At 45.0% G+C, this 230,686-nt stretch carries 195 protein-coding genes, 1 pseudogene, 3 riboswitches and 1 other annotated feature (1 of these 200 cut by a window edge); of the genes and pseudogenes, 161 read left to right on the top strand and 35 right to left on the bottom strand.

The features are described 5' to 3' along the window. The 9 genes from NQ489_RS15990 to NQ489_RS15950 form a co-directional block, all read left to right on the top strand. Positions 1-431: the 3' end of a hypothetical protein gene (locus NQ489_RS15990; RefSeq protein ID WP_044962217.1), read on the top strand. Its footprint begins 439 nt before the window's first position; the window shows 431 of its 870 coding nt (coding positions 440-870); its start codon lies off the left edge, out of view; it ends in the stop codon at positions 429-431. 70 nt (positions 432-501) lie between these two features. Further along, positions 502-2,301, top strand: coding sequence for a fibronectin type III domain-containing protein (locus NQ489_RS15985; protein ID WP_021652692.1), 1,800 nt, complete (start codon positions 502-504; stop codon positions 2,299-2,301). A 232-nt stretch (positions 2,302-2,533) separates the two neighbouring features. Next, positions 2,534-5,113 (top strand): preprotein translocase subunit SecA, encoded by a 2,580-nt coding sequence (gene secA, locus NQ489_RS15980; RefSeq protein WP_021652694.1) that lies wholly within the window; start codon positions 2,534-2,536, stop codon positions 5,111-5,113. Positions 5,114-5,368: 255 nt separating this feature from the next. Then, entirely contained in the window at positions 5,369-6,202 is an 834-nt protein-coding gene (locus NQ489_RS15975) for a carbon-nitrogen hydrolase family protein (protein ID WP_021652695.1), read from the top strand. A gap of 73 nt (positions 6,203-6,275) precedes the next feature. After that, a protein-coding gene (gene prfB / locus NQ489_RS15970; RefSeq protein ID WP_110104007.1) for a peptide chain release factor 2 occupies positions 6,276-7,395 on the top strand; the annotation gives its coding sequence in 2 pieces (ribosomal slippage) (positions 6,276-6,350 and positions 6,352-7,395; 1,119 coding nt in all). Between the two features lie 171 nt (positions 7,396-7,566). Continuing rightward, on the top strand, positions 7,567-8,019 hold the full coding sequence (locus NQ489_RS15965) for an ACT domain-containing protein (RefSeq protein ID WP_021652696.1): 453 nt from the start codon (positions 7,567-7,569) through the stop codon (positions 8,017-8,019). Between the two features lie 4 nt (positions 8,020-8,023). Continuing rightward, a complete protein-coding gene (locus tag NQ489_RS15960; RefSeq protein WP_021652697.1) occupies positions 8,024-9,235 on the top strand; it encodes a homoserine dehydrogenase in 1,212 nt (403 codons plus the stop codon). A gap of 21 nt (positions 9,236-9,256) precedes the next feature. After that, positions 9,257-10,465 carry an aspartate kinase gene (locus NQ489_RS15955; RefSeq protein ID WP_021652698.1) on the top strand — a complete coding sequence of 403 codons (1,209 nt, stop codon included), beginning with the start codon at positions 9,257-9,259 and terminating at the stop codon, positions 10,463-10,465. Positions 10,466-10,565: 100 nt separating this feature from the next. Beyond that, positions 10,566-11,354 carry a DUF975 family protein gene (locus NQ489_RS15950; protein WP_021652699.1) on the top strand — a complete coding sequence of 263 codons (789 nt, stop codon included), beginning with the start codon at positions 10,566-10,568 and terminating at the stop codon, positions 11,352-11,354. 1,171 nt (positions 11,355-12,525) lie between these two features. On the opposite strand, the gene NQ489_RS15945 is transcribed toward NQ489_RS15950, so the two are convergent. Both NQ489_RS15945 and NQ489_RS15940 read right to left on the bottom strand, forming a co-directional pair. Continuing rightward, positions 12,526-13,014, bottom strand: a complete 489-nt coding sequence (locus tag NQ489_RS15945; protein ID WP_021652702.1) for a Gx transporter family protein — start codon at positions 13,012-13,014, stop codon at positions 12,526-12,528. A gap of 115 nt (positions 13,015-13,129) precedes the next feature. Further along, positions 13,130-13,504: a NusG domain II-containing protein gene (locus tag NQ489_RS15940; protein ID WP_021652703.1), complete on the bottom strand. Its 375-nt coding sequence runs from the start codon at positions 13,502-13,504 to the stop codon at positions 13,130-13,132. Positions 13,505-13,951: 447 nt separating this feature from the next. Here NQ489_RS15940 and NQ489_RS15935 point away from each other — a divergent pair, with 447 nt between their 5' ends. The 8 genes from NQ489_RS15935 (at position 13,952) to NQ489_RS15900 (ending at position 25,244) form a co-directional block, all read left to right on the top strand. Then, positions 13,952-14,554, top strand: a complete 603-nt coding sequence (locus NQ489_RS15935; protein ID WP_044962219.1) for an FMN-binding protein — start codon at positions 13,952-13,954, stop codon at positions 14,552-14,554. Further along, positions 14,551-15,324 (top strand): 4Fe-4S binding protein, encoded by a 774-nt coding sequence (locus tag NQ489_RS15930; RefSeq protein WP_021652705.1) that lies wholly within the window; start codon positions 14,551-14,553, stop codon positions 15,322-15,324. The genes NQ489_RS15935 and NQ489_RS15930 overlap by 4 nt, the downstream gene beginning before the upstream one ends. 3 nt (positions 15,325-15,327) lie before the next feature. Then, positions 15,328-16,392, top strand: a complete 1,065-nt coding sequence (locus NQ489_RS15925; protein WP_021652706.1) for an FAD:protein FMN transferase — start codon at positions 15,328-15,330, stop codon at positions 16,390-16,392. A 126-nt stretch (positions 16,393-16,518) separates the two neighbouring features. Beyond that, entirely contained in the window at positions 16,519-18,795 is a 2,277-nt protein-coding gene (locus NQ489_RS15920; protein ID WP_021652707.1) for a penicillin-binding Tp47 domain C-containing protein, read from the top strand. Between the two features lie 164 nt (positions 18,796-18,959). Next, the gene (locus NQ489_RS15915) at positions 18,960-20,573 is read left to right on the top strand and encodes an FMN-binding protein (RefSeq protein WP_044962221.1); all 1,614 of its coding nucleotides are present in this window, start codon (positions 18,960-18,962) and stop codon (positions 20,571-20,573) included. 346 nt (positions 20,574-20,919) lie between these two features. Further along, positions 20,920-21,867, top strand: a complete 948-nt coding sequence (locus NQ489_RS15910) for an L-lactate dehydrogenase (protein ID WP_044962223.1) — start codon at positions 20,920-20,922, stop codon at positions 21,865-21,867. 72 nt (positions 21,868-21,939) lie between these two features. Further along, positions 21,940-24,096, top strand: coding sequence for a Tex family protein (locus NQ489_RS15905; protein ID WP_015526225.1), 2,157 nt, complete (start codon positions 21,940-21,942; stop codon positions 24,094-24,096). Positions 24,097-24,380: 284 nt separating this feature from the next. Next, positions 24,381-25,244 carry a mechanosensitive ion channel family protein gene (locus NQ489_RS15900; protein WP_306557223.1) on the top strand — a complete coding sequence of 288 codons (864 nt, stop codon included), beginning with the start codon at positions 24,381-24,383 and terminating at the stop codon, positions 25,242-25,244. Between the two features lie 122 nt (positions 25,245-25,366). Here NQ489_RS15900 and NQ489_RS15895 read toward each other — a convergent pair whose 3' ends face one another. After that, complete coding sequence (locus NQ489_RS15895) at positions 25,367-25,555, bottom strand: hypothetical protein (RefSeq protein ID WP_021652712.1); 189 nt, start codon at positions 25,553-25,555, stop codon at positions 25,367-25,369. Positions 25,556-25,978: 423 nt separating this feature from the next. On the opposite strand from NQ489_RS15895, the gene NQ489_RS15890 reads away from it, so the two are divergent. The 17 genes from NQ489_RS15890 to NQ489_RS15810 all read left to right on the top strand — a co-directional run bounded on the left by NQ489_RS15890 (position 25,979) and on the right by NQ489_RS15810 (position 47,110). Then, positions 25,979-26,692, top strand: coding sequence for a hypothetical protein (locus NQ489_RS15890; RefSeq protein ID WP_021652713.1), 714 nt, complete (start codon positions 25,979-25,981; stop codon positions 26,690-26,692). Positions 26,693-26,999: 307 nt separating this feature from the next. After that, positions 27,000-31,655, top strand: a complete 4,656-nt coding sequence (gene essC / locus NQ489_RS15885; protein WP_161209385.1) for a type VII secretion protein EssC — start codon at positions 27,000-27,002, stop codon at positions 31,653-31,655. Between the two features lie 9 nt (positions 31,656-31,664). Next, the gene (locus NQ489_RS15880; protein ID WP_021652716.1) at positions 31,665-31,919 is read left to right on the top strand and encodes an EsaB/YukD family protein; all 255 of its coding nucleotides are present in this window, start codon (positions 31,665-31,667) and stop codon (positions 31,917-31,919) included. Between the two features lie 31 nt (positions 31,920-31,950). Then, positions 31,951-32,127, top strand: a complete 177-nt coding sequence (locus NQ489_RS15875) for a hypothetical protein (RefSeq protein ID WP_156906940.1) — start codon at positions 31,951-31,953, stop codon at positions 32,125-32,127. Positions 32,128-32,145: 18 nt separating this feature from the next. Beyond that, positions 32,146-32,475 carry a hypothetical protein gene (locus tag NQ489_RS15870; RefSeq protein WP_044962229.1) on the top strand — a complete coding sequence of 110 codons (330 nt, stop codon included), beginning with the start codon at positions 32,146-32,148 and terminating at the stop codon, positions 32,473-32,475. Positions 32,476-32,522: 47 nt separating this feature from the next. Further along, a complete protein-coding gene (locus tag NQ489_RS15865; RefSeq protein WP_021652719.1) occupies positions 32,523-32,855 on the top strand; it encodes a hypothetical protein in 333 nt (110 codons plus the stop codon). A gap of 12 nt (positions 32,856-32,867) precedes the next feature. Beyond that, positions 32,868-33,164, top strand: coding sequence for a hypothetical protein (locus NQ489_RS15860; protein ID WP_021652720.1), 297 nt, complete (start codon positions 32,868-32,870; stop codon positions 33,162-33,164). 166 nt (positions 33,165-33,330) lie between these two features. Then, positions 33,331-33,978: an FHA domain-containing protein gene (locus NQ489_RS15855; RefSeq protein ID WP_021652722.1), complete on the top strand. Its 648-nt coding sequence runs from the start codon at positions 33,331-33,333 to the stop codon at positions 33,976-33,978. An 18-nt stretch (positions 33,979-33,996) separates the two neighbouring features. Continuing rightward, the gene (locus NQ489_RS15850; RefSeq protein ID WP_021652723.1) at positions 33,997-35,928 is read left to right on the top strand and encodes a tetratricopeptide repeat protein; all 1,932 of its coding nucleotides are present in this window, start codon (positions 33,997-33,999) and stop codon (positions 35,926-35,928) included. A 15-nt stretch (positions 35,929-35,943) separates the two neighbouring features. Continuing rightward, complete coding sequence (locus NQ489_RS15845; RefSeq protein ID WP_021652724.1) at positions 35,944-37,974, top strand: serine/threonine-protein kinase; 2,031 nt, start codon at positions 35,944-35,946, stop codon at positions 37,972-37,974. Positions 37,975-37,996: 22 nt separating this feature from the next. Continuing rightward, on the top strand, positions 37,997-38,149 hold the full coding sequence (locus NQ489_RS15840; protein ID WP_021652725.1) for a hypothetical protein: 153 nt from the start codon (positions 37,997-37,999) through the stop codon (positions 38,147-38,149). A gap of 343 nt (positions 38,150-38,492) precedes the next feature. Then, on the top strand, positions 38,493-38,885 hold the full coding sequence (panD, locus tag NQ489_RS15835) for an aspartate 1-decarboxylase (protein ID WP_021652727.1): 393 nt from the start codon (positions 38,493-38,495) through the stop codon (positions 38,883-38,885). A gap of 134 nt (positions 38,886-39,019) precedes the next feature. Then, positions 39,020-39,859, top strand: a complete 840-nt coding sequence (gene panC, locus NQ489_RS15830; RefSeq protein ID WP_044962231.1) for a pantoate--beta-alanine ligase — start codon at positions 39,020-39,022, stop codon at positions 39,857-39,859. 3 nt (positions 39,860-39,862) lie between these two features. Continuing rightward, complete coding sequence (locus tag NQ489_RS15825) at positions 39,863-40,864, top strand: bile acid:sodium symporter family protein (RefSeq protein ID WP_021652729.1); 1,002 nt, start codon at positions 39,863-39,865, stop codon at positions 40,862-40,864. A gap of 475 nt (positions 40,865-41,339) precedes the next feature. Next, on the top strand, positions 41,340-42,644 hold the full coding sequence (gene thiC, locus NQ489_RS15820; protein WP_022426187.1) for a phosphomethylpyrimidine synthase ThiC: 1,305 nt from the start codon (positions 41,340-41,342) through the stop codon (positions 42,642-42,644). Between the two features lie 295 nt (positions 42,645-42,939). Next, positions 42,940-46,116 (top strand): fibronectin type III domain-containing protein, encoded by a 3,177-nt coding sequence (locus NQ489_RS15815; RefSeq protein WP_021652731.1) that lies wholly within the window; start codon positions 42,940-42,942, stop codon positions 46,114-46,116. A gap of 110 nt (positions 46,117-46,226) precedes the next feature. After that, a riboswitch (FMN riboswitch) is annotated at positions 46,227-46,344 on the top strand. 130 nt (positions 46,345-46,474) lie between these two features. Beyond that, a complete protein-coding gene (locus NQ489_RS15810) occupies positions 46,475-47,110 on the top strand; it encodes an ECF transporter S component (RefSeq protein ID WP_022426189.1) in 636 nt (211 codons plus the stop codon). A 265-nt stretch (positions 47,111-47,375) separates the two neighbouring features. On the opposite strand, the gene NQ489_RS15805 is transcribed toward NQ489_RS15810, so the two are convergent. Then, positions 47,376-48,764 (bottom strand): MATE family efflux transporter, encoded by a 1,389-nt coding sequence (locus NQ489_RS15805; protein WP_021652733.1) that lies wholly within the window; start codon positions 48,762-48,764, stop codon positions 47,376-47,378. A 183-nt stretch (positions 48,765-48,947) separates the two neighbouring features. Here NQ489_RS15805 and NQ489_RS15800 point away from each other — a divergent pair, with 183 nt between their 5' ends. Continuing rightward, complete coding sequence (locus NQ489_RS15800) at positions 48,948-49,559, top strand: NUDIX hydrolase (RefSeq protein WP_021652734.1); 612 nt, start codon at positions 48,948-48,950, stop codon at positions 49,557-49,559. Between the two features lie 447 nt (positions 49,560-50,006). Here NQ489_RS15800 and NQ489_RS15795 read toward each other — a convergent pair whose 3' ends face one another. Beyond that, on the bottom strand, positions 50,007-50,528 hold the full coding sequence (locus NQ489_RS15795; protein WP_021652735.1) for a hypothetical protein: 522 nt from the start codon (positions 50,526-50,528) through the stop codon (positions 50,007-50,009). Positions 50,529-50,877: 349 nt separating this feature from the next. On the opposite strand from NQ489_RS15795, the gene NQ489_RS15790 reads away from it, so the two are divergent. After that, positions 50,878-52,062, top strand: a complete 1,185-nt coding sequence (locus tag NQ489_RS15790; RefSeq protein ID WP_021652736.1) for an SAM-dependent methyltransferase — start codon at positions 50,878-50,880, stop codon at positions 52,060-52,062. A gap of 381 nt (positions 52,063-52,443) precedes the next feature. Next, positions 52,444-53,472, top strand: a complete 1,029-nt coding sequence (locus NQ489_RS15785; protein WP_015526214.1) for a zinc-dependent alcohol dehydrogenase — start codon at positions 52,444-52,446, stop codon at positions 53,470-53,472. Between the two features lie 165 nt (positions 53,473-53,637). Here NQ489_RS15785 and NQ489_RS15780 read toward each other — a convergent pair whose 3' ends face one another. Both NQ489_RS15780 and NQ489_RS15775 read right to left on the bottom strand, forming a co-directional pair. Then, the gene (locus tag NQ489_RS15780) at positions 53,638-55,623 is read right to left on the bottom strand and encodes a GGDEF domain-containing phosphodiesterase (protein WP_021652739.1); all 1,986 of its coding nucleotides are present in this window, start codon (positions 55,621-55,623) and stop codon (positions 53,638-53,640) included. A gap of 48 nt (positions 55,624-55,671) precedes the next feature. After that, positions 55,672-55,887 carry a FeoA family protein gene (locus NQ489_RS15775; protein ID WP_021652740.1) on the bottom strand — a complete coding sequence of 72 codons (216 nt, stop codon included), beginning with the start codon at positions 55,885-55,887 and terminating at the stop codon, positions 55,672-55,674. Positions 55,888-56,204: 317 nt separating this feature from the next. Here NQ489_RS15775 and NQ489_RS15770 point away from each other — a divergent pair, with 317 nt between their 5' ends. From NQ489_RS15770 to udk, 14 genes are all read left to right on the top strand, one after another. Continuing rightward, positions 56,205-56,702: a nitroreductase family protein gene (locus tag NQ489_RS15770; RefSeq protein ID WP_021652741.1), complete on the top strand. Its 498-nt coding sequence runs from the start codon at positions 56,205-56,207 to the stop codon at positions 56,700-56,702. A 177-nt stretch (positions 56,703-56,879) separates the two neighbouring features. Continuing rightward, on the top strand, positions 56,880-57,101 hold the full coding sequence (locus tag NQ489_RS15765; RefSeq protein WP_015526212.1) for a hypothetical protein: 222 nt from the start codon (positions 56,880-56,882) through the stop codon (positions 57,099-57,101). Between the two features lie 509 nt (positions 57,102-57,610). After that, positions 57,611-59,308 carry a carbon starvation CstA family protein gene (locus NQ489_RS15760; RefSeq protein ID WP_021652743.1) on the top strand — a complete coding sequence of 566 codons (1,698 nt, stop codon included), beginning with the start codon at positions 57,611-57,613 and terminating at the stop codon, positions 59,306-59,308. A gap of 50 nt (positions 59,309-59,358) precedes the next feature. Next, positions 59,359-59,649, top strand: coding sequence for a hypothetical protein (locus tag NQ489_RS15755; protein WP_022426196.1), 291 nt, complete (start codon positions 59,359-59,361; stop codon positions 59,647-59,649). After that, complete coding sequence (locus NQ489_RS15750; protein ID WP_021652745.1) at positions 59,631-61,367, top strand: S8 family peptidase; 1,737 nt, start codon at positions 59,631-59,633, stop codon at positions 61,365-61,367. Before NQ489_RS15755 ends, NQ489_RS15750 begins: the two co-directional genes overlap by 19 nt. A gap of 162 nt (positions 61,368-61,529) precedes the next feature. After that, positions 61,530-62,483 (top strand): DUF4428 domain-containing protein, encoded by a 954-nt coding sequence (locus NQ489_RS15745; RefSeq protein ID WP_021652746.1) that lies wholly within the window; start codon positions 61,530-61,532, stop codon positions 62,481-62,483. Positions 62,484-62,629: 146 nt separating this feature from the next. Continuing rightward, positions 62,630-64,297, top strand: a complete 1,668-nt coding sequence (locus NQ489_RS15740; RefSeq protein ID WP_021652747.1) for a histidine kinase N-terminal 7TM domain-containing protein — start codon at positions 62,630-62,632, stop codon at positions 64,295-64,297. Next, on the top strand, positions 64,294-65,637 hold the full coding sequence (locus NQ489_RS15735) for an ATP-binding protein (protein WP_021652748.1): 1,344 nt from the start codon (positions 64,294-64,296) through the stop codon (positions 65,635-65,637). The genes NQ489_RS15740 and NQ489_RS15735 overlap by 4 nt, the downstream gene beginning before the upstream one ends. Further along, positions 65,585-66,211 (top strand): response regulator transcription factor, encoded by a 627-nt coding sequence (locus NQ489_RS15730; protein WP_022426201.1) that lies wholly within the window; start codon positions 65,585-65,587, stop codon positions 66,209-66,211. Before NQ489_RS15735 ends, NQ489_RS15730 begins: the two co-directional genes overlap by 53 nt. A 111-nt stretch (positions 66,212-66,322) precedes the next feature. Next, entirely contained in the window at positions 66,323-66,847 is a 525-nt protein-coding gene (locus NQ489_RS15725; protein ID WP_022426202.1) for a hypothetical protein, read from the top strand. A 419-nt stretch (positions 66,848-67,266) separates the two neighbouring features. Next, positions 67,267-69,231 carry an electron transport complex subunit RsxC gene (gene rsxC, locus NQ489_RS15720; protein WP_021652751.1) on the top strand — a complete coding sequence of 655 codons (1,965 nt, stop codon included), beginning with the start codon at positions 67,267-67,269 and terminating at the stop codon, positions 69,229-69,231. Between the two features lies 1 nt (position 69,232). Continuing rightward, positions 69,233-69,853 carry a methylenetetrahydrofolate reductase C-terminal domain-containing protein gene (locus NQ489_RS15715; protein ID WP_015526189.1) on the top strand — a complete coding sequence of 207 codons (621 nt, stop codon included), beginning with the start codon at positions 69,233-69,235 and terminating at the stop codon, positions 69,851-69,853. Between the two features lie 124 nt (positions 69,854-69,977). After that, positions 69,978-70,856, top strand: a complete 879-nt coding sequence (locus NQ489_RS15710; protein ID WP_015526188.1) for a methylenetetrahydrofolate reductase — start codon at positions 69,978-69,980, stop codon at positions 70,854-70,856. A gap of 175 nt (positions 70,857-71,031) precedes the next feature. Continuing rightward, entirely contained in the window at positions 71,032-71,652 is a 621-nt protein-coding gene (gene udk / locus NQ489_RS15705) for a uridine kinase (protein WP_021652753.1), read from the top strand. Between the two features lie 109 nt (positions 71,653-71,761). Here the strand turns inward: udk and NQ489_RS15700 are convergent, their stop codons facing one another. The 3 genes from NQ489_RS15700 to NQ489_RS15690 form a co-directional block, all read right to left on the bottom strand. Beyond that, positions 71,762-72,895, bottom strand: a complete 1,134-nt coding sequence (locus NQ489_RS15700; RefSeq protein WP_044962240.1) for an ROK family transcriptional regulator — start codon at positions 72,893-72,895, stop codon at positions 71,762-71,764. Between the two features lie 193 nt (positions 72,896-73,088). Beyond that, a complete protein-coding gene (locus tag NQ489_RS15695) occupies positions 73,089-74,186 on the bottom strand; it encodes an RNA-guided endonuclease TnpB family protein (protein ID WP_173740993.1) in 1,098 nt (365 codons plus the stop codon). Continuing rightward, positions 74,149-74,286 carry a hypothetical protein gene (locus NQ489_RS15690; RefSeq protein ID WP_199579967.1) on the bottom strand — a complete coding sequence of 46 codons (138 nt, stop codon included), beginning with the start codon at positions 74,284-74,286 and terminating at the stop codon, positions 74,149-74,151. Before NQ489_RS15690 ends, NQ489_RS15695 begins: the two co-directional genes overlap by 38 nt. Before the next feature lie 404 nt (positions 74,287-74,690). On the opposite strand from NQ489_RS15690, the gene NQ489_RS15685 reads away from it, so the two are divergent. The 11 genes from NQ489_RS15685 (at position 74,691) to NQ489_RS15635 (ending at position 91,099) form a co-directional block, all read left to right on the top strand. Continuing rightward, positions 74,691-76,307: a mannitol dehydrogenase family protein gene (locus NQ489_RS15685; RefSeq protein ID WP_021652081.1), complete on the top strand. Its 1,617-nt coding sequence runs from the start codon at positions 74,691-74,693 to the stop codon at positions 76,305-76,307. Between the two features lie 63 nt (positions 76,308-76,370). Beyond that, positions 76,371-77,729, top strand: coding sequence for a GntP family permease (locus NQ489_RS15680; protein WP_021652082.1), 1,359 nt, complete (start codon positions 76,371-76,373; stop codon positions 77,727-77,729). Positions 77,730-78,007: 278 nt separating this feature from the next. After that, on the top strand, positions 78,008-78,964 hold the full coding sequence (locus NQ489_RS15675; RefSeq protein WP_044961859.1) for a carbohydrate kinase family protein: 957 nt from the start codon (positions 78,008-78,010) through the stop codon (positions 78,962-78,964). A 93-nt stretch (positions 78,965-79,057) separates the two neighbouring features. Continuing rightward, positions 79,058-79,450, top strand: coding sequence for a VOC family protein (locus NQ489_RS15670; RefSeq protein ID WP_015526181.1), 393 nt, complete (start codon positions 79,058-79,060; stop codon positions 79,448-79,450). A 142-nt stretch (positions 79,451-79,592) separates the two neighbouring features. Further along, on the top strand, positions 79,593-80,237 hold the full coding sequence (locus NQ489_RS15665) for a GntR family transcriptional regulator (protein WP_021652085.1): 645 nt from the start codon (positions 79,593-79,595) through the stop codon (positions 80,235-80,237). 176 nt (positions 80,238-80,413) lie between these two features. After that, positions 80,414-81,793, top strand: coding sequence for an APC family permease (locus NQ489_RS15660; RefSeq protein ID WP_021652086.1), 1,380 nt, complete (start codon positions 80,414-80,416; stop codon positions 81,791-81,793). Beyond that, entirely contained in the window at positions 81,786-83,195 is a 1,410-nt protein-coding gene (locus NQ489_RS15655; protein WP_021652087.1) for a serine hydrolase domain-containing protein, read from the top strand. The genes NQ489_RS15660 and NQ489_RS15655 overlap by 8 nt, the downstream gene beginning before the upstream one ends. Positions 83,196-83,383: 188 nt before the next feature. Further along, positions 83,384-84,394 (top strand): leucine-rich repeat protein, encoded by a 1,011-nt coding sequence (locus NQ489_RS15650; RefSeq protein ID WP_021652088.1) that lies wholly within the window; start codon positions 83,384-83,386, stop codon positions 84,392-84,394. After that, positions 84,391-85,743, top strand: coding sequence for a vWA domain-containing protein (locus NQ489_RS15645; RefSeq protein WP_021652089.1), 1,353 nt, complete (start codon positions 84,391-84,393; stop codon positions 85,741-85,743). The genes NQ489_RS15650 and NQ489_RS15645 overlap by 4 nt, the downstream gene beginning before the upstream one ends. Positions 85,744-85,888: 145 nt before the next feature. After that, on the top strand, positions 85,889-88,303 hold the full coding sequence (locus NQ489_RS15640; RefSeq protein ID WP_015526176.1) for a GH36-type glycosyl hydrolase domain-containing protein: 2,415 nt from the start codon (positions 85,889-85,891) through the stop codon (positions 88,301-88,303). A gap of 96 nt (positions 88,304-88,399) precedes the next feature. Further along, positions 88,400-91,099, top strand: coding sequence for a GH36-type glycosyl hydrolase domain-containing protein (locus NQ489_RS15635; protein WP_044961853.1), 2,700 nt, complete (start codon positions 88,400-88,402; stop codon positions 91,097-91,099). 137 nt (positions 91,100-91,236) lie between these two features. Here NQ489_RS15635 and NQ489_RS15630 read toward each other — a convergent pair whose 3' ends face one another. Continuing rightward, entirely contained in the window at positions 91,237-91,977 is a 741-nt protein-coding gene (locus NQ489_RS15630) for an AraC family transcriptional regulator (RefSeq protein WP_021652091.1), read from the bottom strand. 173 nt (positions 91,978-92,150) lie between these two features. Between NQ489_RS15630 and NQ489_RS15625 the strand changes: the two genes are divergently transcribed. The 10 genes from NQ489_RS15625 to NQ489_RS15580 all read left to right on the top strand — a co-directional run bounded on the left by NQ489_RS15625 (position 92,151) and on the right by NQ489_RS15580 (position 105,087). Then, positions 92,151-93,518 carry an ABC transporter substrate-binding protein gene (locus NQ489_RS15625; protein ID WP_015526173.1) on the top strand — a complete coding sequence of 456 codons (1,368 nt, stop codon included), beginning with the start codon at positions 92,151-92,153 and terminating at the stop codon, positions 93,516-93,518. Positions 93,519-93,590: 72 nt separating this feature from the next. After that, positions 93,591-94,544 carry a carbohydrate ABC transporter permease gene (locus NQ489_RS15620; protein ID WP_021652092.1) on the top strand — a complete coding sequence of 318 codons (954 nt, stop codon included), beginning with the start codon at positions 93,591-93,593 and terminating at the stop codon, positions 94,542-94,544. Further along, positions 94,544-95,389, top strand: coding sequence for a carbohydrate ABC transporter permease (locus NQ489_RS15615; protein WP_044961860.1), 846 nt, complete (start codon positions 94,544-94,546; stop codon positions 95,387-95,389). The genes NQ489_RS15620 and NQ489_RS15615 overlap by 1 nt, the downstream gene beginning before the upstream one ends. Before the next feature lie 20 nt (positions 95,390-95,409). Then, positions 95,410-97,869, top strand: a complete 2,460-nt coding sequence (locus tag NQ489_RS15610; RefSeq protein ID WP_021652094.1) for a glycoside hydrolase family 3 protein — start codon at positions 95,410-95,412, stop codon at positions 97,867-97,869. 154 nt (positions 97,870-98,023) lie between these two features. Next, positions 98,024-99,625, top strand: coding sequence for an ATP-binding protein (locus NQ489_RS15605; protein WP_021652095.1), 1,602 nt, complete (start codon positions 98,024-98,026; stop codon positions 99,623-99,625). A gap of 252 nt (positions 99,626-99,877) precedes the next feature. After that, the gene (locus NQ489_RS15600) at positions 99,878-100,612 is read left to right on the top strand and encodes a FadR/GntR family transcriptional regulator (protein ID WP_021652097.1); all 735 of its coding nucleotides are present in this window, start codon (positions 99,878-99,880) and stop codon (positions 100,610-100,612) included. 358 nt (positions 100,613-100,970) lie between these two features. Then, entirely contained in the window at positions 100,971-102,101 is a 1,131-nt protein-coding gene (locus tag NQ489_RS15595) for an Ldh family oxidoreductase (RefSeq protein ID WP_021652098.1), read from the top strand. Between the two features lie 56 nt (positions 102,102-102,157). Continuing rightward, positions 102,158-103,333 carry an NAD(P)-dependent malic enzyme gene (locus tag NQ489_RS15590; RefSeq protein ID WP_015526165.1) on the top strand — a complete coding sequence of 392 codons (1,176 nt, stop codon included), beginning with the start codon at positions 102,158-102,160 and terminating at the stop codon, positions 103,331-103,333. A 178-nt stretch (positions 103,334-103,511) separates the two neighbouring features. After that, positions 103,512-104,570, top strand: coding sequence for a histidinol-phosphate transaminase (gene hisC, locus NQ489_RS15585; protein WP_021652099.1), 1,059 nt, complete (start codon positions 103,512-103,514; stop codon positions 104,568-104,570). Positions 104,571-104,586: 16 nt separating this feature from the next. Beyond that, positions 104,587-105,087 carry a COG2426 family protein gene (locus tag NQ489_RS15580; protein ID WP_021652100.1) on the top strand — a complete coding sequence of 167 codons (501 nt, stop codon included), beginning with the start codon at positions 104,587-104,589 and terminating at the stop codon, positions 105,085-105,087. 171 nt (positions 105,088-105,258) lie between these two features. On the opposite strand, the gene NQ489_RS15575 is transcribed toward NQ489_RS15580, so the two are convergent. The 7 genes from NQ489_RS15575 to NQ489_RS15545 are packed head-to-tail and all read right to left on the bottom strand — an operon-like array spanning position 105,259 to position 110,098. Continuing rightward, the gene (locus tag NQ489_RS15575) at positions 105,259-106,320 is read right to left on the bottom strand and encodes a type IV pilus twitching motility protein PilT (protein WP_044961855.1); all 1,062 of its coding nucleotides are present in this window, start codon (positions 106,318-106,320) and stop codon (positions 105,259-105,261) included. 4 nt (positions 106,321-106,324) lie between these two features. After that, a complete protein-coding gene (locus tag NQ489_RS15570; RefSeq protein WP_044961856.1) occupies positions 106,325-106,810 on the bottom strand; it encodes a hypothetical protein in 486 nt (161 codons plus the stop codon). After that, positions 106,807-107,259 carry a hypothetical protein gene (locus NQ489_RS15565; protein ID WP_015526159.1) on the bottom strand — a complete coding sequence of 151 codons (453 nt, stop codon included), beginning with the start codon at positions 107,257-107,259 and terminating at the stop codon, positions 106,807-106,809. Before NQ489_RS15565 ends, NQ489_RS15570 begins: the two co-directional genes overlap by 4 nt. Next, positions 107,256-107,750, bottom strand: a complete 495-nt coding sequence (locus NQ489_RS15560) for a DUF4860 domain-containing protein (RefSeq protein WP_021652103.1) — start codon at positions 107,748-107,750, stop codon at positions 107,256-107,258. Before NQ489_RS15560 ends, NQ489_RS15565 begins: the two co-directional genes overlap by 4 nt. Beyond that, positions 107,747-108,103 carry a hypothetical protein gene (locus NQ489_RS15555; protein WP_021652104.1) on the bottom strand — a complete coding sequence of 119 codons (357 nt, stop codon included), beginning with the start codon at positions 108,101-108,103 and terminating at the stop codon, positions 107,747-107,749. The genes NQ489_RS15560 and NQ489_RS15555 overlap by 4 nt, the downstream gene beginning before the upstream one ends. A gap of 12 nt (positions 108,104-108,115) precedes the next feature. Next, positions 108,116-109,159, bottom strand: a complete 1,044-nt coding sequence (locus NQ489_RS15550; RefSeq protein WP_021652105.1) for a type II secretion system F family protein — start codon at positions 109,157-109,159, stop codon at positions 108,116-108,118. A 21-nt stretch (positions 109,160-109,180) separates the two neighbouring features. Next, positions 109,181-110,098 (bottom strand): transglutaminase-like domain-containing protein, encoded by a 918-nt coding sequence (locus NQ489_RS15545; protein WP_021652106.1) that lies wholly within the window; start codon positions 110,096-110,098, stop codon positions 109,181-109,183. A 129-nt stretch (positions 110,099-110,227) separates the two neighbouring features. Further along, positions 110,228-110,315: riboswitch (cyclic di-GMP riboswitch) on the top strand. A gap of 160 nt (positions 110,316-110,475) precedes the next feature. Here NQ489_RS15545 and NQ489_RS15540 point away from each other — a divergent pair. From NQ489_RS15540 to NQ489_RS15475, 14 genes are all read left to right on the top strand, one after another. After that, complete coding sequence (locus NQ489_RS15540) at positions 110,476-111,471, top strand: anthrax toxin lethal factor-related metalloendopeptidase (protein WP_021652107.1); 996 nt, start codon at positions 110,476-110,478, stop codon at positions 111,469-111,471. Positions 111,472-111,721: 250 nt separating this feature from the next. Continuing rightward, positions 111,722-113,242 (top strand): transcription termination factor Rho, encoded by a 1,521-nt coding sequence (gene rho, locus NQ489_RS15535; RefSeq protein WP_021652109.1) that lies wholly within the window; start codon positions 111,722-111,724, stop codon positions 113,240-113,242. Positions 113,243-113,347: 105 nt separating this feature from the next. Next, complete coding sequence (rpmE, locus tag NQ489_RS15530; RefSeq protein WP_015526151.1) at positions 113,348-113,551, top strand: 50S ribosomal protein L31; 204 nt, start codon at positions 113,348-113,350, stop codon at positions 113,549-113,551. A 92-nt stretch (positions 113,552-113,643) separates the two neighbouring features. Beyond that, the gene (locus tag NQ489_RS15525) at positions 113,644-114,642 is read left to right on the top strand and encodes a DUF1385 domain-containing protein (protein WP_021652110.1); all 999 of its coding nucleotides are present in this window, start codon (positions 113,644-113,646) and stop codon (positions 114,640-114,642) included. Continuing rightward, a complete protein-coding gene (prmC, locus tag NQ489_RS15520; RefSeq protein ID WP_021652111.1) occupies positions 114,629-115,516 on the top strand; it encodes a peptide chain release factor N(5)-glutamine methyltransferase in 888 nt (295 codons plus the stop codon). Before NQ489_RS15525 ends, prmC begins: the two co-directional genes overlap by 14 nt. Beyond that, positions 115,509-116,585 (top strand): peptide chain release factor 1, encoded by a 1,077-nt coding sequence (prfA, locus tag NQ489_RS15515; protein ID WP_015526148.1) that lies wholly within the window; start codon positions 115,509-115,511, stop codon positions 116,583-116,585. Before prmC ends, prfA begins: the two co-directional genes overlap by 8 nt. Positions 116,586-116,642: 57 nt before the next feature. Beyond that, on the top strand, positions 116,643-117,560 hold the full coding sequence (locus NQ489_RS15510; RefSeq protein WP_021652112.1) for a nucleotidyltransferase family protein: 918 nt from the start codon (positions 116,643-116,645) through the stop codon (positions 117,558-117,560). 14 nt (positions 117,561-117,574) lie between these two features. Further along, positions 117,575-118,921, top strand: a complete 1,347-nt coding sequence (glmM, locus tag NQ489_RS15505) for a phosphoglucosamine mutase (RefSeq protein ID WP_021652113.1) — start codon at positions 117,575-117,577, stop codon at positions 118,919-118,921. Between the two features lie 8 nt (positions 118,922-118,929). Next, positions 118,930-119,988 (top strand): tetratricopeptide repeat protein, encoded by a 1,059-nt coding sequence (locus tag NQ489_RS15500; protein ID WP_021652114.1) that lies wholly within the window; start codon positions 118,930-118,932, stop codon positions 119,986-119,988. A gap of 1 nt (position 119,989) precedes the next feature. Continuing rightward, entirely contained in the window at positions 119,990-121,225 is a 1,236-nt protein-coding gene (gene hflX / locus NQ489_RS15495) for a GTPase HflX (RefSeq protein WP_021652115.1), read from the top strand. A 214-nt stretch (positions 121,226-121,439) separates the two neighbouring features. Beyond that, entirely contained in the window at positions 121,440-123,812 is a 2,373-nt protein-coding gene (locus NQ489_RS15490; RefSeq protein WP_021652116.1) for a ribonucleoside triphosphate reductase, read from the top strand. A 1,201-nt stretch (positions 123,813-125,013) separates the two neighbouring features. Beyond that, the gene (locus NQ489_RS15485; protein WP_021651595.1) at positions 125,014-125,454 is read left to right on the top strand and encodes a hypothetical protein; all 441 of its coding nucleotides are present in this window, start codon (positions 125,014-125,016) and stop codon (positions 125,452-125,454) included. A gap of 230 nt (positions 125,455-125,684) precedes the next feature. Next, the gene (locus NQ489_RS15480; protein WP_044961558.1) at positions 125,685-126,404 is read left to right on the top strand and encodes an AzlC family ABC transporter permease; all 720 of its coding nucleotides are present in this window, start codon (positions 125,685-125,687) and stop codon (positions 126,402-126,404) included. After that, positions 126,394-126,708 (top strand): AzlD domain-containing protein, encoded by a 315-nt coding sequence (locus tag NQ489_RS15475; protein ID WP_021651597.1) that lies wholly within the window; start codon positions 126,394-126,396, stop codon positions 126,706-126,708. The genes NQ489_RS15480 and NQ489_RS15475 overlap by 11 nt, the downstream gene beginning before the upstream one ends. A 63-nt stretch (positions 126,709-126,771) precedes the next feature. Here NQ489_RS15475 and dapF read toward each other — a convergent pair whose 3' ends face one another. Further along, entirely contained in the window at positions 126,772-127,626 is an 855-nt protein-coding gene (gene dapF, locus NQ489_RS15470) for a diaminopimelate epimerase (protein ID WP_044961559.1), read from the bottom strand. A 496-nt stretch (positions 127,627-128,122) separates the two neighbouring features. On the opposite strand from dapF, the gene NQ489_RS15465 reads away from it, so the two are divergent. From NQ489_RS15465 to NQ489_RS15455, 3 genes are all read left to right on the top strand, one after another. Beyond that, complete coding sequence (locus NQ489_RS15465; RefSeq protein ID WP_021651601.1) at positions 128,123-128,899, top strand: transporter substrate-binding domain-containing protein; 777 nt, start codon at positions 128,123-128,125, stop codon at positions 128,897-128,899. 138 nt (positions 128,900-129,037) lie between these two features. Further along, positions 129,038-129,736 (top strand): amino acid ABC transporter permease, encoded by a 699-nt coding sequence (locus NQ489_RS15460; RefSeq protein WP_326929037.1) that lies wholly within the window; start codon positions 129,038-129,040, stop codon positions 129,734-129,736. Further along, positions 129,723-130,466: an amino acid ABC transporter ATP-binding protein gene (locus NQ489_RS15455; RefSeq protein WP_021651603.1), complete on the top strand. Its 744-nt coding sequence runs from the start codon at positions 129,723-129,725 to the stop codon at positions 130,464-130,466. Before NQ489_RS15460 ends, NQ489_RS15455 begins: the two co-directional genes overlap by 14 nt. Positions 130,467-130,589: 123 nt before the next feature. Here the strand turns inward: NQ489_RS15455 and NQ489_RS15450 are convergent, their stop codons facing one another. Next, positions 130,590-131,024: a CBS domain-containing protein gene (locus NQ489_RS15450; protein WP_021651604.1), complete on the bottom strand. Its 435-nt coding sequence runs from the start codon at positions 131,022-131,024 to the stop codon at positions 130,590-130,592. Between the two features lie 48 nt (positions 131,025-131,072). Beyond that, positions 131,073-132,083: an aspartate--ammonia ligase gene (gene asnA, locus NQ489_RS15445; protein WP_015526128.1), complete on the bottom strand. Its 1,011-nt coding sequence runs from the start codon at positions 132,081-132,083 to the stop codon at positions 131,073-131,075. 216 nt (positions 132,084-132,299) lie between these two features. Between asnA and NQ489_RS15440 the strand changes: the two genes are divergently transcribed. After that, on the top strand, positions 132,300-132,833 hold the full coding sequence (locus NQ489_RS15440) for a hypothetical protein (RefSeq protein WP_156906921.1): 534 nt from the start codon (positions 132,300-132,302) through the stop codon (positions 132,831-132,833). Positions 132,834-133,033: 200 nt separating this feature from the next. Beyond that, entirely contained in the window at positions 133,034-135,169 is a 2,136-nt protein-coding gene (gene nrdD / locus NQ489_RS15435) for an anaerobic ribonucleoside-triphosphate reductase (RefSeq protein WP_015526126.1), read from the top strand. Positions 135,170-135,327: 158 nt separating this feature from the next. Here the strand turns inward: nrdD and arcC are convergent, their stop codons facing one another. Continuing rightward, a complete protein-coding gene (arcC, locus tag NQ489_RS15430) occupies positions 135,328-136,260 on the bottom strand; it encodes a carbamate kinase (protein WP_044961561.1) in 933 nt (310 codons plus the stop codon). A gap of 565 nt (positions 136,261-136,825) precedes the next feature. Between arcC and NQ489_RS15425 the strand changes: the two genes are divergently transcribed. The 25 genes from NQ489_RS15425 (at position 136,826) to lgt (ending at position 166,592) form a co-directional block, all read left to right on the top strand. Continuing rightward, positions 136,826-138,808 (top strand): DUF11 domain-containing protein, encoded by a 1,983-nt coding sequence (locus NQ489_RS15425; RefSeq protein ID WP_021651611.1) that lies wholly within the window; start codon positions 136,826-136,828, stop codon positions 138,806-138,808. A 187-nt stretch (positions 138,809-138,995) separates the two neighbouring features. Beyond that, on the top strand, positions 138,996-140,462 hold the full coding sequence (locus NQ489_RS15420; protein ID WP_044961562.1) for a UDP-N-acetylmuramoyl-L-alanyl-D-glutamate--2,6-diaminopimelate ligase: 1,467 nt from the start codon (positions 138,996-138,998) through the stop codon (positions 140,460-140,462). A 4-nt stretch (positions 140,463-140,466) separates the two neighbouring features. Then, on the top strand, positions 140,467-142,686 hold the full coding sequence (gene priA / locus NQ489_RS15415) for a replication restart helicase PriA (RefSeq protein WP_021651613.1): 2,220 nt from the start codon (positions 140,467-140,469) through the stop codon (positions 142,684-142,686). Positions 142,687-142,698: 12 nt separating this feature from the next. After that, the gene (gene def / locus NQ489_RS15410) at positions 142,699-143,172 is read left to right on the top strand and encodes a peptide deformylase (protein WP_021651614.1); all 474 of its coding nucleotides are present in this window, start codon (positions 142,699-142,701) and stop codon (positions 143,170-143,172) included. Between the two features lie 12 nt (positions 143,173-143,184). Next, positions 143,185-144,129, top strand: coding sequence for a methionyl-tRNA formyltransferase (fmt, locus tag NQ489_RS15405; RefSeq protein WP_021651615.1), 945 nt, complete (start codon positions 143,185-143,187; stop codon positions 144,127-144,129). Positions 144,130-144,135: 6 nt separating this feature from the next. Beyond that, complete coding sequence (locus NQ489_RS15400; protein ID WP_015526118.1) at positions 144,136-144,843, top strand: zinc metallopeptidase; 708 nt, start codon at positions 144,136-144,138, stop codon at positions 144,841-144,843. Further along, positions 144,839-146,191, top strand: coding sequence for a 16S rRNA (cytosine(967)-C(5))-methyltransferase RsmB (gene rsmB, locus NQ489_RS15395; RefSeq protein WP_044961572.1), 1,353 nt, complete (start codon positions 144,839-144,841; stop codon positions 146,189-146,191). The genes NQ489_RS15400 and rsmB overlap by 5 nt, the downstream gene beginning before the upstream one ends. Before the next feature lie 6 nt (positions 146,192-146,197). Beyond that, positions 146,198-147,238 (top strand): 23S rRNA (adenine(2503)-C(2))-methyltransferase RlmN, encoded by a 1,041-nt coding sequence (gene rlmN / locus NQ489_RS15390; protein ID WP_015526117.1) that lies wholly within the window; start codon positions 146,198-146,200, stop codon positions 147,236-147,238. Between the two features lies 1 nt (position 147,239). Further along, entirely contained in the window at positions 147,240-147,986 is a 747-nt protein-coding gene (locus tag NQ489_RS15385) for a Stp1/IreP family PP2C-type Ser/Thr phosphatase (protein WP_021651617.1), read from the top strand. Further along, positions 147,980-150,205 carry a Stk1 family PASTA domain-containing Ser/Thr kinase gene (gene pknB / locus NQ489_RS15380; protein WP_021651618.1) on the top strand — a complete coding sequence of 742 codons (2,226 nt, stop codon included), beginning with the start codon at positions 147,980-147,982 and terminating at the stop codon, positions 150,203-150,205. The genes NQ489_RS15385 and pknB overlap by 7 nt, the downstream gene beginning before the upstream one ends. 2 nt (positions 150,206-150,207) lie before the next feature. After that, positions 150,208-151,086, top strand: coding sequence for a ribosome small subunit-dependent GTPase A (gene rsgA / locus NQ489_RS15375; RefSeq protein WP_021651619.1), 879 nt, complete (start codon positions 150,208-150,210; stop codon positions 151,084-151,086). Between the two features lie 3 nt (positions 151,087-151,089). Then, on the top strand, positions 151,090-151,764 hold the full coding sequence (rpe, locus tag NQ489_RS15370; RefSeq protein WP_015526113.1) for a ribulose-phosphate 3-epimerase: 675 nt from the start codon (positions 151,090-151,092) through the stop codon (positions 151,762-151,764). Between the two features lie 2 nt (positions 151,765-151,766). Next, positions 151,767-152,441, top strand: a complete 675-nt coding sequence (locus NQ489_RS15365; protein WP_021651620.1) for a thiamine diphosphokinase — start codon at positions 151,767-151,769, stop codon at positions 152,439-152,441. A 758-nt stretch (positions 152,442-153,199) separates the two neighbouring features. Further along, positions 153,200-155,863, top strand: coding sequence for a magnesium-translocating P-type ATPase (gene mgtA, locus NQ489_RS15360; RefSeq protein ID WP_021651621.1), 2,664 nt, complete (start codon positions 153,200-153,202; stop codon positions 155,861-155,863). A 16-nt stretch (positions 155,864-155,879) separates the two neighbouring features. Further along, positions 155,880-156,383, top strand: coding sequence for a winged helix-turn-helix domain-containing protein (locus tag NQ489_RS15355; RefSeq protein WP_021651622.1), 504 nt, complete (start codon positions 155,880-155,882; stop codon positions 156,381-156,383). A 228-nt stretch (positions 156,384-156,611) separates the two neighbouring features. Continuing rightward, the gene (locus NQ489_RS15350; protein WP_021651623.1) at positions 156,612-157,289 is read left to right on the top strand and encodes an MgtC/SapB family protein; all 678 of its coding nucleotides are present in this window, start codon (positions 156,612-156,614) and stop codon (positions 157,287-157,289) included. Positions 157,290-157,531: 242 nt separating this feature from the next. Beyond that, positions 157,532-157,843: a DUF3784 domain-containing protein gene (locus NQ489_RS15345; RefSeq protein WP_021651625.1), complete on the top strand. Its 312-nt coding sequence runs from the start codon at positions 157,532-157,534 to the stop codon at positions 157,841-157,843. A gap of 25 nt (positions 157,844-157,868) precedes the next feature. Further along, the gene (gene mgtA / locus NQ489_RS15340) at positions 157,869-160,634 is read left to right on the top strand and encodes a magnesium-translocating P-type ATPase (RefSeq protein ID WP_021651626.1); all 2,766 of its coding nucleotides are present in this window, start codon (positions 157,869-157,871) and stop codon (positions 160,632-160,634) included. 12 nt (positions 160,635-160,646) lie between these two features. Next, positions 160,647-160,799, top strand: coding sequence for a hypothetical protein (locus NQ489_RS15335; RefSeq protein WP_021651627.1), 153 nt, complete (start codon positions 160,647-160,649; stop codon positions 160,797-160,799). Between the two features lie 618 nt (positions 160,800-161,417). Then, positions 161,418-161,945, top strand: coding sequence for a replication initiator protein A (locus NQ489_RS15330; RefSeq protein WP_021651629.1), 528 nt, complete (start codon positions 161,418-161,420; stop codon positions 161,943-161,945). After that, positions 161,945-162,760 (top strand): ATP-binding protein, encoded by an 816-nt coding sequence (locus NQ489_RS15325; RefSeq protein ID WP_021651630.1) that lies wholly within the window; start codon positions 161,945-161,947, stop codon positions 162,758-162,760. Before NQ489_RS15330 ends, NQ489_RS15325 begins: the two co-directional genes overlap by 1 nt. A 41-nt stretch (positions 162,761-162,801) precedes the next feature. Continuing rightward, the gene (locus NQ489_RS15320) at positions 162,802-163,002 is read left to right on the top strand and encodes an excisionase (protein WP_004844455.1); all 201 of its coding nucleotides are present in this window, start codon (positions 162,802-162,804) and stop codon (positions 163,000-163,002) included. A gap of 103 nt (positions 163,003-163,105) precedes the next feature. Then, positions 163,106-164,236: a tyrosine-type recombinase/integrase gene (locus NQ489_RS15315; protein WP_021651631.1), complete on the top strand. Its 1,131-nt coding sequence runs from the start codon at positions 163,106-163,108 to the stop codon at positions 164,234-164,236. 83 nt (positions 164,237-164,319) lie between these two features. Then, positions 164,320-165,417, top strand: coding sequence for a redox-regulated ATPase YchF (ychF, locus tag NQ489_RS15310; RefSeq protein ID WP_044961563.1), 1,098 nt, complete (start codon positions 164,320-164,322; stop codon positions 165,415-165,417). 56 nt (positions 165,418-165,473) lie between these two features. Then, positions 165,474-166,592, top strand: coding sequence for a prolipoprotein diacylglyceryl transferase (gene lgt / locus NQ489_RS15305; RefSeq protein WP_021651633.1), 1,119 nt, complete (start codon positions 165,474-165,476; stop codon positions 166,590-166,592). 195 nt (positions 166,593-166,787) lie between these two features. On the opposite strand, the gene NQ489_RS15300 is transcribed toward lgt, so the two are convergent. Next, complete coding sequence (locus NQ489_RS15300; protein WP_015526109.1) at positions 166,788-167,594, bottom strand: helix-turn-helix domain-containing protein; 807 nt, start codon at positions 167,592-167,594, stop codon at positions 166,788-166,790. A gap of 140 nt (positions 167,595-167,734) precedes the next feature. On the opposite strand from NQ489_RS15300, the gene NQ489_RS15295 reads away from it, so the two are divergent. The 12 genes from NQ489_RS15295 (at position 167,735) to ftsZ (ending at position 184,547) form a co-directional block, all read left to right on the top strand. Next, positions 167,735-170,779: a glycoside hydrolase family 2 TIM barrel-domain containing protein gene (locus NQ489_RS15295; protein WP_021651635.1), complete on the top strand. Its 3,045-nt coding sequence runs from the start codon at positions 167,735-167,737 to the stop codon at positions 170,777-170,779. 302 nt (positions 170,780-171,081) lie between these two features. Next, a complete protein-coding gene (mraZ, locus tag NQ489_RS15290) occupies positions 171,082-171,513 on the top strand; it encodes a division/cell wall cluster transcriptional repressor MraZ (RefSeq protein ID WP_021651636.1) in 432 nt (143 codons plus the stop codon). Between the two features lie 35 nt (positions 171,514-171,548). Continuing rightward, positions 171,549-172,484, top strand: a complete 936-nt coding sequence (gene rsmH / locus NQ489_RS15285) for a 16S rRNA (cytosine(1402)-N(4))-methyltransferase RsmH (RefSeq protein ID WP_044961564.1) — start codon at positions 171,549-171,551, stop codon at positions 172,482-172,484. A gap of 22 nt (positions 172,485-172,506) precedes the next feature. Then, positions 172,507-173,076 carry a hypothetical protein gene (locus NQ489_RS15280; protein WP_015526105.1) on the top strand — a complete coding sequence of 190 codons (570 nt, stop codon included), beginning with the start codon at positions 172,507-172,509 and terminating at the stop codon, positions 173,074-173,076. Between the two features lie 30 nt (positions 173,077-173,106). Next, the gene (locus NQ489_RS15275) at positions 173,107-175,176 is read left to right on the top strand and encodes a peptidoglycan D,D-transpeptidase FtsI family protein (RefSeq protein WP_044961565.1); all 2,070 of its coding nucleotides are present in this window, start codon (positions 173,107-173,109) and stop codon (positions 175,174-175,176) included. A 67-nt stretch (positions 175,177-175,243) separates the two neighbouring features. Continuing rightward, entirely contained in the window at positions 175,244-177,010 is a 1,767-nt protein-coding gene (locus NQ489_RS15270; RefSeq protein WP_021651640.1) for a peptidoglycan D,D-transpeptidase FtsI family protein, read from the top strand. A gap of 63 nt (positions 177,011-177,073) precedes the next feature. Continuing rightward, the gene (mraY, locus tag NQ489_RS15265; RefSeq protein WP_015526100.1) at positions 177,074-178,030 is read left to right on the top strand and encodes a phospho-N-acetylmuramoyl-pentapeptide-transferase; all 957 of its coding nucleotides are present in this window, start codon (positions 177,074-177,076) and stop codon (positions 178,028-178,030) included. 15 nt (positions 178,031-178,045) lie between these two features. Next, positions 178,046-179,401 carry a UDP-N-acetylmuramoyl-L-alanine--D-glutamate ligase gene (murD, locus tag NQ489_RS15260; RefSeq protein ID WP_021651641.1) on the top strand — a complete coding sequence of 452 codons (1,356 nt, stop codon included), beginning with the start codon at positions 178,046-178,048 and terminating at the stop codon, positions 179,399-179,401. A gap of 54 nt (positions 179,402-179,455) precedes the next feature. Further along, the gene (locus tag NQ489_RS15255; protein ID WP_021651642.1) at positions 179,456-180,556 is read left to right on the top strand and encodes an FtsW/RodA/SpoVE family cell cycle protein; all 1,101 of its coding nucleotides are present in this window, start codon (positions 179,456-179,458) and stop codon (positions 180,554-180,556) included. 27 nt (positions 180,557-180,583) lie between these two features. Then, on the top strand, positions 180,584-181,864 hold the full coding sequence (murA, locus tag NQ489_RS15250; protein ID WP_021651643.1) for a UDP-N-acetylglucosamine 1-carboxyvinyltransferase: 1,281 nt from the start codon (positions 180,584-180,586) through the stop codon (positions 181,862-181,864). Beyond that, positions 181,861-183,144 carry a cell division protein FtsQ/DivIB gene (locus NQ489_RS15245; RefSeq protein WP_021651644.1) on the top strand — a complete coding sequence of 428 codons (1,284 nt, stop codon included), beginning with the start codon at positions 181,861-181,863 and terminating at the stop codon, positions 183,142-183,144. The genes murA and NQ489_RS15245 overlap by 4 nt, the downstream gene beginning before the upstream one ends. Before the next feature lie 251 nt (positions 183,145-183,395). Next, positions 183,396-184,547, top strand: a complete 1,152-nt coding sequence (gene ftsZ, locus NQ489_RS15240; protein WP_015526094.1) for a cell division protein FtsZ — start codon at positions 183,396-183,398, stop codon at positions 184,545-184,547. A gap of 123 nt (positions 184,548-184,670) precedes the next feature. Here the strand turns inward: ftsZ and NQ489_RS15235 are convergent, their stop codons facing one another. Next, complete coding sequence (locus NQ489_RS15235; RefSeq protein ID WP_021651645.1) at positions 184,671-184,994, bottom strand: DUF1540 domain-containing protein; 324 nt, start codon at positions 184,992-184,994, stop codon at positions 184,671-184,673. A gap of 440 nt (positions 184,995-185,434) precedes the next feature. On the opposite strand from NQ489_RS15235, the gene infC reads away from it, so the two are divergent. From infC to NQ489_RS15180, 11 genes are all read left to right on the top strand, one after another. Continuing rightward, complete coding sequence (gene infC, locus NQ489_RS15230; RefSeq protein ID WP_015526092.1) at positions 185,435-185,929, top strand: translation initiation factor IF-3; 495 nt, start codon at positions 185,435-185,437, stop codon at positions 185,927-185,929. Positions 185,930-186,012: 83 nt separating this feature from the next. After that, positions 186,013-186,210, top strand: coding sequence for a 50S ribosomal protein L35 (gene rpmI / locus NQ489_RS15225; RefSeq protein WP_021651646.1), 198 nt, complete (start codon positions 186,013-186,015; stop codon positions 186,208-186,210). Positions 186,211-186,243: 33 nt separating this feature from the next. Beyond that, the gene (rplT, locus tag NQ489_RS15220) at positions 186,244-186,600 is read left to right on the top strand and encodes a 50S ribosomal protein L20 (RefSeq protein ID WP_015526090.1); all 357 of its coding nucleotides are present in this window, start codon (positions 186,244-186,246) and stop codon (positions 186,598-186,600) included. A gap of 236 nt (positions 186,601-186,836) precedes the next feature. Next, on the top strand, positions 186,837-187,997 hold the full coding sequence (locus tag NQ489_RS15215; RefSeq protein WP_021651647.1) for an ABC transporter substrate-binding protein: 1,161 nt from the start codon (positions 186,837-186,839) through the stop codon (positions 187,995-187,997). A 96-nt stretch (positions 187,998-188,093) separates the two neighbouring features. Further along, positions 188,094-188,978 carry a branched-chain amino acid ABC transporter permease gene (locus tag NQ489_RS15210; RefSeq protein ID WP_021651648.1) on the top strand — a complete coding sequence of 295 codons (885 nt, stop codon included), beginning with the start codon at positions 188,094-188,096 and terminating at the stop codon, positions 188,976-188,978. Positions 188,979-188,988: 10 nt separating this feature from the next. Beyond that, entirely contained in the window at positions 188,989-190,062 is a 1,074-nt protein-coding gene (locus NQ489_RS15205) for a branched-chain amino acid ABC transporter permease (protein ID WP_021651649.1), read from the top strand. 2 nt (positions 190,063-190,064) lie between these two features. Continuing rightward, positions 190,065-190,823 carry an ABC transporter ATP-binding protein gene (locus tag NQ489_RS15200; protein ID WP_021651650.1) on the top strand — a complete coding sequence of 253 codons (759 nt, stop codon included), beginning with the start codon at positions 190,065-190,067 and terminating at the stop codon, positions 190,821-190,823. Positions 190,824-190,837: 14 nt separating this feature from the next. Then, positions 190,838-191,548 (top strand): ABC transporter ATP-binding protein, encoded by a 711-nt coding sequence (locus tag NQ489_RS15195; RefSeq protein ID WP_015526086.1) that lies wholly within the window; start codon positions 190,838-190,840, stop codon positions 191,546-191,548. Between the two features lie 10 nt (positions 191,549-191,558). Next, positions 191,559-192,179, top strand: coding sequence for a cytidylate kinase-like family protein (locus tag NQ489_RS15190; protein ID WP_044961567.1), 621 nt, complete (start codon positions 191,559-191,561; stop codon positions 192,177-192,179). Between the two features lie 102 nt (positions 192,180-192,281). Next, entirely contained in the window at positions 192,282-193,046 is a 765-nt protein-coding gene (locus NQ489_RS15185; RefSeq protein ID WP_021651652.1) for a polysaccharide deacetylase family protein, read from the top strand. Positions 193,047-193,228: 182 nt separating this feature from the next. Next, positions 193,229-194,551 carry a replication-associated recombination protein A gene (locus NQ489_RS15180; RefSeq protein ID WP_021651654.1) on the top strand — a complete coding sequence of 441 codons (1,323 nt, stop codon included), beginning with the start codon at positions 193,229-193,231 and terminating at the stop codon, positions 194,549-194,551. A gap of 28 nt (positions 194,552-194,579) precedes the next feature. Here the strand turns inward: NQ489_RS15180 and NQ489_RS15175 are convergent, their stop codons facing one another. Genes NQ489_RS15175 through NQ489_RS15165 form a run of 3 tightly spaced genes read right to left on the bottom strand, consistent with a single transcriptional unit; the run spans position 194,580 to position 196,737 of the window. Then, the gene (locus NQ489_RS15175) at positions 194,580-195,092 is read right to left on the bottom strand and encodes a DUF4364 family protein (RefSeq protein WP_021651655.1); all 513 of its coding nucleotides are present in this window, start codon (positions 195,090-195,092) and stop codon (positions 194,580-194,582) included. Between the two features lie 14 nt (positions 195,093-195,106). Further along, entirely contained in the window at positions 195,107-196,048 is a 942-nt protein-coding gene (locus tag NQ489_RS15170) for a TIGR01212 family radical SAM protein (RefSeq protein WP_021651656.1), read from the bottom strand. Continuing rightward, the gene (locus NQ489_RS15165; protein ID WP_021651657.1) at positions 196,048-196,737 is read right to left on the bottom strand and encodes a YesL family protein; all 690 of its coding nucleotides are present in this window, start codon (positions 196,735-196,737) and stop codon (positions 196,048-196,050) included. Before NQ489_RS15165 ends, NQ489_RS15170 begins: the two co-directional genes overlap by 1 nt. Before the next feature lie 239 nt (positions 196,738-196,976). On the opposite strand from NQ489_RS15165, the gene NQ489_RS15160 reads away from it, so the two are divergent. Then, the gene (locus tag NQ489_RS15160) at positions 196,977-197,294 is read left to right on the top strand and encodes a YerC/YecD family TrpR-related protein (protein WP_015526079.1); all 318 of its coding nucleotides are present in this window, start codon (positions 196,977-196,979) and stop codon (positions 197,292-197,294) included. Positions 197,295-197,424: 130 nt separating this feature from the next. Here NQ489_RS15160 and NQ489_RS15155 read toward each other — a convergent pair whose 3' ends face one another. Continuing rightward, the gene (locus tag NQ489_RS15155) at positions 197,425-198,045 is read right to left on the bottom strand and encodes a DUF1836 domain-containing protein (RefSeq protein WP_021651658.1); all 621 of its coding nucleotides are present in this window, start codon (positions 198,043-198,045) and stop codon (positions 197,425-197,427) included. 145 nt (positions 198,046-198,190) lie between these two features. Here NQ489_RS15155 and pcrA point away from each other — a divergent pair, with 145 nt between their 5' ends. From pcrA to NQ489_RS15080, 15 genes and pseudogenes are all read left to right on the top strand, one after another. Then, positions 198,191-200,434, top strand: a complete 2,244-nt coding sequence (pcrA, locus tag NQ489_RS15150) for a DNA helicase PcrA (RefSeq protein ID WP_044961576.1) — start codon at positions 198,191-198,193, stop codon at positions 200,432-200,434. Between the two features lie 101 nt (positions 200,435-200,535). Next, a riboswitch (cobalamin riboswitch) is annotated at positions 200,536-200,825 on the top strand. 106 nt (positions 200,826-200,931) lie between these two features. Continuing rightward, positions 200,932-202,026: an ABC transporter substrate-binding protein gene (locus NQ489_RS15145; protein ID WP_021651660.1), complete on the top strand. Its 1,095-nt coding sequence runs from the start codon at positions 200,932-200,934 to the stop codon at positions 202,024-202,026. Positions 202,027-202,040: 14 nt separating this feature from the next. After that, positions 202,041-203,126 (top strand): FecCD family ABC transporter permease, encoded by a 1,086-nt coding sequence (locus tag NQ489_RS15140; RefSeq protein WP_021651661.1) that lies wholly within the window; start codon positions 202,041-202,043, stop codon positions 203,124-203,126. Beyond that, on the top strand, positions 203,126-203,881 hold the full coding sequence (locus NQ489_RS15135; RefSeq protein WP_021651662.1) for an ABC transporter ATP-binding protein: 756 nt from the start codon (positions 203,126-203,128) through the stop codon (positions 203,879-203,881). The genes NQ489_RS15140 and NQ489_RS15135 overlap by 1 nt, the downstream gene beginning before the upstream one ends. A gap of 36 nt (positions 203,882-203,917) precedes the next feature. Beyond that, positions 203,918-204,271, top strand: a complete 354-nt coding sequence (locus NQ489_RS15130) for a CGGC domain-containing protein (protein WP_044961569.1) — start codon at positions 203,918-203,920, stop codon at positions 204,269-204,271. A 219-nt stretch (positions 204,272-204,490) separates the two neighbouring features. Continuing rightward, entirely contained in the window at positions 204,491-204,721 is a 231-nt protein-coding gene (locus NQ489_RS15125; RefSeq protein WP_015526073.1) for a hypothetical protein, read from the top strand. Between the two features lie 210 nt (positions 204,722-204,931). Continuing rightward, positions 204,932-206,425: a 23S rRNA (uracil(1939)-C(5))-methyltransferase RlmD gene (gene rlmD / locus NQ489_RS15120; protein WP_186582415.1), complete on the top strand. Its 1,494-nt coding sequence runs from the start codon at positions 204,932-204,934 to the stop codon at positions 206,423-206,425. A gap of 87 nt (positions 206,426-206,512) precedes the next feature. Beyond that, positions 206,513-206,974 (top strand): annotated as a pseudogene (locus NQ489_RS15115) (virulence RhuM family protein); the annotation flags it as partial. A gap of 128 nt (positions 206,975-207,102) precedes the next feature. Beyond that, the gene (gene tnpA / locus NQ489_RS15110) at positions 207,103-207,525 is read left to right on the top strand and encodes an IS200/IS605 family transposase (RefSeq protein WP_227945547.1); all 423 of its coding nucleotides are present in this window, start codon (positions 207,103-207,105) and stop codon (positions 207,523-207,525) included. Then, positions 207,525-208,622 carry an IS200/IS605 family element RNA-guided endonuclease TnpB gene (tnpB, locus tag NQ489_RS15105; RefSeq protein WP_147603607.1) on the top strand — a complete coding sequence of 366 codons (1,098 nt, stop codon included), beginning with the start codon at positions 207,525-207,527 and terminating at the stop codon, positions 208,620-208,622. Before tnpA ends, tnpB begins: the two co-directional genes overlap by 1 nt. 153 nt (positions 208,623-208,775) lie before the next feature. Next, positions 208,776-209,948, top strand: a complete 1,173-nt coding sequence (locus NQ489_RS15100) for an ROK family protein (RefSeq protein ID WP_021652511.1) — start codon at positions 208,776-208,778, stop codon at positions 209,946-209,948. A 425-nt stretch (positions 209,949-210,373) separates the two neighbouring features. Beyond that, positions 210,374-211,402, top strand: a complete 1,029-nt coding sequence (locus NQ489_RS15095; RefSeq protein ID WP_044962122.1) for a zinc-dependent alcohol dehydrogenase — start codon at positions 210,374-210,376, stop codon at positions 211,400-211,402. Positions 211,403-211,411: 9 nt separating this feature from the next. Further along, on the top strand, positions 211,412-211,804 hold the full coding sequence (locus NQ489_RS15090; protein WP_021652508.1) for a VOC family protein: 393 nt from the start codon (positions 211,412-211,414) through the stop codon (positions 211,802-211,804). An 18-nt stretch (positions 211,805-211,822) separates the two neighbouring features. Beyond that, a complete protein-coding gene (locus tag NQ489_RS15085) occupies positions 211,823-213,187 on the top strand; it encodes an MFS transporter (protein ID WP_021652507.1) in 1,365 nt (454 codons plus the stop codon). 84 nt (positions 213,188-213,271) lie between these two features. Continuing rightward, positions 213,272-213,688, top strand: a complete 417-nt coding sequence (locus NQ489_RS15080) for a carbohydrate kinase family protein (protein ID WP_242827005.1) — start codon at positions 213,272-213,274, stop codon at positions 213,686-213,688. A gap of 97 nt (positions 213,689-213,785) precedes the next feature. On the opposite strand, the gene ilvN is transcribed toward NQ489_RS15080, so the two are convergent. From ilvN to NQ489_RS15065, 3 genes are all read right to left on the bottom strand, one after another. Further along, entirely contained in the window at positions 213,786-214,295 is a 510-nt protein-coding gene (gene ilvN / locus NQ489_RS15075; RefSeq protein WP_015526065.1) for an acetolactate synthase small subunit, read from the bottom strand. A gap of 12 nt (positions 214,296-214,307) precedes the next feature. Then, positions 214,308-216,026, bottom strand: coding sequence for a biosynthetic-type acetolactate synthase large subunit (gene ilvB / locus NQ489_RS15070; protein WP_044962117.1), 1,719 nt, complete (start codon positions 216,024-216,026; stop codon positions 214,308-214,310). A gap of 100 nt (positions 216,027-216,126) precedes the next feature. After that, positions 216,127-216,368: a binding site (T-box leader), on the bottom strand. Positions 216,369-216,551: 183 nt separating this feature from the next. After that, positions 216,552-217,838 (bottom strand): HlyC/CorC family transporter, encoded by a 1,287-nt coding sequence (locus tag NQ489_RS15065; protein ID WP_021652503.1) that lies wholly within the window; start codon positions 217,836-217,838, stop codon positions 216,552-216,554. Positions 217,839-218,070: 232 nt separating this feature from the next. Between NQ489_RS15065 and NQ489_RS15060 the strand changes: the two genes are divergently transcribed. The 5 genes from NQ489_RS15060 (at position 218,071) to NQ489_RS15040 (ending at position 223,926) form a co-directional block, all read left to right on the top strand. Further along, complete coding sequence (locus NQ489_RS15060; protein ID WP_021652502.1) at positions 218,071-218,769, top strand: ABC transporter ATP-binding protein; 699 nt, start codon at positions 218,071-218,073, stop codon at positions 218,767-218,769. A gap of 9 nt (positions 218,770-218,778) precedes the next feature. Next, entirely contained in the window at positions 218,779-221,094 is a 2,316-nt protein-coding gene (locus NQ489_RS15055; protein ID WP_021652501.1) for an ABC transporter permease, read from the top strand. A gap of 265 nt (positions 221,095-221,359) precedes the next feature. After that, positions 221,360-221,737: a diacylglycerol kinase family protein gene (locus tag NQ489_RS15050; RefSeq protein ID WP_021652500.1), complete on the top strand. Its 378-nt coding sequence runs from the start codon at positions 221,360-221,362 to the stop codon at positions 221,735-221,737. A 95-nt stretch (positions 221,738-221,832) separates the two neighbouring features. Continuing rightward, positions 221,833-222,258 carry a hypothetical protein gene (locus tag NQ489_RS15045; protein WP_180214118.1) on the top strand — a complete coding sequence of 142 codons (426 nt, stop codon included), beginning with the start codon at positions 221,833-221,835 and terminating at the stop codon, positions 222,256-222,258. Positions 222,259-222,327: 69 nt separating this feature from the next. Then, the gene (locus NQ489_RS15040) at positions 222,328-223,926 is read left to right on the top strand and encodes an ABC1 kinase family protein (RefSeq protein WP_044962114.1); all 1,599 of its coding nucleotides are present in this window, start codon (positions 222,328-222,330) and stop codon (positions 223,924-223,926) included. Between the two features lie 143 nt (positions 223,927-224,069). Here NQ489_RS15040 and NQ489_RS15035 read toward each other — a convergent pair whose 3' ends face one another. Then, the gene (locus NQ489_RS15035; RefSeq protein WP_227945546.1) at positions 224,070-224,897 is read right to left on the bottom strand and encodes an AraC family transcriptional regulator; all 828 of its coding nucleotides are present in this window, start codon (positions 224,895-224,897) and stop codon (positions 224,070-224,072) included. 930 nt (positions 224,898-225,827) lie between these two features. Here NQ489_RS15035 and NQ489_RS15030 point away from each other — a divergent pair. Then, positions 225,828-227,354, top strand: a complete 1,527-nt coding sequence (locus NQ489_RS15030) for a glycoside hydrolase family 31 protein (protein ID WP_015526056.1) — start codon at positions 225,828-225,830, stop codon at positions 227,352-227,354. A 169-nt stretch (positions 227,355-227,523) separates the two neighbouring features. Here the strand turns inward: NQ489_RS15030 and NQ489_RS15025 are convergent, their stop codons facing one another. From NQ489_RS15025 to NQ489_RS15015, 3 genes are all read right to left on the bottom strand, one after another. Then, complete coding sequence (locus NQ489_RS15025) at positions 227,524-228,168, bottom strand: YesL family protein (protein ID WP_015526055.1); 645 nt, start codon at positions 228,166-228,168, stop codon at positions 227,524-227,526. Between the two features lie 177 nt (positions 228,169-228,345). After that, positions 228,346-229,509, bottom strand: a complete 1,164-nt coding sequence (locus NQ489_RS15020) for an RNA-guided endonuclease InsQ/TnpB family protein (RefSeq protein WP_173768967.1) — start codon at positions 229,507-229,509, stop codon at positions 228,346-228,348. Continuing rightward, positions 229,457-229,888 (bottom strand): MerR family transcriptional regulator, encoded by a 432-nt coding sequence (locus tag NQ489_RS15015; RefSeq protein ID WP_110103295.1) that lies wholly within the window; start codon positions 229,886-229,888, stop codon positions 229,457-229,459. Before NQ489_RS15015 ends, NQ489_RS15020 begins: the two co-directional genes overlap by 53 nt. Between the last annotated feature and the right edge of the window lie 798 nt (positions 229,889-230,686).

Raw genomic sequence — 230,686 nt, 5'->3', positions numbered from 1 at the left:
GTGATCTGAAGCGGATGGAGCTGGATCAGGACAGCCGCCCGGCGAAAAAAACAGATTCTGAGAAAAAACATAAAGCATCCAAACCAAAGGCAGAGGACAGTACGGTAGAGGGGCTGGATTCTCCTCTGGAATTCTACCCGGATACATTTTATGATTTTAAGGTTATCGGTGCAGGTACCGATAATGAGGATCCGGAAAACGGAGACATTAAGTGGGTGCCTGTTTACTGGAGCACATCTGCGAATCCGAATTCCAACCGGATCCGAAGCACCTGGAAGATCGGTTCCAAGGAAGGAATCGACCAGGAGGGAACTTTTAATCTGTATGTTTTCTTCCGCAAATATACCTGCAAGGATTCCAAATGGCAGTCTACGGATAAGATACAGTCTGTACAGTACAAGTTTCAGTCAGCCCCACTTTCTGAAAAATAATACTGTGTGGAGTGCGAATATCTCCTTGACATAACAAATATGTAACTCACGGAGAAAAGGAGGAAGGTAAATGAAGAAAAAAGTTCTGGCACTTTTTTTAAGTGCTGCACTTTGTGTGACGGTGCTTCCGGCAACCGGTATGGCTGCAGAGTTTGGCAGCGGTGATGCAGAAATCACAGAAAATGCTGCGGACAGCCAGGAAGTGTTTTCCGCAGAGGAAACTACAGAGTCTATGGGAGAGACTGAGCAGCCTGCAGAAGACAGTGAGGATATTTCTGAGGAAATGGTGGATAACTCTTCCGATGCAACCATGGAAGATGTGGAAAACGCAGAAAATGCGGAGAACAGCGAGGATGCTTTCGGCGGAGCTGAGGAAGGAGTTTCAGAAGAGATCTCCAGTGAGGATGATCCGGAAGTATTATTGACAGAACTGATACCTGAAGAAGCAGGAGACAGTATGGAAGAAGAAAACGCAGAAGCTATGTCATCGTCAGATCCGGAGCTGACAGTGACACCGACAGCGGGTCCGGAACCGACAGTGACACCGATAACGGATCCGGAACCGACAGTGACACCGACAGCGGATCCTGAACTGACAGTGACACCAACACCGGTGCCAAAAATAAACGTAAAATGGACCGGAGAAAAATGGGTAAGCCGCAGTTCTGTAAATGTGACACTTAAAGTTGATGCAAACGGAGCCTGCTACTACAAAGCTGTAGCGAGAAAAAAGGACGGAACATCTGATGTTCCGAGGGTCGATACGGGAAACTCTCGTGTGGCGGTTACTGCAAACAGAAGCTTTGTGATATATCTTAAGAATCTGGATACAGAGAAAGAATTTGATCTGTATCTTAAGGTATTGGGTTCAGACGGAAGAACCAGCAACCTGAAAAAATTAAAGTTGAATTACAGGGGAACCCGCCCGAAATATGATGTGACGCCGACACCGACCTATATACCTTCTATACCAGATGTCAAAGATAGTTTTGTAAGAGGGTTGGATTCTCCGCTGAAATTTACTCCGAATAAATATTATAATTTTACCGTGACCGGTGCGGGAACTACAAATTCAAATCCCGGGCCTGGAGATGTGAAGTGGGTGCCGGTTTACTGGAGTACTTCACCAAATCCAACCGATAACAGGAAGAATACTACATGGCGGATCGGATCTGCCAAAGGAATAAACAAAGCCGCAACTTATAACATGTATATCTTTTTCCAGAAGTATGTTTATCAGAAATCTGAATGGAAAAAGACTGATGAAGTACAGTCAGCCGTATACCAGTTCCGTTCCGCGGCCCTTACAACGGTAAAGCTTACCACGCCCGGGTTATCCGGCACTTCCAACAGCCCTGCCGGCATCGTCTTCAAATGGAAAAAAGCTGCAAATGCTTCCGGCTACAAGATCTATCGAAGGACCGGAAACAGCAGCAAGTGGGTCAATATCGCTACCGTAAGCGGAAGCAATACGCTGGTCTATACAGACGGATCAGTAAAATCAGGAACCATGTATATCTATACAGTCCGCGCATACAAGGGCTCTGCTTTAAGTGCTTATAACAAAAACGGCAGCCGGATCGTCCGTCTGACAGCTCCGGTGCAGTACAAACCGTCCAGCAAGGCTTCCGGGAAGCTGACTGTCCGCTGGAAAAAAGCAGCTGGCGCTTCCGGCTATCAGATCCAGTATGCGGCCTCAAGGTCCATGAGAGGGGCCAGAACAGTGTCCACCAGTGCACTGACCCGAACACTTTCCGGTTTGAAAAAGGGAAGCACTTATTATGTTCGTATCCGTGCATACAAAAAAGTGAGCGGAAAGACATATTACGGTGCCTGGAGCAGTGTGAAAAATGTAAAAGTAAGAAAATAAGATCTGTAATATCCCGCGGGATCCTCGAAAACAGGATCCTATGCGGGATATTTTCTGTTATTCCTGACATGATTTGTTAAATAATTGTTCATTGTTTTTATAACAGGAAAGTGGTAGAATATATACCATATGTGATCCAGTATAACGGATATCAACAGAGAACTGGAATGATCCAAAATTGGACAGATCAGAGACAGCAGTCTTATTCGAATAAAATGATTGGAGCAGAAACATGAATGTTTTTTCAAAAGTATTTGGAACCCGCAGCCAGCGTGAGGTAAAACGTATTATGCCGCTGGTTGAAAAAACCGAGAGCTATCAGTCTCAGATGCAGCAGCTTACGGATGAGCAGTTACGAGACAAGACAAGAGAATATAAGAAACGTCTTGCAGAAGGTGCAACACTGGATGATCTTCTTCCAGAGGCATTTGCCACCGTACGTGAGGCAGCCAAGCGTGTACTTGGAATGGAGCATTACCGTGTACAGATCATCGGTGGTATCATCCTTCACCAGGGCCGTATCGCCGAGATGAAAACAGGTGAAGGTAAAACTCTTGTTTCCACACTTCCTGCATATCTGAATGCCCTTGAGGGTAAAGGTGTCCACATCGTAACCGTCAACGACTACCTGGCAAAACGAGATGCTGAGTGGATGGGTAAGGTTCACGAGTTCCTTGGCCTGACTGTAGGCGTGGTACTTAACGACATGAAGCCGGAAGAGCGTCGTGCGGCATACGGATGTGACATCACATACGTAACAAACAACGAACTTGGATTTGATTATCTTCGTGACAACATGGTCATCTATAAAGAACAGCTTGTTCAGAGAGATCTTCACTACTGTATCATCGATGAGATCGACTCTGTCCTGATCGATGAGGCACGTACACCTCTGATCATTTCCGGACAGAGCGGCAAGTCCACCAAGCTTTATGAGGTGTGCGATATCCTTGCACAGCAGCTGGAGCGTGGTGAGGCCAGCCATGAGATGACCAAGATGGCAGCCATCATGGGTGAGGAGGTTATCGAGACCGGTGACTTCGTTGTAAATGAGAAAGATAAGATCGTCAACCTTACCGAGCAGGGTATCAAGAAGGTTGAGAAATTCTTTAATATCGAGAACCTGGCAGATCCGGAAAACCTGGAGATCCAGCACAACATCATCCTTGCACTTCGTGCACATAATCTGATGCACAAGGATCAGGATTATGTTGTAAAAGATGACGAGATCCTGATCGTTGATGAGTTTACCGGACGTATCATGCCGGGCCGTCGTTACTCCGATGGTCTTCATCAGGCGATCGAGGCGAAAGAGCATGTGAAGGTTAAGAGAGAGAGCAAGACTCTCGCAACCATTACCTTCCAGAACTTTTTCAACAAATATGACAAAAAAGGCGGTATGACAGGTACAGCCCTTACCGAAGAAAAAGAGTTCCGTGATATTTACGGCATGGACGTTGTAGAGATCCCGACCAACCGTGTAGTACAGCGTAAAGACCTTGATGATGCTGTTTACATGACAAAGAAAGAGAAATTCAACGCCGTTGTAGAGGCAGTTAAGGAAGCGCACGCAAAACATCAGCCGGTACTGGTTGGTACGATCACCATCGAGACTTCCGAGCTTCTCAGCAGAATGCTGAAGAGAGAGGGAATCCCCCACAATGTATTGAATGCCAAGTTCCATGAGCTTGAGGCTGAGATCGTAGCTCAGGCAGGACAGGCAGATGCCGTTACCATTGCGACCAACATGGCAGGCCGTGGTACCGATATCAAGCTTGACGATGTGGCAAGAGAGGCCGGCGGTCTGAAGATCATCGGTACCGAGCGTCATGAGTCAAGACGTATCGATAACCAGCTCCGTGGACGTTCCGGACGACAGGGAGATCCGGGTGAATCCCGTTTCTACATTTCCCTTGAGGATGACCTGATGCGTCTGTTCGGTTCCGAGAGACTGATGAAGGTGTTCACATCCCTTGGTGTTGAGGAGAATGAGCAGATCGAGCACAAGATGCTTTCCAATGCTATCGAGAAAGCCCAGGAGAAGATCGAGTTCAACAACTTCGGTATCCGTAAAAACCTTCTCGACTATGACCAGGTTAACAATGAGCAGAGAGAGATCATCTATGAGGAGCGCCGCCAGGTACTTGACGGTGAGAATATGCGTGATGCCATCTATAAGATGATCACAGATATCGTAGACAGCATGACAGACATGTGCTTTTCCGATGACATGGATTCTTCTGAGTGGGATCTTAATGAGTTCAACACTGCGATCACTCCGATCATCCCGATCCACCCGCTGACCGCAGAGAAGGTAAAAGGCCATAAGAAAGATGAGATCAAGCACATTGTGAAGGAAGAGGCTGTGAAGCTTTATGAAGCGAAGGAGGCTGAGTTCCCGGAACCGGAGCAGCTTCGTGAGCTTGAGCGAGTTGTCCTTCTGAAATGCATCGACAGCAAATGGATGGATCACATCGATGATATGGAAATGCTCCGTCAGGGTATCGGTCTGATGGCATATGGCCAGAGAGATCCGGTTGTTGAGTACAAGATGAACGCATTCGAGATGTTTAACAGCATGATCAGCTCCATTCAGGAAGACACTGTACGTATGCTGTATCATGTTCATGTGGAGCAGAAGATCGAGCGTGAGCAGGTTGCTAAGGTAACCGGCACAAACAAAGATGACAGCGCAGGCCCGAAGAAACCGGTTCAGCGAAAAGAAGATAAAGTATACCCGAATGATCCATGCCCATGCGGAAGCGGCAAGAAATACAAACAGTGCTGCGGACGTAAGGCTGCCAAGATCTGAGAATAAAGATAAAAATAGTCTCACCCTGATGATGCGGTGGGGCTATTTTTTCTGGAATTTCTGTTACACAGGAATAGAGTGCAGCGAATATTAAGTAACCGTCATATAGACTTGTCTGATTTTTCATATGCTGCGTTGTCGTCAATCGCCGTAGCCACCGATACGCTTCATTCCCTCGCCCTGCATATGAGAAAGTCATCTTGCGTCAATATAATAGATACTTAATTTTCGCTGTAAGAGAAGGGGTATGATAATATGGCAATTATAAAAACTGCAATTCTTCAGACACATGTATATACTGATAAATTTCGCAATATCACCCAGGCAGCAGAACTTCTTGCCAGCCCGGAGCTTCAGGGGATCGATCTGGCAGTCCTGCCCGAAATGTTCTGCTGCCCCTACGAGAACAAATACTTCCCGGAATATGCCGAAATTGAGGGCGGAGATACCTGGGAAAAATGCTCCAGGCTGGCAGCGGAATACGGAATTTATCTCGTAGCAGGAAGTATGCCGGAGAGAGATGAAGCCGGCAATATTTATAACACTTCCTATGTCTTTGACAGAAATGGTCATCAGATCGGTAAGCACCGGAAGATGCATCTTTTTGACATTGATGTAAAAGGCGGTCAGTATTTTAAAGAATCCGATACCCTGACACCGGGAGACCAGGTGACGGTTTTTGATACAGAATTTGGTAAAATGGGCCTTTGCATCTGCTACGACTTCCGTTTTCCGGAGCTTGCCAGGCTGATGGTGGACGAAGGCGCCCAGGTGATCATCGCGCCGGCTGCTTTTAACATGACAACAGGGCCCCTCCACTGGGAGCTGATGTTCCGCCAGAGAGCCGTGGATAACCAGGTATACACCATCGGAGCTGCCCCCGCCAGAGACCTGAACGCCGGGTATCATTCCTGGGGCCACTCCATTGCCGCAGACCCCTGGGGAAAAGTCCTCATGGAGATGGAAGAGAAGCCGGCTGTGAAGGTTGTGGAACTGGAACTGGACGAGGTAAAAAAAGTCCGTGAGCAGCTGCCGCTTTTGAAGCACAGGAGAGGGGATATTTACGCCCTGACCACGTTTTCGTTGTAATTTCCATGCCCATATGGTATTGTATAAGACAGGCAGGAAATCCTGTATCAATATATAGAAAGAAGGTGAAGCTGTGGTTGAGTTAGATCAGTTCAAGAGTATTCTTGCAACATACACAGAGCCATTAGTGGAAGTGAGGGATTCACTTTGACCTCGCTAACAAAGAGCAGAAGGTCGAAGAATTAGAGCGCGAGATGGAAGCGCCTGATTTCTGGGATAATGCGGAAGCATCCCAGATGAAGATGAAACAGTTAAAGAGTCTCAAGGACGATATTGAGACATACCATAATCTGGAAACGCAGATGGAAGATATGGAAACCATGATCGAGATGGGATATGAAGAGAATGATCCTGAGATCGTCCCTGAGATCCAGGAAATGCTGGACGAGTTCCAAGCAAGCTTTGACAGCATCCGTGTGAAGACACTTCTTTCCGGAGAGTACGACGGAGAGAACGCCATCATCAAGCTGAACGCAGGAGCCGGCGGAACAGAGGCCTGCGACTGGTGCGGAATGCTTTATCGTATGTACAGCAGATGGGCGGAGAAGAAAGGCTTTGCGCTGGAGGTCCTGGATTACCTTGACGGTGATGAGGCCGGTGTGAAATCCGTAACCTTCCAGGTGAACGGAGAGAACGCCTACGGTTATCTGAAATCCGAGAAGGGTGTTCATCGTCTTGTACGTATTTCTCCGTTTAATGCAGCAGGAAAGAGACAGACTTCATTTGTATCCTGCGATGTTATGCCGGATATCAAGAAGGATCTGGACGTAGAGATCAATGACGATGATATCCGTATCGATACCTACCGAAGCAGTGGTGCCGGTGGACAGCATATCAACAAGACATCCTCTGCGATCCGTATCACCCATTTTCCGACAGGAATCGTGGTACAGTGCCAGAATGAACGTTCTCAGCACATGAATAAGGACAAGGCTATGCAGATGCTGAAGGCCAAGCTGTATCTGCTGAAACAGCAGGAAGCCGAGGAGAAGCTTTCCGGCATTCGAGGCGAAGTGACAGATATCGGCTGGGGAAACCAGATCCGTTCCTATGTCCTGCAGCCATACACCATGGTAAAAGACCATAGAACCAATGAAGAAACCGGTAATGTTGACGCAGTTCTGGACGGTGGTATTGACATTTTTATCAATGCATACCTGAAATGGATCGCGCTGGCGAAAAAGAAAGAATAACATTACTGTCACGGAACCCCATAAAGACAGAGAAAAGGACTCCGCAGGCAAAAAAGCGCTTGTGGAGTTTCTTTTATTATGATAATATATCTCTTGTACAAAAACAGTTGTCTTTATGAAACGGACAGGAGGCTGCTGGCCACAATGTGAACAGCAGTCAGAGAGGTTGCTATGCAGAAACAGGTTGAAAAGAAAAAATACTATGTAGTAAGAGAACGGGCAGTGCCGGAGGTACTTCTCAAGGTGGTTGAGGCCAAGAGACTGCTGGAATCCAAACGGGTGGCTACTGTTCAGGAAGCTGCTGAAAGGACCGGGATCAGCCGCAGTTCTTTTTACAAATATAAGGACGATATTTTTCCTTTCCACGAGGAGACCAAGGGAAAGACCATCACCTTTATCATTCAGATGGACGATGAGCCGGGGCTTTTATCAATGGTGCTGCAGACGATTGCCCGTTTTCACGGTAATATCCTGACCATACATCAGAGTATTCCCATTAACGGAGTCGCAACGCTGACGCTGAGCGTTGACATCCTTCCGGGAGAAGGCGACGCAGAGGCTATGGTGGAGAATATTGAGCAGAGAGACGGTATACACTATTTGAAAATTTTAGGCAGGGAGTAAGCATATGATAAACATAGCAGTATTAGGCTACGGTACAGTAGGAAGCGGAGTTGTTGAAGTCATCAACACCAATCATGAGAGCATTAACAAGAGAGCTGGAGATGAGATTAACATCAAGTACGTTCTTGATTTAAGAGATTTTCCGGGAGATCCGGTTGAGAAAGTTCTGGTTCATGATTATGAAGTGATCGTAAACGATCCGGAGGTAGATATTGTTGTTGAGGTTATGGGCGGGATCGAGCCGGCTTATACCTTTGTAAAAAGAGCGCTTCAGGCAGGAAAGAGCGTAAGCACATCCAATAAGGCTCTGGTAGCCAAGCATGGTTCCGAGCTCATGGAGATCGCAAAAGAAAAAAATATCAATTTCCTTTTTGAGGCAAGCTGCGGCGGCGGTATCCCGATCATTCGTGCACTGAATTCTTCACTGACAGCAGATGAGATCGATGAGATCACAGGAATCCTTAACGGAACCACCAACTACATGCTTTACAAGATGAGCACAGAGAACTGTGATTTTGATACGGTTCTGAAGGAAGCTCAGGCAAAGGGCTATGCAGAGGCAGATCCGACTGCAGACGTAGGAGGTGCTGACGCATGCCGTAAGATCGCCATCCTTTCTTCACTTGCATACGGAAAATTCCTGAATTACGAGGATATTTATACAGAAGGAATCACAAAGATCACACCGGCAGATATGGAATATGCAAAAGAGCTTGGCATGACTATCAAGCTTCTTGCCACAAGCCGCAGGATCGGAGATTCTTTCTATGCAATGGTAGCGCCGTTCCTGGTAGGCCAGAGCAGCCCGCTTTACAGTGTAAATGATGTGTTTAATGCAGTATTTGTGCACGGAAATGTTCTTGGAGATGCCATGTTCTACGGAAGCGGAGCAGGTAAGCTTCCGACTGCAAGTGCAGTAGTTGCAGATGTTGTGGATGAAGCAAAGCATCTCCACAGAAATATCATGACAAACTGGAGCAGCTATGCCCTGAAGCTTATGGATATGGATGAAGTTGAGGGACGTTTCTTCGTACGTGTGTCTGATACTACTATGGATGAAGTGGAAAAAGCTTTTGGTGATGTACAGACCATCGAGCCGGATGACCTTCCGGACGAATTCGGATTTATCACACCGGTGATGAAGCAGGCTGAATATTATGAGAAGATCAGCAAGCTCACCGGAAAAGTACTGGCAATGATCCGTGTAAAGGATTGATGCCGAAGGGAAGAAAAGAACATGTTGATTGTAAAAAAATTCGGCGGTACTTCTGTGGCAAACAAAGAGCGTATCTTTAATGTTGCTAGAAGATGTATCGAAGATTACAAAAAAGGAAACGACGTGGTGGTCGTGCTTTCTGCAATGGGTAAGTATACCGATGAGCTGATCACCATGGCAAAGGATATCAATGACAAACCTCCGAAACGTGAGATGGATATGCTTTTTACCATCGGAGAGCAGATGTCAGTGGCACTGATGTCCATGGCTATGGACAGTCTGGGAGTACCGGCTGTTTCTCTGAATGCCTTTCAGGTAGCTATGCACACAACAAGTGCACATAGCAGCGCACGCCTGAAAAAGATCGATGCGGCACGTATCCGCAGAGAGCTGGATAACCGCAGGATCGTTGTGGTCACAGGCTTCCAGGGCATTGATAAATATAATGACTATACCACACTTGGACGTGGCGGTTCTGATACCACAGCCGTAGCTCTTGCGGCAGCGCTTCATGCAGATGCCTGTGAGATCTATACCGATGTGGACGGTGTTTATACCGCTGACCCGCGTAAGGTTCCGAATGCCCGCAAGCTTAAGGAGATCACTTACGATGAAATGCTGGATCTGGCAACTCTGGGTGCGGGAGTGCTTCATAACCGTTCTGTGGAGATGGCAAAGAAATACGGCGTGCCGCTGGTGGTACGTTCCAGTCTCAACAACAGCGAAGGAACTGTGGTAAAGGAGGAAGTAACAGTGGAGAGAATGCTGATCAGCGGTGTTGCTCTGGATACAGATGCAGTACGTATTGCTGTGATCGGACTTAAAGATTCACCAGGAGTGGCATTTAAGCTTTTTGATACCCTGGCTAAGAAAAATATCAATGTGGATATGATCCTTCAGTCTATCGGCCGTGCCGGAACCAAGGACATTTCCTTTACTGTTGATAAAAATGATCTGGACGATGCAATGGGTGTTCTGGAAGCTAACCAGGCACGCATCGCCTATTCTGAGCTTCATGCGGAGAAAAACATTGCCAAGCTTTCTATTGTAGGAGCAGGTATGATGAGCAATCCGGGTGTTGCTGCAAAAATGTTCGAAAGCCTTTACAATGAGGGTGTGAACATCAATATGATCGCAACATCTGAGATCCGTGTGACGGTTCTCATTAACGAGAAAGATGGCGTACGTGCCATGAATGCGGTACATGATGCGTTTAATCTTGCAGACTAAACAGATGTGAAATATGAGAATATGATATATCTGAAGTAAAAAATGACGGGGCGGAGGCTTGGATGAGTCTCCGCCTTCTATAACGAAGGGATACAGAATTATGAGAAAAAATCTGAAGGGCTGTAAGAAGCTGGCAGGGGAAACTCTGGCCGGTAATTTTACGGTCCCTGTGATCGGGAGTATTGCGGTTGCGGCGATGAGCGCAGTTTCAAGCTATATTTCCACAGCACTTTTTCCGGGAGATTCCCTGTATGCGATCATTGGAGGAGAGGTATTCAGCTTTGTCCTTTCTCTGGTGATCTGTATTTTTTCCGCAGGACTTTACCGGATCTATTTGAATATTTCCAGAAGGGAAACCTACTCTTTCGGAGACCTTCTGTACTTTTTCAGCCATCAGCCGGATCATGTGATCGTGGCATCCTTTGTGCTGGCATTGATCAATCTGGTGACATCACTTCCACTGGCGTGGTTTTCTTTTACAAGCAATATGGGAAATACAACGGAGGAGCAGATGAACTGGGCAGTAACTTACATGCTGCTCACACTTCTCGGGTTCGCGCTGAACCTGCTGGCAGCTATGCCGTTCACCATGAGCTATTACATCCTGTCCGATAATTCGGACATAAAAGGAGTGCAGGCACTGAAAGCCAGTGCAAAGCTTATGAAGGGACATTACTGGGAATATATGAAAATGCTCTTAAGTTTTGTTCCGTGGATCATTTTTTCCATATTTACATTGTATCTGGCACTGATCTGGCTGGTGCCTTATATAGAAACCTGTATGGCAGTTTTCTATCGGAATATTTCCGGAGAGTTTGATGAACCTCCAGAGGATCCTTATCCTCCGGTAACTCCGATCCCGCAGTTCCATGATGAAACCGAAGCCTGATCGCCTTCCGGAGGATGTTTTCCCTTTCCGGGAGGATGCATGAAACGCAGGTGATGCCCTTTCCGGGGGGATGCTTGAAACGCAGGTACTTTCCCTTTCAGGGGGACCATTTTGGCATGGGCAGGTACGAGGGGGAAAGCACTCAAAGTTGCGAAGCCCGCTTTTCCCCCTCGAGCTCCCCCTTTCCGGGCACGCAGCTATTGTAGGTTGTAGAAATATGTGAAGATATTGGAGGGGCGATGGATTCTACTACGTTGGCTGTGGAAGGTTGAGCCGATTTATGCTGACGTAAATATATTGGCGAAGCCTGTTCCTGAATAACAGCGATACACCACAATCCAGAGAACAAGCCCGCTACGCAGTCCACTTTCCCATTCAGCCAGAAGCGATAAACAGTGAAGAAGCAATAATCAGCGCCGAAGCAACAATCGGCTCAGCCTGCTACTGTCGGTACAGCAGAATACAGTGCCGAAGCAATAATCGGCTCAGCCTGCTACTGCCAGTGCAGCAGAATACATGGCCGAAGCAATAATCGGCTCAGCCTGCTACTGCCAGTGCAGCAGAATACAAGACAGAATCAATAATCGGCTTAGCCTGCTACTGCCAGTGCAGCAGAATGCAAGGCCGAATCAATAATCGGCTCAGCCTGTCACTGCCGATACAGCAGAATACAGGACTGAGCCGATACACTTACACATTCCACAACGCATCACAGTGGCGTGGCCAGGAGGAGAAGAGCGCGAGAAGGGGAGACGGCCTTCGCAACTATGAGTGCTTCCCCTTCTCGCAAATTACCCACTTTCAAAAAGTGAAAACTATAATCCAAAAAAATCAAACCATCCAATTTCCTCTCACTTTCAAAAAGTGAAAACTATAATTCAAAAAAATCAAACCATCCAATTTCCTCACACTTCAAAAGGTGAAAACTACAATCCCCAAAAATCAAACTATCCAATTTATCTCACTTCAAAAAGTGAAAACTATAATCCAAAAAAATCAAACCATCCAATTTCCTCTCACTTTCAAAAAGTGAAAACTATAATCCCAAAAAATCAAACTACCCAATTTATCTCACTTCAAAAAGTGAAAACTATAATCTAAAAAATCAAACCACACAATTTCCCCTCACTTCAAAAAGTGAAAACCATAATCCAAAAAGCAAACCACATAATTATAGATTCAAAGGAAGTCGTCCCACAACCTCCTTTGTCAACCCACCTATGAGAATCCCCGCCAGGACTCCTGCTACCAGCAGTGCCGGTGCATAAATCATCAAACTCGTATTGCTCACCACGATCATGGCAACGATCAGCTGCCCGATATTATGTGTGACACCACCGGCCACACTGATACCGATCAGACTGAAGCCGGAATGTTTTTTCAAAAGCTCCATCACAGTCAGGCTAAGCGCAGCGCCAGCCAGACTATACAAAATACTGAACAGATTTCCAAACATAAATCCGATCACCAGGATTCTGACAACGGACACGAGAGCCGCTTCTTTAAAGGAATATCGGTCCAGTATAAAAAGCACCGCCAGGTTTGCAAGCCCGAGCTTGATACCCGGAATCCCTGTAAATACAGGGACCAGAGACTCCACATATCCAAAAATGATCGCTACTGCGGCAAATAATCCGAGATAAGCTGTTTTTCGTTTCATAAATAAATCCTTTCATTTGTTGCAGGAATATCGTTGCAGAAATAGCACAGACAGAATACCGTCTGTCAGAGAAAACTCTACGGAGAACACACATTACGCATATTCTCCGGAAATTTTATGTCACCGCATCAATTTTAGGCGAACTCTCCGAATCCGAATCCTCTGCAGTATTTTCCCCTTCTATCACAACCTTATTAGGAAGGCAGATGATGGAACCGCCGTGCTCGTCCACAGCCTTCTGTTTCATACAGTAATGATCCGGGCAGGTTGCTTCGATCATTGTAACTTTTCCATCTTTGATCTCGCAGACATTGGTGTCTCCGATGTGGATGATCTGGTCCTGGGAAAGCGAATAGGTTCCGAATTCTTTTCCGTCAACGGTAATACGGATCGTATTATGGGAACGTTTCCCCGCAATCTGAAAACCAAGCCAGAGAACCCCCGCCAGAATCAGGATCCCGGCAATAAAAATCAATTCTTTTTTCTTCAAAACAAATCTCCATTTCTGTTACAGATTCAGAAAAAATCATATCATAATCGAAATTAAAAGGCAAACATAAGTTAATGATATCTAACCATAATTCATACAGCTGTTCCCAACGGAAAGGGAGGAGTGGCGATGATTTTTCTTTTATAAAAGACATAAAACAGAAAAATTCATATTGGAAAAAGTTATAAACTACTAACAAAAGTGTAGACAAGAAAAAAAACAGGTGATATAATACCTAACTGTAAGTTAGCATCGTCTAATTTTATAAAAAAGATTAATCAAAACTAATTTATGTATATGGATAAAAACTATATAATTTATCCAAAAGACAGTTATACGCAGATTGAAGGAATAGATCGAGAGCATCTGACGCAGCAATATATGTTCGCACAGTTGAGCCTGATGCAGCAATTTACAGAATTGTTAAAAATACAAGGGAGAAAAGAGATGAAAAATCAGAATTTTTATATGAGAGTGATCTCATTGCTGTTAGTGGTTCTTGCTGTGCTTTTTTATAACAGCAGCATGAAAGCCCAGGCAAATGAAAAAGAGATCGCGGCTCTGACAGATAAGGTAGATACACTTCAGGAGCAGCAGAATGAACTTCTCAGTGCGCTGGAGACGAGTTATGTAAATCGTATGCAGAATCAGGCAGTATCTGCAGGATCAGGCAGCAGTGATACAGATACAGCAGGCGATGACAAAACAACAGACACTTCAGACGGCAATGTATCCGATGCAGACGCAGAGGACACAGCAACCGCAGATTCCGATAATGTATATAAAGATGGAACCTATACAGGAGAAGCCGAGGGATACGGCGGGACCATTCAGGTGGAGGTGACACTTACCGGTGATGAGATCACATCCATCAACGTAGTCAGCGCCCCAGGTGAGGACAGTGCATATCTTTCACAGGCAGAGAGTGTGATCGATTCCATCCTGAGTGCTCAGAGTACAGATGTGGATACCGTATCCGGAGCAACGTTCAGCTCCACAGGAATCCTGAACGCAGTGGATGCGGCACTTGGAAAGGCGGAAAACTCATGAAAAAAAGACAGCGGGAGGTAAGGCTGATGCGTGCGGGAATACAGCTGGCATTTTTTATTGCCGCCCCGTCTCTGTTTTCTACAGCCTTTGCAGGTATCAAATCGATCTTTCTTGCCATTGCGTCCGGTCAGCCGGTGGAGTGGAATTCCTTTCTGACTGTAACGGCAGTGCTTCTGATCTTTACCTGCTTTTTCGGAAGACATTTCTGCGGATATGCGTGTGCATTCGGATCTTTCGGAGATGCCGTATATGAAGGCTTTTCCTGGATCCGGATGAAATGCTTTCACAAAAAAAAGAAACCGGCTCTTTCCGAAAAAATGGTTCACGGGCTTCAGAAAGTCAAATATATCGTACTGGCACTGATCCTGCTTTCCTGCCTTACAGGTGTATACGGAAAGCTTACGGGAACCAGCCCGTGGGATGTTTTTTCCATGCTCACGGCAGGACGGCTCCCGAACAGCAAATATCTGGTGGGAATTGTGTTCCTGGTGCTGATCATTGTGGGAATGTGTACACAGGAAAGGTTTTTCTGCCAGTTTCTCTGTCCCATGGGAGCGGTTTTTGCATTAATGCCAATCCTTCCGGGTGCACTGTTTCGGAGAACCCGTGAGAAATGTCCGCCGAAATGTGGTCTCTGTAAAAAAAGATGTCCGGCTCATCTGGATATCGACGGCGACACAGGCAGATCCGGCGAATGTCTTTGCTGTCACGCATGTGCCGCAGCCTGCCCGAGAAAAAATATTCATATTGGAACAATTGAGGAAAAATGATCTATGAGATATCAGGCTCGGAAAAAGAAAACTTTTCTGGCAGCAGTTACATTTACAGGAATTGCGGTGTTGTTTCCTGTGCTGTGCATGGCTGCTTCGGAAAATGATGTACAGACATATACCGATACAGATTTTGCAATGGATACTGTGGTATCAGAAACACTCTATACCACAGGTGACGATATAAACAGTAAGCTGACAGCTGTACTGACAGATGTGGAGACGAACCTTCTTTCCTGGACCAATGAGAAGTCCCAGATCTATAAGGTGAATGCAGACAGCGGAAAAGATACGGAGATTTCCGGCGAGCTTTCCGGATACCTGAAACGTCTTCTGAAGATCGCAGAGGATTCTGACGGAGCCTTTGACCCAACCATCGGGAAGCTGATCCGCCTGTGGGATATTGGAGGGGAAAACCAGAAAATTCCGGAAGAAGCAGAAATTAAGAATGTTCTGAAGGATTCCGGATATCAGAAGATTTTTCTTGACGTAAATACGGTCCACATGGAGGAGGGGTGTTCTCTGGATCTTGGAGCAGCGGGAAAGGGTATTGGCTGTGACCTGATCCTTAAAGAACTGGAAACAAAGAAGGATGTAACAGCAGCACTTATGAATCTGGGAGGAAGCAGTGTCATGACCTACGGAAGCAAGCCGGATGGTTCTTCCTGGAATGTGGCAGTGACAGATCCCAGAGCTGAAAATGAGGATGACTATCTTGGTGTGGTTGCCTTAAATGGTACAGAATTTCTTTCCACATCCGGAGATTATGAGAAATATTTTATCGAAAATGGTGTAAGGTATCACCACATTATGGACCCGTCTACCGGCTATCCGGCAGAAAGCGGAGTGACCGGGGTAACGGTAGTCTGTGACTCAGGTCTGGAGGCAGATGCGCTTTCCACAGCATGTTTTGTGCTGGGGGTGGAAAAAGGGACACAGCTGTTGAAAGCTTACGGTGCAGACGGACTTTTTGTGGATGAAGACCATCATGTGTATCTCACTGAGGGGATGAAGGAGCGGTTCAGCCTGCTTGCGGATTCCTATAGTGTGGAGGATATTGCAGAGTGAAGCTGATCTCCCGGCGATCCGGTTTATGACTGTTTGGCAGAGGGGAATGCTCATATCCGCAGTACTTGCGATAGTAAACCTGGAAAGGGTTCTATAAATATATCATATTTTTAGGAGGAATAAGCAATGCAGAAGTGGAATCTATTGAAAAAAACAGCTCCATGCATTTTAAGTCTTGCAGTGGCAGCAACAACCTTTCCGACCGCTGTAATGGCATCTGATTTTGATGCAGCCGTGGTTTCCGAGGCAGAGGCAGGAGATACGGAGGATTTTAGCACAGAGGAAACGGCAGAGGATACTGAAGCTGTAGCAGAAGAAGCTATAGAGGATGCTGCAGACATAACAGAAGAAGCAGCAGAGGATGCAGCAGTGCCAGAAACTGCTGCAGACGAGACAGAGGATATCCAGCAGGAAGATACAAAAGCTGTCGAGACTCTGGATGAGACAGCAGAGGAAGCAGATCCGTTCTCTACAGGGGAAGAGGATTTCACAGAAGGCGATGAAGTGGCGGAAGCATTTTCCGATTCTGACCAGCTGACAGGCGAGTATCAGTACGTATATGCAGGACTTACCTGGGGTGAGTACTGGGCAGCAGAAGGCGTATATGCAGCTGGAGATACAAGCTCTTCAGAAGAGAAGGATTCACATAGTGAGTTTGATACAGGAGCTTTTGATACAGTAACAAGAGCGACTGCAAATCATGGACTTCACAGAGGAAGCTATCAGACAGAAGCTACGATCATTGCTGAAGACGGAACCAGATTCGACGTATCCTACTGGGAGGATAAAGGAAGCACACTTTATCTTACAGACGGTTCCAAGGTAAAATGGAACAGAGGCAGTATAACAACAGAAGATGGAAAAACCTATACGATGGATCATTATGAGATATATGGTCTGAAATATGTCCCGGTAGCAGTTAAGACCGCAGATTTTGCAGATTTCTGCAAAAAGTATAATGTTGTACAGGATGGAGCTGTGCTCTCCGGAGGATACAGTGAAAACAATCTCCAGTATTACAAAGGCCTTGTGGCAGACGTAAATGCACAGACAAATGGTCTGAAATATGCGGAGAAAAATGGTGACGGCTTTACATTTACAGCAAGAAAATCAGACGGAACAGCTTCCGGTATCAAGGATCAGGCGTTAAAAACAGCAACAGAGATCAAGCCGAGTGTAAAAGCAGCAAGCGGAAGCTACGGCGAATTCCTCCGTGTGGATCTCAATGGAAATTATGGTGATCTTGGTGCAAATATGCAGGCTGTACGCTGGGATTATTATGGAGATGATTCCACATATACAAAATGCCTCGCTTCTTATGGAACCAAGTTTGCCGCAGATAACTGGATGCATAAAGCAATGGGAATCCAGCTTGGACTTACAAAATCTGCACGCTGCAAGCTTCCGGGAGGAACAGACGGAACAGGATACTGGAAACTGACAGTGTATGCTCTTGGATATAATGACTATACCTACAGCTTCCAGGCAACTGCAGAGAATATCGTAAATCCTACAATGGAGCCAACTGATTTTACAAGTCTTAAAACAGAAGTGGAAGCTGCAAAGGCTCTGGCAGAGGCAGATTACACAATTGCAACCTGGAAGTCCTTTGCCGGTGAGCTTCAGGAAGCAGAAGACATTCTTGCAAAAACAGATGCAAGTCAGGCTGAGGTAAATGAAGCACTTGAACATCTTCAGGGAGCAGAGAAAGAGCTTCAGAAGGTAACAGTTACACTTGATAAGACAGCAGCAGCTGTATATACAGGAAAAACAACGACTCTTAAGGCAACAACAAATGACAGCGATGCAGCAGTAACATTTAAGTCCGGCAACACAAAGGTTGCAACAGTAAGCAGCAAGGGTGTTGTTAAAGGCGTAAAAGCCGGAACAGCAGTTATCACAGCAAAAGTCGGAAATGCCACAGCAACCTGCAAAGTAACAGTAAAAGCTTCCACAATTAAATTCGCAAAGGCTTCCGTAACGATCTACAAAGGAAAAACAGCAACTGTAAAAGCAACTGCAACACCATCTGCAACTGTAAACTACACAAGCAGCAACACAAAGGTTGCAACCGTAAACAGCAAAACAGGTGTTATAAAAGGAATCAAAGCAGGAACCGTTACGATTACAGCAAAGGCAGGAACTCTGAAGACAACCTGCAAGGTAGTTATCAAGAATCCTGCATTCAGCCTTGTAAAATCCTCTGCAACGATCAAGAAAGGTAAAACAACAACCATCAGATCCAAAGCAGCACCTGCAGGCAAGATTACATATACAAGCAGCAATAAAAAAGTTGCAGCTGTAAACAGCAAGGGTGTTGTAAAGGGAATCAAAAAAGGTAAAGCAACAATCACAGTGAAATGCAACGGAATTACAAAGAAATTTGTGGTAACTGTTAAATAATGCAACTGTTTAGCAAAGAGTAAGAACAACCTCTGCCGCAGACCCTTTTATGTCTGCGGCAGAGGTCTGCTCATTTCTACAGCAATCCGGAAAATCACCTGGAATGCGATACAGAGCATATGCCTGACGGGAAGCCGCATAGAAAGAGGGGAGAACAAGTATCCATGGAAAAAGAGTTAAAAGATAAAAAACCAGCCGAAAATGGCACACCCAAGGTGCCCTGGACGAAAATGATCCCTGCAGCAGCTGTGATTGCGGCGCTTGCGTTTTCGGGCATAAAGGCGAAGGGATCCGAGGAATCAACGGAAGCAGTACAGAAAGCAGAGACAACCGTGATGTCTGCTTCGGAGTTGGAAAAATATCTCGGATATGAAGAAGGAAATACTGTTTCTGACAGCACATCTGCCTCAGATAAGAAAAACAGTACATCAAAGAAAAGCTCATCAAAGAAAAGTGCGAAAAAAACAGCAGCAAAAAAAAGTTCTGGTACGAGAACGGTTTCAGAATCAGCAAAAAGCAATGTCGGTGCGGCAGGACAGGGTTCTACCCAGACCCCGGTAGCGGCAGTTCCGGCCAATGGCTATAAAGATGGAGTATATGAAGGATCTGGAACCGGATTCGGTGGTACGATCCGTGTACAGGTAACAGTCAGCGGAGGAAAGATCGCAGCCATTGATATTCTGGAGGCATCTGGAGAAACTGCGTCGTATTTTGCGTCAGCTCAGGGTGTGATCAGCAGGATGATTGCCGGAAATACACCGAATGTAGATGCAGTAAGTGGAGCAACCTATTCCTCCAACGGAATCATCCAGGCAGTTCAGAATGCCCTCTCCCAGGCAGCGGCAGATGGAAACAGCCAGCAGGTCACCCCTACACCTGCGGCAACTGCTTTACCAACTCCGACATCAGCTCCGTCACCTACAAAAAAACCATCCAAAAAACCATCTCCTACAAAGAAACCGGAAGATCCGGACAGTCCCAAAAAATATCTGGACGGTAAATATACAGCTTCGGCAAAGGGCTTCAATGGAGATGTGAAAGTAACTGTGACCATCAAGGATGGAGTGATCGAAGCTCTGAAACAGGAAAATACGGACACGGAGCAGTTTTTTGAAAAAGCATGGAGCATGCTGGAAGAACAGATCATTGGCACGGATTCTGTGGATGATATTGATGCAGTAAGCGGAGCCACCTATTCCTCCAACGGAATTCTGAACGCTGTAAAAAAAGCTCTCAAAGAAGCGGTCAATCCGGAGTATGGAAAGAAACCTACACCAACTCCAACAAAGAAACCGACACCAAAGCCAACAGCCACACCGAAACCCACGGCAACGCCGAAACTGACAGCCACACCGAAGCCAACAGAGACACCGGCAGCAACCCCGACGCCGGAGCCGGAAGATCCGGATGTGACGCCGGTTCCGGAGGAGCCTAATGTAACTCCAACACCAGGAACAAATGAGCCGGATGCGACACCGGAGCCAACGGAAGCACCGGAACCGGTGGGAATGTACAGAGATGGAACGTATACGGGATCAGCTTTTGGATATGGAGGAAAAACATATCTGACAATTACGATCTCAGGAGGCCAGATCGCATCCATTGAGCAGACCAATCAGGATACACCGGAATTTTTTGATCCTGCATGGAGCACGATCTATTCTCAGATCATGGCAAACCAGTCGGCAGATGGCATCGATACCGTCAGCGGAGCAACATATTCATCCGAGGGTATCATAGACGCTGCACAAAAGGCCCTTGCCCAGGCGAAGAATTAACCGGGTGAACAGTGGGCAGCTATAAACATTTGATTTTAAGCCAATAAATAAGATGTGAAAGAAACCTCTGGACTTCTTGATTTTCTTGAAGTTCAGAGGTTTTTTACTATGGTTCTGAAATTGTTTTCATAAATCGATAAAAAAATAACAGGTATGTATACAGAATAATAGGAGAAATATCAGAAAATATAAGTGGTTTAAATGATTTAAAAAGTAAATTAGAGGGATTTAACCTGAGAAATACAATAAAATTTTTGTTGCACAGGGCAATATTTTATGTTATGTTTGAATGTGTGTAATTAAAGTTGTTATTAAAATGACAAACAACGCTGAAAGGAGAACAAACATGAGCAGTAAAATTACGATCATCGGAGCAGGAAGTGTAGGAGCAACTATCGCTTATACCTTATCACAGAGGAGTATTGCATCAGAGATCGTTCTGATCGATATCAACAAAGAGAAGGCTGAAGGCGAGGTTATGGATATTGAGCAGGGAACCAGTTTCCGTGAACCAATCTCCATCGTGGCAGGAGATTATCCGGATGCTGCCGATTCTGACATTGTGATCATCACTTCCGGTATTGCCAGAAAACCGGGACAGACTCGCATCGAGCTGACCCAGACCAACGTCAACATTATGAAGAGTATTACTCCGGAGATTGTAAAGGTGGCTCCCAAAGCGCTTTATATTATCGTAAGTAATCCATGTGATATCATGACTTATGCATTTGCAAAGCTTTCCGGACTGCCGGAAAATCAGATCCTTGGTTCCGGAACCGCCCTGGATACGGCCCGTCTCCGCTGCAGACTTTCTCAGCACTATGGCGTATCTGAGAAAAACATCCACGCTTATGTATTCGGAGAGCATGGAGATACTTCCTTTGTACCGTGGTCCAGAGCCTTTGTTGCAGGTGCGACCCTTGATGAATTTGACAAGATCGTTCATGAGGATCAGAAAGATCTGCAGCCACTTGACAGAGAAGAGGTTCTGGAGTATGTTCATACTTCAGGATCAACTGTGATCGCCAAGAAGGGTGCTACATTTTATGCGGTAGCCGTATCTGTTTGCAGACTTTGCTCGCTTCTTCTTGCAGCATCTGATACAATAGTCAGTGTATCAACCATGCTTCACGGAGAGTACGGTGTTGAAGACGTATGTCTTAGTACCATGGCTTCTATCGGACCGGAAGGTGTAAAACGTATCGTTCGTGTTCCGCTGACCGAGGAGGAGACAGAGAAGCTTCATGCAAGCGCCAATGCTCTGAAGGACGTGATCGCACAGATTGATCTTTGATAAATGTCAGAAGCTGTGTAAAGAGGAAAAAGCAGCCTCAGGCAAATTTGAAACAACGGGAGAAAGATAAAAATGGATATTATTCAGGTAATTACCAGAGAATTGAACGTTGAGAAATGGCAGGTCGAGGCAGCAGTTAAGCTGATCGATGAAGGCTGCACCATTCCTTTTATTTCCAGATACCGTAAGGAAGCAACCGGTACACTGAACGACGAACAGCTTCGTAATCTTAATGAGAGACTTACTTATTTAAGAAATCTTGAGGATAAAAAGGCTCAGGTTCTGGGCAGCATCGAGGAGCAGGGCAAGCTGACTCCGGAGCTGAAGAAACAGATCGAGGCAGCGCAGACACTCGTTGTGGTAGAGGATCTTTACCGTCCGTACCGCCCGAAGCGCCGTACACGTGCCATCATCGCCAGGGAAAAAGGTCTGGGACCTCTGGCCGACATCATCCTTCTCCAGATGACGAAGAAACCTCTTGAAGAAGAGGCAAAAGCATTTCTTTCTGAGGAAAAAGAAGTCAAAACTGTGGAAGAGGCCATCAGCGGTGCCAGAGATATCATTGCGGAGCACATTTCCGATGAAGCAGATTATCGCATCAGCATCCGTAAGAGAACAATGGATAAGGGAACTATATGTTCCACCGCAAGAGATGAGAAGGAGCAGTCTGTATACGAGATGTATTATGACTTTGAAGAGCCGGTGAAAAAGCTTGCAGGTCATCGTGTCCTTGCTCTGAACCGTGGTGAGAAAGAGAAATTCCTTACTGTGAAGATCCTTGCACCTGAGGAAGAGATCATCCGTTATCTTGAAAAACAGGTGATCGTCCGCGATAATCCATATACTACACCTGTTCTGAAAGAAGCCATTGAGGACAGCTATAAACGTCTCATCGGACCGGCTATTGAGCGTGAGATCCGAAGCGCCCTTACAGAGGCAGCAGAGGACGGTGCCATCCATGTCTTTGGCAAAAATCTGGAGCAGCTTCTCATGCAGCCTCCAATTGCAGGACAGGTAGTTCTTGGCTGGGACCCTGCCTTCCGTACCGGATGCAAGCTGGCAGTGGTAGATCCTACCGGAAAGGTTCTGGATACCACAGTTATTTATCCCACAGCACCAACCAATGAGACCAAGATTCGTGCCGCAAAGGAAACCCTGAAAAAGCTTATCAGCAAATATCATGTGACACTGATCTCTGTAGGAAACGGAACGGCATCCAGAGAATCCGAGCAGATCATCGTGGAGCTTCTTAAGGAAATCCCGGAAAAGGTCCAGTACGTCATCACCAACGAGGCGGGTGCTTCTGTATATTCCGCAAGCAAGCTTGCCACGGAAGAATTCCCGAATTTCGATGTTGGACAGAGAAGCGCCGCATCCATCGCAAGACGTGTACAGGATCCGCTTGCAGAGCTTGTAAAGATCGATCCGAAATCCATCGGTGTCGGTCAGTATCAGCATGATATGAACCAGAAAAAGCTGGGAGAAGCCCTTAACGGCGTTGTGGAAGATTGTGTAAACAAGGTCGGAGTGGATCTGAATACGGCATCTGCATCCCTTCTGGAGTATATTTCCGGAATCAGCAAGGCCATCGCAAAGAATATTGTAGCCTACCGTGAGGAAAACGGCCGTTTCCAGACAAGAAGAGAGCTTCTTAAGGTTGCCAAGCTTGGTCCGAAAGCCTTTGAGCAGTGTGCAGGTTTCACACGGATCACAGGAGGCAAAAATCCTCTGGACGCGACCAGTGTCCATCCGGAAAGCTATGACGCAGCAAAAAAACTCCTGGAAAAGCTGGGCTACACACCGGAAGATGTGGCAGAGCGTAAGCTTACCGGTATTTCCGGGCAGATCCGCGATTACGGAAAACTGGCAAAGGAGCTGGAGATCGGAGAGCCGACTCTTCGTGATATCGTAAAAGAGCTGGAAAAACCGGCCAGAGATCCGCGAGATGAGATGCCGAAACCGATCCTCCGTACCGATGTCCTGGATATGAAGGATCTGAAGGAAGGCATGGTCCTCAAGGGAACTGTCCGCAATGTTATTGACTTCGGTGCTTTTGTGGATATCGGTGTGCATCAGGACGGACTGGTCCACATCTCCGAGATGAGTGAGAAGTTCATCAAACATCCGCTGGAAGCAGTCAGTGTGGGAGATATCGTGGATGTCCGTGTTCTTGGTGTTGATATGAAGAAAAAACGTATCAGCCTTTCCATGAAGGGGATCAGTAAATAAAGAGAAAAACTGAGTAAAGAGAAGCAGACAGGAATATTCTGCAGCATTCTGCGGGAGATTACCGGACAGAGATGCAATAGAGCTATAACAGAAATACAGCAGTGGTTTATACCCGATACTTTATAAAACCGGAGAAATCAGGTTTACAGGGAAAAACCGCTGCTGTATTATTATATTACCAGATGCGGATTATAGGAAATGCTTATATCAGAAATAAGGGCTTAAGCTCATAGATCGATCCGCACATGTATATCGAATAATCGATCAGACAGGAGGGACTATATTTGGATAGTACTGTACAGACCGTGCAGGAGGTCGGAAATCAGGTAAGCCAGTACAGGCAGATGTTTGAAAATTATCTGCCGGACATCACGAAATTCGGGATCAAGGTTGTTCTGGCTATCATTGCTTTCTGGGTAGGGAGCACGGTGATCAAATGGATCGTAAAGTTTGTGAGGAAATCACTGACAAAATCCAGGCTGGATACAGGAGTGGCGCAGTTCATGTCATCTCTGGTCAAGATCATACTTTACATACTCCTGATCTTTAACATATCCACAAGCTTTGGAGTAAAGGAATCATCCCTGGCAGCACTTCTCGGAACTGCCGGTGTTACTATGGGTCTTGCTCTCCAGGGCGGACTTGCCAACCTGGCAGGAGGTATGATGCTTCTTCTGTTCAAGCCTTTCCAGGTAGGGGATTACATCATCGTTAACGGACAGGACGGAAGCGAGGGAACGGTAGCCAAGGTCGAGATCTGTTATACAACGCTGTTGTCCATCGATAACAAGCACATCGTGATCCCCAACGGTACTCTTTCCAATGCGACCATCACCAACGTAACAGCAAGGGATCAGCGAAGGCTGGAGATCAAAGTAGGGATCTCCTACAATGCAGATATCCAGAAAGCCAAGGATATCCTGGAAGATATCCTCACCGAAGATCCGGATACAAGAGAAGACGAAGAGATGGTGGTATTTGTAGACGAGCTGGCAGAAAGCTCCGTGATCATGGGCTTTCGTGTCTGGGTAGATACCGACCGCTACTGGGCAACCAGATGGAGACTGAACCAGCGGATCAAGGAAGATTTTGATTATTATGGAATTGAGATTCCTTATAATCAGCTGGATGTGCATCTGCATAAATAAATACAGAAAAACACTGATCTGAGATAAGATTGTAAATATGGCCAGATAAAATTATAAAGACCTGGAAGAAATAGGGTAACTAATTTTCTTTCAGGTCTTTTTGTTTGGTATAAAATGAGTGTTTATAAATTGTATTCTTTAAGCAACCTATTTAACAGATTTCTGTCAGTGGCAAGTTTGGGGATTTCATCGGAGCGGCCATCAAGGGCAAGGCGTTGAATAAGATTAAGGATGCGAGTCTCACCAGCCTCATATTCCGCCTTTCGTATTTTCCGTTCTTCCTCTTCTTTGTTGTATTCAAATATACTCATAGCAATAACCTCCGAACGATTTTTGCGAAGAAATTCTTCCAGGATTCCTTCTTTTACACAGTCATTTACAGCATGAGTTACGGTTTTTGTTTTTTGCCATTAGCACTACCTCCTTAGAATGCAGGAGCGTAAGAACAAATAGTGCTGAAAAAACTTCTTCCCAGAACTCCTGCTTATTAATAGAAATGGATTTAAAAGCATGGATTTCTGAAATGAAATAAGAAAAATAAGATGGCAAAATGCCTTGAAATTAAGAGAAATATGCTTTGGATTTATAATAGCATCTGTTGTGGGATTTTTCAATATTTATCAGATATTTTCATCAAAATAAGGAAACATAATTGACATGATAAAACATAAAAGCCTATAATAAAAAATATCGTATATGTGTGAAACATCATACAACAGGAAGGAGAAATAAAGATGAAAAAACTTATGAAAAAACGCTGGATGTCTCTGCTTTTAACTCTGATGATCTGCATGGGAACATTGTGGAGCAGTGTAGTTCCGGTGTATGCGTCTATGGCAGATGAGGCTATGCCTTATACGATGGGAGAGACGTACAGAGGGCAGCACTTTTATAGTAAATACTACAGTTTTACGTTGAAAGAAAAAACGCATGTTTCTTTGCGAGCAACAACATATGATGGTACAGTTGAGTTTTACATTTATAATAGCAATGGTAAGAAGTTCTTGGATAGTGACAATGTAAAATATACGAAAAATGTTACTACAGATGTGTATAAGGGAACTGCTTCCCGCACATTGTCTAAGGGAACATATTATCTGCAAATTTACGATAGCAATAGAGAATATTACTTCACCCTCAACGCCGACAAAACCATTACCCTTGCAAAAGGCAATATCACATCACTGAAAAGTAACAAATCCGGTCAGCTGATTGTATCCTGCAAGAGCGTGCCATATGCCATCGGATACCGTATCCAGTACTCTACAGATTATCGTTTCCGCAAAGGTGTAAAAACTATTTATTCACCGGTAAGGATTAAAACACTTACGAAACTGTCAAAGGGAAAACGATATTATGTAAGAGTAACACCATATACGGTATATACCGATGGGGAGCATGCATGGGGTGCGACTTCTTATGTAAAAAGTGCGGCAGTGAAGAAATAAATAAACCGGCAGCGTATGGAGAAAAAATCCGTACGCTGCCATTTTTTATACTAAAAATAAGGCATTATATGTTATATATGAGGCACAAATAGAATAATAAAAACAAATATGTTCACACAATAAGATGAATTGCAATTTTTGACAGAAATGCATATTGATAGATAATAATAAGGGAACTTATAAAATTGACAATAAGACATTTGAAAGACTATAATGTACATATTAACCATACTTCTGATAAAACTCTGTTCATTTGCAGATGTCAGGACAGAACAGCTGAATGGCAGATCAGAGGAAGGATGTGAAAATGAAAGACAGATTAAAAACACTTAAGATATATGGAATACAGATCTATCTGCTCTTTGAAAAAGGTTATATGAAAACGATGAATCTGTCTGATCCGCCGGAGGGAAAATATTTCCTGGAAGAACAGGAAACAGGTATCTTCATAGAAGCAAAGGAAAAACACTGGTATATCTGCAGCAGTTCTGAAAAAAGGATATTCGAAGCTTCCGGCAGAAGTATCATGCAGGGAGAAATCCGTGATGGAAGCAGATACCGGATCCTGATGAAAAATGGGTCATGTTTTCTCCATGGGGCAGCGATACAGACGGAACAGATGATCTATCATAATTATCAGTTTGATAAAGGACAGAAACTTTGCATTGGAAGAAATTCAGACAATGATTTTGTATGCACAGAAGAATGGGTATCCAGGCATCACGCAGTGCTGACGAGATCCGATGATGGGATTCGGATAAAAGATCTGGATAGTTCATTTGGAACCTATGTAAATGAAAAAAGAATTCGGGAATGTACATTGAATATAGGCGATATGATCTTTATTATGGGACTTAAGATTATTATCGGGCCGGGATTCCTTTCCATTAATCATGAAAATATGGACTTTCAGATCAGAGACGGAGCATTGAGACTTTTAAATATAAAAGTTGCCAGTCGTGTTCCGGAACGGATGGAAGAAGACGGAGAAGAGAATCTGTTCAGCCGTTTTCCAAGAAAAAAGAAAAAATTTCAGGCAGAAGAAATAAAGATTGAGGCACCGCCTTTTTCACTCAGTGATAATCAGGCGCCAATGCTTTTGAGCATGGGAAGTTCCATGGTAATAGGCGGATCAGCAGCTCTGGGCGGAAATATTTCTTCCGTACTCAGTATGCTGATGTTTCCCATTATGAACCGCATGTACAGCGATAAGGAAAAGAAAGAATACGAAAAACTTCGTATTGATAAATATACAGAATATCTTACTCAGAAAAGCAAAGAGATCCAACAGGAAAAACTCAGGGAAGAAACAATCCTTAATGAGAACTATCCGTCGCTGAATGTTGTAGTATCCTATCCGTCTGACAAAAAAAAACTGTGGAATCGAAGTTACCGGGAAGAAGATTTTCTGAAACTCAGGATCGGATATGGACAGCTTCCTATGACTGCAGAGATCCGATATCCGGAGAAGAAGTTTCGTCTGACAAAAGATCAGCTGGAAGAAGATATGTATCAGCTGGCAGAGAAAAAAGTATTTCTGGATCATGTTCCTATAATGCTTTCACTGACAGAGAATTTTGTATGTGGCGTAGTGGGAAGCCAGAAAGAAAAAGAAGAATTTCTGAAACAGCTGCTCATGCAGATCGTATTTCAGCACAGCTATGATGAAGTGAAGATCGTTTTTCTTGCAGATAAAGAAATCTTGGATAATATAGAAATTGTCCGTTATCTTCCACATCTCTGGAATGATGAGCGCACCTTTCGGTTTCTTGCGGCAGATACGTCTTCCGCTTATCTGATTGGAGAATATCTGAACCGTCAGATAGAACCGGAACTTGAGAAACCAAGAGAACTGGAAGAACTTCTGAAAGAGAAACCTTATTATATTGTGCTGGCATGGTCAAAACAGTTGTTAGATAACATGGAAATCCTGAAAACGATCATGAAAGAAGAGAAAAATCACGGTTTTTCTGTTGTGACATTTTTTGAGGATATTCCTCAGTATGTCAGGGAGATCATCCATCTTTATCCCGACCGTCCAAATGAAATCAGTTATCTGGGGGATTCCGCTGATTATGGAGAAAAATTCCTCCTGGATGATGTATATCATAACCTGGCGGACAAAATGCTGCGGAAGCTGCCCGGTATCCGGCTGAAAGCTATTGAGAATGCATATGTGATGCCTAAAATGATTACTTTTCTGGAAATGATGGGAGCAGGAAAGGTGGAACATCTGAATCCGCTGAAACGATGGAAAGAGAGTGATCCTGTAAAATCTCTGGCTGTTCCTGTAGGAGTTGCCGCTGATGGATCTCCGTTTCTTCTGGACCTTCACGAGAAATATCAGGGCCCTCACGGTTTGATCGCAGGTATGACAGGTTCCGGAAAGAGTGAATTTATCATCACCTATATTCTGTCACTGGCAGTGAATTTTCATCCGGATGAAGTTGCCTTTGTGCTTATTGATTACAAAGGAGGAGGTTTGGCAGGAGCTTTTGATGATGCTGCACGTGGAATCCACCTTCCCCATCTTGTAGGAACGATCACAAATCTGGATGGTCCTGCGATCAGGCGTTCTCTGATGGCGATAGAGAGTGAACTGAAAAGACGTCAGAGAATTTTTAATGAAGCCAAGAGCATTGCTGACGAAGGAACTATGGACATTTATACTTATCAGAAACTGTACAGAGCTGGCAAGGTAAGCATACCGCTTTCTCATCTCTTTATTATTTCCGATGAGTTTGCGGAACTGAAAAGTCAGGAACAGGAATTTATGGATCAGCTGATCAGCGCAGCCAGGATCGGACGAAGCCTTGGTGTGCATCTGATCCTGGCGACTCAGAAACCGGCAGGTGTAGTGGATTCTCAGATTAGCAGCAATGCCAAGTTCCGTGTATGCCTGAAAGTACAGACACGTGCAGACAGTGATGAAATGCTGAGAAGGCCGGAGGCAGCAGAGCTGAAGGAAACCGGACGGTTTTATCTGCAGGTGGGATATAATGAATTTTTTGCCCTGGGACAGTCAGCCTGGAGTGGAGCGCCATATTCTCCACAGGATAAAGTGGAAGTCCACAGAGATGATACCATCCAGTTTCTTGATGATACCGGACAGAATCTGATTCAGCTGAGAAAAGAATCCCCTAAAAAGAAAACAGAAGTATCTCAGCTGGTATCTATTGTGAAATATCTTATACAGGTCGCAAAACAGGAGAATATTTTGCCACATAGGCTCTGGACAGATCCTCTGCCAAAAGAAATTTCCCTGAAAAAGCTTCTGGATGAAGCACCGATATCTGAGAAAGAAACGATCACAATACCGGCCGGGATCATTGATGATCCGGAGAATCAGACGCAGTATCTTTTCCAGGTGGATCTTACAAACTGCAGAAATTATCTGATTACGGGCAGCAGTCAGACAGGAAAAACAACATTTTTGCAGACACTTCTTTATGGAACTCTTTATAGATATTCACCGGAGGAAGTGTGCTTTTATATTCTTGATTATTCCGGTGGACTTTTGAAAATTTTTGACCATGTAAAACATTGTGGTGGAGCCTGGAACGAAGGTGAGGAAGAAGGCACAGAGAAATTTTTTGAAATGCTGTCTGATATTATAAAACAGAGAAAAGAAAGCTTTCAGAAAGAAGATGTGAGCAGCTTTGAGGCTTATCGTCAGATACGGAAGATACCACTGATCCTGGTGGTAATTGACAATATCAGCGGGCTTTCCACATGGAAAGGCGGACAGAATATTTACTATGAGCTGAATACACTGATCAGTGACGGGAATTCCGTAGGGGTACGTTTTCTTGTAACAGCAGCTAGCTATGAAGATGTAATGTATAAAGTGCGCAGGGAACTTGGAACAAGATTTGTTCTGGATGCAAAGAACCGATATGAATATGGAGATATTCTGGGAGTAAGATGTCGTTTTGAGCCGGATGAAGTGCCGGGCCGGGGAATGCTCCGGGACGGAGAACGTCCATTGGAGTGTCAGATCGCCAGATATACGTTCGAAGGAACAGAACAGCAGCGTATCCAGGAACTGAAAGAAAAGATCAGCCGGATCGACGAAAAATACAGAGAATATGAACCGGCAAGGCGGATCCCGGAGATTTCAGAGACGGAGACATATGAGGGATTCTGCAGGAATATTTCCCTTAACAGGATTCCGCTGGGTTACTCTATGACAGACATTCAAAAAATTTCCATACCTCTGAAACAGCTTTACTGTATGGCTGTATACATGGGAAATTCCCAGGATATCCCGGTTTTGATGAAGAATTACCTGTCTGCGGCAGTCCGGGAATCGATGCAGCTGTTCATTGTGAAAAGAAAGGAAAACAGTATATTTGATAAAGATCTGCTGAAAAAGTGGACCGATGAACAACAGGAATCTATTACTTTTTTTGAAAGTACTGCCGAGGGAGCAGAACAGCTGATATGGAAGATTTATGAACTGATCGGTGAGAGAAAACTGGTCCGCAATGAATTCTGTGAGAAAAATAATCTGTCAGCACAGAGCAGCGATATAATGAAAAAATGTTTTCATTATATGACAGAAAGAACCTGCCCGGTTATGACTGTATTCGAAAGTTTTCGGGATTTCTGCACAGTGATCGCGCAGGATGCCAAAGATGTTCTGGAGAATATTTTTATAAATGGAAGAGGATATAACTATTATTTCATGGGCTGCTATTATCCGGATGATGGTGCTGCGTTGAGGTCAGATAAACTGCATACAGCTTTTACCAGAGACGGATTTACCCTTTTATATGGCGGACAATTCCACAGACAGGGGCTTGTGAGTCTTTCTATGGAATACCGAAATATAACAAAGACATCTTCCAGACCAGGTTCCTGTATTATGCAGTATCACGGGGAGGTTTATCCTTTGTTTACACCTTGCGGAACCACAGATAAAAAATGTGAAGATCCGGATGATGAGGAGATTATAAGCTAAGGTGGTGAGATGATGGGAAAAATATTGATTACGTTAAAGGTGCCATCTGTAGAACAGAAATTTGATGTTCTGGTTCCGGATTTTTTGCCGGTAAAGGATGTGATTCCTCTTATGGCAGAAGCGGTATCAGAGCTTACCAGGATGATGTATGTATCATCCGGTGCCGAGGTTCTGTGCCGGGATGATCCGTCAGAAATATTCAACGGAGAATATACGCTGAGGGATTACGGGGTGGCGGACGGTGAATATTTATTTTTAATATAAATATAACAGAATGAAACGGAGAGGAGGAGCGGTGAAAGAGAAGGATATCAGACTTTGCATGGAATTATGTGAAAGGCTGAGGATGGAAATGGAAAGAACTTCCGAAATTCCAGTGCAGTGTCTGTCTGGAAAGATCAGGACTGCATTGCTGGAGGTCAGGGAGTTTCAGAGACAGGAACTGGATGAAATCCGGAAAAGAATCATGTAAATGAAAGGATGGAGTAATATGGCAATGGATTTAGTTGGTGCTTCACTGACCACCAGTGAAGTAAGGAGTATCAGTAATAATATTCAGGAAATCGGAGATGGAATCGATGAAACAATGAAGTCTGTAGACAGCATTATGACAACACTTACAGGTCAGTCGGAAGGCGGTGTGATTCAAAAGACGGAAACTGCAGTAAAAGAACTGAGCAGTCTGGCAACAACCCTGGTAACAAGCATTATCGGAATTGGCATCGGAATTGGAGATTATCTGAAAGAAATGATCAATCAGGATAATCAGGCAGCTGAGACACTTCAGAGGTCGAGAGAATCGAATGTATATGGTAAATAACAGGTGGAACTGAAAAGAATCTTAAAAAGAAATGGAGAAATAAAGATATGGCAGATGAACCTCTGAGAATTAAAGTTGACAAAAATGTTTATCAGCAGACACTGGATAGTCTGGAAACCCAGCTGGAAGCGCTTCAGTCTCATAAAGAAAACCTGCAGAGACAGTTGGATCGTTTAAACAGTGGAAATACTTTTGCAGGATCCGATGTCAGAAGTGCCATCGAAAAAACAGAAGAGGTGCTGAAGACAGTAGGAGATAGTATTTCAAGAGTAATGGGCTATAAAATGACGATACAGCAGCAGCTGGATGGGATCCAGAGCGCAGGAACACAGCTGTCCGGAAAGATGGCAAGTATCGATATCCCTAATATGTTTAATTAAGCAGGCAGAAGATTGAGTATAGATCTGATCAGATATGACAGGATATGGCTTCAGGAATACATTGAGCACATATCCCACGAGGAGAGACTGGCCCGAGAATTATATGATGCACTTCAGACAGCACTGTATGGGACATCGGAAGATAAAATATTATCTTATAAGACAGCATTGGGACATACCCGTGAGCTGATTGATTCTCTCGCAGTGACCAGGCATGCATTAGAACAGTATTTGGAGCAGGTACAGGAGGCAGCGATGCATCTCCGAAAAAAATGCCTGGAGTTAGAAATACCAGATTTTTTTGAGTGAACAAGACAGGATATTTTCCGGAACGTATCAAAAATATGTTCCGGAAAAACTGCCAAAGGTGTCATGGATTTATTCTGAAAACAGATCCAATCAGAATAAAAAAATTCTGTTTTCAGAATAAGTTCTTGACAGAAAGAAAAGAGTATTTCCGTGGAAGGAGAAGGATATGAAATTTACATATGATCACAGCGATGAAAAAGAATGGGAAGAATATGAAGAATATATACCAGAGCTTCCTCCGGTACCGCCGGTACCAACTATGGATCTGCCAGAGGCAGAAGGGGAAATTCCGGAAGTAGAGTTACTGCAAAGGATGGATACAGCAAAAGAGGAAGAAACTCCATACCGTGAAAGTCCATATGAAGATGACTCTGCTTCCCGCGGGTTTGGTTTCGGTTTTGGGCTTGGAAAGTCAGAGATAGAAGAAACAGAAGATGAGGAAGAGAAAACGGTTTTTCTGGCTCCGGCTGAAGAGGAGGAAGAAGAAAAGACTGTTCTCCTGGTACCGCCGACCCAGATTACGGGGAAACTGATCCGTTGTGCAACTGGAGAAGAGTTTGTATTGAATGGAAGTATGAACATTGTTGGAAAAAGTAAAATACGTGCAGATATCCGTATCCAAAATAATCCGGCCATTGGAAATGTACATTGTAAGATCACCCGTGAAGAGAATGCATTCTATCTGGAAGATAACAAGTCACTGAATGGAACTTATCTGGAAAATGTAAAACTGAAACCGGAGGTGAAAACACTTCTTGAGACAGAGAACAGGATTCGCCTTGCAGATGAGGAATTTATTTTCCGGGCGGAATAAGGGGAGGAGAGAAAGGTTATGAAAAACAGAAAGAAATTTTATATTATCGTACCTGCAGTTGCAGTCCTTCTGTGTGTGGCGGTGATCGCAGCAGCGATGATCCTGGGAGTACCTGATAAGGTAAGTGCAGCTCAGGCAGGAAAGCAGATCGATCTGGGTAATAAATATCTGGCAGCCGCAGATTATGACAAAGCAGAGGTGACTTTTGCAAAAGCATTAAAGATCAGTCCGAAATCGGTTAAGGCAGCTACCGGTATGGCAAAAGTTTACAACAAAAAGAAGCAGCCGGAAAAAGCAGTAGAATATCTGAAAAAAGCTTCCGAGAATCTGACAGATGGAGAAGAGGCAAAAGAAGATACGAAAGAAGATGCGAAAGAGCTTCAGAAAGCTGTTACAGAGATAAAGGAACAGATTGTGGCACAGGAAGAAACTGGAAGCCGGGAACAGAACGCAGAAAATAATACAAAAAGCAGCAGAGGGGATAGTAGCAACCATGCAATGACGGTGGATCTGACGAAAATTGAGGAGATTGTAAACGGAACACTGGGCAGATTGAAATCGGTTGCCATTGCAAAAAATGATACGCCAAATGAGGAGAATACAGAAGAAGCGGATACAGACATATCCGGAAAAAATTCAGAAGGTCTGGACAGTGGTTCTGTGTCAAAGGGGACTGCTTCAAAGAATAAAAGCAAAAAAGCAACTGCAACTCCAGAACCAACAGAATCTCCGGTTATTATCATAGAGCCGGAAGAGGATTCTAATACTCCGGATATAACTGTGACAGGGGAACCAGATAAAGATCCGGAAATAACAGTGACACCCGAAATAACAGCTACACCGGAAGTTACAGTTACGCCGGAGATACCGGAAGATCCCGATGGGGCAGGAAACAAGGTAGTAGATGGAATCCCTATTGCGAAAGAAGATGAGGAATCGGCGCCGGATCATGAAGAAGAGGGTGTTGTGTCTTATCCTGAAATTTCTCCAATTGGAGGTGACGAAGAGAGTGAGTGGGAATTAATAGAAGAAGGAGATCAGTCAGCAGAAGAGGCTGATAGTTCTTATGCCACATATGATGGTACAGAAACAGTTGAAACAGAAGATCCGTCAAGCGATTCATCAGATATATACACAGAAGATCCTGGGACAGAAACTGAAGATATGCCAGATACAGAAGAGATATCAAATACAGATACAGAGGATACAACTGCATCAGATCCGGAGAGTATTCTGGAAAATTATGTAGAAGATACACTTTCCAAAGAGACGCCTTCTGTGAGCTGGAAGGATACACAGATTCCATTTACATATGGAGAAAGTTCTGCATCTGCACTGACTGGCCGTCTGGCTGTGATCCTGGAAGACCTGGACGGGGATGGAACAAAAGAACTTCTGGAAGTGGAAGCAAAGGATGGAGATCTGGCCTTCAATATTTATAAGGCAGAGGATGGTACTGCAGAACTGAAAGCTTCTCAGACCGTGACAACAGGTATGCAAACACCCCTTTCTGACATATCATACGGAAATACGCAGGAATGTTTTCTTGTAAACAATAGTGGCAAATGGGAAATCGGTTTTGTAACTTACTGTTATGGATTTGATTCCGGTGAAGGAACTCCGGCAGCACGGACAGAGGTTGAGGTTTTTGATGTGGAATCGGATACCACTGTGAAATTGTGTGCAAGTGGTTCAGTTGAAAACGGGCAGGGGCAGGAAAATCTGGCTTCAAATCTGGAAACAACAGGGCTTACCGGTTCCTGGAACAGCATTAATGCGGAAAGTCTGCAGTCTATAGGATATGCGGAAAATCCTGCTCAGGATCTTTCAGGGGTACCAGATCCGGTGGGAGAGGGAATTTCCACAAAAGAGAAAGAATGTAAAGATCTGGCAGTTATGACTGTGAGGATGGCAGCAGGAAGCGGAATTCTTACGGTAAAAAGTAAATAAGGACGGTTAGTGAAAATGCGGAAATGTATTGCCAATACATATGAGATCGTAGCAAGGATCGGTTCAGGAAACAGCGGGATTGTGTATAAGGCATATCACAAAAATCTGAACAAGTACGTGGTGCTGAAAAAGGTAAAAGAAGATATTAAAGATCTGGTAAATGCCAGAGCAGAAGTGGATGTATTAAAAAACCTGAAACATCCGTATCTTCCGTTGGTTGAAAATTTTGTGGAAGATGACGGGGATATTTATACGGTCATGGAATTTATCCCCGGAAATTCTTTTCGGCAATATCTGGATGCAGGGACGTCTTTTCCGGAGAGCTCTGTTATCATCTGGATCAGGCAGATCGCATCTACACTGGTTTACCTTCATAAGCAGCAGCCTCCGATCATACACAGTGATCTGAAGCCGGGAAATATCATGCTGAAGCCTGATGGAAATATCTGTCTCATAGATTTTAATATTTCATTCAGTGTGGACGGGAATAATGCGTATGTTACCGGCTACACCAAAGGTTATGCATCACCGGAACAGATTGAGGCCATGAAGTACAACCAGAACCAGACCGATCGTTCCCTCTGGAAGAAAATAGATAAGAGATCAGATATCTACAGTTTGGGAGCAACCGTCTATCATATTATGACAGGACAGAAACCGGAGCCGGATGAATCTGGATGTGTTCCGGATATTCAGGCCCTGAAGCCGGAAATAAATGAGGTTTTTGCTTCGATCATCATGAAATGTCTGGAGCCAGAACCCCAAAAGAGGTATCAGCAGGCAGAAGATATTCTGGAAGATCTTAAGAATATGCCGCTGAAAAGCCAGGCGTACCGTTCTCTTTTGAAAAAACAGCGCAGGACAGCGGTAGTTTTATCGGCGGGCATGGTTCTGTGTGCAGCACTTGCAGCAGGTGGTTATCTTCAGATCGAAAAAGAAAAACAGTCTGATTACCAAAATGCCATTGCAAAAGAAGAAGAGTGTATCAGTGAGGGAAATTATGAGGAACTGGATCAGTGGTATCAGAAAGCAGTAAAGATATTTCCGGGAAAAGCAGAAGCTTATGTGAAAAAAGCAGAAGCACTGAACCGTGAAAAAGATTATAAAAAATGCATTACATTTATCAATGATAATATTCTGACCAACGAAAAAGTAATGGAAGACGGAATCCTGGATGGTGTTTATTATCTTCTGGGGGACTCTTATGCTCAGTTGGAAGAATATGAAAAAGCAGCAGATTCCTATGAATATGCGATAAAACTCAATCCGGAAAACGGAAGCTATTATCGTGATTATGCGATCACGGAAGCTTACTGTGGAGATACACAGAAAGCGCAGAAACTTCTTGATGAGGCTGAGGAGAAAGGAAGCAGTACAGCAGATATTGAATATGTAAAAGGCGAGATCCAGTACAGTGCTGGCGCATACAGTGAGGCACAGAAGATCTTTATGGATTGTATCCAGACAAGTCAGGATTCCTACATTCAGATGCGGGCTTACATTATGGCGGCGAAATGTATAGACAAACAGGATAACAGCACAGATAGTCAGAAACAGAAAATGCAGCTGCTGGAAAAGGCAGTAAAAGAGCTTCCGCAGGAAAATAATATAGGGGTTCTTGAAGAACTGGCGCAGACTTACAGTGACCTTGGCGGGGATACAGAGGACAATGGATATTACCAAAAAGCACTTGCTGTATTTAAACAGATCGAATCTCAGGGAATGGGAGATTATAATACAGGCTGTAATATGGCAGTTATCTATCAGAATATGGGAGACTATGAAAACGCTAAAAAGAAGCTTCAGCAGGTGTTGAAAACTTACGGAGAGGATTACCGGGTGTATAAAGATCTTGCGTTCCTGGAAGTGTCTGTGCAGGGCGAAACTGCTGAGGATGACCGGGATTACAGTAAGTTCAAAGAATATTATGATAAGGCAAAAGAACTTTATCAGAAACAGCTTTCTGCAAATGCTAATGATGTGGAAATGGACAGGCTGGATGAATTATATCAGCAGGCAGTAAACAGTGGCTGGATTTCCGGATAAAAGAAAAACAGGAGGTTGTAAAATGGTCACACAGGGAACCGTGATGCTTGTAGCAGGAATTTTAGGCGTTGTGATATGCGGAGTAAACTTAAGTTTTCTTCCGAGGATTTTCCGCAGACAGAGGGAACAGCTTTTGGAAAAGTTGGAAATGCAGGACAGGAAACTTGACAAATAACTACCTCAATGCCATAATACCCCACAGAGATAGTATTTGGACTCAAAACTATACTCTGGCTGAAATCACTGGAATCTTATATAAAAATAGCCAGCCGGAACCCGGGATCGGGAACGGACGGATATATGAAAATTATAAAAGATTATGAAAGATACGAGCCTGTATTAATGACAGAAATCATGCGAATGCTTTTTATGTACAAAAAACAGGACTCAATATACAGGGAATCAATCAGAAGCGTTTCAGGGTCGAAGTGTACCCCGAGACGCTTTTTTATTAAATACGAAAGCGGATGCTTTTATCCACTTGAAAGCTATTCCCTGCAGGAAAGGACTTATATAAGATGACAATAGAGATGTTAAAAGGAAAGATCCACAGAGCAACCGTTGTCCAGGCGGAACTGGATTATGTAGGAAGTATCACTGTGGATGAGGAACTGCTGGAAGCTGCCGGGATACTGGAATATGAAAAAGTCCAGATCGTAGATGTGAACAATGGCAGCCGTTTCGAGACATACACCATTTGCGGAGAACGCGGAAGCGGTATGATCTGCCTGAACGGAGCAGCAGCAAGATGTGTAAGCACCGGTGACAAGATCATCATCATGGCTTACGCACAGTACGAGCAGGAAGAAGCCCGTACACATAAGCCTGCAGTAGTATTTGTAGATGAAGAAAATAAGATCAGTAGAGTGACCAATTATGAGAAACACGGACTGCTGAAAGACATGGCCTGAAAAAATCCGTAATAGAGGAAACTCAGATTACAGACATATACAGAAATAAGAGGAAAGTGAATTCAGAAAAGAGGCTATCTCGAAATCGACAAACCCGGCCATAGTATATAGTGGCTGAGAAAGAGGAGAGCACAATGCAGGTAACAAAAACAGTAGAAGAAACAAGAAAACAGATCAAAGCGTGGAAAAAAGAAGGCAAAACAGTAGGACTTGTCCCGACTATGGGATTTCTCCATGAAGGACACGCAAGCCTGATAAAAAAATGCAGAGAGCAGAACGACATCGTAGTAGTATCTGATTTCGTCAATCCGACACAGTTCGGACCGACCGAAGATCTGGAAGCATACCCGAGAGATTTTGAGCGTGACAGCAAACTCTGCGAAAGCCTGGGAGCAGACCTGATCTTCTGCCCGGAGCCTTCTGAGATGTATCATGATCCCCACACATTTGTAAGTATAGATACTCTGTCAGAGACACTTTGCGGAAAAACACGTCCGATCCATTTCAAAGGTGTGTGCACCGTTGTGACCAAGCTGTTCCACATTGTGGCACCGGACAGAGCATATTTCGGACAGAAAGACGCACAGCAGCTGGCCATCATCCGCAAGATGGTGCGTGATCTGAACTTCGATATTGAGATCGTAGGCTGTCCTATCATCCGTGAGGAGGACGGACTTGCAAAATCCTCCAGAAATACATACTTAAGCCCTGAAGAGAGAAAAGCAGCTCTTTGCCTGTCAAAGGCAGTAAAAGCCGGACAGGAAGCCATTCACGCAGGAATCCCGGCAGAAGAGCTTCTCGGAAAAATGCGAGCAGTGATCGAAGCAGAGCCTCTGGCAAAGATTGATTATGTATCCATGGTAGATGCACTTACCATGCAGCCGGTGGAAAAAGCTGACCGCAGCGTTCTTGTAGCAATGGCTGTTTACATCGGAAAAACAAGACTGATCGACAACTTCAGCTACGAGGTATAATGTATGGGGAAAGTTTTAAAGAAAATCGGAATTATCAGCAGCCTTGCATCCAGATATATCGGGATCATTATCATTGCTTTTTCATGCCTGGCTTTTTTCTGGCGTGACGGATTTTCCTGGATGACGAACTATACGTCTGTATTTCTGGGAGTGATCATGTTTGGTATGGGTCTGACCATAAAACTGGATGACTTCCGGGCAATTTTTTCCAGACCCAAAGAAGTGGTGATCGGTGCAGTGGCTCAGTATACCATTATGCCGGTGATCGCCTGGCTTCTGTGTAAAGTGATGAACCTTCCGGCAGATCTGGCACTGGGAGTGATCCTGGTGGGATGCTGTCCGGGCGGAACAGCCAGCAATGTGATCACCTATATCGCAGGAGGTGATGTGGCGCTTTCTGTGGGAATGACTATAGTTTCCACACTGGCAGCACCGTTGATGACACCGTTTCTTGTATATGTTCTGGCAGGAACCTGGGTGGAAGTATCCTTCTGGGCTATGGTGATCTCTGTGGTAAAGGTAATTCTGATCCCGGTTCTCCTGGGAGTTTTTCTTCGGAGTCTTGCGGGAGAGCATGTGGATAAGGTATCCGATGTTATGCCGCTGGTGTCGGTTGTAGCTATTGTTATGATCATCGGAGGAATTGTAGCTGTAAATGCAGAGAAGATCGTAAGCTGTGGAGTTCTGGTGCTTGGAGTAGTGGCGATCCACAATTTCTGTGGTATGATGCTGGGATTTCTGGCTGCAAAAATCTTCCATATGGAGTATTCCAGAACAACTGCTATAGCTATAGAGGTAGGCATGCAGAACAGTGGCCTTGCTGTCTCACTGGCAGCAGCTAATTTTGCAGCCAATCCGCTTGCAACACTTCCGGGCGCGATCTTCAGTGTATGGCACAATATTGCGGGCTCCATTTTTGCGGGGATCCGCCGTGCAGGTGCAGAAAACCTTGCAGAGCTTGACCGGATCAGGGAAATCGACTGCTGTAATTGCGAAAAGCAATAAGCAGTAAATGCGGATTGCGGATATCCTCCTGACGGGGAACAGCAAAGCTGTGGAAGAATGTCTGTAAAGAAAGATCCCGGGGAGTTTGAGAGATAAAATGGCAGATTATGTCGAAAGAAAAAGTCATAAAATGCAGAATTGTGGTTTACAAATTTTAGCCGGTATACTATAATAACCACATGGACGAACAAACGTCCCCAACATATGAAAACAGGGGGGCCCGCTGAAGCGAGCTGAGAGTAGACTGTAAATGTCTTGACCCATAACCTGATTTGGATAATGCCAACGTAGGGACATATGCACGAAGGATTCTTAAAGACACAGAAGATCAGAGAGTACAGAAGAGATCAGAAGTACAGAAGATTTTCATTAAGTACGTAAGAGTAAGAGCCGGTTGCCGTGATGCGTATGCGTTGCAGCAGCCGGTTTTTTGTTGTATAAACACAAAGAATTTATGGAAGGAGATTTTTTTTACATGAGAAATTACAGTACACAGATGGAGGCAGCCCGTAAAGGCATCATCACACCTGAGCTTGAGATCGTAGCTAAGAAGGAACGCATGACAACAGAGGAACTGCTTCCGCTGGTAGCCTCCGGTAAGGTGGCAATCTGTGCAAATAAAAATCACAAATGTATCGATCCGGAGGGCGTAGGTTCCATGCTCCGCACCAAGATCAATGTAAACCTTGGTGTATCCAGAGACTGCAAGGACTACGATGTAGAGATGCAGAAAGTAATGGAAGCTGTAAACATGGGCGCCCATGCTATCATGGATCTTTCTTCCCACGGAAATACCATTCCGTTCCGCCGCAAGCTGACATCCGAGTGTCCGGCAATGATCGGAACCGTTCCGGTTTATGATTCCGTTATCCACTATCAGAGAGATCTTGATACACTGACAGCCAAGGATTTTATCGATGTAGTAAGACTCCATGCACAGGATGGTGTTGACTTTGTAACTCTTCACTGTGGAATCACAAGAAAGACCATCGATCAGATCCGTAATCACAAGAGAAAAATGAATATCGTTTCCAGAGGAGGATCTCTTGTATTTGCATGGATGTGCATGACCGGTGAGGAGAATCCGTTCTATGAATATTACGACGAGATCCTGGATATCTGCCGCGAGTATGATGTGACCATCTCCCTTGGAGATGCCTGCCGTCCTGGATGTCTGGCTGATGCAACAGATGTATGCCAGATCGAGGAGCTTGTACGTCTTGGCGAGCTGACCAAACGTGCATGGGAAAAAGACGTCCAGGTAATGGTCGAGGGACCGGGACATGTGCCGCTTGATCAGGTTGAGGCAAATATGAAAGTACAGCAGTCCATCTGTCAGGGTGCACCGTTCTATGTATTAGGACCTATCGTAACTGACGTTGCACCGGGATATGACCACATCACATCCGCGATCGGCGGAGCAGTAGCTGCTATGTCCGGAGCAGCATTCCTCTGCTATGTAACACCGGCAGAGCACCTTGCGCTTCCGAATCTTGAGGACGTAAAACAGGGAATCATGGCATCTAAGATCGCAGCTCATGCAGCAGACATTGCCAAAGGTGTCCGCGGTGCCCGTGAGATCGATGACAAGATGGCAGATGCCAGAAGAAAGCTTGACTGGGAGGCACAGTGGGAATGCGCCATGGATCCGGAAACAGCAAAACGTATCTGGAACGAGCGCAAACCGGAGCATGATGATACCTGCTCCATGTGCGGTAAATTCTGCGCAGTACGAAGCATGAACAAGGCACTTGCAGGAGAGCATATCGATATTCTGTAAGAATACAGAATGCATATGAGCATGCAGCATCACAGTAGAACGTGGTGTTGGCAGTATCCAGCCAGAAAACTGGTTGATTGAATGCGGATATGGAAAGAACAGTAATGCTGAAATTGTGGAAAGTCTGATGTTCCGATAATAAAACATAAACCGCTGTGATCTAAAATGAAGATCACAGCGGTTTTTTTGCAGAGTAGGGGACATTATTGCAGCTTGCGAAAAGACAGGGCCGCGTTATAATAAAAACAGGACTTACATATAAACGGTTTACATAAAAAGGAAGGAAAGGTACGAAATGAAATTTCCGAAAAAATTGATAGCATTTGGTCTGTCATTATGTATGTCTGTTGTTCCATGCGGACCGGTGGCGGCCGAAGATTTTACAGACGCACAGACGGATATGACAGACGCCATTGATACTTTTACAGATGATGGGAATTCTGAGGAATCAGAAAATACCGTAAACACAGATCAGATCACGGAAGAAAATACTGCCGTGAGCACAGATCAGATTACAGAAGAAGAGTTTCCGGGATCAGATATCGGAACGGAAACGGATGAAGCTGAAAGCTCAGAGAGTGAGGAAATACAACAGGATTCTGATGAAGGATTAATTCTGGAAGAACCTTCGGCGGTCATCAGAAAAGCAGAAGGAACAGAGGATACAGAGGAGGCTGCGGCACCGGAAGAAATTTTTGGTGACGGAGAAAACCAGGAGCAGCAGGAAGATATATTCACAGATGATATTCCGGCAGCAGGCACTTCCGAAAAAGAAACAGATGTAGAGAGCACAGAAATATATCTGTATGCGATGAATGATACCTACAGCAGTGTGATCTCCATGCCGGATACCATGCAGACATCTTATCAGATCCAGACATCCGGCAAAAATCCGGTATATACGGTTGTTTCCGGTTATACTGCGAAAGTCAGCGAAACCGGTCTTGTTACTCCTAAAATGCAGTATGTAACCTATGTAGACAAAAACGGAAATGACGTAAAGAGCCAGTGGGAATACATGTTTGGAGAGACCCTGATCTCTGTACAGGATGGAAATAGTACCGTTTATTATAAATTCATACTCAAAGATTATGCGGAGTATTACGCAGAACAAAAAATGGATACATTCCTCAAAGAAAATATTACTGCGGAAATGTCCGATTATAAAAAGGTTGAGACAATCGCCAGATGGCTTGCCAACAACTTTAATTACAGTCAGTATCATTCCGGCTATACAGGCCTGATGCTGGATGGCGGCGGAGACTGCTGGGCCAATACCAGCGCAGTGAACTATATGTGCGAAAAACTGGGACTGACCGTGTATGCAAGGTATGCGGCAAATGATCCGGGGGCGGGAAGCGGTCACAGGAACTCCGTAGTCATCATTGACGGCGAAAGATATCTGGTTGACTGTGGATATACGGGAAATGCCCCCAGACATTATGAATTGTCCAAAATGGACTATGACTATTCTTATGAGATCCTGAATGATGGAACACTCAGGCTGTATCAGTATGAAGGGACAGATACAAATATCGTAGTTCCGGATACTATTGACGGAAGAAAAGTAACGGTTCTTGGAAACAGTACCTTCCAGTATTGCACCCAGGCTTCTGATATAGAGTCTGTTACTTTGCCGGATTCGCTTACAACCATCGAAAAGAATGCTTTTTACAACTGTGAGAAATTGAAATCTGTTACGATTCCCCCAAATGTGTCATCTATAGGGCTGGCTGCTTTTGTGGAGGGCTTGTCTGAGTCCAGTCTGACAGAAATTAAAGTAGATCCGGAAAATCCGTATTTTTCTGAAAAAGACGGAGTGGTATTCAGCAAGGATGGCACAAAACTGATCGTGTTTCCGTCCGGACGTTCCGGAGATTACCAGATCCCGGATGGAACTGTAAGCGTGGGAGACTATGCTTTTTATTACTGTGTAAATGTTTCTTCCATAACAGTTCCGGGAAGTGTCAGAAGCCTTGGAGAAGGTGCATTCGGAAACTGTTCGTCGCTTACGAAAGCTGTCCTAAACGAAGGCTTGGAAGAAATCGGTGAATATGCATTCCAGAGCAGTTCAGGGATCCGCGATATTATAATTCCCGCATCTGTAAAATCAGTTGGGAAAAATGGACTTCGTCTGTCTTCCGAGTGCAGGATAAGAGTACTGAGCACAGATACTATCTGGGCGGATGATGCGTTCAGGGATTCAGCACTGATCGCGGGAAAAAAGGATTCTACACTTCAGAAATACGCAGAGGACCGTGGCTACATGTTTGTGGAGCTGTCAGCAGACAACCGGATACCGCTTCAGAATGAATGGTTTGAACAGATCACTCCAGAATATGAATATAATGGAAAAAGCCATGAACCTGAAATAGAATCCAGTGAATCCGCACCGGAACTTGAGCAGGGCTCCGATTATGAAGTAACTTATGAAAATAACATCAATGCAGGAACTGCGACTGTAAAGATCACGGGAAAAGATATTTTCTGCGGTACAGTAGAGCGGAGTTTCAAGATTACGCCAGATGAAAATGGAATGTATGTGTGCTATTTTGCGGAAAATAATGAAACATACCTGGAAACCACCTTTAAAGGAAAAAAAGTGGAACCGGAAGTGGTAATTGACGGACTGGTACAGGGAAAAGATTATACGGTAACCTATGTTAATAATGAAAAGCCTGGTGAAGCTCGTGCAGAGCTCACGGGAATCGGCAATTATAAAGGATCGGAAACATTATATTTTACTATTTACGGAAAACTACCGGCTGCGGATCCAATAGCTGATCAGACATATACAGGAAAAGAACTCACACCTGCCATCGTAATCCCCGGATTGAAAGCCGGCGAAGATTATTATATGTACTACGAGGATAATCAGTATCCGGGTGTTGCAACGGTAACCATTTATGGTACCGGTTATTATAAAGGTACCGCAACCATTCATTTCAAGATCATAAAAAAGACAGAAAAGTTTGTCAGCAATGTTAAGCTAAACAGAACCTCTTACACTTATACGGGAAAAACCATCCGGCCATCAGTAACCGTAACTGTAAATGGAAAGAAGATCGGTTCGAGTGCTTATAAGCTGTATTACAAAAATAATAAAAATTCCGGAATTGGAACTGTGCAGGTCAGAGGGACCGGAAAATACAGTCGTATCAACAAAACGCTTACCTTTAAGATCCTGCCTCCAAAAACTCTGCTGACAGGACTGAAAAAAGCAAACAGATCCTTTACTGCAAGCTGGAAAAAAAATATACAGGCAACCGGCTATCAGATCCAGTATGCAGCAGACAGCAGATTTATAAAAGAAAGAAAAACGGTCACAGTTGGAAAACAGTCTGCGATCAGATATAAGATATCAGGACTGAAAAACAAAAAGACCTATTATGTCCGCATCCGGTCATATAAAAGAGTCGGAAAAAAGGTTCTTTACAGTAGCTGGAGTACGGTAAAGAAAATCCGGGTTTGATCATAAAGGAGTGGATCTTAGATTTATATAAATGGAGCAGAATGCTTCTGTGACAGAATTAAGGCTTGTAATTATAAAAAGAGCGCGTTATAATGAACTCATAAAAAAGAAAATTTCTTCGGGGCAGGGTGTGATTCCCTACCGGCGGTATAGTCCGCGACCCGCTTTGGCGGCTGATCTGGTGAAATTCCGGAACCGACAGTAAAGTCTGGATGAGAGAAGAACGCGCAGTATTTAAAGAACGTGCTCAGTGCCCCGGGAAGAAGCTCCCGGGGCTTTTTATGTGAAGAAATTTTTTTCGCATAAAGATTTCTTGTGGAAATTTTCTTTGAATATTTCTGAAGAAGGAGAGAGAGTTATGAGTGAACAGATATTACAGAGAGGAAATGCTGTGGAAAGAAGCAGAACAAGAACCATCGCGCAGGTAGCCATGCTTGGTGCTGTGGCAGGAGTATTGATGAATCTTGAGTTTCCGATCCCGTTTCTTGCACCGTCTTTTTATCAGCTTGATTTTTCCGAGGTACCGGTTATGGTAGGAACCTTCGCTATGGGACCTGTAGCAGGTATCCTGATCGAGCTTGTGAAGATTCTCGTACATCTTGTGACTAAGGGAACCATGACTGCCGGTGTTGGTGATGTTGCCAACTTCCTGTTTGGATGTGCCTATGTGGTACCGGCCGGCCTGATCTATCGTTTCCGTCACAAAAAGAGCAGAGTACATGCAGTTGCAGGTATGGCAGCAGGAACAGTTCTGACGGCGATCCTTGCATGCTTTGTCAATGCCTTTGTACTGCTTCCGGCTTACGGTAAGGCTTTTGGAATGCCAATCGAGACCTTTATCCAGATGGGAAGCGCAGTACACAGCTCCGTAAACGGACTGCTTACCTTTGCATTGCTGATCATTGCTCCGTTTAATATCTTTAAATATGCACTGACATCTCTGATCGTATTTGTAATTTATAAGAAGATCCGTGTTGTACTGAAGGGTGACTGATCATAAGCAGCTGCCGGAGGATGATGGAAAGATCAGAAAATGGTGGTTTCAGATAAATATCTGAGAATGTGAGAAATGCCATGTAATATATTGCCGATGGGCAGTAAATTACATGGCATTTTTTATGTTATAGGAAATTACTCCGTAATGTTCCTATAACATAAAAAAGCCCTCCGGGCAGGATCGCACTGCGACGGAGAGGAATAATGTCGCTGAAGCGACCCGTCGCAGGCGGAGAATCCTGCAAGCAGGATTCTTTCTTGTGTCAGGCGTTTTGTTCTGCAGTTTTCATGACTCCAAGCTCACGTCTGGCAAAAACAACGGCCAGCACAAATGCAGAGGTATCTGCAATTGGTCCTGCGTACATGACGCCATCGATTCCGAAGAAGACCGGGAAGATGACGATCAGCGGCAGCAGGAAGAGCACCTGCCTTGTGAGGGACATGATCACACCAAGCCTGGCTTTTCCAATGGAGGTAAAAAAGCCGGCGGACATAGGCTGGATCCCGTTGGCAAAGGTCATCAGCATGAAGATGCGGAGATATTTTTCTGCAAAATGAAAGTACAGGTCGCTGCCGTTTCCGAAGATGCCTACGATCTGATGCGGGAAGAACTGGAAGCAGATAAAAAATATGGTTGCGATCACAGTACATAAGGTTACGGAATAGCGGTATGTCTGGCGTACACGGCTGTATTTTTCGGCGCCGTAGTTAAATCCCCAGATGGGCTGGGAGCCCTGGGAGATTCCGATGCAGATGGCCATAAATACCTGATTGACTTTGGAAATGATCCCTGCACAGGCAATCGGAATATCACTTCCGTAAGCGGAGAGTGCTCCGTAATGGCGAAGTGTATTGTTCATGACGATCTGCACTGCAGCAATGGCAACCTGATTGATACAGGATGCCATTCCCAGAGAAAAAATGGCAGACAGATTGCGTGCCTTAGGAATCAGCATGGAGTGGTCCAGGTACATTTTCCGGAGTCTGGAAAAATAAAAGATGATCAGAAGTCCGGATACGATCTGGCCGATCACGGTTGCCCAGGCTGCACCTTTGATGCCCCAGCCGAATCCAAAGATGAAAAGCGGGTCTAGGATGGTGTTGATGGCGGCACCGGCCAGGATGCAGGTCATGGAATAGGTAGGACTCCTGTCTGCTCGGATCAGGTGGTTGCCGCCTGTGCTTAAAACATAAAAGGGAAGTCCAATGGCGGTGATCCCCATGTAATCAATGGCATAGGGCATGACGTCCGGTGTTCCGCCGAAAAAATGAAGCAGTGGCTTCAGGAACAGAAGGACGATGACAGAGAGTATCGTACCGGAGATTATCAGCGCGGAGAGTCCGGTTCCTGCAATAGAGCTGGCTTTTTTTTCGTTTCCTGCGCCCATTTCCAGGTTGTAATTGGAGGCACTGCCGATTCCCAGGAGCAGTGCAGCAGCAGTAGAGATAATGGTTACGGGAAATGCGATATTTGTGGCGGCGTTTCCAAGCATTCCTACGCCCTGTCCGATAAAGATCTGGTCAACGATATTGTACAGAGCGCTGACCAGCATGCTGATGATGGCGGGAATGGCGAATTTGGCGATCAGGCTGCCTACAGGGGCGGTTCCCAGAGGGTTTTCGGCCTGGGTAGCATTGGTCTGGTTTTTCAATGTTTTTTCCTTCTTTCTTGTCTGCAGTAGCTGTTTGGTAATGTGATAAGTAAATTTTTAATTTTATAGCAGGATATTTATTATAGCACTATTGTGAGGTGAGTGTAAGTATAAAAAATTGACCTTTGGTTTTGGATGGGATAAAATGTTTTTAGAAAAAATTTTCGGGAAGGAGTTTTTAAGATGGGTAAGATCAACAGTGTGAAAAAACTTACAGATAATAAGTTCGTGAATCTTTATGGGGTGGATGCGACCAGTATACATGATACGCCGGTTTCTTATTTTGTGGCCTCCAGGGCGAAGAGTGTGGAGGATATGAAGCTTTCTACAGGGGAGAATCATCCGGATGGGGTGATCATTTACAGTGTTTATGGAGAGAAGCGGGATAAGGTTGTGCTGATCCGTCAGTATCGGTATACGATCGGCGGGTATATTTATGAGTTTCCGGCGGGGCTTGTGGAGCCTGGGGAGGATTTCCATGAGGGTGCTGTGCGGGAGATGTTTGAGGAGACCGGGTTGAAGCTGGAGCCGATCAAGGTTGCGGAGGCTTTTGAGAAGCCTTATTTTACGACGATTGGGATGACGGATGAATCCTGTGCTACGGTTTATGGGTATGCCAGTGGTGAGGTTAGTAAGGCTGCTCAGGAGGATAGTGAGGAGATCGAGGTTGTGATCGCGGACCGGGATGAGGTCAGGAGGATCCTGAAGGAGGAGAGGGTTGCGATCATGTGTGCTTATATGCTGATGCATTTTCTTGAGGATGAGGAGGTGTTTGGATTTCTTGGGGAGATTTAAACGGAGGTAGTTATATGGCGGAAGGGGACGCCAGTGAGGGGCTTCTTTCCAGGCTGGGGCTTCGTCGGGAGCTGGCTTCTAAGGTGCCGGAATTCTGCTAAAAGCGCTTCAAAAATCTCGAACTCGCGTCTGAAGCCGCTCAAACAGCGAGATTTTTTGAAGCAACGCAGATTTCCGCCACCTAAGAATCAGCTCCCCTCCTGCAGAGTCAGTCTGGAAAGAAGCCCCTCACTGGCTGTGCATTGGCCGTGAGACGTGTTAAATCTCGTGGGGAGTGTTGCTAGTGGGGTGGTATGACGGGAGTTGGATGAGCCGTCAGCGCTACGCTGGACGGCTGGGAGGAAAGGCTGAGATTCCCTGTGGCTTGAAGAGGGGAATGGGTCATCGGCGCTGCGCTGGATGGATGAGAAAAACGGGGAATCTGCGGTTGCGGATTCCCCGTTTTGGTCAGAGCTCTGTGAGTTTTCCTAGGTCTTTGTTGTATTTGCAGTATTTGCCGTTTTCGGAGATAAATGGCTGGTAGGTGTCGGTACGGTTGTCTTTGACGTAGACGATTCCGGTGGCGATCATTTCTACCAGGGAGAAGCGTTTGCTTAAGCTGGAGATCCAGCGGTAGGTTTTTTCGTTGCCGGAGTCTGCCATGAGGAGGTTGTAGCCGCCTGGGCAGGCTTCCAGGGTGAAGTAGATTTTCTGGGACCGGATGGAGGTGTTGAAGACCTGGCCGGTGATGTAGGTGGAGAAGTTGGTTTCTACAAATTGGCGGAAGGTGTAGAGATCGTAGATCACGCCGGTGGTCTCATCTTTGATCTTGTCGCCGCGTTCGATGCGGGCTTTCAGGAGCTTGAGGACTTCGATGGTCCAGTTGATGAAGGAGATGCTGCTGTAGGTCATGCTTTCCTGAAGTTGATCGACCAGCTGTTTTGACAGGATGTTGGATTTTGATGCTTCATTAAAAAGTTCTTCGTTCATAAGGTTCCCTCCAGTGTTGGATTTTTATATGGTTTTCGCTCTTTTTTTTGTATCTTTTATTATAAGTCTGAATTGTATATAAAGCAATAAAAAATGCGTAAAATACAAAGATGATTACCGGGAAATGATATATAATTAACGATTATGTTTTGAAAATGTCAGTGCTTTTGAGGGCTGGGTTAAATGTGGACTTTAAATATCAAGTTAATTTGGATAACTATAAATAATTATAAGGAAGAGTTTTAACAAATATTCTCATTTTATTGATAAAATTTTGTTGTATATCTCCCTTGACATAAAGCCTTCCTCCGGGTGTATCATAGTGCTGTGTTAAAGGAGGTAGACTATTATGTTTGAGACATTACAGGAGAAGACGGAAGAGAAAGCAATGGTACAGTTCCTTGAACGCTTTACAGATTATCCATTTCTGGTAAAGTTCAAGAATTCCGAGTATCACATCGGAGAGGGTGAACCTACATTTACGGTGAATTTTAAGAAAGCGATTCCTCTGGCGGATCTGATAAAGAGCACATCCCTTGCACTGGGTGAGGCGTATATGCGTGGGGATCTGGATATCGAGGGAAATCTTTATGAAGCGCTGGATCATTTTCTGGGTCAGATGGGAAAATTTTCTACCAATGAATCTGCTCTGAAAAAGATCATGTTCAGTTCAACATCAAAGAAGAATCAGGAAAAGGAAGTAACCAGCCATTATGATATTGGAAATGATTTTTATAAACTTTGGCTGGATGAGACTATGAGTTATTCCTGTGGGTATTTTATCCATGAGGATGATACGTTGTATCAGGCACAGGTAAATAAAGTTGATTATATCCTTAAGAAATTACATCTGGAAGAGGGTATGAGTCTTCTGGATATCGGCTGTGGCTGGGGCTTTCTGCTGATCGAGGCAGCTAAGAAATATAAGGTTCATGGTACCGGTATTACTTTAAGTCATGAACAGTATGCAGAATTTCAGAGACGGATCAAGGACCAGGGTCTGGAAGATTATCTTACGGTAGAGCTGATGGATTACCGTGATCTGCCGAAGAAGGAGTATCAGTTTGACCGTGTTGTCAGTGTCGGTATGCTGGAGCATGTTGGACGTGATAATTATCAGCTGTTTCTTGATTGTGTGGAAAAGGTTCTGAAGCCGGGCGGACTGTTTCTGCTTCACTTTATCAGTGCTCTGAAGGAGCATCCGGGTGACCCGTGGGTCAAGAAATATATTTTCCCGGGCGGAACTGTTCCGAGCTTACGTGAGATCCTGAACCATATGGCAGAGGACAATTTCCATACCCTGGATATCGAAAATCTCCGTCTGCATTACAATAAGACATTGCTTCACTGGGAAAAGAATTTCCGGGACAATATTGAAAAAGAAAAGACTATGTTTGACGAAGAGTTCCTGCGTATGTGGGATCTGTACCTGTCAGCATGTGCGGCAACCTTCCACAACGGAATTATCGATCTTCACCAGATTCTTATGACCAAGGGTGTGAATAATGATCTGCCGATGACACGCTGGTATTGATAAAAGCCTTTACAAACCTGCCGGAAAGGAATATCATACTTCTATAAAACTATTTATTAAAGCGTATAAGGAGCCTGTGGATTCAGCATATGATTACAGAAATGCTGAATCCGCAGGCTTTGTTTTTTAACCGATAAACCGCGAAGGAGTTATTCGGTCATGAGCAAGTAGCGAAGCGTATTGCGAATATTCGCTTGACTATTCCGTTTACCGATAATTATGGAATGTGCATAAAAACAAAGCTGCAAACTTGTTCAATAAGCAGAATCATAGAAAACTATCTTGACAGATCAGGAGAAAAGAATAATAATGTAATTACTTTAATAAAATAATTAATAAAAGATGATATACAATAGAAAGAAATTAAAGGAGGAGAATAAGATGCTTCAGCAGGTAATGACAAATCCAGGAGAGATTATTTTCAGAGAGGTTCCAGTTCCGGAAGTGGGAGATGACCAGGTTCTGGTTAAGATCATGAACATTGGTATCTGCGGATCAGATATCCACGTATATCACGGCAAGCATCCTTTTACAAAATATCCGGTAACGCAGGGACACGAAGTATCCGGTGAGATCACGGGACTTGGAAAGAATGTGACAGGCTTTAAGGTTGGCCAGAAAGTAACCATTGAGCCTCAGGTATACTGCGGACATTGCTATCCGTGCCGCCATGGAAAATATAATCTCTGCGAGGAACTGAAGGTTATGGGCTTCCAGACAACAGGAACAGCTTCTGAATTCTTTGCAGTAGATGCATCTAAGGTAACACCGATCCCGGAGGAGATGTCTTACGAGGAAGGTGCAATGATCGAGCCGCTGGCAGTTGCAGTCCATGCCGTGAAGCAGATGGGCGATGTAAAAGGGATGAACATCACAGTGATCGGTGCAGGTCCCATCGGAAATCTTGTCGCGCAGACAGCCAAAGGAATGGGGGCAGCCAGGGTTATGATCACGGATGTCAGTGACCTTCGTCTTGCAAAAGCAAAAGAGTGCGGCATTGATATCTGTGTAAACACAAAGGAGAAAAATTTCGGAGAGGCACTGGTAGAGGCGTTTGGTCCGGATAAGGCAGATGTGATCTATGACTGTGCCGGAAATAACATCACCATGGGACAGGCCATCCAGTATGCGAGAAAAGGCAGCGTGATCGTACTGGTAGCGGTATTTGCGGATATGGCAACCGTTGACCTTGCTGTTGCCAATGACCACGAGCTGGATATCAAGAGTACTATGATGTACCGTCATGATGATTATGTAGATGCCATTGATCTTGTAAATGCGGGGAAGGTTCATTTAAAGCCGCTGATCTCAAAGACATTTAAGTTCGCAGATTATCTGAAGGCTTATCAGTATATTGATGAGAACCGTGAGACAACCATGAAGGTTATCATCAATGTGCAGGAGAAATAGATAAGATTTGTATCTCCTGGAAACAAGCTCGGTACGGCAATTGGAACAGCATTTCCGACATCGTTGCCGGGAAAAGACGGCTGATAATATAAGCAATATAAGAAAAACTCCCGGATGTTGGCTGTCCGGGAGTTTTTTTACGAGAGTTTGTGTGGGAGCGTAAGATCATGCTGTCGGCGTATGGAACAGTTTTTCAAAATCTTCCTCACACATAGGACGGTAATACAAAAATCCCTGGATCTCATCGCAGCCTTCTTCTTTCAGAAATTCGGCAATATCTTCTGTTTCCACACCTTCACATACAATGGATTTTCCCATGCGTTTCAGCATGTGAAATACCTCCTGAAGAACAATTTTTGCATTTTCCGTAAGGGAATCGCCAAGGAATTTCCGGTCGATCTTTACTTCATTGAACAGCAGATCCTTTAAGGCATTCAGGGAAGAATATCCGGAGCCGAAATCATCCATGGAAATCTGTATGTTGTGCTGCTTAAGACCGCGGATCACACAGTTGACAGCTTCGGTATTGTTTACATAGGTGGATTCCGTGATCTCAAAGGTGAGACGAAAAGTGTCTACATGATAGGTGCGGATCAGTTCGCGGATCTTTTTGACAAAAATTTCAGGTTCTTCAAAATGCAGTGGAGAAACATTTAGGGAAATGCGGAAATCTGTCGGAAGCTGATCGGAAAATTTCTGAAGCCATTGGAAGGCTTTTTCGTAAACATAATAATCCAGGCTGATGACAAAACCATTCTGCTCAAACAATGGAATGTACACAGCAGGGGACCAGAGCATTTTTCCATTGCGGAGCCAGCGGACCAGGATCTCCGCACTGGAGATCTTTCCGGTGGCAGGAGATATTTTGGGCTGGAAATAGATCTGAAATTCTTCATTTTTCAGAGCCAGATGAAAGGAATGGAGGATTTCTGCCTGCATCTTTTCCTGTTGATCGATTTCTTTTGAATAGATACAGCAGGGCGGGATCATTTTTTTGGAAAGCCGTCTTGCCACATTTGCACAGGAAAGTACGGTTTCCGGAGAAATTTTTGCGTCCGGGATAAAACAGATCCCGGAATTTGTACGAAAGAAATTAACGTGGTAGGTATTACGTATGCGCTGACTGATCTGTTGATCAAGTTTTGCGATCCGGGACAGAAGCGCTTCGTTGGTAAGGTCTGTGATATCCACAATGCTGACAAATACATCGGAGAAAAAGCGGGTGGTAAAGACAGTAAAGGAAGCTCCTGCCAGCTCTTCGTAGATAATATTCAGGATCTCATTTCCAAGGGAATATCCGTACTTGTCATTAATATAATGAAAATTTTCCACATCTGTGGAAATCAGGGCGATAGCACGGGAGCTTCCTGTATTCTTCTGGATCTGCCGGATTTTTTTAGAAAGAGTCTCGGAAGAGATAGCCGGAATCACGGTATTGCCGGAGTTGGAAGAAGGAGTAAGTTTTTTGATAGCTGCGATCTTTTTTAGAGATTTGTCCTGATACATTTTTTTATCTGCAGCGTTGATCAGATCCTCCATCATGAAGTAGTGATTCTGGAAACTGACTTCATATCCGACAGCATAGCTTAAGGGCAGTGTGGTCCGTGTATTGTATTCCTGAACAAGGGAATACAGCTTATCAGCCATCTCATGAAGCTCTGAGAGACTGGTATCCTGTTGGATCAGGATAAATTCATCGCCGCCGTAGCGAGCCAGAAAGCTGTCGGAATCCAGGATACGGGTGAGACAATAGGTGAAGGTCTGGATAAATTCATCGCCTTTTTCATGTCCGTAAGTGTCGTTGACATATTTCAGATTGTTCAGGTCAAACATCATTACGCCAACACCGAATGTGCTTGGGCGGTTGCTCAGCTCCTGAATAAACTTTTCCAGAGATGTTTTGTTGTGAACGCCGGTGATATCCCGGAATGCATTTATGATAAGACGTGAGAGAAGCTCTCTCTGGATCAGGGTAAGTGCCAGGGCTGCAACAAGAAGTGCCAGAGTTGCCTCCATAAGCCGCAGCATCGGATGGTATGAAGTTTCCGGACTCTGAAGAAACTTCAGAAGATAGAAATCCATAATTAACAGGCTTACAAGCGCAAGCAGGGTGATTTCGCAGAGATGAAGAACACTTTTTTCTTTTTTCATAGATAAAATAAATCTCCTGTTTCATATAAATAAAGGGGGTACATTTTTTTAAGTCTGCACGATGATCATTTTGGCAAAAGCCTGATTGATACCGATCTTGCTTTCTTTGATGCGGACGATATACGAACCGAAAAGAACAGATACGATGCGGATGGTTGCTCCTTCGATAAATCCCAGAGTTTCCAGATGGTGGCGGTCATCTTCATTTCCACATATTTTCTGGATCGTATAATCAGTGTTGATATCAGCTAAATTTAGTGGCATAGTTCCTCCGTAAAATGTTGTGTGTGAACAGTAAAAACGAAAAGATATTCGTTACCATAAATTAGTTACAACTAACATTATAACGCAATAAAAATCTGTGTCAATGAAAACAGACAGGAGCAGTTATTGTAGAGTTTGTGAAAATACGTTTTCAGAAATGCAGGCTGTCCGTCTGTAAAAAACTGTGCTAAAATGAGCAGAGAGGAATTTGTCAGAGAAAGATGCGGACAATGAGACAGAATACGGAAGTCCGACTGACAAGATAAAACGATGTATTAGAAACGTAATACAGATCATAAAGACGAGGAGAGAATATCATGGAGAATATTTTTCACAGAGTAAGTATCCGTAAATATGAAGATAAACCCGTAGAGAAGGAAAAACTCCTTCAGATCCTGAAAGCAGGTATGCAGGCGCCAAGCGCGTGTAATCAGCAGCCGTGGGAATTTTATGTTGTGACAGATAAGGAGAAGATACTGGAACTTTCCAAAGCCACTCCCTATTCAGGATGTGCAGCAGGTGCACCGGTTGTGATCGTTCCGGTATATCGGAAAGAGGGATTGCCTGTTCAGGATATGGCACAGATCGATATGTCTATCGCACAGGAGAATATCTGGCTGGAAACGGATGCACTGGGACTTGGCGGCGTGTGGATCGGAATTGCACCGCTTAAGGATCGTATGGCGTTGGTCCATGATATTCTGAAGCTTCCGGAGAATGTGGAGGTATTTTCTCTTTTTGCCCTGGGATACCCGGCAGAGAGCAGAATGCAGCAGGATCGTTTTGATAAAAGCAGGATCCACTTTGTAGAATAAAAAAAGCCTTCTTTGAGGAAGATAACATCCGGAAACAGAAGAAGTCTGAATGTAGTGAAAAATACCAATAAATCCTCTGAAAATTTGTGCAGAACGCATTTTGCATGATCGGGATTTTTACGATAAAATGTAAGTATAAGAACTGAAAAACTGCATTAAATGAAAGAGGTGAAGGGTATGAAGGAATATGAGATCATTATTGAAACCATTAATCCTTGCGGTGGCGATCGTCATTCTCAGCAGGAGATCGTTGAAGCAAAGATCGAGAGTCCGGAAGCTTTCGTAAAAGAAAAAGGAAGATTTCCGATCATTGATAAGATCGAGAATCCCGATGGCGGAGTCGTGATTGTAACCGGTGACGGAAAAGGATACATGGTAAGATATACATTTTCTGAATAATGGATAATGCGGCGTATGTGGCGGAAAACGGATCGTAAAGCAGAGCTGGGATCAGATCTGGCTTCGTTACATACGCCGTGTTTTGGCTTTTACCTAAAAAATGCATAAAAAAACATATGCAAATTTGTAAAATATATATAAATTATTTGTTGAATTTTTATAAAAAAAGGAGTAAAACATTAGATAAATAAAAAAGAGAAATGCATGGAACAGGACAGACCACAAAAAGCAGGCCGGATCACAGAGAGCCGCAGGCTGATGAGAAGCGGCAGAAGGTATTTTGTGATATCACCTGGGAGCATCCCGCTGAATAGAAATCTTTAAGTAAGCCGGGACGTAGTCTTCACGTTACAGAAGAGGCTGTTTGAAGAGACAGCATTAAGTGGTTGTATTTAGTGATAAATATGAGAATACAGAGTGGTACCACGGAACATTCCGCCTTTGTTATCCGAAAGGATAGCAGGGGCTTTTTTAATATATAAAAATACAAAGGAAAGAGAGTTGATATTATGAACGGAATAACAATGATGATCATAGCCATTGTAGTTCTCGGAGGCGCATATCTTCTGTATGGCCGTTATCTCCAGAACAAATGGGGCATTGATCCGAAAGCAAAAACTCCGGCATACGAAATGGAGGACGGAGTTGATTATGTACCGGCTGATACAAATGTAGTATTTGGACATCAGTTTGCATCCATAGCAGGTGCAGGTCCCATCAACGGACCGATCCAGGCCGCAATTTTCGGTTGGCTGCCGGTTCTGTTATGGATCCTCATCGGTGGTGTATTTTTCGGAGCTGTGCAGGATTTTGCATCCATGTATGCATCCGTAAAGAATAAAGGACGTACTATAGGATATATCATCGAAGCGTATATCGGAAAGCTTGGAAAAAAATTATTTCTTTTATTCTGCTGGCTGTTCTGTATTCTGGTCGTTGCCGCATTTGCAGATGTTGTAGCAGGAACCTTTAACGGATTTGTCGCAAATGATGCAGGAACAGTTACAAAGGTAGCGGCAAACGGAGCTGTTGCAACCACTTCCATGTTATTTATATTTGAGGCTGTTGCACTTGGATTTTTCCTTAAATATACAAAATTCAACAAATGGGTCAACACTGCAGTCGCAATTTTACTGCTGGTAGCAGCAATTGTGCTGGGACTTAATTTCCCCATGTATGTAAGTCTTGGAACCTGGCATATCATCATTTTTGTATACATCCTGATCGCCAGTGTCGCTCCTGTATGGGCACTGCTTCAGCCACGTGATTATCTGAACAGCTATCTGCTCATTTTTATGATCGTCGGTGCGGTTATCGGTGTATTTGTTGCCAATCCTTCCTGTAACCTGAAGGCATTTACAAGCTTTAACGTAGACGGACAGTATATGTTCCCGATCCTGTTTGTAACCATTGCCTGCGGTGCTGTTTCCGGCTTCCATTCACTGGTATCTTCCGGTACTGCATCCAAGCAGATCAAAAATGAGAAAAACATGCTTCCTGTTTCCTTTGGAGCAATGCTGATGGAAAGTATGCTTGCCATCATCGCACTGATCGCAGTTGCATCCTTTGCAGACGGTGAAGCAGCAGCACAGGGACTTACAACACAGCCGCAGATTTTTGCAGGTGCTATCGCAAACTTCCTTTCTGTAGTTGGCCTTCCGCATTCCCTGGTATTTACCCTGATCAACCTTGCTGTATCCGCATTTGCACTGACCTCTCTTGATTCTGTGGCCAGAGTCGGACGTCTGTCATTCCAGGAATTTTTCCTTGATTCTGATACAGATGAGGAAAACATGAGCCCGTTCCTGAAGGTAGTAACAAATAAATATTTCGCAACAGTCATTACACTGGTACTTGCCTACATGCTTACAAAGGTCGGCTATGCAGAAATCTGGCCGCTGTTCGGCTCCGCAAACCAGCTGTTATCTGTACTCGCTCTTGTAGCCTGTGCAGTATTCTTAAAGAAAACAAAACGTCAGGGCTGCATGCTCTGGATCCCGATGGTATTCATGATGGCAGTTACCTTCACAGCACTTGGCATGACCATCACAAAGCTTTCAAAGGCACTGGTAACAACAGGGCTGGATCTTGGAAACACCTTACAGCTTGTATTTGCAGTATTACTGCTGATCCTTGGTGTACTGGTAGCAATCCAGGGCGTGAAGAAACTGCTTGAGAAGACAGATGATAAAAAAGCAACAGCATAATATTATCGGATGAGATCACGGATTTCTGTTTGGCTGAAGAGGCATAAAAGGTGCTGATCGTACTGATGGATTTGTTAGTGTATTGCAGCAATTCTTTACCTTCCTCCAGCTTGCTGCGCAAAATAAATGCGCTGACAGAAAAACCAAGGGTCTTTTTAAATAATCAGGAAATGATGGCTGCGATGATGGAAGGAATGCCGCTTCGTCAGTTGTTAAGCTTCGTTCCCGGAATTAAAAGAGAAATGCTGGAACAGATGGTTGGTGCTTTAAACGAAGGCTTTGCATATAATAAAAAAAATGTATCAATGGAAATGAAAGCCTTATGCCAGATCAGAAAATAGAGAATCTTCTTAATCTTGCCATGAATGCCCTGCCGCAGGAACGGGCAAAATCGGAAAATCTGAATGTGGGATATGATCCCACCACCAGGTTGTGGGATGTGATCGTGAAATACAGTGGCCCGGAAAGCGGACTTGGTGGTGAGCGGATCCAGGTGGTCCCGCTGCTTGGTGGTTATGCAGTAGTGACACTGCCGGAAGCGGAAATTTCTGCATACTCAGTCAGAGAGCAGATCGAGTTTATAGAAAAGCCCAAGAGACTCTACTTTGAGACCTTTGAAGAGCGGGAGGCAAGCTGCATTTTACCAGTGCAGAATGGAGCCGATGGCTTAACCGGCGAAGGTATTTTGGTGGGCATTGTGGATTCCGGAGTGGACTATTTCCATCCGGATTTCAGAAACGAGGATGGCAGTACCCGGATCCTGCGACTGTGGGATCAGAGTGTAGCTGGAAATCCACCGAAAGGCTATGTATCAGGAACTGAATATACGAAGGAAGAAATTGATGAGGCGCTTGCACTCGGGGAAACCGAAGGCAGGCGCCTTGTTCCGTCTGGAGATTTCAGCGGACATGGAACAGCAGTTCTTGGAATAGCAGCAGGAAATGGGAGAGCATCGGATGGAGTGAATCGAGGCGTTGCGTATAGAAGTGATCTTCTAGTGGTAAAAATGGGAAATCCACGGGAAAATTCATTTCCGCGGACAACGGAGCTGATGGAGGGTATTGATTACCTGATACGGCAGGCAGTGAAGATGAGAAAACCGATCGTTATAAACGTCAGCTTTGGGAATAATTATGGTTCTCACAGAGGGGATTCTCTTCTGGAAAACTATATTGATACAGTTGCGGCCATGGGGCGGACTGTGATCGTTACAGGAACCGGAAATAACGGCAGCCAGCCCTGGCATGCAGGAGGAATCCTGCAGCAGGGGAAAACAGAAGAAATCCAGTTGGCGGTGGGAGCTTTTGAGCCCACATTAAATGTACAGTTATGGAAGGATTATGAAGATGAGATGGAAATTTATCTGGAAAGTCCGTCCGGAGAACGGATCGGTCCATTATATGAAAGGCTGGGTCCACAGCGGCATCTGCTGGAAAATACAGAGCTTTTGATCTATTATGGAAAACCCGGTCCCTATCAGCTGTCCCAGGAAATCTACATAGATTTCATTCCTGAGGGTAATTATGTGGATAGCGGTGTCTGGAAAGTTCTTTTAAGTGGAAAACGTGTGCGCTCCGGACAGTATTTCCTCTGGCTGCCGGGTGGAAATGTACTGAATCGCGGAACCGGGTTTTATTCTCCGCGGGCTGTGGGAACTTTGACGATTCCTTCCACTGCCGGAAAAGTTATTTCTGTTGGAGCTTATGATTCCAGACAGAATGCCTACGCAGATTTTTCCGGAAGGGGAAGTCAGTTCTTGCCGATCCGGAAGCCTGACCTCGCAGCTCCCGGTGTATCCATCTCCGCCCCGGTTCCCGGCGGAGGCTACGCCACTGTCACCGGAACCTCCTTTGCGGCACCCTTTGTCAGCGGAAGCGCAGCTCTGCTTATGGAATGGGGGATCGTGAAAGGAAATGATCCGTTTCTTTATGGGGAAAAGGTGAAGGCGTATCTGAGGAAAGGCGCACAGAGTGTGGGCGGATATGAGGAATATCCGAATGTGGAGGTGGGATGGGGACGGTTGTGTCTGGCAGAGAGTATCCCATACGGCATATCCTGAACATATAGAAACGGACAGGATTTTCAGATACGAGCCTTATGATCCTGACATTGATATGAAGATGAATTCAGTTACTGTCAGAGATGCTAGTGCAAATGGCGAAGCATTCACGCATAATGTAGATAAACAAAAACACAAATATAAAAAGAAGGAGGATTGGGTATGGGATTATTTGATAAGAAGATCTGTGATATCTGCGGAGAGAAAATAGGTTTATTAGGCAACAGAAAACTGGATGACGGAAATCTGTGTAAGGATTGTGCAAAAAAATTGTCACCATGGTTTGAAGACCGGCGGCACAGTACGGTAGAGGATATAAAACGTCAACTGGAATATCGTGAAAAAAACAAAAAAGCCGTAATGGATTTTTGTATAACACGTCAGATCAATACCAGAAATTACAATGTTTTTATTGATGACAATAAGGGGAATTTTACTGTTGCACGGAAGCTGGATGTCAATGAAAATCCGGATATAGTTCCTTTATCCGCTGTTGTGCAGTGCAGAGTTGATGTAGAGCGACAGCAGAACGAGGAAACATATACAACAAAGGATGGAGAAACCGTAAGCTATCAGCCACCGGTATATAAGTATGAATTTGATTATACTATGCGTATTAAAGTAAAAACTCCATGGTTTGATGATATGGATTTTCGTTTGAATACTTTTTCCATAAGCAGCGATAACAGAGGTGAATTGATGGAAGTGGAGCAGACAGGTCATCAGATCATAGCCGCCCTGACACCAAATGCGGCTGGAATGCAGCAGCCCGGAATGAACATGAACAGCGGAATGCAGCAGTCCGGGATGTACATGAACAATGGAATGCAGCAGTCCGGAATGAACATGAACAATGGAATGCAGCAGCCCGGGATGAACATGAACAGCGGAATGCAGCAGTCCGGGATGTACATGAACAATGGAATGCAGCAGTCCGGAATGAACATGAACAGTGGAATGCAGCAGCCTGGGATGAATATGAACAACGGAATGCAGCAATCTGGAATGCAGATGAACAACGGAATGCAGCAGCCCGGCGGTTTGTGGAAATGTCAGTGCGGTGCAGAGAATACCGGAAGATTCTGCGAATACTGTGGCCAGCCAAGACCATTTTGAGTGATGATAGACAGAGTGGACAGAATTGTTCACTCTGTTTGTGATAACAGGGGTTGAGAATGGATGGTTTCTCTGAAAACTATATAATAAAATAGAACTTTATAGTATACTTATCACAGAGGTGTATTGATGAGAGAGGAATTTTCATGACATACAATAAAAAAAGGGCACTGTCGTATGGAGGAATCCTGATAAGTGTATTTCTGGCGTATTTCTGCAGGCTGGGAAGACCGGAAAATGTTTTTATGAGAAATCTCGCAGATCAGTGTCGTAACTGTATTTATCTGGGAATGTATTGTGCCTGGGTGATTTATCTGGAAAAGCATGTAGTGCATAGAAAAACGCGCAGATGTCTGACTGCAATTGGCTGTCTGATGGTCTTCTGGTTTTTTGTACGGACAGTAAAATTTCATATTTTTCATGATCCGCTTGGAGAACATATCTGCTGGTATCTGTATTATATCCCGATGATCCTGATACCGGTCCTTGGACTGGCAGCAGCGATGTTTCTTGGTGAAAAGGACGGCGAGAAAACGGGCAGAAAAATTATTGTTTTGCTGGTTTTTGCGGTGATTATGATCGTCTGTGTTTTTACAAATGACCTGCATCAGCTGGTGTTTCGGTTTTCCGGGCGGCCTCCGTTTTCGGACAGAGATTACAGCTATGGTATTCTTTTTATAGTGATCCAGGGATGGATCATATTTTGCCTGATATGGATGGAAATTATGCTGATCAGAAAAAGCAGGATTCCGGGAAGAAAGCAATTTTGGCTGCCGGTTATTCCGGGAATATTGCTTCTGGGATGGAATATCGGGAATTTACTCCGTCTGCCTCTGATCAAAACAATTGCCGGAGATATGACAGCGGTATGCTGCCTTTTGATGGCGGCAATTTACCAGGGATGTATATTATGCGGCCTGATACAGACGAACAATCGATATTTTGAATTATTCCAGACCTCCGGAGGACTGGATGCAGAGATTACGGATGATTCCTTTCAGCGTTATTATCATTCCGGTGATTTTCCTGAGCTGTCACCGGAACTGCGTAAAATTGTAATAAACAGATCAGCTGTACAGGAACAGGGAATCCGGATCAACCATATTCCTATAAGAGGAGGACATTTGTTCTGGTCAGAAGATATTTCGGTGCTTCTGGATCAGTATCAGGATATCCGGGAACAGCAGGAGGAGCTGACTGCCAGAAATCGTCTGCTGCAGAAAACCTATCAGAAAGAAGCTGAGCGGAGAAAAACAGAAGAACAGAACCGACTGCTGAACATGATACAGAATCAGACAGCCGGGCAGCTGGAATTGCTGTCACAGCTGATGGATGAGCTGGAAAGAACGGAGCCAAGGGAACACTATGACCGGATCCTGGGAAAAATCGTGGTTGTTGGTACATATTTAAAAAGAAGAAAAAATCTGGTATTGACACAATATGCATCAGACGGAAATCTGCTTACAATGGAGGATCTCAGACAGAGTCTTGCGGAATCCTGTGACAGCTTAAAATTATGTAAGATCCGGGCAGCTTATTATGTCGAAAATGGTGAAGTGCAGCTGAATGCAGATGATATACTAAAATGCTATGATACCTTTGAATGGCTTGTGGAACGATTGTTTGATACAATGCAGTCTGTTTTTTACCGTGTGTCGCAGATCGATGATGCTTTGCGGATCTCGGTTCATATTGTAGCAGAAGCAGATCTTCGGGGATTAATGTCAGAAAGACCGGAATTAAATGTGCAGCAGGAAGATGAAAACGAATGGTTTATCGGATGTATCGTATTCAGAAAGAGAGGCGGAAGATGACTGATTTTGCGGAATGCAGTATGGCAATGCAGGATTTTTTGATGATCCTTCTTGAAATCTGCCTGATTCTGGAATTGATCCTTCTGTTGATCAGGATAACCTGTTTTTACGGGAAAAAGAAAATTATAACAGCAGTGACTGTTTTTGCAGTTTCTTTTATGCTTATGGGGTTCCTGATGAATGATCACAGATATTGCCAGGGGGAAAGCGCATATCAGCTAATGCTCCGAATGTGTCCGGTCAGTGTTTTGATGGCAGCGATGGTGGTATTGTTGCTTTATCTTTGCTGGGCAATCTGGAGAGAGAGACGCAGATATCATCATTCTCTGTCTTACTGGTCTGTGAATGAAGCTGTTGATGATGTTCCATGTGGGGTGTGTTTTTCGGATCCTCTTGGAAGGATCGTTTTATGCAACACTAAGATGCATGAACTGAGCAGGATAATGACAGGCTCCTATCTGCAGGATTATGAGGCATTGCGGAAAGTAATAAATGGAGGATCCGAAGCAGAGGGACTTCGCAGATTAAACAGTGACAGTAATGTATTTTATTTTCCGGATGATTCCGTCTGGATGTTTCAGGAATATCGTCTGCAGGAGCCGGATTGTGCAGGATATCTGCAGACAGTGGCAGTTAATGTATCAGAAATTTATTACAATGGTGAAAAGATCAGAGCAAATAATGAAAAGCTGGAAATCCTGAATCATAAGCTGGAGGAAATGTATGAAAAAATCGGAGATAAAATAAGAGAGCAGGAGACACTTGCCATGAAAATGCAGGTTCATGACAATTTTGGCCGAAGCCTTCTGTCAATACGCAGGATATTGGAAAGAAAAGAAAATCAGGATAAAATGGATGAACAGCTATCTGCACTAAAGCATCTGGTCTATATTCTTACAGATTCTTCTGTTGAGAATATGGAAGAATTATGCGCGGATACGATCAGGCATGCAGAAGAACTTGGAATTTATGTTCAGATCAGCGGGAATTTTCCTCAACATCCCTCCTACAGGCTGCTGACAGACAGAGCGATCCGTGAATGTGTGACAAATTGTGCCAGACATGCCCATGGAAGTACAGTTCTGGTGAAGATAGAAAAAGGTGCAAATGAATACAGCATCCGGATAACGAATGATGGAGATGCACCTGAAAAAAATGCAGAAGAAGGTGGTGGTCTGTCTGCACTGAGAAAAGCTGCGGAGTCAGAGAAATGTATTATGCAGGTTTCTTTTTCGCCGGAGTTTTGTCTGGTGTTGAAAATGCCACTGACAGAAAGGATGGGAGTCTATGGTACGGATACTGATAGTAGAAGATCAGAGGATCATGCAGAAGTATTTTGAAAGTATTATTATGCGGGAACCGGAATTCCGACATGTCCAGACAGTTTCGGATGCCTGTGAAGCTGTAAAGATCTGCTCTTACTCGGCAATTGATCTTGTGCTTATGGATGTGCAGACATTTCATAATCATGATGGGCTGAGTGCCGGAAAGATCATCAGGGAAAAATATCCATATACAAAGGTATTGGTTGTTACTTCGCTGATCGATCCCAAGGTGCTGGAAAGAGCAAAGAGCGGATGTGCAGACAGTCTATGGTATAAGGATCACGGTGAAGAGGAAATACGGAGTGTGATCTACAGAACGTTAAATGGGGAGCATGTATTTCCGGATGTGGCACCGGAGGTGGAACTTAACTGGATCACAAGCGGTGATATCAGTCCCAGACAGCTGGAGATGCTGCGCCTGTATATTCACGGGATGTCATATTCCGAGATCGCAAGGAAAATGGACTGTTCTGCTTCTGGGGTGAGATGGAATTTTCAGGAAATGATTGCCAAGGCGGGATACAGCTGCAAAGAGGATCTGATAGCAGCTGCACTGGAAAGTAAACTGATCGTAACCACACTGAAATAGAAGATCCACAGAATGCAGAAACATATTCGGACAGAGGGAGTTTGGCGTGAGCTGACGGAGCATTCACAAATATAGCATAAGATTTTGAATAATAGGAAAGAGGAAATAGACATGAGCGATTTTTTGACAGAAAAAAATAAAAAAACAGGAATACTTGGGAAACTGAAATGGGTTCTTTGTGGCTTTTTTATACTTTTTTCCCTGGGAGCTATTGGCGCATCGGAGAAGTATATTGGTGAAGGGCGCTGGGGAATGGCAGCAACAGAGATCATACTTGGATTGCTGTTTCTGTATCCAACCTTCCGGGAAATTCAAAAAGCATTAAAGAAGAAAAAAGCTGGAGAAATTGCCTGCTGGTTTGAATCCTATGCCCAGAATACTGTCTCATTTGAAAAGTTTGAGCAGGAACTGGGAAAAGGTGCAGTGAAAAAGCTGGAAAAATTTATTGCGGGGGGATATATCCGGAATATCCAGATAGACAGAGAAGGAAATTATATTATGATCACTGCACCGAACAGACGCGTAAATGAGAAGATCTATATTACAGTTACCTGCCCCAGCTGCGGTGCAAAGAATCAGGTAATAAAAGGTCGTCTGAGCACCTGTGAATATTGCGGACAGCGTCTTACCCCATGACAAAAGACACCTGTCGGATCTGCCCTGTTAAAGATAAAATCCTTGTGCAATATGCTCAATGCATAAAAAGGATATTTTATAAACAAAATTATATAAGTTGCATATAACTAACGCATGCAGCATAACAGAAGTTGTACAAATATCCGTACATCCATAGACGATTGGGATGAAATCATAGAATAAATTTATAAAAATAGCTAATAAAACTGGATAATATGTTCAAATTATGGTACATTTATTGTAGCGGTCAGAGGAAATACTGCGGCCTTTTTTGGGACCGGGATTTTCGAAGGGCTGAACAAATAACAAAGAACTTATTTATTTGGTTTTATTGTTTCTTTCCTGGGAGTGCAGAGAAGGAGGGAACGGATAAGAGCAGATAATCATAAGGATATAATCTTTATAAGGAAGGTGAGCAATTGGAAAACTATACTAAGTACAAGCTGAAAAGCAGTGATGAGCTTGCATCAGTGCTGAACGGCAGGGACAATCTGTTTGTAATCGCCTGTAACAAGTGTTTCAAGGAATTTGAGACCGTTGACGAACCGGATTGCGAGGAATTCCTGAAATTTGCTGCGGAGCAGGGAAAAACCGTCACAGGCAGTGCGAAATTCGATTTTCTGTGCAACAAGATGCACACAGAAAGAAAATTACAGGATCTGCTGCCGGAAGGTACAGAGAATGTAGTTGTGATCTCCTGTGGTCTTGGTATCCAGACTGTTGCAGATCTGACCGGTAAGCCGGTGATCGCAGCAAGTAATACCCTTAACTACAGAGGCCATCACGGCATGGCACTTACCAAAAAGAGCTGTGATGCATGTGCACAGTGCTATCTGAACATTACCGGAGGCGTCTGTCCTATCGTCGACTGTTCCAAGAGTCTTGTGAATGGACAGTGCGGCGGAGCAAAGAACGGGAAATGTGAAGTGGATCCTAACAAGGACTGCGCATGGGAGAAGATCTACCAGAGACTGGCAAAACAGGGTCGTCTGGAAGAGTTCCTGAACCAGCCGGTACAGGTACGTGATTACTCCAAGGTTAACTTTAAGGTGATCAATGATTACGTGAAGTCTATTAGAGAGGACAGACTGAACGGATACTATGGTGGCGTTCATCCGTCAGAGCACAAGGAATTCAGCGAGCATATCGATTTGAAGAAATTCCCGGATCCGAAGACGGTTGTGATCTCCATGTCCCAGCATCTTGGTGCACCTGCTAACCCGATCGTGGAAGTAGGCGACACAGTAAAGGTTGGACAGAAGATCGGAGAAGCTGCCGGATTTATCAGCGCACCGGTACATTCCAGTGTAAGCGGAACCGTAGTTGCTGTTGAGCCACGTATGCATGGTACAAGAGGCAGTGAGGTGATGGCAGTTGTCATCGAATCCGACGGAAAAAATACTCTGCACGAATCCGTACAGCCACATAAAGCCCTGGACGAACTTACACCGGATGAGATCATTGAGATCGTAAAGGATGCCGGAATCGTTGGTATGGGTGGTGCAGGTTTCCCGACCTGTGTTAAACTGAAACCTGCGAAGCCGGTTGATACCATCCTTCTCAACGGATGTGAGTGTGAGCCATATTTAACAGCAGACCATAAGGTTCTCCTTGAGTTTGCTGATGATATTATTTTCGGTCTGAAAGCGATCCTTAAGACAACAGGTGCTGAGAAGGGCATCATTGTCATCGAGGATAACAAGCAGGATGCGATCGAATTAATGCAGGAAAAAGTTGCCGATATCGGAAATATGGAAGTTTTTGTTGCAAGAACCAAATACCCGCAGGGTGCTGAGAAAACTCTCATCAAGCGCGTCATGGGCAGAAAGGTTCCAAGCGGCGGCCTTCCGGCAGATGTTGGCGTTATCGTAGATAATATCAGTACTGTAAAAGCGATCTCCGATGCGATCCAGAAGGGTATGCCGCTGATCGAGCGTGTTGCAACCGTAACAGGCGAGAAGATCAAGAATCCTGGCAACTTTATCATCAAGATCGGTACCAGCGTAAAAGAGCTGATCGATTACTGCGGTGGATTTACAGATGACGATGTTCTGGTCAAGATGGGCGGACCTATGATGGGATTCCCTCTGAACACTCTGGAGGTACCTATGATGAAGGGCTCCAACGGTATCATCGCCATTGATACAGACGAGACCAAAGAGCAGCCATGTATCAAGTGCGGACGCTGTGTGGACGTATGTCCGATGGAACTTTCTCCTCTGTATTTCGTAAAATATGCGAAAGAAGAGAACTGGCAGGGCATGAAGGACATGAATGTCATGGACTGTGTTGAGTGCAGATGCTGTCAGTATATCTGTTCTTCCAAGATTCCGATCATTAACAGTATCAAAGCCGGAAAAAATGCAGTAAGGGGGATGAAGTGATATGTTGATTACCCAGTTAAAAGCAAAAGAAACTATCGTATCACTGGCAGCCGGAAAGAAAGTTTTTATCATCAACTGCCATGGATGCAAGGAAGTTCGTTTTCCGGAAAAAGAAGCTGTTGAACTTCAGAAGGAGCTTTTCGCTGAAGGAAATGTGACAGGGATCATGACAACGGATTATATCTGTAATCCGGAAAATATGCAGTTACGTCTTCAGAAACACATGGATAAGATCAGGGAAGCGGATCTGGTCCTGGTATTCTCCTGTGGTGTTGGTGTACAGACCATCGCAGAATATCTGGAAGACAAGATGGTATGCGCAGCCTGCGATACATACCCGGTACCTGGTTTCCAGGGTGTAACACCGTTAGAATATAAATGTGACCAGTGTGGTGAGTGTTATCTGAACCTTACCGGCGGGATCTGCCCGATCACAGCATGCTCCAAGAGTCTTGTCAACGGCCAGTGCGGCGGTTCCAAGAATGGTAAATGCGAGGTGGACAGTGATATGGAGTGTGGATGGGAGCGCATCTACAGACGTCTGAAAGAGATCGGACGCCTTGACGCACTGAAATGCCCGACACAGATCCATAATTTCGCTACAGATGATGAAGTGAAATAATAAGCAAAGATTTATTAAGAAGCCAAATTAAATTATGATACGGTTCATCGGAAATATTCCGCAATGTATGTTGCAGAGCAGGTGGACCGTACCCCAAATTTTAAATGATTGGAGCAAATATAATATGAAAATGAAAGAATTATTCGACCGTGGTGAATTTGTAGTTTCTGCAGAAGTAGGACCGCCAAAAGGGATCCATGTAGATGAACTGGTAGAAGAAGCCAAAACTTATCTCAAGGGCGTTCATGCAGTCAATGTAACAGATAACCAGTCTTCGGTTATGCGTCTTGGATCTCTTGCAATGTGTAAAGTTCTCAAAGACGCCGGAATGGATCCGATCTTCCAGCTTGCATGCCGTGACAGAAACCGTATCGCACTGGAGTCTGATCTTTTAAGTGCTGCTATGCTTGGTATTGAGAACATCCTCTGTCTGACAGGTGACCATACGAAGATGGGTGATCATCCGCAGGCAAAACCGGTATTCGATCTTGATTCTGTATCTCTTCTTCATACAGTACAGCTTCTCGAGTCCGGTGTAGATCTTGGAGGAAACCAGCTGGTTGGTGAGCCTCCGAAATTCTCCAAGGGTGCCGTTGTATCTCCATGCAGCGATTCCGTTGACGCTCAGCTTGCAAAGATGGAAAGAAAGGTTGCTGCAGGTGCAGACTACTTCCAGACACAGGCTGTATTTGAGCCGGAGAAATTCATCAAATTTATGGAAAAAGCAAAACAGTTCGGAAAACCGGTACAGGTTGGTATCATCATTCCGAAGTCTGCTGGAATGGCTAAGTTCATGAACAACAACGTTGCCGGCATCCATGTTCCGGATGAGATGATCGAGGAGCTGAAAGCTGACAAAGAGAAGACAAAAGCTGGTATCACAGGTGTTGAGATCGCTGCACGTATCATCAAAGAGTGTAAGCCATACTGCCAGGGTGTACATATCATGGCACTTGGATGGGAATCCAAGATCCCGGCACTTCTGGAGCAGGCTGAGATCTGATCAGAACGATTGCTTTATAAAAAATAACCAGAAAAGCTGTCCGGAACCGGATGCAGGAGATGCACACCGACCGGGCAGCTTTTGTGTAAGAAAAAGCTTCTTTATACGGAAAAACTCTTCGGGAAGCCTGCGGGATCCACAGCGGAAGAATTCTAGCTTAAGAGGTAAAGAGACGATGGAAAGTATTATTATCGGGATCGCCGGAGGGTCAGGCTCCGGCAAATCTACATTTACAAACAGACTGAAGAAGCATTTCGGAGACGATGTGGTGGTGATCTATCATGACAATTACTACCGCAGACAGGACGGAATTCCTTTTGAAGAACGTGTGAAGGTGAATTACGATCACCCGGATTCACTGGAAACCGATCTTCTGGTCGAGCATCTCAAAGAACTCAGGGAGGGCAAAACCATCCAATGTCCGGTATACGATTACAGTCAGCACAACCGCTCCGACAAAGTGCTGAAGATCGAACCAAGACCGGTCATTCTGGTAGAGGGAATCCTGCTTCTTGCAGATCCCCGTATCCGAGATCTTCTGGATATCAAGGTTTATGTGGAAGCAGATGCAGATGAGAGGATCTTAAGACGTATCTCCAGAGATGTGGAGGAACGTGGACGGGATTTAAACGGAATCATCGATCAGTATCTTACCACAGTAAAACCGATGCATTATCTGTACGTGGAGCCCACACGGGCGAAAGCAGATATTGTGATCAACAGCGGTAAGAATAATGTGGCCTTTGATCTGTTTGTGTCAAAAATCGGGCAGCTGCTGAAAGAACTGAAAAAATAATAAGTAAAATAAAAAGCATGTCATACTCTAGGACAGAGCGGATCAGATTGTATCCGTCTGGCTGTGTATGACATGCTTTTTTGACCGGTTCAGGTGAATATGTCTGTATTCACACGCTCTGTGTAAATTTCTCTACATAATATAAAGCTGCACCAATGGCAGGTGTATACTGCCCGTGGGTGCCGACCAGAATCTGGCTTCTGTCCAGGGTGAATGGTGCGTCTGTGTTGATGTGTTCTAACAGATAATTAATATCTTCTTCTGTAAAATAAGGTGCCAGATATCCGCTGATGATGATCGGTGCATCGATGATCAGGTTCAGATTTTTCATGGCAAAGGCCAGATGGTTCAGATAATCTTCCCAGTGCTCAGCAAGCCGGGGGGATTTTTTTTCGCGGAGCAGAGGGAAAAATTCCTTCACAGGCATCCCGGCAGACTGTTCCAGAGCGTTGGCAGAGCAGTAGGTTTCCAGACAGCCATGGTTTCCGCAGTAACATAAAGGGCCGTCAGGATTGACGCACATATGCTCAAGGGTTCCGCTGTGCATGGAACTTCCCTGATGAATTTGATGATTGGTGATAATGGCACCGCCCAGGTTTCGGTTCAGAAGGAACACGACAGCACTGTCAAGCTCCGGGTGATTCCACAGCTCCAGAAAAGCAGCGGATTTGGAATCATGTTCCAGATGGCAGGGGTAAGGAAGATGCCGGGAAAAATCCTCCAGTTTCATTCCGGTATTGTTCATGATGTTTCCGTAGATCACAGTGGAATTATCCGGAGAAGTGATCCCCTGTGTGGCAATGGAAATACCCAGGATCTTTTCATTCGGATAGTGATTTTCTGCGATGAATTTTCGTACTTTATCGGTCAGCTGTCTGTAATATTCTTCTGTGTTGGAATAGGGAAGAGCAATGGTTTCTGTATAAAAGGCATTTCCATATAAGTCGATTGCTGTGATATGGAACATGTTTTTCAGGATCCCGATTCCAATGGAAATCCGGAAATCCGAGACGATCTGGATGGCCTGGGCCTTTCGACCACCTGTGGAATCAAAATATCCGTTTCTGTCAATAAGCCCTTCTTTTTCCAGCAGGTTCAGGTTCTGGCTTACGGTGGAAAGCCCCATCTGAAGATCCTGGACGATCTGCATTTTGGAAGTCTGGTGTGTTTTGTATATATATTGGTAAACCTTGGAGCGGTTTATTTTTTTTAAATTGATGGTGGTTAATCCTTTTTCACTCATGAGATTCTCCTGATAAAAGTAATTATAGATATGTTTAAGTCGTGACATGCTCCCACCACTTAAATCTTACGATTTTGAAGTGGGGGCTTCCTGCTCGATTACCCTTTAGGGCAAAGCTAAAACAGGCTATCCCCGCGTGTCCCGCGGTTTTGTTTTTTATGTTTATCCGGTTACGGATTTTTTTCTTGTGCCGTCAGGCACATTCTTTATAGATTCTTTTTCCTTCTTCACGGATGTTGACTGCTGCATTCACATCCCGGTCCATCCTGTTTCCACATTCACAAACATACATTCTATCCGACAATGCCAGTTCCTTTTTCTTATGTCCGCATAGACTGCAGATCTTGCTGGATGCAAAATAACGGTCTACTTTTATAAGATGTTTTCCACATTCTTCCAGCTTGTATCCCAGCATGAACAGAAACTGCCCGTACCCGTTATCCTGCACACCTTTCCCAAGGTGCAGCCCTCCGGACATTCCCTTCAGATTCAGATCTTCCACACATACTGCATCATATCTTTCCGCAAGCTCCCTACTGAGCTTATGCTGGAAATCTTTTCTCTGATTCTTTATCTTTTCATGACATAAAGCTACCCTTTTTTTCTGTTTCTGATAGTTCCGGCTTTCTTTTTCACAGTGAGAGAGCTTTCTCTGTTCTCTTGCAAGTTTTTTCTCTGCTTTTCTGTAAAACATAGGGTACCCGGCTCTTTCTCCTGTAGAAAATACACACATTCCCTGCATGGCAAAATCGATCCCAAGAAATCTCTCTGCCGGTCTTTTTTCCACTGTTTGGTTCTCACAGCAGAACAAAAGGCTGGCAAAATATTTCCCGGATGGCTCACGGCTCACAGTTACAGACTTCAGTTTCCAGTCTGATGGAATCTGACGGTGAAGTTTTATCCTTATGACGGACATCTTTGGAAGCTTCAGATGGGTATCCTGCAAAAGGATATTTCCGTTTAGTGCATTGGTCGTATATGAATTTCTTGCATGCTTCTTTGATTTATAACGTGGAAATCCGCAGGCTGGTTCCCGAAAAAACTTCCGGAACGCACTTTCCAGATGCAGCTGCGCATTCGCCAGGGCAAGGGAATCCACCTCCTTCAGCCATGGATATTCCTTTTTATATCCGGCCGGTGTGTTCCGGAGCATCTTTTTTTCTTTCTGGTAATAGCTGATCTTATCTGCAAGCATCTGGTTATAGATAAAGCGGCTGCAGCCGATTGTTTGCTCTATCTGAACTCTCTGCTCTTTATTTGGATAAATCCTTATTTTTACGGCGCGGTTCATTCTTCTCACCCTGGCTTTCTATATACTGCCGTATCGTTTCAATCGTTGCTCCGCCTGCACTGAGCAGACCGAAGATCTGACCCCAGAATGCATCTTTCATGGTCTAACTCCATTATATTTATCATCCTTTTTCTTATATCAACGGATATGTATTTATGAACTAATTGTTCTTTTCAGCATACTACATCAGGGAAGGGAGAACAAGTGTTTCTTTTATACTATAGAGATTTTTTTGAGCAGACATGCTCCGATGTGCAATTCATCTCACCACCTGAAGAGGTGAGAGAATTCTTGCTACATTTGTTAAATGTATTTTAGTATAAATTTGCGGGAAATGCAATGTAGGGGAGAACGGGTAAAAGTAAACAAAAAAATAAGAGTAAAATTAGACGCTTTGCCAATAGATTTTTAAAAAGGAAAGTTTTATACTCTACTTACAGTTAAGACATAAACATAAGTAAAAGACATAAATAACGAAATGAACGAAAAAAAGGAGGTTCTATCATGAAATTAACAAGAGAAGGAATCAAAGAGCGTGAAGCATGGGAGAAAGCAGGCATCAATCTTCCAGGATACGATGTAGAGGCAGTTACTGAGAAAGCGAAGAAGGAACCAGGCTGGGTACATTTCGGAATCGGAAATATCTTCCGTGTATTTATCGGCGGTATTGCAGATGGTCTTCTGGAAGAGGGAGTTCTTGACAGAGGTATCACATGTGTAGAGACCTTTGATTATGACGTAGTAGATAAGATTTACGCGCCATATGACAACCTTGGCTTAAATGTCATCCTTCACGGTGATGGAACCCGTGAGTACAAAGTTCTTGGGGCACTTGCAGAAGCAGTGAAAGCACAGTCATCTGATGCTGGACAATGGAACCGCCTGAAAGAAATTTTTGCGGCTAAATCTCTGCAGCTGGTTTCTTTCACGATCACAGAGAAGGGCTATGCACTCCAGAAAGCAGACGGAACATGGTTCCCGTTTGTGGAAGCAGATATTAAAAACGGACCGGATAAGGCAACGGGAGCAATGGCAGTTCTTGTGGCTATGCTGAATGAGAGATATAAAGCAGGGAAATATCCGATCGCTCTGGTATCTATGGATAACTGCTCACAGAACGGCGCCAAGCTTCGTGAGTCCGTGCTGACTATGACAGAGGAATGGCATAAAGCAGGCTTTGTAGATGATGGCTTTGTAGATTATGTAACGGATGAGAAGGTGGTTGCATTCCCGTGGACCATGATCGACAAGATCACACCTCGACCAAGCGAGCAGATCGCAGCAGACCTTGAGAAGCTTGGCGTTGAAGACATGCAGCCGGTGATCACAGGAAAGAAAACATATATTGCACCATTTGTTAATGCTGAGAAGCCACAGTATCTTGTTATCGAGGACAGCTTCCCCAACGGACGCCCTGCTTTGGAAAAAGGCTTCGGCGTATACATGGCAGACAGAGATACCGTCAATCTCTCCGAGAGAATGAAAGTAACCGTATGCCTGAATCCGGTACATTCCGCAACCGGCCCTCTTGGTGTGGTACTTGGATATGATCTCTTTGCACATATGCTGAACACCAACGAAGATATGATGAAAATGGCCCGTATGGTTGCTTATGACGAGGGACTTCCGGTAGTTGCAGATCCTGGAATCCTTTCCCCACAGGCATTTGTGGATGAGCTTTTTAATGACCGTTTCCCGAATGAGTATCTTGGAGATACCAACCTTCGTCTGGCTGTAGATGTGTCCCAGATGGTAGGTATCCGTTTCGGTGAGACTGTAAAAGCATATGTGAAGAAATTTGGAGATGCTTCCAGACTGACAGCAATCCCGCTGGGAATCGCAGGCTGGCTGAGATACATGCTGGCTGTAGATGACGAAGGAAACAAATTTGAGCTTGCACCGGACCCGATGAATGAGGAGATCACAGAGCAGCTTGGCGATATCGTGATCGGAAAACCGGAAACCTTCAAGGATCAGCTGAAGCCGATCCTTTCCAATGAGAGACTGTTCTTCACAGACCTTTATAAAGATGGTGTCGGAGAGAAGATCGAGGATATGTTCCGTGAGATGATCGCAGGACCCGGAGCTGTAAAGGCGACTATTCATAAATATGTAAAATAAAACCAGGGTTACGAGAACAGTTTATGTAAGTATTGAATAAAGAGAAATGAGGTAAATGGAAAGATGACAGAACCGGTATTTGCGGCAGATCCGGCAAGACTGTTGATCGCGGCAGCGGCAGGAATTTTATTATTATTGTTACTTATCATAAAATTTAAGATCCACCCGGTTTTATCTCTGCTGATCGCTGCACTGGTTATCGGGCTTGGTGCCGGAATGCCGGTTCCAACACTAGTAAGCACTGTGGAAAACGGCGCAGGAGAAACTTTACAGGGAATCATACTCCTGATCGGACTGGGCTCTCTGTTCGGTGGGATATTGGAAGTGTCTGGTGGCGCACAGTGCGTTGCCCAGACACTGATAAACAAATTCGGTGAGAAAAAAGCGGGGATCGCTCTTGGAATTACAGGACTTGTGGTAGGAACTACGGTATTCTTTGAGGCAGGCGTTGTGATCCTGATTCCTCTGGCATTCGGACTTGCGAAGAAAACAAAGAAATCTACTTTATATTATGTAATCCCGCTTCTTGCGGGCCTTGCTACCGGTTTTGCATTCATTCCGCCGTCAGCAGGATCTGTTCTGGTGGCAAATATGCTGAATGTGGATCTTGGAGTGCTGATCGCAGTAGGTGTGCCGGTAGGTATTTTATCTCTGATCTTTGCGGGAATCTTATGGTCCAAATTTATCGGCAAAAAGATCAACACAGGGCTGCCCTCCAATATCCAGGAGGTACGTGAGGAAGAAGAAGCCAATCTTCCGAAGTTTTCTACAGTATTATGTATCATTCTTGTTCCGCTGGTACTGATCCTGTGCAATACAGTTTCTGAATATATTCCGGGACTTGATGTGGTCCGTCCGGTTCTGCAGTTTCTGGGAACGCCTTTTGTGGCACTGATCATAGCAGTATTGCTTGCCATGTATTTTCTCGGAAAGAAACAAGGCTACAATGGAGAGCAGTTAAAGAAGATTCTGGATCGTTCTCTGAAGCCTACCGGACAGATTCTTCTGGTCATCACAGGCGGAGGTATCATCCGCTGGGTGCTGCAGGACTGCGGTATGGGAAATATTATAGGACCAGCCCTGGAAAAAAGCGGACTTCCGCTTGTACTGGTTGCATTCCTTATTGCAGCTCTGATCCGTGCATCGGTTGGTGCGGCAGTTGTGGCTATGACAATGGCAGCAGGAATTATGGCTGCTATGCCCGGAGTTGCAGACCTGTCACCGGTTTATCTGGCAGCAATGGTCTGTGCCATCAACGGAGGCGCAACGGCATTCAGCCATGTAAATGACTCCGGATTCTGGCTGGTAGGTTCCCTTCTTGAGATTGATGAGAAAACAACCCTGAAATCCTGGACAATGATGGAAACCATCGTAGGAGTAACAGGTCTGGTCTGTGCTGTTGTGATCAGCCTGTTTGCATAGGAGAGTAGACAAAAATGATAGTAAAAGTAATTTTAGGCACAATGCAGAATGCAAGAAAGCTGGTAAGTGTTGCAGAATCCATCCCCTATGATGTAGAATTATGTTATGGCCGTTATGTTGTAAATGCGAAGTCTATGCTTGGTGTCTTAAGTATGCCTGAGTTTGACGAGGGAGAGCTTCATATACATACAGATAATGAGAAAGAATGCGAGAAGATCCTTTTTCAGCTGCTTGATCAGAACCTTATTGTGGACACAGGAGATGCTGTGAAAAGATCCATCTATGATATCACAACCTTTGGTGAGATCCTGATCGATTTTACATCTCAGGATATCAATGAGGATGGACAGATGCTGTATGCCAGAAATCCGGGCGGTGCACCTGCCAATGTTGCAGTTGCAGCCAGCAGACTGGGAGCTCATACTGCATTTATCGGTAAAGCAGGAAAAGATATGCACGGAAAGTTCCTGAAATCTGTTCTTGAGAAAGAAAACGTGGATACCAAGGGTATGCTCCTGGACGAAAATTATTTTACTACACTGGCTTTTGTGGAAGTCAGCGAGACTGGAGAGAGGACTTTCTCTTTTGCAAGAAAACCGGGAGCGGATACGAAGATCCAGAAGGAAGAAGTGGATGTGGATGTGCTGGATCATACCCATATTTTTCATGTTGGATCCCTGTCCCTGACGGATCAGCCTGCAAGAGATACCACGTTTTATGCGGTAAAAAGAGCAAAAAACAAGGGCAGCGTGATTTCTTACGATCCCAATTACCGTGCATCTCTGTGGCCGGATGAAAAGACAGCGAAGAAGCATATGAGAAGCCTGGTTCCCTATGTGGATCTTATGAAGATTTCGGATGAAGAGACAGAACTTCTGACAGATCATAAGGATGTCCGGGAAGCAGCAGAAGCACTGTACAGCCAGGGCGTGAAAGTTGTGGCAGTTACACTTGGCGGCGAAGGAGCATATCTTTACGGCAAGGATGGCGGCTGTATGGTACCGGGATTTGCAGTGAAACAGATCGCAGACACGAACGGAGCCGGAGATTCTTTCTGGGGCGGTTTCCTGTACAAAGTCAGCACAGCAGAGAAACATCTGGACGAGCTGACCCAGGAGGATCTGAAGGAATTTGCCCGTTTCGGCAATGCAGTGGCCAGTCTCTGCGTGGAGAAAAAAGGTGCGATCCCGGCAATGCCGGAGCTTGCACAGGTGGAACGCAGAATTGCAAAGTGATCGTATTCATAAAACTGTAGCAGAGTTGAATCTAAATTGCGAAGCGATTGTGTTTATGAGTATGTCAGATTTATGAAAGGATGGGGTTTTGAAATGAATTTAAAAGATCAGATGAACGGAGTTCAGCACGTAGGTGTGCCAACCAATGATATTGAGACAACCATTAAATTTTATGAGGCACTGGGATTTAAGATCGCTTTCCAGACGGTGAACGAGGCTGCCAATGAGAAGGTTGCTTTCCTGAAGCTTGGAAATCTTGTGATCGAGACTTACGAGAACAAAGCAGCAAAAATGGAATCCGGCGCCATTGACCATGTTGCCATTGATGTGAAGGATGTGGAGAAAGTCCACGAGCTGGTGACAGCAGCCGGACTGAATACTACCAATGATGAAGTCCATTTCCTGCCGTTCTGGGAGAATGGTGTGAAGTTCTTTACTATTGAGGGACCGAATAAGGAGAAGGTGGAGTTCAGCCAGTATTTATAAAATGTGTAAGTCAGTTAAGTCTCCTGCAAGAATGTGGGTACCTGTCTTAATGGGAATTTACAATACAGTAAAAATACGCTAGAATAGAATACTGTTAATATTCATCTAAATAAAAAAGATCTATAAGAACAGGAGTATATACATGCTGGGACTTAAACCAATAAAGACTTTACCCATAAGAGAAAAGATTGCGGCGAATCTCAGAGAGGCAATTCTTTCAAAAAAAATTCCGGCGGGGGAAATTCTGACACTGGAAAGTACTGCGCAGGAACTTGGAGTGTCCATTACACCTACAAGAGAAGCCTTTCAGATTCTGGCAAGAGATGGACTTCTGGAACTGGAGCGAAATAAACGTGCAGTAGTTCTTGGAGTGAATGAAAAAACGATCCGCGAACATTTTCAGGTGCGGGCGGCACTGGAAAGTGAAGCCTGTGTTTTGTGTTGTGAAAATAAGATCGATCTTCAGAGGATTGATCAGATCCTCAAGGTTTCCAGAGAAGAGATAGAAAAAGGTGATTTTGAAAGTTATTCAAGTCTCAATCAGACTTTGCACATGGAATTATGGACAGCAGCAGGAAATGATAAACTTAAAAATATGCTGTCAGAACTGTGGAACGGACTGTCTAGAGGCGTACTGGTAAATGAAGAAGAGTACGTAAGAAAATCTCTGAAAGAGCATGAGGAAATTGTAGAAAGTATTCGAAAAGGTGATGCTATGGAATGTTATCTGCGTATGCAGAAACATATAAAAAGCAGTTGTAAGAACTTTGTGCAACGGTATAATTAGGCTGTAGAAATCACCATTTTTCTGTAAAAAGTATACAAAAACAGAACAGATAATTTTTACAAAACGCCGAAATTGTTAATTGTTATTGACAGTTACGGCGTTTTTCACTATTCTTTATGTATACAATATAAAAAATAAAAAATAAAAAGTAAAAAAGTAAAGAAAGGCGCAATGAAATGAACGACAAGAACATAATTGTGAACAAGCCGGAACCGAAACCGGGTATACTTGAGCGTAGTGATCTTTTTGCGATCGCAGTAGGAATGGTAATCGGCTCCGGAATGGTAACTCTGATCGGACCGGCAATGGCTTATACCGGTTATTCTGTATGGCTTGCTTATCTGACAGCGATTGTCATGGGATTCTTTATGGTTTTTCCGTATATTATTCTTGGTGGGACCATGCGCGTGGCAGGAGGCCCGTATTCCATCGTAACGAACCTTTCCGGAGTCAGCACCGGAGGTCTGGTAGCTTATACGAAACTGGTAACGCCGATCCTCAACAGTTCTTTTGCGTTGGCACTGGGATTGTATTTGAATAATCTCCTCCCGGGAATTACAGTGAAAGCACTGGCAATCGCAGGTGTTGTTATCCTGTTTGTTCTGAATCTTCTGGGAATGGATATTTTTGCAAAGGTAAGCAAGATATTATCAACGGTTCTTCTGATCACAATGGTTCTGTATGTTGTTTTCGGACTTACACAGATCAGACAGCCGATCTTTAATTTTTCAGGAGATAAGATGTTTACCGGCGGCTTTAAAGGCTTTATGCTGGCGGCACTTCTTCTTATCAATTCCGCAAATGGTTACTACAATGTTCTGTGGTATGGTAAAGACGCGAAAAGAGCAACGAAAGATGTTCCGTTTGCGGCAATGTCCTGCGTGCCATGTCTGCTTTTTATTTATGTGGGCCTTGCGATGGTTACAGGTGGGGTGCTTCCTCACGATGAGGTTGCAGGTGTGGAAACAATCCTTCCGGCAGCACAGGAGATCCTTCCTGGTATTGTGTATAAACTTTTTATGATCGGCGGACCGATCATGGCAATCATCACTACTTTGAATGGTGTATTTAATGATGTACGATATCCGATCGCTCAGGCTGCCAAGGATGGATGGCTGCCGAAAGGAATTCTGAAGGAAAACCGTTTCGGAGCACCGTACCTGATCTATACCTACACACTGATCGTAGTGTTGCTTCCGATCATTTTTGATATGAGTATCGTGACGATCACAAATATTTTCCAGGTGATCACATTTTTTATGAATGTTACAGTTGTGTATGCAATTTCACGTCTTCCGAAGAAATATCCGGATACCTGGAAGAAGAACAAATTTCACCTTTCCAGTGCAGGACTTTACGTATTCTGTACCATCAGTATCATCATTTACACGATTATTTTTATAAAAGGAATTTTCAGTATTAAACTTGTATATGCAGTATCTGCTGTTATAGTTATGGTTGCATTGATCCTGATTGGTGTATATCTCACCAGAAAAGGTGGAATCCGTATCGAGACATCCATATGGCAGCCTGCAGAGGAGGAAAAAAATGAATGAATTAAATCCGTTCAAGCTGGCAAAAATGCTTGAGGAACTTGAGAACACCGTAGAATTACACAGTATTTCTGTACGGTATAAAGGAGAAAAGGTTGTTGAAGGAGCTTGGGCACCTTTCTCAATGGAAGAGCCGCAGATGCTGCATTCTTTATCAAAGATCGGAACAAGTATCTGTGTTGGATTTGCGGTGGATGAGGGAAAACTTCATCTGGAGGATAAATTTCTGGATTATGTGAGAGAAGATCTTCCGGATGAATATGATGAAGCCCTGGAAAATATTACCGTATATGATCTTCTTACCATGCAGGCCGGTTCCCCGGAATGCTGTAATAATGTATGGTTTTCCAGACTGGAAAAAGACTGGGAGAAGAACTGGCTTGGACAGCCTAAGCTGAAAGAAGATATCGGAAAAGTTTTTCATTATGATTCCGGATGCAGCTATACACTTTCCAGGATCGTGACCAAAGTTATGGGTGAAAACTGTCTGTCCATTATGCAGAAACGTGTTTTTGACAAACTTGGTTTTGGAAAGATCAACTGGCTTACAAGTCCTGAGGGACATAATACTGGCGGCTGGGGCATGTATCTGACCGCAGATCAGATTTCCACACTGGCACAGCTCCTTCTCCAGAAAGGAAACTGGAAGGGTGAGCAGCTGGTGCCACAGTGGTGGATCGAAGAGATGGGACAGTCAAGAGTCGTAATTCCCGGAGATGAGAAAAAAGCACTGACTCATTATGCATATCACATCAAAGCAGGAAAAGAGATCTTTGCGGCAGAAGGAGCATTTGGACAGTATTTGGTGTGCTTCCGGGAACTTCCGGTTGCCATTGGTATTACCGCAGGTGCGAGAGAATATCTTGCGGCAGATATCTGCCTTAAATATATGAAGGAAGCAGTTTCCATACCTTGCCCGGAAGAAAAACGGGAAGAAGGAGAGAAATATCTGAAAGCAAAAATAAAAAGCCTTTCTCTGCCACAGCCGGAAGGCAGACTGAAAACTGCGGAAAAAGAACTCAGTGGATTATTTAACCGGGAGATTATTTTTACAGAAAATCCGAGAAACATTGAAAGTGCAAAGATCATTCCGGAAGGATGTAAACTGCGTCTGGAAATGATAGTCCAGGGTGAGAAAAAGATTGCTTATGCAGGATTTAAGAGCTGGAAACAGAACGATCTTTATCCGGATGATTTTACAAAGAGATATCACAGCATTGCTTATGGAATGGATCAGGAAACGTTATATCTGTCTGTGGGACTGCTCAACACTTCCTACAGGGAAGAGTATTCCTTCTGGGTCAATTCTAAAGATACCGTGATCGCGACCTGGAGACCTAACGTTACCTATCTTCCGGAACAGCCGGATATGGTATGGAAGTTTACAGGAAACTTTAAATCCTGAAGAGAAAAAACTCAAAGTATAGACCGATAAAAATATAGCAATTCCTCCAACCTTATGATAAAAGAAACGAACAACCCGCAGGATACTGACTTGCCATCAGTGGTCCGATGGGTTGTTTTTTGTTTGGAATAAGTCTACAATAGGAAACAGAAATTTTTATTATTGTGACATAGGGAAGAAAGTGTACGATGAAAATACATTACAGAATTAAAAATAATGCAATAGAGATCGTTCGGTGTTATGGTACCGATGACCGGATCGTGCTGCCGGAAGAGATCAATGGTCTTCCGGTAGTCAGTGCGGCGCCGTATGCGTTTTCTGCACATAAGGATGGAGAAGAAGATGCAGAAACCTGGGAGAGCGAAGATGTAATTTCGTTCGGAGAAGAGAGACTTCTTGCCGGGGAGGAAGTGCAGGAGATCGTTTTTCCCGATACACTGAAGGAAATCGGAAGATATATTTTTTATGGATGCAAAAAACTGGAACGGCTGGAATTTTCGGATACGCTGATGCAGGTGGGAACCGGGGCGTTTACGGGCTGCAGCGGGCTGAAGGAGCTTGTGATCCATCAGAAAAAAGGGCTCAAGTCCTGTGCAAAGGAGATCCTCGGTGAGCTGTGGCAGAAGATCGATGTGGATTTTTTGTATGAAAATGGTGAGGCAGGTGGAAAACGTGCGCATATGGTTTTTCCGGAGCATTATGATGAGGCGGTGGAGAATACGCCTGCGAGAATTCTGTTTACGGAGTATCATGGCTCAGGGACCAATTACCGGCAATGCTTCTACAGCAAAGAACTGGATTTCGCAGAGTATGACAGCCTGTTTGATATGGCAGTGGTAATGGATAAGTTGGAGGTTCTGGTTGATATGAGCTTTGGGCGGCTTCGTTATCCGTGGCAGCTCAGTGAAAAGGCGAAGAAGCAGTATGAGGATTATATCCGGGGAAATCTTAAGGATATCGGGGAATTTCTGGTGGAAAGCGGAAGCTTAAATGGTCTGGAGCTGCTTTCTCGGGAAAAACTCTGGAACAGAGAGGGCCTGGAACATAGTATTGATGTGGCGTCCGGGAAGAAGGATATGGAGATTTCCGCATTTCTGATGAATGAACGCAGCCGGATGCAGAAGGAAGAGCAGAAGGTTGCCGGGGAGACAGAAAATGATGGGCGGCCTGTTAAAAGGAGAAAGAAGTTTCAGTTATGAGTGATATAGAAACAACTGAAAACAATAAAAATAACTTCCTGCCCGGTCAGGGATCCAATTCCCAGGAGGCAGCCCAGCGTCTCCAGGACATCGGCAGCAACATCCTCCGGGCGGCAAGAGACGAGCTGTATCTTGGCATGCGTTTTCTGGATGTGGCGCTGAGCAGCTTTATTTATCAGATGGATGGTTCGGTCAGTCCGTTTGGAACAGACGGGGCTGTGATGTACTTCCATCCGGCACAGCTTGGCGGGCTTTATAAAGAAAACAGGATTCTTGTGAATCGAGGATATCTCCATATGGTATTTCACTGCATTTTCCGGCACTTTGGGAAGCCGGGAATAGAGAAGCGTTTGTGGAATTTAAGCTGCGATATTGCAGTGGAGCATATGATCGACGGGATCTACCACCGCTCAGTCCGATATTCCAGAAGTCTTCTCCGGAGGGAAACCTACCGTCTTCTGGAAAAGGAAAAGAAGACGCTGAATGCAGAGAGAATCTACAAGATTCTGAAAGAAGAATTTCTGAAGGAAAAAGAACTGGCACAGCTTGAAAAAGAGTTCTACGTGGACGACCATAAATACTGGGCAAACCAGCAGCCCGACCGGAAACCCAATCCCCTGATGAGCAAAAAATGGGGAGATATCAGCGAAGGAATTGAGACAGATCTGGAGACCTTTTCCAGGGAGGCAGGAGCGCAGGACGGAGATTTTCTGGATCAGCTGAAAATAGAGAACCGGGAACGATATGATTATCGGGAATTTCTGCGGAAGTTTGCAGTATTTCGGGAAGAACTGACTGTAGATCCGGACAGCTTTGATTATAATTTTTATACCTACGGGCTTTCCCTTTACGGGAATATGCCGCTGATCGAACCCCTGGAAACCAGAGAAGTGAAAAAAGTTTCGGAATTTGTCATGGTGATCGATACCTCCATGTCCTGTTCAGGAGAACTGGTACAGAGATTTCTGGAGGAAACCTATGGGATCTTAAGCGACAGCGGGAATTTTTTCCAGAAGGTAAATATACACATTATCCAGTGTGATGAGAAGGTGCATTCGGATGTGAAGATCACCAGCAGAGAAGAACTGCAGGATTACATGGACAGCCTGGAACTTTACGGTGATGGAGGTACAGATTTCCGTCCGGCTTTTGCTTATGTGGAAGAGCTGATGGAAAAACGTGAGTTTGAAAATCTGAAGGGACTGGTGTATTTTACAGACGGTTACGGTATTTTTCCGGCAAAGATGCCGCCATACCGGACAGCATTTGTATTTATGGAGCAGGAGCCTGAGGATGTGGATATCCCGGCCTGGGCCATGAAGCTGGTGATCACGGAGGAAGAATTGTAAAGAATTATATCCATATCTTATGTCATGAATCTGATATTTTAATCTTTTATTTTGTATATTGCTATCTGCATATCAGTTATAGTGTAGAAAATAGGTAACAGCAGACAATGTTACGGAAAATATACAGAACAGGAGATTGTATGGCATGAGATATGGGTATTTTGATGAAGAAAAAAAGGAATATGTGATTACCAGGCCGGACACACCTGCTCCGTGGGTGAATTATTTGGGATCGCCGGAATACGGAGCAATCGTTTCCAATAATGCAGGGGGATACAGCTTTGCAAAATCCGGGGCGAACGGCAGAATCCTGAGATATATTTTTAATCAGTTTGATCAGCCGGGAAGATATATTTATCTCAGGGATAATGACACAAAAGATTATTGGTCAGCATCCTGGCAGCCGGTTGGCAAAGATCTCAGTGAGTATAAAAGTGAATGTCATCATGGCACAGCCTATACTAAAATGATGGCAGATTACAGCGAGATACATTCAGAGGTGAGATACTATGTACCGCTTGGGCAGTCCTACGAGGTATGGAATCTGAAAGTTACCAACTGCTCAGACAGAAAACGTGAGATCAGTGTGACTGGATATGCAGAGTTTACAAATAACAGCAATTATGAACAGGATCAGGTGAATCTGCAGTATTCCCAGTATATTACAAGAACAGTATTCTGTGGAGATCGTGTACGTCAGATGATCCATGCGAATCTGGACGGCCTTAAGGATGGGGAAGAGGTTGATAACAAGAACGTGTTCAACCGATTTTTCGGCCTGGCTGGAGAGAAGGTTTCTTCCTGGTGTGGTGACAGGGAAAAATTCCTTGGAAGATATCACGGATACAACAATCCAGCAGGGGTTGAAGCTGGTGTATTATGTAATGAGGGAAATTATAATGAAAACAGCTGTGGAGCTCTTTCAGCTGTAATTACTCTGGAACCGGGAGAAAGTCGGGAAATGGCTTTTCTGGCAGGAATGAAGGAGGATAATGAAGCAGCGGAGATTATAGCACATTATGCAGACTGTGAAAAAACATGCGCGGTGGAGCTTGAAGAACTGATCAGTTACTGGCACGGACAGCTTGCACATTTTCAGATCAGAACACCAAGTCCGGAATTCGATACCATGATCAATACATGGAACGCATATAACTGTTTTATGACATTTATCTGGTCACGTGCAGCATCTTTTACTTATTGCGGACTTCGTAACGGATATGGATACCGTGATACTGTACAGGATATCCAGGGTGTGATCCATCTTGCACCCCAAATGGCACTGGATAAGATCCGTTTCATGTTGTCAGCACAGGTAGATAACGGCGGCGGTCTTCCACTTGTGAAATTCACACATAATCCGGGACATGAGGATACACCGGATGATGCATCCTATGTACAGGAAACCGGTCATCCGGCATACCGCGCAGATGATGCACTCTGGCTGTTCCCTACTGTATACAAATATATTTCAGAGACAGGAAATTTTGCATTCATCGATGAAGTGATCCCGTTTGCAAACAAGGATGAAGGAACTGTATACGAGCATCTGAAAAGAGCTATTGACTTCTCCATGAACCATCTTGGCAGACATGGAATGCCGGCCGGACTTTATGCAGACTGGAATGATTGTCTGAGACTTGGAAAGGATGGGGAATCTACTTTCGTTGCATTACAGTTCTATTATGCAATGACTATCCTGAAAGAGTTTGCAAAATACAAAAAAGATGAAAAATATATAAAATACCTGGAAGAAAAACAAGAGCAGCTTGGAAAATTGATCCAGGAACTCTGTTGGAATGAAGATCGTTTTATCCGTGGGTTTACGGAGCGGGGAGAGGTTATCGGAAAGAGAACTGACCCGGAGGCAAACATGTGGCTGAATCCACAGAGCTGGGCTGTGATCAGCGGCCTTGCAACAGAGCGGCAGGCAGATCTGGCTCTTCAAATGGTTTATGAAAGATTGAATACAGAATACGGTGCAATCCTTATGGATCCTCCATATCATGCAAATGCTTTCGACGGAGCACTTGCGGTTATCTACAATGCAGGAACAAAGGAAAATGCGGGAATCTTTTCACAGTCACAGGGATGGCTCATTCTGGCAGAAGCACTTTGCGGACATGGTGAGCGTGCATTTAATTATTTCCTGGAGAATGCTCCGGCAGCGCAGAATGACAGGGCTGAGATCAGACAGCTGGAGCCATACTGCTATGGACAGTTTACAGAAGGAAAAGCAAGCCCGAATTTCGGACGATCTCATGTGCACTGGCTGACAGGAACAGCATCTACTGTGATGGTAGGATGTGTAGAAGGAATTCTTGGCATGCGTCCGGATTTCTATGGCTTACGTATAGCACCATCGATTCCAAAAGAATGGGAGAAGTTTGAGATAAGCAAGGATTTCCGTGGATGTCATCTCCATATCACTGTGAAGAATCCGGGACATGTGGAAGCCGGATGTAAAAAACTCTATGTAAATGGAGAAGAACTTCCGGGTAATTATATTCCGCAGGAGAAACTTACCGGTGAGACAGAAATTGAATTCTATATGTCATGACATAATGGATATAAATTGCGAGGAGATCACATTTATGAATACAAAGTAAAATGGAATATAAATACCGTTTTATTTTGGCAGGAAGGAGATCACAGAATGAAATATATAAAATTTCAGGATAAAAATGGAAGCTTTTCCATAGAAAATCCGGAGAATTACAGCGGTTTATATATACCTCTGGCCGGAGAAAACGGATTGAAATCCGCGATCACCCCTTCTCTGGGAGGAGACAGCAAACTGGATCAGAATCATTTTCTGCTGGAACCGGTAAGCATTGAGAATCTTCATAATAATCGAAACACCAGAAATTTCTGGTGCAAGATAAAAGGAAAAGGTTACTGGTCAGCATGCGGAGTTTCGGCAGAACAGGAATTTCAGAAATATACTGATAAACAGGATAAAAGCAGCCTGGAAGCCGGATTTATGTGGCAGAAGCTGCACAGAACTTCTGAGAAATACGGACTTCAGTCAGAGATTTTGTCTTTTGTGACAGTGAAAGGTGATGCGGAGGTCCATCTTGTAAAGATTACCAATATTGAAGAGGAAGAACAGGAGATCACACCGGTTGCTGTAATACCTGTATATGGAAGAAGTGCAGACAATCTCAGAGATCACAGGCATGTGACTTCCCTTTTGCACAGGATAAGAACAACGGAGTACGGTGTTGAAGTAAAACCGGTGCTTTCTTTTGATGAAAGAGGTCATCAGAAGAATAATACTGCATATTTTGTATATGGATCTGAAGGCGAGGGAACGGAACCGGAAAGCTTTTATCCTGATGTGGAAATGTTTATCGGAGAAGGCGGTTCTTTCCTGATTCCGGAGGTGGTCAGAGAAGAGAAAAAAGGTGTTCCGGCAGGGACAGAAATTGAAGGAAAGGAAGCTGTCGGTGGTATTCGTTTTGCATCCAGGGTTCTGAGACCACATGAAACAGCTGTATATGTTGTGACAGCGGGAATATCTGAAAAAAATCAGCTGCCGGAGGAGACTGCACGGTTTTACAGAACTGAAAAACAGGTTGCAAGAGAATTTGAACATGTAAAAAAACACTGGACAGAAAAAGTGAATGTTTCTTTTGAGACAGGTGATGAGGACAGAGATAATTATCTGAAATGGATCTGTTTCCAGCCGATATTAAGAAGAATTTACGGTTGTTCATTCCTCCCGTATCATGATTATGGAAAAGGTGGAAGAGGCTGGCGTGATCTCTGGCAGGACTGTCTGGCACTTCTGATCATGGAGCCTTCTGTTGTACGTCAGATGATCGTCGATAATTACGGTGGAGTACGCATCGATGGAACCAATGCCACGATCATCGGAAACAGACAGGGGGAATTTATCGCAGACCGCAACAACATTGCCCGCGTGTGGATGGATCATGCTTTCTGGCCATTTGTGACAACGAAGCTTTATATGGATCAGACCGGGGATATGAATGTCCTTTTTGAGAAGATTCCATATTTCAAGGATCTTCAGACAAAAAGAGGAACTGCGCATGATGAAAAATGGAGCAGTGCCTATGGAGAAAATCAGAAAACAGAATCCGGTGAGGTTTATTACGGAACGGTTCTGGAACACATTTTGCTGGAAAATCTCTGTGCTTTTTATGATGTAGGAGAGCACAACGAGATGAAACTTCACGGGGCAGACTGGAACGATGCCATGGATATGGCATGGGAAAATGGTGAGAGTGTGGCATTTACCTGTGCATATGCTGGAAATATGAAGAACATCGCAGAATATCTGAGAAAACTTCAGGAAAAGGAAATGTTTGACAGGATTGAAGTTGCGGAAGAAATGGAAATCCTGTTTACCGGAGACCGTGAGCTTTATGAAAGCCCGGAGAAAAAGCAGCAGATTCTGAGACAGTACACAGAAAAATGTGCACATGATATCAGCGGAAATACTATTGTGATCCGTCTGGACCAGCTTAGCCGGAATCTGGATGAAAAGGCAGATTGGATGATGGAAAACATCCGCAGAAGAGAATGGGTAAAAGACGGAGAAAACGGCTGGTTCAACGGATATTATGATGATCATAAACGTCCTGTGGAAAGGGCAGAAAGCAGCCAGGTACGTATGATGCTTACCAGTCAGGTATTTGCGATCATGAGTAAAACCGCACAGAAAGATCAGATTGAGTCTATCTGTAAAAGTGTGGATAAATATCTTTTTGACCGTCAGGCAGGAGGATATCGTCTGAATACCAATTTCCATGAAGAAAAATTTGATCTGGGAAGAATGTTCGGGTTTGCTTATGGAGAAAAGGAAAACGGAGCGGTATTTTCCCATATGGCTGTTATGTATGGCAATGCACTGTATAAAAACGGCTATGCAAAAGAAGGACATAAGGTTCTGGAAACGCTTCTGGACGCTGCCATGGATTTTGAGAACAGCAGGATGTATCCTGGAATTCCGGAATATTTTGATAATCAGGGAAGAGGATTGTATGCATATCTTACCGGTGCTGCAAGCTGGTATATGCTGACTATGATCACAGAGGTATTTGGCGTCAGAGGAGATCTTGGAGATCTGGTGATCGCGCCGGCACTGATGCCGGAGCAGTATAATGAGAATGGACAGGCATCTCTTACTATGGAATTTGCCGGAAGAAAGCTGGAGATCTGTATCTGCAATCCGGAGAAAAAACTTCCTTCAGAATATAAAATAAAAACAGTATGGTGTGATGAAAAGGAAATGAAAAACAAACAGAGTACCTGTGTACGTATAGATCGGGAACTGCTCGAAAAGCTTTCTGTAAAAGAAACACACAGGATCAAAGTGGAACTGATGTAACAGAAATCGGTTATACATAATTGTTAAATTACAGAAACAGAAGTATCAATAGGAAAACGGCATCCCACAGTTGTAAAAAGCTGCGGGATGTCGTTTTTGATGCTGATAAAAAATATCAGCCATAATAATAAGGATGTTTACCACATGGATTTGTAATATTTGTCACGGTACTTCTTTGGGGTAAGGCCGGTGAAGTTTTCAAAGATCTGGATAAAATGACTCTGTGAAGAGAAATTCAGATAATTGGCGATATCAACTACTGCTTTATCAGAGTATCGGAGCAGGTGAGTGGCTTTTTCGATTTTTTTCTCGCGGATGTAATCACTTATGGATACTCCAAGATTCTGTTTGAATACTCTGGACAGATAACTGGGAGAGAGTCCGGTATGTTCTGACAGATCCTGAATGGTGATACGCTCTTTAATGTGACCGTAAATATAGTCCACACATTGCATGACCGGTCTGGAAAGAATAGAGCTTTTTTTCTGGAGGATCATTTTTCCGGTAAAATCTCTGGCCATAATATGATGCAGATCTGCAATCTGGCGTACAGTGGTGCAGGAATCCATTTTCAGAATGTAAAAATCGCTGAGACGATATGCCTGTTCAGGCTCCAGTCCACCGTCAATACAGTAACGGGTGAGCATGGCAGTAGTGACAACGAAATGATACTTCAGGTTGGTCAGAGGATTTTTGGAGAGGATACCGGTTCCCTTCAGATGAAGAAAAGAGTCTTCCTCGCAGTTTTTGTTTACAGCTTCCATATCACCGGCTCTTACGGCATTGTAAAAAGAATATTCCACAGAGGGAGAGCGATGAAGAGCTTCCGGTTCTGTATCTTTCAGCTCATTAGTAATCCAGTCTTGGGAAATGGACATATTGATATCCTCCTTATATGTTGATGTTTAAGGAATGTGTTGTTTTTTTATATTATGACATGAATCTGACATTTTGTTAAGATTAATAATATAATCGCAGATAAAAAAATGGTATATTTTCATCATCAAAGGTAAAGCATCGGGGATGCTACAGAAAAAGGAGGATTTATACTATGAAAAAAAGAGCGGTATCTATGATCCTTGCAGCAGCAATGGTTTGTGGAATGATGGCAGCAAATGTAAGCTGTGTATCTGCAAAAGGATCGGATGAGGGAAAAGTGATCAATATTTATTCCTGGAATGATGAGTTCCGTCAGAGACTGGAAGCTATTTATCCGGAAGTAGAGTCCACTTCCAAAGATGGTACAGTTACAAAACTGAAAGATGGTACAGAGATCCACTGGATCGTAAATCCGAACCAGGATGGCGTATATCAGCAGAAACTGGATGAGGCACTTCTCAACCAGGCTGATGCAAGTGCAGATGATAAGGTAGACATGTTCCTTTCTGAGACAGATTATGTGTTCAAATATACAGACAAAGATGCAGATGTTGCAATGCCTCTTACTGATCTTGGCATTGATCCGGACAAGGATCTTGCAGATCAGTATGATTTCACGAAAACAACAGCTTCTGATGCGGATGGAGTACAGAGAGGCGCCACATGGCAGTGCTGCCCGGGTGTCCTTGTATATCGTCGTGACATTGCGAAAGATGTTTTCGGTACTGATGACCCGAAAGAAGTTGGCGAGAAGATGAAAGACTGGGATACAGCTAAAGAAACAGCAGCTCAGCTGAAAGAAAAAGGATATTATACATTTGCTTCTTATGCAGACACTTTTCGTTTATATGGAAACAGCATTGAGAATCCGTGGGTAGAGTCCGGTGATTCTGTGATCAAAGTAGATTCAAAGATCATGGACTGGGTAAAAGATTCCAAAGAGTGGCTGGATGCAGGTTATCTTAACAAAACTGTAAAAGGTCAGTGGAACGATGACTGGAACAAGGCAATGAGTTCTGAGTCCAAGGTATTCGCATTCCTCTTCCCGGCATGGGGTATCGACTTTACTCTGAAACCAAACTGGGATGGAGCAGAAGGTGACTGGGCTGTTACAAATCCTCCGCAGGAATACAACTGGGGTGGCTCTTACATTCAGGCTGCAACAGGAACAGATAATCCGGAACATGTCAAAGATATTATCCTGGCAATGACGGGAAATCAGGATAATCTTCTTAAGATTTCCAAAGAATACTCTGATTTTACAAATACAAAATCCGGTATGAAAGATGCAGCTACAAATGCAGATTTCGCATCTGATTTCCTTGGTGGACAGAACCCGTTTGAGTATTTTGCACCGGTTGCAGAGAATATCAAGATCGCACCGCTTTCCGCATATGACCAGGGTTGTGTAGAGCTGATCCAGAACGCTTTCAGTGATTACTTCCAGGGTAAAGTAGACTTTGACAAAGCAAAAGCCAACTTTGAGACAGCTATTCAGGAGCGTTATCCGGAGATCACAGAGATCCAGTGGCCGGAATAAATACCACATGAGGATAATTGTTGATGCTGCAGGATCTTTGGATCCTGCAGTTTGCTGGAAAGGAAGAGCATTATGAAGAAAAAGAGCGTTAATTACGGAAAATGGGGATACATATTTATTCTTCCGTTTTTTGTGATCTATTTTATCTTTTCGCTGATTCCGCTGTTTGATACAGTGAGATACAGCTTTTTTGAATATTTCCGTTCTGGAATCAAGCAGATTGGTCCTAATTTTATAGGACTTGCCAATTATGTCAGTCTTCTGCATTCTGACATGCTGAAATACGGACTGAATACACTGATCCTTTGGGTGATCGGATTTGTTCCGCAGATCGTTGTTGCACTGGTGCTTGCATGCTGGTTTACTGATGCCAGGCTGAAGCTTCATGGCAAGCAGTTTTTTAAGGTTGTAATTTATCTGCCGAACCTGATCATGGCATCAGCATTTGCACTTCTGTTTTTTACCATGTTTTCCACAAACGGACCTGTAAACTCCATTTTGTGTTCACTGGGCTGGATAAAGGAACCGATTGATTTTCTGGGCTCTGTTCTGGGAACAAGATCATTGGTAGGTTTCATGAATTTCCTGATGTGGTTCGGAAACACGACCATCATGCTGATGGCAGCAGTAATGGGAATCAGTATGGATGTTTTTGAAGCATCGGATCTGGACGGATGCAACAGCATTCAGCGTTTCTTCTATATTACGCTTCCACTGATTCGTCCGATTCTTTCCTATACTCTGATCACTTCCATCATCGGTGGCCTTCAGATGTTTGATGTACCGCAGATCCTCACAAACGGACAGGGTAATCCGGACAGAACATCCATGACACTGATTATGTTCCTGAACAGCCATCTGAAGAGCAAGAATTATGGTATGGCCGGAGCATTGTCTGTATACCTGTTTATTATCAGTGCAATCCTCTGCTTCTTTGTATATCGTATGACTAACGACAATGATCCGGACGGATCTAAGAAAGCAGCGAAAAAGAGAGCAAGAGCAGAAAGGAGAAAAACAAAATGATGAAAGATAAGACAGCCAGCAGGATCAGAAGTATCGTGGCACATGTGGTACTTATTATTCTTTCCTTTATGTGTCTCTTTTTCTTTTATGTACTGATCGTGAATGCGTCTCATTCTCATGCAGAGCTTCAGAAGGGATTTTCTGCTCTTCCTGGAAAATATTTCTGGAAAAACCTGATGAATGTTGCAAATGACGGAAGCTTTCCGATGTTCAGGGGAATTCTTAACAGTATTATCGTGTCCGGATGCAGTGCAGTATTATGTACATATTTTTCCTCACTGACAGCATATGGTCTTTATGCCTATGATTTCAAGGCAAGGAATGTAGCGTTTACATTTATCATGGCGATCCTCGTCATGCCGACACAGGTAACTGCAATGGGCTTCCTTCGTCTGATCACAAAGATGGGATTATATGATTCCCTGCTTCCGTTGATCATTCCGTCTGTTGCGTCACCGGCCGTATTCTATTTTATGTACAGCTATCTGCAGTCCTCACTGCCGATGTCGCTGGTAGAAGCAGCCAGAATTGACGGCTCCGGAGAATTCCGTACTTTCAACAGTATTGTCCTGCCAATCATGAAGCCGGCAATCGCTGTACAGGCGATTTTTACATTTGTAGGCTCCTGGAACAATTATTTCGTTCCTGCTCTGGTTATCCAGTCTAAAAGCAAGATGACTGTTCCAATCCTGATTGCAACACTTCGTGGAGCAGATTATATGAATTTTGATATGGGTAAGATTTACATGATGATCACAGTTGCCATTGTGCCGATCATTATCGTATATCTCCTTCTTTCCAAGTTTATCATCGCAGGAGTGACACTTGGAGGCGTAAAAGAATAACAAAAGGTAGCAGGTAAGATATGACAGTTAAGAAATGGAAACACAGCGGAACAAAGAAACACAGCATGTCAGACCGTGAAATACGAAACGGTCTTCTTTCGGAAAAAGTAGCAGAGGAGGGTATTGTACTGCTGAAAAATGATAAAAAAACACTCCCTCTGAATATTTCCACGAAAATAGGTTTATACGGCGCCGGTGCGGGAAAGACAGTGAAAGGCGGAACAGGTTCCGGTGATGTGAATAACAGAAGTAACATTTCTATTTATCAGGGATTGAAAGAAAACGGTATTCAGATCGTAAGCGAGAAATGGCTGGCCAATTATGAGTCAATATACGCAGAAGCACGCAGGGCATGGAAAGAAAAAATACTGGAAGAAGCAAAGTTTGTGGAAAATCCTTTTGATGCCTATGCGGAAAATCCCTTTGCAATGCCGGAAGGCCGTGCAGTCACAGCAGAAGATACTGTCGATGCCCAGACAGCAATCTATGTGGTAAGCAGGATTTCCGGTGAGGGAAAGGATAGGCGCAGGGTCGAGGGAGATTATTATCTGAGCAGACGGGAGCAGGAGGATATCCGGTTCCTTGATGCACAGAAGATTCCTATAGTACTTATCCTGAATTCCGGCGGTCCGGTAGAACTGACAGATATTCTGGAAGAAACAGAAAATATCTGTGCTGTCCTGAATATTTCCCAGCTTGGACAAAGAGGCGGACTTGCCCTCGCCAATGTCCTTCTGGGAAAGGTAACTCCAGGCGGCAAGCTGACTGCAACATGGGCCAGAAGGTATGAGGATTATCCGTGTGCAGAGGAATACAGCTATCTTAATGGCAAGCTTGAAAGAGAAGAGTACAAGGAAGGAATTTATACAGGATATCGTTATTTTGATACTTTTGGTGTAAAACCGCTGTTTCCGTTTGGATATGGACTTTCTTACACAGAAATGCAGATACGCTTCCATGGGATGAAAACATCAGGGGATGGCGTTGAAGTTGAAGCAGAGGTAACGAATACAGGAGAAACTTTTTCGGGAAAAGAGGTCGTGCAGGTCTATGTGTCTCTTCCACAGGATGAATCAGGGAAGGAATACCGTCGGCTGGCTGGCTTTGCAAAAACAAAACTTCTGAAGCCGGGGGAAAAAGAACTGCTGAAAATCGGGATCGACAGAAAGACACTGGCATATTTTTCCGAAGAGCAGCATGCCTGGATTGCTGAAAAAGGTTATTATGCTGTCTGGGTCGGAAACAGCATTGCATCGCTTACGCTGGCTGCAATGCTTGAAGTGCCGGAGAGTGTGATCCTGGATAAAACGAATATCCTTGAGAATCAGACTGATATTACTGAAGAAGTTTATGACCGCCAGAATCTTTCTGCCAGAACTCTGAAATGGAAAGAGAAGGCAGAGAATGAGAAGATTGGAAGATATATCTATTATCCTGAACCAGAGAAGAGAACAGAATGCACCTGCCAACCGGAAAATAAGATTCCTGCAAAGGATCTGCTCCCGCTGTTTTATGGGAATATTGCTGGAATCTCCAGTAATCTGGGGGCGGCAGGAATCCGTGTTCCTGGTTCTGCCGGTGAGACTACGGCTGCTCTTTATGAGCAATATGGCGTTTTCCCACTGATCATGGCCGATGGGCCGGCAGGACTGAGACTTCAGCAGAATTATGAAGTAGACAGAGAAACAGACACAGTATATGGAATCGGTGTCCTTGGATCTCTGGAAAACGGATACCTGAGAACAGATGAGATTCACGAAAACGCAGACAGATATTATCAGTTCTGTACGGCATTTCCGGTTGGAACTGCACTGGCTCAGACCTGGGATACTGCCCTTGTGGAAAAAGTTGGAATAGCGGTGGCAGAAGAAATGGAAGAATTCCACATAGATCTCTGGCTAGCACCTGGTCTTAATATTCAGAGAAACCCTCTGTGCGGCAGAAATTTTGAGTATTATTCCGAAGATCCGCTGCTTTCCGGAACCATGGCAGCAGCCATGACAAAAGGAGTGCAGAGCAGACCTGGCTGCGGTGTTACCGTTAAGCATTTTGCCTGCAACAATCAGGAAGATAATCGTATGGGCGTAGATGCACAGGTATCAGAACGTGCCCTGAGGGAAATTTACCTGCGTGGTTTTGAGATTGCAGTTAAAGAAAGCAGACCAGTGGCAATCATGTCTTCCTATAATTTACTGAATGGTGTCCATGCTGCAAACAGTGTTGATCTCTGTACAGCCATTGCCCGAAAAGAATGGGGATTTGACGGTGTGATCATGTCAGACTGGAATACAACGGTTCCGGAAGATGGAAGTATTCCGTGGAAATGCGTGACAGCAGGAAATGATATTATCATGCCTGGTAATGCAGCCGATGCAGAAAATATCCGAAAAGCTTTTGAAGACGGAAAGCTTTCGGAAGAAGTTGTCAGAATGTCTGCGGGACGTATTCTGAACCTGATACACACACTGACAGCAGAATAAAAAAAATTATATAGTAGTGAAAAACTTGCCTGAATTCAATTTTCGATTTATCATTGGATTCAGGCATATTTTTTGTAGATGTCGCGCAAGGCAACCCGTTTTAGGCGGAGAATCCTGCAGGCAGTTTTTTATATGCCGTGAAAAGGAGAATACCATGAACATAAAACGAGCAAAGCAGGAGATCAGAGATTCCATAGAAGCATATCTTTCAAAGGACGAATTCGGTGAGTACCGGATCCCGGCGATCCGACAGAGACCGATCCTTCTTATGGGCCCTCCGGGAATCGGAAAGACACAGATTATGGAACAGATAGCAAGGGAATGCGGGATTGCTCTTGTTTCCTATACCATTACCCACCACACCAGGCAGAGTGCTGTGGGACTTCCTTTTATTGTAAAAAAGAATTACGGTGAGGAAGAATTTTCTGTCACAGAATATACCATGAGTGAGATCATTTCGTCCGTTTACGATAAGATGGAAAAAACAGGCCTGAGAGAGGGAATCCTGTTTATTGATGAGATCAACTGTGTATCCGAGACACTGGCACCGATGATGCTGCAGTTCCTTCAGGGAAAAACCTTCGGAAACCAGAAGGTGCCGGAAGGCTGGGTGATCGTCACAGCAGGCAACCCGCCAGAATATAACAAATCCGTCCGGGAATTCGATGTGGTCACTCTGGACCGTATCAAGAAGATCGATGTGGAGGCAGACTTTGATGTATGGAAGGAATACGCCTATCAGCAGGGAATTCATCCGGCAGTGATTTCTTATCTGGAGCTTTGCAGAAAAAATTTCTACAGGGTGGAGAATACCGTAGACGGAAAGATCTTTGCCACAGCCAGAGGCTGGGAGGATCTTTCCCGTCTGATCCAGGTTTATGAGATCCTTGGAAAAACCGTAGACCGTGAGGTGGTCAGTCAGTACATTCAGCACAGGATGATCGCGAAGGATTTTGCAGGCTATCTGGCTCTTTATTATAAGTACAGAACGGACTATAAAGTGGAGGACATCCTGAAAGGAAAGTGGGATCCCATTACTCTGGGTAAGATCCGCACAGCCTCTCTGGACGAGCATTTGAGCATTGTAAGCCTTCTCAACGGAAAGCTCAGCGAGCTTTTTACAGAATGCTATCTTACCGATGCCTACCTCACGAAACTGTATGATTATATGGTGTACTTCAGAGAAGATCAGGACAGCCTCACAGCAAAAAATCTCATGGAAAAAGCAGAGGCGGATCTTGAAAAGGACAAAAAGAGTGAGCTTCTTACAAAACAGCAGGAGCGTATACAGAAACGTGTTGTGTCATTTTTTGAAAATGCGTCCGGATCGAAATCAACCTCGGGATCAATTGGATCGAAATCAACCGGATCAGATAAAACCAGATCAGGCTCATATCCGGCAGGAGGCAGAAGTGCTGCAGCAGAATCGAAAGATCCATCGTCAAACAGGAACTATGAGTTTGTGAAAGTCCTCTTTGAATCCGAAACCGAAGCCTACGAAAACCGAACCGACGAAATATCTCTTACTCTTCAGAACGTCTTCGACTTCATGGAAGCTGCTTTTGGGGACAGCCAGGAAATGGTGGCATTTATCACAGAACTGAATGCCAACTATTATAGTCTCTGGTTCATTCGGGAGAACGGTTCTGACCAGTATTACAGGCATAATAAAGGTCTTCTTTTTGACGACCGCCAGAAAATGCTTCTGGGCCAGATGGAGGAAGTGGAAAACATTCTCAATAATGGAATAAAATAATATGTCTTACCAATTTATTATTTACTATTGATTAAATTGGGGAATTATCGTATAATATTTACTATAAAAGTCCGGAAAATAGAGAGGGCAAATAGTCAAAATGCACAGACTGGCTGAATGGCTGCAGAGCGATCATCTGGTGCAGAACTGCATGATGACTGAGAATGGTAAATATCCACTTGTCTATATTCCGGGATTTTTATGTAAAGGAAGGCAACACAATAATAAAGGAAGGCGGCCGAAACGGACGACATGTTTACAAAGATTACAGAAGAACGAGCATTTGACGGAATATTAGCGCAGATCATAGAAAATATCCGGCGGGGAGAACTGAAGCCGGGGGACACTTTACCTGCGGAACGTGTTATGGCAGAATCACTGGGAGTTTCCAGACCTGCTGTCCGTGAAGTCCTGCGGGCACTGGAGCTGATGGGAATTGTCACAACGGTCCGCGGCGGAGCCAACTATATTACCGAGAATATGGATCAGTGGCTTTCTGCACCACTGGCCCTTCTTTTTCAGCTGAATAACAGCCATGTACAGCAGGTACAGGAACTTCGTTCTGCGCTGGAGCAGGAGGCTGCGCTTCTTGCAGCCGGGAATTGTACGGAGAAGGATGCATTAGATCTGCGTTCCATCCTGGCACAGCTGGAGAGCTCAGAGGACGAGAAAGCCCGTGCAGGTCTTGATAAGAAGCTTCATACGAAGATTGGCAGGATCGCAGGGAATCCTATGATCTATAATGTTCTGGATGCGGCAGCGCAGCTGACAGAGGAGATTATTTCCGGTACCCGAGCTTATATTATGCAGAAACATAATTCCGCTCTTGAGGTGGATGACCAGCACAGAAGACTGGTGGAAGCCATTATTTCCGGAGACCGGAACCAGGCGGAGAAGCTGATGCGCGAACATATGGAAACCATTGAGAAATATATACTGGAGATTGCGCAGCAGCAGGGGGAGAACAGCCTTGTATTTCATCGCTGATCCACCTGAAAAAATTAAATAAAATTTCAGTAAAAATCCCGTTAATCTGGTAAGACCACTATTGATTTTGGTAAGACCGCGTGCTATAATAGGGACTGTATTGGTAATACCAAAAAAGTTTGATATTATGGCAGCATCCTGAAGGCTTCATGACGAGACAGCATAAGATGAGACAGCGTAAGTTGGGACAGCATGAGACTAGACAGCGTAAGGTAAGATAGCATGAGGCAGGACAGCATAAGACGAGACAGCACAGGATGAAGGTTACTGTACCCCCTGCAGTATCATATAAAATATGTAGCAGGCCACAGCGTGGGCGGTAACCTGCCGGAAATATCAGGAGAAAGGACTTGCGATTATGGGATATGTAAAATGGAGTTATGACACACTGAACCATTTCTGCGGAGACGTTTTTAAAGCGTTTGGCTTTTCTGAGGAAGAAGGAAGCATCATTAAAGATGTTCTTCTGACTGCTGATCTGTATGGGATCGAGAGCCACGGAATGCAGAGAATGGTTCGTTACCATAAAGGAATCGAGAAGGGGACTATTCATCCCCAGGCGAAACCGGAAGTTGTTTTTGAGACACCGATTTCTGCTGTGATAGACGGACATAATGGAATGGGCCAGCTGATCAGCCATTTTGCCATGGAAAAGGCAATTGAGAAGGCAAAGACAACTGGTGTGGGAATCGTAAGTGTACGAAATTCCAACCATTTCGGTATTGCAGGATATTATGCGAACATGGCCTGCCATGAAGGCCTTCTTGGAATGGCATGTACCAACTCCGAGGCGATCATGGTACCGACTTTTGGAAGAAAGGCTATGTTGGGCTCCAACCCGATCGCAGTCGCTATGCCTGCAGACCCGTATCCGTTTTTCTTTGACTGTTCCACAACAGTTGTAACCAGAGGTAAACTGGAAATGTATAATAAGATGGGCAAGCCTCTTCCGGATGGCTGGGCACTTGACAAAAACGGTCATGCCAGCAATAATGCACCGGATGTACTTGCAAACATCGTAGCCAAGAAGGGCGGCGGAATCATGCCTCTTGGTGGAAACGAGGAAGTCAGCGGAAGCCATAAGGGATATGGCTATGGAATGCTCTGTGAGCTGTTCAGCTCTATTCTTTCCATGGGCGTTACCTCCGATAAATGCTGTACATTCCCGGATAAGACCGGTATCTGCCATGGATTTATGGCGATCAACCCGGCGGCATTCGGAGATCCGGATGCGATCCGCAAGCATTTTTCAGAATATCTTGAGGCACTTCGGGAGAGTCCGAAGGCAGACGGTCAGGACAGGATCTATACACACGGCGAGAAAGAGGTAGCTGCTGAAAAAGACAGAAAAGAGAATGGCATTCCGGTCAACGACAATACCATGGTAGAGCTTGCTGATCTCTGCAGTTATCTGAAGCTTGATTTTGGCTCTTATTTTGAAGGCTATGAGCTTCCGAAGGACAGTAAATTCTTCAATGGTAATTATTAATTCAGGTAATCCTTTTGAAATGAAATATATCATAATTATCCAAGGAGGAAAAGAAAATGGATTATGCAAAAGAGTCATTAAGACTGCACGGAGATTGGAAAGGTAAGATCGAGGTTGTTACAAGAGTGCCGGTTGAGAATAAAGACGACCTTTCTCTTGCATATACACCAGGTGTAGCTCAGCCTTGCCTTGAGATCCAGAAAGATATCAATAAATCCTACGAGCTTACAAGAAGATGGAATATGTGTCTTGTTGTAACAGACGGTTCCGCAGTTCTTGGTCTTGGTGACATCGGACCGGAAGCCGGTATGCCTGTAATGGAAGGTAAATGTGTACTGTTCAAGGCATTCGGCGATGTAGATGCATTCCCGCTTTGCATTAAGAGCCATGATGTAGACGAGATCGTAAATACTATTTACATGATCTCCGGATCCTTCGGTGGTGTTAACCTTGAGGATATCTCCGCTCCGAGATGCTTTGAGATCGAGAAAAAACTGAAAGAGAAATGTGATATTCCGATCTTCCACGATGATCAGCACGGAACTGCAGTTATCACACTTGCAGGTCTGACAAACGCTCTGAAGGTTGTCGGAAAGAAGAAAGAGGATGTTCGTATCGTTATGAACGGTGCAGGTGCAGCTGCTATCTCTATCTGCAGACTTCTTCTGAAAGCAGGCTTCAAGGATGTTACACTCTGCGATAGAAAGGGTGCCATCTATGAGGGACGTACAGAAGGAATGAACCCGGTTAAGGAAGAGATGAGCAAGCTCACAAACCTTCAGAAGAAACAGGGATCTCTTGCAGAGATGCTGGTTGGCGCGGATGTATTTATCGGTGTTTCCGCTCCTGGAGCAGTTACAACAGAGATGGTTAAGACCATGAACAAAGATGCCATCATCTTCGCATGCGCAAACCCGACACCGGAGATCTTCCCGGATGACGCAAAAGCAGGCGGAGCAAAGGTTATCTCTACAGGAAGAAGTGACTTCCCGAACCAGATCAACAACGTTCTTGCATTCCCTGGAATCTTCCGTGGTGCATTTGATGTAAGAGCAAGTGATATCAACGATGAGATGAAGATCGCAGCTTCCAAGGCTCTTGCAGATCTGATCACAGATGAGGAGCTTTCTCCGGAGTATATCATTCCGAAGGCATTCGACAAGAGAGTCGGACCGGCTGTCGCAAAAGCAGTAGCAGAGGCAGCAAAAGCAACAGGCGTAGCACGTATCTGATCTTAAGCGCCTGATACGAACCAAAACAGCCCTTCATTAAGAAGAATATATCAGACACCCGTACTCTGTAACCCGGTACGGGTGTCTTTTGTTTTCCAGGCAGGTGGTATTACCCTTTGACAAATGTCCTCGCAGTGAGTACAATAGCAAAAGAATATGATAGGAGGTTAAGCACAGCATGAAACCATGGGAAGCTAATATACGAAAAGTAGTGCCGTATACTCCTGGCGAACAGCCAAATGAGAGAGGCATGATCAAACTGAATACAAACGAGAATCCATATTCACCGGCTCCGGGTGTGGAGAAGGCGCTGAAGGCCCTTGATGCCGATACCCTGAGACTTTATCCGGATCCGACAGCAGGAGACCTGGTACACAGTATTGCCGCGTTCTACGGCCTGAAGGACGAGCAGGTATTTACAGGCGTTGGTTCCGATGACGTACTGGCTATGTGTTTTCTCACATTTTTTAATTCAGAGAAACCGATCCTGTTCCCGGACATTACTTATTCTTTCTATGATGTATGGGCAGATCTTTTAAGGATCCCATATGAGCGTCCGGCATTAGATGAGGAGTTCCATATCCGTAAGGAAGATTATTTCCGTGAAAACGGCGGAATCGTATTCCCTAACCCCAATGCACCGACCGGCGTGGAAATGCCTCTTTCCGAGATCGAGGAGATCGTGGCAAAGAATCCGGAGAGTATCGTGATCGTAGATGAGGCGTACGTGGATTTCGGAGCAGCATCCGCACTGCCGCTGATCGAAAAATATGATAATCTGCTTGTTGTGCAGACCTTCTCCAAGTCCAGATCCCTGGCAGGAATGCGTATCGGATATGCCTTCGGAAATCCGGAGCTGATCAAATATCTCAATGATGTGAAATATTCCTTTAACTCCTATACCATGGATCGTACTACCATCGCGGCTGGTGTGGCATCTATGGAGGATAAGGCATATTTTGAGGAATGCTGCCATAAGATCATTACAACAAGAGAGTGGACAAAGGCAGAGCTCAGGAAGCTTGGATTTTCCTTCCAGGATTCCAGAGCCAACTTTATCTTTGCCACACATGAGAGCTGTCCGGCCAAAGAGCTTTTCGCAGCACTGAGAGAGAAACATATCTATGTAAGATATTTCCCGAAGGACAGGATCGACAATCATCTCCGTATCACCATCGGTACCGATGAGGAGATGAAAAAGTTGGTAGAATTCCTGACGGAATATCTGCAGAAATAACAATTAAGGAGGTACTATGGAAGTACTGGTACAATGGTTTTCACACCACCTTGCACAGTTTATCTCTCCCGAGGGAGCTGTGTTCATCATTTCTATGATCCCGATACTGGAGCTTCGAGGCGGCCTTCTGGCAGCTTCTTTGCTGAAGATATCGGCTGCGAAGGCACTGCCGATCTGTATCGTGGGAAATATTATTCCGATTCCGTTTATCCTGCTTTTTATCCGGCAGATCTTTAAATGGATGAAAAAAACAAAGACGTTCAGAGGTCTGATCACAAAGCTGGAAAACAGAGCTATGGGAAAGAGTGACCAGATCAAGAGATATGAATTTCTGGGACTTTTGCTGTTTGTGGGAATCCCTCTTCCGGGCACAGGAGCCTGGACAGGTGCACTGATCGCCTCTCTTCTTGAGGTGGATATCAAAAAATCCTCCATTGCGATCCTGTGCGGACTTTTTATGGCAAGTGTCATTATGTATATTGTTTCTTATGGAATTGTAGGAAATGTAGTGCATTGATCGATCGCAGAGAAGGAATGTCTTTTTGATCGAAATCGGATTGAAAATAAAGAAATCCTTTACCGGATCTGTAAAATGATATGTGTTCTGTATTCCGGAAACATATCAGAGATCGGTAAGGGATTTTTTATGTGTTTTTACATATCAGGCAGAGGTATACCGAGAAGATCCTTACATAAGTCTGCGCTTCAGCATGTCCGCGTTTAAAGCGTATTTCAGAGCTGTATCCCTGGTGATACGGCCTTTTTTATATAATTCCAGAAGGCTCTGGTCCATAGAACGCATCTGCTCCTGACCGGATGTGGAGATCACGCCTTCGATCTGGTGTACTTTATTGTCGCGGATCATATTGCGGATGGCAGGAGTCAGGCGCATGATCTCGAAAACAGGAATGTTGCGTCCGTCCACATCCGGGATCAGCTGCTGGGAGATCACGGCCTGGAGGACCATGGAAAGCTGAATGGCGATCTGACGCTGCTGGGAAGGTTCAAATACATCCATGATACGTTCAATGGTATTGGCTGCGCCCAGGGTATGCAGGCTGGAAAGAACCAGATGTCCGGTTTCCGCTGCGGTCATGGCAGTCTGGATGGTTTCATGATCACGCATCTCTCCAAGAAGAATCACATCCGGGCTCTGGCGTAGTGTGGCACGAAGAGAAGTTAGATAGCTTTCGGTGTCGGTACAGATCTCGCGCTGGCTGACGATACAGCGATCATGGCGGTGGAGATATTCCAGAGGATCCTCCAGAGTGATGATGTGGCCTTCCCGGGTATGGTTGATCCTGTCGATCAGACAGGCCATGGTGGTGGATTTACCGCTTCCAGCAGAACCGGTAACAAGGACCATGCCACGGGTATATTCGGAGATGTTCATCACATCCTCGGGAATGGAAAGCTCTGCAGGATCCGGCAGCCGGAAGGCGATCACGCGGATCACGGCAGCCAGGGAACCACGCTGCTTGTAGGCATTGACACGAAATCTAGAAACACCGGGAATGGAAAAAGAAAAGTCATCATCACCGGTTTCCATAAGACGGGATATATCGCGGTTTTCCGCAAGGCCGTAAATGGTGCGGAGTAAATTTTCTGTCTGATCAGGCATCAGCCTGTCACCACGGTCCAAAAGATGACCGTCGATCTTTTCTGCCAGGGGGCGGCCTGCGATGATAAAGATATCAGAGACACGCCGGTTGGCAGCTTCTGCTAAAAATTCAGGAATAGGGGTATCCATAGGTTTATTCTCCTTTAAATACATTCTGGTGGTTGTCAGGTTGCCAGGATCCGGTAAGCTCTGTGTTCCATTGCAGGATCTGATAAGCGGAAGAGCTTTTTTTCTGCGGGTAAAAAATCTCAAGCACTACAGAAAGCTGTTGTGTCTCGGAAATTCCAACGGAAAAGGAAAGGGTGTGGCTGTGGGAATCCCAGCTGAGATCGTCTCTTGTGTCCGCAAGCTTTTGTATCATGGAAAAATATCTGGTCTCATCGGAAGCTTTTTCCCTGTATTGCTCCAGATCATCACGGATTTCTGAAACGGTTTCCGTGGCGCTTGCGCAGCAGGTGTAATAATTTTCGGTCTGTTCCATAGAATGTCTGGCTGTGTTAAGACTGGATCTGGAGCTTCCAAGAGTAAGCAGAGCAAGTACACAGAGACACAGCACAGAGAAGATAAGAAACAGGGAAGGAATGCCGACAGTTACAAAAAACGTATGCTTCTGTTTCAATGTACAGCCTCCCTTCTGTAGTCATCAACAGGAAAACGCAGGGTGATCCGGTAAAGCTCACTGCAGTTGGAAAGCTGCCGGAAAGAAAGCTCGCCGGATTTTTCTGAAGAAGAAATATCTGTTTCCAGGATCATTTCACAGGCGGCTTCTCCAGAAGAGCAGCTCTGCCAGTTACGGTCATAATACCAGATCAGGTTGGTGTTCTTTTTGATGCCCCCCGGAAGCAGGGAGAGGAACTGTTCATCGGTTCCGTCAGTGCCTTCCAGTATCTCGCCCACGGAGGTTGTGAGAGCCTGGATCTGGTTCCACTGTTCTGCCTGGAGCCGGTTTTTCCGTGCTGCCGCGAAGATCTGGATGCAGGCAGCTGAGGAAAGTGACAGAAACAAAAGGGCAAGGATCATTTCCATCAGAAAAAGGCTGGTACCGGAATTATGTCTTGATTCTTTCATGATGCCTCCTTTTTGCCAGTGCGATGAAGCAGGAATTCCGAGCGGACTCTCGTGGTACTTTCCAGGGAAAAGTGGTAAAAACCATTTTCCATTTCCGAAAACCGGAAATCGGAAAGCTGTGAGATGACGGTTCCAGCATCGGAACTGGCCTGAGAGCCTTTTGCAGTGAAAAGCTCCATCAGACTGTCATTCTTCAGGTAAATATACGTGATATATTCTTTTCCTTTGATATCGTCCCGGAAACAAAGGGCAGGAATATCATCTAGGGAACTGGAAAAGATCTCATCGCCGCGGTCGTGCTGCCGGAATTTGGTAGTCAGATAAGTTGCTGCGGTCCCAAGCTCGGAATCGGAGTCAGTCTGTTTCACAGTCTGCTGGTAAATCCGGGCGGAAAACAGCAGCATCAGTATAAGGAACAGAACAAAAACACCGAAAAGAAGAAGCGAAAAAAGAGAAGAAACGGAATGTCCGGTGTTCTTCCGGTGATTCATGAGGCATTCCCTCCTTTCGCACTGCCGGACAGAGCGATCACGCTGATAGACGGCAGGAGATTGGAACCGTTAGGAACATACTCTACTACGAATTTGGTTTTGTCATAAGTGATATGATAATCCGAGAGAAGCTGGGACAGGCTTTCGGGATATGTGCCTGTGAGGGCATAGGTGCGGATGGCACCGTTTTTCAGTGTCTGTTCCAGAGCATCCTGTTCTTTGTGTACGGCCTGGTCGGAGGTGCTGCTGACACCTGCCACAAACAAGGTGCAGGATAAAACCAGAAGCAGCGCCGGAAAGAGAAGAAAAAATGCTCTGAGAAATTTTGTTCTGCGGCTTTCAAAAAGTTCCATGCGGTCACCACCTTACATTGCAAAATCTGAGAGGATCCCCAGAAGCGGCATCATGACGGATAAAAGGACCAGCCCCACAAGAAGAGACAGCAGGATCACGATGGTAGGCTCCACAATGGAGACTGCCTGTGAGATCAGATCTATGGATCTTTCGGTGTACTGCCGGGAAAGCCTGCGGAAGGTTTCGTCACTGGAACCGGAATAGAAGGATATCGTGATGAGACGGCCTTCCATGCCGCCGAACAGACCGGATTCTGTAAGAGCCCTGGAAAAAGTTTCTCCGCTATCCAGGATGGAGGAAGCCTTCCGGAGTCTTTCGAGTATCACCGGCTGTGAGATCAGATCCTTTGTAAGCTCCAGGCTGGTTTCCGGGGAAAGTCCGCTCCGAAGCCCCAGGGAAAGGCCCTGGGCCAGACGACTGTAATCCATGGCAACTGGGATCTCACGGAAAAACGGGAGATGGATGGCCATTTTTCGCAGCTGGCTGTGACCTTTTTCCGTAAGACTGAAAAACAGGATGCAGCCAATGAGAGCTACGGCGAAGATCAGAAAAATAGAGGAATACCGGCTGATCACGTTGCCTGCATTCAGAAGTCCCCGGGAAACCCCGTTCATTTCCATTCCCATCTGGTTAAATACCTGTTGAAATACCGGCAGGACTTTTATCAGAAGGACCAGGATCACAACAGCCATCATGCCAAGCATGAGCAGCGGGTAAGTGACTGCAGACCGTATCTGTCCTGAGATTTCTTCCTCCTGTTCATAGTGGGAACTGAGACTTTCCATGATCTCATCCAGGCAGCCGGTTTCCTCACCGGTCCGGACATAGGCGGTCATGGATGTGGGAAAGATCCCGGATTCGTCAAGAGCCCGGGAAAGAGAACCGTTTTCTTCCACGGAACGGATCAGGGGTGTGAGGATCTGCCGGTCTGCATCGGTCTTGCTTTCGTCACAGAGGATGTGAAGTCCTTCCGCTGTGGATATGCCGGAATGCAGAAGCATTCCCATCTGCCCGCAGAAACTGGATAATTCCCGGGCTGTCAGTTTGTTTTTCATAATAAGGTCTCCTTTAGTGGGTCAGCGCGTGAACTGTACCGTATAATTGCTTTCATCACCGATATATTCCTGGATCGCTTCATCACCATCACTGTTGGCGTCAAAGGTGGGATCCATCAGCTTCCAGGTGTCTCCGTCAAAAGATACTGCCTTTGTCACCCAGCCTCTGCCACGGATATAAACATCGATCCATGCATGCTTTACATCACCGGAATAGCCGATCTGAAGCTTGCAGGGAATGTCCTGGCTGCGGAGCATTGCAGTAGTCAGTGCAGCGTAATCAAAACAGATCCCCGTGCCGGTGCTTAAAGTATCATCTACATCAGGAAGATAACCGGCTTCGACAGAATCAGCTTTGTCATAATCGTAGGAAATATGACTGGTAACATATGTATAGAAGGTTTTCAGGATGTCGATATCGGTCATGTCTTCTTTGACAAGAGAGGCTGCCAGTTTGCAGGTTTTACTTTTGGAAGAAAAGTCCACGTACTGGTTTGGATACAGAAACGGAAGAAATTCATTCTGAAGCTTTATTGTGAGCGTTTCCGTGTAAAGGGCGGCATACTGGTTTCCATCAACCTGCTGATAGCAGGTGATGAGATACTCACCGGAGCCTTCGGAAAAAGGAAGTACCGTCTGTTCATCAGGTTCCAGAAAATAGGAATAGACCACACCGGAGGGAGCAGTAAGCTGAATGTTCATGCGGGAATCATCGGAATCGGATTCTGCAGTCAGATATCCCTGATCCTGATTGGAAATATCCAGGATCAGAGGGGAACTGCCCAGTGTTTTTTTGCCGGGGGCCTCCGGGGTGAGGACTCTGGCCGGAGAATATACCGGAGGTTCTTCATCGGAGGAAGGAGAATTTCCACAGCCTGCCAGCAGGATTCCGAAAAGCAGCCATACAAAAAAGAGACGGACTGGTAAAAATTTTGACATTGTTTCCGTTCTCCTGTTATATCATGCTTTCTTTTTGAACAGTATAGCAGATTCCGTGAAAAAAAGACAGGAGTAGGGCTCAAAATGCAGTGGAAAATGTTGACATTTTAGGGAAAAAAACATATACTATACATATAAAGGCAAACCTGTTGAAAGACAGGGACGCAAAGCCATGGGTCTAAGGTCCGAAGGATGACTATGACAGCCGGTTGCCGCATTAAATTCCGATTTAATGACGTATTCAGATAACATCTATGAACAAGAATCTGTGTGTTAATGCGGCCGTTTATTTCGTTAGAATAAGCGGCTTTTTTGATGCCTAAAATCCGGTTTAGGTTGGAAACTGAAACGTCGGCTTTCAGAAAGGTGTGAATGATATGAAAAGAACAGATATCCATAAAATTTTTACAGGCAGGAAAAAAGCTTTAGCAGGATGCCTTGCAGCTGTTATTGTACTGGCAGGTGGCTTTAATGTCTGGCAGTCGTCACAGGTTCCGGAATTTCCGGATTTTACAGATCCGGTAGTGGAGACTACCATCACAGAGGACGACACTCCACTTGCTTCAAAACCGAAGGTGACTACCAAAACGACTTCAAATACCAAGACAACCAGAAAAAAAGTTAAGCTGAAAAAAGCGGCGACCAAGACTTATACCAAGAAGCTTCCGACTACCAATAAGAAGAGTACGACCACAAAGAAAACAAACAGAAATACAACCGTAAAAACATTAAAGACAGTTAAGACTGCAACAACACAGAAATACACAAAGAAATCAAAAACAGCCGTTCAGACACGGAAAGTAACTACAACCATTCAGACGACCACAACAGTCATGGCGGCTTCAGCTACTGCCGGCAAAGCGAATGCAGCTTCCACAAAAAAAGTAGAAAGCATCAACATGGACAGCAAATATTCAGTAAGCAATATTGCTTCCATTGCACCGAAGATGGACAGCAGGGTGCTCAAAGCCTACAAGAAGCTTGGATTTACTGTAACGATCGATCCGTCTGTTAACTACGGAGGCTGCTTTAACGCACATTCAAGAAGCATCATCCTTCGTTTTGAGAATGAGACAATCTACCATGAACTGGGACATTTCCTTGCTTTTGTTGCGGGAAACGTAGACAGAACAAGTGATTTTGCCGCAGTTTATAACAGCGAAAAATCCAAATTTACAGGTATCAACAGAAGCTATGCAACGCAGAACAGTTCAGAATATTTTGCAGAATCAGTGCTTGAGTATGTAACAAGTCCGTCAACACTTAAGAGACAGAGACCAAAAACGTATGCAGCGATCGTGGCGGCTCTGAATAAAATTACTGATGAACGTATCCAGAGGGTCATGGATATATACGGACCGTTCTGGAGCTAAAAAAGAAGCATACAGGAACGTTGGATCTGTCCGGGAAGAGATCTCCCGGGCAGATTTTTTCTTTTTTGTGAGAAAAGTATAAAAAAAATGTCGATAAATATTTCTTGCAATAGACTCTATAAGGTGTGTATAATGAAACATAAGCTGAAAACACGCTTTCATTCAAAAAAAGTGCAGCCATGTCAGGTTGTATCTGATTCCATAAACAACAAATATATAATTTATCAGATTTAAGAATAGAGGATTTAATATGAGAGAAAAGTATGAATCATTATCTCTGGCGGTGCTGAAGGATCTGGCAAAGGCGAGAGGGATGAAGGGAATTTCTACTCTGAGAAAACCGGCACTGATTGAGCGGATGCTGGAGGAGGACGCCAAAGAGTCCGACAGAGGAAATCCCGAAGAAGTACACAAAAGTACACCGGCAGAAAATACTGTAAAAGAAAAAAGCTATGATTCGGAAAAAACAGAATATCGTACCCGTCCGGCAGGGGAAGGACTTCAGGAGCAGCGGAAGGAATATCGTAGTGATAAGAATGAGCAGGAACACAGAAGCACAAATATCCGCAGAGAGTACAACCGTGAATATAACCGGGAAGCTACAAGGGAGAACGGGAATGTCCCGTCAGAATCCACCCAGCTGGACAGTGGTGAAAAGGCTAACGGGATCCTGGAGGTCCTTCCGGATGGATATGGCTTTATCCGATGTGAGAATTATATGCCGGGTGAGAACGACATTTATGTTTCTCCTTCCCAGATCCGCCGCTTTAATTTAAAGACAGGTGATATCATCCAGGGAAATATCCGCATCAAGACCCAGGGAGAGAAGTTCAGTGCCCTTCTCTACGTATCTTCCATTAACGGTTTCCATCCGAGTGAGGGACAGAGACGGTATAATTTTGAAGATATGACACCGATCTTTCCGAATGAGAGACTTGTCATGGAGCGTGCAGGCGGTACAACGGCTATGCGTATCGTGGATCTGATCAGTCCTATCGGAAAGGGCCAGCGAGGAATGATCGTATCTCCGCCAAAGGCAGGTAAGACAACCCTTCTGAAAGATGTTGCCAAGTCTATCCTCAGGAATAACAGAGATATGCATCTGATCATTCTTCTGATCGATGAGCGCCCTGAGGAGGTTACCGATATCAGAGAGGCGATCCAGGGACCGAATGTGGAAGTGATCTATTCTACATTTGATGAACTTCCGGAACATCATAAGAGAGTTTCCGAGATGGTTGTGGAGCGTGCGCGCCGTCTTGTAGAGCATAAACAGGATGTGATCATTCTTCTGGATTCGATCACACGACTTGCCAGAGCCTATAATCTGATCATCCCGCCAAGCGGAAGAACCTTATCCGGTGGTCTTGACCCGGCGGCTCTCCATATGCCCAAAAGATTTTTTGGCGCAGCCCGTAATATGCGCGAGGGCGGAAGCCTGACGATTCTGGCAACTGCACTTGTGGATACCGGAAGCAAGATGGACGATGTTATTTATGAGGAGTTCAAGGGAACCGGTAATATGGAACTTGTCCTGGATCGTAAATTACAGGAGAAACGGGTATTCCCGGCCATTGATATCCAGAAATCCGGAACCAGAAGAGAGGATCTGCTTCTCAGCAAGGATGAACAGGAAGCGGTTTATATTATGCGAAAAGCTCTCAACGGAATGAAAGCGGATGAGGCAGTAGAACAGATCCTGAATACCTTTGCCAGAACCAGGAACAATGCAGAACTGGTACAGACTGTAAAGAAACAGAAATTTTTATAAAGTCCTTGCATTTTACGGAAAGCTATGTTATACTTAGCAAGCTGTTTAAAATGGAATTCGTCAATTGAATACGAATAATATTAAATATATAGAGAGGTGAAAATCATGAGAGAAGGAATCCATCCGAACTACTATCAGGCAACTGTAACCTGCAACTGCGGAAACACTTTCGTAACAGGTTCTACTAAAGAGGACATCCATGTTGAGATCTGTTCCAAATGCCATCCGTTCTACACAGGACAGCAGAAGGCTACACAGGCTCGTGGACGTATCGATAAGTTCAACAAGAAATACGGCCTGAATAAGTAATTATTGCGAATACAGGAAATGAGAAGGTTGAGGTTGGGAAATCTCAACCTTTCTTTAACTGAAAAATTTTTAATTTGCACAGGAGAGAATGAATGAGATCATCGAATATCGGCGGACAGGCGGTCATGGAAGGCATCATGATGCGCCACAAGGACAAATATTCTATCGCAGTGCGCCGCCCGGACCAGGAGATCGAGCTGAAGGTAGAGGATTATAAATGTATCTTCGGAAATCACGCATTTCTGAAGAAACCGATCATCCGTGGTGTGGTAAGCTTTGTGGATTCTCTTGTGGTAGGCACGAAATGCCTGATGTATTCTGCGGAGATCGCAGGAGACGAGGAAGATGAGGGAACAGTCAGGAAGAATGAGCAGCTTACAGAAGAAGAGCGTTCTGCAAAAAAAGCCAAAGAGGATAAGCAGTTCAAGTGGCTTCTTTACATTACGGTAGCTATCTCCATGGTGGTTTCTGTGGCTGCTTTTATGTTTCTTCCGTATGTACTGGCTAGTCTGATCCGAGGGGTAGGTGCTTCGGAATTTCTGGTCACCATAGTGGAAGCCTTTGTGAAGCTGGCACTGTTTATGGGATATATGTTCCTGATCTCCAGAATGAAGGATATCCAGAGGACATTTATGTATCACGGTGCGGAGCACAAATGTATCAACTGTGTGGAGCATGGTCTGCCTCTGACGGTAGAGAATGTGTTAAAGAGCTCCAGGTTTCATAAGCGCTGTGGAACAAGCTTTCTGTTTCTGGTCATGCTGGTAAGTATTGTGCTGCATTTTGTGTTTGTGGCGGTGCCGTTTTACTGGGTGAGACTGCTGGGAAGACTTCTCATGGTGCCGGTAGTTGCGGGGATTTCCTTTGAGATCATCCAGTGGGCAGGAAGAACAGACAGTAAATTTGCGGACATTATGAGTAAACCAGGTCTTGCCATGCAGAAATTCACCACAAAGGAGCCTGCTGCAGATATGGCAGAGGTAGCCATCAAAGCAGTTGAGGCTGTTTTTGATTGGAGAGCTTATCTGAAAGAGGAGTTTGACCTGGACATCCCATATGAGACAGAGGAGACAGAAAATGCAGACTCTTGAGTCCCTTCTGAAAAAAGGTACAACAATACTGAAAGATAACGGATTGGAAGAAGCCGGGCTGGATGCCTGGCTCCTTCTGGAATTTAAGACCGGAAAGAATCGGGCATATTATTTTGCGCATGGAGATGAACCGGTGTCTGATGAGACCGCAGCAGAGTATCTTATGCTGATCGACAGGCGGGCAGGACATATTCCTGTACAGCAGCTGACTCATCAGGCTTTTTTTATGGGCTATGAGTTTTATGTAAACGAAAACGTGCTGATCCCGAGACAGGATACGGAGACCCTGGTGGAAGAGGCATTGAAACACCTTGGGGATGTGGAAAAACCGGAGATCCTGGATATGTGTACCGGCTCCGGCTGCATCCTGCTCAGCCTTCTTCTGGAACGGCAGGATGCTTGTGGGACCGGTGTGGATGTTTCACCGGAAGCACTGGAAGTGGCAAAAAAGAATGCAGGTATTCTAAAGGTGGAGAACCGGGCGGATTTTGTGGAAAGCGATCTGTTCTCAGCACCGTATTTTTGTGAAAAAGGTGGAAAAGATAGTGGGAAATATGATATCCTTATTTCAAACCCGCCTTATATCGCAACAGAAGAAATTGAAACACTGATGGAAGAAGTCCGCCTTCATGATCCGAGGAAGGCCCTTGACGGAATGGAAGACGGGCTCTATTTTTACAGAAAGATCACAGCAGAGGCCGGAAGGTACCTGAAACCAGGCGGATGGCTTCTGTATGAAATCGGCTGCACCCAGGGTGAGGCAGTCAGTACAATGATGAAAGCAGCCGGGTTTACCGGGGTTCAGATCATAAAGGATCTGCCGGGCCTTGACCGTGTGGTGCTTGGACAGAAACAGGAGGAAATACATGTTTGATAAACTGGATGATCTGCTGGTACGTTTTGAAGAGCTTCTCAATGAGCTGGGAGAACCGGGAGTAACCGACGATCCGGCACATTTTCAGAAGCTGATGAAGGAGCAGAGCGACCTGCAGCCAATCGTTGACGCATATAAAGAATATAAGAAAAATAAGGAAACCATCGAGGACAGTCTTTCCATGCTGGAGAGCGAGAAGGACGAAGAGATGCGTGAAATGCTGAAGGAAGAGCTTTCCGATGCAAAAAAGAGAGTGGAGGAGCTGGAGCATGAGCTGAAGATCCTTCTTCTTCCGAAGGACCCTAACGACAGCAAGAACGTTATCGTTGAGATTCGTGGAGGCGCAGGCGGTGATGAGGCAGCTCTCTTTGCGGCAGAGATCTACCGCATGTATGTGAAATACGCAGAGTCCCGCCGTTGGAAGACCGAGATGCTCAGCCTTAATGAGAACGGTATCGGCGGCTTCAAGGAAGTTACTTTCATGATCAAAGGTGAGGGTGCATATTCCAGACTGAAATACGAAAGCGGTGTACACCGTGTACAGCGAGTTCCGGAGACAGAGTCCGGCGGAAGAATCCATACTTCTACCTGTACCGTAGCCATTATGCCGGAGGCAGAAGAGATTGATTTCCATCTGGATCTCAATGAATGTAAATTCGATGTATTCCGTGCTTCCGGAAACGGTGGCCAGTGTGTCAACACCACAGACTCTGCGGTACGTCTTACCCATATTCCTACAGGAATCGTAATTTCCTGTCAGGACGAGAAATCACAGCTTAAGAACAAGGATAAGGCACTTCGCGTACTCCGTTCCCGTCTGTATGAGATGGAACTTGCCAAGCAGCACGACGCCGAGGCAGAGGCAAGAAGAAGCCAGATCGGTACCGGTGACCGTTCCGAGAAGATCCGTACCTACAACTTCCCACAGGGACGTGTAACAGACCACAGGATCAAACTTACCCTTCATCGCCTTGAGAATATCCTCAACGGAGATCTGGATGAGATCATCGACAGCCTGATCGCGGCAGACCAGGCAGTGAAGCTGACCAAGCTCAACGAACAGGAATAATTGTTAATTACAGAGATAGAGTTCAAAAAACTATAATGAATCAGGAGGAATCAAAACATGAAAAAAACAGCACTGGTAATTATGGCGGCCGGTATTGGCAGCCGTTTCGGAAAAGGTATCAAGCAGCTTGCACCGGTAGGTCCGAAGGGCGAGATTATTATGGACTATTCCATTCATGATGCACTGGAGGCAGGATTCAACAAGGTCGTATTTATCATTCGTAAAGACCTTGAGGATGAGTTCAGAAAAGTAATCGGAGACCGTATCTCCAAAATTACAGAGGTTGCATATGCATTCCAGGAGATCGATGATCTTCCGGGAGATTTCCAGAAACCGGCAGACCGTACCAAACCATGGGGAACCGGACATGCCGTACTGGCAGCAAAGAAAGTCCTTTCCGAGCCATTTGCTGTTATCAATGCAGATGACTACTATGGAAAAGAAGCCTACGTAAAAGTTCACGACTATCTTGTGCAGGATCACCCACAGGATGGCCCGATGCACATCTGCATGGCAGGTTTCCGCCTTGGAAATACATTAAGCGACAACGGAAGCGTTACAAGAGGTGTGTGCCATATTGAGGACGGCAAGCTTGTTGGCGTTACAGAGACACATAACATCTTCAAGACAGCAGACGGCGCAGAGACAAGAAATGACGACGGTACAGCAGAGAAGCTGGATGTGAAGAGCCTTGTTTCCATGAACATGTGGGGTCTGACACCGGAATTTATGGAGATCCTTGAGAAAGGCTTCATTGAGTTTCTTGGTGGAATCAAAGAGGGAGATATCAAAAAAGAGTATCTTCTCCCAGAGCTTATTGACCAGCTGATCCATTCCGGAAAAGCAGCCGTAGACGTTCTTGAGACAAAGGACGAGTGGTTTGGTGTTACTTATCAGGAAGATAAGGCATCTGTACAGGCTGCATTCAAAAAACTTACAGATGACGGCGTTTATCCGGAAGGACTGTATCAGTAATAAAGGAGAACATTATGGGTAAATATTTCGGAACAGATGGTTTTCGTGGTGAAGCAAATGTAAAACTTACAGCAGATCATGCATTTCGTGTGGGACGTTATCTCGGCTGGTATTATGGCAGAGATCACAAAGCGAAGATCGTGATCGGCAAGGATACAAGAAGAAGCAGTTACATGTTTGAGTATGCCCTTGCGGCAGGACTTACCGCATCCGGAGCAGATGCTTATCTGCTTCATGTAACCACAACTCCAAGTGTGTCCTATGTAGTACGTACAGAAGATTTTGACTGCGGTATCATGATTTCCGCAAGCCATAATCCGTTTAACGATAATGGAATCAAAGTCCTCAATGAGAACGGACAGAAGATTTCGGCAGATATTGAAGCACGTATCGAGGCTTACCTGGATGGTGAGATTGAGGAACTTCCGCTGGCAACCGGAGAAGATATCGGCTGTACTGTGGATTTTGCATCTGGAAGAAACCGTTATATCGGACATCTGATCTCTATCCCATGCCACGATTTCAAGAATATCAAGGTGGGACTGGACTGCTCCAACGGAAGTTCATCCGCCATTGCCAAGAGTGTTTTTGACGCACTCCGTGCAAAAACTTACGTAATCAATAATGAGCCGAACGGAACCAACATCAACCGTGGGTGCGGTTCCACACACATTGAAGTTCTGAGACAATTTGTGGTAGATAAAGGTCTGGATATCGGTTTTGCATACGATGGTGACGCAGACCGCTGTATCGCCGTAGACCACCGTGGAAACATCATTGACGGTGACAAGATCATGTATGTCTGCGGTAAATACTTAAGAGAAAAAGGACAGCTGAACGGAAATACAGTTGTAACAACTGTTATGTCAAACCTTGGCCTTTACAAATCCCTTGAGCGGGAAGGCATCGACTACGAGCAGACTGCAGTCGGTGACAAATACGTTGCCGAGAATATGATGGAAAACAATTACAGTATCGGCGGTGAGCAGTCCGGACATATTATTTTCAGCCGTTATTCTGCTACCGGTGACGGAATCCTCACATCCCTGATGATCATGGAAGCATGTGTGGACCAGAAAGCCACACTCTGCGACCTTGCCAAGGAGATGAAGGTTTACCCGCAGCTTCTCCGCAATGTGCGCGTTTCCGACAAGAAAACAGCACTGGAGAATGAGAAGGTAAAAGCATCCATCGAGGCTGCGGCAGAGGCACTTGGCGATGATGGCCGTATCCTGGTACGTGAGAGCGGTACAGAGCCGCTGATCCGTGTTATGGTAGAAGCAGGAACCGATGAACTCTGCCATAAATATGTAGACAGTGTTGTTGATGTAATGGAAGCCGAAGGGCTTGTTGTAGAATAAGGAATTCCATGAAAAATACAAAGACCGTATTGATTCTTGCAGCCGTTACAGGAGCTTTGCTTCTGGGCGGCTGCGGCAGTGAAAAAACAAAAACATACGAACAGGCCGGAAAAGATCTTTCCCAGGGAAGTTACAAGTATGCCCTGGAGGAGTATCAGAGTTCTATCCAGAACGGGGTAAAACTGGCACAGTCCTACCGTGGGGCAGGTATTGCAAGCTTACGTCTCGGTAAATATGAAGATGCGGTGAATAACTTCACAGAAGCGTTAAACTGCGATAAAGTCAGCAAAAGCCTCCGGAAGGATATCCTGTCCTACCGTGCTACCGCAGAGCTGAAGGCCGGAAATTATGAGGATGCCATGGCAGACTGCCAGACACTTGGAGAAGATTTTTCCATGGATGCAAGCAGTTATTTCCTCACCGGAAAAGTTGCCCTTGCCATGGATTCCTACGAGGAAGCGGCATCGAACTTCAAGCAGGCCTATGGGGAAGATTCCACCTATGATATGGCGATCCAGATCTATGAGGCATACCTGGATAAAGATATGGAAGCAGACGGAACCAGATATCTGGAGGCAGCTCTTTCTTCTGAGGCCAAGGACGCCCAGGAGCACTGTGACAGAGGCCGTGTCTACTACTATATGGAAGACTACACCAATGCAAAAAAAGAGCTCCTGGAAGCATCCAAAAAGGATAATACAGAGGCCCTTCTTCTCATGGGAATGGTATATCTGGCCCAGGACGATGTGGAAAATGCCCAGGCAATGTACAAACAGTATATTTCCGCAGTGGGAGATTCCGCCAAGGGATATAACGGCCTGGCACTGTGTGATATCCGGAACGGGGATTATGATTCCGCTCTTGATAATATTACAAAAGGCCTTCCTACTGCTACCACAGACGAGATGCAGAGCCTTCTGTTCAACGAGATCGTAGCCTATGAGAAAAAACTGGATTTTGCCACTGCACTGACCAAGGCGCAGGAATATATTGATATGTTCCCGGAAGATTCCGCCGCAAAAAAAGAGCTGGCTTTCCTGAAAACCAGAACGTCTTCGGAGGGCTGATATGGAATATTTTGAGGAAATACAGGACCGTGTCATCCTGATCGGTGTCCAAGCGAATCTGGGGGATGACATGGAGGAATCCCTGGATGAACTTGGGGAGCTTGCGGCTACAGCCGGTGCGGCCGTTGCTGGCAGGATCATCCAGAACCGTGAGGCAGTACACCCCGGTACCTATATCGGAAAAGGCAAGATCGAGGAGGTAAAAGGTCTTCTCTATGCTTTGAATGCCAATGGTGTGATCTGTGACGATGAGCTTTCTCCTGCACAGATGAACAATCTGGAGCGGGAACTGGAATGCAAAGTCATGGACCGTACATTGCTGATCCTTGATATTTTTGCGAAGCGTGCCGTCACAAGTGAAGGCAAGATCCAGGTAGAACTTGCACAGCTTCGTTACAGGTCTGCACGTCTTGTGGGACTACGTTCTTCTCTTTCGCGACTTGGAGGAGGAATCGGAACCAGAGGCCCTGGTGAGAAAAAGCTGGAGACAGACCGTCGTCTGATCCGGAACAGGATATCCGCACTGAAGCAGGAGCTTTCCCAGGTAGAAAAGCACAGAGAGCTGATCCGTTCCAGAAGAGCTGTGGGAAATCTGAAGACAGCAGCCATTGTTGGCTATACCAATGCAGGAAAGTCAACACTTCTGAATACACTGACAGGCGCTTCGGTGCTTTCGGAGGATAAGCTGTTTGCCACACTGGATCCGACTACCCGTCTTCTGACACTGGATGACGGACAGCAGCTTCTTCTTACGGATACCGTAGGCTTTATCCGCAAGCTTCCCCACAATCTGGTGGAAGCCTTCAAGAGTACTCTGGAGGAAGCCAAATATGCGGATTATATCATTCATGTGGTAGATGCATCCAATCCTCAGGCGGAGATACAGATGCATATCGTATATGAAACCCTGAAAGAGCTTGGTGCTCTGGGAAAAAAGACGATCACACTTTTTAACAAGCAGGACCGTGTTTCCGGGGAGAGCTTTCGGGATCTCCGAGCAGACCATACGCTGAAGATTTCCGCACGGACAGGAGAGGGGCTTGAGGAATTTAAGCAGCTTCTTTCTGAGATACTGGCAGAAGGACAGATTTATATGGAACGGCTTTTTCCTTATTCGGAGGCCGGTCAGATCCAGCTGATCCGTGAGTATGGACAGCTTCTTTCGGAAGAGTATACCGAAGGAGGGATTGCTGTAAAAGCAAGAGTTCCGCGGGAAATCTATCCGAAAGTCACATAATGTTAAAATATCTACTCAGTACCATATATAGTACCGTGAACAAAACGGGCACTATATATGGTGCTTTTTATGTTGACGCAAAGAGGCGTGTCTGATACAATAAGCCTACAGCGCTTTGAACACAGATCGTGAAACGGAGTGTGTTCGTAAGCAGGCAAGTGAGGCGGAATGAAATATCCGCTTATAAATAAATGCATGAGGGAGGCATTTTCTTATGTTTCAGGTAGTAAAAAGAGACGGTGAATTAGACGAATTTAAAATGGGGAAGATCACTGCGGCAATTGATAAGGCATTTGATGCCAAAGGTAAGAATTACAGTTCGGATATGATCGATCTTCTGGGACTTCGTGTTACAGCGGATTTTCAGAATAAGATCGAGAACAACCGGATTTCTGTTGAGGATATCCAGGACAGTGTGGAGAACGTACTGATCCAGGCCGGATATTCTGATGTTGCCAAGGCGTATATCCTTTATCGTAAGCAGCGTGAGAAGATCCGCAATATGAAATCCACCATCCTTGACTATAAAGAAATCGTAAACAGCTATGTAAAGGTTGAGGACTGGCGTGTAAAGGAGAACTCAACGGTTACTTATTCTGTAGGAGGTCTGATCTTAAGCAACTCCGGAGCAGTTACCGCAAACTACTGGCTGTCTGAGATCTACGACAACGAGATCGCAGATGCACACAGAAATGCAGATATCCATATCCATGATCTGTCCATGCTGACCGGTTACTGTGCAGGCTGGTCCCTGAAGCAGCTGATCCGAGAGGGACTTGGTGGTATTGAGGGTAAGATCACTTCTGCACCTGCAAAGCATTTAAGTGTACTCTGCAACCAGATGGTGAATTTCCTGGGTATCATGCAGAACGAATGGGCGGGCGCACAGGCATTTTCATCCTTTGATACTTATCTGGCACCTTTTGTAAAGGCAGACAACCTTTCCTATCCGGAGGTTAAGAAATGCATTGAGTCCTTTGTATATGGCGTAAATACTCCAAGCCGCTGGGGCACTCAGGCACCATTTTCCAACATTACACTGGACTGGACCGTTCCGGACGACCTTGCAGAGCTTCCGGCTATCGTAGGCGGCAAGGACATGGATTTCAAATACAAAGACTGTAAGAAAGAAATGGATATGGTCAATAAGGCATTTATCGAGACCATGATTGAGGGAGATGCCAACGGACGTGGATTCCAGTATCCGATCCCGACCTACTCCATCACAAAGGAATTCGACTGGTCTGATACCGAGAACAACCGTCTTCTCTTTGAGATGACTTCCAAGTACGGTACTCCGTATTTTTCCAATTATATCAACAGTGATATGAAGCCAAGCGACATCCGCAGCATGTGCTGCCGCCTCCGTCTGGATCTCCGTGAGCTCCGCAAAAAGAGTGGTGGATTCTTTGGCTCCGGTGAGAGCACAGGCTCTGTAGGCGTTGTTACCATCAATATGCCGCGTATCGCATACCTTTCCAGAACGCCGAAGGAATTTTATCAGCGCCTGGACCACATGATGGATATCTCCGCAAGATCTCTTCATATCAAGAGAGATGTGATCAGCAGGCTTCTGGATGAGGGACTGTATCCGTACACGAAGAGATATCTTGGAAGCTTTGACAATCATTTTTCCACCATCGGTCTTGTGGGAATGAACGAAGCGGGCTTAAATGCCTGCTGGCTGAAAAAAGACATGACAGATCCGGAAACCCAGAAGTTTACAAAAGAGGTTCTGGAGCATATGAGAAGCCGTCTTTCAGACTATCAGGAGCAGTATCCGGGAGAGCTTTTCAATCTGGAGGCAACACCGGCAGAGTCCACTGCATACCGTCTTGCCAAACACGACAGAAGCCGTTATCCGGATATCAAAACAGCGGGAAAAGAGGGCGACACTCCGTATTACACAAACAGCTCTCATCTGCCGGTTGATTACACTGCGGATATTTTTGACGCACTGGATATTCAGGACGATCTGCAGACTCTGTATACTTCAGGAACCGTATTCCATGCATTCCTTGGGGAGAAGCTTCCGGACTGGAAGGCAGCGGCAGCGTTGGTACGTAAGATCGCAGAGAATTATCGCCTGCCCTATTACACCATCTCACCGACCTATTCCGTATGTCAGGAGCATGGCTACATCAGCGGCGAGCATTTCACCTGCCCGAAATGTGGAAAGAAGGCTGAGGTTTACAGCCGTATCACAGGATATTACCGTCCTGTACAGAACTGGAACGATGGTAAGACCCAGGAGTACAAGAACCGTACCCTCTATGATATTACCCATTCCCAGCTGAAAAAGGTCCATACCAGTGTGATGACCATGAAGGGTAACGAGGTGGAGATCCAGCCTGTGGAATCTCATAAATATCTTTTTACGACCAGCACTTGTCCGAACTGCCGTATGGCAAAGAAAATGCTGGAAGGCGAAGAATTGGAGATCATCGATGCTGAGCAGAATCCCGAGCTTGTCAAGCAGTATGGGATCCGTCAGGCGCCTACACTTGTAATCACTGACGGGGCACGGGTTAAGAAGTATGTGAATGCTTCTAACATTCAGAAGTATGTGGATGAAGAGCTGGATTGAGCTCTTCGGTGCAATTGTAAATTGTAATTAAAATGGCTGGACGTATGTCTGTTTGGATGTGCGTCTGGTCTTTTTTATATAATTTTTTATTTTTTGTCTTTTTGTTTTTATATTTTTTGGGGGATTTTCGTTTTTGGGAAAGGTGGTTGACATTTCATGTCGGGATGGTATACTTATACATGGGTTTAATGATTGAAAGTGTTACACTTTAATGTATGAATATATACCGCTGTAATACCGCGTGGGGGATCCGGGAATTGTTTCCCGGCGGAAATTTGCGAGGGGGAAAGCACTCAAAGTTGCGAAGCCCGTTTTTCCCCCTCGCGCTCCCCCTTTCCGGGCACGCTTTTTTGAACGTACGTTGTGGTGTGTGATACGTTTTGTATAGGGCGATGGATTCGACGGTATCGGGAATTCAAGGCTGAGCCGATGGATGAGGGCGGACGAGAAAGCGGCCCGCATAGCGGGCCTGTTCCCTGATATGAGATTTATATTCTGTGATATTTAACTGAATCAAGTAAGTCCCCTGCAGAGTTGCGAAAAGCAATAAGCAGTGGGTGAGGACTTGCTTGTATCAGGAGAAGTGCAGGCTCTATCTGATAAACTGCGGAGCAGTTATGAGCAAGTAGCGAAGCGGATTGCGAATATCCGCTTGACCTGAATCAAGAAAGCATATCAGTTACTTATATCGGCACAACCTACAATATCCAATACCGTAGAATCCATCGCCCCGTCAGAAAAGTAACACATTCCACAACACAGAACAGCGGCGTGGCCGGGAGGGGAGGAGCGCGAGGAGGGGACGATGGCCTTCGCAACTATGAATGCTTCCCCTCCTCGCACCTGCCGCATGCGAAATGCTCCCCCTGGAAAGGAAAAGCACAGCCGCATGCAAAATGCTCCCCCTGGAAAGGAAAAGCACAGCCGCATGCAAAATGCCCCCCCTGGAAAGGAAAAGCACAGCCGCATGCGAAATGCCCCTCCTGGAAAGGAAAAGCACAGCCGCATGCGAAATGCCCCTCCTGGAAAGGAAAAGCACAGCCGCATGCGAAATGCTCCCCCCTGGAAAGGGAAAACCGCATGCGAAATGCTCCCTCCCGGAAAGGGATTCACTTCCAATTAATTTCATGCTAGAATAAAAAAAGAATAATAAGAAAAACAATAACAAGAAAAAATAATCAGGAAAAGAGGAAATCACATCATGGTAAAACAGAACATCGTCTTCGTAGAAAACACTCCGGGAAGTCTTCAGAAAGTCACAAAGATTCTTGCAGAGAATCAGATCGACATTTACGGCTTCGGCTGTTTCGATGCACCGGAGTTCGCAAACTTCCGTATGGTATGTGATGATCCGGAAAAAGCAGACCAGATCATGGCAGAAAACGGATATATGACCCGTATTACTCAGGCTATCCTGGTAGATCTTCAGGATGAGATCGGCGGCCTTGACAAGCTTCTCAGCGTCATGGGCGACAGCAACGTAAACCTTCATTACATTTACACCTTTTTCCACAGAGGTTTGAAAGTCCCGGTAGCGATCATGCACTGTGAGGATCTCCTTGTTGCAGAAAGCGTTCTTCGTAACAATGGCTTCAAGGTTCTGGATCGTCTGGTAGATCCGGATGGAGTTGAAGAAGCGTAAGGACATATTCCGGAAAAATGACAAACAGGAATGACGTATTCACGTATTGAAGTTTTGACAGGGCAATGCTACAATAAAAGAGCGTGTCAGGAAACAGGAAAAACGTTTCCGGGCACGCTCTTATTTACATGTACAACGAGCTGTGGCGAGATTCTGATGAGTGCTGTATAGATCGGAGAAGTAGGCACAGCTGCGTTTATAACGGAATGTACATACAATGGAGGAAATCGATGAAAAGAGAAAGTTTCAGAAAAGGTATGAAGGATGGAGTTCCCATCGCTCTTGGATATTTTGCGGTATCCTTTACCTTTGGCATGATGGCTGTTGCCGGCGGCTTGAGTATCTGGCAGGCAGTTCTGATCTCCCTGACCAACCTGACATCAGCCGGTCAGTTTGCGGGACTGGACATTATTTTTGCGGGAGGCTCCATGTGGGAGATGGCAATGACCCAGCTGATCATCAACCTGAGATACTGCCTGATGTCATTTTCCTTGTCCCAGAAATTCCGGCGTGAGGAGTCCGGCATCCTGAAATACATCGCTGCTTTTGGTATCACCGATGAAATTTTCGGGATCAGTGCGGCTCAGGAGGGAAAGGTCAGTGTATTTTATAATTACGGAGCCATGTGCGTGGCAATTCCCGGATGGACTCTTGGAACTCTGGCAGGAGGAATCTCCGGAAGCCTTCTGCCGGATTTTATGCTTAGTGCGTTGAGCGTTGCCATTTACGGAATGTTCCTGGCCATCATCATCCCGCCGTCCAAAAAGAGCAGACCGGTTCTTGGGGTGGTTGTGGCATCCATGGCAGTCAGCACTGTTTTTGCGGTGACACCGGTGTTAAAACAGGTATCATCCGGATTTATGATCATTATCACAACACTTCTGGTAGCAGGCCTAGCAGCTTATTTCTGCCCGGTGGAAGAGAAGGAGGAAGCCGTTCATGAGTCATAATGTATATCTCTATATCCTGGTGATGGCAGCAGTCACCTATCTCATCCGTATGCTGCCCCTTGCTCTTGCAAAAAATGAGATCAGAAGCCCGTTTATCAAGTCCTTTCTGTATTATGTGCCATATGCCTGTCTGGCAGCCATGACCTTCCCGGCCATCCTGAAGGCCACAGACAGCATCATCTCCGGCGCTGCAGGTTTCCTGGTAGCACTTATTGCTGCATATAAGGAAAAAAGCCTGATCACAGTAGCCCTGCTGGCATGTGCGGCGGTGTTTATCGTGGAGAGGGTTCTGGTATTTATTTGAAGAGGGGATATGCGGAAATATAATACGCAGGAGGGAGCTTCGAAAAGCTCCCTCCATTTTCATTTATTCACCTAAAAATCCAAGATCGATCTCTCCGTCAAACACCGTAGTTGCAGGTCCTGTCATATATACAAGGTTTTCATCTCTTTCCCAGGAGATGTTTAAGTCTCCGCCAAGAAGCTGTACAGTAACCGGCTTGCTGCCGTCAACCTTGTCATTGAGGATGGAAGCTACCGTAACTGCGCAGGCGCCTGTGCCGCAGGCAAGAGTTTCTCCGGAGCCACGCTCCCATACACGCATCTTTACGGTGTGGCGGTCGATCACCTGAACAAACTCAGTGTTGACTCTGTCCGGGAAGCATACGTGATTTTCAAAGGACGGGCCGATCTTTTCCAGGTCAAGGCTGTCCACATCGTCTACGTAGATGATGGCATGAGGATTACCCATGGAAACTGCGGTCATGTGATATTCTTTTCCGTCGACGGTGATGGGAGCGTCGATCACCTGTTCGGTTTCGGCAACCACCGGGATCTCTTTTGCAGTGAGGATCGGGGAGCCCATGTTGACTTTTACCATGGAGGCCTTGCCGTCGCGGATAGTAAGATCTACATATTTGATACCGCTTCTTGTGGCGATGCTTAAAGAAGTTTTGTCCACAATGCCGTGGTCATAGACATATTTGGCAACGCAGCGGATACCGTTTCCGCACATGGCACCCTGAGAGCCGTCCAGATTGTACATATCCATCTCGCAGTCTGCAATCTCCGACGGGCGGATCAGGATCAGCCCATCGGAACCAATGCCAAAATGACGGTCGCTGACAAATTTTGCCACTGCGGCCGGATCCTTAACAGTTTCCTCGAAACAGTTTACATATACATAATCGTTTCCAATGCCGTGCATTTTCGTGAATTTCATAATAGTAACCTCCTCTTGTTTCTGAATATTATACTTGTTTTTTCTGTTGGAACACAAGACCCCATGGAAAAAACACGCAGTTTTTTTCCATTTGTTGCCTTTAATAGTATAGTATATTGGACAATTGTTATCGAAAAGTGAATTTTCCCTGTGGAATTCCCATAAATTACAGGTGGATTTTCGGATTTATGGGTTTTATATGCTTGCATTTTGTCAGAAACATGGTATCATAAAACAAAGTAATATGCATGGAGATGTATAATTATGCTGTACATTACGGATTGGGCTGTTACTGTTCATTGGTAATATTCCGCGAGGTGTTTTTTGTGACCACAGGTCACAGAAAACCCGAGAATTTCGGCGCGAAATCATGCAAAAGCATGATTTCTGTGCATCGCGGAGCGTGTTGCTGGTCACGAAGTGAACAGTAACATTGGACTGACACAAGCAGAGAGACAGTTAACGTAAAGTACATAGAATTCAGGAGGAAGAAAAAATGAAGAGAAAATTTATGGCACTTGCACTTGCAGCAGCTATGACAGTTTCTATGACATCCGCTGTTTTTGCAGCAGATGAGATCAAGAGCGCAGATAATCTGGAGGGTAAGAAGATCGGTGTTCAGCTTGGAACAACCGGTGATGCAGACGCTACAGAGGTTAAAGACGCAACAGTAGAGAGATACAACAAAGGTAATGACGCTGTTATGGCTCTGAAACAGGGTAAGATTGACTGCGTAGTGATCGACAGCGAGCCTGCCAAGAAATTTGTTGAGAAAAACGATGATCTTGAGATCGTTGAGGATATTTTTGATAAAGAGGAGTATGCAATCTGTCTTTCCAAAGATAATGCAGACCTTACCAAAGAGTTCAACGAAGCGCTGAAGGAGCTGAAGGATGACGGAACTCTGGATTCCATCAGAGATAACTACATCGGTGATGATGCAGGTAAGACACCGTATGAGACTCCTAAGGATGCAGATCACTCCAAGGGAACTCTTACCATGGCAACAAACGCAACCTTCCAGCCATACGAATACTATGACGGAGATAAGATCGTAGGTATTGATGTTGATATCGCTCAGGCTGTCTGCGACAAGCTTGGATATGAGCTGAAGGTCGAGGATATGGAGTTTGATGCGATCGTAAATTCTGTTAAATCCGGAAAAGCTGATTTCGGTGCTGCAGGAATGACAGTAACAGAGGATCGTAAAAAGAGCGTTGATTTCACTGATCCGTACACAACTGCAGAGCAGGTTGTTATTGTAAAGAAATAATTTTGCACAGAGAAATCAGAGGATTCTGAACGGATAAGCTGAGAAACAGATATTCGTTGCAGGGTTCAGTAGCGAATGATCAGGTTCCGGATATCCGGGTATGTTTTCCGGATTTCGGAACCTGTAGTTTTGGAAAGGGTGGAAATTTTGAGTCTTATTGAACAGTTTCAGTTTAACTTTCTGGACAACAATCGCTGGCAGTTCATTTTGTCCGGTCTGAAAAATACCATCATCATTACTTTTTTTGCTGTACTTCTTGGTATTTTTCTGGGATTTGTCATTGCTATTGTCCGTTCTACACATGATAAGACAGGTAAGCTTAAGATCCTTAATGTGATCTGTCGTGTTTATCTGACTGTGATCCGTGGCACCCCAACGATGGTACAGCTGCTGATCGTATTTTATGTTATTTTTGCAACCATAGATCCGGGTAAGATAGTTGTTGCCATTATCGCCTTTGGTATGAACTCTGCTGCATACGTGGCTGAGATCGTCCGTTCCGGTATCATGTCTATTGATCAGGGACAGTTTGAGGCAGGACGGAGCCTGGGTCTTAACTATACACAGACTATGATCAAGATCATTCTTCCGCAGGCGGTCAAGAACATCCTGCCGGCCCTTGGAAACGAGCTGATCGTACTTTTGAAGGAGACATCCATCAGTGGTTATATCGGACTTATGGATCTGACCCGTGGCGGAGACATTATCCGAAGCCAGACCTACAGTGCACTGTTCCCGCTGCTGGTAGTAGCTGCGATCTATCTTGTGATCGTTTGCTTCCTTACCTATCTGGTAGGAAGACTTGAAAGGAGGCTGAGAACCAATGAGCGTAAGTAATGAAGTGCTTCTGGATGTACAGGGACTTGAAAAGGCCTATGGCGGCAATCAGGTTCTCAACGGGATCACCACACAGATCCGCAGAGGTGAAGTAGTAGCCATTATCGGACCATCCGGCTGTGGTAAATCTACATTCCTCCGTTCCCTGAATCTCCTTGAGGAGCCGACCGGGGGAAAAATCCTCTTTGAGGGAACCGACATCACAGATTCCAAGGTGGATATCAACCGTCATCGTCAGAAGATCGGAATGGTATTCCAGCAGTTTAATCTTTTTCCACATAAGACAGTAAAAGAGAACATTATGCTCGCACCTGTGACTCTGAATCTTATGAGTAAGGAAGAGGCTGAAAAAACGGCACTGGAGCTTCTGGAGCGAGTAGGTCTTCCGGATAAGGCAGATTCCTATCCGGACATGCTTTCCGGCGGTCAGAAGCAGCGTATCGCCATTGCAAGATCTCTTGCCATGAACCCGGACGTGATGCTATTTGATGAGCCTACATCTGCTCTTGATCCGGAGATGGTAGGAGAGGTCCTGGAACTGATGCAGGAGCTTGCAAGATCCGGCATGACCATGGTTGTGGTAACTCATGAGATGGGCTTTGCCCGCGAGGTGGCAACCAGAGTCCTCTTCATTGATGAAGGAAAGATCCAGGAAGAAAATTCTCCTAAGGAATTCTTTGCAAATCCAAAGAATAAGAGACTTCGAGAGTTTCTTTCAAAGACATTATAATGACATTATAAATATAAGAATATTAAAAACGGATGCTTGATCCTCCTGTGGAAATGCTGCAGGAGATAAAGCATCCGTTTTTTGTAGTGCTAGTTGCAAAAAAATCCTTTTTCTTTCCGCTGCTCAGTGAATTTCTTCACCGGCAGTTTTCTGTGCGGCTTTTATTTCGTTGTAACAGTATTTGATGATAGATTTTCTGGTTATGATTCCGATGAAGGAGCCCTGGTCATCTACCACCGGTACGAAGTTCTGATTAATGGCGCGATCCAGGAGATCTTCCATATTGGAATCTGCATGGACCGGTTTGTAGGTGGCGCGACGTGGGATCGCCATGATTGGGATTCCCTCTGTTTCCTTGATGTCGTGGATATCTGCACGGCGCATGCCCCAGAGGAGATCTCCCTCTGAGATGGTGCCGAGATATTTGCCGTCCATGGTGAGGATAGGAATGCAGGAGTACTTGCGGTGCTCCATTTTTTCGAGGGTCTGGCGAAGAGTTTCATCCTCAAAGATGTAGGCTACTTCGCTTTTGGGAATCAGAAAAAACAGAATGTTCACGTTATTACCTCATTTCCGCAAAAATTATAAATAAATCTGTAGGCTGTTTTAGAGAAGCTGAAGTCCGTGTGTCTCTGCAGCATCTGTGATCTCCTTCGGCCAGAGAGAGACATGTACTTCTCCGATGTGTGCTTTACGAAGGAAGAACATACAGATCCTGGACTGTCCGATACCACCACCGATGGTGTACGGAAGCTCTTTGTTCAGGATGGCCTTCTGGAATGGAAGCTCTCTTCGGTCATCACAGCCTGCTTCGGTAAGCTGGCGGTCAAGTGCGTCCTCGTCAACACGGATTCCCATTGAGGAAAGCTCAAGGGCAATGTCAAGTACCGGATAGTATACGAGGATATCACCGTTCAGTTCCCAGTCATCATAGTCCGGGGCACGTCCGTCGTGGCGCTCGCCGTTGGTGAGGGTTTTGCCGACTTTCATAAGGAAGACAGCACCCTTTTCACGGGTGATCCGATATTCACGTTCCTTCGGTGTGCAGTCCGGATACATGTCAAGAAGCTCCTGAGTTGTGATAAAAAAGATATCCTTCGGAAGGATCTCCTCGATGTAGTCATACTGTACAGCCATGTATTTCTCAGTTTTACGAAGGACACTGTAAATGGTGCGTACGGTTTCCTTGAGAGTCTCCATGGAACGCTCTTCTTTGGAGATGATCTTTTCCCAGTCCCACTGGTCTACGTAAACAGAGTGGATATTGTCCAGATCTTCATCCCGGCGGATGGCTACCATATCTGTGTAAAGACCTTCTCCGTGAGAAAATCCGTATTTTTTCAGTGCGTAGCGTTTCCATTTGGCAAGGGAGTGTACGATCTCGGCGTTGCTTCCTTCGATAGCCTTGATATCAAAGCTTACCGGGCGCTCTACACCATTAAGGTTGTCGTTAAGGCCGGATTCCGGTGCTACAAATGTTGGAGCGGATACTCGAAGAAGGTTCAGCTTCTGTGAGAGTGTCTGCTGGAAGAAATCTTTTACGGTTTTGATCGCAATCTGTGTGTCATGGAGGTTCAGGTCTGCATGATAGGTTGCGGGGATTGTGATTGTATTCATTATCGGCTCCTCCTGATGATTTTTAGGCTTATTGCTCTGTGGGGTATTATAACAGAAAATGGGTGGAGTGGCAATATAATGAGAGGGGAAGTCTTTTGGGGTATCGTAGAAAAATACTGGGTATTAAATGCCTGGTGTGATATACTGAAAAAAGAATGCTTATGTTTACGATGGAAATATAAATATCCGTTTTGACGGATAGAATGGAGGGAGCTTATGGCAGGTCAAAGGTGTCAGGTTTGTGGGGGTAAGGTTGTAAATGGCAGGTGTTCATTATGTGGGATGCCTTACAGAAATGATGAGGTGTTATATCATCTGAATGAGCCCCGGGAGATACATTATAAACATGCTTCCGCCAAAGTGCGGGATATGATGCGGCAGTATGGACAGGATGCTGATCAAACAACACAACATAACGGAAACGTAAACCGGAATACGAACGTAAACCGGAATACAAACATAAACCGGAATACGAATGCAAGCCGCAATACCGATTTGAATCGGAATCTAACCGGAAGCCGGAATGCAGGTGCAGCAGCCGGACGTAAGACTGTAGCGGCAGTTAATACCAGGAATAAAACAACGATGGGCAGAAATCGTGCAGAAGTTTTAGATCAGGGAAAAAAACAGCAAAAAAAAGATCAGAAAAGCAGCGGGGCAGGCTGGATCATATGGTTTATAGTGACACTGGCCATTCTGCTTCCGAAATTATGGGATTTTCTTGCAGACTGGATCGGAACGAATTTGTGAGAATATTTCTGCAGTGAGATCAGGCAGTGCTAAGTGTCTGTATTTTCGTGTATACAGAAATATCCCTTTTCTTTTCTCCTCAGCTGTGTTATACTCATGCCTAGCACAACATATAGATGAAAAACAATATATAGAGGATATAGGTACTATATATAGTATTTTGCATAGCGACTTATATATAGCACAGGGAGGGATGAGCAATGTTATATGTGATCAAGAAAGACGGGACAAGAGAGGAGTTTAATCCGCAGAAGATCGTGGCTGCCGTGAACAAATCCGCAGAGCGTATTCTTTATACTTTTTCAGACGAGGAGAAGGATTTTATCTGCCGTTTTGCCCAGGAGCATGCGGATTCCCTTGGAAAGAATGAGATCGAGATCCAGGAGATGCACAACATCGTGGAGGGGGCTCTGGAGCGTGTGAATCCGGCAGTTGCCAAGAGCTACCGTGATTATCGGAATTACAAGCTGGATTTTATCCATATGATGGATGATGTCTATACCAAGAGTCAGGCGATCCGTTATATCGGTGATAAAAGTAATGCCAATACAGACAGCGCCCTTGTTGCCACGAAACGAAGCCTGATCTTTAATGAGCTGAACAAGGAACTCTATCGGAAGTTTTTTATGAACCGTAATGAGCTTCAGGCATGTAAGGACGGCTACATTTATATTCATGACCAGTCTGCACGTCTGGATACCATGAATTGCTGTCTGTTCGATGTGGCAGCTGTTTTAAGTGGCGGTTTTGAGATGGGCAATGTCTGGTATAACGAGCCGAAGACTCTGGATACAGCCTTTGATGTTATGGGGGATATCATTCTCAGTACAGCAGCACAGCAGTATGGTGGCTTTACAGTGCCGGAGGTTGATAAGATCCTGGCACCGTATGCAAAGAAGAGCTATGATAAATATATTTCCGAATTTATGAAATACTCGGATGAGAGCTGGAGTGGCCGTGAGGAGAGAGCTATTGAGTATGCTCTTGATAAGGTCCGCAGGGATTATGACCAGGGCTGGCAGGGAATTGAGTACAAGCTGAATACCGTCGGTTCTTCCAGAGGTGATTATCCGTTTGTTACGGTGACACTTGGTCTCGGAACCGAGCAGTTTGAGAAGATGTGTACGATTTCCCTTCTTGAGGTCCATCAGGGAGGACAGGGTAAGGCCGGACACAAGAAACCGGTACTTTTCCCGAAGATCGTATTCCTTTATGACAAAGAGATCCATGGTCCAGGAAAGTGCTGTGAGGATATTTTTGAGGCTGGTGTGGAGTGTTCCTCCAAAACCATGTATCCGGACTGGCTGTCTATGTCCGGCGCAGGCTATATTTCCAGTATGTACAGGAAATACAAGAAGGTCATCAGCCCGATGGGATGCCGTGCTTTCTTAAGTCCGTGGTATGAGCGTGGCGGTATGGAGCCGGCGGATGAGAATGATACGCCTGTTTTTGTGGGACGTTTTAACATTGGTGCGGTAAGCCTTCATCTTCCGATGATCCTTGCAAAGGCCAGAGCGGAGAGCAGAGATTTTTATGAGGTTCTGGATTTCTATCTGGAAATGATCCGTAACCTGCACATCCGCACTTACGAATATCTGGGACAGATGCGTGCATCCACCAACCCGCTTGCATATTGTGAAGGCGGTTTCTACGGCGGACATCTGAAACCGAATGAAAAGATTGGCAAGATCCTGAAGCCTATGACAGCTTCCTTCGGTATCACAGCGTTAAATGAGCTTCAGGAACTTTACAATGGCAAATCCATTGCCGAGGATGGGGCGTTTGCTCTGGAGGTCCTGAAATATATCAATGACAAGGTAAATCAGTACAAGAAGGAAGATGGTTATCTTTATGCGATCTACGGAACACCGGCAGAGAGTCTTTGTGGCCTGCAGGTAGAGCAGTTCCGTAAGATGTATGGAATCATTGAGGGCGTTTCTGACAGACCATATGTGAGCAACAGCTTCCACTGCCATGTAACAGAGGATGTAACTCCGATCGAGAAACAGGATCTGGAGGGACGTTTCTGGGAACTCTGCAATGGAGGTAAGATTCAGTATGTACGTTATCCGATCGGCTACAATAAGGAAGCTATCCGTACACTGATCCGCAGAGCCATGGATCTGGGATATTATGAAGGAGTGAACCTTTCTCTTGCATACTGTGACGATTGTGGTCATGAGGAACTGGAGATGGATGTATGCCCTGTCTGCGGTTCCAGAAATCTGACCAAGATCGACCGTATGAACGGATATCTTTCCTACAGCCGTGTCCATGGAGATACCCGCCTGAATGAGGCGAAGATGGCTGAGATCGCTGAGCGAAAATCTATGTAAATGCTGGCTGTCCGATCAACTGTGGAACAGTGATCGGACAGCCAGACAGTATAAAAATATCCCGCAGAGCTGCAGGTAAGACCAGTAGCCGTCTGCGGGATATTTTTATGTAAAGTGAAGTTTTATAGTTCACTTTGTATTCTGAGTCCGTAAAATGATCATTTAATGATAGTCCCGGTCTTCTCACGGTAGCCGTCTTTTGCATGGACCATGTCTGTGATGATGGTACGGCGTCCGGTTCCCTTCTCCACGAAGGAAACACCTGCTTCGATCTTAGGAAGCATGGAGCCTGCCGCAAACTGTTTGCCGGCAATATATTTCTTGGCATCTTCTGTGGAAATAGTATCCAGATAAGATTCGTGATCCGTATTATGGTCAAGGCTTACTTTCTCGACGCTTGTAAGGATCATCAGAGTGTCAGCGTTCAGTTCTTCTGCAAGAAGTCCTGCTGCCAGGTCTTTCTCGATGATGGCGCTGGCACCATTCAGCTGAGTTCCCTGCTCAAGAACCGGGATTCCGCCACCGCCTGCGGCAATGACGATCTGCTCTGCTGCAGAGAGGACCTTTACGGTTTCAATCTCTACGATCTTCTGTGGCTTCGGTGCTGCAAGGATACGTCTGTACTGGCCCTCGCCCACCTTTGTGACAAAGTTTCCTTTTTCTTCTTCAGCCTCGGCCTCTTCTGCGTTAAGAACACGTCCAATGATCTTTTCCGGCTCTGCAAATGCTTCATCGTATGGATCGATGACAACCTGTGTCAGAACTGTGCTGACCGGTTTATAGATCCCTCTGGAGATAAGCTCAGCACGGATGGCGTTCTGAAGGTCATAGCCGATATAACCCTGGCTCATGGCGGAACATACGGACATTGGTGCAAATGTATAATCAGGATGGGCCTTACCGAATTCATTCATTGCGGTGTGGATCATCCCTACCTGCGGACCGTTGCTGTGGGAGATCACTACGCGGGTTCCCTCCTCTACCAGATCTGCGACTACCTTCGCTGCGAGTTTTGTAGCTGTTTTTTGCTCTGGAAGTGTGGTGCCAAGTGCCCGGTGGCCTAATGCAACTACTACGGTTTTTTCGCTCATAGGAAATACCTCGTTTCTCTTAAAAATTGGAATGAAATCAGTTACTGTATTCAGTAACGAGTACATCGAAAACGATGCACGAGTATTATATTTTATTATAAAAGACCTATGTGGGAAATGCAATAGAAAATCGAGTGTTTTCCGAGACAGGAAAAACCGCCTGATCCAGTCAGACGGTTTGATTCCTACTATTTTTTGAGGGGGGAGATAGAGAGTGGTTTTTCATCTATCCAACACCTATTATATAGAGAAAATATGTTTAAAATATGTCGTTAATCTAAAAGAAATGGAAAATTTATAAAGAAAGTTTAAACAAACTTTATAATTTTTATATCCGGTTGCGCATGGTCTGAAAATGTGATACATTGAAAAAGTCTTGATCCTGCATTCTGCGGGATCTGTTCACGCATCGTTTCGATGCAGAAATCCATTTTATTTTATCGAAAAAACATTGATCATGCATCATTTGCCGGGGAGGGATGCCTTTGTCTGTGGAAAAGTAAGCTTCTGTAAAAAAAAACATGTGTATAAGAAATGCCAGATCAGGCAGAAATGAGGAAGAGCCATGAAAAACAGAATATGGAAACAGATGAAGAAAGCCGGAATTGTGACAGTGCTGGCAGGAGCCATGCTGGGAGGAACAATAGAACCGGAGCTGACTCTGGGAGCAGATTTTTTGCCGGGACAGGCACCGTTTATCGATCAGAGTGTGTTCTGGAAAGACATAAAATCCGGACAGGCGGAGCTTGGGATCCGGATTCGCGGCCTGAATGAATGGCTGTCCGGGAGAAGGTTTTCGGAGGATAAGGAGAAAAATGAGAAGTGGGACGATGAACTTCATAAGATTGAAGATCCATCGGTGGAGCAGGAAGAAGAGATAGAACAGGAGCTGCCAGAGAATGACTTGCAGCAGGAAGAAGAGCCGGAGCAGGAGCTGCCGGAGGATGACTTGCAGCAGGAAGAAGAGCCAGAGCAGGAGCTGCCAGAGGATGACTTGCAGCAGGAAGAGAAGGCAGAACAGGAATTGCCGGTGGATAAGGTTGTGGAAGGAATCGGAATAGAAATGGAGGAAGGATATGAGCACGTGGAGCAGCTGGCATCCGGGGAAACAGTACAGCCGGAGGATGAAGAGCAGGAGAAAACGGGTCCGCTCACACCGGAAGGAACGTCGACCGGAGGGGAAAATGTAGGGAATGAAGAGGAAGGTGAGTTTGAGGAGACGCAAAAGCTGACGCTGGTCACGTATATTTCGGAGTATTTTGTTCCGGAAACGGATTCTGTCCCGAAAAATATGGCTGCACAGCAGATTTCTGTAAGGAGCCAGAGCGGTGAAGCTACAGAGATCACAAAGCTGGAAAGCGTGCTGAACGTGGAGCAGAACGGGCAGGATGAGATCTTTTTCCGTATCCCGCTGATTCTGCGGCAGGAATACCGTTTTCCGGCAGAGAAAAGCAGTTATCCTGTGACTCAGGAGGAACCGCTTCAGAAGGACTGTACCGGTGCGGGAACCTTTCTCATGACAGAAGAAAACGGGGAAGAGCTGGTGATCGCAGAGGGAATCTCTCCTATGCTGGACGTGGAGGCTGCTGAGGCTGATATGGAATTGTCGGTAATTGCACAGAATAAAAAAATGAAAGCAGGGCAGACCATCCGTTATCAGGTAGAGATAGCCAATACCGGAAAGCTGGATCTTGCAGATATCCGTCTGACCAGCAGCCTTTCCTGCCCTAAGATCCGGCAGCTGTGGGAAGATGCAGAAGGTCTTCTAACAGAAGGGGCTGTGGCGGAATTTGCAGAATTAAAAGCCGGAGAGAGCAGGAGCTTTTATGTACAGGCGCCGCTTCTGGATGAACAGGAAAAAGATCTGGAGCACCAGGTGGAAGCAGAGGCCAGGGTGAAGGACAGAGCGGATGAAGTGATCCGGAAGAACGCCTCCACTATAAATGGTCTGGAGGCACTGAAGGCGGATCTTTCTGTAAAGAAAACTGCAGACAAAGAAACCGCTGCACCGGGTGAGACTGTGACCTATCAGATCTGTATCGTGAATACCGGTGAAAAAACGCTTCATTCGGTTGTGGGAACGGAGCGCTTTCAGACAGCAGGGATCCATGCACAGTTTCTGGAGCAGGAAGGTGTAACGCTCAACAGCAGCCGTACAAAGGCAATGATCCAACAGATCCCGCCGGGAGAGGCAGTTTCTCTTCAGGCTGTGGTGAAGATCCCGGGAAAAACAGCGGATCAGAAGCTTTTTAACCAGGTGACGGTCACAAGCCAGGAAACCGGAGAGCGATTGATGGAGGCCTCCGCTTCTGTCATGGTAAAAGGAGAGGTGGCTATTACGCCGGAAGAAGGGCTGCCTTTGCAGGGAGATGACCAGGGTCCGGCTTCCGGTCAGATACAGATGGCAAGAACTGCGTCCACACATCCGAAGACCGGAGATGATACCAGGAGGGATTTGTGGACGCTTCTGGCAGTGACAGCTTTGGTGACTGTGCTGGGCGGCATCTGGCTCCGGAAAAAATATGCGGATATTTATGGAAAAAGCTGATGTTACTGAGAACGGAGTGAACAGTAACAAGCTGATATTTTACAAGGCGGCCGTACCTCAAAGAAACGTTGAAAACAGGGGGGAGGTGTGCTATTCTATATGGTATGTACAGAAAATAAGAACAGTATATTTCCCGCCTCCGGTGTGCTGCCCGTCAGACCGGAAAAAGGGAAGATGGAGGAGAAAAATGAATCTTTTATCCTTATTGGAGCATCTTGAATACAAATGCCTTCAGGGAAGTACAGAGCAGGAGGTTTCTTCTGTTGTATATGATTCCCGTAAAGTAGAAGAAGGGAGCCTTTTTATCTGCATCAGAGGTGCGGTCGTGGATGGACATAAATTTATACCTGATGTTGTGGCAAAGGGTGCGAAGACACTCATCGTGGAAGAAGCGGTGGAGGCACCAGAGGATGTGACAGTGATCCAGGTAGAGGATACCCGTTACGCCATGGCCTTTATTTCAGCAGCATGGTTCGGACATCCGGCAGAAAAGCTCAAAACCATCGGTATCACCGGAACCAAAGGAAAAACAACTACAACCTATATGGTGAAATCAATCCTTGAGAATGCCGGATATAAGGTTGGCCTGATCGGAACCATCGAGGCTGTTATCGGGGAGAAGCATATCCCGGCAGCCAACACGACACCGGAATCCTATATGGTACAGAAATATTTTCATGATATGGTAGAAGCAGGCTGCGATGCGGTCGTTATGGAGGTTTCCTCACAGGGACTGATGCTTCACAGAACCCAGGGATTTGTGTTTGATTTTGGAATTTTCACAAATATTGAACCAGATCATATCGGACCGAATGAGCATAAGGACTTTGATGATTATCTGCATTGCAAATCCATGCTTCTCAGACAGTGTAAGGTTGGTATCGTAAATCGTGACGATGAACACTTTGACCGCATTATCGAAGGCCACACCTGTAAACTTGAAACCTATGGATTTTCCGAAAAAGCAGATCTCCGTGCAGAGGACGCCAGACTCGTTGGAAGAAAGGGCTATCTGGGAATTTCCTATCATGTTAAGGGACTTATGGATTTTCCTGTGGAGATCGATATTCCAGGTAAGTTCAGCATTTACAATTCTCTGACTGCCATTGCCATCTGCCGCCATTTTAAGGTATCCGAGGAGAATATCATCAAAGCTCTGAAGGTGGCCAGGGTCAAAGGCCGTATTGAGATGATCAAGGTATCTGACGAATTCACATTGATGATCGATTACGCACATAATGCCATGGCGCTGGAGAGCCTTCTCGGAACACTGAAGGAATATGATCCGCACAGACTGGTATGCCTGTTTGGCTGTGGCGGAAACCGTTCCAAGCTGCGCCGTTATGAGATGGGTGAGGTTTCAGGAAAGATGGCAGATCTGACCATCATTACTTCAGATAATCCGCGAGATGAGGATCCACAGGCCATCATCGATGATATCAAGATCGGAATGGCAAAAACAGATGGAAAATATGTAGAGATCCCGGATCGTAAAGAGGCGATCGCCTACGCGATCCATCACGGTGAGCCGGGAGATATCATCGTCCTTGCCGGAAAGGGCCATGAGGATTATCAGGAGATCAAGGGTAAGAAATATCCCATGGATGAGCGTGTACTGATCCGGGAGATCCTGGAAGAAGATCAGAAAGCGTAAATGGATGATCTATGCAGATGTGATCATTGATATTTCTCATGAAAAGCTGGACCGGGATTTTCAGTATCGTGTACCTGAGGAGCTGGTGCAGGCAATAAAACCCGGAGTTGTGGTCACAGTGCCCTTCGGAAAGGGAAATACCCTTCGGAAAGGCTATGTGACCGGAATCTCCGGAACGGCAAAATATGATGCGTCAAAGCTCAAGGAGATTCGGGGTGTGTCCACAGACAGTGAGACAACAGAATCCCGGCTGATCGCACTTGCGGCCTGGATGAAGGAGACCTATGGCTCCACCATGATCCAGGCACTGAAAACAGTTCTGCCTGTAAAAGACAAGGTCCGTGCAAAAGAGAAAAGACTGATCCTTTTTACAGGGAAAAAGGAAGAGGGGCAGGCACTTCTTGGCAAGCTGGAAGGCAGCCGCTTTAAAGCACGTGAGCGGTTCCTTCGGGCAATCCTGGAGGCCGGGAGCCTAGATTATACCTATGCCTCCAAAGAGCTTGGAGCCGGCATTTCCGTTCTTGATTTTTTTGAGAAAAAAGGTCTGATAACTATTGAAAGTCAGGAAATGTATCGCATTCCCGAGGGGCTCGGCCTGGTGAAGGAGAACATGGAACTGAGTCTGAACCAGGAACAGCTTTTGGCGGCAGAGCAGATTTTTCGGGAATGGCAGGAGCCGGACCCAAGGCCTGCACTTCTTTTCGGAGTGACCGGAAGCGGAAAGACCCAGGTTTATATGCGCCTGATCCAGAAGGTACTGGAGGAGGGAAAACAGGCGATCGTGCTGATCCCTGAGATTGCGCTTACTTATCAGACAGTCAGGCGCTTTTATGCCATGTTCGGAGATAAGGTTTCGGTTCTGAACTCCAGACTTTCCCAGGGAGAACGTTATGATCAGTTCAAAAGAGCAAAACGTGGTGAGATCCAGGTGATGGTAGGACCCAGATCCGCACTGTTCACACCGTTTTCAGATCTGGGACTGATCGTTATCGACGAAGAGCATGAACCCACCTACAAAAGTGAGAATACGCCAAGGTACCATGCACGTGAGACTGCCATTGAGAGGGCACGAATGGAACATGCCCGTGTGGTCATGGGATCAGCCACTCCGTCATTGGAAGCCTACAGTCATGCCTGTGACGGAGAATATCTTCTGGTAAAGTTAAACGCACGTTATGAGGAAAGGCCTCTTCCACAGGTATCAATCGTGGATCTTCGGGAAGAATTAAAGAAAGGAAACCGCTCGGTACTGAGTCTGGAGCTGAAGAGGGATCTGGAGCAGGTCCTTGAAAGAAGAGAACAGGCCATGCTGTTTCTGAACCGGAGAGGATATGCGGGCTTTGTTTCCTGCAGAGCCTGCGGTCACGTTATGAAATGTCCCCACTGTGATGTATCTCTAAGTGAACACAATGGCAATCGTCTGATCTGTCATTATTGCGGCTATGAGACTGTGAAACCGGAAATCTGTCCGTCCTGTGGTTCACCGCACATTGGTGGATTTAAGGCAGGAACCCAGCAGATCGAGAAGGTCATTGAAAAAGAATTCCCGAAAGCCAGGGTACTTCGAATGGATTTTGATACCACAAGGACCAAGGACAGCTATGAGAAGATCCTGGCTTCTTTTGCAAAGCATGAGGCAGATATTCTGGTGGGGACCCAGATGATCGTCAAGGGACATGATTTTCCGAATGTGACTCTGGTAGGAGTGATTGCAGCAGATCTTTCGCTGAATATGGATGACTATCACTGCGGGGAGCGTACATTCCAGCTTCTGACTCAGGCAGTTGGACGTTCCGGCAGAGGGAATCGGCCGGGGCAGGCGGTGATCCAGACATATCAGCCGGAGCATTACAGTATCCAGGCTGCAGCTGTTCAGGATTATAAGAAATTTTATAAAGAAGAAATGGGGTATCGGATGCTTCTGGACTATCCGCCGGCAGCCCATATGATGACTGTTTTTGGCGCCTGTCAGGATGAAGAACTTCTGAAAAATGCCATGTATTATATAGAAGTTTTTATCCGCAGGGTAAGTCCGAAGGAAGAGCTTCACATGATCGGACCTGCAGCTGCATCGGTAGGTAAGGTAAAGGATGTTTATCGTCAGGTGATCCATCTGAAGCACAGGGATATCTGCTTTCTCACAGCAGTCAGAGAGAAGCTGGAGAAATATATAGAGATAAATTCCGGATTCCGGAAAATATACATTCAATTTGATATGAATTAAAGGAGAAGAAAAATGGCACTTAGAACAATCCGTGTACAGGGGGATTCTGTACTGACAAAAAAATCCCGGACAGTAGACAAAATGACACCGAGGATCGGGGAACTGATCACAGATATGCTGGATACCATGTATGATGCAATGGGTGTTGGCCTCGCTGCACCACAGGTAGGAATACTGAAACGTATCGTTGTCATCGATGTAGGTGAGGGCCCGATCGTGCTGATCAATCCGGAGATCCTTGAGACAAGCGGCGAGCAGACCGGTGACGAGGGATGCCTGAGCGTTCCGGGAATGGCAGGACAGGTAACACGTCCGAACTATGTGAAGGTAAAAGCACTTGATGTAAATATGAACGAACAGATCTACGAGGGAGAGGGCCTTCTGGCAAGAGCGTTCTGTCATGAGATTGACCATCTGGATGGAAAAATGTATACAGAACTTGTGGAGGGAGAACTTCACAAGGTAACTTATGATGAAGAAGACTAAAGGCGGGATACTATGAAGATTATTTATATGGGAACTCCGGACTTTGCGGTGGCGCCTCTTGCAGCACTGGCAGAGAACGGATATGAAGTGGAGGCTGTGATTACACAGCCGGACAAACCGAAGGGCAGAGGCAAAACTATGATGCCTACTCCTGTAAAAGAAGAAGCACTGAAACACGGGATCCCGGTACTGCAGCCGGTGAAGGTAAGAGATCCTGAATTTGTGGAAGAACTGAAAAATCTTGCACCGGACATCATCATTGTTGCGGCATTCGGGCAGATCATTCCAAAGAGCATCCTGGATATGCCGAGATTCGGATGTATCAATATCCATGCGTCTCTGCTTCCTAAATATCGTGGAGCTGCACCGATCCAGCAGGCGGTGATCGACGGTGAAAAAGAATCCGGCGTTACCATTATGCAGATGGGAACCGGTCTGGATACCGGTGATATGATTTCCAGGATCGTGGTTCCGCTTGCCAAAGATGAGACAGGTGGAAGCTTGTTTGATAAGCTCGCACAGGCAGGTGCAGAGCTTCTGGTACAGACTTTACCGTCCATTTTTGACGGAACTGCAATCCGCGAGAAACAGCCGGAGGAGAGTCCAACACCATATGCTGCCATGATCTCCAAAAAAATGGGGCTTCTGGATTTCAGCAAAAATGCGGAAGAACTGGAGCGTCTGGTAAGAGGCCTTGATCCATGGCCAAGCGCTTTTACCTTTATCAATGGAAAAACATTGAAGGTCTGGAAGAGCTCTGTTCTGGAAAAACAGGCACAGGAAGCACCGGGAACTGTGATAGCCGCTGACAAAGGAGGAATCCAGGTAGCATGCGGCCAGAAGGTACTCGTGCTCCATGAAGTGCAGCTGGAAGGCAAAAAACGCATGGAAGTGGATGCGTTCCTTCGGGGATATCAGTTGAAACCAGGAGACATGTTCAGAGATTCCAGGGAGTGATGAGTTATGTACGGATATGGTTATTACGGATGGGGAATGGACCCCACGATTCTTTTGCTCGTGATCGGAATGCTTCTTTCTCTTGCGGCATCCGCGAAGCTGCGCAGTACCTTTGCAGTCTATAAAAAGGTCCGGAGTCATTCAGGTATCACCGGTGCGGAAGCTGCACAGAGGATCCTGAGAGCGGCTGGGATCACAGACGTACAGGTGGTTCCGATCCGCGGAAGTCTTACGGATCACTATGATCCGAGAACGAAAACGGTTTCCCTTTCAGAAGATATTTATGGAAGAAATTCTCTGGCGGCTGTGGGGGTGGCAGCACATGAATGTGGCCATGCGATCCAGGATGCGATCAATTATGCACCACTGAATATCCGTTCAGCCATTGTACCTGCTGCAAATATTGGTTCCCAGCTTTCATGGCCGCTGTTTATCGCAGGACTGATCTTTTCCATTGATCCGCTGGTAACTCTGGGAATTGTTTTGTTTTCACTGGCAGTACTGTTTCAGCTGGTGACACTTCCGGTTGAGATCAATGCGTCTTCCAGAGCGCTTAAAATGCTGGAAAGTACAGGTATCTTAGGTGCAGATGAAAAAAAGGGTGCAAGAAAAGTACTTACAGCGGCAGCGCTTACCTATGTAGCAGCTCTGGCGGCATCTATTCTGCAGCTTCTGAGACTGATTATCCTTGCAGGAGGTAGAGATCGTGATTAGCAGCGGAGTAAATACCAGAGAACTGATCCTTGAGATCCTGTTACAGATCGAGGAGGAGGGTGAGCACAGCCATATTGCGATCCGGAATGCGCTTTCCAAATATCAGTTTCTTCCGAAACAGGAACGTAGCTTTATTACAAGAGTATGTGAGGGAACCCTGGAATACAGGATCTATATTGATTATGTCATCGATTCTTTTTCCAAGGTTTCTGTAAACAAGATGAAACCGCAGATCCGTGAGATCCTGAGAAGTGCGGTATATCAGCTGAAATTTATGGACAGTGTTCCGGACAGTGCAGTATGCAATGAAGCGGTAAAGCTGGCACAGCGAAAAGGCTTTTATAATCTAAAGCCCTTTGTCAACGGGGTGCTCCGTACGATCGCAAGAGAGATCGGTGATCTGGAGCTTCCTTCCAGGGAAGAAAACGAAGTCCGTTATCTTTCTGTGAAATATTCCATGCCGGAATATCTGGTAGAAAAATGGAAAGCAGCCTACGGAGTGAAGACTACGGAGAAGATCCTGGAGGATTTTCTGACAGAAAGACCGATCACAGTACGGTGCCGTACTCATAAGGCGTCTCTGAGAGAGATCGTCACCAGTTTGAAGTCTCAGGGAGTGACAGTAGAACAGGCTCCTTATCTTCCCTATGCACTGAAGATTTCCGATTACAATCATATTTTGACACTTGAGACCTTCCTTCAGGGAAAGATCCTGGTGCAGGATGTAAGCTCTATGCTTGTAGCGGAAGCTGCAAGTCCGAAAAAAGGTGACCATATCATCGACATGTGCGCTGCACCAGGTGGAAAAAGCATCCATGCGGCAGACAAAATGGGGGATTACGGAAATGTGGATGCCAGAGATGTAAGTCAGTATAAGGCAGATCTTATCAAAGAAAACATCCACAGGACCGGAGTGATCAATGTGGAAGCCAGAGTTCAGGATGCAACGGTATATGATCCGGATTCCGAACAGGCTGCGGATATTGTGATCGCGGATGTACCGTGCTCCGGTTATGGAGTTATCGGCAAGAAACCGGAAATCAAATACCGGGCAACTCCGCAGAAACAGGAAGAGATCGTAATGCTCCAGAGAATGATCCTGGATAAGGCTGCAAAGTATGTGAAACCGGATGGAACGCTGATCTTCAGCACATGTACCATTGCCCGGGAAGAAAACGAAGAAAATGTATTATGGTTTTTAAAGAATTATCCGTACCGGCTGGAAAGCCTGGATCCGTATATTCCGGAGGAACTGCACTGTAAATCCACGAAGCTTGGCTATCTGCAGCTTCTGCCGGGAATACATAAGACAGATGGATTCTTTATTGCCAGATTCAGAAGGAAATAACAGAAAATGACAGATGTAAAATCCATGACCATGGAGGAATTGAAGGAATTCATGACAAAGATCGGTGAAAAGCCTTTCCGGGCGAAACAGATCTATGCATGGCTCCACCAGCAGCTGGTTACCTCCTGGGATGAAATGACAAATCTTTCCAAAAGCCTCAGGGAAAAGCTTTCGGCTTATCCGATCACAGCACTGACCCAGGCAGATGTAAGGATCTCAAAAATTGACGGAACCAGAAAATATCTGTTCCAGCTGGAAGATGGAAATGTGATCGAGAGTGTTCTCATGCGGTATCACCACGGAAATTCTGTGTGCATTTCTTCTCAGGTGGGCTGCCGTATGGGATGCAGATTCTGTGCATCTACCATCGGAGGACTGACCAGATGCCTGAAACCGTCCGAGATGCTGGATCAGATTTACCGTATCCAGGCAGATACCGGCGAACGTGTGGCCAATGTAGTTGTGATGGGAACCGGTGAGCCGATGGATAATTATGACAATCTTGTCCGTTTTGTCCGGATCCTTACCGACGAAAACGGTCTTGGGATCAGTCAGAGAAATGTGACGGTTTCTACCTGTGGGATCGTGCCGAAGATGTATGATCTGGCTGAAGAAAAGCTTCAGATCACTCTGGCACTTTCCCTTCATGCTCCAAATGATGAAAAACGACAGGAACTGATGCCGATCGCGAATAAGTATTCCATGGATGAGGTTCTGGATGCCTGCAGAAATTATTTTGACAAAACAGGCCGAAGGATCACCTTTGAGTACAGTCTTGTAGCTGGCGTCAACGACAGTGAAGAAGATGCGAGACAGCTGGCAGGCCGTATAAAAGGCATCAATTGCCATGTAAATCTGATTCCGGTCAATCCCATCAAGGAACGCTCCTATGTGAGGTCTACTCGACAGGCTGTGGAGAATTTCAAAATAAAACTTGAAAAATACGGAATTAATGTTACTATTAGAAGGGAAATGGGCAGCGATATCGACGGTGCCTGTGGACAGCTAAGAAAAAGTTACATGGAAAAAACAGAAAGCGAGAAGTGACATGAGGATATACTCAGCTACTGATGTAGGGCAGAAGCGGAAGATGAATCAGGATTACGTGTTTGCATCTGAAGGTCCGGTTGGAAATCTGCCTAATCTTTTCACAGTCGCGGACGGAATGGGCGGACATAACGCCGGTGACTATGCATCCTCACATGCAGTACGGATCCTTGTGGATGAAATCCGTGAAGATGCGGATTACAATCCTGTGAAGGTTATTCGTCATGCGATCGAAGCTGCGAACACGGAGATCAGAAACCGTGCGCAGGAAGATGAAAACCTCCGGGGCATGGGAACCACTATGGTGGTGGCGACTATTGTAGATCAGTATGCCTATGTAGCCAATGTGGGTGACAGCCGTTTATATGTGATCCAGGACGGGATCCGCCAGGTCACCAGAGATCATTCCCTGGTACAGGAAATGGTGAGAATGGGCGAGATCAGCGAAGCGGAAGCACGGAATCATCCGGATAAGAACATCATTACAAGGGCACTTGGCGCAGAGAAAACGGTGGATGTGGATTTCTTTGATCTGAAACTTGAAAAAGGATGTACGATCCTGATGTGTTCAGACGGTCTCAGCAATATGGTTGAAGATGAGAAGATCCAGGAGATCATATCCGATCCGGAAGCAGATATTGATCAGAAGGGCAGTGCGCTCCTTCGGGAAGCAAATCAGAATGGTGGTAAGGATAATATTGCAGTCGTACTGGTAGAGCCATTCACGAATGAGGTGGAAGCATGTTGAAGACGGGAATGATCATAGCCGAGCGCTATGAGATCGTAGGAAAAATCGGAACTGGCGGAATGGCAGATGTCTATAAGGCTATGGACCATAAGCTGAACCGTTTTGTTGCCGTGAAGGTCCTGAAACCGGAGTTTCGGGAAGACACCACGTTTATAAAGAAATTCAGAAGTGAGGCCCAGGCGGCAGCTGGTCTTACACATCCGAATATCGTCAATGTATTTGATGTAGGAGATGACGGTGGTGTTTATTACATTGTTATGGAACTTATTGAGGGTATCACTCTGAAGGAATACATCTCCAAGAAGGGAAAGCTTTCCATTAAAGAGGCCACAAGTATCGCAATCCAGGTTTCTATGGGTCTGGAGGCGGCACACAGCCATGGTATCGTTCACAGAGATGTGAAACCCCAGAATATCATTATCTCTACAGATGGTAAAGTAAAGGTGACAGACTTTGGAATTGCCAGAGCTGCATCTTCCAATACGATCAGCTCCAATGTAATGGGATCTGTACATTACAGCTCACCTGAGCAGGTGAGAGGCGGATACAGCGATGAGAAGAGCGATATCTATTCTCTTGGAATCACACTGTATGAGATGGTCACAGGAAGAGTTCCTTTTGACGGAGATACCACTGTGGCGATCGCTATCAAGCATCTGCAGGAAGAGATGGTCCCGCCAAGTGTGTATACACCGGACCTTCCGTACAGTCTGGAGCAGATCATTCTGAAATGTACACAGAAAAGTGTAGATCGTCGTTACAGCCGTATGGAGGATGTGATCGCAGACCTGAAGCATTCTCTGATCGATCCCCAGGGTGATTTTGTAAGGCTTACTACAGTTGACAACGATGCCAAGACGGTTGTGATCTCAGAAGAAGAGCTTGGTGAGATCAAACATACACCGAAGCAGATCACAAAACCGGAGATCACCGCACTTGAGGAAGAAAAATACGATGATAACGATTACGATGATGCAGAGGAAGAATACAGACCGAGATCCGAGCATAGATCCGGAAAGAAAAAGAAGCATCATGGTTCCGGAAGAGGCCTGACGATTGCGGCACTGATCGGAGGTGCAGTCCTTCTGATCGTTCTTGTGGTAGTGCTTGGACGTGCCGCAGGACTGTTTGGAACCGGCAGCAGCGGAGCTGCAGACAGCAGCAAGGCAGAAGCGAAGCAGGAATCAGCAGCTGACGGTCTGGCAACTGTTCCTGATCTTGTAGGCAAGACAGAGGAAGAGGCTAAAACACTTGCAAACGATGCACATCTGGGTGTCCAGATGGCCGGTGAGGAGGCATCCGATCAGGAAAAAGGCAGGATCTCCCGTCAGGAGACAGCTGCGGGAACACAGGTTGAAGCCAATACAACTGTGAAATACTGGGTAAGCACCGGAACAGCACAGGTTACGATCCCGGATCTGGATGGACGCACAGGAATCGATGCACAGCAGACTCTGGAAGATCTTGGACTTCAGGTAAATGTCCAGAAAGAATACAGCGACACAGATGACAACGGATATGCATTGGTAGATCCGGGATATGTTTACAATGTCGAGCCGGCAGCAGGTACTTCTGTGCAGGCAGGCTCTTCTGTGACACTGACAGTCAGCCGAGGGGTTGATTATGGCGATAATGCTGAGGTCCCGAGTGTTGTGGGAATGACCAAGGATGATGCACTTACTACTTTAGGTAAATTTATTGATATCCAGATAACAGAACAGCAGAGTACAGAAGCTGCAGGTACAGTTATCGCACAGGATCCGGAAGCCTATGCGGCAGCGGACCCGGATCAGCCGATCAGCATTACCATCAGCTCCGGTGACAAGGCTCCATCCACAGACAGCGCAGCATCTGCAGATAGTACAGCATCTACAGACAGCACAGCATCTGCGGACAGCACAGCATCTGCGGACAGCACAGTATCTACAACTACATCTACAGCGGATGTTAATGCAAACACAGGCTGGAAATGTACACAGACACTGGATACCCCGTCCGGCTACAATGGAGGCGCGATCCGTCTGGAACTGATCCAGGACGTAAACGGTGAGCCTAAGGCATCCACCATCATTGATGGACAGAATATCAGCTTCCCGTATCAGCTTGATATCTCAGGTGCTGAGGGCGTTACCTCAGGAACCATCTATCTCTATGAAGAGGTAGACGGGGATTATCAGCAGCTTGGAACCTACACGGTTACATTCAAGAAAGCTGAGTGATCATGCAGGGAAAGATAATCAAAGGTATTGCCGGATTCTACTACGTATATGCAGAAGACGGTAATACATATGAATGCAGAGCCAAGGGAATTTTCCGTAAGGATAAATTCAAGCCTCTGGTAGGTGACAATGTGGACATTACAGTTCTGGATGAAAAGGAACTGGAGGGAAGTGTGACGGAGATCCACAAGCGTAAGAATTCTTTGATCCGTCCGGCTGTGGCCAATGTAGATCAGGCACTGGTGATCTTTGCCATGGATAATCCGAAGCCGAACTTCATGCTTCTGGATCGTTTCCTCATTATGATGGAGAGGGAAGGTGTTCCGGCAGTCATCTGTTTTAACAAAAAAGATCTGGCAACAACGGAAGAGTTGGAATTTCTCTATGAAACATACCAGAGCTGCGGCTATCAGGTGATCCTGTCAAGTGCCCTGAAGGGAGAAGGACTCGACGAGATCGAAGAAGTGCTTCAGGGCAGGACAACTGTGGTTGCCGGCCCATCCGGCGTGGGAAAATCTTCTCTTACAAATTCCCTTCAGGAAGAAGTGGAGATGGAAACCGGTGAGATCAGCCGTAAGCTGAAACGGGGAAAACATACCACGCGCCATGCACAGATCATACCGGTGGCACAGGATACATTCCTTGTGGATACGCCGGGATTTTCCTCCTTATATATTGAAAATATGGAGGAGCAGGAACTGAAGGATTACTTTCCGGAGTTCCGAAGATATGAAGGACAGTGCCGCTTTCAGGGGTGCCGTCACATACATGAACCGGGCTGCGCTGTTAAGGAAGCCCTTGAGAACAATGAGATCAGCAGACTCCGATATGAAGATTATCTGGAGCTGCACCAGGAATTAAAAGAGAAAAGGAGATACTGAGTCATGGAATACCGATTGTGCCCATCGATCTTATCAGCAGATTTTAACAGACTGGGAGAACAGATCAAAATTCTGGAAAAGGAAGGCGTTGAATATCTGCATATTGATGTTATGGATGGAGATTTTGTTCCCAGCATTTCTTTTGGAATGCCGGTGATCAAATCGATCCGGAAAGAATCCAACATGTTTTTCGACGTACATTTGATGGTAACAGAACCGGAAAGATATATCCGCGATTTTGTAGAATGCGGAGCAGATTCCATTACTGTACATGCGGAGGCATGTGAGGATCTGGAGCGTACACTGGAGCAGATCAGGGCAGCAGGGGTAAAGGCGGCAGTTTCAATCAAGCCATCCACACCGGTAAATGACATCAGCCATCTTCTTGAAGATGTGGATATGGTGCTGATAATGACTGTTCAGCCAGGATTTGGCGGACAGAAATACATGGACGAATGCACGGAGAAGATCCAGGAGCTTCGTGAGCTTATTGATGAAGAAGAGCTGGATGTTGATATCCAGGTAGATGGGGGTATCAATGATGATACACTGGAGACGGTTATGCGTGCCGGTGCAAACCTCATGGTCGCAGGTTCCTGGGTATTTAAGGGCGATGTGGCAGCCAATGTAAGACACATTACAGAAAAAATCCACAATATCAAAAAAGAGCTGGACTGAAAATGATCGATACAATAATAATCAGCGGGGGCAATATCCAGAATGGTTTTGCCCTCGATTTTTTAAAAAAAAGAATAGAAGAAAGCCGAGGAGAGAAAATTACTCTTGTTGCTGCAGATAAGGGGATGGAATGGTTTATGAAAAACCGGGAATTTATTCCGGATCTTGCAATTGGGGATTTTGACAGTCTTTCCGAAGAAGGCCAAAAATATATGGAAAGCCTGAAGGGACCGGAGATCATCAGGCTGAAGCCAGAGAAGGATGATTCGGATACACAGTCTGCGGTAAACCAGATGATCCGCAAGGGTGCAAAGGATATCCTGATCCTGGGAGCTACCGGCACAAGGCTGGATCATGTGCTGGCGAATCTGGGACTGCTTTCCATGGGTAAGGAACAGGGCGTTCGTATTGCGATCGCAGATCAGTGGAATTATATCACACTTGCAGAAAGCGGAACCATCCTGCACAGAGAGGAGCAGTTTGGAAAATATGTTTCATTCTTTACTGTGGGAGGTGATGTGACAGGCCTCACTCTGAGGGGATTTAAGTATCCGCTGAACGGATATCATCTGACAGTAGAAGACAGTGGCCTGACCGTCAGCAATGAGATTTCGGAAGAAACCGCAGAGATCCTGTATGAAAGCGGGCAGCTTCTGATGATCATGTCCAGGGACTGACAGTAACAATAAATGCCTCACAGTTGCGATTTCAGGCTGTGTATGGTAATATGGGACAGGAATGGCCTGAAAAACGGAAAGGCCTGTTTAAATAGTATCTGAAAAATACTGTAAATAAATATATTGAAAGGACGTATATAGAGAGATGAAATTAGGAATCGTTATTACGAGACAGGTTTCATAAATGTCCATATAAGTTGTTAAATGCCTTTAAATGCTGATAGCTAGAGCATTTAGCGGATTTTCGACTTGGATAAAACTCTATATAAATTCATGTAATTTTTTGAAAAATGGCCCACTTTGTGGCCCACTAACTTTTGGTCGAAGTCCTAATATGGTAAGAAGAAGCGCTTGTATGAGTGCTTCTTTTTTTTCAAGTATTATAATAAAAATAACAGATGATTAGGTTCCAATATGAATATGTAACTGGAATTTTAAAGGCATAGTATGTTGTACCATCTAATAAATTTTGCTTTCATTTTCGCTCATGACCATGAGACTTTTTCCGCTCAAACTGTATGCTGATGATATATTTCTAGTATCGAACAGAACGTTGTTGTATTATGCTTTGCTTTTAATTGTCACGGCAGTGTTTAAGGGACGGAACAAAGGCCTTGAGTTTATTGGTTTTAAAGAGGTGCGGTGTAGAAGTAAATTATCAATGTAATCGCAAGAAAAAAGCAAGAATCTAAGCATGGAGTTTTTTTAAGATAATGTTAAAATAAATATATCGGTATTGAGAAAGGAGGCAAGTCTATATGCCTAAAACTACACTGATCGATTGTTGTATTAAGAAATATGCTTATCGAGAAGTATCACAAATATATCAGGAATTAGAGATATCAGGGGAAGGCCTGTCACAATCACAGGTTGAATTGATGAGAGAGAAGTATGGTGTAAATAGTTTCTCGCAAAGAAGAAATGATACCATGTTACGACTACTGCGGCGTGCCTTCATCAATCCATTTAATATCATTCTTTTAGTTCTTGGAATCATTTCACTGGCTACAGATGTGGTTCTTGTATCGAATTTTGCCAGAAATGCAACGACTGCGATTATCATTTTTTCAATGATTTTGATTAGCGGAACAATCCGTTTGGTTCAGGAACTTCGTGCAAAGAATGCATCAAAACAGCTAAACCGGCTGATACATGAAAGCATTACCGTACGGCGTGCGGGAGAAGTGAAAGAGATTCCAGCTGAGGAACTGGTGGTTGGAGATATTGTTCTGCTTGTGGCAGGTGATCGTGTTCCGGCTGATCTGAGACTCACCAAAGTAAGTGATCTCTTTCTCTCCCAGGCAGCGATCACAGGCGAAAGTGCGATCCTGGAAAAAAATGCACAGGCATTGAGTTACAGTAATTCGGAATCCTTGACGCAACTTGAAAATCTTGCATTTATGGCAACAACTGTCATCAGTGGAAAAGGTGAGGGTATTGTGCTTGCAGTCGGAAAAGACACACTATATGGTAGTTTTACGAAAGAAGATCCAGATGAAAAACAGTCTTTTCAAAAAGGAGCCAACTCTATTGCCTGGGTCATGCTTCGTTTTATTGCAGTATTGATTCCTATTGTATTCATACTATTGCAGATCACAGGTGGAAGGTGGCTGGAATCTTTTGCCTTTGCACTGTCTGTTGCCGTTGGCTTGATGCCGGAAATGCTGCCGATGGTGATCACAGCCTGCCTTGCAAGGGGCAGCCTGAGTATGAGTAAAAAGCAGACAATCATTAAAGACATTAATGCAATGCAAGGATTTGGTAGCATGGATGTGCTCTGCATGGATAAAACAGGAACACTGACCAATGAAAGTATCCTATTGGAATACTATATGGATGTGCTGGGAAACGAAAGTGGGCAGGTATTGGATTTTGCTTTTTTAAATAGTGCTTTCCATTCCGGTGTATGTAATCCAATTGATAATGCAATTCTTGCCTGCCAGACGATGCCTGGGCATGAACAGCATTTTTCTGATCTTCTTATGCGGTATCAGAAAGAGGATGAAATTCCATTTGATTATTCCCGCAAATTTGTTAGTACACTGGTGACAGATAAAAATGGAGATTGCCAGCTTATTATGAAGGGTAATATTTCCCAGATTGTGTCTCGGTGCAGTCATGTGGAATTTCGTGGCGAAATCCTACCGATGGAAAAAAACGGGATGCAGAGTGTTGCTTCTGTAGTGGATGAGATGCTGCAGGATGGAATGAAAGTGATTGCTGTTGCACGGAAAAAGATTGAGAAACAGGATCAGATCATACCGACAGACGAAAACAATATGATCCTGATGGGATATCTTGCATTCTTTGATGCACCGAAAAAGACAGCAAAGACATCTGTGGAGGCTCTGAAAAGACTGCAGGTAACACCGAAAATACTGACAGGTGATCAGGCTGATGTGGCAGCATCTATTTGCCGAAGGGTCAAAATCCCGTCAGAAATCATATTGACTGGTGCAGATTTGGATCAGATGACGGACGATGAACTCGGCAAAACAGTAGAAGATATTCATGTATTTGCAGAAGTAACACCAGGGCAGAAAGTCCGTATTGTTTCTGCTTTAAGGCAAAATGGACATACAGTAGGTTTCTTGGGAGATGGAATCAATGATATCCCGGCTTTTTGTGAATCGAATGTTGGTATTTCAGTAGATACAGCGGTAGATGCAGCGAAAGATGCAGCGGATGTCGTATTGCTTCAAAAGGATTTAGGTGTATTAGAGCAGGGGATTCTGGAAGGGCGTAAAACATTTACAAACATGCTCAAATACATTAAGATTACGGCAAGTTCTAATTTTGGCAATATTTTTTCTGTTGTATGTGCCAGTGCATTCTTACCATTTTTGCCAATGACATCTCTGCAGATTTTATTATTGAATCTGCTGTATGATGTTTTATGTATCATCCTTCCATGGGATAATGTGGATGAGGAAGAAACACTCTCGCCAAGAGACTGGTCCGGAAAGACGCTGGGACGATTTATGTTATTTTTTGGTCCTATTAGTTCGATATTTGATATCGTGACATTTCTGTTTTTGTATTATATTCTCTGTCCATTATTGTGTGGCGATACAACGTATCTGAACATGGTAGATCCAGTGATGCAGTCGCAGTATGTTGCTTTGTTTCAGACAGGATGGTTTTTAGAATCGATGTGGACGCAGGTTTTGATCCTTCATTTTCTTCGGACAAGGAAGATACCATTTGTGCAGAGCAGTCCTTCCATTCCGGTTGTTTGTACGACCTTTGCAGGAATTATTGTCTTTACTTCACTTACTTTTACCAAAAGCGCAGGTGTTATTGGATTGACGAAATTGCCAATCATGTATTTCCTGTTTTTATTTGTTGTAGTCTTACTCTATATGCTTCTGACTACGGTGGTCAAAACTGTTTATCAGAAGAAATATCATGGGCTGATCTGAAAGGAGGGAAACCATCATGAAAAAGAATATCAGTGTTATTTCCATGGATTCTGTCCTGCAGGAATGGCTCCTTCAAAAGCTGATCAAAGAACCACCAGAAAGTGACAGTGCGAAAGAACTGCTTTCTGGTATCTATGATATGGTGAGTGGCGAGATAAATTCATTACTGCTCAGCACTGCAAATAATTCAGAAATTGCATCTCTCAATCTTTCGGATGAGATGAAAATTGGGGAATTAGTAATCAATCCGAAAAGCAGGAGCGTTACTAGAATGGGCCAAGCGGTTTCCCTGACTCCTAAGGAGTTTGATATCCTGTATTTTCTGGCGGAAAACAGAGGAGAAGTATTTACAAAAGAGCAGATCTATAAGGCAGTATGGTCTGAAAATTATCTTTTAGATGACAGTAATATCATGGCATTTATTCGAAAATTGCGAAAGAAGATTGAACCGAATCCGGATGAACCAAAGTTTATACTTACGATTTGGGGGATCGGATATAAATTTAATGATAAGGTGTAAAACAGGCGGGCTGAAAGCAGTCCGCCAAATTTTTTGTAATTTACGCGAACAACGAGCCAAAGTCCGTGCTTGCACGAGGCCTTGGCGACTGTCGCGATAACTATGAGAAACTCGCGGAGTGTGTTTCTCATAGTTCTTGCTAAATCGCAAGGAAATCGCAAGATTTTGGTCATGTGATTCTCCTTGCTTTTTTTGTATTCTGTAAGAGGTCGAAGGGAGGCGGTATGTATGGTATACACAGATTTTGTTTTAAGAATTTCTTTATCCGTGTTGCTTGGATTTTTTATCGGATTGGAAAGGCAGTTGACCGGGCATCCAGCTGGAATACGGATAAATGTTCTGATCTGTATGGGAACCAGTTTTTTTACTTTATTTCCAATGCTTTATGGTTCCGATCAGGTGTTTCGTGTAGGAAGCAGCATTATCTCCGGTGTTGGATTCCTATGCAGTGGTGTGATCTTTAAAGACAGCGGTACGGTAAGAGGAATGAATACAGCAGCAACACTTTGGTGTACAGCGGCAATTGGTATTCTTGCCAGCACAGGAATGTTTATAATGGCAGTTTCTGCAGCAGGCATTTTGATTGGTTCAAATCTGATTCTGCGTCCGCTTGCAAGAAAACTTAATCCGATTGCTGTAGGAGATGAATCTGAAAAAGAATACTGCATCACAGTACTTTGTCAGGAAGATGCAGAACAGGAAATAAGACTTTTACTGATCACTAGCAATTCCAGTAAGACCTTGTATCTGAATCATCTGGAAAGTGGAGATGTTGTGGGGGATAAAGTCGAGATCATAGCGAAGTATTGTTCTGCGGGAAAACCGAAAAGCAATGTTCTGGAAGGTATTGTTGGTCAGGCATTGGAACTTCCGGAAGTAATCAGTGCAGGTTGGGAGGTGTTGTAGTTGAAAAAAATCAAAAGTGAAAGATGGATAATTTTTTTCATTCTTTATATTTTATTCACTGCAGCATGCAGTTGTGTGAGTCTTATATTTCCGGCTCACCAAATTTTGGTGATACAGGTCTGGTATCAAATATCTGTGGTTGTTTGGATTTTTTTAGCAGTTACGATGGTGAAATTGCTTATCAGGCTTCAGAAAATAAATAAGCTCATAACGAGAGGAATCAATGAAAGGAGAAGAAAACCATGAATTTAACCTGTATCTTTTTTGGTATCATTTTCACGATTGCCGGTTTTATGTTTGCATGTGGAAAAGGCCATATTCATTTCTCTTCTTGGAAAAACATGCCGCAGGAAGAGAAAGAGAAGATTAAAATTGTGCCGCTTTGTCGTAACATCGGTGAAGTCATTGCATTAAATGGATTGATTTTTCTGCTAAAAGGTCTATGGACAGGCTTTGAAAATCACTGGTTTGTGACTGCTATGGTTGCATGGTTTATTGTGGCGGGATTTGATCTTTGGTATATCGAGAAAAGTGATCGATATTATAAAAAATAATTGCAAAACAAGGAGGTAAAGACCAATGAATAAGAAAGAAAATCGTATGGCTGTTCGGCAGGCAGCACAGCAAGCTGTGATCCGTGACGAGCAGAACCACCGCATCGAACATGCGGCTACCAATCCGATTAAGGAGGTTTTGAAGAGTCTGCACACAACACTTCGTGGACTGGATGCTGAAAATATAGTGGTAAGTCGGACAAAATATGGAACGAATAAAGTAACGCATGAGAAGAAACAATCCCTTGCGAAACGTCTGGCTGGAGCATTTATCAATCCATTTACAGCAATCCTTTTCTGTCTGGCAGTTGTTTCTACTATGACAGATATGGTTTTTCCATATTTTTCTCTGTTAGGAAGTTCACCGGAAGATTTTGATCCATTAACAGTGGTGATTATTCTGACCATGGTTATGATCTCCGGTACGCTTCGTTTTGTACAGGAATCCAGAAGTGGAAATGCAGCAGAAAAACTGTTATCCATGATCACAACTACTTGCACCGTCACAAGAAGAGAACAGGAAAAAATTGAGATTCCTATGGACGATCTGGTTGTAGGAGATATCGTACATCTTTCAGCAGGAGACATGATCCCAGCAGATGTCCGTATTCTGGATGCCAAAGACTTATTTATCAGTCAGGCAAGCTTAACAGGTGAAAGCGAACCGGTGGAAAAGACACCGAAGGTATGTGCACAGAAAGAAAGCATCACCGATTACAGCAATATTGCTTTTATGGGAAGCAATGTAATTTCCGGAAGTGCAACGGCAGTGGTTGTCTGCACGGGAGACCGCACTTTGTTTGGTTCCATGGCATCTGCGATTGCAGGTGAAGCAGTGGAGACAAGCTTTACCAAAGGCGTGAATGCAGTGTCATGGGTTCTGATCCGGTTTATGCTGGTCATGGTTCCGCTGGTATTTTTTATCAATGGTATCACAAAGGGAGACTGGCTGGATGCCTTTCTGTTCGGTATTTCCGTGGCTGTCGGACTGACTCCGGAGATGCTGCCGATGATCGTAACAACCTGTCTTGCAAAAGGTGCCGTTTCCATGAGTAAAAAGCAGACGATTGTTAAGAATCTGAATTCTATCCAGAATTTCGGTGCCATTGACATTCTCTGTACAGATAAAACAGGAACACTGACACAGGATAAGGTTGTGTTGGAATATCACCTGAATGTGAATGGAGAAGATGATACAAGAGTACTGCGCCATGCATACTTAAACAGCTACTTCCAGACCGGTTATAAGAACCTGATGGATCTGGCGATCATTCACAGAACAGAGGAAGAAGAGGCGGCAGATCCAAAGCTCCTCGATTTGTCTGAAAATTATGTGAAGGTAGATGAGATTCCATTTGATTTTACACGTCGTCGTCTGACTACGGTAGTACAGGATAAAAAGGGAAAGACACAGATGGTAACAAAGGGAGCTGTAGAAGAAATGCTCTCCATCTGTTCTTTTGCTGAGTGCGATGGTACTGTGCAGCCACTTACAGAAGAGGTTCGTGGGCGTATTCTGAAAACAGTAGACGAACTGAATGACAAAGGATTCCGTGTGCTTGCCATTGCACAAAAAAGCAATCCTTCTCCGGTGGGTGCATTTGGTATAAAAGATGAGTGTGAGATGGTACTAATTGGATATCTGGCATTTCTTGATCCACCAAAGGAGTCTACTGCAGATGCAATTCGGGCATTGAAAGCACACGGCGTAATAACAAAGATTTTGACAGGTGATAATGATAAGGTAACACGTACAATCTGCAAGCAGGTAGGACTTGAAGTACGCAACATGCTTCTGGGTTCTGATCTGGATCATATGACAGATGGCCAGCTTGCAAAAGCAGTAGAGACAACAGAGGTATTTGCAAAGCTTACACCGGATCAGAAAGCACGCGTGGTTTCAGTTCTCAGAGAAAACGGTCATACCGTAGGATTCATGGGTGATGGAATCAACGATGCCGCTGCAATGAAAGCTGCCGATATTGGAATCTCTGTAGATACTGCAGTAGATGTGGCAAAAGAATCCGCAGATATCATCCTGCTGGAAAAAGATCTGATGGTTCTGGAAGAAGGAATCATAGAAGGACGTAAAACTTATGCTAATATGATCAAATATATCAAGATGACGGCCTCATCTAACTTTGGAAATATGTTCTCTGTATTAGCTGCTTCGGCACTGTTACCTTTCCTCCCGATGATGAGTGTACATCTGATTTTCCTGAATCTGATCTATGATCTGTCCTGTACAGCAATTCCATGGGATAACGTAGACGAAGAGTTTATTGCAAAACCACGTAAATGGGATGCTTCCAGTGTGGGTAGTTTTATGATCTGGATTGGACCTACAAGTTCGATTTTTGATTTTACAACTTATATATTCATGTACTTTGTATTCTGCCCGTTATTTGTATCAAAAGGCATTTTATTCAATGATCTGGCAGCCAATTACAGCGGTGCAGAGCTTGCTGCTATGCAGGCACGGTATATCGGAATGTTCCAGGCAGGATGGTTTGTGGAATCTATGTGGAGCCAGACATTAGTCATCCACATGATCCGCACACCAAAGCTTCCGTTTATCCAGAGCCGTGCATCAGCACCGGTAACATTGCTTACCATGACAGGTATTGCAGTTCTGACTGTGATTCCGTTCACACCATTTGGAGCTGCACTTGGTCTTGTTGCTTTACCGGCATCATATTTTGCATATCTGATCCCATGTATTCTGCTGTACATGATGCTGGCAACAAGCTTGAAAAAAGCATATGTCCGCTATTATGGCGAACTGCTCTAGGAGGTAGAAAGAATGAATTGGAAAGAATTATGGATGACACTTTTTGGAACTTGTGAATGGCTCGGACTCAATATGGGATTCTGGGTATCAATGGCTGTTGTGCTGTTGATCGTAATACTCATGAATGTGGTATTCTGGGGAATAAAGCCAAAGAATAAAAAATAGTATGGTTGAAAATAAACTGTACCCTAAATAGTAGACAGTTTAAAAAGTGGTCTAGACAGTTATTTTTTAAGCTATTATCCCAAAGACATATAATATATAGGCTCGAATGGTGAAAGTGCCCATTTGGGCCTATTATTGTATGAATTCATGTGTTACAACCAGAGCAAGATCCACCCGTGTATTACAGTATTGTCATTTTGACAATTTTGTATTACTTACGAGTAGCGGACTTGATGGGGATTACGTCCCCATACCCACGTGAAAATATAATTGCAGGCAATTACATTTTAGCAGATACGCAAGCGTTTCTGAGCAAGCGTCACAGACAACAAAATAAGGAAATTTTGATAAGGCATTCACCTGTGAATAGGTGAGTGTTTTTTTGTTTTTAAGTATTCGATTAACCGAAAAAAATAAAAAAATTTCCTCAGGGGGTTGTAAAAATGTCTCTCAGCATTTCGTATTAATGAAAGGGTATTTTTTGCAGGAAAAATAAAAATTTTTCATTAAGAGGCTGTATTTATGCCCTTCATCTTTTGTATATGTGTAAGAACATTTTTTAGCCGGCATAAAAATGATTTTTACAACAATTAGAAACAGAAACGAGGCGAGAAAAGAATGAAATATGAATACATGAAGGAGTCTGAGCAGATGCTTCAGTACTTCCAGTTTCCGAAGTTTTTGCTGAAACTGCGCATTTCTCAAAATGCAAAATTTCTTTATATGATTTTGTATGACCGGGCGCGGATATCGAGAAAGAATAGCTGGATAGACAAGTATGGAAATGTTTATTTGATATTTCCAATAGAAGAATTGTCTGTTCAAATCGATAAATGCAAATCTTCTGTAAAAACAGCGTTGAAGGAATTAGATGATGTGGGACTATTGGTTCGCAGATCCGGTGGATTTTCAAAACCTAATCATTTATATGTGAAAATTCCATCTGATGAGATAGGTTTACAGCCGGTTGATGATAAGGCGGTTGAAAAGATGGCTGTAATAGAGCCGGAAAAGCACCCATCATCTGGTCATAAAAATGGCTGTGCAGAAGCCGGAAATGTGGCACCTAGTAAAGTAACTGAGAAATATAAAAGTAATAAATATCATGAAGTAAATTATTGCTATGGGGAGGGAGAGAGTTTGTGATGAGAGAAGAAGATCCCGTATGTGTAGGCAGTGATGGTTTGCGATATTGCAAAGTCTGTGGGGAAGCGAAAGAAGCTTTTTTCCCTAAGGGTAGTTTTATGGGGATGAAAAAACATTCCAGGCAATGTGCCTGTGACAGAAAAGCATATGAAGAAGAACAAAAATATTTTAAAGACAAAGAGCACCGGGAATTAGTCAGCAGAAATACGAGCATCTGTTTTGACGAGAGCAGAATGGAAGAGTGGACATTTGAAAATGCAGATATGTCAGATGCGGTAATGCATAAGGCCAAAAGCTATGTTGATAACTGGGATGAAATGAAAAGAAATCATATTGGTTGTTTGTTTTGGGGACCGGTTGGTACCGGGAAAAGTTATATTGCCGGGTGTATTGCCAATGATCTTCTCAAACGAGAAGTAACGGTAAAGATGACAAATTTCAATACCATTATCGATGATATATTTCCACTGGCAGACAAAATGGAATATATCAATGCATTGGCTTCTTACCAGCTTTTGATTATTGATGATCTTGGAGTGGAACGAAATTCAGAATATGCGTTAGGAATTATTTTTAGCGTCATAGATCGCAGGATCCGTTCAGGACGACCATTGATCATCACGACCAATCTTCCGCTGAAAGAAATAAAAAGCGAGACCATGTTAGAGAAAAGACGTATCTATGACCGTATTTTAGAAATGTGTACACCAATGTATGTTGGAGGCACAAGTAAACGAGAAGCAATTGCAAGTATGAAAATGGAGAAAGCGAAAACGTTGTTGAATACAAAGAATGATCGTGTGTATTGCGGATAGAAGTGAATGCTACGCACGTTAAACAATAAGGAAAGGATTTTATGAACAAACAATATGTTGCAATATGTGAAAAAGTGGCTCTTACAATTGAAGAGGCAGCAGAATACAGTAATATCGGACAAAATAGAATAAGTAGTCTTTTGAAAGAACCGAGATGTCCGTTTGTGCTTTACGTAGGTACGAAAAAACTTGTAAAGAGAAAAGAATTTGAAAAATTCATTTCGGAAAGTGTGGAAATATAAATGAATGACAGAAGATGAGATGAAAATGAATATTCACAAAAATAAGATGCTATGGTATAATACAAGGTACTGTATTAGGGCTTCTTATGAGAGGAGCTGAAATATGGGAAAAGATTTAAAAGGCAAAGAACTTGGCAAAGGAATAACCCAAGAAAGTACGGGATTATACTCAGCCAGATTTGTAGATCGGTTTGGAAAGAGAAAACATAAACGATTCAAAAAGCTGCAAGAGTGCAGAGCATGGATTGCTGATGCGACTTATGTGGATGAACACAGTGATATTTCAATGCCATCAGATATGCTGGTCGATCAATGGTTTGATTATTGGATTGGGATAAAAAAGAAAACAGTCCGTTCAAATACTGTTCGCAATTATACGGAGAGATATATTAAAAATATTAAACCGGTAATTGGGAAGATGACACTATCAGACGTGAAACCACTTCACTGTCAGAAAATATTTTATGATATGGCAGATCAGGAGTATCGTACATCTACAATTTATCAGGCAAGAATTGCATTATACAACATGTTTGAGTATGCAAAAGAAAATGAAGTCCTGTGTAGCAATCCCTGCAAAAAATCTGTGAAAAGTGATATGGGAAAGCCATCTGAGAAGAAGATTGCTTTAACAAGAGACATACAAAAAATATTTTTACAATACGCAGAAGGTCAAAGCTATGAAAATCAGTATCGTTTTATACTACAAACCGGATTGCGAACAGGCGAATTGGTAGGATTGAAATGGGAAGATGTCGATTTTAAATCCAAAACAATTCAGATTCGCAGAAGTATGGAATATCGTTATAGTGCAAAGGAGTGGCGTATCGGAGAACCAAAGAGTAAATCAGGCTACCGTACGATACCCTTAACAGAAGAAGCGGTTGCTATACTAAAAAAACAAAAAGAAAAGAATAAGAGGATTTCAGAAATTTCAACAGAATGGAAAGAATTTGTGTTTCTGTGTCGAAAAGGAACACCGGTTAAGAACAGTACATATGATACAGCGCTGTTTAAAATCTGTGATAAAGCAAAAATTTCAAGATTTTCGATGCATATCTTGAGACATACTTTTGCTACCAGATGTATTGAAGCAGGAATGAAACCGAAAACACTTCAGATGTTACTGGGCCATTCGAATATTGGAATTACAATGAACTTATATGTTCATACTACCGAGGAAGAAAAGAAAAAAGAAATGGACTTGGTAGCAGAAGCGCTTATGGCAATGTAATGGCCCACTAAATGGCCCACTTGCAAAAGTAAGTATGCTGAAATCCCTTGAAATCAAAGGATTTACAGGAGGAAATAGAGAAAATGAAATTAGGAATCGTAGGTCTTCCTAACGTAGGAAAAAGTACATTATTCAATTCACTGACAAAAGCCGGAGCAGAATCCGCAAACTATCCGTTCTGTACTATCGACCCCAATGTGGGTGTTGTAACCGTTCCGGATGAGAGACTGAATCTTCTCGGAGATTTTTATAAATCAAAAAAAGTAACACCGGCAGTGATCGAATTCGTCGATATTGCAGGTCTTGTAAAAGGCGCATCTAAGGGAGAGGGACTTGGAAACCAGTTCCTTGCAAATATCCGTGAGGTAGATGCTATCGTTCACGTGGTACGCTGCTTTGAGGATTCCAATGTTGTTCATGTAGATGGAAGCATTGATCCGCTCCGCGATATCGAGACTATTAATCTGGAGCTTGTTTTCTCTGATCTTGAGATCCTCGAGAGAAGAATTGCCAAGGTTACCAAGACTGCACGTATGGATAAGGAAGCTGCCAAAGAGCTTGCATTCCTTGAAAAAGTAAAGGCGCATCTGGAAGAGGGACAGCTTGCCATTACTCTGGAAACAGAGAACGAAGATGAGGATGCATGGCTTGCAACCTATAATCTTCTTACTGCAAAACCGGTGATCTATGCGGCTAACGTTGCAGAGGATGATATCGCAGATGATGGGGCGAACAATCAGTATGTACAGGCAGTACGTGAATACGCTGCCAAACAGAACAGCGAGGTATTTGTGATCTGTGCGCAGATCGAGGAGGAAATCTCCGAGCTGGATGAGGATGAGAGAAAGATGTTCCTTGAGGATCTGGGACTGACAGAATCCGGCCTGGAGAAGCTGGTGCGCGCAAGCTATCACCTTCTTGGCCTTATGAGCTTCCTGACAGCAGGAGAGGATGAGACAAGAGCATGGACCATCAAGATCGGAACCAAGGCACCGCAGGCAGCAGGTAAGATCCACACAGACTTTGAACGTGGATTTATCAAAGCAGAGGTTGTGAATTATCAGGATCTTCTGGATTGCGGTTCCTATGCAGGTGCCAGAGAGAAGGGCCTTGTACGTATGGAAGGAAAAGAGTACGTTGTACAGGACGGAGATGTGATCTTATTCAGATTTAACGTGTGATCACCAACGTCTGTGAAATACCGGCTGTAAGCTGAAAAATTATAACAGGTGATTTTATGGATATGTCAATTCGGTTTCCCGGATTAAATCTGGTTTTGGATCATGTGCCGAGATCCTTTGAGATCTTTGACTTTGAGATCACGATCTATGGCGTCCTGATCGCGATAGGAATGCTTCTGGGAATCTTTTTTGTGGTACTGGAAGCCAGAAGAAATCATGAAGATCCGGATGCATATCTGGATCTGGCCATCATAACGCTGCTTTCCGGTGTGGCAGGGGCAAGGCTGCTTTATGCGGCTTTTTCCTGGAGCCTTTATAAAAATGATCCGGGACAGCTTCTGAATATACGGTCCGGAGGACTTATGTTTTATGGCGGACTTCTGGGTGGTGTGCTGGGTGGTGCGGTCTACTGCAGGATCCGAAAGAAATCCTTCTGGCAGATGGCAGATCTTGCCTGCATGGGACTTCTGATCGGGCAGATAATAGGAAAGTGGGGAAGCTTTTTTAACAGAGAATCTTTCGGGGAATATGCAGATAACATTTTTTCCATGCAGCTGCCGCTGACTGCGGTACGAGCAGGAGAGGTCACCACGGCTATGCGTGAAAAGCTTCAAATCGTGGACGGTGGTACCTGGATTTTGGTACAGCCTTTGTTTTTCTATGAAAGTCTCTGGTGTCTGCTTGTGCTTTTGGTGCTTATGATGCTGCTTCGCAAAAAAGTATTTCAGGGAGAGATCTTTCTGAGATATCTGGCAGGCTATGGTCTTGGAAGAACAGTGCTCCAGCGGTTCCGCACAGATAAAATACCGTTTCCGGGAACCGGCGTGGATGTTTCACTGGTGATCTCGGTAATACTTTTTGTTCTTTGTACCGTGGTAGTTGCAGTGAAACGCGTGATGTCCAGAAAGCGGGCAAAAGTACGGATGAGAAGGATCGAGAAAGATCAGCAGGCAGAGAAAGAAGCGGAACAGCAACGGGAAAATGTAGCAGAGAATCTGGAAACAGAGACTGTACAGGGAGAAAAAAATGGATCAGAACGAGATACAGAAGAAAGAGGAAGCTCTTCGGAAAGCGTCACTTTTGCAGCAGCTGCAGGAGGAACGGAAGAAGCTGGACAGCCAGATCAGGAGCAGGAGCGATCTTCTGAAGAATCTGGAGGCCAGCCAAAGAGTTGACCGTATTCTGGAATTATATTACGGAAACTGAGATCAAACAGATATAGGATACAGATGCTTTTGTCTGATGGATCAGAATATAGGATAAGGATACCGGCATTTGGCTGATAAGAGCAGCAGAAAACTGCCCTGCAGGAAAACGTCTTCTACGACGTTTCCGGCAGGGCAGTTTTTGTGCTGTGCAGTAGGAATATATCAGTACATCTTTCGGAAATCCAGAGGAGTTGTGCCTGTGACTTTACGGAACATGGCGATAAAGTGGCTGGCATCGGAAAATCCGGAAGCGCCGGCAACATCCTGGATCTTCATATCCGGTCTGGAAAGCAGAAGCTCACGTGCGCGGCTGATGCGGTACATGGTAACGTACTCGTAAACCGAGCAGCCCATAAAACGGCGGAACAGACGGGAAAGATACTGCGGAGAGACAAAAACGCTCCGGCTCAGTTGCGCTGCAGTGATATCCTGCTGATAACCGGTTTCGATTTCTTTTATTACCGGGATCACATATCTCTGGTAGAGAGGATTATCCTGTATCTTCGGAGAAGCTGCACAGTCTGTAAAATTCATAAGAAAATTATAGCAGTCGGAAGAAAGAGATTTCATATCCGGTGTGGGCTGATGATATTTACGCAAGGTAGAAGAAATCATTTTCCGGATACTGGCTCCTTGTTCCTTTTCGATAAGGATCACTTCCTGGTTGTCTGTCATGGAAGGAATGCTGCCTGCCAGTGTTCCTGTGAAGGTGGCAAACATCGTGGTCCAGGAAGTAGACTCCCTGTGATAGGAATGAGGGACACCGGGGGCGATGAGGATGCCCTCGTTGGCTCCGAGAGTATAAAATTTTCCACGGACTTCAATGCGTCCGGTACCCTTTTCAGTCTGGAGGTAATGATAATACGGATATCCGTCCGGACGGAAGATATTAACCTGATTCCAGTGGTTCCCAAGAGATTCAAACATGAAGGGAGCACTGACCGGAGTGTTTCTGAAATAGATCGACATGATATTCACCTGTTTCTAAATGTTATATATTTTGGTGAAACATATTATACCATAATCCGGTGGATTATACTATAATGATCATAGCATAAAAAACGAAGGATCCGGCAGAAAAAACAGAATCTGCCGGGCAGGAGGAAAAAATGAAAAAATTTGATCATTCTCTGTTAAAAGATCCCCGGTATTTCAGCGACGGAAGAATGGATGCCCACTCAGATCATACATATTATCGCTGTGAGGAAGAGAGAGAAGATGGGAAAACTTCTTTCCGTCACAGTCTGAATGGTCTCTGGAAGTTCCATTATGCACGGAATTATGCATCTGCTATCCCAGGCTTTGAGGAAGAAGCATATTCCTGTAAGGACTGGGAGGACATTTATGTGCCGGCACATATCCAGATGGAAGGATATGATGCACCGCAGTATGCCAATGTCCAGTATCCGTGGGAAGGCCATGAAGAACTTCATCCGGGACAGATCCCGGAACGTTTTAACCCGGTGGCAAGCTATGTGAGATATTTCCATGTGCCGGAGAGCATGAAAGGAAAAAGAGTATTTGTTTCATTCCAGGGAGCAGAGAGCGGCCTGGCTCTGTGGCTCAATGGAAAATTTGTGGGATACAGTGAAGATTCTTTTACTCCGTCAGAATTCGAGCTTACGGAATATCTGAAGGACGGTGAGAACAAGCTGGCGGCACAGGTGTTTAAATGGACAGCCAGCAGCTGGTGCGAGGATCAGGATTTTTACCGTTTTTCCGGAATTTACAGAGATGTTTATCTGTTTACGGTACCGGATGTCCATGTATATGATCTCAGGATCCGTGCCATTCCGGATGAAACTCTCAAAAAAGCCGAGCTTGAGATCGTGACCAGTACCTGGGGAAAAGGAAAAATGAAGCTTACACTTTCCAGAAAGGGAGAGATCCTTTTGCAGGATGAAAGATCTCTGAACGGAGAGGATACCTGTACCTGGGAGATTCAGGATCCCCTTCTCTGGAGTGCAGAAGAGCCGAATCTCTATGATCTGGAGCTGGAGATCAGTGATGAAAGCGGAAAGCTCCAGGAGATCATCCCGGAGAAAGTCGGTTTCCGCCGTTTTGAAATGAAGGATGGTATCATGACCCTTAACGGAAAACGTATCGTATTCAAGGGTGTGAACCGCCATGAGTTCAGCTCTGTCACAGGAAGACATGTGTCCCGGGAGGAACTGCTCAAAGACATCGTGACCATGAAACAGAACAACATCAATGCGATCCGTACCTGTCATTATCCGGATGCATCTCCGATCTACCGTCTCTGTGATGAATATGGTATTTACATGATCGCAGAAAACAATCTGGAATCTCACGGAACCTGGGATATAGCAGAATTTACCGGAGATCACACGGATATCGTTCCGCACAACAAACCGGAATGGCTGGGCATGATGCTGGATCGTGTAAATTCCATGTATCAGCGTGACAAGAACCACCCGGCGATCCTGATCTGGTCCTGTGGAAATGAATCCTTTGGTGGAAAAGATATCTTTGAGATGTCTGAGTTCTACCACAAGAATGATCCTACAAGACTGGTACATTATGAGGGGGTTTTCCATGACCGCAGCTACAATGCCACCAGTGACATGGAAAGCCAGATGTATCCTTCCGTAGAAGCAATCCGGGAGTTCCTTGCAAAGGATGACAGCAAGCCGTTTATTTGCTGTGAGTATACCCATGCAATGGGAAATTCCTGCGGCGCAATGCATAAATATACAGATCTTACAGATACAGAACCGAAATATCAGGGTGGCTTTATCTGGGATTACATTGATCAGTCTATTTACAAAAAAGACCGTTACGGTAAAGAATTCCAGGCATACGGCGGAGACTTCGGTGAACGTCCTACAGATTATAATTTTAGTGGAAACGGTATCGCATACGGCGGAGACAGAGATGCTTCACCAAAGATGCAGGAGGTAAAATTCAACTACCAGAATATCACTGCGCAGGTAAGTGAGGATTCTGTTAAGATCATCAACAAAAATCTTTTTGTAAATACGGACACATTCCGATGTGAAGTAACTCTTGCAAAGAACGGTCATGTTCTCCGCACAGAGACACTGGATACAGCGGTGGAGCCTTTAAGCCAACAGACCTACAGACTTCCATTTGGAAAACAGCAGCGCCCGGGCGAATATACGGTAACCGTAGCCTTCCTTCTCAGAGAAAAAACACTTTGGGCAGAGGCAGGACATGAGGTTGCTTTCGGCCAGTATGTTTATCAGGTGGAAGGATCACCGAAAGCTCCTGCGTGTGGCGTGGAGCTTGTGAGAAGCCTTCATAACATCGGTGTCCGCGGGGAAAATTTCGAAGTGCTGTTTTCCGTTCTCAATGGTGGTCTGGTTTCGTATAAATATGCAGGAAGAGAAATGATCGAAGCGATTCCGAAGCCCAACTTCTGGAGAGCACCTACAGATAATGATTGCGGAAGTCTGATGCAGATGCGCTATGCACAGTGGAAGATCGCCAGCATGTATGCAAGTCATAAGGATTACCGAAAAGGCATGTATGGTCCGGCCAATGCTCCGGAGACAACGGTTCACGAAAACAGCGTGGAGGTTGCTTTTACCTACATCCTGCCAACTACGCCTGCCAGTGAATGCCGTCTTGCCTATGAGGTAACCGGAGATGGAAGAGTAAAGACAACGCTGACCTATGATCCTGTAAAAGAGCTGGGTGATATGCCGGAGTTCGGAGTACTCTTTAAATTCAATGCGGATTATGATCATGTTCAGTGGTACGGCCTGGGACCGGCAGAGACTTATGCAGACCGGAAGCATGGCGCAAAGCTCGGCATTTATGAGAATCTCGTGACAGACAATATGGCACGCTATCTTGTGCCGCAGGAATGCGGAAACAAAGAGGAAGTACGCTGGGCAAAGATCACAGACAGAAAGGGTAGAGGAATGCTCTTTGAGATGGATAAAGAAAACGGCCCGATGATGTTCTCGGCACTTCCATATACTCCTCATGAAATGGAAAATGCCATGCATCCCTATGAGCTTCCGGCAATCCATTATACCGTTGTCCGTGCCGCAAAGGCGCAGGTGGGTGTTGGAGGAGATGACAGCTGGGGTGCCCGTACCCATCCGGAATACCTTCTGGATACCAATGGAAAGATGAAATTTTCCTTTGCGTTCAAAGGTCTTTAAAATGTCATAAAATAACAGAACATAAAGTCAAAAAAAGCTTCCGGCGACTGTCCGGAAGCTTTTTCATTTCATAATAATGCACAGAAAATAAACAGGTTGAAAAAAAACCTGTGGATATTTCATGAAATGAAAAAAAACTTGGATATGCACTTGTTTTTTCATGGTAAATAGTTTAGAATGATTACATAAGTGGTAGAAAGTGGTGAATAGTGGTAGCGAATGGGGATGAGTGGCAGAACACACCATTTGCACCCTGGAAGCACGAAGGGGAGAATCGTGTTTCACGAGAGTAGGTGGGTTTCATGTTCATGGGCGAGTATAATCATACGATCGACGCGAAGGGGCGTCTGATCATCCCTTCCAGGTTCAGGGAACTCTTAGGGGAAGAGTTCGTACTGACAAGAGGGTTGGATGGTTGCCTTTCTATTTATCCGATGGATGAATGGGTTGCTTTTGAAGAGAAACTCCGAGCATTACCACTTACAAATAAAGACGCAAGAACCTTTTCACGTTTCTTTGTAGCCGGAGCTACAACATGTCAGCTGGATAAGCAGGGAAGAATCCTGGTGCCGCAGACGCTGCGCCAGTTCGCTGGTCTGGATAAGGATGTGGTGCTTACGGGTAATCTGAACCGGATCGAGGTTTGGAGCAAAGAGAAGTGGAGCGAGAACTGCAATTATGATGATATGGACAGCATTGCGGAAAGCATGCAGAACATAGGAATCGTCATTTGAGCATAACGCAGGTAGAAATCCCACAGGAGACGGATATGGAATTTAAGCACAAATCTGTATTACTCAATGAGACCATTGACGGCTTAAGGGTAAAGCCGGATGGAATCTATGTGGATGGCACTTTAGGAGGAGCGGGACACGCCACAGAGGTGTGTAAGAAACTTTCTGCCAAGGGGAGATTTATTGGCATAGATCAAGACCAGGATGCGATAATTGCTGCGAGTGAACGGCTGTCAGCCTTTAATCAGGTGACAATCATTCGCAGCAATTATTGTTACATGGCAGATGAGCTGAGATCCCGTGGCATTGAGAAGGTGGACGGGATCCTGCTGGATTTGGGAGTGTCATCTTATCAGCTGGATAATGAAGAGAGAGGTTTTTCCTATCGGTACGATTCTCCTCTGGACATGCGAATGGACAGAAGACAGAGCCGTACAGCCGGTGATATAGTCAACGGTTATGAGGAACGGGAGCTGTATCGGATTATCCGCGATTACGGCGAAGATAAATTTGCCAAAAATATAGCGAAACACATTGTGGCTGCCAGAGAGCAGTCACCGATCCGGACAACCGGAGAACTGACAGAGATCATACGGGGTGCGATCCCCATGAAAATACAAGCTACAGGAGGACATCCGGCCAAGAGGACTTTTCAGGCAATACGTATTGAGCTCAACCGGGAGCTTGACGTGCTCCGGGATTCCCTGGACGGCATGATCGATCTCCTGGATGACGGAGGAAGGATCTGTATCATTACATTCCATTCTCTGGAAGACAGGATCGTTAAGACCATTTTCCGAAAAAATGAAAATCCCTGTACCTGCCCGCCGGATTTTCCGGTCTGCGTATGCGGAAAGAAATCCAAGGGTAAGGTGATCACAAGGAAACCGATCTTACCGGGAAAAGAGGAAATGGAAGAGAATCCGAGATCCAAAAGTGCGAAGCTTCGTATTTTTGAACGGAAAATGTAGTTGAGAGATGGAAGGTAGGCAAATGGCGAAGACAGGAAGAGGGACTACAGCCAGAAGAAATCGAAATACCGTTAGGAACAGCAGAGAAATGTATGTTCAGGGAAATGCGGTAAAACGGCTGCAGGAAGTTCCTCAGAGGACTGATCTGCCCGAGATACAGGAAAGGCGACGGCTGGCTCAGAAAAGAAAACAGAAATCCGCAGTGCCTGTGACACCGGCAAAACAGGTGGTAAGCAGACAGGCACAGCGGAACCGGGAAAAGGCAATGGCCATGAACAAGGGGTTCGTTCTGTTTCTTACGGCAGTTTCCATCGCGGTACTTTTTACCTGTATCAATTATCTTCAGGTAAAATCCGAAATCACGGCGAGTATGAAAAATGTTGCAAATCTGGAATCTGAGCTTGCACAGCTGAAAGAAGATAACGATGCATATTACAGTCAGGTCACTTCTGCAGTGGATATCAGCGAGATCAAGAAAAAAGCTATCGGCGAGCTTGGAATGAAATATCCTTCGGAGGATCAGATACAGACCTATACCACAGAAGGAAACAGTTATGTGAGACAGTATCAGGATGTGGACACACACAAGTAACAGAAGTACAGTTTTTAAGCAGGTGATCGATTGAGTACAAGAAGGCGCAGGCCGGTAAAAAAAATAAATTACAGTATGAAGAAAAAGCTGGCAGTACTATTTTCCTTAGTGTTGCTGGCTTTAGTCGGTTTGGTGGCAAGAATTACCTATATCAATGCCACCAGCGGAAGCAAATATCGAAAGCAGGTGCTGAGTCAGGCTCAGCAGAAATATGAAAATCAGACACTTCCGGCAAAAAGAGGCGATATCTATGACCGGAACGGGAATATTCTGGCAACCAGCAACAAGGTCTATAATGTGGTTCTTGACTGTCTGGAGGTCAATAAGGATCAGGATTCCGTGGAGCCTACCATAAAGGCTCTTGTGGAAGTCCTGGGATTGGATGAAGATGAGATGCGGAAGCTTCTCACCGACAGCAGTACAAAAAAAAGTCAGTATCAGATCGTAAAGAAACAGATTTCCATGGACGACAAAAAAGCCTTCGAAAAATACGAAGATCCGGGAGACGACAGTGAACTGACTGCCACGCAGCTGAAAGAACGTTCCAGGATCACAGGTGTATGGTTTGAAGAAGATTATCTCAGATCTTATCCGTTTAATGAGACTGCCTGTGATACCGTTGGATTTACACTTTCCAGAGATGTGGCGGATGCCGGACTGGAAGGATATTACAATGCGACACTTACCGGCGTGGATGGAAGACAGTACGGATACATCAACAACAATTCCGACGTAGAACAGACGATCATCGAACCGACGGATGGCAAAAGCATTGAGACCTCGCTGGATCTGGGACTTCAGCAGATCGTGGAAAAATACGTAAATACCTTTGAAGAAAAGATGGGAGCCAAAAATGTAGGCGTGATCATCGAGGATCCGAAAACAGGAGAGATCCTGGCAATGGACGGCGGTGACCGTTATGACCTGAATAACCCGAGAGATCTTTCAAATGTGTATTCCCAGAGTGAGATCGCTGCCATGAACGATGAGGAAACCGTGGAAGCGCTGAACGGGATGTGGAGTAATTTCTGTGTGACAGACGCCTACGAGCCGGGATCGGTTGTAAAGCCCATTGTTATGGGCTCCGCACTTGAAATGGGAGCGATTTCCGAGAACGATAATTTTGTCTGTGACGGCGGACAGTCTTTTGGAGCGGAAGGTGCGACTACTTTTATCAAATGTGCGGTATGGCCGGATGCTCACGGGACAGAAGCTCTTTCCGATGTCATTGCCAATTCCTGCAACGATGGTATGATGCAGATCGCAGCAAAGATGGGAAAAGATAATTTTCTTAAGACACAGAGCGTTTTCAATTTCGGAACAAGAACCGGTATCGATCTTCCCAATGAGGGAAGCGGTGTGATCCATACCAGCGATACCATGGGAGAAACGGAGCTTGCATGCTCTGCTTTCGGACAGGGCTATACACTGACCATGATACAGGAGATCAATGCAATGTGTTCTGTGATCAATGGAGGATACTACTATCAGCCTCATCTGGTGACGAAGATCAAGGACAGCAGCGGCGGAATCGTAAAAACGATCTCTCCGACACTGATGAAGCAGACGATTTCCGAGAAGATATCTGCAGATATCCGCTCTTACATGGCTGCCAGCGTAGACCATGGTACCAGCCGTACATCCAAGGTGCAGGGCTACAGCTCCGGTGGTAAAACCGGTACCGCCGAGAAGCTTCCGCGAGGCAATGGCAAGTATCTGGTATCTTTTATCGGATTTGCACCGGTAGATGATCCGGCGCTTGTGATCTATGTAGTTGTGGATGAGCCGAAGGTAGATGATCAGGCAAGCAGTACGTACGCACAGTACATTGCACAGGGAATCCTTTCCGAAGCACTTCCGTATCTGAATGTACAGCCGGATGAGGCAGAGGATGGAGAAGTTCCGACTACAGAGCTGTGGGAACTTTTTAAGGGAATCAGCGATTCTGCAACAGGAACCGGCGCGGATGGGCAGAAGGAGGCAATTTCCGATGAGAATGTACCAAGTCCGCCGGAAGATGAGTCGGAGGACAGTGATACCGAAGATAATAACGATATGCAGAGCGAAGGTCTTACCAACGAGGAGGCCGGTCTGGAATAGATAAAAAGAATACCCTCTCAGGGGAACGTCATATATTACAGTGACGACCTCTGAGAGGGATTTTTTTATGATCCGGACCATGGTTTATCACAGGAAAAAAATATGGATGGTTTTTCTGATCTGCATAATGCTTCTTCTGGGACTTGTGGGAAGACTCTGGTATCTTATGAACGTTCGGGCAGAATATTATTCAAAAAAGGCGGAGGATCTTCATGAGAGGGAACGTGACATAAAAGCAGCCAGGGGAAAGATCCTGGACATCAGGGGAAATATTCTGGCAGATAACCGGACAGTCTGTACAGTATCGGTGATACACAGCCAGATCAAAGATCCTGAAAAAGTGATCCGTGTACTGTCCGGAGCATTGTCTGTAAAAGAAGAGGAAATCCGGAAAAAAGTTGAAAAAGTTTCTTCTATTGAAAGAATACAGACAAACGTGGAAAAAAGCATTGGAGACAGGATCCGGGAATATGACCTTGAGGGAGTGAAGGTAGATGAGGATTATCGGAGATATTATCCTTATGGATCTCTCGCTTCAAAAGTACTGGGATTTACCGGAGGTGATAATCAGGGGATCATTGGTCTTGAAGTGAAATACGATGAGATCCTGAAAGGAGAGCCCGGAAAGATCCTCACAGTTACGGATGCACGTGGTGTGGAGATCGACGGAACCGGAGAACGGAGGAAGGAACCGGTGTCAGGAAATACTCTGCGTACCAGTCTGGATGTTAATATCCAGGAATATGTGCAGCAGGCAGCCGGTAAAGTCATGGAAGAAAAACAGGCGGAGAGAGTTTCCATACTGCTTATGAACCCTCAGAACGGAGAAATCTATGCCTGTGTCAATGTGCCTGAATTTGATCTGAACGATCCGTTTACTCTGAATACAGAAGAAACAGCAGCAGAGGGAGAAAAGAAGCAGGATCTTCTGAACCGGATGTGGAGAAACCCCTGCCTGAATGATACCTATGAACCTGGCTCGACTTTTAAGATCATCACTATGGCAGCAGGGCTGGAGGAAGGAGTGGTGTCAACAGAGGATCGTTTTTTCTGTCCGGGCTATAAGGTGGTGGAGGACCGGCGGATCCACTGTGCAAAGAGAACAGGACATGGTGCGCAGAGTTTTGTAGAAGGTGCCCAGAACTCCTGTAACCCGGTATTTATTGAGGTGGGCCTGCGGCTTGGAGCAGACCGTTATTACAAATATTTTAAACAGTTCGGACTTTTGAAAAAAACAGGAATAGATCTTCCGGGAGAGGCAGGAACGATCATGCATAACCCCCAAAATATGGGAGAGGTGGAGCTTGCCACGGTATCCTTTGGCCAGTCGTTTCAGATCACACCGATCCAGCTTGCAACAACCGTCAGTGGGATCATCAATGGCGGAAACCGGATCACACCTCATTTTGGGATCAGCGTGGAAAGTGCGGACGGAACAAAGGTGCGGACACTGGAATATCCGGTGGAAAGCGGGATCGTGTCCGGTGAGACTTCCCGGACAGTACGTACGATCCTGGAAACTGTAGTTTCAGAAGGCTCCGGAAAAAATGCCGGGATCCAGGGGTTTTCCATTGGGGGAAAAACAGCTACCTCTCAGACACTGCCCAGAGGCTCCGGCAGATATATTTCTTCATTCCTGGGGTTTGCCCCGGCAGAGGATCCGAAGGTCCTGGCTCTTTGTATCATCTATGCACCCCAGGGTATGTATTATGGTGGGATCATTGCCGCACCGGTGGTACGCAGTATTTTTGGAAATGTACTTCCCTATCTTGGAATCGAGAGGACAGTTACGGAAACTCCATTCGGGGAAAACCGGGCAGATGGGGTTGATTAATGAGGATAAAAGCCTTATACTGTTGAAGAAGTATAAAAAAACGAAAGAATTAGAGGTGTGAGGATGGAGTTTCATGTTGTGATCCCTGTGCTGATCTCATTTGCGATCAGCCTTGTATTAGGACCGATTGTTATCCCTTTTTTAAGAAGACTTAAAATGGGACAGACAGAGAGAGAGCTGGGTGTGCAGTCCCACCTGAAAAAGAACGGTACCCCTACTATGGGTGGGGTGATCTTTCTCATTGCAACAACTGTAACATCACTGTTTTATATCAGAGATTATCCGATGATCATCCCGGTACTTTTCCTGACACTGGGATTTGGACTGATCGGATTTCTGGATGATTATCTGAAGGTAGTTCTGAAGCGTTCTGACGGACTTCTGCCATGGCAGAAAATGGCACTGCAGATCGTTGTGACAGCTGTATTTGCTTTTTATCTTGTAAATTATTCCAACGTATCCCTGACTATGAAGATCCCGTTCTGGAGCGGACATTATCTGAACCTGGGATGGTTTGCGGTTCCGGTACTGTTCTTTGCGGTGATCGGTACAGTAAACGGAGTCAATTTTACGGATGGACTTGACGGACTGGCTTCCAGTGTTACCCTGATCGTGGCAGTATTCTTTACGGTGGTTTCCCTTGGAATGAACAGTGGTGTGGAGCCGATCACCTGTGCAGTTGTGGGCAGTCTGATGGGATTCCTTCTGTTTAATGTATATCCTGCCAAGGTATTTATGGGAGACACCGGTTCTCTGGCATTAGGTGGCTTTGTGGCTGGTGTGGCTTATGCCATGCAGATGCCGCTGTTTATCATCCTGGTCGGACTGATCTACCTTGTGGAGGTATTGTCTGTTATGCTCCAGGTATCCTACTTCAAGGCAACACACGGAAAAAGAATCTTCAAGATGGCGCCTATCCACCATCATTTTGAGCTTTGTGGGTGGTCTGAGACACGAGTTGTTGCAGTGTTCTCTGTTGTAACTGCTATTATGTGCCTGATCGCTCTCCTGGCATTATAAGGAGGAACAGAAAAAATGGATTTAAAAGGAAAAAAAGTTCTCGTTTTCGGAGCCGGAAAAAGCGGCATTGGAGCAGCTGATCTGCTTGGAAGTGCAGGAGCACAGCCGGTGATCTATGACGGAAACGCAGATCTTGATAAAGAGGCAGTTTTACATAAAACAAACGGAAAATACACCCCGGAGATCTGGGCCGGAGATTTTCCGGAGAGAGCGCTGGACAGTCTTGATCTTATAGTGCTAAGTCCGGGAGTTCCCACAGACCTGCCGCTGGTAAAGAGCTTCTATGAAAAGGGCCTTCCGGTATGGAGCGAGGTGGAGCTTGCCTATCGTACAGGCAAGGGAGAGGTTCTTGCGATCACAGGAACCAACGGTAAGACAACAACAACAGCACTTCTCGGAAAGATCATGGGAGATGCCCGTGAATCTGTATTTGTTGTAGGAAATATCGGAACTGCATATACATCCAAATCATTGGAGATGAGGGAGGATTCCGTAACTGTTGCGGAGATCAGCAGTTTTCAGCTGGAGACTATTGACCAGTTCCGCCCGAAGGTAAGTGCGATCCTCAACATCACAGAGGACCATCTGAACCGTCATCATACCATGGAGGAATACATCCGTGTAAAAGAGCTGATCACCAAAAATCAGGGACCGGAAGATATATGTGTTCTGAATTACGAAGATGAAGTCCTTCGTAAATTCGGTGAAAATGTCGTTCCGAAGGTGGTATATTTCTCAAGTCTTCGCAAACTGGATCAGGGAATCTATCTGGACGGAGACCAGATCATTCTGAAAACAGAAAAAGAAGAGATCCCGATCGTAAAAACCGGAGAGCTTAAGATCCTGGGACGTCATAATCACGAGAATGTAATGGCAGCAGCAGCCATGGCATATTATGCGGGTGTTTCTGTGGAGAGTATCCGCAAGAGTGTCTGTGAGTTTGTGGCAGTTCCACACAGGATCGAGTATGTGACAGAGAAAAACGGTGTTGCATATTACAACGATTCCAAGGGAACCAATCCGGATGCGGCCATCAAGGGGATTCAGGCAATGAACCGTCCGACTCTTCTGATCGGCGGTGGCTATGACAAGGAATCCAGCTATGATGAGTGGATAGAATCCTTCGACGGAAAAGTCCGTTATCTTGTTCTCATCGGTCAGACGAAAGAGAAGATCAAAGCAGCAGCAGAACGTCTTGGATTTACAGATATCATCCTCTGCGAGGATCTGAAGGAAGCTGTCCGGGTCTGTGCGGAAAAAGCCAATCCCGGAGATGCGGTTCTGCTTTCACCGGCATGTGCGAGCTGGGGACAGTTTGATAATTATGAGCAGCGCGGTGACATGTTCAAGGAATACGTGAAAGCACTGTAATAATCCGAAAAATACATACATAAGCTGAAATAAAGACCACTGTGGAGGCCATGCATGAAGGCAGGACAGAAACAGACCGGAAAGACAGATACCGTTCTCTGGGTACTGGTTCTGATTCTGGTGGTATTGGGACTCGGGGCGCTTTTTTCGGCAAGTGAATATAATGGCAGAGTACGTTTCCACGACTCTGCCTATTATTTTAAGAAGCAGCTCTTTGCCACGGCACTGGGGCTGCTTGTTATGTATCTGGCATCACGAGTAGATTACCGGCTGTCTGTAAAGCTGGCGCCGGCTGCCTATATTTTTTCGCTTTTTCTGTCTGCTGCAGTCCTGCTTTTCGGACAGGAGATCAATGGATCGAAGAGGTGGCTGAACCTGGGGCCGCTTTCCTTTCAGCCGTCGGAGTTTTCCAAGGTGGCAGTGATATTGTTTCTGGTGTGGCAGATCAGCAATACAAAAAGCAAAACAACTGGATTCTGGTTTATCTGCAGGACTATGATGACTTTGCTTCCGGTAGCAGGTCTGGTGGGCTCCAATAACTTAAGCACAGCGGTGATCATTCTGGGAATCGGTGTGCTGCTGATCTTTGTGGCCAATCCTAGGTATCTGCAGTTTCTCGCACTTGGAGGTGCGGGGATAGGATTTATTGCGGTTTTTCTTGCCGCGGAGAGTTATCGTCTGGAACGCCTGGCAATCTGGCGGGATCCGGAAAAATATGAAAAAGGATTTCAGACCATACAGGGCCTGTATGCGATCGGAAGCGGAGGGATCTTCGGCAAGGGGTTCGGGAACAGTATGCAGAAGCTGGGATTTGTCCCGGAAGCCCAGAATGATATGATATTTTCTATTGTGTGTGAGGAAACGGGGATACTGGGAGCCTTTCTGACACTTTTTCTGTTTGGTATTCTGATCTGGAGGCTTTGTATTCTGGCATTAAACTGCCGGGATCTGCAGGGAACGCTGCTGTGCGCCGGGATCATGGCACATATGGCGATCCAGGTAGTCCTGAATGTTGCAGTAGTAACGAATACGATTCCCAACACCGGGATCACTCTGCCCTTTGTAAGCTATGGCGGAACTTCTGTTGTTTTTCTTCTGGGGGAAATGGGGCTGGCCTTAAGTGTCAGCAGTCACAGACATGGAAGGATCACATAGAATAACAAGTAAGAGGCCTTTTTAGGAGTGGAATACTTGAATGAGATCGATGAGATCATCGTGACCGGAGGCAGGCCGCTACATGGAAGCGTCCGGATCCAGGGGTCAAAAAATGCGGCACTTCCGGTTATGGCAGCAGCACTCTTAAGCACCGGGACCAGTGTACTGCGGGGATGCCCGAGAATCAGTGATGTATATTTGATGGAAAAGATCCTGAAATATCTGGGGGCAGAAACCTGGTGGGAAGGTCAAGATCTTTATCTGGACTGCAGTCATGCGGACGGCACCATGATACCGGAGTGTTATTCCGGAAAAATGCGTTCTTCCGTGATCTTAATGGGAGCAATGCTGGGGCGGAGCAAAAAGGCACAGACAGGATATCCCGGAGGCTGTGTGATCGGGAAGCGGCCGGTGGATCTTCATATCCAGGTTTTGCGCCGCCTTGGGGCAGCTGTGGTGGAAAACGGCGGGATGATCCGGGCATCCTGTGGAAAACTCCGAGGCGCAGAGATGTTTTTTCAAAAAAGAAGTGTAGGCGCTACAGAGCAGGGCATTCTGGCAGCGGTCCTTGCAGAGGGGAAAACAGTCCTTAACGGCTGCGCCTGTGAACCGGAAATTTATTGGCTTTGCCATTATCTTACCGGAATGGGGGCAAAGATCCGGATTCGTGAAAATGGCTGTATCTGTATTGAAGGGGTGGAGAAGCTTGAAGCTGGCGATAGCTGCATTCCACCAGACCGTATTGTCGCCGGGACCTATCTCATGGCAGCGGCGGCAACCAGAGGAGAGATCATCCTGGAAAATCCGCCTCTGGAGGAAATGGATGGAATCCTGGACGTATATCGGAAAATGGGTGGACAATGCCGCAGGGTAGGTGGTAAACTAATAGTCAACGGAAAAAATACAGGTTTTCCCCTGGAGCTTCTGGAAACAGAAGTTTATCCGGGATTTCCTACAGACCTGCAGTCTCCTGCGATGGCGGTACTGGCCACGATCCCGGGAGTGAGCAGGATCCGCGAGAAGATTTTTGAAGACAGATATAAAACAGCTTCATGGCTCTGCAAAATGGGAGCACAGATCCAGATCCGGGATGGAGTTGCTGTGATATACGGAGGGCAGCCCCTGACCGGTTGTACTGTGGAAGCAGAGGAACTTCGCGGTGGTGCGGCACTTGTGATCGCAGCACTTGCCGCGCAGGGGATTACCAGGATCCGGGGCTGTTGTTTCATAGAAAGAGGTTATGAACATATCTGTGAGGATCTGACCGCACTTGGCGGTCTGCTGATAAAGGACAGAGGAACTTTATGAAAACATCAAAAAAAAAGCCACTGAAAGCAGTTGGCGGACTTCTTGTCCTGCTGCTGGCAGGAATTATTTTCTTTTTTACGTATTATCAGGTAGATGAAGTGCAGGTGATGGGCAGCAGCCATTATTCTGAAAAACAGATCAGGAAGATGGTGCTTAGGGGGCCGCTGGCATCCAATTCTGTTCTTGCACCGCTTCTTTATACTAAGCAGAACACAAAGGATGTTCCCTTTATAGAAGGCTATACCGTAACAAGGCTGAACCGGCACACCATCTGTGTCAGTGTGAAGGAGAAGGATATCGTTGGCTGTATCCCTTATCTGGACAGTTATATTTATTTTGACAGAAACGGTATTTTTGTGGAAGGATCCACGGAACGTAACGAAAAAATCCCGTTTTTTGACGGGATCAAAGTCAAAAAAGTGATCCAGAACGAGAAACTCCCCATCAAGGATGAAACGGTGATGAACACGGCAGTTGCTCTTTCTACTATTTTTGCAAAAAATGATAAGGTTCCGGATCACATTGAATTTGAAGACGACGGACAGATCAGTCTTGTTTACGGGGATATCACAGTTAAACTTGGAAAGGATGAATATCTGGAAGACAAAATGACCAGAGTTCTGGCTATCCTTCCGATGATTTCCGAAAAAAAAGGAATTCTCCATGCAGAAAATGTAAATGATAATTCCAAGAACATTACCCTGGAGCAGGAACAGGATGAGAGCCAGACTTCCGCAGAAAACTGGACCGGAGGCTATGATGAGGAAGGAAATTACACCGGAGAAGGCGAATACGACGAAAATGGCAACTATGTAGGACCGAAACCGCAGACGGATCTGGAGTATGCGCAGGAAAACTGGGTAGGTGGCTATGATGAAGAGGGAGATTACACAGGCAGTGGTGAGTACGATGCCAACATGACCTATGTAGGCGAAGCCCCCACAGAAGAAACCATGGCAGAAAAAGGAAACTGGAAGGGCGGTTACCGGGAAGACGGAGGCTATGACGGAGTCAGTGAATATGACCGTGATGGCAATTACGTAGGCGCTCTGGAGGATTATCAGGCTTCGGCAGAAAGCTCCGGAGACGGAACAGACTCCGAAGATCCAGATGCTCAGAGTACGGATACCGAAGATACAGAAAATGAAGAAGACTCTTCAGACAGCAGTACGGACAGCACCGAGGAAGAGGCTGATTACAGCAGTGATCAGGAAGAAGGAGCTGAGGATTATGATGAAAATTCGTACAGCGATTACAGTGATGAGTCCGATTATGAGTAAAGATAAAAAAGCTTTCTTAATATATAGTGCCAGTATTTGGACATTTTGCCAGAGATTGTTTTGTAAATGTTTCGGTTAATAGAAACAGTGCCGAAATTTAGTGAAAAAAGTATAAAAAAACAAAATTAATGGTTGATTAATTACCGAAAAAAATATATGATATAACTATGTGTATATGTAGCTTGGAATAGATTATTACACTGAATCGGATATCAGGTAGAAATAAAGGAGGAAGTACATTGTTAGAGATAATGACGAATGAGGCTGAGTCTTCTGCGAAAATTATTGTAATTGGAGTAGGCGGCGCAGGTAATAATGCGGTAAACAGAATGGTGGAAGAGGCCATTGGCGGAGTTGAGTTTGTAGGTGTTAATACCGATAAACAGGCTCTGACACTGTGTAAAGCTCCGACTGTACTTCAGATTGGTGAGAAAATTACGAAAGGTCTCGGCGCCGGTGCACAGCCGGAGGTTGGACAGAAGGCAGCTGAGGAGAGCATTGAGGAAGTTAAGAAGATCATCGAGGGAGCGGACATGGTTTTCGTTACCTGTGGTATGGGAGGCGGAACCGGAACCGGAGCTGCTCCTGTGATCGCCGGTGCGGCAAAAGAGATGGGTATCCTGACTGTCGGTGTTGTTACCAAGCCTTTCCGTTTTGAAGCAAAGACCCGTATGAACAATGCACTTGCGGGAATCGAAAATCTGAAGAAAGCAGTTGACACTTTGATTGTCATCCCTAATGACAAATTACTTGAGATCGTTGACAGAAGAACAACCATGCCGGAAGCACTGCGTAAGGCTGATGAGGTTCTTCAGCAGGCAGTACAGGGTATTACAGACCTGATCAATCTGCCGGCTCTGATCAACCTTGACTTTGCAGATGTGCAGACAGTCATGACAGACAAGGGAATCGCTCATATCGGTATCGGTGAGGCAAGAGGTGATGACAAGGCTATGGAGGCTGTACAGCAGGCGGTATCTTCTCCGCTTCTTGAGACAACCATCAAGGGCGCTACTCATGTGATCATCAACATTTCCGGAGATATTTCTCTTATGGATGCCAACGATGCTGCAAGCTATGTACAGGAGCTTACAGGTGAGGATGCAAACATCATCTTTGGTGCTATGTATGATGATTCTGTTGCAGATTATGCGAGAATTACAGTTATTGCTACAGGTCTTACAGACAATAACCTTCAGAACACACCATTTGGAAACAGAGCTTCCAATTCTGTATTCGGAAACACCAAAAAAACAAGCCAGTCACAGCCAGGCGGTATGAACCTTAACATGCCAAGCTTCAGCCTGCCGACTATGAATTCCACACAGTTTGGAACAAAGGCTCCTACAAGCACTGTTCAGAAAAAGGACATCCAGATTCCGGATTTTCTTAAGAACAGATAATAAATGAACATGATAAGATCCGGCAGAGACTCCATCTGGAACGCTGCCGGATCTTTTTGACTTTCTGATCAAAAGAAACAGGAATGTCTGCTCTGTATGGAAACAGGATTTCTGTTCAGGATATCAGCATTCGCAGCTGAAAGTATCACATTTTGTATCACAGCAGCGATGCGCATTGGCACCGGATACATTGATGGAAGCTGCGGTGCATTTGCAGTGCTCATTGTAGGTGCAGTTGTGTGCTTTGCAGTCGATGTTAATGGTCTCACACCCACAGCAGGGATCTGCGGAATTTTTTACAGCACACTCTTCCTGGTCACGGAAGCTTTCACAGGCGGTGTCGTCCGCATAACGAGCATCTGCACCTTCGACACTGATGGATCCCCTGGAGCAGAGAGAATTTTTGTTATAGCAGCAGTTGTGTGCGGAGCATTTAAGACTTGTCATAAAAGTGTCCTCCTGATAATTATGATTTTACCGGAAACCGTCAGCCTGCCGGAATGCGCATCCTTTCTGATCGTCAGCACTGCGGTAAGGCTTGACAGATTCCGATGTTGCATAGTATGTCCGGAAGAAGAAAAATTTATACTCAAAAAATAAATACATAATAATATAAAAAACAGTTGACAAATAGCAGACACCATGGTATTCTCTTAGAGTACGTAGCGAAAAGAAAGCAGAGTTCACTCTCACCTCAGCGCTGAAGATAAGCGACTCAGGTCAATATTGCACAGTACTGCGAACGGACTAACCATCAGTGCGCAGGTGTAATTATTTGAAGTGTGGACATCTGTCTGCGCTTTTTTTGTGCGGCTTAAGCTACATTAATGAGAAAGAAAAAAATAATTCTATCATGTTCATGGAGGTGTACAACAATTAGCGGTTTAATGATTAACGAACAGATCAGAGACAGAGAGGTACGCTTGATTGGTCCGGACGGAGCTCAGCTTGGAATCGTGTCCGCCAGAGAAGCGATGGCGAAAGCGCAGGAGGCAGGACTTGACCTTGTAAAGATTGCCCCACAGGCGAAACCGCCGGTATGCAAGATCATCGATTACGGTAAATACCGTTACGAGCTTGCAAGAAAAGAAAAAGAGGCCAGAAAAAAGCAGAAAACCATCGATGTCAAAGAAGTGCGTCTTTCCCCGAACATTGATACGAATGATTTGAAGACGAAGGTAAATGCAGCAAGAAAGTTCCTTAGCAAGGGCGACAGAGTTAAGGTTACACTTCGTTTCCGCGGAAGAGAGATGGCACATATGTCCAGCAGTAGGCATGTGCTTGATGACTTCGCAGATCTTCTGTCCGATATAGCGACTGTAGAGAAGGCTCCGAAGGTAGAAGGCAGAAGCATGACTATGTTTCTGACTGAGAAACGGTAGATATCTCAGTCTTCACGGCAACAGCCGGGCAGAACGGGATGCTATATAAAATTTAGAAGTACCAAATCAAGGAGGAATTCATAATGCCAAAAATTAAAACTTGCAGAGCAGCAGCAAAGCGCTTTAAAAAAACAGGTACAGGAAAATTAGTAAGAAATAAAGCCTACAAGAGCCATATCCTTACAAAGAAATCTCAGAAGAGAAAGAGAAATCTGAGAAAATCTACTGTTGTTGATTCTACTAATGTAAAGAGCATGAAGAAAGTATTACCATATTTATAAGATAGAGAAGACGAACAGGAGGAGAATTAAGAAATGGCAAGAATTAAAGGCGGATTAAACGCAAAGAAAAGACATAACCGTACATTAAAACTGGCAAAAGGCTACAGAGGAGCCCGTTCCAAACAGTATAGAGTAGCAAAACAGTCTGTAATGAGAGCTCTTACAAGCTCCTATGCAGGAAGAAAACAGAAGAAACGTCAGTTCAGACAGCTCTGGATTGCTCGTATCAACGCAGCAGCAAGAATGAACGGACTTTCCTACAGCAAAATGATGCACGGCCTTAAGGTTGCAAACATCGACATCAACAGAAAGATGCTTGCAGAGATGGCTGTTAACGATGCAGCAGGCTTCACAGCTCTTGCTGAGATCGCTAAGAAAGCAATCGCATAAGTAAAGTATTAAGAGACGAAGGAGTCCAGGGAATTTTTCCCTGGATTTTTTTGTAAAAAAATTCAGACAATTTGCCGAAAAACGACACAAGCTGTACAGCGGACAAGTGTCCGCGTTGTGCAATCAGACGAAAAACAACAGATAACTAAATTTGCCCTTGAAATAAAAAATATGCGATGCTATAATTTTACCATTAAACATTAGTAACGCGACAAAGCGCAGGAGGAGAGATTATTATGAAGAATTGGAAGAAAGTAATCGGCGTTGCATCAGCAGCAGCGATGACAGCAGCTATGATGATGCCTGCATCCGTTTTTGCGGCAGAGGATGAGACATTTAAGATTGGTGTGATCGGACCGATGACAGGTGATTACGCACAGTACGGTACCAACGTATACAACGCAGCCAAGATCGCAGCTGATGAGATCAACGAGAACGGTGGATTCAACGGATATAAAGTAGAGATTCTTGACGCAGGTGATGACCAGGGAGATCCAGAGAAGGCTGTTAACGCATACAATGACCTGATCGATAAAGGAATGCAGATGCTCTGTGGAACTGTAACATCCGGTTCCTGTATCGCAGTAGGAGCTGAGGCAGCTGAGGATACATTCCTCTTCACACCATCCGCAACAGCACTTGACTGTATCACAGCAGGAACAAACGAGTTCCGTATGTGCTTCACAGACCCGGCACAGGGAACCAAATCTGCTCAGTACATTTCCGAGCACAAACTTGCAACGAAAGTAGCAGTACTTTATGATTCCGCTGCTGACTACAACTCCGGTGTACATGACGCATTCGTTGCAGCAGCTGCTGATGACGGACTTGAAGTAGTTGCAGATGAGGCTTACACAACAGACAGCAACACAGACTATTCTGTACAGCTTGCAAAGATCAAGAAGAGCGGCGCTGAGCTTCTTTTCCTTCCGAACTACTATTCCGACAATGCGCTGATCCTTCAGCAGGCATCTGAGGCAGGACTTGACATTAAATTCTTTGGTGTAGATGGCATGGATGGTATCCTCAATGTAGAGAACTTCGATAAATCCCTTGCAGAGGGTGTTATGCTTCTGACACCATTCTCTGCAACAGCTACAGATGAGAAGAGCCAGAACTTCGTAAAAGCATACGGCGATGCTCACAACGGTGAGATCCCGAACCAGTTTGCGGCAGATACATATGATGTACTTTACGCAATGCAGCTTGCAGCTGACGATGCAAAGATCACACCAGATATGGAAAATGCAGATATCAGTGCAGCAATGAGCGCATCCATGGCAAACATCGAGCTTGACGGACTTACCGGAAAAGCAAAATGGACCGAGGATGGCGAGTGTGATAAAGAGCCGAAAGCATTCGAGATCAAAGACGGTGCTTATGTAGAGATGAAATAAGTAATTTCTGTTAACGTTAGGGGTCAGGGGACGGTCACCTTTAGTGGGAACCGTCCCCTTTTTCCCTTATCAATAAACAATTAAAAGAGGTGCGTTATGAGTTTTATATCTTATTTAAAAGACGGCATCAGTCTTGGCAGTATCTATGCGATCATCGCACTTGGATATACCATGGTTTATGGTATTGCCAAGATGCTGAACTTCGCACACGGAGATGTTATCATGGTGGGAGCTTATATCATCCTTACCTGTATCACAAGAGGCGGCATGTCACCGATCCTTGCTGTGATCCTTTCCGTTGTGATCTGTACACTGCTTGGTGTTGTCATTGAGAAGGTAGCTTACAGTCCACTTAGAAAAGCTTCCTCAAACCTGGCCGTTCTTATCACGGCTATCGGTGTCAGTTATCTGCTTCAGAACCTGGCACTTCTGATCTTCGGCGCAGATGCCAAGAGTTTCGTAGCTGTTATCAAAGTTCCGTCCATCATACTGTTTGACGGTGAGCTTACCATCAAGGGAATCACCATCGTAACCATCCTTGCATGTATCATCATCATGGTGGGACTTTCCCTCTTTGTAAAAAAGACAAAACCTGGCCGTGCCATGCAGGCGGTTTCCGAGGACAGAGATGCGGCACAGTTGATGGGAGTTAACGTCAATGCGACAATTTCCCTCACATTTGCCATCGGTTCCGGACTTGCAGCGATCGCAGGCCTTCTGCTCTGTCAGACTTATCCGACACTGACTCCGTACACAGGAGCCATGCCTGGTATCAAAGCTTTCGTAGCTGCTGTATTCGGTGGAATCGGTTCGATTCCGGGAGCTATGGTCGGCGGCATCCTTCTGGGAATCATCGAGATCTTCGGAAAAGCTTATATTTCTTCCCAGGTTGCAGATGCAATCGTATTTGCAGTCCTGATCGTCGTGCTTCTTGTAAAACCTACCGGACTGTTCGGCAAGAACATCCAGGAGAAAGTGTAAGGTGGCCGATATGAAGAATATGAAAAACAAAACAACAAAAAATAACATGATCAACTATGGAATTGTCATTGTGCTTTTTGTGATCGTACAGGCACTTTCCTCAACTGGAAATCTTTCCAGACTTCTTATGGGACTTCTTGTTCCCCTTTGTGTTTATACCATTGCATCAGTTTCTCTGAACCTGGTAGTCGGTTTTTCCGGTGAGCTGAGCCTTGGACATGCGGGCTTCATGTGCGTGGGAGCTTTTTCCAGTGCCCTGTTTTCACAGGTTGTTGCAGACTCCATTCCGCAGGTTCCTCGCTTTATCCTTGCAATCCTTGTAGGTGCGGCAGTTGCAGCACTGTTCGGTGTGATCATCGGTATTCCGGTACTTCGTCTCCGCGGTGACTACCTGGCTATTGTTACACTGGCTTTTGGTGAGATCATCAAGAACCTGATCAATGTACTTTACATTGGCGTGGATGACAAAGGACTTCACGTTGCAACAAGTGCAGCCGGTCTTCATCTGGAAGCCGGCGGAAAGCAGATTCTCAAAGGTGCCCTTGGTATTTCGGGAACAGCAACTCTTTATAAAGATATCAAGAATTACTTTTTCCTGATCGGCGTGATCCTGCTTCTTCTCACATTGTTTATTGTACAGAACCTTGTAAACTCCAGAAGCGGACGTGCTATTATGTCAACCAGGGACAACCGTATTGCAGCGGAGTCTGTAGGAATCAATATCACCAGATATAAGCTGCTGGCATTTACAATTTCCGCAGCCCTTGCAGGAGTGGCAGGTGTGCTGTATGCACATAACCTTTCTCTTCTGAAGGTATCTGTATTTGATTACAACATGTCCATCCTGGTACTGGTATATGTGGTACTTGGCGGGATCGGAAATATCAGAGGATCGATCATCGCAACCATTATCCTTTATGCACTGCCTGAGCTTCTCCGCGGATTTGCAAACTACCGTATGCTGATCTATGCCATCGTACTGATCATCATGATGCTCTTTAACTGGGCACCGGCAGCAAGAGACTGGAGAGCACGTATGGTAGAGAAATTCAAAGGCAAAAAAGAGAAAAAGGAGGTGGCCTGATCATGGCAATGCTGGAAGTAAATAATCTGTCTATCCAGTTCGGCGGTCTTCGTGCTGTTGACGGCTTTAATATGACCATTGAGAAGGGACAGCTCTATGGACTGATCGGACCTAACGGTGCCGGTAAGACAACTGTATTCAACCTTCTTACAGGCGTGTACAAGCCTACAGAGGGAATCATTAAACTGGACGGCCAGGACATCACAGGAAAAAGCACCATTGAGATCAACAAGGCCGGAATCGCTAGAACTTTCCAGAATATCCGTCTTTTCAAGGATATGCCGGTTCTTGACAATGTAAAAGTAGGACTTCACAATCATCATCCATATTCCACACTGACTGGGATCTTAAGACTGCCGAAATATTACAAGGTAGAAAAAGAGATGAACGAACGTGCCATGGAGATACTGAGGGTGTTTGATCTGGATAAGGAAGCAGACACTCTGGCAGGAAATCTGCCTTATGGTAAACAGCGTAAGCTGGAGATCGCTAGAGCTCTTGCCACAGAGCCAAAGCTTCTTCTCCTGGATGAGCCGGCGGCTGGTATGAACCCGAATGAGACACAGGAGCTGATGGATACTATCCGTTTTGTGCGGGAGCATTTTGATATGACTGTTCTTCTGATCGAGCACGACATGAAACTGGTGGGCGGTATCTGTGAGGAACTTACAGTTCTGAACTTCGGTCAGGTACTGATCCAGGGTGAGACATCTGCAGTGCTGAAAGACCCGACGGTTATCACTGCATATCTGGGAGAATAAGGAGGAACGAGACAATGGCAATGTTGGAAGTAAAGGACCTCCAGGTCTATTATGGTGTGATCCAGGCTCTGAAGGGAATTTCTTTTCATGTAAATCAGGGAGAGGTTATTGCGCTGATCGGTGCCAATGGCGCCGGAAAGACAACCACACTTCAGACACTTACCGGAATTCTTTCTCCGAAGTCCGGAAGCATTGTGTTTGAGGGAAAAGACCTCACAAGAACACCGGCGCATAAGATCGTAGAGATGGGTATGGCGCATGTTCCGGAGGGAAGACGTGTATTTGCGGATATGTCCGTTTATGAGAATCTGCTCCTTGGAGCTTACACAAGAAAAGACAAGGCAGAGATCGCAGAGAGCCTTGCTGGTGTATACAAGAGATTTCCGCGTCTGGAAGAACGTAAAGGACAGCGTGCCGGAACACTTTCCGGTGGTGAGCAGCAGATGCTTGCCATGGGACGTGCACTGATGAGCAGACCAAGGATCATTTTGATGGATGAGCCGTCCATGGGTCTGTCGCCGATTTTTGTAAATGAGATTTTTGACATTATCCGCGAGGTAAGTGAGAGCGGAACTACAGTGCTTCTGGTTGAGCAGAATGCGAAGAAGGCTCTTTCCATTGCGGACAGAGCGTACGTTCTGGAAACAGGAAGCATTACTATGGATGGAAAGGCAGAGGATCTTCTGAATGACGAGGCCGTTCAGAAGGCATATCTTGGAGAGTAGGGGGAAAGACATGGATAATTTCGTAATTACCATTGCAAGACAGTATGGAAGCGGTGGACGTACCATCGGAGAGGAGCTTGCAAAGAAATTAGGGATTTCTTACTATGACAAGGATATCATCCGCATGGCATCTGAGGAGAGCGGCATTCATGAGCAGCTTTTTGGAAGGGCAGATGAAAATGTCAGCACAAAGCAGAGATTTTTTGCAAAGTCCGGAATCTACAAGGGTGAGCTGATCCCGCCTCAGAGTAAGGATTTTACATCCGATGAGAACCTGTTTAATTATCAGGCAAAGGTGATCCGGCAGCTGGCAGAAACAGAGTCCTGTGTGATCATCGGACGTTGTGCAAATATGATCCTGAAGGATTATTCCAATGTTCTTCGTGTGTTTGTTTACGGAGACTGGGATTTCCGTATCCGTGAGGCAAGTAAGAAACTCAGCGGAACTACAAAGGATATTGGGAAATTTATGCAGAAGGATGACAAACGCAAAGAAGATTTCTGCAAACGTTTCATGGGTGTTGACTGGGCAGACATGACGAAATACAATCTGTGCCTGGATAACGGTACCCTTGGTTATGAGAAATGCGTGGAGGAGATCGAGAGTGCACTTGAGATCCTGAAAAAATAAGACATATATCAGAGAATATTCCCCGGGAAAGAAAAGCCAAAAGTCTTTTCCCGGGGATTTTTTCATATATTGTGGAAAAGTATATTTGATCCGGCGGGAAATATGGATAAGCGAAAAAAATATTTCTGTGTAGTGGCAATGGTATTGATCCTGCTCAGCGGATATGGAAAAATCTCAGACAGTGCATTTCGGATGCGGGTGACCAGAATGATCGCCGGTGAGGGGATGTTCCGGCTGGTGGCGGCGCAGTACAGACAAAAAGTAGCAGAACCGGTGGCTGAGACAGCCTCTGACAGAAGCGAAAAAGAGGATCGTCCACGTGTGGCTCTTACCTTTGATGATGGACCGCATGCAACATATACACCTCTGCTTCTGGATGGCCTGCGGAAGCGTGGGATCCATGCCACATTTTTTCTTATGGGAAAAAATATCCGGGGAAATGAGGAGATCGTAACGCAGATGCAGAGAGACGGTCATCTCATCGGTAATCACACGTATGATCACGTGCAGCTTGATAAGCTTCCCGGTGATCAGGCCTGTCAGCAGATCATAAAGACGAATAATGAGATCTACGAGATCACCGGAGAGTATCCCATGTATCTTCGCCCGCCCTACGGGGCCTGGCCGAAGGATCTGGAGCTCTGTGTGACCATGCTGCCGGTATTCTGGGATGTGGATACTCTGGACTGGAAATCAAAAAATGTCCGTTCTGTGGAAAATATCGTTCAGCGGGAAGTGAAGGATGGCTCCATTATTCTGATGCATGACAGCTTTTCTACCTCCGTGGAAGCGGCCCTGGAGATTGCGGATATGCTTACGGAAGAAGGATATGACCTGGTAACTGCAGATCAGCTGCTGGTGATGTAACTGTGATTTGCCGAAAAGGCAGAAACGATTGCTTTTTTATGTGCAAACAGGTAAAATTATAAAAATAAGGAATCTGTCCGTATGCCGGAAACAAATGAAACGATCGTTGCCGGATACAGATCTATGAAAAGAATACGGATCGTGAATATCCGCTTTTTACAGAAAATACAGGAGTGAAAGCCATGGATTTATTTGAATACGCAAAGTCAAAAACGCTGGATCAGGAGTCACCTCTTGCATCCAGGCTGCGTCCGCGAACGCTGGATGAGGTGGTGGGACAGCAGCACATCGTAGGAAAAGATAAATTGCTGTATCGTGCCATAAAGGCGGATAAGCTGACATCTGTTATCTTTTACGGCCCTCCGGGAACCGGAAAGACCACCCTGGCAAAAGTCATCGCCAATACCACAAGCGCCAGCTTTACCCAGATCAATGCAACCGTAGCAGGGAAGAAAGATATGGAAGCAGTTGTAAAGCAGGCACAGGACGATCTCGGCATGTATGGGAAAAAGACCATTCTGTTCATTGATGAGATCCACCGTTTCAACAAGGGACAGCAGGATTATCTTCTTCCCTTTGTGGAGGACGGAACCATCATTCTTATCGGGGCCACAACAGAGAATCCATATTTTGAGGTAAACGGAGCGCTTCTTTCAAGATCGATCATCTTTGAATTGAAGTCCCTGGAGATACCGGAAATAAAGGAACTGATCCTGCGTGCGGTTAACGATCCGGAACGTGGAATGGGAAGCTATGGGGCGGTGATCGAGGAGGATGCTTTGGAATTTCTGGCAGATATGGCAGGAGGAGACGCCAGAAGCGCCTTAAACGCCATAGAACTGGGAATCCTCACCACACCTCGTGATACAGACGGTAAGATCCATCTGACCCTTGAGGTGGCTTCTGAGTGTATCCAGAAGCGGGTGGTGCGCTACGATAAGAACGGAGACAATCATTATGATATCATTTCTGCCTTTATCAAGAGCATGCGAGGCTCCGACCCGGATGCGGCAGTCTATTATCTGGCAAAAATGCTCTATGCAGGAGAAGATGTGAAATTTATCGCAAGAAGGATCATGATCCTTGCTTCCGAAGATATCGGAAACGCAGATCCCCAGGCCCTCTGCGTGGCAACGGCAGCAGCACAGGCAGTGGAACGTGTGGGAATGCCGGAGTCCCAGATCATTCTTTCCCAGGCAGTTACATACATGGCCTGTGCACCCAAGAGCAATTCTGCAGTAAATGCCATACAGGAAGCCATGCGCTGCGTGAAGGCGAAGAAGACAACCGTTCCGGTGCATCTGCAGGATGCCCATTATGGTGGCCACGAAAGTCTGGGTCATGGTATCGGATATAAATATGCCCATGATTATCCGAACCATTATGTAAACCAGCAGTATCTGCCACCAGAAATCGAAGGAGAACATTTTTACGAGCTCAGTGATATGGGATATGAAAAGAAACTGAAAGAGCATATGAAGAAGATCCACGAAGAAGCGAAATAAATGAATATAAGTAAAACGGAGGAGCCTCTCAGAGCAGCTCCTCCATTATTTTGTCATAAACATTCTGGTATTTATAAGGCCAGCTTTCACATACAGACTGTGCAGCAGCAAGATTTGGCACATTGATGCTGAGATCAACGATGCTGACGCCGCTTTCGATGATCCGCAGACGTACCGAGTAGCTGCCCTCTTTGGTGGGATAGTAATCTGCAGGAGTCAGGAGATGTTCTTCGATCTTGCGGTGGAGGGAATTGAGATATTCTTCCACTTCTTTCTTGATGTCAGAGGAAAGTTCTTTGGAAAAATATTTCAGAGTGTTTTTTCCCTCGGAGGTCAGTCGATAGTAACTGCGGTTGGACTGTGAAGACATTTCCACCAGATCTGCCTCCACAAGTTCGGAAACTGCCTGCTGGAGCTGAAAATAATTGGTGTATTTCCGGTCCAGGATAAAATCGGTGATCTGGGAATTTGTGAGATCCCCATCGGAATTCTGCAGCATATATAAAATAATAAGCTTATAGGTTGTAAAAGGTGATGCCATAAGAATCCTCCTTTTTACTGGCTGCGGGAAAGGGCTTCGAGAGCTTTTCCCTGAAAACTTGCTATTTCTTTCATCCGGTGATGAAGAAGGTTTAAAACTTCTCGTTTGCGGCTGGCCCATAAAGGTGCGATCAGCAGATCCTTCGGTCCGTCGCCGGTGACCCGGTGGATCACGATATCCGGTCTGAGATGTTCCAGACAGTCAATGACAAGGTTCAGATACTCGTCCCGTTCATAAGTGCGGAAAAGACCGGATTCATGATCAGCGGCAAGATCTGTACCACGCAGTACATGAAGAAGCTGCAGCTTGATCCCCTGGATATCCATGGCGTTCAGATAAGCCATTGTTTCCAGGATATCCTTCCGGCTTTCGCCGGGAAGCCCCAGGATGGTGTGGACGATCACTTCGATGCCGCCTGCGCGGAGATTTTTTACTGCGGTATCAAAACAGGACAGTGGATAGCCGCGCCGTATATATCTGGCGGTATCTTCATGGATAGTCTGGAGTCCCAGCTCCACCCACACCGGTTTGATCTGGTTCAGGGAATAAAGAAGCTCCAGTACATCATCTCCCAGACAGTCCGGTCTGGTACCAATGGACAGTGCCACGATATCCGGATGGGAGATGGCTTCTGTGAAGATCTTACGCAGGTGTTCCACAGGAGCGTATGTGTTTGTATATGCCTGAAAATAGGCGATATATTTATGAATCGGGCGTTTGGAAGAGAGACTTTTGATCTGTGTGTTGATCTGCTCTGTAATGGAAAGAGCGGCGTTTGCTGCAAAATCTCCGCTTCCGCCCTGGCTGCAGAAGATGCAGCCTTTTTTGCCCAGGGTGCCGTCACGGTTGGGACAAGACATGCCGCCGTTTAATGCAACCCGGTAGACCTTTTCGCCGTATCGCTCCCGGAGCATATAGTCCAGAGAATGATAAGGCTTGTCGTTCCAGCGCTTCATTATGCCTCTTTCGGTTCGTTTTTCTCTTCGCCGTTTTCTTCGTTTTCATCTTTCGGTATATAGTTATCGAAGATCTTTACAAAGATCTTTGATTTCCAGTAGGCCAGCGTGGAAAATCCCATCAGAATAAAAAGCATGATCAGGATGGATGTAAACTGTGCGTAGCTCACATAAGCAAAAAGCCACATCAGTAGGAGCGGAGACGCAGAGATCACAAGCATCAAAAGTGTCAGCGGAAGATGGCGGACGGACATCAGGAATGCATTTACAAAGGTATTCTTGACGGAATTAAAAAATTTGGAAAGGATCGGATAAATGTACAGAAGGATCATCGCATAGATCAGTGCAAATGCAATGAACAGACTGAAAAGTCCTTTGTACATAGCTCCGCTTCCGGCTCTGGCGATCCGAAGATCGATAAACAGAACAGCAGCGGTGAGGAGCATGATGATATTGATGATGGTCGCCTGTTTGAAGTTCTGTTTGAATGAGCGGAAAAAGCTGCGGGCAATATAAGATTCTTCGTCTCTTGCCATCTTCAGTGTGACATAGTAGAGAGCTGTTATGGAGGCGCCTGCGGTGACAACCGGAATACAGCAGAGGATGCACAGAAAATTCAGAAGAAGCAGGTCTGCTACGCGTCCCATGAACACGAAGAATTTGTTGTCCATGTTGAAAAAACGATTCATTTGATAAGTCTCCTTTTCTTTTGGATATTATTTTAAGTATACCCAATCACAGCAGAAAAAGCAAATCCCAAATGTTTTCCGGGGCAGTGGAAATGGGAAAATCATGTGTCCGCTATAGAAAGACAAAATAGCGAAATAGTTTATTAAATTTCCTTAAAAGGCTTGCTTATCACGATTTAGAGTGTTAAAATATCAGTATTGTATTAGACGAAATTTATGTATTTTAAAGGAGCGTAACAATGAGCAAAAAAATCAGGACGGAGGCTGTGGATCATCTTTTTGAAGCGATCCTGTGCCTGAAGGATAAGGAAGAGTGTTATACATTTTTTGAGGATGTGTGCACCATCAATGAGCTGCTTTCTTTATCTCAGCGCTTCGAGGTAGCCAAGATGCTTACTGATAAGCGTACATACCTTGATATTTCCGAGAAAACAGGAGCTTCCACAGCTACGATCAGCCGTGTGAACCGTTCCCTGAACTATGGAAATGATGGTTATGAGATGGTATTTGCACGTATGAAGAAGGATAACGGGGAGCAGGGCGGCGAAGCAGAATAAGGCTTACGTCCATACCGTGATGATAACGGATAATGCTGTAACGAAAAAGAGACAGGCGATCGTGCGTCTGTCTCTTTTTTTTCGGTGCGCCCGGCGACGCACGTTTATGACCGGATGTGAGCTCCGGATATTATTTGTCTTTTTTTGAGGAATCCGTATCTTTTGAGGAATTCATGTGGTCGATCATGTTTTCGATGATCATTTTTTTCATGTATACGTCGAAGCTAAGAAGACAGATAAAGGAAAACTGGTGAAGGAATTCCTTATCCTCCGGGTCGGCGTCCTCAAAAATTTCTCCGGCACTTTTGAAACGGCGCATAAGATCCTTTTCCAGGTAACGGATCTGTGACTGCTCCATACTGAAAACCTCCTGGTAGATGTAAGTCATGTCCTTTTCTGTAACGGACTTGAAGTATTTCTCGGTGATCGGTCCCAGAAGGGTCTGGATATCACTGATGGAGAGGATATTTTTAAAATAGTAGATAAAGATCAGCATCAGCAGATGCTCCCGGGAATACCGCTTTTTTTCCGGCGGGGGAAGGAGCTTGTTCTTTGCGTAATTGTTGATCATGGTCTTGGTCAGGATCTTGTCATCATCATGACGCTTGGTGGAAGCGAGATTATCTTCCATAAAGGTTGTGACCTGATCCATGTAAAGAGCAATATTGGGAATTTCATCGGGTTTTATATAATCAAGCTCAGCAATTTTTGCAAAAATGCTGTTCATCATTTCTTTTTCGTTTTCTGTCATCGCATTATCACCTCTGCTCCCTATTATATAGTTTTAAATACTACTTGTAAAGAAACTTTTTTTCAGAGAGGTGGGTTTACCGGAAAGTAAAGTCATGATAGTATATAAAGATACTGTTCATATGGAAAAAGAAATGGAGATCAAAATGAGTATACATGATGCTTTGGACACATTGAATCCTATGCAGCGGGAAGCTGCCGTACATACAGAGGGACCACTTCTGATCCTCGCAGGAGCCGGTTCCGGAAAAACAAGAGTGCTGACCCACAGGATCGCCTATTTAATGGAAGAAAAGGGTGTAAACCCATGGAATATCCTGGCGATCACCTTTACCAACAAGGCCGCCAGTGAGATGCGGGAACGCGTGAATAAAATTGCGGGAATGGGTGCGGAGAGCGTATGGGTCTCCACCTTCCATTCCGCCTGCGTGAGGATCCTGCGCAGACATATTGAGGTGCTGGGCTTTGGCAGTAATTTTACCATTTATGATGCCGACGACCAGAAAACAGTCATGAAGGAAATCTTCCGGAAATTTGATATCAATACCAAGATTTACAAGGAACGCGCTGTTCTTGCTGAGATTTCCCATGCCAAGGATGAACTGATCACGCCGGAAGAGATGGAGCTGAATGCAGGCGGCGACCCGGACGCACGGAAGATTGCCGGTATGTATAAGGAATATCAGTCTATCCTCCGGGGAAACAATGCGCTGGATTTTGATGACCTGATCGTGAAGACTGTGGAGCTTTTTCAGCATAATCCGGATATCCTGGACTATTATCAGGAACGTTTCAAATATATTATGGTGGATGAGTATCAGGATACCAATACTGCCCAGTTTAAATTCGTAAGTCTTCTTGCTGAAAAATACAAGAATCTCTGTGTGGTTGGTGATGATGATCAGTCCATCTATCGTTTTCGTGGAGCAAATATCGGGAACATCTTAGGCTTTGAGAAGGTTTTTCCAGAGGCTAAGGTGGTGCGCCTGGAACAGAATTACCGTTCTACCCAGAACATCCTCAATGCAGCCAATGAGGTGATCGTCAACAACACAGAGCGTAAGGAAAAACGCCTCTGGACAGAGAACGAAGAGGGCGATAAAGTACATTTCCGTCAGTTCAACAACGGATTTGAGGAAGCGGAGTATGTTGCAGGAGAGATCATCCAGGGGCGCCGCAACGGGAAATTCCAGTACAAGGACTGTGCAGTACTTTATCGGACCAATGCCCAGTCTCGTCTCTTTGAGGAGAAATTTCTCCTGGCAAATGTTCCGTATAAGATTGTCGGCGGCGTGAACTTTTATGCCCGCAAAGAGATCAAGGATCTGTTAAGCTATCTGAAGACCATTGACAATGCCAGTGATGATCTGGCTGTGCGCAGGATCTTAAATGTGCCAAAAAGAGGGATCGGACTCACCAGCATCGGCCGTGTCCAGGACTATGCGGATATGATGAACCTGAGCTTTTACGATGCGCTCCGCGTGGTGGAGGAGGTACCGTCCATTGGCAGGGCAGCAGGAAAGATCAATGATTTTGTATCCTTTATCCAGGGACTGAAAAGTAAGGCAGAGGCCTATACAGTCCGTGAAACCCTGGAAGAGGTCATTGAGCTTACCGGTTATGTGAAGGAACTGGAGGCAGAGAAAACGGAGGAGGCCCAGGCGAGAATCGAAAATATCGATGAGCTGATCTCCAAGACAGAATCCTTCCAGGAAGCCATGGAGGAGGCCGGACAGCCGGCAACACTTTCTGCATTTCTGGAGGAAATCGCACTGGTGGCAGATATCGATTCTGTTGATCCGGATCAGGATTATGTGCTGCTGATGACCCTTCACAGTGCCAAGGGACTGGAGTTCCCAAATGTATTTATCGTGGGAATGGAGGACGGTGTTTTTCCGGGATATGCTTCCATCTGGTCCGGTGATCCGTCGGATATCGAGGAGGAGCGAAGGCTCTGTTATGTGGGGATCACCCGTGCCATGAAGGAACTGACTTTAACTTGTGCAAAACAGCGGATGATCCGTGGGGAGACTCAGTATAACCGTGTGTCACGTTTTGTAAGGGAGGTTCCACGGGAGCTGGTAGATCTTGGACATACCATTCAGGAGAAAAAGCCCAGGGTAGATGATATCGTATCTCCGAAAAGCGCCTATGCCCAGATGAAAATGAATTTCCAGGCAAAGAGCACCCTGCAGAAAAAAGATTTCACAGTGAAGAAGGCGGACAGCCTGGACTATGGTGAGGGAGACACGGTCCGTCATGTGAAATTCGGAGTCGGTATCGTAAAAAATATCGCAGACGGCGGCAGAGACTACGAAGTGACGGTAGACTTTGACAAAGTCGGCGTGAAAAAAATGTTCGCCGGTTTTGCCAAGCTGAAAAAGATCTGAGAGGGATCTCTCCGGGCAGACTATTTCTGCAAAAAACTGTAAAAATCCGGCCTCAAGGTTGTAATTGGAAAACCGGTATGTTAGAATCAGTATCAGCGTAATTGAATTGCTGTGAAGTGAACAGTATCACCGGCACATATGCTGCCGGATACTGTGAGAGGGAATCGGGTAAAAAGCCTGAGCGGTTGCGGCCACTGTATACAGAAGAAGGGATTTCACATGCCATTGCAGAAACTCATGTGAGAAGGCGAAATCCCGATGTCAGAGAGATTCTGGAGAAAATTCTGATACATCATTCATGATCGGCTAAAAGATGAATGGTGTATCAGTTTTTATTTTGCGGAGTTTTTTCTGAGTCTGTAAGTCAGGAAACCTGCTTGACAGTATGTAAGTGGGAGCTTCCGTACAAAGTGTTCCGTGCAGATTTTATGAAGCCCCATCTTTTCGGTTACCCATAGGCAACAGGAGATAAAACAGGCGAAAAGAGAGGAAATGAAATGAAAAACAAGTATGTATCCACAAGAATCATGGCAATGGTAATGGCAGCGGCAATGACCGTATCAGCGGCTCCGGCTGTTTATGCCGCAGAGAGAGCAGACTCCGAGACCATCAAGGAAGACAACCAGCCGGCAGCAGAAGACAGTACAGAGTCTGCAGACACCGAAGATTCTTCCGCAGAGGCAACCAAGACAGAATATCCTCTGACCATCACAACCTATGATTACGATGGAAACGAAATCGAAACCACTTATGAAAAAGCACCGGAAAAAGTCCTTGCTGTATATCAGGGAAGCATTGAGACTATGCTCGCACTTGGTCTGGAAGACCACCTGGTAGCTACCGCAGGTCTTGATAATGAAGTTCCGGAAGATCTCAAAGAAGCATTCTCAAAAACAAATTATCTTGACGAATTTACCCCATCCCTTGAAACTGTAACAATGCTGGAGCCGGACATGATCTTATCCTGGAGCTCTCTTTTCTCTGATAAGAATCTGGGAAATGTAACAGACTGGATCGACAAAGGCTGCAACACCTACTACAACACCAATACTCGTCCGGACGGCGACAGAACACTGGAAAATGAATTCACAGATATCTTAAATATCGGAAAGATCTTCGATGTACAGGACAAAGCACAGGCTATCGTTGATGATGCAAAAGCAGTGATCGACAAAACTCTTACTGCAACTGCAGATGTAAAAGACAAACCAAGCGTAATGGTATTGGAGCCTCTTGGAGATGACATCACAAACTATGGCGTAAAGAGCCTTGGCGGAGATATGGTAACACAGTTAGGCGCAACTCTTGCAAACCCGGATGCTTCCACCGTTGGAAAAGAGGATATCATCGCAGCCAACCCTGACGTGATCTTTGTGGTTTACATGCCATATGCAGGAGATGATCCGGAAACTGTTAAGAACAGCCAGCTTGCAGTGATCCAGGATGATGAGTCCCTGAAGAGCCTTGACGCAGTAAAGAACGGACGTGTTTACCCGATCATGCTCAGTGAGATGTATGCAAGTGCAACACGTACCCAGGACGGAATCGAAACTTTTGCAAAGGGATTATATCCGGACGTAAATCTTGACTGATCGGAGAAAATGCAGTGAAAGAAACAGCTTCACAGAGAAAAAAAGATAAGGTGTTCAGAACATCCATGTATGTGGCAGTTCTCATCGGACTTGCAGGATTCCTTATTTTTTCCATACTTGCAGCCATCACTTTTGGAAATGCGGATCTGTCACTGAAGGATGTATACAGCGTTATCGCTTATAAATTGTTTCATATAAAAAGTCTGTCCGCCTATGCGGAAGGCGCAGTTCATGATGTTGTGTGGCTGATCCGGCTGCCTAGAGTCCTTCTGGCTCTGGCAGTTGGAATGGCTCTTTCCGTGTGCGGCGTGGTGATGCAGGCTATCGTGCAGAACCCGCTGGCAGACCCGTATGTGCTGGGTATCTCATCTGGTGCATCTCTGGGTGCCACACTGGCCATCATGCTTGGAATCGGAAGCTTTCTTGGTGGAAACTCTGTGGGAATCACAGCTTTCATTGGCGCGATGATCACTTCTTTTGCGGTGATCGCCATTGCAAACATGGGTGGAAAGGCAACTTCCGCAAAACTGATCCTTGCGGGAATGGCGGTCAGCGCAGTCTGTTCTGCTTTTTCCAATTTTGTCATTTATATTACCAATGACAAAAATGCGGCAACAGAAGTTATGAAGTGGAGCATGGGAAGTCTTGCCGGAGCAAGCTGGACCAGAGTGGGTGTAATGCTTCCGGTCATGCTGGTGTGCGTGGCTGTTTTCTGGACGCAGTACCGGAACCTGAATCTGATGCTTCTGGGAGATGACGTATCCATTACCCTTGGAACAGATCTGCACAGACTGCGGACTTTTTATCTGATCGTTGCTTCTGTTATGATCGGATTTGCCGTGTACTGTGCCGGTGTAATCGGATTTGTGGGACTGGTGATCCCTCATGTGGTCCGGATCCTTTTTGGAACAGATCACAGAAAACTGCTCCCCTTAAGTGCGCTTCTTGGTGCATCGTTTCTGATCTGGTGCGATGTGGCATGTCGTGTGATCCTTAAAAATTCCGAGATGCCCATCGGTGTGCTGGTATCCATTATCGGTGCTCCCTGCTTTATTTATCTGCTTGTGCGGAAATCCTATGGATTCGGAGGTGCCCGGTAATGAAGATCACCACAGAAAATATTCAGGTTGGCTTTCACGCCAGACAGATCCTGAAGGGAATCTCCATGGAATCCCAGGATAAGGAACTGGTAGGAATCATCGGACCAAACGGAAGCGGAAAATCCACTTTGCTGAAATGCATTTACCGTATTCTGAAACCAGACGCAGGAGCCGTGTATCTGGACGGCGAGGAGCTTCATTCCATGAGTGTTCGAAGCTCTGCGAAAAAAATGGCCGTGGTGGCACAGCACAATTATTATAATTTTGATTTTACGGTCCGCGAGGTGGTTCTTATGGGGCGTGCGCCTCATAAAAAGACTCTGGAACGGGACAATGCAAAAGATTACCAGATCGTGGATGAAGCGCTGAAAACCGTACAGATGGAGGCGTTTGCAGACCGTACCTTTTCCACTCTTTCCGGAGGAGAGCAGCAGAGGGTGATCCTGGCAAGAGCACTTGCCCAGCAGACCTCTGCACTGATTCTGGATGAGCCTACCAATCATCTGGACATTACCCACCAGATCATGCTGATGGAGCTGGTGAAAAAACTTAATGTAACCGTGATCTCCGCTATTCACGATCTGAATATTGCAGCAGCATACTGTGATAAGATCTATGTACTGAAGGACGGAGTTCTGGAAGGTTACGGAACGCCGGAAGAAGTCCTGACCCCGGAGCTGATCCGCAGGATCTATAAAGTAGAAGCGGAGATCGTTTACGACAGCCGCGGAAAGATGCATATTTTGTTTTTATGATTCTGGCTGTGAGGCGGGATGCATAGAGGGAAAAAGATGAAAAAGATCGGGATTTTGACATGCCTTAATTCCAATGATGTGTGTACCAGGGCAGGATGTCTGTCTGCATTTCGGGAAAGAAGAGATTTTTTTTCCGGCTATCCGGAAGATACGATTCTGGCAGCTGTGATGACATGCAACGGATGCAAAGAAACCAATGCAAAAGAACCTGCTGAAGATGAGGGGATTTTGGAAAAGGCAGATCGGCTGGTCAGTGAAAAGATCAGCGTCATCCATGTCGGGGTATGCCGTCTGAATGAGGAAAAAAAGGAATGTCCGCGGATAACACAGATCTGCGGTCTGATAGAAGAACGCGGGATCAAAGTGATCCGAGGAACCCATAAAGAATAAGAGAAAACCGCCGTATCTTTCCGGAAATGCCGGAAATACGGCGATTTTTTTACAGAATGTTTCTGCGAAAATTTGTGTAAGTTCTGGTAAAACCAGACATATGGTGGTATAATAAGAACATTAAAAAAAGGCTCGGGTGCAGCGACCTCAAAAAACGCTGCGCTGCAGATTTACTGACAGAAAGTACAGCCGAACAGAAAGAAAGGATGGTGCAGTGTTATGAATTTAAATACAACAAAACTTGAAGAACTGCTCGCAACACTGAAGAAAAAAGAAGAAGAGAAAGATAAGAACACAGTCCTTTGGGTACTGGCGATCATCGGTGCTGTTGCAGCTGTTGCTGGTATTGCGTTTGCAGTATACCGTTTCTTCGCTCCGGATTATCTGGAAGATTTTGAAGAAGATTTTGATGATGACTTCGATGATTATTTCGAGGATGAGGAAGAGTAAGAACTTTCACTGCAGAGGCTGTTTTGAGCAGATCAGAATGGCTGTCTGTTATGTATGAATATGAGAAGCGGATAATTGAAGCCCCGGCGCGATACCGGGGCTTGATTTTTGAAGACGGACCGTGAAACGCTGGCGTTCATGAGCAGACAGTAAAGAGGATCCTGAATGTTCGAATTATTGTCTGCTGGTTATAAAACAGAAAGAGGATTTATGAAAAAAGGTGAAATTTACGAAGGTATTATAGAAAAAGTGGAATTTCCAAACAAAGGTTTTGTTTGGGTTGATGACCAGAAAGTAATTGTAAAAAACGGAATCCCGGGACAGAAAGTCCGGTTTATGATCAATAAGAAACGTTCCGGCCGGGCGGAAGGACGTCTTCTGGAGGTCCTGGAGAAATCTCCGCTGGAGACAAGAGAACCTGCCTGTCAGGAGTTTCCGGCATGCGGCGGCTGCATGTACCAGACCATGAGCTATGAGGCACAGAAGGATATGAAGGAACATCAGGTGAGGGAACTTCTGGATGGGGCAGTAAGAGAGAGCCTGGCTAAGATCGGGAAGAACGGTGATGGGACAGAAGAAGCTGAGGCTGCAGATCGTTTATATCACTGGGATGGAATCTACGGCAGTCCTATTGAGTTCGGGTACCGCAATAAGATGGAGTTTTCCTTTGGGGATGAGTATAAGGATGGGCCGTTGTCCCTTGGACTTCACAAGAAGGGAAGCACTTACGATATCCTGAATACGGATGATTGTAAACTGGTCCATCCGGATATGACGAAGATCCTGGTCTGCGTGCGGGAATTTTTCCTGGAGCGTAATGCCAGCTTCTATAAAAAGCTGCAGCATGTGGGGTATCTTCGACATCTTCTTCTTCGAAGAGGCGTCACAAGTGGTGAAATCCTGGTCCATGTGGTAACCACTACCCAGGAAGAATATGATCTGGAGCCTCTGAAAGAACAGCTTCTTGCACTTCCGCTGGAAGGGAAGATCGTAGGGATCATGCACATTTTAAATGATTCTTTATCCGACGTGGTACAGAGCGACGAGACGAAGATCCTTTATGGAAAGGATTATTTCTATGAAGAACTCCTTGGACTGAAATTTAAGATCAGCACCTTTTCCTTTTTCCAGCCAAATTCCCTGGCTGCAGAGATCCTGTATTCCAAGGTGCGGGAATATGTAGGAGATACCAGAGATAAGGTAGTGTTTGATCTTTACAGCGGAACAGGAACTATTGCACAGCTCGCGGCGTCCGTTGCCAGCGAGGTGATCGGTGTGGAGATCGTGGAAGACGCGGTAAAAGCCGCCAGAGAAAACGCTGCACTTAACGGCATTGATAACTGCCGTTTTATTGCCGGGGATGTGCTGAAGGTTCTGGATGATGTGCCGGAGAAACCGGATATGATCATCCTTGATCCGCCCAGAGATGGCGTTCACCCCAAAGCCCTTCCAAAGATCCTGGCTTACGGCGTAGACCAGATCGTATACATTTCCTGCAAGGTTACAAGTCTTGTGAGAGACCTCCCGGCATTTTATGAGGCAGGATATGAGATGACCCACGCCTGTGCAGTGGATCAGTTCTGCCAGGGCGTTCATGTTGAGACCGTGTGCCTCTTGAGCAACCGAAAACCAGATACTACGGTAAAACTCAGCGTGGATATGGATGATTACTACCGTATTATAAATGGTAAAGATGCAGAATAATGATTTTGTCATAGTGGCTGTGTTGAATTTCTATTTTTTAAATTGTTCACATTGATAATGTATCTGATTTTGGAGGAAAATTAATTTATGGACAAAGAAAAAGCAGATATGATTATTTATACGACAGAGGATGGTCTGACGAAAGTTGAAACTACTTTTGATGGTGATACCGTCTGGTTGTCCATTGATCAGATGGCAGAATTGTTTCAGAGAGATAAATCAACCATTTCCAGACATATTAAAAATATATTTATAGAAGGTGAATTACAGCGGGATTCAGTTGTTGCAAAATTTGCAACAACTGCTTCTGATGGAAAAGTTTACAATGTAGACTATTACAATCTTGATGTTATTATTTCTGTTGGCTATCGTGTAAAATCAAAACAGGGAACACAGTTCAGAATTTGGGCAACTGGGATTTTAAAAGAATACATGAGAAAAGGTTTTGCTTTAGATGATGATCGTTTGAAAAATCTAGGTGGCGGTGGATATTTCAAGGAATTGTTGGAGAGAATCCGTGATATTCGTGCATCCGAGAAAGTGTTTTATCCAATGCGTCGTAAAACTCCTTGCTTCCGCTATGGGGATATAAGACGCGTCCATCGAATTTATGCAAGTAATTGAAGATGGACAAAATAGTAATTGTATTAACTAATAAACCATAGTATAATACAAATATGAACACAACATATAAATCAAACAACAATGTCGTCTATTCCTGTAAATACCATGTAGTATGTCGTCCAAAGTATAGACGAAAAGTATTAATTAATGGTGTGGACGTCCGGCTGAAGGAGCTGCTCACAGAGTATGCTGCAAATCTTTCTGTAGACATTCTGGAAATGGAGATCATGCCAGACCATGTTCATATGCTTTTGGAAGTAGATCCTCAGTTTGGCATCCACAAAGCTGTAAAGTCATTTAAAGGCTATACGTCCAGAATTTTAAGACAGGAATTTCCCTATCTTAAAACGAAAATGCCGACTCTCTGGACAAACAGCTATTTTGTATCGACGGTGGGCGGTGCTCCGCTGGAAACAGTAAAACAGTATATTGAAAACCAGAAAACATCGCAGAGACAAAAGGATAAGATGGGATAATGCAAAAAGGAATTAAATTCAGAATCTACCCGAACAGAGAACAGAAAAACTTCATCCATCAGACCCTGGGATGCTGCCGGTTCATCTACAACCGGGGACTTGCCATGCGGAAGGAAGGCTATGAAAATGGGGAAAAGATCGGCTATTCCCAGACTTCCGCCATGCTGACTGAACTGAAAAAGCAAGAGGAGTTTGCCTTTCTGAAAGCAGCAGATTCCATTGCATTACAGCAGTCTTTGCGGGATCTCGACCGGGGATTTGTGAATTTCTTTCAGAAACGGGCTTCCTATCCAACCTTCAAAAGTAAACATAACCGGTTCCAGTCATACAGAACGGTAAATCAAAAAGATAATATTCGTATTGTGGGAAGATATATCAAACTTCCGAAACTTGGATTTGTTAAAATACGGCAGTCGATGGAAGTGGAAAAGATTAATCACGTAATCATTGAGCACACACCGGCTGGAAAATATTTTGCGGTTTTAAATGTTGATTTTGAACCGGAACCACGCTCAAATGCTGGCGGAACGATAGGGATTGATGTCGGAATCAAAGCATTCTACTCCGACAGTAATGGAAATATGGTATCAAATCCCAGATATCTGGAACGCTCAATGCGAAAACTCATAAGAGAACAGCGCAGGCTTTCCCGAAAACAAAAAGATTCCCATAACCGCGAGAAGCAGCGGATCAGGGTGGCAAGAGTGTATGAGAAAGTAACCAATCAGCGGAATGATTTTCTGCAGAAACAGTCAACGATGCTGGTGCGTGAAAACCAAACCATCTGTATTGAAGATCTGAATGTTAAGGGGATGATCCGGAATCATAAACTGTCAAAATCGATAGCGAGTGTTTCCTGGGCAAAATTTTTTGAAATGCTGGAATATAAAGCTGGCTGGTATGGAAATGAAATTCACAGAGTACCAACGATGTATCCGAGCAGTCAGACCTGCAGCTGTTGTGGCTACAGAAATCCACGGATAAAAAATCTGGGCATTCGTATCTGGGAGTGTCCCAAATGCCATGCGGTTCATGACCGGGATACGAATGCAAGTATCAATATTCTGAAAAAAGGACTGCAGATGCAGTCTGCATAAAGATAAAAACTGTACCGTAGGGCATACGGGAACAGTATAAATATAGCTTGTGGACACTGTGTAAGACATTGCAGTACCGTAAGGTGTTTGCCAATGCAGTAGTGGGAGAAGCAAGAATCCCCCTGCTTTAGCTGTGGGGAGTGTCAAAAAACATTGCTTTACAAGAAGAATAAAAAAGCATATAATTCTTTTATAATATATTTAATAAAAGAGGGTAAGAAAACGGAAAATAAAGATAAAAAAAATATAACAAGAAAAAGAATAATTAATTATGTGCTGAACAATCATGTTACATCCAAGGCGGGAATCGCAAAAGATTTAAATTTGAGTATGCCGACTGTGTTAGCAAATGTGAATGACTTGTTAGAAAAAATGGTGTTGGAAGAAACTGGGGAATATGCTTCGACCGGTGGAAGAAAGGCAAAAAGTATAGGGATTAATAAGTCATACTGTCATGCAATGGGAATTTTGATTACAGCGAATCATATAGAAATGGTATTAGTAAATCTTGGAGATGAGATTATAAAAAAAGATCGCATCCGTTTAAAATTTACGGCAGAATTATCCTATTGTACAGAAGTGGCACAAAAGGTCAAAACTTTTCTTGAAGGCGAATTAGCGAAGGATACGCTACTTGGGATTGGAGTGGCGATTCCGGGAATTATTGATCAGAAAGAACGGATCGTTTTAAAATCCCATGCTTTAGGTATAGAGAATTATAGTCTGCGCTTTTTAGAGCAGGCTTTGGAAATTCCAGTATATTTTGAAAACGATGCTAATGCTGCAATGCTTGCAGAAAAAAAGCAAAAGTATCCAAATGCGATATATCTGTCTTTGAACCACACCTTAGGAGGCGCATTCTGCATAGATGGAAAGCTGTTTCGAGGGCAGAACCAGAAAGCAGGTGAGTTTGGTCACATGATACTCGTTCCCGGTGGAAGAAAGTGTTATTGTGGTAAAGCAGGATGTGCAGATGCATATTGTGCTGCAAGTGTACTGACACAAGATAACAGGCAGTCACTGGATGCATTTATGGAAAAAATTGAAAGTGGTGATGAAAAAATTTTGCAGACATGGAATGAGTATCTGGATCATCTTGCTGTTTTGATATCAAATCTGCGGATGGCATATGATATGGATATCATACTAGGAGGTGATGTGGGAGGTGTATTGTCAGATTATATGATACCACTGGGAGAAAAAGTGATGGCATATAATGGCTTTGAGCATGATGTTTCATACTTAAAAAATTGTTCGTATAAGAAAGAAGCGTCGGCTGTTGGAGCCGCGAAATACTTTTTTACAAAACATATGGCAGAATTGTAAATTTTTTGAACGCAGATAAGCAGTCCACCGCATCTGGTGCGCAGGGCATCAAGCGTTGGGTAAGGGGATGTTCACTCTGTTGGAGTTAAAAGCTCCCACTGACAGGTTGCAAAGTGAATGCAGATGTCCGCTTTATATGTGTGAAAAACGAGAAGTTGTGTAAAATTAGAAAAAGATATTATAGTAAAAAACGGAAAGAAAACAGTAACTACGGTTTTCTTTCCGTTTTTTTGCGTGTTAATTGTAAAAAATATACAAAAAATGTATTTTAAAATTATGAAATATATAAAATTATGAAAAACATATTGACAAATCGTGTTTACAGGATAATAATGTAATTACTTTAATAAAACAATTTATAAAAGACCAAATAAAACAATATAAATAAGGAGGAAACAATTATGATAAAAAAGGAGAAAACAGTTATGTTACAGCAGGTAATGACAAATCCAGGAGAAATTATTTTCAGAGAGGTTCCGGTTCCGGAGGTAAAGGAAAATCAGGTGTTGGTAAAGATTATGAATATTGGTGTTTGTGGATCAGATATTCATGTTTATCATGGAAAACATCCGTTTACAAAATATCCGGTAACACAGGGACATGAGGTTTCCGGTGAGATTACAGAACTTGGAAAAAATGTCACAGAGTTTCATGTGGGACAGAAGGTGACGATAGAGCCTCAGGTATATTGTGGACATTGCTATCCATGTCGTCATGGAAAGTATAATCTCTGTGAGGAATTAAAAGTAATGGGATTTCAGACGACAGGAACAGCATCTGAGTATTTTGCAGTGGATGCATCTAAAGTAACACCTATTCCAGAAGATATGTCCTATGAAGAAGGAGCTATGATCGAACCTCTTGCTGTGGCAGTCCATGGTGTAAAACAGATGGGCGATGTGGCTGGCATGAATATTGCAGTCCTTGGAGCAGGACCGATTGGAAATCTCGTGGCACAGGCAGCAAAAGGAATGGGGGCAGCGAAAGTGATGATCACAGATATCAGTGATCTTAGACTGGCAAAGGCAAAAGAATGTGGAATTGATGTGTGTGTGAATACCCAAAATAAAGACTTCGGTGAGGCAATGATCGAAGCATTTGGACCGGATAAGGCAGATGTGATCTACGACTGTGCCGGAAACAATATCACAATGGGACAGGCAATTAAATATGCAAGAAAAGGAAGCACGATCGTACTGGTGGCTGTTTTTGCAGGAATGGCAGAAGTAGATCTTGCAGTGGCAAATGACCACGAACTTGACATTAAGAGCACGATGATGTACCGCCATGATGATTACATAGATGGAATCAGACTGGTAAATGAGGGTAAAGTTCATTTGAAACCGCTCATCTCAAAGACATTTGCTTTTAAAGATTATCTGAAGGCGTACCAGTATATTGATGATAACCGCGAGACAACGATGAAAGTAATTATCAACGTCAGTGAAAAGTAAGGAGTTCGTATGGAAAATAAATATGGAATTGTCGGAGTTGCTCATATCGGGCTTCCGACAAACGATTTGCAGAAAACAGTTGAGTTTTATAAGAGTCTTGGATTTGAAGTAATTATGCAGTCTTATAATGAAAAAGCAGGGGAAAAAGTGGCATTTTTACAGATAAAAAATTACTGTATAGAGACTTTTGAAAATGGGCAGGCGGCAATGTCAGACGGTGCATACCAACATGTTGCACTTGATGTGGAAGACATTGAAAGTATGTATCAGAAAATCTGCAATGAAAAATACACAATTATTACAGACGGAATCGAAGAACTGCCATTTTGGGAAAATGGTGTGAAGTTTTTTATGATCAAGGGCCCAAATGAGGAAAGAATAGAGTTCTGTCAGAAACTCTGATAAAAATAGGAGGGGCATATGGGAAGCGAAAACAAAAATGGAAAAGTACCGCTGATCAGTAAGATTGCATATGGTTTTGGTGATGTCGGATGTAATTTCAGCTGGATGTTCGTCAGTAATTTTCTGATGATATTTTATACAGACGTGTTCGGAATCAGTATGGCGGCTGTGTCAGCACTTATGCTTTTTTCAAGATTCTGGGATGCGATCAATGATCCAATCGTCGGGGGACTTACGGATAAAACAAAATCGAGATGGGGACGGTACCGTCCATGGCTGTTAGTAGCGGCACCAATTACAGCGATTCTTCTTGTTATGACATTCTGGGCAAGACCTGACTGGCCGCAGAATGGAAAGATCATTTATATGGTAATTACATATTGTCTGCTGGTTTTGGGGTATACCTGTGTGAATATTCCATATGGAACCTTGTGTGGTGCTATGACACAGGATATTGATGAACGTGCAAAAATAAATACATCCCGTTCGGTTGCAGCGATGATTGCAATTGGTGTGTTAAATATTATCACAGTTCCGCTGCTCAGCAAATTCGGCAGTCACAGTGCAAAGACAGGATATCTGACGGTGGCGGTCATATATGGATGTATTTTTACAGCCTGTCATTTCTTCTGCTTTGCGAAGACGAAAGAGGCAGTGATTACTCCGGAAAAAGAAAAAATTTCTGTAAAGATACAGTTGAAAGCAGTCATGCAGAACAGACCATATCTTCTTGCATTGGCAGGGCAGATATTATTTGGATTTACATTATATGGTAGAAACGCAGATATTCTGTATTATTTTACATATGTGGAAGGGAATGCCTCCTACTACACAACTTATTCGATGTGCATTATTATTCCTTCTATCATCGGGGCAGCCTGTTTTCAACCATTATTCCGCAAGTTGAATAACAAAGGAAGAACAGCATCTCTCTTTGCTTTATTTACAGGAATTTCCATGTTGTCTATGTTTTTCTTCAATGCCAAAGAATCACCAGCTATTTTTTATGCATTATCTGGTCTCACACAGTTTTTCTTCTCTGGATTTAATACCGCAATCTATGCAATTATTCCAGACTGTGTGGAATATGGGGAGTGGAAAACCGGACTTAGAAATGACGGTTTTCAGTATGCATTTATTTCACTTGGAAATAAAATCGGAATGGCAGTTGGAACAGCACTTTTAGCAGGATTACTTGGAAAATATGGTTATATTGCAAATCAGACACAAAATGCAACTGTACTTTCAATTATGAAACATGCATTTACGACGATTCCGGGTGTACTGTGGATTGTGACTGCGGTTGTATTATTTTTCTACCGGTTAAATAAAAAACGTTATAACGAGATTGTAGAGGAACTGAAAAATGGAAGAAAAAGTTGATATCGTGGCATTGGGAGAGTTGCTTCCTATGATCCAAATTATCGCTCGTCTCTTTGGAAGAGCAAAGAGTATGCAGTGAAAAAAATGAGATCTGTCATAGAATTGGTAGATGTCATGAAGGTATCGGATGAAGAGAGTACTCTGTTGACAGAGGCGAAAAGTTATGAGCAGGCTGCAGATCAACTCCTTGCCATGGGACCAAAGCTGGTTGCCATTACATTGGGAGAACAGGGCGTTCTTATGGCAACAAAAAGCAGAAAAGAAATCATCAAAGCATTTCAGACACATGCGGTCGACACGACTGGGGCAGGTGATTCATTCTGGGGAGGCGTATTATGCAGTATCCTTTCTATGAATAAGAATGTTGAAAAAATGGAATGGGAAGAAATCAAAAAGTGTGCTGTTTTGGGAAATGCAGTTGCTGGATTGTGTGTGCAAAAGAGAGGCGGAATCCCTGCGATTCCGACGAAAGAGGCAGCGCTTGAATTTATGCAGAAATAATGAATGTATATGAACAAACTCGGGGCTGTAAAAATCACGATTTATTAATCGTTAAAGCATCAGCCCCGTGTTTTTCTGTCGGAGTATTATTCAGCTTTTATCTCTCCATCATGCTGATAGACTCAATTCCGACACTTCCGCCGCGGACAACTTCGATATGCTTGAACTCTTCTTTGATAAGCTTGATGACCGCGTCATTTTTGGTTGCGGTCTGGACGAATTCCAGAAGGAGGCTGTCTTTTCCATAGTCGATGACACGTGCCTTGAAAGTCTCAGCAATCTGGAAAAGTTCTACTTTATCTTCCGGGGAGCAGCCCTTTACCTTGATGTAAAGGATCTCCTTCATTCGAACGAACACGTCTGTAAAATCAATAACTTTGATCACTTCGATCATACGGTTCAGCTGTTTTTTGATCTGCTCAAAGGTTTCATCATCGCTGACTGTGGCGATGGTCATTCTGGAAACTGTGGGATCCTCCGTGGTTCCAACAGTAAGACTGTCCAGGTTATAGGACTTTCCGGAGAAAAGACCGGAAATCTTGGAAAGAACACCGACCTGGTTTTCAACGTAGAGAGAGATCCATCTTTTTTTCATTCCTTTATCCATCATTCATTCCTCCTAACAATCCATGATCAGATCAGCCAGAGTGCCGCCCGGCTTGACCATCGGGTAAACCATTTCCTCCGGATCAATGATAAATTCGATGATCGTAGGAGTTTTTGTATTCTTCTTAGCCTCTTCGAAAGCAGCCGCAATCTGATCCTTCTCAGTTACGCGGATACCCTTTGCCCCATAGCTCTCTGCGAGACGGATGAAATCCGGTGTGTATTCCGGATATTCCTGACCGTCTGTGCGGCGGGAGAGTGCACCGGCCTTCAGATTTGTCATGGCGTAACGTTTTCCGTAGAAAAGCTTCTGCCACTGGCGGACCATTCCGAGATATTCATTATTAAAGATACAGCAGATGATCGGAAGCTCCTCCAGAACTGCGGTAGCCAGCTCCTGAATGTTCATTTGCATGCCGCCGTCACCGGAAACGGAGATGACCGGTGTATCCGGATTACCGATCTTGGCACCGATAGCACCTGGAAGGCCGTAACCCATGGTTCCAAGTCCACCTGACATGATCAGCTGACGGTTCTCGGTGATGTCTGCATACTGGCTCACCAGCATCTGATGCTGACCTACATCGGTAACAAGAATGGCCTTGTCAAACTGGCGGTTGATCTCGCCGATGATATCCAGCGGTCCCATAATACCACGGTCTTTCATGGTAAGAGGATGCTCTTCCCTCCATTCCTGGATCTGCTTCAGCCATTTGCCGGTATTACAGTCCTGTACATATTCATTCATTTTTGTTATTGCCTCTTTTGCATCGGCAACGATGGGGATGTCTACATGGATATTTCTGGAAATGGAAGCGGTGTCAATATCGATGTGGACGATCTGTGCATGTGGGGCAAATTCATGGAGCTTGCCTGTGATACGGTCGTTAAAACGGGTTCCGATGGAAAACAGAAGATCGCATTCATTCACGGCCATATTTGCGGCATAAGCGCCATGCATACCAAGATTTCCGATAAACAGAGGGTTCTTTGTGGAAATGGCGCCACGTCCCATGACGGTTGTGACAACCGGGATCTGAGTTTTCTCAACAACCTGGGTGAAAATCTCCTGCGCGCGGGAAATGATCACACCGCCGCCAGCAAGAAACAGAGGTTTTTTGGCCTTCTGCAGCATTTTGAGGGCACGCTTCAGCTGTCCGATATGCACGCTGGTGTTAGGCTTGTAGCCACGGATATTGACGGTCTTCGGATACTCAGCACTTCCCAGCTCGGCCATTACATCCTTTGGAAGGTCGATGAGAACCGGGCCTGGGCGTCCGGTGCGTGCGATATAGAAGGCTTCCTTGATGATACGTCCAAGATCCTCACGGTTGCGGACGGTAACACCGTATTTTGTGATGCTTCTGGTGATCCCGACAATATCAACCTCCTGGAACGCATCGTTTCCGATGAGGTGACGGGCAACCTGTCCGGTAAAGCATACAAGCGGAACACTGTCATAGTTGGCAGTTGCAAGACCTGTAACAAGGTTGGTAGCTCCGGGACCGCTGGTAACGAGACATACGCCAACCTTTCCGGTAGTTCTGGCATAGGCATCTGCTTCGTGTACAAGGGCCTGCTCGTGACGTGGCAGGATGATGTCAATGCCGCTCTGTTTATATAATTCATCGCTGATATCGATGGTGCAGGCACCAGGATAGCCGAACAGAACATCAACGCCTTCTTCTTTTAAGGCTTTTACAAGCAATTTGTTTCCGGAAATCTGTTTCATGAATTGGTTCCCTCCTTTGATGATGTGAAAAGTTAAGCAGATAAGGGCTGCCGCGAGAAATTTTTCCAATAAAAAAGTCCCGGCATATCGGATAAAATATGCTCAGGACGGATGATTCCGCGGTACCACCTGTTTTCAGAGGTAAAACTCTGCTCTCTGCCAGTACAAAATTATACTGCCTCCCTGTAACGTGGGAATGACGATGAAGCCTACTGCATGAAAATCCATGGTTCAGTCCACTGCTCGAGGGCTACTTCCACAGTTCAGTCACGAAGATTCTCACCGGCCATCTTCTCTCTGTGCATCCGGAGACTGTGTACTACTCCCTGTCATTGCATTTAGTAAATATGGATAAAAATTTTCTATCATTATAATATAAAATATCGGAACTGTCAATCAAAAATCCTGATGGCTCAACGGGTGAGCCGGGGATTACGATAACAGTTCCGATATGGATGATATTAAGTATTAAATATTTTTTCAGTACATCAGCTGTTTATTGTTACGGAGCTGGAGCCTGCTTACTCAGGATTCGGTATTATCCAGTGTTTCAGGATCTTTTTCCGGAAGGTAGACATGCACTTTCTCGATACGGTTTTTATCCAGCTTTTCTACGATCAGACGGATTCCGTCCTCTGTGATCACTTCGTCACCGGCAACAGGCAGACGATCCAGATGTTCGATGATAAATCCACCCAGGGAATCATAATCCTCGGAATCCAGTTCCGTATCCAGATGATCATTTACGTCATCCAGATGCATGGAACCTTCGATGATATATTCCCGGTCGGAAATCTTCTGGACAAGCTCGTCCTCCTTCTCATCGTATTCATCATGGATCTCACCCACGATCTCCTCCAGGATATCCTCCAGTGTGATCAGTCCGGCCATATCACCGTATTCATCCAGTACAATGGCAATGTTGAAGGTGGAGTCCTTCATTTCCACAAGAAGATCGGAAATGCTTTTTGTTTCGTAAGTGAAATGTGGCTTTCGGAGGAAATGATCGATAACAAATTCCTCATTTTTGTCGTAAAGAAGAAGATCCTTCATGTTGATGATTCCCACAATGTTGTTCTGGCTGTCCTTATAAACCGGCAGACGTGTGAACTTATCCTCGCGGAAAATATCGATCAGCTCATCATAGGTGGATTCCACATCCGCAAAGGTAACATGTACTCTTGGAACCATGATATCCTTGGCTGTGGCATCTCCAAGATCAAACACATTGTAGATCATTTCTTTTTCGTCGGATTCAATGACACCGTCCTCATGGCTGACGTCCACGATAGTACGAAGCTCCTCCTCGGTCATGGCCTTGCTGGCTGCATCCGGATCCACACGCATCAGGCGCATCACACCTCTTGAAAAGAGATTGATGATGAAGATCACCGGTGTCATGATGGTCATAAGAAATTTAAAGACCGGGATATAGCGGAGGGTGATCTTTTCAGAGTTAATGGTTGCGTAGTTCTTGGGGGTGATCTCACCGAAGATCAGGATCAGAACCGTCAGGATCACCGTCACGATGCTGACCATATAGCCGCCAAAGCTGTATGCAAGTGTGGTTGCAAGGGAAGAAGCTGAAATGTTCACAATGTTGTTTCCGATGAGAATCGCACTGAGAAGCTTGGGCGTCTGGTTCTCCAGGATATCGAGAGCCATGGCTGCACGCTTGTTTCCCTCGTCTGCAAGAGAGCGGAGACGGATCTTGTTTACCGACATCAGCGCGGTTTCGTTAGATGAGAAAAAGGCTGACAATGCCAGCAGAATAAGTAATATGATTATCTGGTAAGTGTCGCTGGGGTCCACTTTCAATATTCACTCCTTTAAAAATAAGATTATTTGGTTAAAAATATACAGATACTCCCACATTATATACGTTTTACTGGATTTTGGCAAGAGCCGGACCGGTACAGCGCATATAGATATATGGAAAAAATACGAAAATAAGTCTGCTTCTTGACAAAAGAGTAAGTTCAGACTAACATATATGTGTATTCATATATAAAGAAGAACTGTATAGGAATGGAAGGAGCGGTTTATGTTTCTGGAGATAAAAGGAATCAAAAAATCCTTCGGGGCAGGAGAGAGCCATGTAGATGTTCTGAAGGGGATCGATCTTGAGATTGAAAAGGGAGAATTTTGTGTGCTTCTGGGGCCGTCCGGTTCCGGGAAATCCACGCTGCTAAACATTATTGGCGGCATTGACGGAGCAGATGCAGGAAGCATTACCATTCAGGGAGAACAGCTGGAGGATATGAATGAAAAGAAGCTTTCCCTCTACCGCAGAAAACATCTGGGATATATTTTTCAGATGTATAATCTGATTCCCAATCTGACTGTGAGGGAGAATATTGAAGTTGGTGCTTATTTAAGTGACAGACCGCTGGATGTGGATGAACTGCTGGAGACACTGGGACTTTATGAACATCAGCGGAAGCTTCCGAACCAGCTTTCGGGAGGTCAGCAGCAGAGAACTGCTATTGGACGTGCCATTGTAAAAAATCCGGATATCCTGCTTTGTGATGAGCCTACCGGCGCTCTGGACTACAACACCTCCAAGGAAATCCTGAAGCTGATCGAAACAGTCAATCACAAATACGGAAATACTATAGTCATAGTTACTCATAACGATGCCATCAAGGATATGGCAGACCGTGTGGTAAAGCTTCGTGACGGGATGATCCGCAGAAACTATCAGAATGAGCAGAAGATTCCGGCTGCTGACCTGGAATGGTAAGGGGGCATTATGAAGAATCCTTTACGTAAACGTATCCCCAGGGAACTGAAGGGGGAATTTGGAAAATATCTGGTGGTTTTCCTGCTGATGGTATTGACCATCGGGTTTGTGTCCGGCTTTCTGGTAGCCGATGGAAGCATGCTGAAGGCTTATAATGAGAGCTTTGATAAATATAACATCGAAAACGGAAATTTTCGTACTGCGGAAAAGATTTACAGTTCTCAGTGGAAGGATATTGAAGCTGCCGGTGTTAAGCTTTATGAGAACTACTATATAGAAGAAGATCTGGATAACGGAAGCACCATGCGTTTTTTTAAAAACCGTGAGAAGGTGAATAAGGTCTGCCTGATGAAGGGAGAAATGCCGTCAGGGCAGGGCGAGATCGCCATTGACCGTATGTATGCGGATAACAACAGTCTTAAGGTAGGAGATACCCTGATCAGAGGTGAAAAATCCTGGAAGATCACAGGCCTGGTGGCACTTTCGGATTACAGTGCCCTGTTTCAGAATAATAATGATTCCATGTTTGATTCTGTAAAGTTTGGTGTGGCGATCGTAACTCCGGAGGAATTTGAAAACCTGGATCAGGAAAAGCTCCGGTACAATTATGCATGGATATATGATCATCAGCCAAAGAACGAAAAAGAGGAGAAGAAGGTTTCCGAAAATCTCATGGAAGACATTGGCAAAGTGGTAGCTCTGGAAACCTTTGTCCCACGTTATCTTAACCAGGCGATCATTTTCACCGGTGATGATATGGGCGGAGACAGGGCAATGGTCATCACGCTTCTTTATATTGTGATCGTGATCATGGCTTTTGTGTTTGGAATTACCATCAGCAATACGATCCGAAAGGAAGCCGGTGTTATCGGTACGTTACGTGCATCCGGTTATACCAGACGGGAGCTGATCCTTCATTATATGACGCTTCCGGTTCTGGTCACGCTGGCCGGTGCCCTGATCGGAAATATTCTTGGATATACCGTATTTAAGGGTGTATGTGCAGACATGTATTACGGGAGCTATAGTCTGCCGACTTATGTGACCGTATGGAATGCAGATGCCTTTCTTCTGACAACCGTAGTTCCGGTCATCATTATGATACTGATCGATCATGCGGTGCTTAGGTACCGCCTGCAGCTTTCTCCTCTGAAGCTTCTGCGAAGGAATTTTTCCGGTAAAAAACAGAAACGTGCAGTGTATTTAAGTCCGAAGATAGGAATTTTTTCCAGGTTTCGCCTCCGGGTGATCTTTCAGAATGTCAGCAGTTATCTGGTGCTGTTTGTGGGAGTTGTTTTCGCAAATCTGCTGCTGTTTTTCGGAATGCTTCTTCCGTCTACGTTGGATCATTATCAGCTTGAGATCCAGGAGAATATGCTGGCGAAATATCAGTACATGCTTTCGGTTCCGGCAAGTGCCTATTCAGGAAATAAAGCGGATGCCATGAGTTCTCTTATGGAATATTATATGGATACCAGAACGGATAATAAGGATGCGGAAAAATTTTCTGCATATTCCCTGAATACCATGCCTGGTAAATATAAAAGTGAGGAGATCACTCTCTATGGTGTGGAGCCGGATAGCAAGTATATCCGTGCAGATCTTTCGGGAGAGGGTGTTTATATTTCCAGTGCTTATGCAGATAAATTCCGGATCAAGGAGGGCGATACCATAACTTTGAAGGAAAAATACGAGAAGGATGAGTATTCCTTTAAAGTAGATGGAATCTATGATTATGCAGCAAGCCTCTGTGTATTTATGGAAAGAGATAAACTGAATGAGGCGTTTGATCTTGGAGATGATTATTTTGGAGGATATTTCTCTGATACAGAGATCCGGGATATCCCTTCAAAATATATCGGCTCTGTTATTGATCTGGAAGCTCTTACAAAAATATCCAGGCAGCTGGATGTCTCTATGGGAGATATGATGGGAATGATGTATGGATTTTCCGTGATCATTTTCCTGGTGGTGATCTATCTGCTTTCCAAGGTCATCATCGAAAAAAATGCCCAGTCGATTTCCATGACCAAGATCCTGGGCTATACAAATGGTGAGATCAGCCGTTTGTATATACTTTCCACATCACTTGTGGTGGTGTTCTGCCTGCTGTTAAGCCTTCCGGTTGAACGGCAGATCATGGAAGTGCTGTTCCGCGAGATGATGCTTTCCAGTATTTCGGGATGGATCACCATGTGGGTGGATCCCATGATCTATGTGAAAATGACAGCGATCGGAATCGCAGCCTATGCAGTGGTAGCAGTGCTGGAATTCCGGAGGATCCGTCATGTGCCCATGGATGAAGCACTGAAAAATGTGGAATAATATGTGACATCTGTATATATATCCGGAAAAATAATTCAGGATATCCGAAAATTTTACAGAATATGCAACAGGATCAGGAGTATGTGTGGTTTAACTGAATGCGGATGTTTTTATCTGCTTGAACAGTTGTCTGTGAATAACCACATATACTCCTTAAATATTCATAAATTTTCCGGAATACTGGAAATATTACTACAAACTTGTTATAATAATCCCATACTTCCCGTTGGAGGGAATAATTCAAACAGGAAATCAGGTGAGGAACATGGCAGGCAGAAAGAAGGATCCGCTGTATAAAAGCTTCGGATATGCGTTTCAGGGGATTTTTACCTGCATCCGCAAGGAAAGAAATATGAAGATCCACTGTATGGTGGCAGCGCTTGTGGTGATCGCAGGACTGATCCTTGGGATTTCCGTGACAGAGTGGTGCATCTGCCTAGGGCTGTTCGGAATGGTGATGGCGCTTGAGCTGGTGAATACGGCAGTGGAAGCTGTTGTGGACCTGGTCACAGAGGAACGTCACCCATTGGCAAAGATCGCCAAGGACACAGCGGCCGGAGCAGTACTGATCGCAGCGATCATGGCAGCGATCGTCGGACTGATCATTTTTGTTCCCAAGGGACTTGCTTTTCTGGGAATATGACAGGAACAGAAAACTTTTGTTTCAGGATAGGGTCTGGTGTCGGACTGTGGTGTGATGGTCCGGCAGCTGCCGGTTTCAGGAAAGGAGAAAATATTATGGAATTAGGTGAAGGACTGAAGAAAATTTTACTGGTGGGTATTGGTACAGCAGCAGTGACAGCAGAGAAATCCAAAGAAATCCTGGATGAACTGGTAAAAAAGGGTGAGCTTACGGTTGAACAGGGTAAGGTTCTTAATCAGGAGCTGAAGCATAACATCAAATCAACAGTTAAGACAGCTGCTGATTCTGTAAAGGAATCTGCAGCCAGAAAGAATGATCAGGAAGAACTGAAGGCAACGATTTCCAGGCTGACACCGGAGCAGCTGGCTGCTGTGAAGGCGCAGATCGAGCGCATGCAGGCCGAGGCTGCTGAGGAGAAAGCCGAGACAGCAGAAGAACCGGCAGAGGAAGCTGTACAGGAAGCTTCTGCGGAAACAAAAAATGCAGAAGATACCGGGAGCGAAGAACAGGCAGCAGAGTAACCGACTGCGGATCGCAAATATCCGCTTGACTAAACGACAACGCAGACGAAGCAGTAAATGGAGAAATTTATGGGCAGAGAAGAAAAGGAGAAAAAAGAGAAAGGCGGATATGGAGAGCGGCTGAGAGAGATTACAGCCGTTTTGAAAAAGCATGCCATTACCCGTGGTGTTTCTCCTGAGAAGCTCCGGCTCATACTGGAAGATCTGGGCCCAACTTATATTAAGTTGGGTCAGATCATGTCTCTTCGTTCCGATATTCTGCCGAAACGCTACTGTGACGAGCTGATGAAGCTCTGCTCAGAGGTACCGCCGATGCCTTTTTCCCAGGTGATCGAGGTACTGGAAGAGTCCATGGGCTGTCCGTGGCAGGCAGAATTTCAGTATATTGAGCAGAAACCTCTGGGAGCAGCATCGATTGCCCAGGTGCATCGGGCCACGCTGAAAACAGGTGAAGAGGTTGTGATCAAGGTTCAGCGAAAAGGAATCTATGAGACCATGGCCAGGGATATCGGCCTGATGCATAAAGCAGTGCGCCTGATGCCGCCGGTGAGCATTAAGGGCATGGTGGATCTGAACATGGTTTTAAGTGAACTGTGGACTGTGACTCAGGAGGAGATGAATTTCCTGACGGAAGCTGCAAATATGGCGGAATTTGCAAAAAAGAACAAAGATGTGGCTTTCGTTAAAGTACCGATTCTCTACCGTGAGTATATTTCGCCGCATATTCTTGTGATGGAATATATTGACGGTTTTGCTGTCAATGACAAGGCTGCGCTTCTGGCCAATGGTTATGATCTTAATGAGGTCGGAACGAAATATGTGGATAATTTCATCAAACAGGTGATGGAGGATGGCTTTTTCCATGCGGATCCACATCCGGGAAACGTGCGGATCCAGGATGGAAAGATTGTCTGGATCGATATGGGAATGATGGGACGGCTTACAGAGCACGATCGTCAGCTGATCGCAGAAGCTATTGAAGGGGTTGCCATGAACAACATCGGCAAGATCCAGGATGCAGTCCTGGCTCTTGGGGAGTTTAAAGGCAAACCGGATTCCAGCAAGCTTTATGAGGATATCCGCGGACTTATGGAGAAATATGGTACTGCGGATATGGGAAATATTGATGTGGCAGAGGTAATGGTGGACCTGATGGAGGTCATGAAAGAAAATAAGATCATGATGCCTCACGGACTGACCATGCTTGCGAGAGGACTGACTCATGTGGAGGGGGTTCTGGCTGAGATATGTCCGGACATCAATATGACACAGATTGCTGCAGCAAGGCTCAAGGAGCAGTTGTTCAGCAACGGGAACTGGAAGCGTGAGATAAAAAAAGAAGGAAAAAATCTTGCCTGGTCCCTGAAACGTGCAGTGGATATTCCTTCTCTGGCAGCAGATTTTCTTCAGGGCTGTATGAAAGGGCAGACAAAGATCAATCTGGATCTTCATGCCTCGGATGATCTGGCGTGGCTTTTGCGGCGGCTGGTGCGGAATATTGTGATGGGGCTGTGGGTGATGGCACTTCTGATCAGTTCCAGCATTATCTGTACTACGGATATGAAACCAAAGCTGTGGGGGATTCCGGCGTTGGGCGCCTTTGGTTATGTGTTTGCTTTTATTATTGTTTTGTATGTGTTTATCAAGCATTTCTTTTCCGGAAAATAAAAGACGGAGATCATTTGCAGAGTCTGCGGGATGGTTTCCGTCTTTTTTTGCTGTTATGGAATTGTTTCGGTCTGCTGTTATAACTGCGATTAGGAGCTATCATCTTCCGACCAGCTGGTAAAGGACGGAGTGCGGGTGTCTGGTCAGGTGTAGATGGTTCCGCTGTAGGCTTTGCGGAATTCCTTTGGGGTGTAGCCGGTTCCCTGGCGGAAGTAGTTGCAGAAGGAGGGAGCGTCCCGGAAACCGCAGGAGAGAGCTGCTTCTGTGATGGTGCAGGAGGAGGAGCAGAGAAGCTGGGTTGCCATCTGGAGGCGGTGTTTCAGGAGATATTGTTTTGGGGAGGTGTTTTCATGTTCCATGAAGATTCGGTAAAGATAGGAACGGTCGATTCCTACGTAGTGTGCCACGTCTGAGATCTGGATGGGGTAGGCATAGTTGTTTCTGATGTATTCGGTGGCTTTCTGAAAGTACAGGTTTGAGATGTCGGTCCTGCTTTCGGAGGGCTTTTTTTGCATGTCGGATAGTATCAGGAGGAGGTTTCCTGTGGAGGCAAGGTCGTTTCCGTTGTTTTCGGAAAAGGTGTCAAGTAGGCTTTGCATGTGGGTGAGGAGGCTGTTTTGCCGGGAGGGTGTTTCCGGGGTGAAGATTGGGGTGTCGGAAAATACGGTTTGTTTCAGGATTTCTTTGCAGGCGGAGCCGTCAAAGCCTGCCCAGGCGTAGCTCCAGGGGTCGGAGGTGTCGGCGCGGTAGTAGATGGAGTCCATGGGGCGGATGAGAAAGGCGTCGCCTGATTTCAGATGGTAGGTGTGGCCGCTGCACTGGTAGATGCCTTTGCCGTGGAAGATCACGTGGAGAAGGTAGTGTGGGCGCATGGCCGGGCCGAAGGAGTGGTTCGGACCGCAGTCTTCCTGGCCGCAGAAGTAGACGGAGAGGGTGTGCTGGGTTTGGGTTTCTTTGGAATCGTTTTTCATTTGGGTGGCCTCCTGTTTTTGGGTTATTCAACAAAAACGCAATTTTGGGTCACAAAATGGGATGGAATGTTGTATGAGGTGATTATACAATATTGGGTGTGGGAAGGGCAAGGATGGATATGGATATACGGACGCCCGTGAGGTGTGTGCTGCCTGTCGGCGGGGCTTCGTCGGGGGCTGACTTCTAAGCCGCTGAAAATCTGCTAAAAGCGCTTTAAAAATTCTCGAACTCGCGTCTGAAGCCGCTCAGACAGCGAGAATTTTTGAAGCAACGCAGATTTCCACCGGCTAAGAATCAGCACCCCTCCTGCAGAGTCCGCCGACAGGCAGCACACACCTCACGGGCTGGTATTTCAGGGCGGAAGGGATAGAGTGGCGATGGCGGGAGGGATTACAGGTGAGGAGGGAAGGGGATGGAGAAAATGTGGCTGGCGGAGAGGGGATTTGGTTCAGAGTGGGAATGGTGGTGTTTTCCCGGGAGTTGGATGAGTCATCAGCGCTACGCTGGATGACTGGGACGAAAGGCAGAGTTTCCCTGTGGTCTGCCGGGGAAGAATGGGTCGAGGCGTTTCGCTGTCGACTTGGAGGTGAGTTGTTGTGGCAATGCAGTGGCGCCGGGATGAGATATCAATACATAGGAATATAGAGGAACACAGCGGAGCAGGATGAATACATCGGTGTAGCGTAGCATTATCAATACCGTAGAATACATCGCCGTGCCAATACATTAACACATTTCCACAGCGTACGACAATATAGCGTGCCCGGAAAGGGGGAGTGCGAGGGGGAAAAGCGGGCTTCGCAACTCTGAGTGTTTTCTCCCTCGCAGATTTCCTCCGCTTTGAAAAGCGGATAAATTTACACTAATACCCCCAAAAATAACCTCAACATTAAAAAAATAGATTTACATATAAAAGGAGGAGCCTCAACATGAAAACAACTATATTAAAAAACGAATTCTGGTACGGTGGTGCAGTCTATGAAGGCTACCGCCAGCCCGTAGGTGCAGACGACATTGTGGACTGGGATTTCCGCGAAAACCCAACCCACAATCAGATCATGCCTTTATTCCTTTCCTCGAAAGGCCGCTACATCTGGAGCGATGCAGGTTTTCACATTTCTTTCAGAAATGGTGAGATCCTGGCGGAAGGTCCGGAACCTATCATTCTGAAAGATGGCTTCAATGATCTGCGAGGTGCATACCTGGCAGCCATGAAAGCGCATTTTCCATTTCATGAGATCAAACTTTCAGACAGGTTTTTCAAAGTACCGGTATACAATTCCTGGATCGAACTTACCTATTATCAGACCCAGAAGAATATCCTGAAATATGCAAAAGGTATTCTGGAAAATGGTTTTCCATCCGGTGTTCTGATGATCGATGATGGCTGGTCTCCTTATTATGGAAGGTGGCAGTTCAGGGGGGATAATTTCAAGGATGCGAAGGCGATGCTCAAAGAATTGCATGAGATGGGATTTTCTGTGATGCTGTGGATCTGTCCGTTTATTACTCCGGATACGTTGGAGTTCCGGGAGGCTAGGGATAAGCATTTTCTGATTGAAACTCCGGAGGGAAAACCTCGTATCCTGGAGTGGTGGAATGGGTATTCTGCAGCTTTGGATCTGACGAATCCGGATGCGATGAAGTGGCTGAAGGATCAGCTGGATGTTCTGACGGATATGGGTGTGGATGGCTTTAAACTGGACGCGGGTGATCCTTGTTATTATCATGCGGGTGATAAGCTGTTCCGTGATGTTTCTACGGATGAGTTGTCCAGGCTTTGGGCTGAGTTTGGAGAGCAGTTTGCGTTTAATGAGCTGAGAGTGTGTTTCCGGGCCGGGGGTTATTCTCTGATGCAGAGACTTTGTGATAAGCAGACGAAGTGGGATGAGAGTGGTATTGCGGGATTGATCCCGGATACGTTGCTCCAGGGGCTTACTGGGCATCCTTTTGGCAGTCCGGATATGATTGGCGGGGGTGAGTATACCTGCTTTTTGAATGGGAATGAGAATGCGTGTACGCCGGAGATGTTTGTGCGGTATGCACAGATCGCGGCTTTGATGCCGGTGATGCAGTTTTCGGCTTCTCCGTGGAGGGTGCTGCCTGAGGCGGATTTTCAGAAGGTTAAGGCTGCGCTGGCGCTCAGAGAGAAATGTCTGCCGGAGATTTTCAAGGCTGTAGAGTGTGCGAAAGTTACTGGTGAGCCGATTGCCCGTTCTATGGAGTTTGTTTTCCCTGGACAGGGTATGGAGAGGGTGATGGATCAGTTTATGGTTGGTGATGCGCTTTTGGTGGCGCCTGTTTGGAAGCAGGGGGAGGTTGTCAGAAGTGTGACTTTGCCTGAGGGGCAGTGGAGGTGTGTTAGCCTTGGAGAGACTGAGGGTGATGTACTGAATGGTGGCCGGAATGTGGTTCTTGGTGAGAATGATGGGCTGGTTGTTTTGAGGAGAGTGTAGGACAACGCACAACAATTGCGTGCCCGGAAAGGGGGAGCGCGAGGGGGAAAAACGGGCTTCGCAACTCTGAGTGCTTTCCCCCTCGCAGATTTCCTCCGCTTTGAAAAGCGAAAATACTATATCTAAAAATACTATATCTAAATAAATAACAATTTTCCCAAGCTTTTCATCACAAAAGCGAAATATCCTCCTCCGGAGGAAGCAGCTTCTTAAAAAATCGATACAACAGCATCGAATTTATAAAAGCTACAAGTCCAAATCCAAAGAAAAACCAGCAGCATGCGTAAAGTGGCTGTAGCTTTGCATCGAGATATGTCATATACAATGGAAAGATCGTGATCACCGCAATGGCGATCGTTGTGGGGAAATGCATAAATGCCAGCAGAAATGCATTTCTGCAAAGTGCCCCCAGTGTATTAGCAAAGGTTGCGATTACCGGGAATATGTATAAAGTAAAAATTATCAGCAAAGTCAGAACCCCCACAGAAAGATAAAACAGCATATGTGCAGCGCTTCCTTCTGCATGGAGCAGAAAGCGGATATTCAGGATGAGCATGGTTCCGGCAGCAAGGATCAGCAGCCATATGATCAGTGACTGTTTGAAGTTTTCCTTAAAAGCTCTGAAAAATGTTTTCGTTGTGCCGTTGTTATTCCCTTTTACTGTACGCATCATGCAGTGATAAAGGGCAGTTAGTGATGGCCCAATGGTGATCACGGGGATGCAGCAGAGAATAAAAAGAAGATTGGCGATCACGATGTCACCCAGCTTGTTGAGAAATACATGGACGACATTATCTTCATTTAAAAGATTCATAACGAAATACCGTTACTGAAAACTTATAAAAAGTTATAAACTTCTATGTTTCATTCCTACTTCAACGAGTATGCTTTTGATGATATAAATATCTATCTACTCACAAGTTCTTGTACTCTCCATAGGCGTAAATTCCGGATTAACGTACCCGTACATATTTGCACTAACGTTTTAGTGTTAGCTTGCAACTCTTTCTCCATAAGCCTTGAGATTTATAGATGCCTGAAAATCTCTATCAATGACATTTCCACAATCACATTTATAAATTCTGTCAGATAATTTCAAGTCTTTTTTAATGTTTCCACAGCAACTGCAAAGCTTTGATGATGGATAAAACCGATCAGCCACAATAAGCTGGATCCCTTTATCGCTGCACTTGTGTTCAAGCTGCTTTTTAAACTCAAAAAACCCCTGATTCTGAACTGCTTTTGATAAATGTCTATTTTTCATCATTCCACTAACATTCAAATCTTCAATACAAATAAATCTTGGTTTTCGACTTACAATTTCAGATGTAGTCTGATTCAAATAGTTCTTACGGATATTTGTTAATCTGTGATTTCGTTTTAATAAAAGTTTTTCCTTTTTGATTACATTATTTGTTTTGCAGTAACTTTCTCCTTTCTTATTTTTCTCGTAAGAGCGAGAGATACTACGCTGTAATCTGCGTTTCTGTTTTTCCAGTTTCTTTACTTTCTGACTTTTATTGATGTTCTTATACTTAGCTCCATCAGAGCAGATAGCCAGATCTTTGATCCCTAGATCTATACCAATCCCATCATCATTAAGTTTTTCTATGCAATCAGGAAATTCCACACATACGCTGATCCACCAGTTCAATCCGTCAAAGGATATTCGCGGATTCATATATTTAGCATCTGTAGGAATACGACCATGCTCTGCAAGTCTTACCCAATTTAGTTTTTGTTTATTTCTTTTCCTGCTCGAAGAAAATCCTTCAAACTTAACATGAGTATTGCTGAATTGTATCTTAATATTATCCTGATAGAACTTCGGCATTGCTCTCTTTTTTGACTTGAACCTTGGGAATTTCTGCAAACCTTTGAAAAAGTTCTTATAAGCAGTGCAGGCATCTTTGATCCCCTGTTTGGTTACATTATTTGAAATACTCAATAACCATGCGTATCCATCAGAATGTCTAAGCTTTGTAAATTCTTTTCTGAGTTCTGCATCTGAAATGAATTTTCCGCCTTTTTCATAGTTTTCTATTTCCCTTGCCAAAGCCCAGTTATAAGCAAATCTTGAAGCACCTGCGTACTGAAACATCTTAGTTTTCTGTACATTGTTTGGTATCAACATTACTTTTATGGCTTTTACCATCTACTTCCTCCTGTATCAGTTCCCGGATAAGTTTCTTAGCTTTATTCGCTCGTTTTCCTTGTAATTTGCAACTGAATACTGCGATCATCTGAACCAGATCTTCAACAAGTTCCTGCTGTTCGGATTTTTCAGTATTATCAATCTGTCGTTCCAGATCATCTTTCTGTTTATGGCTGGAAACGCGACAATATCCAATTGTAATGCGATTTTTAGGCTTTACATTTATTACCTGGTTGAGTTGCTCGTCAGAATAATATCTATAGCCGCTTACTGTAGTATGATGCGGATGAAGTTTTCCATTGGCATCCCAATTTCGTAATGTCTGGGCGGATACGCCTATAATTTTTGAAAATTCATGTATAGAATAATATTTACTCAAAGCATCAACTCCTTTCAATAATATTCTACTCTAATATCTTATAAAACCAAACATGTACTTATATGATTTTATAATTTATATTTAACTGTTAATAACCTCCTTATATAGAAATATAGAAATGAAAAACAGACTATAGGTGTAAAGTCCGATCCAGCTAATCTTAGCACAGTTTTTGACTGTGTGTAAAGAGAGGGAACGCAGATAAGTATCTTGTGCATCACGAAGCGTATTGCCGGTCACAGAATGAACAGCAATATGCTTCGCAGCGAATACGGATCGTCAATACACATCTGACGGTGAGAAAAACAGTACAGCCGGGAAATTTTTCGGCAGGAAAAACGCAGGATACAGAACGGTTTATAGGACTGTATAAAAAAATATGGAATTTTGCGTGCACATGTGGAAATGATAGCGTGCATGGAATTGTGTTAGGAACGGAAAAACAGATTATTCGGCAAATGACATTTATACATGTTTTGAGTTAGTAAAAACATACAAAAATACATATGTAAAAATGTTGGTTTTGCTACAAGGGGATAAATGAGCGCCAAAACATACTCAAAAATAGTAAAAATTGTGAGGGTATATAAAAAAAACGTAAAAGAAACTGGAAAAATGACGGATAATTAACAAAGTGTGAACAAAAAATGGATAAAATGAATAAAAAGTAACATTTTTCCATATTGAAATGACAATAATCCATTTATCATTTTTCCATGTGCAATTATAATAATATCAACGGTCAGGGACGTGAAAAAATATAAAAACTGACCAAAAGAAAGAGGGAAAATAAGAAAG

It is taken from the genome of Blautia sp. KLE_1732_HM_1032 (assembly GCF_025147905.1).
Taxonomy (GTDB): domain Bacteria; phylum Bacillota; class Clostridia; order Lachnospirales; family Lachnospiraceae; genus Blautia_A; species Blautia_A fusiformis.
This window is presented reverse-complemented; position numbering and strand designations above follow the sequence as displayed.

Coding starts and splice junctions, on each gene's coding strand:
- NQ489_RS15985 (WP_021652692.1), top strand. CDS start 502: ATGAAGAAAAAAGTTCTGGCACTTTTTTTAAGTGCTGCACTTTGTGTG.
- secA (WP_021652694.1), top strand. CDS start 2,534: ATGAATGTTTTTTCAAAAGTATTTGGAACCCGCAGCCAGCGTGAGGTA.
- NQ489_RS15975 (WP_021652695.1), top strand. CDS start 5,369: ATGGCAATTATAAAAACTGCAATTCTTCAGACACATGTATATACTGAT.
- NQ489_RS15965 (WP_021652696.1), top strand. CDS start 7,567: ATGCAGAAACAGGTTGAAAAGAAAAAATACTATGTAGTAAGAGAACGG.
- NQ489_RS15960 (WP_021652697.1), top strand. CDS start 8,024: ATGATAAACATAGCAGTATTAGGCTACGGTACAGTAGGAAGCGGAGTT.
- NQ489_RS15955 (WP_021652698.1), top strand. CDS start 9,257: ATGTTGATTGTAAAAAAATTCGGCGGTACTTCTGTGGCAAACAAAGAG.
- NQ489_RS15950 (WP_021652699.1), top strand. CDS start 10,566: ATGAGAAAAAATCTGAAGGGCTGTAAGAAGCTGGCAGGGGAAACTCTG.
- NQ489_RS15945 (WP_021652702.1), bottom strand. CDS start 13,014: ATGAAACGAAAAACAGCTTATCTCGGATTATTTGCCGCAGTAGCGATC.
- NQ489_RS15935 (WP_044962219.1), top strand. CDS start 13,952: ATGAAAAATCAGAATTTTTATATGAGAGTGATCTCATTGCTGTTAGTG.
- NQ489_RS15930 (WP_021652705.1), top strand. CDS start 14,551: ATGAAAAAAAGACAGCGGGAGGTAAGGCTGATGCGTGCGGGAATACAG.
- NQ489_RS15925 (WP_021652706.1), top strand. CDS start 15,328: ATGAGATATCAGGCTCGGAAAAAGAAAACTTTTCTGGCAGCAGTTACA.
- NQ489_RS15920 (WP_021652707.1), top strand. CDS start 16,519: ATGCAGAAGTGGAATCTATTGAAAAAAACAGCTCCATGCATTTTAAGT.
- NQ489_RS15915 (WP_044962221.1), top strand. CDS start 18,960: ATGGAAAAAGAGTTAAAAGATAAAAAACCAGCCGAAAATGGCACACCC.
- NQ489_RS15910 (WP_044962223.1), top strand. CDS start 20,920: ATGAGCAGTAAAATTACGATCATCGGAGCAGGAAGTGTAGGAGCAACT.
- NQ489_RS15905 (WP_015526225.1), top strand. CDS start 21,940: ATGGATATTATTCAGGTAATTACCAGAGAATTGAACGTTGAGAAATGG.
- NQ489_RS15895 (WP_021652712.1), bottom strand. CDS start 25,555: ATGAGTATATTTGAATACAACAAAGAAGAGGAAGAACGGAAAATACGA.
- NQ489_RS15890 (WP_021652713.1), top strand. CDS start 25,979: ATGAAAAAACTTATGAAAAAACGCTGGATGTCTCTGCTTTTAACTCTG.
- essC (WP_161209385.1), top strand. CDS start 27,000: ATGAAAGACAGATTAAAAACACTTAAGATATATGGAATACAGATCTAT.
- NQ489_RS15880 (WP_021652716.1), top strand. CDS start 31,665: ATGATGGGAAAAATATTGATTACGTTAAAGGTGCCATCTGTAGAACAG.
- NQ489_RS15870 (WP_044962229.1), top strand. CDS start 32,146: ATGGCAATGGATTTAGTTGGTGCTTCACTGACCACCAGTGAAGTAAGG.
- NQ489_RS15865 (WP_021652719.1), top strand. CDS start 32,523: ATGGCAGATGAACCTCTGAGAATTAAAGTTGACAAAAATGTTTATCAG.
- NQ489_RS15855 (WP_021652722.1), top strand. CDS start 33,331: ATGAAATTTACATATGATCACAGCGATGAAAAAGAATGGGAAGAATAT.
- NQ489_RS15850 (WP_021652723.1), top strand. CDS start 33,997: ATGAAAAACAGAAAGAAATTTTATATTATCGTACCTGCAGTTGCAGTC.
- NQ489_RS15845 (WP_021652724.1), top strand. CDS start 35,944: ATGCGGAAATGTATTGCCAATACATATGAGATCGTAGCAAGGATCGGT.
- NQ489_RS15840 (WP_021652725.1), top strand. CDS start 37,997: ATGGTCACACAGGGAACCGTGATGCTTGTAGCAGGAATTTTAGGCGTT.
- panD (WP_021652727.1), top strand. CDS start 38,493: ATGACAATAGAGATGTTAAAAGGAAAGATCCACAGAGCAACCGTTGTC.
- panC (WP_044962231.1), top strand. CDS start 39,020: ATGCAGGTAACAAAAACAGTAGAAGAAACAAGAAAACAGATCAAAGCG.
- NQ489_RS15825 (WP_021652729.1), top strand. CDS start 39,863: ATGGGGAAAGTTTTAAAGAAAATCGGAATTATCAGCAGCCTTGCATCC.
- thiC (WP_022426187.1), top strand. CDS start 41,340: ATGAGAAATTACAGTACACAGATGGAGGCAGCCCGTAAAGGCATCATC.
- NQ489_RS15815 (WP_021652731.1), top strand. CDS start 42,940: ATGAAATTTCCGAAAAAATTGATAGCATTTGGTCTGTCATTATGTATG.
- NQ489_RS15810 (WP_022426189.1), top strand. CDS start 46,475: ATGAGTGAACAGATATTACAGAGAGGAAATGCTGTGGAAAGAAGCAGA.
- NQ489_RS15800 (WP_021652734.1), top strand. CDS start 48,948: ATGGGTAAGATCAACAGTGTGAAAAAACTTACAGATAATAAGTTCGTG.
- NQ489_RS15795 (WP_021652735.1), bottom strand. CDS start 50,528: ATGAACGAAGAACTTTTTAATGAAGCATCAAAATCCAACATCCTGTCA.
- NQ489_RS15790 (WP_021652736.1), top strand. CDS start 50,878: ATGTTTGAGACATTACAGGAGAAGACGGAAGAGAAAGCAATGGTACAG.
- NQ489_RS15785 (WP_015526214.1), top strand. CDS start 52,444: ATGCTTCAGCAGGTAATGACAAATCCAGGAGAGATTATTTTCAGAGAG.
- NQ489_RS15780 (WP_021652739.1), bottom strand. CDS start 55,623: ATGAAAAAAGAAAAAAGTGTTCTTCATCTCTGCGAAATCACCCTGCTT.
- NQ489_RS15775 (WP_021652740.1), bottom strand. CDS start 55,887: ATGCCACTAAATTTAGCTGATATCAACACTGATTATACGATCCAGAAA.
- NQ489_RS15770 (WP_021652741.1), top strand. CDS start 56,205: ATGGAGAATATTTTTCACAGAGTAAGTATCCGTAAATATGAAGATAAA.
- NQ489_RS15765 (WP_015526212.1), top strand. CDS start 56,880: ATGAAGGAATATGAGATCATTATTGAAACCATTAATCCTTGCGGTGGC.
- NQ489_RS15760 (WP_021652743.1), top strand. CDS start 57,611: ATGAACGGAATAACAATGATGATCATAGCCATTGTAGTTCTCGGAGGC.
- NQ489_RS15750 (WP_021652745.1), top strand. CDS start 59,631: ATGCCAGATCAGAAAATAGAGAATCTTCTTAATCTTGCCATGAATGCC.
- NQ489_RS15745 (WP_021652746.1), top strand. CDS start 61,530: ATGGGATTATTTGATAAGAAGATCTGTGATATCTGCGGAGAGAAAATA.
- NQ489_RS15740 (WP_021652747.1), top strand. CDS start 62,630: ATGACATACAATAAAAAAAGGGCACTGTCGTATGGAGGAATCCTGATA.
- NQ489_RS15735 (WP_021652748.1), top strand. CDS start 64,294: ATGACTGATTTTGCGGAATGCAGTATGGCAATGCAGGATTTTTTGATG.
- NQ489_RS15730 (WP_022426201.1), top strand. CDS start 65,585: ATGGTACGGATACTGATAGTAGAAGATCAGAGGATCATGCAGAAGTAT.
- NQ489_RS15725 (WP_022426202.1), top strand. CDS start 66,323: ATGAGCGATTTTTTGACAGAAAAAAATAAAAAAACAGGAATACTTGGG.
- NQ489_RS15715 (WP_015526189.1), top strand. CDS start 69,233: ATGTTGATTACCCAGTTAAAAGCAAAAGAAACTATCGTATCACTGGCA.
- NQ489_RS15710 (WP_015526188.1), top strand. CDS start 69,978: ATGAAAATGAAAGAATTATTCGACCGTGGTGAATTTGTAGTTTCTGCA.
- udk (WP_021652753.1), top strand. CDS start 71,032: ATGGAAAGTATTATTATCGGGATCGCCGGAGGGTCAGGCTCCGGCAAA.
- NQ489_RS15700 (WP_044962240.1), bottom strand. CDS start 72,895: ATGAGTGAAAAAGGATTAACCACCATCAATTTAAAAAAAATAAACCGC.
- NQ489_RS15695 (WP_173740993.1), bottom strand. CDS start 74,186: ATGAACCGCGCCGTAAAAATAAGGATTTATCCAAATAAAGAGCAGAGA.
- NQ489_RS15690 (WP_199579967.1), bottom strand. CDS start 74,286: ATGAAAGATGCATTCTGGGGTCAGATCTTCGGTCTGCTCAGTGCAGGC.
- NQ489_RS15685 (WP_021652081.1), top strand. CDS start 74,691: ATGAAATTAACAAGAGAAGGAATCAAAGAGCGTGAAGCATGGGAGAAA.
- NQ489_RS15680 (WP_021652082.1), top strand. CDS start 76,371: ATGACAGAACCGGTATTTGCGGCAGATCCGGCAAGACTGTTGATCGCG.
- NQ489_RS15670 (WP_015526181.1), top strand. CDS start 79,058: ATGAATTTAAAAGATCAGATGAACGGAGTTCAGCACGTAGGTGTGCCA.
- NQ489_RS15665 (WP_021652085.1), top strand. CDS start 79,593: ATGCTGGGACTTAAACCAATAAAGACTTTACCCATAAGAGAAAAGATT.
- NQ489_RS15660 (WP_021652086.1), top strand. CDS start 80,414: ATGAACGACAAGAACATAATTGTGAACAAGCCGGAACCGAAACCGGGT.
- NQ489_RS15655 (WP_021652087.1), top strand. CDS start 81,786: ATGAATGAATTAAATCCGTTCAAGCTGGCAAAAATGCTTGAGGAACTT.
- NQ489_RS15650 (WP_021652088.1), top strand. CDS start 83,384: ATGAAAATACATTACAGAATTAAAAATAATGCAATAGAGATCGTTCGG.
- NQ489_RS15645 (WP_021652089.1), top strand. CDS start 84,391: ATGAGTGATATAGAAACAACTGAAAACAATAAAAATAACTTCCTGCCC.
- NQ489_RS15640 (WP_015526176.1), top strand. CDS start 85,889: ATGAGATATGGGTATTTTGATGAAGAAAAAAAGGAATATGTGATTACC.
- NQ489_RS15635 (WP_044961853.1), top strand. CDS start 88,400: ATGAAATATATAAAATTTCAGGATAAAAATGGAAGCTTTTCCATAGAA.
- NQ489_RS15630 (WP_021652091.1), bottom strand. CDS start 91,977: ATGTCCATTTCCCAAGACTGGATTACTAATGAGCTGAAAGATACAGAA.
- NQ489_RS15625 (WP_015526173.1), top strand. CDS start 92,151: ATGAAAAAAAGAGCGGTATCTATGATCCTTGCAGCAGCAATGGTTTGT.
- NQ489_RS15620 (WP_021652092.1), top strand. CDS start 93,591: ATGAAGAAAAAGAGCGTTAATTACGGAAAATGGGGATACATATTTATT.
- NQ489_RS15615 (WP_044961860.1), top strand. CDS start 94,544: ATGAAAGATAAGACAGCCAGCAGGATCAGAAGTATCGTGGCACATGTG.
- NQ489_RS15610 (WP_021652094.1), top strand. CDS start 95,410: ATGACAGTTAAGAAATGGAAACACAGCGGAACAAAGAAACACAGCATG.
- NQ489_RS15605 (WP_021652095.1), top strand. CDS start 98,024: ATGAACATAAAACGAGCAAAGCAGGAGATCAGAGATTCCATAGAAGCA.
- NQ489_RS15600 (WP_021652097.1), top strand. CDS start 99,878: ATGTTTACAAAGATTACAGAAGAACGAGCATTTGACGGAATATTAGCG.
- NQ489_RS15595 (WP_021652098.1), top strand. CDS start 100,971: ATGGGATATGTAAAATGGAGTTATGACACACTGAACCATTTCTGCGGA.
- NQ489_RS15590 (WP_015526165.1), top strand. CDS start 102,158: ATGGATTATGCAAAAGAGTCATTAAGACTGCACGGAGATTGGAAAGGT.
- hisC (WP_021652099.1), top strand. CDS start 103,512: ATGAAACCATGGGAAGCTAATATACGAAAAGTAGTGCCGTATACTCCT.
- NQ489_RS15580 (WP_021652100.1), top strand. CDS start 104,587: ATGGAAGTACTGGTACAATGGTTTTCACACCACCTTGCACAGTTTATC.
- NQ489_RS15575 (WP_044961855.1), bottom strand. CDS start 106,320: ATGGATACCCCTATTCCTGAATTTTTAGCAGAAGCTGCCAACCGGCGT.
- NQ489_RS15565 (WP_015526159.1), bottom strand. CDS start 107,259: ATGAAAGAATCAAGACATAATTCCGGTACCAGCCTTTTTCTGATGGAA.
- NQ489_RS15560 (WP_021652103.1), bottom strand. CDS start 107,750: ATGAATCACCGGAAGAACACCGGACATTCCGTTTCTTCTCTTTTTTCG.
- NQ489_RS15555 (WP_021652104.1), bottom strand. CDS start 108,103: ATGGAACTTTTTGAAAGCCGCAGAACAAAATTTCTCAGAGCATTTTTT.
- NQ489_RS15550 (WP_021652105.1), bottom strand. CDS start 109,159: ATGAAAAACAAACTGACAGCCCGGGAATTATCCAGTTTCTGCGGGCAG.
- NQ489_RS15545 (WP_021652106.1), bottom strand. CDS start 110,098: ATGTCAAAATTTTTACCAGTCCGTCTCTTTTTTGTATGGCTGCTTTTC.
- NQ489_RS15540 (WP_021652107.1), top strand. CDS start 110,476: ATGAAAAGAACAGATATCCATAAAATTTTTACAGGCAGGAAAAAAGCT.
- rho (WP_021652109.1), top strand. CDS start 111,722: ATGAGAGAAAAGTATGAATCATTATCTCTGGCGGTGCTGAAGGATCTG.
- rpmE (WP_015526151.1), top strand. CDS start 113,348: ATGAGAGAAGGAATCCATCCGAACTACTATCAGGCAACTGTAACCTGC.
- NQ489_RS15525 (WP_021652110.1), top strand. CDS start 113,644: ATGAGATCATCGAATATCGGCGGACAGGCGGTCATGGAAGGCATCATG.
- prmC (WP_021652111.1), top strand. CDS start 114,629: ATGCAGACTCTTGAGTCCCTTCTGAAAAAAGGTACAACAATACTGAAA.
- prfA (WP_015526148.1), top strand. CDS start 115,509: ATGTTTGATAAACTGGATGATCTGCTGGTACGTTTTGAAGAGCTTCTC.
- NQ489_RS15510 (WP_021652112.1), top strand. CDS start 116,643: ATGAAAAAAACAGCACTGGTAATTATGGCGGCCGGTATTGGCAGCCGT.
- glmM (WP_021652113.1), top strand. CDS start 117,575: ATGGGTAAATATTTCGGAACAGATGGTTTTCGTGGTGAAGCAAATGTA.
- NQ489_RS15500 (WP_021652114.1), top strand. CDS start 118,930: ATGAAAAATACAAAGACCGTATTGATTCTTGCAGCCGTTACAGGAGCT.
- hflX (WP_021652115.1), top strand. CDS start 119,990: ATGGAATATTTTGAGGAAATACAGGACCGTGTCATCCTGATCGGTGTC.
- NQ489_RS15490 (WP_021652116.1), top strand. CDS start 121,440: ATGTTTCAGGTAGTAAAAAGAGACGGTGAATTAGACGAATTTAAAATG.
- NQ489_RS15485 (WP_021651595.1), top strand. CDS start 125,014: ATGGTAAAACAGAACATCGTCTTCGTAGAAAACACTCCGGGAAGTCTT.
- NQ489_RS15480 (WP_044961558.1), top strand. CDS start 125,685: ATGAAAAGAGAAAGTTTCAGAAAAGGTATGAAGGATGGAGTTCCCATC.
- NQ489_RS15475 (WP_021651597.1), top strand. CDS start 126,394: ATGAGTCATAATGTATATCTCTATATCCTGGTGATGGCAGCAGTCACC.
- dapF (WP_044961559.1), bottom strand. CDS start 127,626: ATGAAATTCACGAAAATGCACGGCATTGGAAACGATTATGTATATGTA.
- NQ489_RS15465 (WP_021651601.1), top strand. CDS start 128,123: ATGAAGAGAAAATTTATGGCACTTGCACTTGCAGCAGCTATGACAGTT.
- NQ489_RS15455 (WP_021651603.1), top strand. CDS start 129,723: ATGAGCGTAAGTAATGAAGTGCTTCTGGATGTACAGGGACTTGAAAAG.
- asnA (WP_015526128.1), bottom strand. CDS start 132,083: ATGAATACAATCACAATCCCCGCAACCTATCATGCAGACCTGAACCTC.
- NQ489_RS15440 (WP_156906921.1), top strand. CDS start 132,300: ATGGCAGGTCAAAGGTGTCAGGTTTGTGGGGGTAAGGTTGTAAATGGC.
- nrdD (WP_015526126.1), top strand. CDS start 133,034: ATGTTATATGTGATCAAGAAAGACGGGACAAGAGAGGAGTTTAATCCG.
- arcC (WP_044961561.1), bottom strand. CDS start 136,260: ATGAGCGAAAAAACCGTAGTAGTTGCATTAGGCCACCGGGCACTTGGC.
- NQ489_RS15425 (WP_021651611.1), top strand. CDS start 136,826: ATGAAAAACAGAATATGGAAACAGATGAAGAAAGCCGGAATTGTGACA.
- NQ489_RS15420 (WP_044961562.1), top strand. CDS start 138,996: ATGAATCTTTTATCCTTATTGGAGCATCTTGAATACAAATGCCTTCAG.
- priA (WP_021651613.1), top strand. CDS start 140,467: ATGATCTATGCAGATGTGATCATTGATATTTCTCATGAAAAGCTGGAC.
- def (WP_021651614.1), top strand. CDS start 142,699: ATGGCACTTAGAACAATCCGTGTACAGGGGGATTCTGTACTGACAAAA.
- fmt (WP_021651615.1), top strand. CDS start 143,185: ATGAAGATTATTTATATGGGAACTCCGGACTTTGCGGTGGCGCCTCTT.
- NQ489_RS15400 (WP_015526118.1), top strand. CDS start 144,136: ATGTACGGATATGGTTATTACGGATGGGGAATGGACCCCACGATTCTT.
- rlmN (WP_015526117.1), top strand. CDS start 146,198: ATGACAGATGTAAAATCCATGACCATGGAGGAATTGAAGGAATTCATG.
- NQ489_RS15385 (WP_021651617.1), top strand. CDS start 147,240: ATGAGGATATACTCAGCTACTGATGTAGGGCAGAAGCGGAAGATGAAT.
- pknB (WP_021651618.1), top strand. CDS start 147,980: ATGTTGAAGACGGGAATGATCATAGCCGAGCGCTATGAGATCGTAGGA.
- rsgA (WP_021651619.1), top strand. CDS start 150,208: ATGCAGGGAAAGATAATCAAAGGTATTGCCGGATTCTACTACGTATAT.
- rpe (WP_015526113.1), top strand. CDS start 151,090: ATGGAATACCGATTGTGCCCATCGATCTTATCAGCAGATTTTAACAGA.
- NQ489_RS15365 (WP_021651620.1), top strand. CDS start 151,767: ATGATCGATACAATAATAATCAGCGGGGGCAATATCCAGAATGGTTTT.
- mgtA (WP_021651621.1), top strand. CDS start 153,200: ATGCCTAAAACTACACTGATCGATTGTTGTATTAAGAAATATGCTTAT.
- NQ489_RS15355 (WP_021651622.1), top strand. CDS start 155,880: ATGAAAAAGAATATCAGTGTTATTTCCATGGATTCTGTCCTGCAGGAA.
- NQ489_RS15350 (WP_021651623.1), top strand. CDS start 156,612: ATGGTATACACAGATTTTGTTTTAAGAATTTCTTTATCCGTGTTGCTT.
- NQ489_RS15345 (WP_021651625.1), top strand. CDS start 157,532: ATGAATTTAACCTGTATCTTTTTTGGTATCATTTTCACGATTGCCGGT.
- mgtA (WP_021651626.1), top strand. CDS start 157,869: ATGAATAAGAAAGAAAATCGTATGGCTGTTCGGCAGGCAGCACAGCAA.
- NQ489_RS15335 (WP_021651627.1), top strand. CDS start 160,647: ATGAATTGGAAAGAATTATGGATGACACTTTTTGGAACTTGTGAATGG.
- NQ489_RS15330 (WP_021651629.1), top strand. CDS start 161,418: ATGAAATATGAATACATGAAGGAGTCTGAGCAGATGCTTCAGTACTTC.
- NQ489_RS15325 (WP_021651630.1), top strand. CDS start 161,945: ATGAGAGAAGAAGATCCCGTATGTGTAGGCAGTGATGGTTTGCGATAT.
- NQ489_RS15320 (WP_004844455.1), top strand. CDS start 162,802: ATGAACAAACAATATGTTGCAATATGTGAAAAAGTGGCTCTTACAATT.
- NQ489_RS15315 (WP_021651631.1), top strand. CDS start 163,106: ATGGGAAAAGATTTAAAAGGCAAAGAACTTGGCAAAGGAATAACCCAA.
- ychF (WP_044961563.1), top strand. CDS start 164,320: ATGAAATTAGGAATCGTAGGTCTTCCTAACGTAGGAAAAAGTACATTA.
- lgt (WP_021651633.1), top strand. CDS start 165,474: ATGGATATGTCAATTCGGTTTCCCGGATTAAATCTGGTTTTGGATCAT.
- NQ489_RS15300 (WP_015526109.1), bottom strand. CDS start 167,594: ATGTCGATCTATTTCAGAAACACTCCGGTCAGTGCTCCCTTCATGTTT.
- NQ489_RS15295 (WP_021651635.1), top strand. CDS start 167,735: ATGAAAAAATTTGATCATTCTCTGTTAAAAGATCCCCGGTATTTCAGC.
- mraZ (WP_021651636.1), top strand. CDS start 171,082: ATGTTCATGGGCGAGTATAATCATACGATCGACGCGAAGGGGCGTCTG.
- rsmH (WP_044961564.1), top strand. CDS start 171,549: ATGGAATTTAAGCACAAATCTGTATTACTCAATGAGACCATTGACGGC.
- NQ489_RS15280 (WP_015526105.1), top strand. CDS start 172,507: ATGGCGAAGACAGGAAGAGGGACTACAGCCAGAAGAAATCGAAATACC.
- NQ489_RS15270 (WP_021651640.1), top strand. CDS start 175,244: ATGATCCGGACCATGGTTTATCACAGGAAAAAAATATGGATGGTTTTT.
- mraY (WP_015526100.1), top strand. CDS start 177,074: ATGGAGTTTCATGTTGTGATCCCTGTGCTGATCTCATTTGCGATCAGC.
- murD (WP_021651641.1), top strand. CDS start 178,046: ATGGATTTAAAAGGAAAAAAAGTTCTCGTTTTCGGAGCCGGAAAAAGC.
- NQ489_RS15255 (WP_021651642.1), top strand. CDS start 179,456: ATGAAGGCAGGACAGAAACAGACCGGAAAGACAGATACCGTTCTCTGG.
- NQ489_RS15245 (WP_021651644.1), top strand. CDS start 181,861: ATGAAAACATCAAAAAAAAAGCCACTGAAAGCAGTTGGCGGACTTCTT.
- ftsZ (WP_015526094.1), top strand. CDS start 183,396: ATGACGAATGAGGCTGAGTCTTCTGCGAAAATTATTGTAATTGGAGTA.
- NQ489_RS15235 (WP_021651645.1), bottom strand. CDS start 184,994: ATGACAAGTCTTAAATGCTCCGCACACAACTGCTGCTATAACAAAAAT.
- infC (WP_015526092.1), top strand. CDS start 185,435: ATGATTAACGAACAGATCAGAGACAGAGAGGTACGCTTGATTGGTCCG.
- rpmI (WP_021651646.1), top strand. CDS start 186,013: ATGCCAAAAATTAAAACTTGCAGAGCAGCAGCAAAGCGCTTTAAAAAA.
- rplT (WP_015526090.1), top strand. CDS start 186,244: ATGGCAAGAATTAAAGGCGGATTAAACGCAAAGAAAAGACATAACCGT.
- NQ489_RS15215 (WP_021651647.1), top strand. CDS start 186,837: ATGAAGAATTGGAAGAAAGTAATCGGCGTTGCATCAGCAGCAGCGATG.
- NQ489_RS15210 (WP_021651648.1), top strand. CDS start 188,094: ATGAGTTTTATATCTTATTTAAAAGACGGCATCAGTCTTGGCAGTATC.
- NQ489_RS15205 (WP_021651649.1), top strand. CDS start 188,989: ATGAAGAATATGAAAAACAAAACAACAAAAAATAACATGATCAACTAT.
- NQ489_RS15200 (WP_021651650.1), top strand. CDS start 190,065: ATGGCAATGCTGGAAGTAAATAATCTGTCTATCCAGTTCGGCGGTCTT.
- NQ489_RS15195 (WP_015526086.1), top strand. CDS start 190,838: ATGGCAATGTTGGAAGTAAAGGACCTCCAGGTCTATTATGGTGTGATC.
- NQ489_RS15190 (WP_044961567.1), top strand. CDS start 191,559: ATGGATAATTTCGTAATTACCATTGCAAGACAGTATGGAAGCGGTGGA.
- NQ489_RS15185 (WP_021651652.1), top strand. CDS start 192,282: ATGGATAAGCGAAAAAAATATTTCTGTGTAGTGGCAATGGTATTGATC.
- NQ489_RS15180 (WP_021651654.1), top strand. CDS start 193,229: ATGGATTTATTTGAATACGCAAAGTCAAAAACGCTGGATCAGGAGTCA.
- NQ489_RS15175 (WP_021651655.1), bottom strand. CDS start 195,092: ATGGCATCACCTTTTACAACCTATAAGCTTATTATTTTATATATGCTG.
- NQ489_RS15170 (WP_021651656.1), bottom strand. CDS start 196,048: ATGAAGCGCTGGAACGACAAGCCTTATCATTCTCTGGACTATATGCTC.
- NQ489_RS15165 (WP_021651657.1), bottom strand. CDS start 196,737: ATGAATCGTTTTTTCAACATGGACAACAAATTCTTCGTGTTCATGGGA.
- NQ489_RS15160 (WP_015526079.1), top strand. CDS start 196,977: ATGAGCAAAAAAATCAGGACGGAGGCTGTGGATCATCTTTTTGAAGCG.
- NQ489_RS15155 (WP_021651658.1), bottom strand. CDS start 198,045: ATGACAGAAAACGAAAAAGAAATGATGAACAGCATTTTTGCAAAAATT.
- pcrA (WP_044961576.1), top strand. CDS start 198,191: ATGAGTATACATGATGCTTTGGACACATTGAATCCTATGCAGCGGGAA.
- NQ489_RS15145 (WP_021651660.1), top strand. CDS start 200,932: ATGAAAAACAAGTATGTATCCACAAGAATCATGGCAATGGTAATGGCA.
- NQ489_RS15135 (WP_021651662.1), top strand. CDS start 203,126: ATGAAGATCACCACAGAAAATATTCAGGTTGGCTTTCACGCCAGACAG.
- NQ489_RS15130 (WP_044961569.1), top strand. CDS start 203,918: ATGAAAAAGATCGGGATTTTGACATGCCTTAATTCCAATGATGTGTGT.
- NQ489_RS15125 (WP_015526073.1), top strand. CDS start 204,491: ATGAATTTAAATACAACAAAACTTGAAGAACTGCTCGCAACACTGAAG.
- rlmD (WP_186582415.1), top strand. CDS start 204,932: ATGAAAAAAGGTGAAATTTACGAAGGTATTATAGAAAAAGTGGAATTT.
- tnpA (WP_227945547.1), top strand. CDS start 207,103: ATGAACACAACATATAAATCAAACAACAATGTCGTCTATTCCTGTAAA.
- tnpB (WP_147603607.1), top strand. CDS start 207,525: ATGCAAAAAGGAATTAAATTCAGAATCTACCCGAACAGAGAACAGAAA.
- NQ489_RS15095 (WP_044962122.1), top strand. CDS start 210,374: ATGTTACAGCAGGTAATGACAAATCCAGGAGAAATTATTTTCAGAGAG.
- NQ489_RS15090 (WP_021652508.1), top strand. CDS start 211,412: ATGGAAAATAAATATGGAATTGTCGGAGTTGCTCATATCGGGCTTCCG.
- NQ489_RS15085 (WP_021652507.1), top strand. CDS start 211,823: ATGGGAAGCGAAAACAAAAATGGAAAAGTACCGCTGATCAGTAAGATT.
- NQ489_RS15080 (WP_242827005.1), top strand. CDS start 213,272: ATGAGATCTGTCATAGAATTGGTAGATGTCATGAAGGTATCGGATGAA.
- ilvN (WP_015526065.1), bottom strand. CDS start 214,295: ATGGATAAAGGAATGAAAAAAAGATGGATCTCTCTCTACGTTGAAAAC.
- ilvB (WP_044962117.1), bottom strand. CDS start 216,026: ATGAAACAGATTTCCGGAAACAAATTGCTTGTAAAAGCCTTAAAAGAA.
- NQ489_RS15060 (WP_021652502.1), top strand. CDS start 218,071: ATGTTTCTGGAGATAAAAGGAATCAAAAAATCCTTCGGGGCAGGAGAG.
- NQ489_RS15055 (WP_021652501.1), top strand. CDS start 218,779: ATGAAGAATCCTTTACGTAAACGTATCCCCAGGGAACTGAAGGGGGAA.
- NQ489_RS15050 (WP_021652500.1), top strand. CDS start 221,360: ATGGCAGGCAGAAAGAAGGATCCGCTGTATAAAAGCTTCGGATATGCG.
- NQ489_RS15045 (WP_180214118.1), top strand. CDS start 221,833: ATGGAATTAGGTGAAGGACTGAAGAAAATTTTACTGGTGGGTATTGGT.
- NQ489_RS15040 (WP_044962114.1), top strand. CDS start 222,328: ATGGGCAGAGAAGAAAAGGAGAAAAAAGAGAAAGGCGGATATGGAGAG.
- NQ489_RS15035 (WP_227945546.1), bottom strand. CDS start 224,897: ATGAAAAACGATTCCAAAGAAACCCAAACCCAGCACACCCTCTCCGTC.
- NQ489_RS15030 (WP_015526056.1), top strand. CDS start 225,828: ATGAAAACAACTATATTAAAAAACGAATTCTGGTACGGTGGTGCAGTC.
- NQ489_RS15025 (WP_015526055.1), bottom strand. CDS start 228,168: ATGAATCTTTTAAATGAAGATAATGTCGTCCATGTATTTCTCAACAAG.
- NQ489_RS15020 (WP_173768967.1), bottom strand. CDS start 229,509: ATGGTAAAAGCCATAAAAGTAATGTTGATACCAAACAATGTACAGAAA.